Source organism: Xenorhabdus siamensis (genome assembly GCF_037996745.1).
In the GTDB taxonomy this organism is placed as follows: domain Bacteria; phylum Pseudomonadota; class Gammaproteobacteria; order Enterobacterales; family Enterobacteriaceae; genus Xenorhabdus; species Xenorhabdus indica.
In genome coordinates this window covers 1-230,686 of sequence record NZ_JBBMXE010000012.1, presented here as the reverse complement: position 1 = coordinate 230,686, position 230,686 = coordinate 1, and the positions used below count along the sequence as shown (strand labels likewise).

Sequence of the window (230,686 nt, the reverse complement as noted above, 5' to 3'; positions counted from 1 at the left end):
CTGATGCCCTGGAATTGATCCGTGGTAAATGTGGTCGGGTACAAGGTGCATTAACAAGTATGATGATGACGCTGAAAGGTCTTCCCCTTGCTTATAACAAAGACATGCAGGAAGACAAAGAGGGCCTGTTTGATGCATTAGATACATGGCGGGATTGCCTGCATATGGCAGTGTTAGTATTGGATGGTATCCAGATAAAGCGTGATCGCTGCAAGGAAGCTGCACAACAGGGCTATGCCAATGCTACTGAACTGGCAGATTATCTGGTGGCAAAAGGTGTTCCGTTTCGTGAAGCGCATCACATTGTTGGTGAGGCAGTGATTGTTGCGATAAAGAAAGGTAAGGCGTTAGAAGAACTGTCATTATCTGAACTGCAACAATTTAGTGAAACTATTTCGACAGATGTATATGACATTTTATCGTTACAGTCTTGTCTGGATAAACGTCTGGCAAAAGGTGGCGTAGCACAGAAACAGGTGAAATTGGCTATTGCTGAGGCGAAGCAGAGGTTACATATCAATTAATTTTCTCTGACTGAACAGCCTGTTTATTATGACAGGCTGGTTTGCCACTCTGTTGTAATAACTTTTGTTTTTTTAATTTTTCAATAAAAAACACCAGAGTTCACAAGCATTTGATAGTTCTATTACCTCGTGCATATAATGTCTTACTAAACAATTCTATCATTGATATAAGACAATGAGGTTGGGAATGAATATCCGCGATCTGGAATATCTTGTGGCTCTTGCTGAGTGTCGGCATTTCCGGCGAGCCGCTGATTCTTGCCATGTTAGTCAACCAACACTCAGTGGACAGATACGTAAACTGGAAGATGAATTGGGTGTGATGCTGCTGGAACGCACAAGCCGTAAGGTCCTGTTTACACAACAAGGAATGTTGCTGGTGGAGCAAGCCAAGACGGTATTACGGGAAGTAAAAGTCTTACAGGAAATGGCTGCCCTACAAGGTGAAAGCATGTCCGGGCCACTGCATATCGGTCTTATTCCTACAATCGGCCCTTATCTTCTGCCACTGATTATTCCTGAGTTGCATAAATTGTTTCCCAAACTGGAAATGTATCTGCATGAAGCTCAAACTCAGAATTTGTTGGCACAACTTGATAGTGGAAAACTTGACTGTGCTATTTTGGCTTCGTTGAGAGAAACAGAAGCATTCATCGAATTGCCCCTTTTTGAGGAATCAATGAAACTTGCAGTCTATGAAGAGCACAAATGGGCGAACCGGACTGAGATCAAAATGGGAGATCTTGCAGGGGAAAAATTATTGATGCTGGAAGATGGTCACTGCCTGCGTGACCAAGCAATGGGGTTTTGCTTTCAGGCTGGAGCTAAAGAAGATACTCATTTCAGGGCAACCAGTTTGGAAACCTTGCGTAATATGGTTGCGGCGGGGAGTGGCATCACTTTATTACCGGCTCTGTCTGTTCCTAAAGAGAGAAAACGGGATGGTATTTGTTATCTGGAATGCCATAAACCCGTGCCAGAGCGTTCTATCATTTTGGTTTATCGTCCCGGCTCACCTCTGCGTGGTCGCTATGAGCAATTGGCAGAGGCGATTCGTGTCAGAATGGGAAATTATTTTGGAGTCAACGGAACAGCATCAAAATAATCGATTTAGCCCGTTGAGAGCGGCAACACGGTATGCTTCAGCCATAGTGGGATAGTTGAAGGTAGTATTAACGAAATATTCGATATTATTGCCTTCACCTTTTTGTTCCATAATTGCTTGACCAATATGAATAATCTCTGCGGCCCTTTCGCCAAAACAGTGAATACCTAGTATCTGTTTTGTCTCGCGGTGGAATAGTATCTTGATACTCCCTACATTCATTCCTGCAATCTGCGCTCTGGCCAAGTGTTTGAATTGGGCTCGTCCGACTTCATATGGAATTTTCATCGCCGTCAATTGCTGCTCAGTTTTACCCACCGAACTAATTTCCGGTATGGTGTAGATGCCTGTTGGGATATCTTCCACCAGATGCATTTCAGCATCTCCGGTCATGATGGCTTTTGCTGCAATGCGTCCTTGATCGTAGGCAGCGGAAGCGAGACTTGGGTAACCAATCACGTCACCAACCGCATAAATATTTTCATTGCTGGTTTGGTAGACTCGGTTCACTTTCAATAAACCACGGTTATCTGTTTTCAGCCCGACATTTTCCAATCCGAGTTTGTCTGTATTACCTGTTCGGCCATTGGCGTACAGTAAACAGTCTGCTTTAACTTTTTTGCCTGATTTCAGATGGATAATCACGCCATCATCAAGGCCTTCGATTTTTTCATATTCTTCATTATGACGGATGACAATACCGCTATTCCAGAAATGGTAAGACAAAGCGTCAGACATCTCTTGATCGAGAAATGACAGCAGATAATCACGGGTGTTGATCAAATCTACCTTAACGCCTAATCCACGGAAGATAGAAGCATATTCACAGCCAATCACTCCTGCACCATAAATAATAACGTGGCGCGGTTCATGTTCCAGTTGCAGAATAGTATCGCTGTTATAAATACGAGAGTGAGTAAAATCGACATCGGGTGGGCAGTAAGGTCGGGAACCTGTGGCAATAATTATTTTGTCTGCGCTTAGTATGTCAACACTATCATCGGCATAACGTACACTGACATGGTGTTCATCAATGAAAGTTGCTTCACCAGCAAACATCCGGCACCGATTGCGTTCATAAAACCCTTGCCGCATTTTAGTCTGCTGATTAATGACAACTTCTGCATGACGTAAAATTTCTGAAAATGAGGAGCGGAGAATGCGGGAATTATCACTATAGAGGGGGTTTTGATTAAATTCGATAATACGACTGACAGCATGACGTAAGGCTTTTGATGGGATAGTGCCCCAATGGGTACAGCCACCGCCGATATTATTGTAACGTTCTATAACTGCAACGTTTTTTCTTTGTTTTGCCAACCCCATTGCTGCCCCTTCTCCACCGGGTCCGGAGCCAATTACAATGGCATCAAAATGAGTATATTGCATAGAGGAAAGACCTGTTTTTACACAAAATAACAACTCTATATTAACATTGCTTGGCATAATAACCTAATGAGCATATGGCTTTTGTTTTCTGAATAAGGAATAAGACAGGGAAATATGGGTTAATATCTTTAAGAGAACAATCACAGCAAATACAGCAGAATCTGATATATTTGCTCCATAATATAGTCGAGTGATATATCAGGATTGTTGTGAATAATGTAACTGGTGTCAGAGCGAAACAGAAAGAGAAAACCCGTCGTTCCCTGATTGAGGCTGCATTTAGCCAATTAAGTGCTGAGCGTAGTTTCACCAGTCTGAGTTTGCGGGAAGTGGCGCGAGGCAGGGATTGCACCGACTTCATTTTACCGTCATTTTCGTGATGTAGATGAGTTAGGGCTTACCATGGTGGATGAAAGCGGTTTAATGCTGCGCCAGCTAATGCGCCAGGCACGTCAGCGTATCGAAAAGGGGGGGAGTGTCATCCGTACCTCTGTTTCAACCTTTATGGAGTTCATTGGTAATAATCCTAACGCCTTCCGGTTATTACTGCGTGAACGCTCTGGAACATCAGCTGAGTTTCGTGCTGCTGTCGCACGGGAAATCCAACATTTTATTGCAGAGCTGGCAGACTATCTTGAACAGGCCAGTCATATGCCGCGTCATTTTACCGAAATACAAGCAGAAGCGATGGTAACAATTGTGTTCAGTGCTGGTGCAGAAGCGCTGGATATTGATGAAAAGAAAAGACGTCGTCTCGAAGAACGTTTGGTATTACAACTCCGTATGATTTCCAAAGGCGCTTTTTATTGGTATCGGCGAGAACAAGAAAAAACGGCTAATTCAAAAAACACTGCCCTAAAAGCCGCTGCTTCTAAAACAACTGTCTCTAAAGCAACTATCTCTAAAACAACAGCAGCCCCTAAAACCTCTTAAATAATCTGAAAGGAGAAGAATACGATGGAACAATACCGCCAAGATAAAAGCACAATGTTGCTGGCGCTTATCGTTGGACTGGCAACACACGGAACTTTCTCGGCATTTTTTAATTCACTGGTGCCTTTTTCAATCTTCCCGATTATCTCATTGGCCTTATCTCTGTATTGTCTCCATCAACGTTATTTGAACTACCCAATGGCAGAAGGATTACCAAAACTGGCTATTGGCTGTTTCTTCCTGGGGATTCTTGCTTATAACGCAATCATTCGGGTTAAGCACCCGGAAATTGGCTCTAATTTCTTATCTGTTGTGATTGGAACGGCATTGGTATTTTGGATTTACAGAAAGGTGAAGGGACGCAAACAGCAGGCTATGCTTTCAGAAAAGCAAAACTAATGACCTTTTGATAATGATTTTATGAAAACGCCATAAGGATTGATGATGGCGTTTTCTGCTTTCTGCTCTGGAAAGATTCAGTAACGTGAAAGGAGTGTTATAAGCGAACTGATTAATCGCATTTTTCTAGTAATACACCACATTCCATATGGTGGGTATATGGGAACTGATCAAAAAGCGCCAGCTTGCTGACTTTATGAGTTTGTGTCAACGTTTCTAAATTCTGGCAGAGCGTTTCTGGGTTACAGGAAATATACAGAATACGTGGATATCCCTGTACCATTTTGACAGTTTCTTTATCCAAGCCGCTGCGAGGCGGATCTACAAAAATAGTTTCACATTGGTAACTTTTCAGGTTAATTCCCTGAAGACGGTTGAACTCCCGTTCTCCATTCATTGCCTGAGTAAATTCTTCCGCTGACATACGGATAATCTGTACATTATCAATCTGATTCGCTTTGATATTAAATTGCGCAGCAGCAACAGACGGTTTGGCAATTTCTGTTGCCAGCACGCGCTCAAAATTTTGAGCTAAGGCCAGAGAAAAGTTGCCGTTACCACAATAGAGTTCAAGCAGATCGCCTTTGGCATCTTTGGTAATATTTATCGCCCATTCCAGCATATGAATATTGATACTGGAATTTGGCTGAGTGAAACTATTTTCAACCTGACGATAAATCATTGTTTTACCCGCAACGGGTAACTCTTCATCTATATAATCATGATCGAGTGTAATCTTGGTTTTTGATGCTCGACCAATAAGCTGAACATCAAAGCCTTTTGCCTTTAACTGATTGCGTAAAGAGATTGCATATTCGCGCCATTCATCCCCCAATTTTTTGTGGTAAAGCAGGGAAACAATGATTTTGTTGCTACGGGTAGAAAGATAGTCCACTTGAAACAATTTATGACGCAATACTGGGTTGTTTTTTACGCCAGCAATAATTGCCTGCATCATGCTATTAATTAGTTGGTTGGCAACTGGAAATTGATCAACACGGATACGTTGTTTCGTCTGTTGATCAAACATAATGTGATAGAGATCGTCTTCCTCATGCCAGATACGGAATTCTGCTCGCATCCTGTAGTGAGATGCGGGGGAACGGAAAACTTCAGGCTCAGGTGCACTAAAGGGGGCCATCATTCCTTTCAGGCGATGGGCTTTCTCCATCAATTGATTCTCATAATCTTCCGTTGGCAAGACATTCTGCATTATCTGGTTCTCGTATGATCACGTTAAGAAAAATTTCCGAGCGGCATTGTAGGGAAAGTACAAAGGATGTCCAGTTTTCTGGTTCATCAATTCTCTTTTTTGATGGAGAGGCATTCTGGACACACTATTACCTTCATCGTAGCATGACTCTTAATAGCTAGACTCACGACAAGATTCCATTCTCTCATGACAAATAAGAAACATATTTTTTTACCAACTGCTTCGGTAGTGATGCTTTCTTGTTGGAGTAATTTCTCCGTTGCTAATAATCAAGAACCGTTGGTGGTAACAGCAAACCGCTTTAAACAACCTATTTCTTCTGTTTTAGCTCCGATGACCGTAGTGACACGTGAAGAAATCGAACAATGGCAATCTAATAGCTTGGTTGATGTACTACGTCGTTTGCCGAGTATTGATATTGCACGAAATGGTGGGCTCGGACAGCATGCTTCTTTGTTTGTTCGTGGTACAGAATCTCGCCATACCTTAGTACTGGTAGATGGTATCCGATTAAATCAGGCAGGCATCACGGGCGCTGCGGATTTTAGTCAGATCCCAATTTCAATGGTGCAAAGAATCGAATATATCCGTGGTGCGCGTTCTGCGGTATATGGCTCTGATGCTATCGGTGGTGTTATCAATATTATCACCAGCCGGGAGCAGCAGGGGACGGCATTGAATGCTGGGATCGGTTCATATGGATACCAAAATTACAATGGTGCGACACAACAAAAACTTGGTAGAAATACTTTCCTAAATGCCGCGGCAGGATATACCTATACCAGAGGATTTGATGTTGTAGCAGGTACTGGAACTAATGAGCCGGATCGCGATGGGTTCATGAGCAAAATGTTATGGTTGGCACTTGATCATAAGTTTAATGACCAGTTCAACGGGTTCATACGTACCTACGGCTACAATAATAGAACAAATTATGATGGAGCCTTTACTGATACCCGAAAATTATTCAGCCGAAGTTATGAAGCCGGAGTTCAGTTCAATCAGGGAATTTACTCATCTCAATTCATAGCCAGTTATAGTCACGTTAAAGATTACAATTTTAAGCATAAGATTTATCAGGGAAACACTACGTTAAGTGATTCCGAACAATACAATGTCCAATGGGGAAATGTATGGCAGATTGGTCATGGCGCAATTAGTGGTGGTGTGGACTGGAAAAGAGAATCTGTCGCGGCAGGCTCTAACAATATCCCGGTACAAAAAGACGTTGATAATACCGGAGCATATTTAACTGCTCAGCAAAAAATTCATGACTTCATTTTAGAAGGCGCTGTACGCTCAGATCGCCATTCTGAATATGATTGGAACACAACTTGGCAAACCGGAGCAGGTTGGGAATTCATTGATGGTTATCGTTTTACCGCCTCCTATGGAACCGCGTTTAAGGCACCGACGCTTGGACAATTATATGGTTGGGGAGCAAACCCAAATTTGAATCCAGAGAAAAGTAAACAACGAGAAGTAGGTATTGAGGGAATAACAGGATCGCTTAATTGGCGTTTATCTATTTATAAGAATAACATTGAACAATTGATAGATTTCTCCAACAACCGTTACTTGAACATAGGACGGGCAAAAATCAAAGGTGTTGAGTGGACAGGAACTATGGATACCGACATTTTCCAGCACCAACTGACATTACAATATGTTAATCCACGTGATGGCAATAATCAGCAATTAACCCGCAGAGCTAAACAGCAAGTGAAATATCAATTAGATTGGGAAGTCTTCGATATCGATTGGGGAATAACTTATCAATATATTGGGTCGCGTTATGATCAAGACTTTAATATGTTTCCTCCGAAGAGATTGAAATTAGGCGGTGTTAGTTTATGGGACATCAACATGTCTTATCCAATCACTAACCGCCTAACAATACGTGCTAGAATAGCTAATCTGTTTGATAAAAATTATGAGACAGCTTATGGCTATCGCACTCCAGGACGAGAATACTCCCTCACCGGCAGCTACAACTTCTAATTTGCATACAACTGGCCGCCCAACCATTCTGATTTTTGATTCCGGTGTGGGTGGGTTATCTGTATATCAAGAGATTCGACAATTGCTGCCGGATCTCCACTATATATATGCTTTCGATAATGAAGCCTTTCCTTATGGAGAGAAAACTGCGGAAGTGATCATTGAGCGAGTTGTTAAAGTTGTCGATGAAATCCAGAAAAGGCATCTTTTAGCCGTTGTAGTGATCGCCTGTAATACAGCCAGTACGGTCAGTCTGCCGATACTGCGTGAACGTTTTTCCTTTCCCGTTGTAGGAGTTGTACCTGCGATCAAGCCTGCGGCGAAACTAACTTGTAACCACGTAGTGGGATTATTGGCAACTCGGGCTACTGTTAATCGTGGTTATACAAAAGAACTTATTGCACGATTTGCTACGGATTGTCAGGTTCATGCCATAGGCTCCGCTGAATTGGTGGAGTTGGCTGAAAGAAAGTTACATAATGAAACTATTTCGCTGGAAGAAGTGAAAAAAACATTAAAACCGTGGCTGAGAATGAAAGAACCACCAGATACCGTTATCTTGGGGTGTACTCATTTCCCCTTACTTGCAGAAGAGCTGTCACAAGTTCTACCCGAGGGAACAAGATTGATTGACTCAGGTGCGGCTATTGCACGTAGAACAGTGTGGTTGATTAAAAATCGAGAAAATTTATCTTCAACAATAGAAAATAACTTAGCTTACTGCACCAAAATAGATCCTAATAGCGAATCTTTGCGGCCGATTTTACATGGTTATGGCTTCATAACGCTGGAAAAACTACCAACCTAAGTTAAATTTGGTGTAATAACCAGCAGTCGATAAAATTTTTCAAAAAAACGCTTGTCAGCGCCGGAAAACCCCCTATAATGCGCCACCACTGACCGACGCAGAGCCGAAACAAGGCGCGGAGGACAGTGAGAGAAAAGCGAAAATAAACGCTTGACTCCGGAGGCGAAACGCGTAAGATACGCTGCTTCGCAACCCGAACGCAGGTTCGGTTGCCCATGCTCTTTAACAAATTAATCAGACAATCTGTGTGGGCACTCGCAAGACACCGTCGAAAGCCGAAAGGCAAAAAGATTAAGTCTTGAAGAGTGACTGAACAGTTAATTCATTACGAACTAACAGTTTAATTCTTTGAGCAGCAAACTTTGAATTGAAGAGTTTGATCATGGCTCAGATTGAACGCTGGCGGCAGGCCTAACACATGCAAGTCGGGCGGCAGCGGGGGAAAGCGTGCTTTCCTGCCGGCGAGCGGCGGACGGGTGAGTAATGTCTGGGGATCTGCCCGATGGAGGGGGATAACCACTGGAAACGGTGGCTAATACCGCATAACCTCTGGGGAGTAAAGTGGGGGACCTTCGGGCCTCACGCCATCGGATGAACCCAGATGGGATTAGCTAGTAGGTGAGGTAAGGGCTCACCTAGGCGACGATCCCTAGCTGGTCTGAGAGGATGACCAGCCACACTGGGACTGAGACACGGCCCAGACTCCTACGGGAGGCAGCAGTGGGGAATATTGCACAATGGGCGGCAGCCTGATGCAGCCATGCCGCGTGTATGAAGAAGGCCTTCGGGTTGTAAAGTACTTTCAGCGGGGAGGAAGGCGTAAAGTTGAATACACTTTGCGATTGACGTTACCCGCAGAAGAAGCACCGGCTAACTCCGTGCCAGCAGCCGCGGTAATACGGAGGGTGCAAGCGTTAATCGGAATTACTGGGCGTAAAGCGCACGCAGGCGGTCCATTAAGTTAGATGTGAAATCCCCGGGCTTAACCTGGGAACGGCATCTAAGACTGGTGGGCTAGAGTCTCGTAGAGGGGGGTAGAATTCCACGTGTAGCGGTGAAATGCGTAGAGATGTGGAGGAATACCGGTGGCGAAGGCGGCCCCCTGGACGAAGACTGACGCTCAGGTGCGAAAGCGTGGGGAGCAAACAGGATTAGATACCCTGGTAGTCCACGCCGTAAACGATGTCGATTTGGAGGCTGTGCCCCTGAGGTGTGGCTTCCGGAGCTAACGCGTTAAATCGACCGCCTGGGGAGTACGGTCGCAAGATTAAAACTCAAATGAATTGACGGGGGCCCGCACAAGCGGTGGAGCATGTGGTTTAATTCGATGCAACGCGAAGAACCTTACCTACTCTTGACATCCAGCGAAGCCTTTGGAGACAGAGGCGTGCCTTCGGGAGCGCTGAGACAGGTGCTGCATGGCTGTCGTCAGCTCGTGTTGTGAAATGTTGGGTTAAGTCCCGCAACGAGCGCAACCCTTATCCTTTGTTGCCAGCACGTTAGGGTGGGAACTCAAGGGAGACTGCCGGTGATAAACCGGAGGAAGGTGGGGATGACGTCAAGTCATCATGGCCCTGACGAGTAGGGCTACACACGTGCTACAATGGCGGATACAAAGAGAAGCGACCTCGCGAGAGCAAGCGGACCTCATAAAGTCTGTCGTAGTCCGGATTGGAGTCTGCAACTCGACTCCATGAAGTCGGAATCGCTAGTAATCGTAGATCAGCATGCTACGGTGAATACGTTCCCGGGCCTTGTACACACCGCCCGTCACACCATGGGAGTGGGTGGCAAAAGAAGTCGGTAGCTTAACCTGCGGGAGGGCGCTGACCACTTTGTGATTCATGACTGGGGTGAAGTCGTAACAAGGTAACCGTAGGGGAACCTGCGGTTGGATCACCTCCTTAACCTATGAGGGTGAACTGTGAGTGTTCACACAGATTGTCTGATGAATGTAAGACGAGCAGCGTCTGCGAAGCGACTTGAAGTCCCCTTCGTCTAGAGGCCTAGGACACCGCCCTTTCACGGCGGTAACAGGGGTTCGAATCCCCTAGGGGACGCCACTTTGCTCAGGCGCCGGGTGAAAAGCGGCGCCAGCAACGGTATTGTTAAGCGGGCTTGAAAGCCGGTTTAGCAATACCAGCTCTTTAACAATCTGGAACAAGCTGAAAATTTGAAACACTCAGTAGATGTCAAATGACAACTATTGAGGAGTCTCTCAAAACTCCAGTCCGAAGACTTCTTCGGGTTGTGAGGTTAAGCGACTAAGCGTACACGGTGGATGCCTAGGCAGTCAGAGGCGATGAAGGGCGTGCTAATCTGCGATAAGCGCCGGTAAGGTGATAGGAACCGCAATAACCGGCGATACCCGAATGGGGCAACCCAGTGCAATCCGTTGCACTATCCTGGCCTGAATTCATAGGGGCAGGAGGCGAACCGGGGGAACTGAAACATCTCAGTACCCCGAGGAAAAGAAATCAACCGAGATTCCCCCAGTAGCGGCGAGCGAACGGGGAGGAGCCCAGAACCTGCATCAGTCTGTGTGTCAGTGGAAGCGTCTGGAAAGGCGCACAGTAAAGGGTGACAGTCCCGTACACGAAGAGACACAGGCTGGGAGTTCGACGAGTAGGGCGGGACACGTGGTATCCTGTCTGAACAGGGGGGGACCATCCTCCAAGGCTAAATACTCCTGACTGACCGATAGTGAACCAGTACCGTGAGGGAAAGGCGAAAAGAACCCCGGCGAGGGGAGTGAAAGAGAACCTGAAACCGTGTACGTACAAGCAGTGGGAGCACCTTCGGGTGTGACTGCGTACCTTTTGTATAATGGGTCAGCGACTTATATTCTGTAGCAAGGTTAACCGTTTAGGGGAGCCGCAGGGAAACCGAGTCTTAACTGGGCGCGAAGTTGCAGGGTATAGACCCGAAACCCGGTGATCTAGCCATGGGCAGGTTGAAGGTTGGGTAACACTAACTGGAGGACCGAACCGACTAATGTTGAAAAATTAGCGGATGACTTGTGGCTGGGGGTGAAAGGCCAATCAAACCGGGAGATAGCTGGTTCTCCCCGAAAGCTATTTAGGTAGCGCCTCGTGAACTCATCTCCGGGGGTAGAGCACTGTTTCGGCTAGGGGGTCATCCCGACTTACCAACCCGATGCAAACTGCGAATACCGGAGAATGTTATCACGGGAGACACACGGCGGGTGCTAACGTCCGTCGTGAAGAGGGAAACAACCCAGACCGCCAGCTAAGGTCCCCAAGTCCTGGTTAAGTGGGAAACGAAGTGGGAAGGCTCAGACAGCCAGGATGTTGGCTTAGAAGCAGCCATCATTTAAAGAAAGCGTAATAGCTCACTGGTCGAGTCGGCCTGCGCGGAAGATGTAACGGGGCTAAACCAGGCACCGAAGCTGCGGCAGCGACATATTAATGTTGCTGGGTAGGGGAGCGTTCTGTAAGCCGCTGAAGGTGAACCGTGAGGTTTGCTGGAGGTATCAGAAGTGCGAATGCTGACATAAGTAACGATAAAGCGGGTGAAAAACCCGCTCGCCGGAAGACCAAGGGTTCCTGTCCAACGTTAATCGGGGCAGGGTGAGTCGACCCCTAAGGCGAGGCTGAACAGCGTAGTCGATGGGCAACAGGTTAATATTCCTGTACTCGGTGTTACTGCGAAGGGGGGACGGAGAAGGCTATGTCATCCGGGCGACGGTCGTCCCGGTTTAAGCGTGTAGGTGGGATAACCTGGCAAATCCGGTTATCTGTAACACTGAGGCGTGATGACGAGGCACTACGGTGCTGAAGTGACAGATGCCCGGCTTCCAGGAAAAGCCTCTAAGCATCAGGTAACAGTGAATCGTACCCCAAACCGACACAGGTGGTCAGGTAGAGAATACTCAGGCGCTTGAGAGAACTCGGGTGAAGGAACTAGGCAAAATGGTGCCGTAACTTCGGGAGAAGGCACGCTGGCATTAGGTGAAGGGACAGGCGCCCGGAGCCAAAGCCAGCCGCAGATACCAGCTGGCTGCAACTGTTTAATAAAAACACAGCACTGTGCAAACACGAAAGTGGACGTATACGGTGTGACGCCTGCCCGGTGCTGGAAGGTTAATTGATGGGGTTATCCGTAAGGAGACGCTCTTGATCGAAGCCCCAGTAAACGGCGGCCGTAACTATAACGGTCCTAAGGTAGCGAAATTCCTTGTCGGGTAAGTTCCGACCTGCACGAATGGCGTAATGATGGCCAGGCTGTCTCCACCCGAGACTCAGTGAAATTGAACTCGCTGTGAAGATGCAGTGTACCCGCGGCAAGACGGAAAGACCCCGTGAACCTTTACTATAGCTTGACACTGAACATGGAGCCTTGATGTGTAGGATAGGTGGGAGGCAGTGAAGTGTGGACGCCAGTCTGCACGGAGCCATCCTTGAAATACCACCCTTGAATGTTTGATGTTCTAACGCCGGCCCGTTATCCGGGTTGCGGACAGTGTCTGGTGGGTAGTTTGACTGGGGCGGTCTCCTCCCAAAGCGTAACGGAGGAGCACGAAGGTCAGCTAATCACGGTCGGACATCGTGAGGTTAGTGCAAAGGCATAAGCTGGCTTGACTGCGAGCGTGACGGCGCGAGCAGGTACGAAAGTAGGTCTTAGTGATCCGGTGGTTCTGTATGGAAGGGCCATCGCTCAACGGATAAAAGGTACTCCGGGGATAACAGGCTGATACCGCCCAAGAGTTCATATCGACGGCGGTGTTTGGCACCTCGATGTCGGCTCATCACATCCTGGGGCTGAAGTAGGTCCCAAGGGTATGGCTGTTCGCCATTTAAAGTGGTACGCGAGCTGGGTTTAGAACGTCGTGAGACAGTTCGGTCCCTATCTGCCGTGGGCGCTGGAAGATTGAAAGGGGCTGCTCCTAGTACGAGAGGACCGGAGTGGACGCACCACTGGTGTCCGGGTTGTCATGCCAATGGCACTGCCCGGTAGCTAAGTGCGGAAGAGATAACCGCTGAAAGCATCTAAGCGGGAAACTTGCCTTGAGATGAGTCTTCCCTTATCCCCTGAGGATACTGAAGGGCCGTCCGAGACCAGGACGTGGATAGGCTGGGTGTGTAAGCGTTGCGAGACGTTGAGCTAACCAGTACTAATGTACCGTGCGGCTTAACCTGACAACACCGAAGGGGTTTTGCGGGTTTTGAGAGAGAAGAAAGCGCAGGTTTCAGATAAAAGAGCGCCCTGAAACGGGGCGTCAGCTTGTTCGGGATTGAACACAGGATTTGTCTGGCGGCAATAGCGCGGTGGTCCCACCTGACCCCATGCCGAACTCAGCAGTGAAACGCCGTTGCGCCGATGGTAGTGTGGGGTCTCCCCATGCGAGAGTAGGGCACTGCCAGACATCAATTTAAAGATGTTGCCAAAATGGCAATACTTTCTATTTTAGCATATCGCTGATATGGCTCAGTTGGTAGAGCACACCCTTGGTAAGGGTGAGGTCCCCAGTTCGAATCTGGGTATCAGCACCATGAATAATGTGTTCGGCAAATAAAACAGAATTTGCTTGGCAGCAATAGCGCGGCGGTCCCACCTGACCCCATGCCGAACTCAGTAGTGAAACGCCGTAGCGCCGATGGTAGTGTGGGGTCTCCCCATGTGAGAGTAGGGAACTGCCAAGCTTTAATATTTAGTCAAAAGGCCACTCAATTTGAGTGGCCTTTTGCATTTCTGGTTATTTTCTCTTTTCTATATCTTATATAGTATAGTAGGTCAATCACTACTGGTTTATCTTTCAAAGATAGAGTCTGCTAGACTACAGGCAAATTATTTATCGAGTTCGAAATGAATGTCTGTCTGTCAACCAACTCAACTAAAAGTGTTTAATACGTTTGGCATTTCAGCCAAGGCTGAACGTATTTGTACGGCAACCTCAACTGAATCACTTTTATCTTTATGGCAAAAAGCTAAGAAGAGTGGTCATCCTATCCTTATACTGGGAGGAGGTAGCAATGTTCTATTTACTGAAAATTTTAAGGGAACAGTAATTTTAAATCGCATTCTTGGTATCGAGATACAAGGATCTGATATTGCATGGCATATTCATGTCGGTGCAGGTGAAAATTGGCATGAATTAATTAAATATTTACTAAATCGAAAAATTTTTGGTCTGGAGAATTTGGCATTGATTCCTGGGAATGTTGGCTCTGCCCCTATTCAAAATATTGGAGCCTATGGAATTGAATTTAAACAAGTTTGTGAATATGTTGACTTAGTTGAGCTGAAAACTGGTAAGCAAATTCGTTTGATGGAAAGCGAGTGTCAATTTGCTTATAGGGATAGTATCTTCAAACATCAATATAGAGAAGGGTATGCAATTATTTCGGTTGGTTTGAGGCTAAATAAAACGTGGCAGCCTATATTAACCTATAGTGGATTAACGCAGTTCTGGGTGGGGATGTTACACCAGAGCAAATATTCCATGTAGTCTGTAAAATGCGCCAGAGTAAGTTGCCAGATCCTGCTGTTATAGGAAATGCAGGGAGTTTCTTTAAGAACCCGGTTGTACCGATTGAATTGGCGCAAAAAATTAAATCGGAATACCCTGAATGTCCTCAATATCATCATAATTCGTATAGTGTAAAAATAGCTGCGGGCTGGTTGATAGATCAATGTCGTTTAAAAGGGTATCGTGTTGGTGATGCTGCTGTTCATATGAAACAAGCGTTGGTATTAATCAATCAAGGCAATGCCACAGGGCAGGATGTTATTGCCTTGGCTGCTTATGTACGTAAGCAAGTAGCTAAAAAATTTAATATTTCTTTAGAGCCTGAAGTCCGTTTCATTGGTAGTGAAGGTGAAATAGACGCAGTGGAATGTATTTCATGAAAGATATTAGTGTTCCATTAAAGTTAATTAACGTGCTATCAGATGGTGAAACTCATTCAGGGCAGCAGTTAGGTCAGGAATTAGGAATGAGCCGGGCAGGAGTAAATAAACATATCCAGACTGTTCGTGAGTGGGGAGTGGAGATTTTGACGATCCCCGGTAAAGGTTACCGCTTTCCTGCTCCCATGAATCTTCTTAGTGAAGAAATGATTGAAAGCTACTTGCCAAATAATGGCATTGAGGTTATTCCTGTTATTGATTCTACAAATCAGTATTTGTTAGATAAATTAGGGGAACTTGCTTCAGGGGATTCCTGCATCGCAGAATACCAATATGCAGGGAGAGGCCGTCGAGGAAGACAATGGGTGTCTGCTTTTGGCCGGAATTTATATTTATCTATGTTTTGGTGTTTAGAACAAGGGCCTGCTGCTGCAATTGGATTAAGCCTAGTAGTCGGCATTGTAATTGCGGAAGTTTTGAATCGCCAGGGAGCAGAAAGGGTAAAAGTAAAGTGGCCTAATGATTTGTATCTGAATGATAAGAAACTGGCCGGTATATTAGTTGAATTAATGGGAAAAACAGGAGATGCAGCTCAGATTGTCATCGGAATTGGTATGAATATTTCAATGAGCAGTGAGCAGCAAAAATTAATAAATCAGAGGTCGATTAATCTACAGCAGGCAGGAGTAACTATTGAACGGAATAAGTTAGTTGCTGAAATCGTTGTTGAACTAAAGAAAGCGTTGGTTCAGTTTGAAAACGAAGGATTATTACCTTTTATTTCCAGATGGTTTAAATTAGATAATTTTATGAATCGTCCGGTGAAGTTGATTATTGGTGATCAAGAAATTTATGGGATCTCCCGTGGAATTGACCAACAAGGTGCTCTATTGCTTGATATCGATGGAGTCATTATGCCGTATATTGGTGGTGAAATTTCTCTTAGAGGATGCTGAGTATAAAGCCGGAGATATCCGGCTCTTACATTATTTTCTTAATCTGACGTTTTCAATAGCGTGGTTAGCACCTTTAGTCATAATTAAGCTGGCGCGTTCTCTGGTGGGTAAGATGTTCTGTTGTAGATTTAATCCATTAATTTCTTGCCAAATACCTGATGCGACTTTTATTGCTTCTTCAGTCGTTAATTTAGAATAACCGTGGAAATAAGAGTCTGGGTCAGCAAAAGCACCTTGGCGGAATTTAAGAAAACGGCTGACATACCATTGTTCGAGTAATTGTTCTGATGCGTCAACATAAATAGAAAAATCAACAAAATCAGAAACAAAGACATGGTGTGGCTCGTGGGGATAATCCATGCCACTTTGCAGCACATTTAGACCTTCTAGTATCAGAATATCTGGTCGTTCTATGACAAGCTGTTCGTCAGGTACAATATCATAGCTAAGGTGAGAATATACTGGCGCTGTAACCTTTTCGACACCTGATTTTATATCAGAGACAAATTTGACTAAACTGCGCATATCATAGGATTCGGGAAATCCTTTTTTCTTCATTAAGCCACGCTCATTTAGCACATTATTAGAGTGTAAAAAACCGTCTGTTGTCACCAGTTTCACGCGCCGATGTTCAGGCCAGCGACTCAATAATGCTTGTAATAAACGTGCCGTTGTACTTTTCCCAACAGCAACACTACCTGCAATACCAATGATGTAAGGTATTTTTTGCCCACCAGTCCCTAAAAATTGTTCAAGAACAGCCTGACGCCGTATATTGGAACTAATATAAAAATTAAGTAGGCGTGATAATGGCAAATAGATCTCAACTACTTCATCTATTGAGATTTCTTCATTAATTCCTTTTAAAGCAGCAACCTCTTCTGCTGTTAATGTTAAAGGCACTGAGTCACGTAAAGTTGCCCAATGTTCACGATCAAATTGTAAATAAGGGGTCGTTAAAAAAGATTCTTTCTTATTCATAAGCCAACATCTGCCTGTCTATGCAGGTTGGACGGGTTGTTGTGCACACCCGTATCCGACAAAAAATAAATCTCATCATATCGGCTGAACTATCTTAGGCGTAGAAATTTTTATTATTTTAGTAATTTTTTTGATGGAAAATACAAAATTGCGAAAAAATGCGTAGTTTTTTGTTTATCTCTAATAAGTAATTTTTCAAAATAATCTATCAGTTTGTTTATTGAAGTTTTCATCTTGCGAATTTTTTGTTTGCCTTTTGTACTGTGTCTATTGAAAAAATCACCAAAACAACCTTGGTTGAACGTAATATGAGCGAAAAAACAAAAAAGATAATTTTTTTGTTGCATCACACGCGAATACTACCTAGAATGCGCAGCACTTGATGCCGGCATAGCTCAGATGGTAGAGCAACTGACTTGTAATCAGTAGGTCCCGAGTTCGATTCTTGGTGCCGGCACCATTAAAAATTTGGAAAGGTGGGGTTCCCGAGCGGCCAAAGGGAGCAGACTGTAAATCTGCCGTCACAGACTTCGAAGGTTCGAATCCTTCCCCCACCACCATGAACCAGTTTTCATCTTGAGTATTCTGAATCGAGTTTATTACTTCAGTGAGAATACTTGAGATATAATACAGTTGATTAAAGTCAGGTAGCCGAGTTCACGCGGGCATCGTATAATGGCTATTACCTCAGCCTTCCAAGCTGATGATGCGGGTTCGATTCCCGCTGCCCGCTCCAAGATGTGCTGATATAGCTCAGTTGGTAGAGCACACCCTTGGTAAGGGTGAGGTCGGCAGTTCGAATCTGCCTATCAGCACCACTTCCTTAGTTCTTGCCTCCTGGTTTTCTTCCTGCTGATATCTAAACAAGCTCAATTGCTTGGTTGATGTGGTGAAACCACCGATTCCGTGTCTTAGAGGGACAACCTAATGTCTAAAGAAAAGTTTGAACGTTCAAAACCGCACGTTAACGTTGGTACTATCGGCCACGTTGACCACGGTAAAACTACCCTGACTGCTGCAATCACTACTGTTTTGGCGAAAACTTACGGCGGTCACGCTCGTGCATTCGACCAGATCGATAACGCACCAGAAGAAAAAGCACGTGGTATCACCATCTCTACTTCTCACGTAGAATACGATACCCCATCTCGCCACTACGCACACGTTGACTGCCCAGGCCACGCCGACTACGTGAAAAACATGATCACCGGTGCTGCTCAGATGGACGGCGCGATCCTGGTTGTAGCTGCAACTGATGGCCCAATGCCACAGACTCGTGAGCACATCCTGCTGGGCCGTCAGGTAGGCGTACCATACATCATCGTGTTCCTGAACAAGTGTGACATGGTGGATGATGAAGAGCTGCTGGAACTGGTAGAAATGGAAGTCCGTGAGCTGCTGTCTCAGTACGATTTCCCAGGCGATGACACTCCAATCATCCGTGGTTCTGCTCTGAAAGCGCTGGAAGGCGACGCAGAGTGGGAAGCGAAAATTATCGAACTGGCTGAAGCACTGGATTCTTACATCCCAGAACCAGAGCGTGACATTGACAAGCCATTCCTGCTGCCAATCGAAGACGTGTTCTCCATCTCAGGCCGTGGTACCGTAGTTACTGGCCGTGTTGAGCGTGGTATCGTTAAAGTGGGTGACGAAGTTGAAATCGTGGGTATCAAAGAAACCACCAAAACAACTTGTACCGGTGTTGAAATGTTCCGCAAATTGCTGGACGAAGGCCGTGCGGGTGAGAACGTCGGTGTTCTGCTGCGTGGTACTAAGCGTGATGACGTTGAGCGTGGTCAGGTTCTGGCGAAGCCAGGTTCTATCCACCCACACACTCAGTTCGAATCTGAAGTGTACATCCTGAGCAAAGATGAAGGTGGCCGTCATACTCCATTCTTCAAAGGTTACCGTCCACAGTTCTACTTCCGTACCACTGACGTAACCGGTACTATCGAACTGCCAGAAGGCGTAGAGATGGTAATGCCAGGTGACAACATCAACATGAAAGTGACCCTGATTGCGCCAATCGCCATGGACGAAGGTCTGCGTTTCGCAATCCGTGAGGGTGGCCGTACTGTAGGTGCTGGTGTTGTTGCTAAAGTTATTGCTTAGTCTTTGATTAGCAAAATATTATGAAAAAAGAGGAGCCTCGCTTGGCTCCTTTTTTTGTGCCACCGAAAATGGTGGCTTTATTTTGCTTATAAACAAAACAGAAACAATAATTGAAATGAGAGTTATTTCTATTTACTATTCGTTAGTATCCTTTATTTTATAGCTATAACTGTTCTTTTAGCGATCTCAACATTGTGTATCTAATTTGGGTAATTAATAAGAATATAAGTAGTTATAACCATTATTAATAGTTAAAAGAGTGCTCCATGTATATTTGTCTCTGCAACGCGATAAATGATAAAACCATACGTAACGCTGTTCGACAGCAGCATGTTCGTTCTATCAGAGAGCTGAAAAGTGTTGTGCCTGTAGGGAGTGATTGTGGAAAATGCGTGCGCCAAGCCCGTGAGATAATTAACGAGGAGATTTCTTCACTACCCCCTATGATTAATGTTGCCTAAAATAAGCACAATTTTCTTGCAATTACTCTGCTTAATTAGTACTACAATGTAGGTACTGGAAGCGGAGGAATTAGTTATGAAAGGTGATAAAAAAATAATTGCCCATCTTAATAGACTTCTTGGTAATGAGCTTATTGCTATCAATCAGTATTTTTTACATGCCAGGATGTTTAAAAACTGGGGATTAATGCGTTTGAATGACGTTGAATATCGTGAATCTATTGAGGAAATGAAACACGCTGATAAATATATTGAGCGTATTCTATTTCTGGAAGGCATACCTAATTTGCAAGATCTAGGTAAACTTAATATCGGTGAGGATGTTGAAGAAATGTTGCAATCCGATTTGACACTAGAGTTACGTGGAGCGCAGGATATCAGGGAAGCAATAGCATATGCTGATTCAATTCATGACTATGTGAGCCGGGACCTAATGATTGAGGTTCTTGCAGATGAAGAAAATCACATAGACTGGCTGGAAACACAACTTGATCTAATCAAAAGAATGGGAATACAAAACTACATTCAGGCTCAGGTAGTAGAAGAGTAGAGCCATACTAACGCCCTGTAAATTTATTATGGGGCGTTTATTCTCTCTCGATCTCTTTGCCCACTTTTATTATTTCTCTGAATAAATTTCATCCTTATCTTGCATTGTCAATAGATTCACGTATAATGCGCGAGCTTACCTACTTAGTAGGCTGATTTTTATCAGTATGAGCAGTCAATTGCTGCCATATTAAAATACTCCCGATATGGGGGTTATACACAGAACGATTACACTCCCCCATCAATCGAAATGGGTGCGAGGAGTAGTTATTTACGTTTATAAAAATAGTTGGAGCTCTGGTCTCATGCAGAACCAAAGAATCCGTATCCGCCTGAAAGCATTTGATCATCGTTTGATCGATCAATCAACTTCGGAAATCGTAGAGACCGCTAAGCGCACTGGTGCGCAGGTTCGTGGTCCGATCCCGCTGCCGACTCGTAAAGAGCGTTTTACTGTTCTGATTTCTCCGCACGTTAACAAAGATGCGCGTGATCAGTACGAAATTCGCACTCACAAACGTCTGGTTGACATCGTTGAGCCAACCGAGAAAACCGTTGATGCACTGATGCGTCTGGATCTGGCTGCCGGTGTAGACGTGCAGATCAGCCTGGGTTAATCAGGTCATTGAACGATTGAGAGGTTGAAACAATGATTGGTTTAGTCGGTAAAAAAGTGGGCATGACTCGCATCTTCACTGAAGATGGCGTTTCAATCCCCGTAACTGTTATCGAAATCGAAGATAACCGTGTAACTCAAGTTAAAAACAACGAGACTGACGGTTATCGTGCAATTCAGGTAACGACTGGTAGCAAAAAAGCAAACCGCGTTAACAAGCCTGAAGCAGGTCATTTTGCTAAAGCCGGTGTTGAAGCTGGCCGCATCCTGCGTGAATTTCGTCTGTCTGAAGACGATGCAGAATACAGCGTAGGTCAAAGCATTAGCGTTGAAATTTTCGCTGACGTTAAAAAAGTCGACGTTACTGGTACATCTAAAGGTAAAGGTTTCGCGGGTACTGTTAAACGCTGGAACTTCCGTACTCAGGATGCTACCCATGGTAACTCCTTGTCTCACCGTGTTCCGGGTTCTATCGGTCAGAACCAGACTCCGGGCAAAGTGTTTAAAGGCAAGAAAATGGCAGGCCAACTGGGTAATGAGCGTGTAACCGTTCAGAGTCTGGATGTAGTACGCGTTGACGCTGAGCGCAACCTGCTGCTGGTCAAAGGTGCTGTTCCAGGTGCAACTAACAGCAACCTGATCGTAAAACCGGCTGTTAAGGCGTAACGTCGAGGAGATAGGAATGGAATTGGTAATGAAAGACGCGCAAAGCGCGCTGACTGTTTCCGAAACTACCTTCGGGCGTGATTTCAATGAAGCGCTTGTGCATCAAGTAGTTGTTGCATATGCAGCTGGTGCTCGTCAAGGTACTCGTGCTCAGAAAACTCGTGCTGAAGTTTCTGGTTCAGGTAAAAAACCGTGGCGTCAGAAAGGCACTGGCCGTGCACGTTCTGGTTCTATTAAGAGTCCAATTTGGCGCTCTGGTGGTGTAACTTTCGCAGCGAAACCACAGGACCACAGTCAAAAAGTTAATAAAAAGATGTACCGTGGTGCTCTGAAAAGCATCTTGTCTGAACTGGTACGTCAAGATCGTCTGATCGTTGTCGAGAAGTTCTCTGTTGAAGCACCTAAGACTAAGCTGCTGGTACAGAAACTGAAAGAAATGGCTCTGGAAGACGTGCTGATCGTCACTAGCGAAGTTGATGAGAACCTGTTCTTAGCAGCTCGTAACTTGTATAAAGTTGACGTTCGTGATGTTACAGGTATTGACCCAGTAAGCCTGATTGCTTTCGACAAAGTGGTTATGACTGCTGAAGCTGTGAAGCAAGTTGAGGAGATGCTGGCATGATCCGTGAAGAACGTCTGCTGAAAGTACTGCGTGCGCCGCATGTATCTGAAAAAGCTTCCACAGCGATGGAAAAAAGCAATACCATCGTTCTCAAAGTTGTGAAAGACGCGACTAAAGCAGAAATCAAAGCTGCTGTACAGAAACTGTTTGAAGTCGAAGTTGAGGGCGTAAATACTTTGCTGGTTAAAGGTAAAGTAAAACGTCACGGTCAGCGTATTGGTCGTCGTAGCGACTGGAAAAAAGCTTACGTCACCCTGAAAGAAGGCCAGAACTTGGACTTCGTTGGCGGCGCTGAGTAAGTCGGAGGAGTAAAAAACAATGGCAATTGTTAAATGTAAACCTACGTCTCCGGGCCGTCGCCACGTTGTTAAAGTGGTTAACCCTGAGCTGCATAAGGGTAAGCCTTATGCTCCGCTGTTAGAAAAAAACAGCAAAACTGGTGGTCGTAACAACAATGGTCGTATTACCACTCGTCATATTGGTGGTGGCCATAAACAGCATTATCGTCTGATTGACTTCAAACGTAACAAAGACGGTATTCCTGCTGTTGTTGAGCGTCTGGAATATGATCCAAACCGCTCAGCAAACATCGCGCTGGTTCTGTATAAAGACGGTGAGCGTCGTTATATCCTCGCGCCTAAGGGCTTGAAAGCTGGTGATCAAATTCAGTCTGGTGCTGATTCAGCAATCAAGACTGGTAACGCTATGCCAATGCGTAATATCCCAGTTGGTTCTACTGTGCACAACATAGAAATGAAACCAGGTAAAGGTGGCCAGCTGGCTCGTTCAGCAGGTGCTTATGCTCAGATTGTTGCACGTGACGGTTCTTATGTAACCTTGCGTCTGCGTTCTGGTGAAATGCGTAAAGTACTATCTGACTGCCGTGCTACTTTAGGTGAAGTTGGTAACGCAGAACACATGCTACGAGTTCTGGGTAAAGCTGGTGCAAGTCGCTGGCGTGGTATCCGTCCTACCGTTCGTGGTACGGCGATGAACCCAGTAGACCATCCACACGGTGGTGGTGAAGGTCGTAACTTTGGTAAACACCCTGTAACTCCATGGGGCATTCAGACCAAAGGTAAGAAGACCCGTAGTAACAAACGTACTGATCAATATATCGTACGTCGCCGTTCTAAAAAATAATTAGAGGATAAACCATGCCACGTTCTCTCAAGAAAGGTCCATTTATTGACCTGCACTTGCTGAAGAAGGTAGAGAAAGCGGTGGAAAGCGGAGACAAAAAGCCTATTAAGACTTGGTCCCGTCGTTCAACGATCTTTCCTAACATGATCGGTTTGACCATCGCTGTCCATAATGGTCGTCAGCATGTTCCAGTTTTTGTTTCCGACGAAATGGTTGGTCACAAGCTGGGTGAATTCGCGCCGACCCGTACTTATCGCGGCCATGCGGCCGATAAAAAGGCTAAAAAGCGCTAAGGTAGGAGGAAGAGATGGAAACTATCGCTAAACATCGCCACGCTCGTTCTTCTGCTCAGAAGGTTCGTCTTGTGGCTGACCTGATCCGCGGTAAGAAAGTGTCGCAAGCTCTGGAAATTCTGACCTTTACCAACAAAAAAGCTGCTGGTTTAGTGAAGAAAGTACTTGAGTCTGCTATTGCTAACGCAGAACACAACGATGGCGCTGACATCGATGATCTGAAAGTTGCGAAAATTTTCGTAGATGAAGGTCCAACCATGAAGCGTATTATGCCTCGTGCCAAAGGCCGTGCAGATCGTATCCTGAAGCGCACCAGCCACATTACTGTGGTTGTGTCCGATCGCTGAGACTCTGGAGACTAGCAATGGGTCAGAAAGTACATCCTAATGGTATTCGTCTGGGGATTGTCAAACCTTGGAACTCTACCTGGTATGCGAATACCAAAGAATTCGCTGACAACCTGGACAGCGACTTTAAAGTTCGCCAGTACTTGAATAAAGAACTGGCTAAAGCATCTATTTCACGTATCGTGATCGAACGTCCTGCGAAAAGCATTCGTGTGACTATCCACACTGCTCGTCCAGGCATCGTAATCGGTAAAAAAGGTGAAGACGTCGAAAAACTGCGCAAAGCTGTAGCGGACATCGCTGGTGTTCCTGCGCAGATTAATATCGCCGAAGTGCGTAAACCTGAACTGGACGCAAAACTGGTTGCTGACAGCATCAGCGCACAGCTGGAACGTCGTGTTATGTTCCGCCGTGCTATGAAACGTGCTGTACAGAACGCAATGCGTCTGGGCGCTAAAGGCATCAAAGTGGAAGTAAGCGGCCGCCTGGGTGGTGCTGAAATCGCACGTACTGAATGGTATCGTGAAGGTCGTGTACCTCTGCACACTCTGCGTGCAGACATCGACTATAACACTTCAGAAGCGCACACCACTTATGGTGTAATCGGCGTTAAGGTATGGATCTTCAAAGGTGAGATCCTGGGTGGTATGGCTGCAGTTGAACAGGCGGAAAAACCGGCTGCACAACCTAAAAAGCAGCAGCGTAAAGGCCGCAAGTAAGGAGAGTCGCTGATGTTACAACCAAAGCGTACGAAATTCCGTAAAGTGCACAAAGGCCGTAACCGCGGTCTGGCTGCAGGTGCGGATGTCAGCTTCGGCACTTTCGGTCTGAAAGCTGTGGGCCGTGGTCGTCTGACTGCTCGTCAGATCGAAGCGGCACGTCGTGCTATGACCCGTGCAATTAAGCGTCAAGGTAAAATCTGGATCCGTGTGTTCCCAGACAAACCAATCACCGAAAAGCCACTCGAAGTGCGTATGGGTAAAGGTAAAGGTAACGTAGAGTATTGGGTTGCCTTGATCCAGCCTGGTAAAGTCCTGTATGAAATGGACGGTGTGCCTGAAGAGCTGGCTCGTGAAGCATTCAAGCTGGCGGCAGCGAAACTGCCTATCAAAACCACCTTTGTAACTAAGACGGTGATGTAATGAAAGCACAAGAGCTGCGCGAAAAAAGCGTTGAAGAGCTGAACACTGAGCTGCTGAACCTGTTACGCGAACAATTTAATCTGCGTATGCAGGCGGCAAGTGGCCAGCTGCAACAGTCTCATCTGTTGAAACAAGTGCGTCGTAATATTGCACGCGTTAAGACTTTACTGACTGAGAAGGCGGGTGCGTAATGACCGATAAAATCCGTACTCTGCAAGGTCGTGTTGTTAGCGACAAAATGGAAAAATCTATTGTTGTTGCTATTGAGCGTAAGGTGAAACATCCTCTGTATGGTAAGTTCATCAAGCGCACGACTAAGTTGCACGTACATGACGAGAACAATGAATGTGGAATTGGTGATGTAGTGGAAATCCGCGAAACCCGTCCACTGTCTAAGACTAAATCTTGGACCTTAGTTCGCGTTGTAGAGAAAGCGGTTCTATAATAGGACGTTATCTCGTAAGAAATAAACGGCTCAAAAGATAACGGGGCCGTTTATTTTTCTGTCCATCGCGGAGATGTGGTGTTATAATGCCGCGCCCTCGTAGTATGGGATATTGAAACGGCCTCTTTAAAAATAAAGTGGCTCAGTAGTAGTTGACATTTAGCGGAGCACTAAAATGATCCAAGAACAGACTATGCTGAACGTGGCCGACAACTCCGGTGCACGTCGCGTAATGTGTATCAAGGTTCTAGGTGGCTCGCACCGTCGCTACGCAGACGTCGGTGATATCATCAAGATCACTATCAAGGAAGCAATTCCTCGCGGTAAAGTGAAAAAGGGTGATGTCCTGAAAGCGGTAGTGGTGCGCACCAAGAAGGGTGTTCGTCGCCCGGACGGTTCTGTCATTCGCTTCGATAGCAATGCTTGCGTATTGTTGAACAATAATAGTGAGCAAGTTATCGGTACGCGTATTTTTGGGCCGGTAACTCGTGAACTTCGTAATGAAAAGTTCATGAAAATTATCTCTCTGGCACCTGAAGTACTCTAAGGAGCAGGCAATGGCAGCGAAAATCCGTCGTGATGACGAAATTATTGTGCTGACTGGTAAAGACAAAGGTAAGCGCGGTAAAGTAAAACAGGTTCTTTCTTCTGGTAAAGTCATTGTTGAAGGTATCAATCTGGTTAAAAAACATCAGAAGCCAGTTCCGGCTCTGAACCAACCAGGTGGCATCGTTGAAAAAGAAGCAGCTATCAATGTTTCTAACGTTGCAATCTTTAATGCATCAACCGGCAAGGCTGACCGTGTAGGTTTTAGATTCGAAGACGGCAAAAAAGTACGTTTCTTCAAATCTAACAACGAAACTATCAAGTAATTTGGAGTATACGATGGCGAAACTGCATGATTACTACAAAGACGAGGTAGTCAAAAAACTGATGACTCAGTTTGGTTACTATTCTGTCATGCAAGTCCCTCGGGTCGAGAAGATCACCCTGAACATGGGTGTTGGTGAAGCGATCGCTGACAAAAAACTGCTGGATAATGCAGCAGCTGATCTGGCAGCTATCTCTGGTCAAAAACCACTGATCACCAAAGCACGCAAATCAGTTGCAGGCTTCAAAATCCGTCAGGGCTATCCAATCGGCTGTAAAGTGACCCTGCGTGGCGAACGCATGTGGGAGTTCTTTGAGCGCCTGATTTCTATTGCTGTACCACGTATCCGTGACTTCCGTGGCTTGTCTGCTAAATCATTCGATGGCCGTGGTAACTACAGCATGGGTGTTCGTGAGCAAATCATCTTCCCTGAAATCGATTACGATAAAGTGGATCGTGTACGTGGTTTGGATATTACCATCACCACTACTGCGAAATCTGATGATGAAGGTCGCGCACTATTGGCTGCGTTTAACTTCCCGTTCCGCAAGTAAGGCAGGGTATTGATGGCTAAGCAATCAATGAAAGCACGTGATGTAAAACGTGCGAAATTAGCTGAGAAATTCTTCGCAAAACGCGTTGAACTGAAAGCAATCATCTCTGATGTAAACGCATCTGATGAAGACCGTTGGAATGCTGTTCTCAAGCTGCAAACACTGCCACGTGATTCCAGCCCTTGCCGTCAGCGTAACCGCTGCCGTCAAACTGGGCGTCCGCATGCATTTTTGCGGAAGTTTGGGTTGAGCCGTATTAAAGTCCGTGAAGCCGCTATGCGCGGTGAAATCCCGGGCCTTAAAAAGGCTAGCTGGTAATTGTCACCAATTGAATCACGGGAGTAAAGACAGATGAGCATGCAAGATCCGATCGCGGATATGCTGACCCGTATCCGTAACGGTCAGGCCGCAAATAAAGTTGCGGTCACCATGCCTTCCTCCAAGCTGAAAGTGGCAATTGCCAAAGTGCTGAAGGAAGAAGGTTATATTGAAGATTTTAAAATCGAAGGCGACACCAAGCCAGAGTTGGAAGTTACTCTGAAATACTTCCAAGGTAAGGCTGTTGTAGAAAGCATCCAGCGTGTAAGCCGTCCAAGTCTGCGCATCTATAAGAAAAAAGATGAGCTGCCACAAGTTATGGCTGGCTTGGGCATCGCTGTTGTTTCTACCTCTAAAGGTGTAATGACTGATCGTGCAGCTCGCCAGGCTGGTCTGGGTGGCGAGATTCTCTGCTACGTAGCTTAATTCGGGAGGAAAGAATGTCTCGTGTTGCAAAAGCACCCGTCGTCATTCCTGCCGGCGTAGAGGTTAAACTCAACGGTCAGGTTATTTCGATTAAGGGTAAAAACGGCGAATTGAGTCGTGAAATCCACAGCGCAGTTGAAGTTACACATGCAGATAACCAATTGACTTTCGCTCCACGCGAAGGTTTTGCAGATGCTTGGGCACAGGCAGGTACAACTCGTTCTCTGCTAAATGCAATGGTTATTGGTGTTAACGAAGGCTTCACTAAGAAGCTTCAACTGGTGGGTGTTGGTTACCGTGCAGCAGTTAAAGGCGATACTGTTAGTTTGTCTTTAGGCTTCTCGCATCCGGTTGAGCATCAACTGCCAGCAGGCATTACTGCGGAATGCCCATCACAAACTGAAATCGTACTGAAAGGTGCTGATAAGCAGGTGATTGGTCAGGTTGCGGCAGATCTGCGTGCCTATCGTCGTCCTGAGCCATATAAAGGCAAGGGTGTTCGTTACGCCGATGAAGTCGTGCGTACCAAAGAGGCTAAGAAGAAGTAAGGTAACACTATGGATAAGAAAGCAGCTCGTATCCGTCGTGCGACCCGCGCACGCCGCAAGCTCCAGGAACTGGGTGCAACTCGCCTGGTGGTACACCGTACCCCTCGCCATATTTATGCGCAGGTTATCGCACCAAATGGTTCTGAAACTCTGGTGGCAGCTTCTACAACAGAAAAAGCTATCAGTGAACAATTAAAATTCACTGGAAACAAAGAAGCCGCAGCAGTTGTTGGTAAAATCATTGCTGAACGTGCTCTGGAAAAAGGTATCAAAAACGTATCTTTTGACCGTTCTGGTTTCCAATATCATGGTAGAGTCCAGGCACTGGCAGATGCTGCCCGTGAAGCTGGCCTTCAGTTCTAAGGTAGAGGTGTAAGATGGCTCACATCGAAAAACAAGCTGGCGAACTGCAGGAAAAGCTGATCGCGGTAAATCGCGTATCCAAAACCGTTAAAGGTGGCCGTATTTTCAGCTTTACAGCACTGACTGTAGTTGGTGATGGCAACGGTCGCGTTGGTTTTGGCTACGGCAAAGCACGCGAAGTTCCGGCAGCGATCCAGAAAGCGATGGAAAAAGCACGTCGCAATATGAAAACCGTCGCACTTAACAGCGGCACTCTGTATCACCCAGTGAAAGGCACACACACCGGTTCCCGCGTGTTCATGCAGCCTGCTCACGAAGGTACAGGTATCATCGCAGGTGGTGCGATGCGTGCTGTTCTGGAAGTTGCTGGGGTTCGTAACGTACTGGCTAAAACCTACGGTTCCACTAACCCAATTAACGTGGTTCGTGCAACTCTGGACGCTTTAGACAGCATGAAGTCTCCAGAAATGGTCGCAGCTAAGCGTGGCAAATCCGTCGAAGAAATTCTGGGGTAATGACCATGGCTAAGACTATTAAAATTACTCAGGTTCGCAGCTCAATTGGTCGTTTGCCTAAACACAAGGCAACTCTGACTGGTTTAGGTCTGCGTCGCATTGGTCATACTGTTGAGCGTGAAGATACACCAGCGGTTCGCGGTATGGTCAACTTGGTTTCCTATATGGTTAAAGTTGAGGAGTAACAGATGCGCTTAAATACTCTGTCTCCGGCTGAAGGTGCCAAGCACGCACCTAAACGTGTAGGTCGTGGTATCGGTTCTGGTCTGGGTAAAACTGGCGGCCGCGGTCACAAGGGCCAGAAGTCCCGTTCTGGCGGTGGCGTACGTCGTGGTTTCGAAGGCGGCCAGATGCCTTTGTATCGTCGTTTGCCAAAATTTGGTTTTACTTCACGTAAGGCAATGGTTACAGCGGAAATCCGTTTGTCTGACTTTGCTCGAGTAGAAGGCGATGTTATCGATCTGAATGCACTGAAAGCTGCTAACATTGTTGGCCCTCAAATTGAGTTCGCGAAAGTTATGCTTTCTGGCGAAGTCAATCGCGCAGTAACTGTGCGTGGCTTGCGTGTTACTAAAGGCGCCCGTGCTGCAATTGAAGCTGCTGGCGGTAAAATTGAGGAATAAGTAACAGATGGCTAAACAACCGGGATTAGATTTTCAAAGTGCTAAAGGCGGATTAGGTGAGTTAAAACGCAGACTTTTGTTTGTTATTGGAGCTCTGATTGTTTTCCGTATTGGCTCTTTTATTCCAATCCCTGGTATTGATGCCACTGTGCTTGCCAAATTGCTCGAACAGCAAAGAGGCACCATCATTGAAATGTTTAATATGTTCTCTGGTGGTGCTTTAAGCCGTGCTTCTATCTTTGCACTGGGTATAATGCCGTATATTTCTGCATCTATTATTATCCAGTTGCTGACAGTGGTTAACCCCCGTTTAGCAGAGATTAAGAAGGAAGGGGAAGCTGGTCGTCGTAAGATCAGTCAATACACCCGTTATGGCACATTAGTGCTGGCAATATTCCAGTCAATCGGTATTGCTACTGGGTTGCCGAATATGCCTGGAATGCAAGGATTAGTTATTAATCCAGGTTTTGCATTTTATTTCACGGCTGTTGTAAGTCTGGTCACGGGAACCATGTTCTTGATGTGGCTAGGTGAGCAGATTACTGAACGAGGTATTGGTAACGGTATTTCAATCATAATCTTTGCTGGTATCGTTGCGGGCCTTCCGCCTGCAATTGGTCACACCATCGAGCAAGCTCGGCAGGGCGATCTGCACTTCCTCCTGTTGTTGTTGGTTGCAGTCTTAGTGTTTGCGGTAACTTTCTTCGTTGTTTTCATGGAGCGTGGTCAACGTCGTATCGTTGTTAACTATGCCAAACGTCAACAAGGTCGTAGAGTTTATGCAGCGCAAAGTACACATTTACCGTTGAAAGTGAATATGGCTGGGGTTATCCCTGCAATTTTTGCTTCCAGTATTATTTTGTTCCCTGGTACTATAGCCTCTTGGTTTGGTAGTGGAGCAAACTGGAATTGGTTGACAACTATTTCTATGTATTTGCAGCCAGGTCAACCACTTTATGTGTTATTATACGCATCTGCAATCATCTTCTTCTGTTTCTTCTACACGGCGTTGGTATTCAATCCAAGAGAAACGGCAGATAACCTGAAGAAGTCCGGTGCATTTGTACCAGGAATTCGTCCGGGAGAGCAAACGGCTAAGTACATCGATAAAGTAATGACTCGTCTAACCTTAGTTGGTGCGTTATATATTACTTTTATCTGCTTAATCCCGGAGTTCATGCGTGATGCAATGAAAGTTCCATTCTATTTTGGTGGTACTTCCCTATTGATTGTAGTCGTCGTCATCATGGACTTTATGGCTCAAGTGCAAACTCTGATGATGTCGAGTCAATATGAGTCTGCATTGAAGAAGGCAAACCTGAAAGGATATAACCGCTAATTGGTTTGCTTGAGAAGTTACGGAGAGTAAAAATGAAAGTTCGTGCTTCCGTCAAGAAATTATGCCGCAACTGTAAGATTGTTAAACGTAACGGTATCGTTCGTGTAATTTGCAGTGCAGAGCCTAAGCATAAACAACGCCAAGGCTAATTAATCGCATATTTTTCTTGCAAAGTTGGGTTGAGCTGGCTAAATTAGCCAGCCAATCTTTTTATCTGACAGCAACACTATTTGAGTATCCTGAAAACGGGCTTTTCAGAATGATGTTGCGGTGAATAAATATTGTAGGAGTGCATAGTGGCCCGTATAGCAGGCATTAACATTCCTGATCAGAAACATACTGTGATCGCATTAACTTCGATCTACGGTATCGGTAAAACCCGCTCACAGGCTATCTGTGCAGCAGCGGGCATTGCTGAAAATGTTAAGATCAGTGAGCTGTCTGAAGAGCAAATTGACAAGCTGCGTGACGAAGTTGCTAAATACGTTGTAGAAGGTGATTTGCGTCGTGAAGTGACCCTGAGTATCAAACGTCTGATGGATCTTGGTTGCTATCGTGGTTTGCGTCATCGTCGTGGTCTGCCTGTTCGCGGTCAGCGTACTAAGACCAATGCACGTACCCGTAAGGGTCCGCGTAAGCCGATCAAGAAATAATCGGGGTATTGAATAATGGCAAAAGCACCTATTCGTGCACGTAAGCGTGTAAGAAAACAAGTCTCTGACGGTGTGGCTCATATCCATGCTTCTTTCAACAACACCATCGTTACTATTACTGATCGTCAGGGTAACGCTTTGGGTTGGGCAACTGCCGGTGGTTCCGGTTTCCGTGGTTCTCGTAAATCTACTCCGTTCGCAGCTCAGGTTGCAGCAGAACGCTGTGCTGAAGCCGTAAAAGAATACGGAATTAAGAACCTGGAAGTTATGGTTAAAGGACCTGGTCCTGGCCGTGAGTCAACTATTCGCGCCCTGAACGCGGCTGGTTTCCGCATCACTAACATTACTGATGTGACTCCGATCCCTCATAACGGTTGTCGTCCACCGAAGAAACGTCGCGTTTAATACGTTTCGTTTTTAGGATTGTTGGAGAAAGAAAATGGCAAGATATTTGGGTCCTAAGCTCAAGCTGAGCCGTCGCGAGGGTACAGACCTTTTCCTGAAGTCTGGTGTTCGCGCGATTGACACCAAGTGTAAATTAGAACAAGCACCAGGCCAGCACGGCGCTCGTAAACCGCGTCTGTCTGACTATGGTGTTCAGTTACGTGAAAAACAAAAAGTTCGCCGTATTTACGGTGTCTTGGAGCGTCAATTCCGTAACTACTACAAAGAAGCGACTCGTCTGAAAGGCAATACAGGTGAAAACCTGCTGACTTTGCTGGAAAGTCGCTTGGATAACGTCGTTTATCGTATGGGTTTTGGCGCGACTCGTGCTGAATCACGTCAGATGGTGAGCCATAAAGCTATCATGGTAAATGGTCGCGTTGTTAACATCGCTTCTTATCAGGTATCCCCGAATGACGTAGTCAGCGTTCGTGAAAAAGCGAAAAAGCAGGCTCGTATTAAGGCAGCTTTAGAGCTGGCTGAGCAGCGTGAGAAACCAACTTGGTTGGAAGTTGATGCTGCGAAGATGGAAGGTGTGTTCAAACGTATTCCTGAACGTACTGATCTATCCGCTGACATTAACGAACACCTGATCGTCGAGCTTTACTCTAAGTAAAGCTTAGCACCAAAGAGAGGACACAATGCAGGGTTCTGTGACAGAGTTTCTAAAACCGCGCCTGGTAGATATCGAGCAAGTCAGTTCGACGCACGCCAAGGTGACCCTTGAGCCATTAGAGCGTGGCTTTGGCCATACTCTTGGCAACGCACTGCGCCGTATTCTGCTTTCGTCTATGCCGGGTTGTGCGGTGACTGAGGTTGAGATTGATGGTGTACTGCATGAGTACAGCACCAAAGAAGGTGTACAGGAAGATATCCTGGAGATTCTCCTCAATCTGAAAGGGCTGGCGGTGAAAGTTCAGGGTAAAGATGAAGTCATCCTTACCTTGAATAAATCTGGCATTGGCCCTGTGACTGCAGCCGACATCATCCATGATGGTGATGTTGAAATCGTCAAGCCGCAGCACATAATCTGCCATCTGACTGACGAAAGCGCTTCCATTAGCATGCGTATTAAAGTTCAGCGTGGTCGTGGCTATGTGCCGGCTTCTGCCCGAATTCATTCGGAAGAAGATGAGCGCCCTATCGGTCGTTTGTTAGTAGATGCTTGCTATAGCCCAGTAGAGCGTATCGCCTACAATGTTGAAGCAGCACGTGTAGAACAGCGTACTGACTTGGATAAGCTGGTTATCGAGATGGAGACTAACGGTACAATCGACCCTGAAGAGGCGATTCGCCGTGCAGCTACTATTCTGGCTGAACAACTGGAAGCTTTCGTTGACTTGCGTGATGTACGTCAACCAGAAGTTAAAGAAGAGAAGCCTGAGTTTGATCCGATACTGCTGCGCCCTGTTGACGATCTGGAATTGACTGTCCGCTCTGCTAACTGCCTTAAGGCAGAAGCTATCCACTACATCGGTGATCTGGTACAGCGTACTGAGGTTGAGTTACTTAAGACACCTAATCTGGGTAAAAAATCTCTTACTGAGATTAAAGACGTACTGGCTTCACGTGGACTTTCTCTGGGCATGCGTCTGGAAAACTGGCCACCAGCAAGTATTGCTGATGAATAACTAGATCACAGGTTAAGGTTTTACTGAGAAGGATAAGGTCATGCGCCATCGTAAGAGTGGTCGTCAATTGAACCGCAACAGCAGCCATCGCCAAGCTATGTTCCGCAACATGGCAGGTTCTTTGGTTCGTCATGAAATCATCAAGACGACTCTGCCTAAAGCGAAAGAACTGCGTCGCGTCGTTGAGCCGCTGATTACTCTTGCCAAGACCGACAGCGTAGCTAATCGTCGTCTGGCATTCGCCCGTACTCGTGATAACGAGATCGTGGCAAAACTGTTTAATGAACTGGGTCCACGTTTTGCGAGCCGCGCAGGTGGTTACACTCGTATTCTGAAGTGTGGCTTCCGTGCTGGTGATAATGCACCAATGGCATACATTGAGCTTGTTGACCGTGCCGCTGAGTCTAAGACAGAAGCAGCATCTGCAGAATAATCTGTAGAAGCGTAAAAAACCGGGTATTATCCCGGTTTTTTATCTATCTTTACTTTTTCTATCCAATCTAATTTTTTTCCATTCTATTTCTTTTAGTTATCCTTTACCTAATAGTAAATACCATCTGGTATGGTGATTTGTTGATCTATTCTGATAGTATTGATTTTATTTCCTGTTTGATTAGAGGTTGCTATGTATCGTATTGGGCAATTGGCTAGATTAGCAAATGTTACACCTGATACTGTTCGTTTTTACGAGAAACAGGGATTGATGGAGCATGAAAAAAGAACAGAAGGAGGATATCGGCTTTATACAAAGCAAGACTTGCAGCGGTTACGATTTATTCGTTATGCAAAACAGTTAGGTTTTACATTAGAGGCAATTGTAGAATTACTATCTATTCGAGTTGATCCTGAACATCATACTTGTCAAGAATCTAAGCAAATTGTTGATTCCAGGTTACAAGAAATAGAAGAAAAAATACTGGAAATGCAGAGAATGCGCGATTCTTTAAAAATGTTGAGTGATGCTTGTTGTGGTAGCGCACACACCAGTACATATTGTTCTATATTGGAAATCTTAGAAGAGGGAGCAACAAATAGGTAATTTTTATTTATTATTCTGAGTAATTAGAGTAGAATTTTCGTTCTGAAATTTAATTGAACAACTACATCTTGAGGTCACTATGACGACATATCGCCATAAAAAAGGTGTTATCAAAGATAATGCTATAGAAGCTCTTCTCCATGATCCTCTGTTTAGACAACGGGTAGAAAAAAATAAAAAGGGTAAAGGAAGTTATCGTCGTAAAGAAAAACATGATAAAAATAGTGGTTGGGAGGCCAATGATAATAATTTTTTCAAATTGTTATCATTGGCCTTCTAACTTTTTGAGTAAAAATATTTTTTTGAGTCTGTAGAAATGAAAACTGTTTATAGGAAGAATGGGCTTGGCTGGAATAACTTTTCTACTTCGGGAACGAATTTCTTATCAGTAATAAACATGATCACATGGTCGTCTTGTTGAATAATACTATAATCATTGGCAATTATGACTTCTTCTCCACGGACAATCGCGCCAATTGTTGTTCCTGAAGGCAGTTTTATGTCTCCTATTTTACGCCCAACTACTTTGGAAGTATGTTCATCGCCATGAGCAATGGCTTCAATAGCTTCAGCAACACCTCTCCGTAATGAGAATACACTGACGATATCTGCTTTACGGACATGACCAAGCAGCGCAGATACAGTAGCTTGTTGTGGGGATATAGCAATATCAATGACTCCACCTTGTACCAAATCAACATATGCACTGCGTTGAATAAGTACCATGGCTTTTTTGGCTCCCATTCGTTTTGCGAGCATAGCTGACATGATATTGGCTTCATCATCATTAGTTAATGCAATGAAAACATCAACTTGTTCAATATGCTCTTCTGCCAGTAACTCTTGGTCTGAAGCATCACCATAGAACACGATAGTGTCGTGCAAGAGTTCTGCAAGCTCAGTAGCCCTTTCTTGATTATGTTCGATAAGTTTGACGCTATAATCTTTTTCAAGACGTAACGCTAAGCCTGCTCCAACGTTGCCGCCTCCGACAATCATGATTCGCTTATAGGGTTTTTCAAGGCGCTGTAATTCGCTCATTACAGCTCTGATATGCTGTGATGCGGCAACAAAAAATACTTCATCTCCAGCTTCTATAACTGTAGAACCTTGTGGCCTGATTGGGCGGTCTTGTCGAAATATCGCAGCAACTTTACTATCGATATGTGGCATATGTTCGCGGAGGGAAGATAAGGCGTTACCTACCAGTGAGCCACCATAATAAGCCTTTACTGCGACAATGCTGACACGTTCTTCTGAAAAATTAACAACTTGCAAGGCTCCAGGATATTGAATCAATTTATAGATATAATCAATGACTAACTGTTCTGGAGATATCAGATAATCGATAGGGATATCATCAGGTTGAAATAACTTTTCTGATTCACGGATATATTCAGATGAACGAATACGGGCGACTTTATTTGGCGTGTTAAATAGAGAATAGGCAATTTGGCAGGCAATCATGTTGGTTTCATCTGAGTTGGTGACAGCAACCAACATATCAGCATCTTCTGCTCCAGCTTCCCTCAGAACTCTAGGATGAGATCCGTGACCATTCACAACACGCAGATCGAATTTGTCCTGTAACTGGCGTAAACGATCTGTATCGGTATCAACGACAGTGATGTCATTGTTCTCATCAACTAAGTTTTCAGCTAATGTTCCACCAACTTGGCCAGCACCCAAGATAATTATTTTCATAGCCATTCTCTTTGTGTGTTAGAAGCCACATTTTATTTTTGTTATTTTAGCAAAGCCATCATATTTTCTCTCGTCCGATAGGAACGAGAGAAAATTATTATTGCTTAGTCAATCGGGCATAAAAGAAACCGTCACCACCAATTGTTTCTGGAGTAATTTGTATTCCTGGTGTTTCCAATGTGCCTGTTCCAGTGATTTCAGCATCTGCATGTCGTTCTAAGAATGCTTTGATTTGCTCACTATTTTCATTTGGTAAAATGGAACATGTTGCATAGACCAGCGTGCCATTCTTTTTTAAATATGGCCAAATAGCATCAAGAATTTCAGATTGTAGTGTGACTAATTGATCAATATCTTCATTTCTTCTTAGCCACTTTATATCAGGATGACGGCGGATCACACCTGTTGCCGAACATGGCGCATCAAGCAGAATACGATCGAATTGTTCTCCAGCAGCCCATTCATGTGGAAGACGTCCATCGCCCATTTTGACGACAGCATGTAAACTAAGACGTTGTAAATTTTCTTTTACGCGCTTTATTCTTTGCTCATCAATATCGATAGCAAGTACTTTGGAGTTTGGAGCTATCTCAAGTATATGGGTTGTTTTTCCGCCAGGAGCAGCGCAAAGATCGAGGATCTTTTCTTCATCACGTGGCATTAATAATTCAGCACACCTTTGAGCAGAACGATCTTGAATGGTGATCCAACCTTTATCAAATCCGGGTAGGATATTCACAGGGCAAGGGGTTAGCAGGCGAATTGCATTGGGATAATTTTCATCCAACTCTGCTGCTATATTGGCTTCTTGTAATAAGGCAAGGTATTGATTTGCAGAGTGATGGAGCTGATTAACACGTAGCCACATAGGTGGTTTTTGATTATTTGCATCTACAATATCTTTCCAATTTTGCGGATAAGCTTTTTGGATGCGGTCCAACAGCCATTTGGGATGTAAATGGTGGCTGAAGTTATTATTGGCTTGTTCGACTAATTCTTGTTGTTGGCGCTGAAATTGTCGGAGAACACCATTAATCAATCCTTTTAATTGTGGGCGTTTTAAGCTGATTACACCATTAACAGTTTCATCAAGTGCAGCATGTGCAGGTATGCGTGTATACGTAAGTTGGTACATTCCAATCATGATCAAGTAGTGAAAAATGCGTTGCTTACCTTTTAAGGGTTTTGCCATCAATTGGGCGATAAACCACTCTAGTTGAGGTAATACTCTCATTACGCCAAAACAGAGTTCTTGGAGAAGAGCTTTATCTTTGTCAGACACTTTTTGTTGAAGTTCAGGTATGACAGAGCTGAGAGACTGCCCTTGCTCCAGCACTTGGCTAATCGCTTTTGCGGCAATGCTTCGTAGGTTATATATATTTTCCATGATATGAGTATGGTCAAAAGTATGGTTAAGAAGCTGAATATCATCAGCATAATAGTAAAGAAGGAAGATACCTGTATGGTACCAGCATACAGGCAAATGAATATTAGTTGATTTTGTTACCCGGAGTGAACCATTCACTTTTAGAGTTTAATAAATCGGCGGCTGACATTGCTTTCTTACCAGAGGGTTGTAGTTGAGTAATATTCAATATCCCATCAGTAGTAGCAACTTGAATACCTTTCTTATTCGCTTGAACAATTGTTCCTGGAACTTGGTTAATTTGTTCTTCAATAACATTGGCTTGCCAAACTTTAATAGGTTGCTCATCAATGAAAAAGTAACTCACTGGCCAAGGATTGAATGCACGAATGCAGCGTTCAAGTTGGACTGCCGACAAATTCCAATCTATTTTGGCTTCATCTTTGCTGAGCTTTTCAGCATATGTTGCTAGAGTATTATCCTGAATCTCAGGTTGGCTCTTTCCTGATGTGATTAGACTTAATGTATTGAGTAATGCATCAGGGCCGATATTAGCCAGTTTGTCATACAGACTGGCGCTAGTATCTTCATTTGTAATTGGGCAGGTTGCTTTTAGCAGTATATCACCAGTATCAAGGCCTGCATCCATTTGCATGATCGTTACACCCGTTTCTTTATCACCAGCCCAAATGGCACGTTGGATAGGTGCCGCACCGCGCCAATGAGGTAACAAAGAGCCATGAACATTGAGACATCCCAGACGTGGTATATCTAATATTGCTTGAGGGAGGATCAAACCATATGCAACGACGATCATGATATCAGCCTGTTGATCTATGACCCACTGTTGACTTTCTTCTGTACGTAACGTTTTGGGTTGGAAAACTGGAATATCGTGTTTTTCTGCCAATACCTTTACAGGACTTGGTGTTAATTTTTTACCTCTTCCTGCCGGTTTATCAGGCTGAGTGAGTACTCCAACAACTTGGAGCTGCGATTTTAATAAAGCAGTCAAATGGCTAGCCGCGAAATCAGGTGTTCCGGCAAAAATAATACGTAAAGAATCAGACACTGTTATTTCCTGCAATGATTAAAGTTTACTTAGCCTTGGCTTTAAGTCGGTCAATTTTTTCGACTTTCTGACGAATACGTTGACGTTTCAGTGGTGACAGGTAATCGACAAATAGTTTACCGATCAAGTGATCCATTTCGTGTTGAATACAGATTGCCAATAGACCATCAGCTTCCAATTCAAATAGTTGACCATGATAATCTAGAGCTTTAATTTTGATCTGCTCGAAACGTGGTACAAACGCACGTTGTTCAGGAACAGATAAACAGCCTTCTTCAATTCCTGTTTCTCCAGATTCATTAATTAATTCCGGGTTGATAAGTACAAGTCTCTGGTCACGACTCTCTGAAACATCAATGACAACAATGCGTTGATGAATATTAACTTGGGTTGCTGCTAGGCCAATGCCTTCCTCTTCATACATAGTTTCAAACATATCATCAATGATACGTTGGATTTCTGCATCAACTTTTTCGACGGATTTTGCAACTGTGCGAAGCCGCTCATCTGGGTAATGTAATACTTGTAAAACTGACATATATGTTTAGAACTGCATCCAAAAAGTGAGTGATAATTGGAACCTATTCTAGACATTTCCTGATTAGATTGACAGTATTGTCTACAAATTAGTCATGTAAGTGTGACAGCTTATTGAGTCAGGATGACAATATGGAAGTGATGGAAATGTGGTTGCGAATGAGAATGGTTTCTCATCTGTCAGCAGTAAAAGCAGTGCCTATTATTGAACGACTTTTGCAAACAAGGCATGTTAATCATGCTGTAATGAAAGATTGTGGTTTATCACCTTCACAGTGTACACAGTTTCTAAAGGCTAGCCCTTCTGTGTTGGTTTCGAGCCTCAATTGGTTGGAACAACAAGGGAATTACTTATTGACTTTTTCTCATCCGGCGTATCCTGCCTTATTGAAACAGATTTATTCTCCTCCACTTGTGCTTTTTGTCTCGGGTGATTTGACCACTTTATCTGAAAAGCAAGTTGCGATGGTAGGCAGCAGGTCAGCAAGTTTTTATGGTGAAAAATGGGGAAAAACATTTGCGGGTGGATTGGCTGAAAATGGAATGGTGATAACTAGTGGATTGGCGATTGGGATTGATGGTTTCTGTCATCAGGCGGCTGTTGATGCAGGTGGAAAAACCGTTGCCGTATTGGGAAGTGGGCTTAAAAATATTTATCCCAGTCGCCATCAAAATTTAGCTCACCGTATTAAAGAAAATGGCGCTCTGATTTCTGAATTTTTCCCTGATACACCACCTAAGGCCAAAAATTTTCTAAGACGAAACCGGATTATTAGCGGATTGAGTTTAGCGCTTATTATTGTTGAAGCTCATCAGAATAGTGGCTCACTGATTACGGCACGCTGTGCACTTGAACAAGGAAGAGATATTTTTGCATTACCTGGTCCATTGGGAGTGAATTCAAATGAGGGTAATCACTGGCTGATCAAACAGGGAGCTTATTTAGCAACCAATGTGATGGATGTTATGGAACATATCCAGACTAACTTCCAATGGGTCAATCTGGAGAAAGAAGATAATAAACAATTTGAACAAACTGAGTTGCCATTTGCTGATGTGCTGGTTAACGTAAGCGATGAAATCACACCAGTTGATATAATTGCCCAACGTTCTTCTCTTCCTATTACAGAAGTTATGACCCAGCTATTGGAGCTTGAGCTGATGGGTAAAGTCGCTGTCGTTGCTGGTGGCTATGTTCGAGTGAATTGAGGGATTGAGTTTTCCCTTTTACTGAAGGTTACAATATTTGTATTTTTCTAATCAATATAGTTTTCCAGTTATGGTGGCTAATATTCGGCGAGTAGGATATGTCTAAAAAGATACCTTTTGCGATAAAAGAAACGGAATATTGCTCTGATTGTGGTGCTGAATTAGTGATCCGCAACGGAGTTCATGGTCCATTTTATGCCTGTTCTAATTATCCGTCATGCTGTTATGTTCGGTCGCTAAAAGCATCTTCAGATGGACATATTGTCAAAGAATTAGAAGGACAAACTTGTTCGAAATGTGGCTCTACCTTGGTCTTACGACAAGGGAGGTACGGCATGTTTATTGGCTGTAGCAATTATCCTGAATGTGATCATACGGAAGTCATCGATAAACCTGACGATACTTCAATTAATTGTCCCCAATGTAAGCAAGGCAAATTACTTCAACGTAAGTCACGATTTGGTAAAACATTTCATGCTTGTAATCGATATCCCGAATGTCAGTTTACGCTGAACAATAAACCAATATCCGGGAAGTGTGAGTTTTGTCATCATTCCTTGTTGATAGAGAAGAAAACAGTTCAAGGCATTAAATTGTTTTGTGCTAGTAAATTGTGTAGTAAGCAGCAATTCATTAGAACCGAGAAATAAAATGAGTAATAAAATCTCACCTAAATTTGATGTAATTATTACTGCCTTAAAAGAAGAAAAAGTGATTGCTTATCCGACAGAAGCTGTATTTGGGTTGGGTTGTGATCCTGACAGTGAAACAGCGGTTAACAAACTATTATTGCTGAAAAATAGGCCTTGGGAAAAAGGGCTGATCCTTATTTCTGATAGCTATGATCGACTATATTCCTATATTAATGATGAACAGTTAGATGATGAACAAAAAAAGATAATTTTTTCTTCTTGGCCGGGGCCGGTGACATGGGTTATTCCAGCCAAAGTGACAACACCAAAATGGTTGACAGGGAAATTTTCAACATTAGCCGTTCGAGTTACAGATCATCCTTTAGTTAGACAATTATGTTCCCTCTATGAGAAACCTCTTGTATCGACCAGTGCAAATTTAAGTGGATTGGAACCGTGCCGGAGTGCAGAAGAAGTTCGTCAACAATTTGGAAACGATTTTCCTGTCTTAGTAGGGGAAGTTGGCGGACGTAAAAATCCATCAGAAATCAGGGATGCTTTGACAGGTAAACTATATCGGCAAGGGTAGGGAATAATGGATAATTTTGCGGTTTTTGGTAATCCTATTGCTCACAGTAAATCCCCTTATATTCATCGATTATTTGCTGAGCAAACGGGTATTGAACATCAATATGGTCGGGTACTTGCGCCAATAGAGCATTTTGAACAATCGTTGGAGCAGTTTTTTGTGCGGGGCGGTTTAGGAGCAAACATTACCGTTCCTTTTAAAGAACGTGCTTATGAATATGCACATAAATTGACTAAACGCGCAAAACTCAGTGGTGCAGTTAATACCTTAAAGATAGTTGAAGATAACCAGATTCTTGGTGATAACACTGATGGTGTCGGATTATTGGCAGACTTGCAACGACTCAATTTTATTAGCCAAGGGCAGCATATATTGATTATAGGGGCTGGTGGTGCCGCAAAAGGGGTAATTTCTCCCTTATTAGAGTCAGGCTGTAAGATTACTATCACTAACCGTACGTTCGCACGTGCACAAGCAATAGCGGATAAATTTTCTGTATTGGGCCATATCCAGGCAGTTGATATAAAATCCTTCTTGTCTCCGGATTTTGATCTTGTCATCAATGCAACAGCTTCTGGTCTTAGTGGGAGTATTCCCAGAATATCACCATCGATTTTCTGTAATAATAGTGCCTGCTACGATATGCACTATCAACAGGGATTAACTCCTTTTCTTGATTTTGCTAAGAGCAATAATGTTTCACGTTGGGCTGACGGGTTAGGAATGCTGGTGGGACAGGCGGCACATGCTTTTGAGCTTTGGCATGGCATATTACCAAAAGTAGAACCCATTTTAACTACTTTAAGGAAAGAGTTACACACATGAATCAAGCAATTCAATTTCCTGATCGCGAAGAATGGAGTGAGCAGGAAAGCAAAGTTATCTTCCCTGCTATAGTTGGTGGTTTATTGGTACAGTGTATGATTAGTACTGATGAATTAATTCATCGGTATGGTAAAGAGTTTCATCCACTCGATTTATTTCGCCAATATCGTTGGGATTTGGAAGAAGAGTTTGAAGAAGTCATCCTGAGTGGAATAGATGATCAATTTGGATGTTACTCTTTACCCTCTGATATATCTGCTAAGTAATCATCTTTCCAACGGACATAGTTATTAGCAGAATAAATAAGCCCTTCTAGTTCTTCAGGTTTAAGTTTTCTTACTTGTTTGGCGGGGCTACCTATATACAGATATCCACTCTCTAATGTTTTTCCTGGTGGAACAAGGCTAGCCGCTCCAATAATGACATTGTCTTCAATGACAGCTCCATCCAATATAATTGCACCCATTCCAATTAACACTCGGTTTCCAATCGTACAACCGTGTAAGATTGCCTTATGACCGATAGTGACTTCTTCACCTATAATTAGAGGGAAGCCATTGGGATTATTAGGTGATTTATGTGTAACATGTAAAATAGAGCCATCTTGGATATTTGTACGTGTACCAATAGAAATGTAATTTACATCACCACGGATGACCACCAGTGGCCAGATGCTTACATCATCCGCTAATTTGACATCTCCAATCACGATAGATGTAGGATCTAACATGACTCTTTGACCAACTTGAGGCCGTAATTTTAGGTATTGACGTAAAACAGTAGACATAAAAAATCTCAATGGTAGTAAAAGAGGGTAACAATTATATGAGATGTTATTGAGGAAAAGATCACCATGCAATGGGAAATTAGCGTTAATTTTATACTCGTTGGACGGTTTTTATATTGCTTGGGTTAAAAACTGTGCACTTGAAAGTAAAATTGCAAAAAAACGCTTGTCAGTGCCGGAAAACCCCCTATAATGCGCCACCACTGACCGACGCAGAGCCGAAACAAGGCGCGGAGGACAGTGAGAGAAAAGCGAAAATAAACGCTTGACTCCGGAGGCGAAACGCGTAAGATACGCTGCCTCGCAACCCGAACGCAGGTTCGGTTGCCCATGCTCTTTAACAAATTAATCAGACAATCTGTGTGGGCACTCGCAAGACACCGTCGAAAGCCGAAAGGCAAAAAGATTAAGTCTTGAAGAGTGACTGAACAGTTAATTCATTACGAACTAACAGTTTAATTCTTTGAGCAGCAAACTTTGAATTGAAGAGTTTGATCATGGCTCAGATTGAACGCTGGCGGCAGGCCTAACACATGCAAGTCGGGCGGCAGCGGGGGAAAGCGTGCTTTCCTGCCGGCGAGCGGCGGACGGGTGAGTAATGTCTGGGGATCTGCCCGATGGAGGGGGATAACCACTGGAAACGGTGGCTAATACCGCATAACCTCTGGGGAGCAAAGTGGGGGACCTTCGGGCCTCACGCCATCGGATGAACCCAGATGGGATTAGCTAGTAGGTGAGGTAAGGGCTCACCTAGGCGACGATCCCTAGCTGGTCTGAGAGGATGACCAGCCACACTGGGACTGAGACACGGCCCAGACTCCTACGGGAGGCAGCAGTGGGGAATATTGCACAATGGGCGGCAGCCTGATGCAGCCATGCCGCGTGTATGAAGAAGGCCTTCGGGTTGTAAAGTACTTTCAGCGGGGAGGAAGGCGTAAAGTTGAATACACTTTGCGATTGACGTTACCCGCAGAAGAAGCACCGGCTAACTCCGTGCCAGCAGCCGCGGTAATACGGAGGGTGCAAGCGTTAATCGGAATTACTGGGCGTAAAGCGCACGCAGGCGGTCCATTAAGTTAGATGTGAAATCCCCGGGCTTAACCTGGGAACGGCATCTAAGACTGGTGGGCTAGAGTCTCGTAGAGGGGGGTAGAATTCCACGTGTAGCGGTGAAATGCGTAGAGATGTGGAGGAATACCGGTGGCGAAGGCGGCCCCCTGGACGAAGACTGACGCTCAGGTGCGAAAGCGTGGGGAGCAAACAGGATTAGATACCCTGGTAGTCCACGCCGTAAACGATGTCGATTTGGAGGCTGTGCCCCTGAGGTGTGGCTTCCGGAGCTAACGCGTTAAATCGACCGCCTGGGGAGTACGGTCGCAAGATTAAAACTCAAATGAATTGACGGGGGCCCGCACAAGCGGTGGAGCATGTGGTTTAATTCGATGCAACGCGAAGAACCTTACCTACTCTTGACATCCAGCGAAGCCTTTGGAGACAGAGGCGTGCCTTCGGGAGCGCTGAGACAGGTGCTGCATGGCTGTCGTCAGCTCGTGTTGTGAAATGTTGGGTTAAGTCCCGCAACGAGCGCAACCCTTATCCTTTGTTGCCAGCACGTTAGGGTGGGAACTCAAGGGAGACTGCCGGTGATAAACCGGAGGAAGGTGGGGATGACGTCAAGTCATCATGGCCCTGACGAGTAGGGCTACACACGTGCTACAATGGCGGATACAAAGAGAAGCGACCTCGCGAGAGCAAGCGGACCTCATAAAGTCTGTCGTAGTCCGGATTGGAGTCTGCAACTCGACTCCATGAAGTCGGAATCGCTAGTAATCGTAGATCAGCATGCTACGGTGAATACGTTCCCGGGCCTTGTACACACCGCCCGTCACACCATGGGAGTGGGTGGCAAAAGAAGTCGGTAGCTTAACCTGCGGGAGGGCGCTGACCACTTTGTGATTCATGACTGGGGTGAAGTCGTAACAAGGTAACCGTAGGGGAACCTGCGGTTGGATCACCTCCTTAACCTATGAGGGTGAACTGTGAGTGTTCACACAGATTGTCTGATGAATGTAAGACGAGCAGCGTCTGCGAAGCGACTTGAAGTCCCCTTCGTCTAGAGGCCTAGGACACCGCCCTTTCACGGCGGTAACAGGGGTTCGAATCCCCTAGGGGACGCCATAGCTTTGCTCAGGCGCCGGGTGAAAAGCGGCGCCAGCAACGGTATTGTTAAGCGGGCTTGAAAGCCGGTTTAGCAATACCAGCTCTTTAACAATCTGGAACAAGCTGAAAAATTGAAACACTCAGTAGATGTCAAATGACAACTATTGAGGAGTCTCTCAAAACTCCAGTCCGAAGACTTCTTCGGGTTGTGAGGTTAAGCGACTAAGCGTACACGGTGGATGCCTAGGCAGTCAGAGGCGATGAAGGGCGTGCTAATCTGCGATAAGCGCCGGTAAGGTGATAGGAACCGCAATAACCGGCGATACCCGAATGGGGCAACCCAGTGCAATCCGTTGCACTATCCTGGCCTGAATCCATAGGGGCAGGAGGCGAACCGGGGGAACTGAAACATCTCAGTACCCCGAGGAAAAGAAATCAACCGAGATTCCCCCAGTAGCGGCGAGCGAACGGGGAGGAGCCCAGAGCGATCAGCAGTGTCAGCGTCAGGAGAACGGTCTGGAAAGGCCGGCAGTAAAGGGTGACAGCCCCGTATCCGAAGACGCTGGCAGTGTGAGCTCGACGAGTAGGGCGGGACACGTGGTATCCTGTCTGAACAGGGGGGGACCATCCTCCAAGGCTAAATACTCCTGACTGACCGATAGTGAACCAGTACCGTGAGGGAAAGGCGAAAAGAACCCCGGCGAGGGGAGTGAAAGAGAACCTGAAACCGTGTACGTACAAGCAGTGGGAGCACCTTCGGGTGTGACTGCGTACCTTTTGTATAATGGGTCAGCGACTTATATTCTGTAGCAAGGTTAACCGCATAGGGGAGCCGCAGGGAAACCGAGTCTTAACGGGGCGCGAAGTTGCAGGGTATAGACCCGAAACCCGGTGATCTAGCCATGGGCAGGTTGAAGGTTGGGTAACACTAACTGGAGGACCGAACCGACTAATGTTGAAAAATTAGCGGATGACTTGTGGCTGGGGGTGAAAGGCCAATCAAACCGGGAGATAGCTGGTTCTCCCCGAAAGCTATTTAGGTAGCGCCTCGTGAACTCATCTCCGGGGGTAGAGCACTGTTTCGGCTAGGGGGTCATCCCGACTTACCAACCCGATGCAAACTGCGAATACCGGAGAATGTTATCACGGGAGACACACGGCGGGTGCTAACGTCCGTCGTGAAGAGGGAAACAACCCAGACCGCCAGCTAAGGTCCCCAAGTCCTGGTTAAGTGGGAAACGAAGTGGGAAGGCTCAGACAGCCAGGATGTTGGCTTAGAAGCAGCCATCATTTAAAGAAAGCGTAATAGCTCACTGGTCGAGTCGGCCTGCGCGGAAGATGTAACGGGGCTAAACCAGGCACCGAAGCTGCGGCAGCGACATATTAATGTTGCTGGGTAGGGGAGCGTTCTGTAAGCCGCTGAAGGTGAACCGTGAGGTTTGCTGGAGGTATCAGAAGTGCGAATGCTGACATAAGTAACGATAAAGCGGGTGAAAAACCCGCTCGCCGGAAGACCAAGGGTTCCTGTCCAACGTTAATCGGGGCAGGGTGAGTCGACCCCTAAGGCGAGGCTGAACAGCGTAGTCGATGGGCAACAGGTTAATATTCCTGTACTCGGTGTTACTGCGAAGGGGGGACGGAGAAGGCTATGTCATCCGGGCGACGGTCGTCCCGGTTTAAGCGTGTAGGTGGGATAACCTGGCAAATCCGGTTATCTGTAACACTGAGGCGTGATGACGAGGCACTACGGTGCTGAAGTGACAGATGCCCGGCTTCCAGGAAAAGCCTCTAAGCATCAGGTAACAGTGAATCGTACCCCAAACCGACACAGGTGGTCAGGTAGAGAATACTCAGGCGCTTGAGAGAACTCGGGTGAAGGAACTAGGCAAAATGGTGCCGTAACTTCGGGAGAAGGCACGCTGGCATTAGGTGAAGGGACAGGCGCCCGGAGCCAAAGCCAGCCGCAGATACCAGCTGGCTGCAACTGTTTAATAAAAACACAGCACTGTGCAAACACGAAAGTGGACGTATACGGTGTGACGCCTGCCCGGTGCTGGAAGGTTAATTGATGGGGTTATCCGTAAGGAGACGCTCTTGATCGAAGCCCCAGTAAACGGCGGCCGTAACTATAACGGTCCTAAGGTAGCGAAATTCCTTGTCGGGTAAGTTCCGACCTGCACGAATGGCGTAATGATGGCCAGGCTGTCTCCACCCGAGACTCAGTGAAATTGAACTCGCTGTGAAGATGCAGTGTACCCGCGGCAAGACGGAAAGACCCCGTGAACCTTTACTATAGCTTGACACTGAACATGGAGCCTTGATGTGTAGGATAGGTGGGAGGCAGTGAAGTGTGGACGCCAGTCTGCACGGAGCCATCCTTGAAATACCACCCTTGAATGTTTGATGTTCTAACGCCGGCCCGTTATCCGGGTTGCGGACAGTGTCTGGTGGGTAGTTTGACTGGGGCGGTCTCCTCCCAAAGCGTAACGGAGGAGCACGAAGGTCAGCTAATCACGGTCGGACATCGTGAGGTTAGTGCAAAGGCATAAGCTGGCTTGACTGCGAGCGTGACGGCGCGAGCAGGTACGAAAGTAGGTCTTAGTGATCCGGTGGTTCTGTATGGAAGGGCCATCGCTCAACGGATAAAAGGTACTCCGGGGATAACAGGCTGATACCGCCCAAGAGTTCATATCGACGGCGGTGTTTGGCACCTCGATGTCGGCTCATCACATCCTGGGGCTGAAGTAGGTCCCAAGGGTATGGCTGTTCGCCATTTAAAGTGGTACGCGAGCTGGGTTTAGAACGTCGTGAGACAGTTCGGTCCCTATCTGCCGTGGGCGCTGGAAGATTGAAAGGGGCTGCTCCTAGTACGAGAGGACCGGAGTGGACGCACCACTGGTGTCCGGGTTGTCATGCCAATGGCACTGCCCGGTAGCTAAGTGCGGAAGAGATAACCGCTGAAAGCATCTAAGCGGGAAACTTGCCTTGAGATGAGTCTTCCCTTATCCCCTGAGGATACTGAAGGGCCGTCCGAGACCAGGACGTGGATAGGCTGGGTGTGTAAGCGTTGCGAGACGTTGAGCTAACCAGTACTAATGTACCGTGCGGCTTAACCTGACAACACCGAAGGGGTTTTGCGGGTTTTGAGAGAGAAGAAAGCGCAGGTTTCAGATAAAAGAGCGCCCTGAAACGGGGCGTCAGCTTGTTCGGGATTGAACACAGGATTTGTCTGGCGGCAATAGCGCGGTGGTCCCACCTGACCCCATGCCGAACTCAGCAGTGAAACGCCGTTGCGCCGATGGTAGTGTGGGGTCTCCCCATGCGAGAGTAGGGCACTGCCAGACATCAATTTGACAGAGAAGCCATCCTTAACCGGATGGCTTTTTTTCGTTTGATTTTTTTATTGCTTTTTCTTATTTCATAGAATGAAATAATTTCAATTTGCGTACAAGAACTCGACATTATCCCCACCTTTAGGTTAGATTCAGCTATCTAGAAGGCTAAATATATGTGGAATAATTGAGGTTCATACAATGCCAATTCGTGTACCAGATGAACTGCCAGCAGTTAATTTTCTTCGCAATGAAAATATCTTTGTCATGACATCAACAAGGGCGAATGTCCAGGATATTCGCCCCTTAAAGGTATTGTTGCTAAATCTTATGCCAAAGAAGATAGAAACGGAGAATCAGTTTATCAGGCTATTGTCCAATTCACCGTTACAGATTGATATTCAGTTGCTGCGAATAAACAGTCACCGATGTAAGAATACTCCAGCAGAACATTTGGATAATTTTTATTGTGATTTTGAATCCATAAAAGAGCAAAATTTTGATGGTTTGATCGTAACAGGTGCTCCTTTGGGATTAGTAAAATTTGAAGATGTGACTTATTGGCAAGAGATTGAAAAAATTATCAATTGGGCTAAAAGCCATGTGACTTCAACACTTTTCGTGTGTTGGGCTGTTCAGGCCGCGTTAAATATTCTTTATAACCTCCCCAAATATACACGAACAACTAAACTATCAGGTGTTTATTCTCATACAATCTTGAATCCTTTTGCGCTATTGACCAGAGGGTTTGATGAATCATTTTGGGCTCCTCATTCACGTTTTGCTGATTTTCCAGAATCAGCTATTCGTGAGCATACAGATTTAGATATTTTGGCTAGCTCAGAGGAGGCTGGTGTTTATTTGTTTGCCAGTAAAGATAAAAGGTTAGTATTTGTAACAGGGCATCCAGAATATGATGTTGGGACATTAGCCGCAGAATATCAGCGTGATCAAATTGCTGGGTTAGCGCCTGCATTACCAGTAAATTATTTTCCGAATAATGATCCAGAAAATAAGCCTGTTGCAACGTGGCGTAGTCACGGTCATTTATTATTTTCAAATTGGCTTAATTACTGTGTATATCAGATCACGCCGTATGATCTGTCTTATATGAATCCTTCCTTAGATTGAATCAGTTGAAAACAGTGAAAAATGAGAGCTGACTGAAGCGAGTCATTTCTCATTTTTTTAATTTTCTGTTTTTCTGTCAGTAGATCTCCATTTTTTCCATTTCTTATATATAACAAAAGCTTAACAATATCATGTAAGTTATTTTGGAATTTAATTCCCTATTTTTCTTTGATTATATTTTATATAACTTAATGATTTTTATAAAATTTAATTATTTATATAAAATAATGGAAATGGTTTTTGATTTATTTTTTATATTGATTACTCTTATCGGGTGAGCATTTTAAAGTGAGGAATCGGGAATGGCACAGCAAGTGTTAGAAACTGAATTAACTTTTATAAAATCTTTCTCTGAAGCTGAAAAACAGGTATTAACAACTAAATCTGTTCAATTTTTGGAGAGTTTGGTTGTCAGATTTTCTGATAGACGTAGAAAATTATTAGAAGATCGAGTGAATTGGCAGAAGAGAATAGATGATGGTGCGCTTCCAGATTTTATTTCGGAAACTATTTCCATTAGAAATGGCGATTGGAAGATTCAGAGTATTCCTGACGATCTTAAAGATCGTCGAGTGGAGATCACAGGTCCTGTAGAACGAAAAATGGTCATCAATGCATTGAATGCCAATGTTAAGGTGTTTATGGCAGATTTTGAAGATTCTCTGGCACCAACATGGGATAAGATTATTGATGGGCAAATTAACTTGCGTGATGCGGTTAATAGGACAATTTCATATACCAATGAACAGGGTAAACGTTATGAATTGAAATCTGATCCCGCTGTATTAATTGCTCGTGTCCGGGGATTACATCTGTCAGAAAAACACGTCATTTATAAGAATGAGCCAATCTCTGGCGGATTATTTGATTTCGCACTTTATTTTTACTTGAATCATAAGCAGTTGCTGGCAAAAGGGAGCGGTCCTTATTTCTATTTGCCTAAAATTCAGAGCTACCATGAAGCGCAGTGGTGGAGTGATGTTTTCAGTTTTACGGAAGAGTATTTCAATCTGGCAAAAGGGACGATAAAAGCTACAGTCTTAATTGAGACACTGCCCGCCGTTTTCCAAATGGATGAAATTCTCTATCACTTACGTCACCACATCGTTGGCCTGAATTGTGGGCGTTGGGATTATATTTTCAGTTATATCAAAACATTAAAGAATCATCCTGATCGCGTTTTACCTGATCGCCAGTCTGTCACTATGACACAGCCTTTCCTGAATGCTTATTCCCGTTTATTAATTAAAACTTGTCATAAGCGCGGTGCATTCGCTATGGGAGGAATGTCGGCATTTATACCGAGTAAAGATCCTGAACAGAATCAGAAAGTATTAGACAAAGTCAGGGGTGATAAAGAACTGGAGGCTAATAACGGTCATGATGGCACATGGATCGCACACCCCGGCCTAGCTGATATTGCTATGGATGTATTCAATTCAAAGCTAGGTGATCGACCAAATCAACTGATGGTTTCCCGTGAAGAAGATGAAACGATCACTGCCGAACAACTGCTTGCACCGAGCTTGGGAGAGAGAACAGAAGAAGGGATGCGGGCGAATATTCGGGTTGCCGTCCAGTATATAGAGGCATGGGTTTCAGGTAATGGTTGTGTACCGATATACGGTTTGATGGAAGATGCAGCGACTGCGGAAATTTCTCGTACCTCTATTTGGCAATGGATACACCATGAAAAGTCACTTGCCAACGGTAAAAAGGTAACAAAAGAACTGTTCAGCCAGATGCTGAAAGAAGAATTGATAGTCATTAAACAAGAAGTGGGGGAGAAGCGTTTTAACCAAGGGAGATTTATGGAGGCTTCAGACCTGATGGAACGGATCACCACACAAGATGATTTAGTCGATTTTCTGACCCTGCCGGGCTATCAATTACTCGATTAATGTAAAAACAATATCCGATTAATAAATTAATATCTAATTAATTAAGAATAGGAAGTAAAACATCATGACCGTTTATCGAGCACAACAAATCACTCAATTAGAACAAGAATGGAAAAAACCACGCTGGAAAGGTATTAACCGTCCATATAAAGCTGAAGATGTCATTAAATTACGCGGCTCAGTTAACCTTGAACATACTTTAGCGCAAATGGGAGCGGACAAGTTATGGGAACTGCTGCATGGAAAATCAAAAAAAGGTTATGTAAACGCACTTGGAGCACTGACAGGTGGTCAGGCGCTTCAACAGGCTAAAGCTGGCATTGAAGCGGTTTATCTTTCTGGCTGGCAGGTTGCTGCTGATGCTAATACAGCCGCCAGTATGTATCCTGATCAATCACTCTATCCGGTTGATTCTGTACCGAATGTTATTAAGCGTATCAATAACAGCTTTCGTCGTGCCGATCAAATCCAATGGGCTAATGAAATTGGTCCTGAGAGCATGGAATACGTTGATTATTTTCTGCCGATTGTGGCGGATGCAGAAGCTGGATTTGGTGGTGTATTGAATGCATTTGAATTAATGAAATCAATGATTGAAGCTGGTGCTGCCGCTGTTCATTTCGAAGATCAGTTGGCTGCGGTGAAGAAATGCGGACATATGGGCGGCAAGGTATTGGTGCCGACTCAAGAAGCCATCCAGAAATTAGTAGCCGCGCGTTTAGCGGCAGATGTATTAGGCGTTCCAACTCTTCTTATTGCCCGTACTGATGCCGAAGCTGCTGATTTACTGACATCTGACTGTGATCCTTATGACAGCGAATTCATCACTGGCAAACGGACTTGCGAAGGCTTCTTCTGCACCCGTGCCGGTATTGATCAGGCTATCAGTCGTGGATTGGCCTATGCACCGTACGCAGATGTTGTTTGGTGTGAAACTTCTACCCCCGATATTGAGGCTGCCCGTCGTTTCGCAGAAGCGATTCATGCAGAATATCCAGAAAAATTACTGGCATATAATTGCTCTCCATCTTTTAACTGGAAAAAGAATCTGGACGATAAAACGATTGCCAGCTTCCAGGAACAACTTTCTGAGATGGGATATAAATTTCAATTTATCACTTTGGCTGGTATTCATAGCATGTGGTTCAACATGTTTGATTTGGCATATGACTATGCTCGCGGCGAAGGAATGAAACATTATGTTGAGAAAGTTCAAGAGCGGGAGTTTGCAGCACTTGATCGAGGTTATACTTTCTCTTCACACCAACAGGAAGTGGGTACAGGGTATTTTGATAAAGTAACTACGATTATTCAGGGAGGAGCATCTTCCGTTACTGCTCTGACTGGATCAACAGAAGAACAGCAATTCTAAGTTCATATATCTATTGATATCACTTTTGGGGGATTCCGTAAGGAATTCCCCTTTACGCGTCGGATTAAGGTGGTAAATATGGAAACAGATTTCGCACACTTAGTAGCACAAACTATTTTGCAGGGATTTGATGCGCAATATGGCCGATTTCTGGAAGTCACTTCTGGCGCACAACAGCGTTTTGAACAGGCAGATTGGCATGCAGTACAGCAGGCAATGAAGAAACGTATCAATTTGTATGACCATCATGTTGGTTTAGTGGTTGAACAATTGAAATGTATCAGTGGTTCATTGCAATTGCAGTATGACGAAGAGTACATTGCCAGGGTCAAAGCTGTTTATACCTGTTTACTGCCGGATTATCCTCGTTTTGAGATTGCAGAAAGTTTTTTTAACTCAGTTTATTGCCGCTTGTTTCAACACCGCAATTTGAAACAAGAAAATTTATTTATCTTCTCTTCTCAACCGCTGTGTCGCTTTCGTCATATTTCGCGGCCATTGTCGCGGGATTTTTTTCCTGATGGTAACTTAGAATCGATGTTGCAAGCGATCTTAAATGATTTACCGTTGCGCCTGAAATGGGAAAATTTAGAGCGGGATATTGGTTACATCACACAGTACTTACTGAATACATTTTCCCGCCCCGACTTATTGCAGGCAACATTTCAGATTGCTAACGAACTATTTTATCGTAATAAGGCTGCTTGGTTGGTAGGAAAAATCAAAATGGGTGCAATGGCTTATCCATTTTTATTGCCCATTCACCATGATGAATCAGGCAGAATTTTTATTGATACTTGTTTGACCCATCACGACGATGCCAGCATCGTTTTTGGTTTTGCCCGCTCTTACTTTATGGTTTATGCCCCTTTGCCGGCAGCAATGGTAGAGTGGTTGCGTGAAATCTTACCAACCAAATCAACGGCTGAACTCTATATGGCTATTGGTTGCCAAAAACATGGTAAAACAGAATATTACCGTGAATATCTGACGTTTATTAACTCATCTCAAGAGCAATTTACCATTGCGCCGGGGGTGAAAGGTATGGTTATGTTGGTCTTCACTTCTCCTTCCTTTGACCGTGTATTTAAGGTCATAAAGGACAAATTTGCGCCACAGAAAGAGGTATCCCAGGAGCGGGTTCAGGCGTGTTATCGGCTGGTAAAAGAGCATGATCGCGTCGGAAGAATGGCAGATACACAGGAGTTTGAGAATTTTGTCATTGATAAACGCCATGTCAGCCCGGAATTAATGGAGGAACTGCAAAAAGAGATCCCCACGAAACTCGAAGACCTGGGTGACAAGATCTTGATAAAACATCTTTATATGGAACGGAAAATGATCCCATTGAACATATACATGGAACAAGTGGATGAAACTCATATGAAAGATGTCGTAGAGGAATATGGGAATGCGATTAAGCAGTTGGCAGCAGCGAATATTTTTCCGGGTGATATGTTATTTAAGAACTTTGGTGTTACCCGTCATGGACGGGTAATTTTCTACGATTATGACGAAATCTGCTATATGACCGAAGTAAATTTTCGGGATATACCTCCGTCGCATTATCCAGAAGATGAACTTGCCAGCGAACCGTGGTATAGCGTTGCTCCCAACGATGTTTTTCCTGAGGAGTTCCGACACTTTCTATGTAGTGATAAGCGTATTCGCAAGTATTTTGAAGAAAGCCACAGTGACCTATTTAAAGCAGATTACTGGCGGGCATTGCAGGAACGTATTAAAAATGGATATATAGAAGATGTTTTTGCTTATCGCTGTAGACAGCGATTCAGTCAACGTACTGAAATAAACTAAATAAAAAAATATAATCAGTGGTATTACAATTTTCACAGATAAAGATAATGTATCGTTGTATGCTAAAAAATAGCATCTACATAATACATTTTTAAAATGACTAGCTATTTTTTTACCGATTTTAAATGGTATGATTCTATTTAAGAAGATTAAGTTTATTTCTATATATAATTTAATAATTATAATCTTTACCATTAATAGCATCATATCATTTATTTATAAAAATATTTAGGGAGGAAATAATGGCTCAGGTCATTTTATATGGTGATATTTTACATATTAAGAATAATTATGCTGATGGAAGTTATCTTGATGTTAATGGACAGTCGACTTCAGTGGGGGAAAAATATAATGTCGTCACTTCTGTTTCATCAAATCGTGATACTGGTTCCGGTTCATGGCAGATTTTATCAGCAGAAGGTAAAAGTTTAGGGACGGAGGTTTATAGTTGTGATACGGTATTTTTCTTGAATTTTTATAGAAATAATGTGGGATATCTGAGAGTTAGTGGGAATGCACCGTCACCAGAACTCTATAATGTTTATACTGCGGATAAACCTGTACATGCCCTTGATACTGCAACATGGCATATTTTTTCAGAAGCAACCGATAAACATGATGGTAAAGTTCGTGAAGGTAATATTATTCGTCTGCTGAATGATTTTAACCATACGCATGGCGGTTTTCTCGATGTCTGTTGGCGGGCAGATCAACCTGGTGCTGTATATAAAGTTTATACTTCTCTGTTATCAAATAGAGTTAATGGTACGGGGACATGGACATTATCTAAAGCTATTTGTTAAATTTAATCATTTTTATTAAATGAGTTGTGATCGTATTTTAAATCATCTGAGTTATCTTATAATAAAATTAATTAATTCAAGGAAATATTAGATAAACAATGATAAATTTTTCTCAATGCGGAAATTTTTTAATCTTAAATTTCCGCATTAAGTTTTAGATAAGAAAATTACCCTTTTGCTCCAGCAATAGCAGTACGTGCCAGTTCTGTAATCTGGGCATAATCCTCTTTTTCCAATACATCATTCGGAACCAACCACGAGCCACCAATGCATAGAACACTACTTAATGCCAGATAATCCCGATAATTTTCAGGGGAAATACCGCCAGTTGGACAAAAACGTACCTGTGGGAATGGGCCAGCAATAGCTTTCAGTGCTTTTACACCACCATTCGCTTCTGCCGGAAAGAATTTGAAGCAGTTTAAACCATAGCTCATACCTAGCATTAATTCAGAGACTGTAGAGATCCCCGGAATAAGAGGAATTGAACCAGTAGACGCTGCTTTTAGCAACTCATCAGTCAATCCCGGACTAATGGCAAACTGTGCACCAGCTTCAGTAACGGCTGCCAATTGTTTTGTATTAATGACTGTTCCAGCACCGATAATCGCTTCAGGAACTTCTCTGGCGATAAGGCGAATAGCTGCCAGTGCGCATTCAGTTCTCAGAGTGACTTCCAACACGCGTATTCCACCGGCAACCAGCGCTTTTGCTAATGGTACAGCATGTTCAATTTCATTGATTATAATGACAGGGACGACAGGGCCATCGGTCAGGATGCTTTCTGCAGATGTTTTCCAGTTATTCATTAGCAGTTTCTCTCGTCAAATCAGATATGAGGGATTTACGCCAATTCCTGACTCAGATATCCTTTGTCGCCGTAAAGAGAACCCGTGAGATCTTTTGATAATTCGCGTACAGGCTCCCTATCATCCACATTACCCGGGGTCACTTTAAGCGCTAAAATTTCGCCCAGATGGTTAATAATCAGGTGTAATTTGAACCCATAGAACCATCCCATTGAGGTTTTTCCGCGTTGCGCTATGCCCTGAAAGACCTTATGACGAGGAATACGGATGTTATGACAAACGCGCAAACTCGTGGAGTCGATAAAAGCAATGCCTGTCGGTTTTCCTTTTAATTGAGTCAGATAACTGGATAAGGGGACCAAAACGGACGGGGCAACGCTGATAAAACGGGTATAACTGAGCAAGGAGGGGAAGTCGCGGTGATGGTATTGCCAGATATGCTCCAAATAAAAGTTTTTAAAATCACGGTAATGCGACCGCTGAAAGAGGATTAAAATTGTCATGATTTCACTGGGATACATGCGGCCTTGTCTGCGGCGCAGGCGGTATCCGTTATCGAGACAAAACTGCGCCCACTGGGGGATGAAAAGACGACAAAAGTCGTCGACATCGCAGAAAATTTCAACTAACTTGTCCATGAATTCAGGTTAATTATAAAAGTGTTATTGAGCCATGGCTCTTGATGCTAGGCATCACGTAATGACATATCAGGATGGGCAGAAGAACCTGGTGAATACAACCCCATGATTTTAATGACCATCTCATCTGGTTGATATTAGCTGTGTCGTAAAAAAGTGAAATTAACCAAAATATTACTTAATTCCTCCATACTCCCGACTCACCTCTTTTGCCGCTCGCATAACAAGAGCACCAAGTTCAGTGACTCGATCATCAGAGATGCGCGATATTGGGCCGGAGATAGAAATAGCAGCAAAAGCCTCATGATGCTCATCATAAATGCAGGCAGCGATACAACGTAACCCAAGGGCATGTTCTTCATCATCAAATGAAAAACCCTGCTTACGGATTTGTTCAAGATTTTCTTTCAGCGCGGCTGCTGTGGTATGAGTATGTTGTGTATAGGCGTGTAATCCTTTTTTATGCAGTAATTGTAGGCACTTTTGTTCGGACAGTGTGGAAAGGAGCGCTTTACCTGCGCCGGAAGCGTGCATCGGCAACTGGCCGCCAATTGGGGCGGACATTCGCATCAGTGCATTACACTGCACTTGATCAACAATCACTGCTTCATACTCATCAATATTGAAAATAGCAAGATTGACGGTTTCGCCAGAATCTTCCATTAGTTGGCGTAGAATCGGGTGAACTAATACCATCAGATTGCGGCTTTGCAGAAAGCTGCTGCCGACAACAAAAGCATGTGATGCAATTACCCACAATCCCAGATCGCCAATCTGACGAACAAAACCATGTTGTTGTAATGTGGTCAAAAGGCGGTGGGTGGTGGAATTGGGAAGGCCAGCCTGAATAGCAAGGTCAGTTAATGCGACTCCACTTTGTGAATCAGAAATATATTCCAAAAGGGATAGACCTCGGCTTAAGGATTGAACCTGACCGCTTGCAGCGGCACTACCGGTTGTCATTTTAGTTTTTTTGGTACGTTTGCTGGCAATGGCGGAGCTCATAAGATTCCCTCTAAATTATCCTCTACTTACAGCATAACTGTGGTAGAAAAAATGGAATTTGTTTTCGTTTTCTTATTATGGATGATAAAGAGGCAAAAAACACATCCGATGAGTAGAGGTAAATATTACTTTTAGCGAGAGGAAGTATGAGCCTTTATGAGCTATTGAAGGTGTAATCTCATCCCATAATAGGATGAGATTATATTACATCATATAGTTAATATGTTGATCAGTCTTTGAATTTCAATCTTCAAACAGATTACGATGAAGTGTCTGAACTATCTGTTCTGCCTCTTTGCCGGGTACAAGCAGACAAACATTATGGCTACTTGCTCCATAGCTGATCATACGGATATTAAAGGATTCCAGGGGGCCAAAAATCTCTTTTCCTAATCCTTTGGCCTGTGAAAGTTTATTGCCGATAATTGCTACCAGTGCCAAATCTTCTTCAACTTCCACACGACATGATGTTGAAAGTTCAGTTAGCAGGGCATTGGTCAGCAAACTGCCATTCGTGCTGGTGGAACCTGTGGTATCCAGTGTCAAAGCAACACTTACTTCTGAAGTGGTAATCAAATCCACTGAAATATTATGACGTGAGAGCAGGGTAAAAATCTCTGCCAGAAAGCCTCTTGCATGTAACATTTTCAGGCTATGCAGGGTTAATAAAGTTTGTTTACGCCGCAATGCCAATGCCCGAAAGCGAGGTGGATTTTTCGTTCTGTCGCAAACCAGTGTACCGCCAGCCTGCGGCTTTTTACTCGAACCAACGAAAACAGGAATACCACTGCGGATGGCTGGCAGTAGAGTGGCTGGATGGAGAATTTTGGCACCAAATGTTGCCATCTCGGCCGCTTCATCAAAAGCAATCTTATCAATACGATTGGCGGTTGGGACAACTCTGGGATCGGTTGTGTAGATCCCCGGAACATCCGTCCAGATATCAACACGCTGCAAGCCCAGTGCTTCGCCAAGCAGGGCGGCGGTATAATCACTGCCGCCACGTCCTAACGTTGTTGTGCGGCCTTTTTCCTCTCTGCCGATAAAACCCTGTGTAATGACGATCGTGTTATTCAGACGAGGTTGAAGATGTTCTGCCGCGAATATATTGAGCTGGTTTGTGTCAGGCTCTGCTTGCCCAAATTGATCATTGGTACGCATTATCCGGCGGATATCAAACCATTCGACATCCGTGTTGCGCTGACGTAACAATTCAGCAAACAGCAGTGTAGACATGACTTCCCCATGACTGACTAACTCGTCAGTCAACGCCTTAGACGTTGCCAGTGAGGCAGTTTCTGACAACGTTGTGATATTATCCAATAAATGCTCAATCTCTTCTTTAAGCACAGCCGTTTCATTTAATCGCTTGATAATCGCATATTGAATATCACGGATCTGCTTCAGGCACTTCTCCCGTTTATCGTTATCGCAACCAGATGCTAATGTGACCAATAAATTAGTTACACCAGCGGAAGCTGATAAAACGACTACGCGAACATCTCTGTTTGCCAAAATAATATCAGCACAGTTATTCATGGCATCAAAATCTGCCACACTGGTACCACCGAATTTTGCAACAACATACTGCGAGTAGGGAGAAGATACTGCACTCATGGATAATAGCCTTCTGTTTTAGGAATAGAGAGTTAGTTTAGAAATAAAAGATTAGAAATATCGGGTTAGCTTTGTTGAGTCAATGCTTGAGAATTAAGCATCAATATCTTTCATGATCAGAATGAAATTATCGTTTTTGCCTATATATCCAGTGGATGTCGAATTTGAAGGGTATAAGCAATTAGAGCTGGAAATAATAACTTATTTTGACCAATATCAGTTAGTAAAAGGAAAAAGAGATCCATCACAGCATTAACTTGTTACAATTCTATGCATTCCTATTGTTTATCTACAGTTGATAGAGAGCATCATTCATGAAAAACATCAACCCTAGCCAGACCGAAGCCTGGAAAGTATTGCAACAGCATTTTGAACAGATGAAGAATATTCACTTACGAGATCTGTTTGAACAGGATAAGGCGCGTTTTGCGACATTCTCTGCAACGTTTGACGATCAGATTCTGGTGGATTACTCCAAAAACCGTATTACTACGGAAACATTGGAAAAATTACAGGCATTGGCGAAAGAAACGGATTTGTCCGCTGCTATCCATAGTATGTTTTCTGGTGAAAAGATTAACCGTACTGAAGATCGTGCTGTGCTGCACATTGCTTTGCGTAACCGCAGTAATTCTCCAATTCACGTAGATGGGGAAGATGTTATGCCGCAGGTGAATGCGGTGCTGGAAAAAATGAAATCGTTCAGTGATCGTATCATTGGTGGAGAGTGGAAAGGCTATACCGGTAAAGCTATTACTGATGTAGTAAACATTGGTATTGGCGGCTCTGACCTCGGCCCATATATGGTAACTGAGGCATTGAAAGCCTATAAAAACCACCTCAATATGCATTTTGTTTCTAATGTGGATGGAACCCATATTGCGGAGACATTGAAATCTCTGGATCCAGAAACCACACTATTCCTGATTGCGTCCAAGACCTTTACCACACAGGAAACAATGACTAATGCTCATTCTGCCCGTCATTGGTTCCTGCAAAGTGCAGATGATGAAGCATATGTGGCTAAACACTTTGCCGCGCTTTCAACGAATGAGAAGGAGGTCAGCAAATTCGGCATTGATCCTCAAAACATGTTTGAATTTTGGGATTGGGTTGGTGGCCGTTATTCCCTCTGGTCTGCGATAGGCTTATCTATAGCCCTTTCCATTGGTTATGATAACTTCGAGCAGTTGCTGAGTGGTGCTCATGCTATGGATAAACACTTTGAGCAGACCGCGCCTGAACAAAATATTCCTGTTCTGTTAGCGCTGATTGGCATCTGGTATAACAATTTTTTTGGTGCAGAAACTGAAGCGATTCTGCCTTATGATCAATATATGCACCGTTTCGCTGCATACTTCCAGCAGGGAAATATGGAATCAAACGGTAAATATATTGACCGCAATGGTAATCCGGTAAATTATCAGACCGGGCCGATTATCTGGGGAGAGCCGGGTACAAATGGTCAGCATGCCTTCTACCAGCTTATCCATCAGGGTACGAAACTTATTCCATGTGATTTTATAGCACCTGCAATTAGTCATAATCCGGTTGCTGATCATCACAGCAAACTACTATCTAACTTTTTCGCACAAACTGAAGCACTGGCTTTTGGTAAAACTCAGGCGCAGGTAGAAGCTGAATTTGCTGCCGTCGGGAAGAGTGCACAGGAGGTGGCAAATGTTGTACCGTTTAAAGTGTTTGAAGGTAACCGCCCAACCAACTCAATTTTATTGCGTGAAATGACACCATTCAGTCTGGGTGCATTAATTGCCATGTATGAACATAAGATCTTTGTTCAGGGGGCAATTCTGAATATATTCTCATTCGATCAATGGGGAGTGGAATTGGGCAAACAATTGGCAAACCGTATTCTGCCTGAATTGCAGGGGGCAGAAGTTGTGAATAGCCATGACAGTTCTACAAATGGTCTCATTAACCGCTTTAAAAAGTGGCGTTAATCTGATTTTCTATTTTATTTAATCTTATCCCCCCAATAACACCATATATCGGGGGGATATTTTTTAAATTTCCATAATTTGCTATCAACTTTTTATTTTATTGGCCGGCAACATGCTATCCTCACATTCCACTCGTTGTGCTGTCGGAGAAATTGATGTTCTCCGCGATTGGAAAATGACATGGCAGATGACACAATATTAACTTCTACACCTATTCACTGGTTTTCGGCTGGTGAAGTCAATACTCCGGAAAATATTTTAGACTGGCTGATGGAAGTCGGTTCAATGACACATCGTTTTGAACAACATTGCCATCATGTAACAGTTGCACCATTTCGGGAATGTTTCATTACAACAGCAGATATTGGTGATGAAAGTGAGCATTTACCTGTAAGCGAAAAGTATTGGTTACGTGAAATTGTCTTATACGGAGATAATATTCCGTGGTTATTGGGGCGTACAGTAATCCCAGAGGAAACATTAACAGGGCCAGACAAAAAGCTGGTGGATGTTGGAACCGTTCCACTTGGGCGCTATCTGTTTAGTGGCAATAATCTGACACGAGATTATATTCAAATAGGTCAACAAGGACAGCGTTGGGCACGGCGCTCTTTGTTGCGTTTATCAAAGAAGCCTCTACTACTTACAGAAGTTTTTTTGCCGGCATCACCTGTATATAAAATAAATAATATGAAAAGGGAGAAATAGATTGGAGGTTAGTATGACGCGAAATAAATGGCGCGCCTATTGCCGTTTAATGCGTATCGATAAACCCATTGGCGTATTATTGTTATTATGGCCAACCTATTGGGCATTATGGATAGCAGCAAAAGGTATGCCGAACTTACATATCTTGCTGATTTTCACTCTGGGTGTCTTTTTCATGCGGGCGGCAGGATGTTGTATTAATGATTTCGCTGATAGGAAATTTGACGGGCATGTTGAACGGACAAAATTTCGTCCGCTCCCCAGTGGTGATATCAGCGAAAAAGAATGCAAAATCTTATTTGCCACTTGTGTTGATCTCTTTTGTGCTTGTATTGACACTGAATAAAATGACGATTGCTTTATCCTTTGTCGCGCTGGGATTGGCATGGATTTATCCTTTCGTTAAACGGATCAGCAACTTGCCACAAGTTGTGTTGGGTGCAGCTTATGGTTGGTCAATTCCTATGGCTTTCGCAGCAGTAAGTGAGTCCTTACCATTACAGTGTTGGTTATTATTTCTGGCGAACATAATCTGGTCTGTAATCTATGATACTCAGTATGCCATGGTGGATCGTGATGATGACCTGAAAATTGGTGTGAAATCAACAGCAGTACTGTTTGGTCGTTTTGATAAATTAATCATTGGTACTTTGCAATTCGTTATGCTGGTAATTCTCGTATCGGTTGGTTGCATAGTGAATTTAGGGGGAATGTATTACTGGACAGTATTATTGGCAGGAGCGCTCTTTATCTATCAACAAAAATTGATTTCTGACCGTCAGCGGGAGTCGTGTTTTCAGGCATTCATGAACAATAATTACGTTGGTTTTATTTTGTTCCTCGGTATTCTTTTCAGTTATGTTTTTTAAGAGAACGGGCGTTAGCACCGCCCGTTAATCTTCTCTTTTTCAGAACGATCAGCTTAAGAATAATTCTATTCAGAATGTCAAAGCGTTATTCCTGATTTTCATTTGCTGGTTTGTGGTCATTGTACTCAGGAGGCATGCTGACACTCTCAATGGTCAAACGGATCTCTGGAGACATTAATTCACTCAATACCTGATAAAGAGCATGGGCACTTATGGTGACCATGTTACCGTTATCGTGGATATAACCTTCTTCACGCAGCGTATTCACTGAGCAAGCGAAAACCGCTTTATCAAAGAATTCCGGCGCATTGATTCCATGTAACACGGATAAACGTTGCGCCAGCATCCGGCTCTCTTTCTCCAATGTACCTCGGCTGATATCGGGAGTTGCATTCAATAGAGAAAGCGTGATGGCATAGCGTTGTAATGTTTCCCGGATACCTGCTGCCAACAATTGTAATGGACGGATACGCGCAGGATTGAGTACCAGTATCTCCTGCTCTTTATTACAAACCAGGCATTGACGCGCCAGTTCATCAATCAATGTATTAACCACATCAGGCAACTCTTTCTTGCTATAGCGCATGAAAAGTTCTTGCTTAAGCAGAGGATAAATCAGTTGTACCTGCCTAAGCAGTTCACTGCGGCTGATACGGCGGTGATGCATCACAATGCTGGAAATCAAAGATGGCAGGATCAACAGATGTTGGATGTTGTTGCGATAATAGGTCATCAATACCGCATTTTCGCGAGGCAGGATAATAATATCCCCAAGACTGTCTTTTTCGACCTCAAACTTATTCATCCGTAAAGCATGATCCAACAGTTCTTCCGCTGTTTTATTCGGTACTGTGACATCATTTGCGTAAGAAGCATTGCGCAACAATTGCATATAGCAGTCTAATTGCTCAATCAACTGTTCACGAGTAAGTGCTCGCTGACGTGATGACAATAAAGCCGTGCTACATAGATTAATTGCATTTGCGGCTGCGGAGTTATTGATATTAACCATAATATTGCCAGCCAGCTTACTAACAGTTGGTGTCAACCATGCCGGGCGCTGCGCTTCTATTGGATCGATAGAATCACGCCATTCCGGAACATGCTGATTCAGATATTGTACTAATGGGATTGGTTCGCCGAAGTTCACATACCCTTGCCCCAGATTACGTAGTTTACGTAACCCGCGAACCATCTGGAAAAATCCTTCTTTTTCTTTAGTTGCGCCCCGTAACTCTTTGGCATAAGTCGCAACCTCCATCACATGTTCATAACCGATATAGATTGGCACAACGGTGATAGGGCGTGATTCTCCGCGCAGCATTGCTTGTAATGTCATCGAAAGTGTGCCGGTTTTCGGATCAAGCAGGCGGCCTGTCCTGGAACGACCTCCTTCGACAAAATATTCAACAGAATAACCACGAGAAAACAGTTCTCCCAGATATTCGCGGAAAATTGTCGAATAGAGTTTGTTGCCTTTAAAAGTGCGGCGGATAAAGAACGCACCAAGGCGGCGGAATATTGGCCCTGCTGGCCAGAAATTCAGGTTAATACCGGCTGCAATATGTGGTGGAACCAGCCCCTGATGATAAAGCACGTAAGAAAGCAGCAGATAATCCATATGGCTGCGATGACATGGAACATAGACCAGCTCATGACCATCTTGAGCCAATTGGCGGGTCCGTTCGGCATTATGGACATTGATGCCCTGATAGAGGCGATTCCACGTCCAGCTCAAAACACGGTCTGTTATGCGTACAGTTTCATAGGAGAAATCCGCTGCAATCTCTTCCAGCATATTGATAGCATTCTGTTTTGCTTTCTCTGGCGAAATTTTCTTGCTACGGGCTTCATCGGCAATGGCTTTTTCAATGGCTTTGGATGCCAGTAACTTTCTGAACAGATCCTGTCGGGCAGGTAAACGTGGCCCGACTGCTGCCAGACGTTGACGGGAATAGTGGATCCGTGCAACACGGGCAAGTTTATTGGCAATAATCGTATCCGTACCATGATCATTAGCTATACTGCGCAATGAAACAGGCGTGGAGAAACGTACGAAACTATCCCGACCGAGCCACAGGATTGCAAAAAACTTCTGGATCCCATTGAGAAGTCGCAACTGTGGTGCTGTATTTGTTTCTTGCCCTTCACGTCCTGGGGAACGTCCAAACATCACGGAAACGGGCACCATCTGAATATCCAGATTAGGATTATTGCGATGTAAGTCCAGATAAGAATGAAAAATCTTTACAGACTCATGCTTAGGCGCATAACAGCGGAACACACGTGGGCCGTCATCAATAAAAACACAACTTGGGAGCTGTGCATCATCAATATCCAAAGGGGTTAAAGGATCTGGTAGATCTTGAGCCAGACATTGTTGACGCAAGGTCAATAAGTCGGCTTTTGAATGATACGGGAGCACATACAAAATAGGCCGGGTCGTATCAAGACTCAATTCTTGAATGGGAGCCGTTGGAATAAGCTTACTTTTTACTAAAAGTTTTATCGGAAAATTCAATAACTTGTAATATATTTTACGCCAAGCTGACATAACTGCTTTAAGCCTCTTATTAGCAATGCGTCGCAAGCATACCAGAAACAGATTTTGAGATCTGTGGAAATAAGATAATAATAAGAACTAAAAGTTATATTATCTTAAAACTATTATGATTATTGAAGAAAATTTTTATGGCGAATCAATCAACAGGCTTGAGCCGTATTATTAAAGCAGTGAGGTATTCAGCAAAAGGTATTAAAGCCGCGTGGCAGAATGAGGCTGCATTTCGACAAGAGGTAATTTTAGCTGTCTTAGCGATTATTGTGGTGTTTTCCTTTGATTTTGGCCTGCTTGAGAGACTTTTTCTCATTAGCTCTGTCATATTGGTGGTTATTGTTGAAGTGCTAAATAGTGCAATTGAGGCCGTGGTTGATCGAATCGGCAGTGAATATCACGAATTGTCAGGGCGGGCAAAAGATATGGGCTCTGCCGCAGTATTTTTAGCTGTTATTTTGGCACTATCCATTTGGATAACAATCATTGGGTCGCATTTTATACGCTAAGGTGATTTATTTTTCATCAAAATTCGTTATTTAGTCGCTTTTACATTCTGATAGGTTCCCAATTCAATTTTAGCTGTATATACTCACAGTCAGACTGTATAAACAAACAGGGGGCGAAATGAAAGCATTAACTGCCAGGCAGCAACAGGTTTATGACTTGGTGCGTGACCATATTTCTCAAACGGGTATGCCACCGACACGTGCTGAGATTGCAGCACGCCTTGGTTTTCGTTCACCTAACGCAGCAGAAGAGCATTTAAAGGCACTGGCGCGTAAAGGGGTGATAGAAATTGTCGCTGGTGCTTCCAGAGGTATCCGTTTGCTGCTTGAAGAGGAAGATGAAGGTACGGGATTACCACTAATCGGTCGTGTTGCTGCTGGTGAACCACTATTGGCTCAGGAACACATCGAAAGCCATTACAAAGTGGATCCGGAATTATTTAAACCAAATGCTGATTTTCTATTGCGTGTTCGTGGTATGTCAATGAAAGATATCGGTATTATGGATGGTGATTTGCTTGCTGTGCATAAAACGCAGGATGTTCATAACGGGCAAGTTATCGTGGCTCGGATTGAAGATGAAGTCACAGTAAAACGCTTTAAACAAACAGGAAACAGAATTGAACTGATTGCTGAGAATCCTGAATTTGAGCCTATCGTTGTGGATTTACGAGAACAGAATTTTACCATTGAAGGATTGGCAGTTGGCGTTATTCGTAACGGGGATTGGTTCTGATTGTAAAAGCGGATAATTACACTTTGCCATTTTGGGCGGTCATTTTTCATTATCCCAGCGAATAAAACGTTTATCTGGGAACTTGGAAATTAATAAACTTATCAGTGATGACCGCCTAATAAAACGGACTTTAAAACTTATTCCGTACAGGAATTCATTTCATGGCAGGAAGAGCACAAGCCGTGAACTTCTATTACACTATGCCGCAGATGAAATCCTGCATCTTGTGCTAAATTTTGTATAGCTGATTCAATATCTTTAGCATCTCGTTCGGTAACAGAACCACAGTTATCGCAAAGAAACATAGCTGATGTATGACAAGGTTGTTCAAAATGATGACAAATCACATAGCTATTCGTAGATTCTATTTTGTGGACAAAACCCTGTTCCAGTAAAAACTCCAACCCTCGATAGACCGTTGGCGGTTTTGCCTGTGGCTCAGCTTCACGGAGCAGATCCAGCAAATCATAGGCACTTATTGCACCTGGTTGTGCTGAAATTAAACGCAGAATTTCAAGGCGTTGAGGTGTCAAACGAACCCCTCGCGACAGGCAGATTGCCTCAGCCCGTGTCAGTAACTTTTTTTGGTTGATAGTTTTCATTACATCCTTCACACTCAGCATATGCCAATGGTTGTAATGTTATCATGTTTTTTCAATTCATAGCTGAAATCTACTTAATGGCCATGGCCCTATCATTCTTTTTGATTATCAATTAATAAATTAGTTTTCTTGGCTTTTGGGGTAGAGACTATGATTGTTAAATTGAGTTATTTACCAAATAGCTAAGCCAGCAATAACAACACCAATTTTCTATAGAGCTATTGAAATAGACCTTTAATTATGACTTTTTAAATATGATAAATAAAAATATTTCATTATCGTATTTTAATAAAAAATAAGTACTGTTTGTTATTGTTTTAATTAACCTCAGTGCTGCTTAAGCAGCGCTAAGGTTATTTATGCAATAGATCTCCAACCGTTAAATCTTCGGTATCATTCTGTGTGGGCCATCAGATTTGACACCAACGGTGCAGCGATAACGAATAGTACCATCTGCTTGAGGGCGTTTTTCTATGGTATAGTAGGCCATTATTTACCTCTCAGTCACCAGTACACCATTTGGTGTGGTGTACTGGATGGTGTACCAATAATCTCAAAATAGCCTAAAATGCACGAAAATATACAGACACAAAAATGTAGTGAATTCACTGAAATACAAAATGGAGGCGGGAAATTCAAACCTTCCCGCTTTTCCGTAGCACCGATGTTAGATTGGACTGACCGTCATTGCCGTTATTTCCATCGCCTGCTAAGTAAAGAAGCGCTGCTTTACACAGAAATGGTTACCACAGGCGCAATTATTCATGGCAAAGGGGACTATCTGGCTTATAACGAGCAAGAGCATCCATTGGCATTGCAATTGGGGGGCAGTGAACCGCAGGCATTGGCGCACAGTGCTAAGATCGCACAAGAGCGTGGTTACGATGAAATTAATTTGAATGTCGGTTGTCCGTCTGATCGTGTACAGAATGGTCGTTTTGGTGCCTGCCTGATGGGAGAAGCTACGCTGGTAGCCGATTGTGTCAAGGCGATGCAGGACGTGGTAGATATTCCTGTCACAGTTAAAACCCGTATCGGTATTGATGAGCAGGATAGCTACGAGTTTTTGTGTGATTTTATTGATACTGTCATGAAAAACAGTGAGTGTGATCATTTTGTGATCCATGCTCGCAAAGCGTGGTTGTCTGGTTTGAGTCCAAAAGAAAACCGCGAAATTCCGCCTTTGGATTATCCACGGGTCTATCAATTGAAAAAAGATTTTCCACAACTAACAATTTCCATTAATGGTGGAATTAAGTCATTGGAAGAAGCGAAGCAGCATTTACAGCATGTTGATGGTGTGATGATTGGACGGGAGGCTTACCAAAATCCATCTATTCTGGCGAAGGTCGACCGTGAATTATTTGACCAAACCGCTCCCGTGACAGATACCGTTGAGGTGGTGAAGGCACTTTATCCTTATATCGAACAAGAATTGTCAAAAGGCACTTATTTAGGGCACATTACCCGCCATATTTTGGGTATTTTTCAGGGAATTCCCGGTGCACGTCAATGGCGTCGTCATTTGAGTGAGAATGCACATAAACCTGGTGCTGACATTATGGTTGTTGAAAAAGCATTGGAAATGGTAACAGAGCGGATGTAATCCGCTCAGGCGCTTTGTTCAAAATGGGAATCACGGTATCAACAAACTGGAACCGTGGGTTGCTCGGCTTTCCAGTATCTGGTGTGCTCTTATCGCTTCGCTTAGTGGAAACTTCTGATTTTCTCGAACATCTACATTGATTTTACCGCTGGCAATAAAATCAAACAGGATTTTGCTGGCTTCAGTCAACTCCTTATGTGTAGTGATATAACCATTAAGGGAAGGTCGGGTAAGAAATAGTGAACCTTTCTGATTGAGAAGTCCGACATTCACTCCTGTTACTGGTCCTGAAGCGTTACCGAAACTGACCATCAATCCTCTGGGGGCTAAGGAATCAAGTGAATCCAGCCACGTAGCCTGACCAACAGAATCATAAACCACATCAACTTTTTTCCCGTCAGTAAGTTCCAAAACACGTTCCACAATATTTTCACGATTATAATTGATGGTCTGCCATGCACCCGCAGCTTTGGCAAGGTTGGTTTTTTCGTCTGAACCGACTGTTCCAATCAATTTCGCACCTAATGCTTTTGCCCATTGGCAGGCAATCAAACCGACACCACCGGCTGCGGCATGGAATAGGAAAGTGTCACCTGCTTGAACCTTGTGTGTCTTATAGAACAGATAATAAACTGTTAGTCCTTTTAAAAGAGAAGCAGCCGCCTGTTCAAATGAAATTGCATCCGGCAGGATAGCTAATTTGCTGGCGGGAACATTATGTACGTCACTGTATGCGCCCAAACCGGATTGAGCATATGCCACACGATCTCCAACTTTGATGTATGACACATTTGAGCCAACTTTTGTGACAACGCCAGCGGCTTCCGTCCCTAATCCACTGGGAAGACCTGCTGGTGGGTAGAGGCCACTACGTACATAGGTATCAATATAATTGATTCCAATAGCTTTATTCTCAATCTGTATTTCATCAGGTGCAGGATCAGTAGGCGTAAATTCACAATATCGGAGTACTTCTGGGCCGCCAGTGGCGGAAAATTCGATGTGTTTTGCCATGGTAACTCTCTCATTCTTTAAGAAATATTGGGAACAACCTCGCACGTTTGTAATGGAATCGCTGTAAACGGCGATAATATCCCCGAAATCATTGCAGACTATATTTACTTTTTGTTTTGAAGTTTGTCCATGATTATTATTTTTATATAAATATCAAATAATTAATAAATCATTCAACTGTATGTTGTTACAGTGTTTATTGACGTTTTTCTGCTTTTGCAGCACACTTCGTATAAATATTTGTATAAATATATTGGGTGATCATGGCTGCCGAACTAAACAAGCTCAGTGACAAAAAACTTAAAACCCTGCAAGGAAGAGAAAGAGACAATATTGAGTTTTTTGCCGATGGTGCTGGACTGAGTGCCAAAGCATCTAAAGTTGGTGGTATTAGTTGGGTTTTTACCTATCGGCTTGATGGCAAGAAGTTAAACCGCCTTACCATTGGGCGCTATCCTGATATGCCTCTCAAACAAGCCCGTGAAACGCGGGATAAATGTCGTAACTGGTTGGCATCCGGTAAAGATCCCAAGCTTCAATTTAACTTAGTGATGCAGAAATCATTAAAACCAGTCACTGTAAAAGACGCTATCGAATATTGGATAGAGCACTACGGCAGAGAAAATCGAGTCAATATTGATACCCTCATTCTTCAATTAGAAAAACATATTTATCCTTATATTGGTGAAATGGCATTACCTGACTGTGAAACAATATATTGGCTACAATGCTTTGATAGAATGAAAAAGAAAGCTCCGGTGGCTGCTGGTTCTGTATTTCAATTGTGCAAGCAAGCTTTAAAATTTTGCTGGGTAAGAAGGTATGCAGTTAGCCATGTATTGGATGATTTAACTATTCAGGATATTGGAAAAAAACAAAATAAAGGCCAGCGATATTTAGAAGATAATGAACTTGGTCAATTATGGGACTCCATAAATACAGGTATTTACCTACCTTATTATAATAATTTATTGAAAATTTTGGTTGTATTTGGTTGTCGGACACGGGAGATCAGGTTATCTAAATGTTCAGAATGGAATTTGAATTCTATGTTATGGACGGTCCCAAAAGAAAATAGCAAGACAGGTGAGAAAATCATTCGTCCAATACCAGAATACATGAAGCCATTTTTAATGAATATTATTCACCAAAACCATAAAAGTGGTTATCTCTTAGGGGAAATTAAAAAACTTGAAGCAGTCGCACAATATGGCAGAAAAATATGGAAAAAATTAGAGCATGGTGAGGAATGGTCTTTGCATGATTTAAGGCGAACGTTTGCAACTAAATTAAATGATATAGGCATCGCACCTCATGTAGTTGAGCAACTGTTAGGCCATGCATTGTCGGGCATTATGGCGATATACAACAAGAGTCAATACCTGCCAGAGAAGCTGGACGCCTTAAACAAATGGTGTGAGCGACTGGATGTATTAGCGGGCAATTATGAAAATGTGGTTATATTAAAAGCAGCTCAATAATAGGAATTAATGAGTTTGATGATGAGCATGATAATTGTGATATATACGTAACAAATGTGGATTTCTTTCGTAATAATTTCTGGTAAGTAAAATACCCTCACAAAAACAATTAAACAGTGAGGGTTGTTGTGCTTTAATAAATTCGGACATTTTGGTAAAGGAATAGAATGACTTTAATTAAGGTGTCTTTATGAAACGAAAATCGCCCCAAAAATTTACTGATAACTTTAAAAGAGAAGCTGTCAATCTGGTTGTTGAACAGGGTTATACCTGGCCATCGTGATGGATTTATACTCGCGGCGTATCGTGGGATGGCAGATGTCAACGGAGATAGATACGACCCTGATCAGCCAGGCCTTAACGAAAGCGTATCACTTACGCCAGCCGTCAAAAGGCTGTGTTTTTCACAGTGATAGAGGCAGCCAATAGACAAGCCAGCCATATCGGAATCTGCTCGACAGTTATGATATGAGAGCGAGTCAGGGGGATGTGGGGGCCTGTTGGGATAATGCAGTCGTTGAACGTTTCTTTGGCAGTTTAAAACCTGATTGGCTCTTCAAAATTCATCATGAAAATCAGGCGGAGATGAAAAAAGATGTGCTGGATTATCTGCATTATTACAATTTAACGCGATTACACACGGCTAATAATGATTTAACTCCTGTGGAATATGAAATGGCCTTCGTAAAAATGTCCGATTTTTCTTGAGCAGAACACACCAGCGTAGTTTGCTGGTTTTGGATACTCGCACCAATGATCCAGCTTCTTCCCTTTATCGAAAACTTGGCTTTGTTGAAGTCGGGGAAATTCCAAATTATGTTATTAATTCTACTGGTGAATTTTCAGCAACAACCTATTTCTATAAGTTGATTTGAATTCTTTGATAATCAAAGGGAAAAGCCCTGAGTTAAAAACTCAGGGCTTACAAATTCTGGCGGTGCGGACGGGACTCGAACCCGCGACCCCCGGCGTGACAGGCCGGTATTCTAACCAACTGAACTACCGCACCGCAGGGTGTTCTGGTTGAGAACGGGGTGGATAATACGAGCCTCCGCACAATCCGTCAATCGTTTTTTATAATAAAATAGTGCACTTGCACGGTTTTTCACCTTAATGGCAAATTAATCCCCACTTATCATACTCTCAGTCAATGTAATTGTTCAGGTTCTGTTCGCCACAGGCAACTTCCCCCTTTCTTTTGTACCAGATCCAAACGGGATTCATGCTGAATCAATTCCTCATCAGAAGCATAAATAACTCTCAACCCCGCCTGAGGGCGAGTGATTTTTTGAATTTCTGCAACCTGCGCATTGTTGGATACTTCCCCTTCCATCGAAAAAACCAGTGATGTCTGACCGCCAGTCATTGCCAGATAGACATCAGCCAGAATTTCGGCATCGAGTAATGCCCCATGAAGAGTACGCTTCGAATTATCAATATGGTAACGATCGCATAACGCATCAAGGTTATTACGTTTACCGGGGAAAAGCTGCCTTGCCAGCATCAAACTATCCGTAATCGTGCAAAATTCCGCGGTTGGCGGAATATCACGATTAAGTTTGCTGAACTCATAATCCATAAAGCCAATATCAAACGTCGCGTTGTGAATGATCAGCTCAGCACCACGGATAAATTCAATAAATTCATCAGCAATATCAGCAAATTTGGGTTTATCCAGCAAAAATTCATCACTGATACCATGAACCTCAAACGCTTCCGGATCAACCAAGCGTTCAGGTTTAATATAGATATGGAAATGACGCCCTGTAAGGCGGCGGTTGATCACTTCCACCGCTCCGATTTCAATGATGTTATGCCCCTCGTAGTGAATTCCCAGTTTATTCATACCGGTTGTTTCGGTATCGAGGACGATTTGACGGGTAATTGCAGTGCTCATAGTGTTTTTTTGTGTCAGACTTAGAGTTTTGATTGAAGATAATATAGGAAGAGTCTACCAAATATGAGCAAACAGGTAGAAATTTTCACCGATGGTTCTTGCCTCGGTAATCCCGGCCCTGGTGGATATGGTGTTTTACTTCGTTATAAACAAAAGGAAAAAAACCTAAGTAAAGGCTACTTCCGCACAACCAACAACCGAATGGAACTTATGGCCGCTATTATCGGGCTGGAAGCACTCAAAGAACCCTGTAAAGTCATTCTGACCACCGATAGCCAATATGTTCGCCAGGGTATTACTCAATGGATCCACAACTGGAAAAAACGTGGCTGGAAAAAAGCAGACAAATCTCCCGTGATCAATGTTGATCTGTGGCAACGACTGGATAAAGCCATTTCATCCCATGATATTGACTGGCGTTGGGTTAAAGGGCATACAGGCCATCGGGAAAATGAATTATGTGATGAATTGGCTCGCACAGCAGCGAACTCCCCGACTCAAAATGATGATGGCTATATCGAAAATGAAAACTGACCTATAAGAAATTAATAGCGTTGGTGAAAATTTTTCGCTGCCCCTAACGCATTACTGAATTTAGGTTTCAACAATCTGGCCCGCATGGGATTGATAGTTAAAGGTATTGTCCGCTTGCGGGCAATAATCACATTCAGACAACCAAACAGTGATGTCGTCTGCTCATAGAAACTATTTCCACTCTTCCACGGTAAGACATGGAAATTAGCATGGTAAAGCACTTCATAGTTAAGCAAGCGAAGCCAGTCCAATTGACGAAAACTGGAAAACATTTGGGCACGATGGGCACGATAAGTTTGCCTGCGACATACAGGTGAAATCACTTTTCTCAGCCCTAATAAACTTATTGGATTAAAACCAGAAATGATCAACCAGCCGTCATCAATCATAATCCGATCCACTTCCCGAAGCAGCCAATGAGGATCAACGCTATAAGTCAACATATGAGCCAATAAACAGGCATCAACGGATTTCGCTTCGAAAGGAAGATAATGAGGATCAGCAATCACATCCATACCTTCGCCTGCCAATCCTACATTGACCTGGTGGCTGATTAGGCAAGAGCGACTGTCAATTTCTGCACTTAAATTACCGACCTTAACGAAATGAAAGCCAAAAATTTTTGGCCACCACGGTTCCAATTGACGTTCCAAAGCGACACGGTAATATTCTCCCCAAGGTAACTCAGCCCAAGATTCAGGAGGAGTTATTTGTTTGATTACATGTACTGATTGCATGTCATCTTCCTTTCAACCTACAAAGCTATTGTTAAAATGAGGCATATAATGAAGCTTATCAGGCTCCCCGCCCTTTCAGATAACTATATTTGGTTACTTTGTGATGAAGACAAACGTTGTGTCGTTATCGATCCTGCTGAATCACACCCCGTCATGGAAATTTTAACAGCTAACCAACTTATCCCCGTTGCTATCTTGCTAACACACCATCACTACGACCATGTTGGTGGTGTCGCTGGCTTGTGTAAACAATATCCTGAATTACCTGTGTATGGTCCAGAAGAGACCCGAAGTAAAGGGGCAACCCATATTATCCATGAACATGATGTCATTGATATTGGTCATTTCTCTTTCCAGATTATAGCATTACCGGGTCATACACTTGGTCACATCGCTTTCTATCAGGCACCTTACCTGTTTTGTGGAGATACCCTGTTTTCAGGAGGTTGTGGCAGACTATTCGAAGGTACGGCTGAACAAATGTTTTCTTCTCTTGAAAAAATCGCATCGCTACCCGATGACACATTAATTTGTTGTGCTCATGAATATACCGCCACAAATTTGAAATTTGCGCGATCAGTATTACCTGAAAATCAAACAATTCACGATTATTATAAAAAAATTATTGAGTTACGCGAAAACAATCAAGCGACAGTGCCCACTACTTTACAGACAGAGAGGAAAATTAACGTTTTCCTAAATTGTCACGATCTTGATTTACAAAAAAATATCGGTATCAAACCTAATTCAATACCACTTTCTTCTGTTTTTCAGCAATTAAGGGCTTATAAAGATCGATTTTGATTTTGTTGGGTTGTCTTCTACGTAATAGGTCAGTATGATTGCTCACCTTTTAGGCATACATCAAAAGAAAATATGAAGACAAAAGCGATCTTGTTCGCGTCTGTCTTGCTTGCCGGGTGTCAATCGGGTTTCCAACCAAAGTCTCCCTCCCAGCAGCATGCACAGAAAATGTCTTCGACTAATCAAAAAATAGAAGGTATTGCAGAGCCAGACGAGACTGCAAACTGGAAGGTGAGTCCGACAGCCCAACAAGATTTGTGGGGACATATCCGTGATGAGTTGAAGATGGAAATTCCTGACAATAACAGGGTACGTGAACAACAAAATTATTATCTGAAACACAAGAGCTATCTCCAAAATGTGGCGTTACGAGCAGAGCCATATATATATTGGATCGTTGAACAGATTGATCAACGAAATATGCCCATGGAAGTGGTCTTACTTCCCATAGTGGAGAGTGCTTTTAATCCCCATGCTACATCTTACGCCAAAGCAGCGGGTTTGTGGCAAATCATTCCCAGTACAGGCCGCCATTATGGCTTGACACAGGATAAGTGGTACGATGCTCGTCGTGATGTCGCTGCATCCACAACCGCAGCTTTAGATATTCTTGAACGTTTGAACGTGCGCTTTAATGGGGATTGGTTATTAACTATCGCAGCTTATAACAGTGGCGAAGGCCGGATCATACGTGCAATCAAAGAAAATCAGTCGCGGGGGAAACCAACAGATTTTTGGTCATTAGCATTACCTCGTGAAACCATGCACTACGTTCCCAAGGTACTGGCGCTCAGTAATGTTATTCGTCACAACGAAAAATTTGACCTTAAATTGCCAAAACCCAACAATCAACAGGCTCTTGCCAAAGTTGAAGTAGGGCAACAAATCACATTATCACAAGCTGCTGAGTTATCCGGGTTATCACTGACTTCCATCAAAACCTATAACCCTGGCTATAAGCAAGGTATGACATCTCCCTATGGGCCACATTACATTATGTTGCCGAAAGAGAATGCCAGCCAGCTTAAACACTCACTGGCAGATGAAAATGTTTTAAAAAATATCCGTCTGGCCGTTGCCAGAAATATTCGTCAGCTACAACAACAGAATCATTACACTGTCCGTTCTGGTGATACGTTATCAGCAATTGCAAAACGTTTTAAGACATCTCACCATCAGCTACAAAGGTTAAATGGCTTGAAGACGGCTAATAGACTCAGGGTTGGACAAGTTTTGAAGGTTCATACTAGCGATTCTGTTACGTATCAGGTTCGCAAAGGTGATTCCTTTGCCAGCATCGCCAAGCGGCATGGTGTGAATCTTAATGATCTGATGAATTGGAATAAAAACATCAAGATCAAAGACATTAAACCCGGTATCGCTCTGACGCTTTATATTAACTGATTTATCTTATCCACCAGTGTATAGTTTCCTGCCTTTCAGGCAGGGAGTTTTTGCTATTTAAAGCAAATTAACACATACCGTTATTAAAATAGTTTGAATACCATAACAAAAGTTCAACCGTCTCTAAAATTGAGAAATTTTTTAACAAGAATACGCTGCTTTGTTGTGTTACACAGCAGAGCAGCATATTTGCCGATTTTTCTGTTCAGACGATCCCGCTTAAGTTCTCAACCCTCTGCCCGACTCGATCAAATACCAAGCTAATAAGTAAAAACCGAGAATAAATATACCTAACATACCTAATGTCATTACCAGAGACACATCCGCAATACCGAGGAAACCATAGCGAAATCCACTGACCATATAAACGATTGGATTTAGCTTCGATACCATCTGCCAAAATTCAGGCAGTAAAGTCAGGGAATAAAATACACCCCCCAAATAGGTTAATGGCGTCAGAACAAAAGTCGGAATGATACTGATATCATCGAAGGTTTTCGCAAAAATGGCATTTAACAAGCCAGCTAATGAAAATAAGATCGATGTTGCCAGTAGGGTTATTACGACCATTCCCCACGAATGAAGATGTAACGGCACAAAAAGCAAAGAAACCAGTGTAACTAAAATGCCCACACATACACCACGAGCCACTCCACCGCCGACAAACCCGGCTATAATGACATGTGTTGGCACAGGTGCAACCAGCACTTCTTCAATACTACGCTGGAACTTAGCACCAAAAAAGGAAGAAGAGACGTTTGAATATGAGTTGGTGATCACAGACATCATAATCAGACCGGGAACAATAAACTGCATATATGCTACGCCCCCCATTTCTCCAATACGGGAACCCACTAGATTGCCAAAAATGACAAAATAGAGAGACATAGTAATCACTGGTGGTAGCAAAGTTTGTACCCAAATACGACCAAAGCGAGTAACTTCTTTGATCCAGATAGTTTTCAATGCCACCCAGTATAGTTGGATCATTGACGAGCTCCTTGGCTATTATTTGTCAACCCAATAAACAGCTCTTCCAGACGATTCGCTTTATTACGCATGCTGTTAATTTGGATACCCTGCATACTCAATTGGGAAAAAATATCATTTAATCCCTGCCCACGTTTCACATCCACTTCTAATATGGAGGTATCCACCAAACGATAGCCATAACCCTGAAGGACTGGCATATTTCTTTTCGGTGCTAAATCGAATAAGAACGTTTCCAGTTCCAGTTGGCTGAGTAAATCCTTCATGCTGGTATTTTCCACCAACTCACCATTCTGAATAATGCCAATATTACGGCAGAGCATTTCAGCCTCTTCCAGATAGTGAGTTGTCAGGATGATAGTCGTTCCCTGTGCATTCAACGTTTTCAGAAATTCCCACATAGAACGACGTAGTTCAATATCCACGCCAGCAGTAGGTTCATCTAAAATTAATAAATTCGGCTCGTGTATCAAAGCACGGGCAATCATTAGACGGCGTTTCATACCTCCTGATAAACGGATTGCCCGTTCATTGCGTTTGCCCCATAGGTCCAGTTGTGACAGATAGTTTTCTGCTCTGCTTTGCGCCACATCGCGTGGTACACCGTAATATCCCGCCTGATTCAATACAATCTGAATCACTGTTTCAAATGGATTGAAATTAAATTCCTGCGGCACTAAACCCAACTGACGTTTGGCATTGACCAGATCCGTATCAATATCGTAACCAAATACGTTGACCTTACCGCTACTTTTATTAACCAAAGAACTGATGATGCCGATGGTAGTCGATTTTCCTGCACCATTTGGCCCCAAAAGCGCGTAGAAATCACCAGCTTCTACACGTAGATCAATCCCACGCAATGCTTTCACTCCACCTTTATAGGTCTTCGTGAGCTGAGTTAACTCTAATGCATAAGCCATAAGTCAAAAACACCTTTATTCTTTGCTATTTTTGAATGCAAGATAGAGATTATGCCATTATTTTCCCTATACTTCTTTTCAATGATAGGGATCAAAGCAAAAACATTACTCAATTAAATATTAAATTCTCAATTAATGTTGTATATGATTCTATCTCAAAAATGTTGCCAGGCTATTAGTCATGATGAGAAAAATTGAAGAGCTGTTTGCCAGGAACAAGCAGTGGTCTAAATCCGTAAATGAAGAAAACCCGCATTTCTTCAATGAATTATCAAAAGCACAAAAGCCCCACTTTCTATGGATAGGCTGTTCTGATAGCCGTGTACCCGCTGAAAAGCTTATCGATGCCGCACCGGGTGATCTTTTCGTTCACCGGAATGTGGCGAACCTTGTTATACACACCGATTTAAATTGTTTATCCGTTGTACAGTATGCTGTCGATGTTTTACAGGTTGAGCATATTATCATCTGTGGTCACTACGGATGCGGTGGTATTGAAGCGGCAGTAGACGGTACTGAATTAGGCTTAATCAACAACTGGCTGCTCCACGTTCGTGATTTGTGGTACAAACACAGTTCAATGCTTGGCGAGTTGCCGCCTAATGATCGACTGAATCGTTTATGCGAACTAAATGTTATTGAACAGGTTTATAACCTTGGTCATTCAACCATTATGCAGTCAGCGTGGAAACGGGGGCAAAAAGTGATGATCCACGGTTGGGTATACGGTTTGAAGGATGGTGAACTATATGATCTGGATATTACCGCAGACAGCCGGGAAAAATTGGAACTAAATTACCGCCAGGCAATCTCCAAGCTGGCTAATAAAAAGTAACAAATTTCTGTAAAAATGAATGGCAGCTAAAACTGCCATTTACTTACTGCACCAATGCTCTTGTGCATTAGCACAAGAATTTACTCTTCCAACAGAATAACATGGCCGATATAAGGCAGATGGCGATAGCGCTGAGCATAGTCAATGCCATAACCAACCACGAATTTATCTTCAATCGAGTAACCAATCCATTCAACTGGCACATCAACTTCACGACGGGATGGCTTGTTCAGTAACGTACAAATTGCCAACGAGTTTGGTTCACGCAGGGCTAGGATTTCACGTATTTTATTTAGTGTATTGCCTGAATCGATAATATCTTCAACGATCAACACATCTTTACCACGAATATCTTCATCCAGATCCTTTAGGATTTTCACATCGCGGGTAGAGCTCATTCCATTACCATAGCTGGACGCTGTCATAAAATCCACTTCGTGAGAAACCTGAATTTCACGGCATAAATCCGCCATGAAAATAAACGATCCTCTTAACAAGCCAACCAATACCAGTTCACGACCACTATTGCGATAATGCTCTGTAATCTGTTGCCCCAGTTCAGCAATGCGTCGTCTAACCTCCTGCTCGGAGATCATTACTTCTACAATATGTTTCAATTTTCACATACCCATTTGTTTTAAAACAATAAACTCATCTTTAATTATGTTGATAAATCACCAATATTGATACACCGAGTGATATACAGTTAGTCGCACAAAGACGGACACATAAACAAACATGAGAACAAAATATTTGCGGAGTATACCAGAAGGTATCGATTGCGGTAAAAGAGGAAGCTGGGTTTTCAAATGGAACTGATTATTTTTATGATTTATCCCGAACCTTGCGTTCAATCAATCGACCATACGAATCAAGATAGCGACTAGGCCAGATTTATGAGGGATGTATTTCGAGCAAGATGATCTTGCTACTCTGCGCTTAAGGCAAACACGATAAATCTTCCACATGTCAAAATATATAAAAATGCAAATAGTCCAAATAAAAACGGGTTAATTACATAAATTAACCCGCACATATTTATAATCTCATTAATTTAGTCTTTTACAGGTATCAAATCTGCATCCCAAGCCTCAAATTCATCCGTATTTGAGGTGTTGTTACATGAAGAACACAAAGGAAGTATATATTCTCTATTACCATCCCCGCTTCTGATTACATGCCCTCCAATATCAGCAGAACCGCTGCATCTACGAGATTCACATTCTTCAGCCTTCTTGCCTTTTTTATTCTCCCAGAAATCTAACCAGCTATTATAACCAGTAGGAGGATTTTTATTGTTTTTCACTTTAATATAACTCATTCTATTACCCTTTGATTTTTATGAAAATAATTAACTTCGCTGAGCAGCGATAGATTATTAAATTCTACCCAGTGATAATTAGATAATTAAACTTATGTTTTCTCAATGAAAAATAAGCGTTCTATATGATAACCATATAAAATAAAAAGTTAATACACATGCTTATATAAAAATAAACTTTATGACATTAGTCTCAATTCAAGGAGCTGGGAATTACCTAACCAAATAATTTATTTTTTGAATTTTTTACCCTATTGACATTTTCAGTGTTTTCTAAATTACAAATAAAATGAGTTATAAAAAATTAAATTTACTTCTTAAATAAAAACCATTGTGTAATAATAAAACTTCACTAATATTTTATATTATCCTTCTCAATTTGTGGTTGTCGTGGAAAAATAAAAGATTATCTATACTCCACTGAATAATGCTAATCGCTGCTTCTGCTCTTCACTCAAGATAAATGCAATCTCTTCATGTTTAATCTGCCATGTGCCAAATCTAATCGTATTTATTTTAACCTACTTTTAAGATACAAGGGCATCTCATGATAGATGAAATCGGCGTAGTAACGGGATTCACGTTGACACCTGCTAATGTCAGTGAGCGCAAAGCAAGCTGGGATGTGGTCGGCCCGATAAAAGGCTATTTGCTCGGTGACAAAGGGTATTTAGGCGTTGAGTTTAAACAGGAAATGAATAAATCGGGTATTGAAATAATTACGCCAGTGCGTGCCAATATGGATGATCCCGTCCCCAAAGAAACGAGAAAGTGTATTAATGCCAAACGCCGTCTAATTGAAACCGTGATTGGTCAACTTGCCGGACAATTTGCTATCGAGAAGTGCTGGGCGCGAGATCTATGGCACTTGAGTAATCGAATAGCCAGAAAACTGCTTTCTCATACATTGGGCATTTTTGCTCATTTTAAACAAGGTAAAAGACAACGCGACTGGCTTCAATAAGCTAACGTTATAAGGTGTTAAAGTCGAGCATCGCGTGAAGTTATCTACTTATGATAGGTAGTCACACAATAATATGGATATAAAAGGAAATTATATAATTTCTCAGATAATAGCTTTTATTTTCTACCAAAGTACTTTCTAAAAATCTTTTAAGATAGCCTGTCATATATCCTATATATAACTCTATTAACGCCTTGTTATTATTTGAATTTTAATCATTGATACGGTCTTTACTAACTGTATACTCTGTTATTCTTGCATTCACATAATAAGTGCAACACCGTTATAAACGAAGTAAATGAGTTGATATTCCTTTAAATAATTCATTCGGTGTTTTGTAATTCCTCGTTTTACGAGGACGATTATTTAATCGGTTTGCCACAAGATTCACCTCTCGCTCTGATACCTGATTAAAATCAGTTCCTTTTGGGAAGTAATCTCTGATTAATCCATTTATGTTCTCATTTATTCCTCTTTCCCAAGGGGAATACGGGTGAGCAAAATAAATTTTTGCCTCTAAATTTTTACTGATAAGGGCATGCTCAGCAAACTCCAATCCGTTATCAAAGGTCATTGTTTTAACTTTGTTTTTTATCCCAAATAAGTGTCTTGTTGCCGCTTTTGCAACGCCTTTTGCTGTTTTATCTTCCAGTTTAATGATGAAAGTAAATAGCGATTTTCGTTCAACTAAGGTCAATAATGCACTTTTATGATCTTTGCCAACTATTGTATCGCCTTCCCAATCACCAATACGTTGCTTTTTATCAACACATTTTGGGCGTTTTTCAATACTGACTCTGTTTTTAATTTTTCCTCGGTGTTCATGACTTCCATAACGTTTACGATACGGTTTTTTAGCTATTCTGAGATGCTGGTATAAGTCACCACCATTCAGTTTATCTTTATAAATCAACCTATAAACTGTTTCATGATGCAAAGAGATGATATTTTCTCTTTTGAGATAACCGACGGTTTGTTCAGGACTCAAATCTTGCCAAGTTAACTGTTTAATCAATTTGACGATCATAGGTGTCACTTTGACAGCTTTTATCGCGGTATGGCGGCGCTCTGAGGCTTTAAGTTGAGCCTGTTTAGGGCAGTATTTCTCGTCTTCCTGATTTCGTCTCAATTCCCGGCTAATTGTTGATGGAGCTCGATTAAGCGATGTTGCGATAAAGCGTTGTGTAAAACCGGCTTCTTTTAAAGTGAAAATCTGGTATCTTTCTATTTCGGTCAGTTGTGTATAGGCCATAGCGCATTTTCCTTTGGCGAGAAAGATGCCTACTATAGCAACTGACCGCCTTTCTTAGAAATTGCACTTATTAGGCGAATCCAAGATTCTTTTATTTAAATCAATATATAGATAATCATTAATTGCTTCCCTTGAGCGATAAATCGAGTAATATAGAAAAGTAAGTAATTTTAGGTGGATTATCTATCAGCAATTAAACCATATGGTTACAAAAATACGTTATATGGCTATTGGAGCGTTAAAAATGTTTGATAAAGACTCTTTAAACAAATATATAAAAAAAACTCAGTTAGACAAACAAAATGGCATTCAATTCAATGATATAAGTATGGATATGTCAAATTGTAAAATAATATTAAGTCATTTGAATTCAAAATACTCAGATATGAACTCTCATCCTGATATTATAAATGTAGATGATTTCATTAAAAAAATAAAAACCACTCCCCCAAATAATAATGAAACAAAGCTTTTTATTGTTAACGCTGGTAGAGATAGAACACATTTTGCCACCGCTAATGTTTTTAAAGATACGAATGATAAAATTTCCATCATTTTTGTTGATTCAAGTCGTGGAAGAAATCAGTTTATTCTTTTCACATTATATTCAGAATTTAAAAATACTTCTAACATAAAAACTCTTTATATTTATAACCAAATACAAAATAGTGATGGAGATTGTCTACTTTTCTCACTCCATTTTTTAAAAAAAATGCATAAACACCGTAATCACTTTATAAAACTTCATCAAGATATTTTTAATGATGAAATAAAATTCATTAGAGAAGAAAATACCATTTTCAATCCACAAAAAGAACTTAATGATGATTATTTAGAGAAAGCTCGTGCTGTATTTTTCGATCAAGCAATAAAATTATTACCTATTGATTTTTTTAAACATGCACAGTCAATGAAGCCAATTAATGCCTACTTAGCAAGCCATCCTGATGAAACCAGTAAAAAAGTGAACAAATGGCAAGGAGGGGAGACATTAATAAACAGATATAATCGCCATGAAGTGACACGTATGATTGACGAAAAACAACGAACCTATAGTAGCTCTATTGAAGAAAAAAGACTTAGCCTTGCACAGGCTGCACTACGTTGGCTTGGTGAATAATTAATAAACGACATCTGTAAGGTTATAATCTCTCATATTTTGAGTTACCTATTTGACAGGGAAATTTCGAGAGAGGAATCATTTTTGCTGTTACAACCCCATATTTCAAGCTAACTTCATATTCAATAAGGTTAGTTTCATCAAGGGGGTAAGAATAAATTTGACCTTGCTTCTTGCCTTTCAATAACAAGTAAATGATGTGTCATATCTTGTCTCCTATAATAGGTTTTCCAATAAATGCCCATGCTGCATGAGCCAAACAGGATACACTAGGATTATTTATCTGTTCCAGCATGAATGAAAATGCACCAATGAAATTATGATTAACTTCTATTCTTAAATAAAATCAGATAATTAACCCAGTAAAATTGCAGGTGATGCCACAAAAATTATACTAACGCTAACGCGCGCTAGACAGGTTGTTTCTGTTTTATTTACCTGCCAGAAGTGAGCTCCCCTAAAAATCTTTTTACTCCTTTCAACTGTACACCCTATCCACAAGTCAGGTAATAACTTGAAAATAATACACTGCTCGCGTTTTCCCTTGCCACTTTTAGGGAAATATCAGGATAACGTCCCAGAGTTAGACGCTCTAAGCGACTGACTCGCCCACTATGACGATATGCAAATATCCAACTTAGTTGTCCACCTTTAGGGGCCTTAACACTTAACCCTTCACCATCTGCAAACATAGCCAATGAAAGCACATGATAGCATCAAAACACGATGTCTTTTGCTTCTACAATATGTTTCATTATAAATATAACCAGTTGATTTTATTCTAAATAACCACAATAGCCATCAATAATGAGCGTGATTATTTACACACCGATCAACACCATAAGCTCATAAAATAACACTCTATGTCATCAGAACAAAACCCTATTCATTAACACACGGTTAATTTTTTCCTGGTAATTAAAAGGTCATTTTCCAAATTCAGGTAAATAAAGTTTGGCTAAAAAAGATATTAATATGTTAACTTAGGCAAAACAGCAAAAAATCAATATAATAGGAATTATGCAAAAACTTGCCTTATTGTCTTACATCCTGGTTCTATTTGGTTTCACACAACCTGCAAGGGCTTTGTCTGAAAATGAAGCTGAAGATCTTGCTGATCTCACCGCAGTTTACATCTACCTAAAATATGATTGTGGTTATAGTCAGATCCCGGAAAGGGAAATCAGACGTACAATCGTTTATTTTGCTCAACGTAATAAATGGGATCTCAGTAACTATGATGGTCAGTTAATGGAGAAACTAAATCAGTTAGGCTATAACGATCTGAAAGGAATTAACCTACCTCATGAGGTAAAATGTCGTTCTCTTGCCCGGCGCTCCCTTAGCCTACTTGCTTATGTCAAATAACTTTCTAATCACTCTCAGGTAAATATCACAGTGTCACTAACTTATTAGTTGGCTATTATGTGCACCTCATAACTATGAGTGCACAATGGAGGATACCATACATGTCACAAGAAAACGTTTGGTATGAAACATTACATGCCAATTTTGGCCAGTATTTCACGGTCGAAAACGTGCTCTATCACAATAAAGCCGAACATCAAGATCTTATTATCTTCGAAAATGCAGAAATGGGTCGCATTATGGCTCTTGATGGCGTAGTACAAACTACAGAGCGTGACGAATTTATTTATCATGAAATGATGGCGCATGTTCCATTGTTTGCCCATGGTCAGGCTAAAAACGTTTTGATTATTGGCGGAGGAGATGGCGGCATGTTGCGTGAAGTTTGCCGTCATAATTATCTCGACAATATTACTATGGTAGAAATTGATGCAGGAGTTGTTGAATTTTGCCGCCAATATTTACCAAACCATAATGCAGGAGCTTATGACGATCCCCGTTTCAAACTCGTTATTGACGATGGTGTCAACTTCGTTAATATAACTTCTGACAAATTTGATATCATTATCTCTGATTGTACTGATCCAAAAGGGCCTGGAGAAAGTTTATTCACATCTGAATTTTATGAAGGCTGTGCTCGCTGCCTGAATGATAGCGGCATTTTTGTAGCCCAAAATGGCGTTTGCTTCCTGCAACAGGGTGAAGCTATCACAAGCCATAAAAAATTAACTCATTGTTTTGCTGACAGCGGTTTTTATCAGGCTGCTATTCCCACTTACTACGGTGGGATCATGATATTTGCATGGGCCACCCAAAATCCTGATTTGCGTCAAGTACCTCTGGAAACTCTGCAACAACGTTTCGACAATGCGGCTATAACCTGCCGTTACTACACCCCGGCGATACATGCAGGTAGCTTTGCGTTGCCACAGTATTTGCTGGATTCTCTTGGAAACCAATAGTCACCCATACCGGGAGGTGAAATAAATTGCGTAAACTGAAATTGCACGGCTTTAACAATCTCACAAAAAGCTTGAGTTTTTGTATCTACGACATTTGTTATGCAAAGACAAAAGCCGATCGCGACAGTTATATCGCGTACATTGATGAACAGTATAATGCAAATCGCTTAACGGAAATTCTCAGTGAAACCTGTTCAATCATTGGTGCAAACATTCTTAACATTGCTCGCCAAGATTACGATCCTCAAGGGGCAAGTGTAACCATTCTAATGAGTGAAGAACCCATAGATCCCAGACTTGTGGATAATACGGAAAATCCAGGCCCTCTGCCTGACTCTATCGTCGCCCATTTGGATAAAAGCCATATTTGTGTACATACCTATCCAGAAAGTCACCCTGATGGGGGCATATGTACATTCAGAGCGGATATTGAAGTTTCCACTTGTGGCGTCATTTCACCACTTAAAGCGCTCAATTATCTGATCTATGAATTGGAATCTGACATTGTAACGATGGACTACCGTGTTCGTGGTTTTACCCGGGATATTAACGGGGTAAAATTGTATATCGACCACGAGATGAGTTCCATTCAAAATTATGTGACTGAAGAAATCCAATCTCAATACCATATGATGGATGTGAATATTTTTCAGGAAAATCTTTTCCATACCAAAATGATGCTAAAAAAATTTGATCTGAACGAATATTTATTCAATACCACAGCCGAAGAATTAAGCAAAAAAGAAAAAAACGAAATTATTTATTTGCTTAAAAAAGAGATTCAGGAAATTTATTACGGTCGCAATTTACCGAGTATCTAAAGATTATTCTTTCTTTTAAAAAAATCGGCTGACAGATATTATATCTGCCAGCCATGTTATAAAAAATAGCATAATCAATAAAACTGCAATATGAAAGGTAATTTCACTAAAATATTCATAGAGAATATACACCAAGTGCTGTACTTGTTGTAATTTCAGCCCCATAAATTGTTTTCAGATAATCGAGAGCCTCATCCTGATCTGCCCTCAGAAAAACACAAACAGCATCAGATAATATTTTGATATTATAGCCGCAAAAAAATGCACCATAAGCAGTATGCCGGATACAACAATCGGTATGCTGACCAGTCAATATCACTTCAGTCACCCCATATCGCTCGAAAACTGCCTCCAGATCTGTTCCATCAAAAGCACCGTAGAAACGTTTGGGAGAAATAATCTCTCGCGCTACTCCAATCGGAGCCAAGGCGTTAATCACTTTAGCTCCGAATGTCCCCGCCACAGCATGCCTTCCCCAAATTGACACTTCCCGATCATTTTCCTGATGGGAATCATTAGAATACACAACCAACCAATCAGGCTGACTCCTGGCATGATTAATCATTTTCTGGATCACAGGAACAATTAGCATTGCATTCGCTTCATTGGCGAGAGCACCAGTCACAAAATCATTTAACATATCAATTACAATGAGTGCTTTCATTTGAGTATCCTTATTTTCAAATAAAGAAATATCGATTAGAAATGAAACCACTGTTTATAATTCACCATATATCAGAAAATATCTACTCCAAGATCATATTATTTAAGCAATCTTATTATTTTACTTTTATTTCAATAGATAACATTATTACTTATCATCCAGGACGCTATTGAACATTAACTCATTCAGTTGTACTAAAGCTTTTTCATAAACTTTATGATATATAAAATACATTTATACTAAAAATCACCATAAAAAATGAAGATAAAAGTCGCACTTATTGATGATCATGTTGTTGTTAGATCTGGATTCGCCCAGCTACTCACACTTGAAGATGACATTACAATAGTAGGGCAATACAGCAATAGTAAAGAAGCATGGCCTGACCTACTAAAAAGCAATATTGATATAGTTATCATGGACATTTCTATGCCACATGAAAATGGCTTGCAACTCCTTGCACGACTGCGTCCTAATCACCCTAATTTTCGTACTATGATACTTAGCATTTATGATACGGCTGCTCTTGTGCAAACCGCTCTTGATTCAGGAGCTCGTGGCTATCTGACAAAATGCTGTGGAGCAGAAGAACTGGTACAAGCAGTACGAACCGTTCATAAAGGAGAGATTTATCTTTGTGCCGATGCCATGAAAGCTTTACACCAGAAACCGCAAGAGTTAAATGCCCTACAAATACTGACACCACGAGAACGAGAGATATTTAATCTTTTAATTAATGGAGTAAACGCCAGGAATATTGCAGAGCAACTAATGTTGAGTCCTAAAACTGTACATGTTCACCGAGCCAATATTCTAAATAAATTACAGTGTGACACCACAATTGATCTTGTCCATTATGCATTACAACATCAAATTATTACGAGCTAATAAATGAATTGGAAAGTACGCTTTAGTTTACAATCTCTGTTTTTATTGATTTTTTATTCTTTTACCTGGATTTCACTATGGATAATCAGTTTTTATTTGAGTAAAAATGGACAGCAGGCCGCTCTTTTTTTACCTCAGGGGTTGAGACTGATTCTTATGATTTTGCTCTGGAAGCGTTACCTGCCAATCCTGATTATCAGTGAGAGCAGCATCCTGTTATGTTTAAATAACGAACAACTTATTACAAACTTAGTTATTTTACTCTCCCCTATTATCAGCTTGATAACAGTCTTAAGCATTAAACAGATATGGAAATATTATTCTCTTTATTGGCAGCAACTCTCCATTCTGCTAGCTTCTGTTATCATTAACAGTTCATTACAAACCCTTTTCCTCAGTAGCCTATTATCCTGTAAATCCGGCCTCATTTTTCTCGTTCTCTAACTGGCGGAGTTCTGTTATCCCCATTTATTTATCTGATTTATATCTATATATATGAGCAAAATCTAAAATCTCAATACATTACTGACAACTCAACTTATCCACAATTACGCACATCATTACTAATGTGGTGCTTTTTATTCAGTTTATTGGGCATTAGCGGGCAATTCTTTCTATCTCCCAAAATTGAGGGACTTTTGTCAATTTTAGTCTTTATTCCCAATGTTTTTATAGCTTACCATTATGGTTGGCAAGGCGGTGTATTATCAGCACTATTAGGAAGCTTAATCGTAACTTTTGCACGTCAATTTAGTGGTTCATTCAGCGAATTACAAGAGCTAGAGATTTTTTTAACTACCCAAGCATTATTGGGGATCGGACTTGGTATAGCCATCAGCCGCCAGCAACAATTAGCTGGTAGCCTTATGCACCAGCAACGTTTAACAGAAAATCTTAACCGCTATCGTACTCAACTAGAAAAAGAACTGGCTGCACGTCGAATTCTGATGCAAAAAATTGTGCAGATTGAAGAAGATACCCGTAAAAATATTGCCAGAGAATTACATGATGAGATTGGGCAAAATATTACTGCTATTCAAATCCAATCCACATTAGTGAAACGTACAGCAAATTCGCCACTAACCATAAAAGCAGCCGATCAGATCAAATCTCTTGCTCAACAAATCCACCAATCTACTCGTCAACTTCTTCGCGAATTACGTCCCCCCATTCTGGATGAAATGTCATTTGAACAAGCAATTCGTCACCTTGTAAATGAGTTTGCTTTCGAGGAGCAGAATATTATTTGTCAGTTCAATTATCAATTACTACAAGAACCCCAAAATTGCACTATTACTTTGACTCTCTACAGAGTTATTCAGGAACTATTAAATAATATCATTAAACATGCCGACGCCAGTATAATAATTATTACATTAAAACAAAAAGGAAATTTCATTAAACTTCGCATTAGTGACAATGGAATCGGCATCAGAGAGAATAAAAAAAACAGCGGTCTTGGATTAAAAGGCATTGAAGAGAGGATTCGTATACTTGGTGGAAATTGGCTATTAAAAACACAAAGAGGAACACATGTTGTTGTTAATTTACCCATAAATTCAGATGAGTATATCGAGTAATCAAACAATAATCTTCATATATCAGGGAGTACCATCAATACTTAATAAATATCAAAAGGCTGAACAGCAACAATGGAACAACATTTTGGGAACATAGGTAGTGATGTAACCAGGATAAAAGGTGTAACTAACAAAACTGCAATTTGAAAGAATGAGATAAATATTCTATTTACACGGGCTTACTTTTATGGAGAAATATTATGCAAGCCAGTAGCAATGGACAGATTTCACAACAGTATCGCTATTGGCGAATTCACTTACTGATAACAATGTTGATCGGTTATGCTACATTTCAACTTACACGTAGAAGTTTGAATGTTGTTATGCCTGCAATGCAAGTGGAACTGGTATTAAATAAAAATGATATTGGCTGGATAGCTAGTCTATTTTATCTTGCTTATGGTGCCTCAAAATTTGTATCCGGCATTTTCCTCGACTATACAGGCTATCGCTGGTTTATGGGGGCTGGATTATTAATGACTGGAATACTTAATATAATTCTCACATCTTGTTCTTCATTGCCAGCTATATTAATTATCTGGACGCTGAATGGTTTTTTTCAAGGATGGGGTTGGCCTCCGTGTGCGAGATTACTGACTTACTGGTATTCCCGTAGTGAGCGAGGATTTTGGTGGGGATGTTGGAATATTTCAATTAATATCAGTGGGATACTCCTTACTCTATTATCTACACTATTGGCAACAATTTATAACTGGAAAGTAGCACTGTTATTTTCTGGAGTTATTAGTATCCTATTAGGAATTTGGTTATGTCAGCAATTACGAGGCATTCCACAAGAACATGGATTGCCCAGTATAGGTCATTGGCGGCAAGATGTGATGGAACTCAGACAAGAGCGCCCAATGCCAATGATAAAAATTTTAAAAGAAACCATCGTATTTAATCGCACTATTTGGCTACTTGGTTTTTCCTACATTTTGATCTATTTCATCAGAACAGCAATACATGATTGGGGAAGTCTTTGGCTATCAGAAAAACATGGCTCTAACTTACTCAATGCGAATACGATTCTTTCATTGTTTGAATTAGGTGGGTTACTGGGAGCACTCTGTTCAGGATGGGGCTCAGATTTACTCTTTCGTAGCCAACGAACTCCTATGATCTTACTGTTTTCTCTTGGATTATTTTTTTCGATTACAGCACTTTGGCTCGCTCCAAAGCAGAATGATGTTCTGCTGGCCATTTGTATTTTTAGTATCGGTTTTTTTGTTTTCGGCCCACAAATGCTAATTGGATTAGCAGCCACAGAATATTGCCATAAAAGAGCCGCTGGTACAGTTACAGGATACCTCGGTCTATATGCCTATCTGAGTGCAGCCATTGCGGGTTGGCCACTAAGTCAAGTTATTGAATATTATGACTGGTCTGGTATGTTTGTTCTGATTACTCTGGCAGCCGCGTTGATGGGATTATTATTAATGCCATTACTCATATCTGATGCTGATAAATACAATAAAATATCTTAAAAGCTCAACTATTCTTCATGATGTTATTTCCATAGCTACATCGTAATGCTATTGACATAACAGAGAAATGGAATAATCTTCCTAAAATTTGTTTCTGCATTAACCACTTCTTCATAAAGGTTAATGCAGAAACAAAAAGAAAACATATTGTCATAATAACACGTTAAGACATTATTATTTCAATATATTATTACTCTTACCTCTAATAATTTCCCCGTATAAAAATCAATAACATCAATTTCTTGAAAAAAAGAAAAACAAAAAAATAGAATAAAAAACTGCCTCATAATCCAGTTATTACCTCATTATTTACGATATGGTAAAAACTCAAAACATTATGTAACTTCCGTTGTTCTGTATCAGAAGGAGAAACTATGTTAATTAGAAAACAAAACGGAAGTCGCTTTCTGCGAACAATTGAATGGTTGGGAAATGCTTTACCCCATCCTGTTATTCTTTTTATGATCCTGATCGCTATTTTGTTGGTCTCTTCAGCAATCGGACAATATTTTGACATTACAGCTATTGACCCCCGCCCAGAAGGAGCAAAAGGCCGGGCTGAAGATGGAGTGATCTATATCGTCAGCCTGCTTGATGCAGATGGAATTCGTAAAATCCTCTCTAATTTAGTGACAAACTTTACCGGTTTTGCACCATTAGGAACAGTGCTGGTTGCTCTGCTTGGCGTCGGCATTGCAGAGCGCTCAGGGTTACTATCTGCGTTAATGCACCTGGTCGTAATGAAGGCTCCCAGAAAATTAACCACATTGGCAATTGTATTCGCCGGTATTATGTCAAATACTGCCGCAGAATTAGGCTATGTAGTACTTATTCCATTGGCTGCCATTATCTTCCATTCTCTCGGCCGTCATCCACTTGCAGGGCTGGCAGCAGCATTTGCCGGGGTATCTGGTGGTTATTCAGCTAATTTATTATTGGGGACTATCGACCCTCTGCTTTCCGGGATCACCCAACAAGCAGCACAAATCATTGACCCATCCTATATTGTTGGTGCTGAAGCTAACTGGTATTTCATGTTTGCCAGTACTTTCCTGATTTCTATTCTTGGCTACTATGTAACTGAAAAAATTGTTGAGCCACAATTAGGTCCATATACAAATAGTACTCTGGATGAAGATGAAAATACGTTAATAAACTCCGCAGCATTAACCGCTCTGGAAAAGAAAGCTCTTATAGCAGCCTCAATAACGTTTGCGGTACTCGGTGTGATTTTGGCACTAAGCGTTGTACCAGAAAACAGCATATTACGTAATCAGGAAACCGGATTAGTCAGCAATTCTCCATTCCTGAAATCTATCGTAGTTTTTATTTTCCTCTTTTTTTCTATACCGGGCATTGTCTATGGTTATGTCACCAAGTCAATGAAATCCAACAATGATGTGGTCGATGCTATGGCGCAGTCCATGAGCAACCTGGGCTTATATCTGGTTATTATTTTCTTTGCCTCTCAATTTGTCGCTTTCTTTGGCTGGACTAATATCGGTCAAATTATTGCCATAAAAGGGGCGAATTTCCTGAATGAAATTAATCTGCACGGCGGTCTGTTATTTATCGGGTTTATTCTGATTTGTGCTTTTATCAATTTGATGATTGGATCAGCGTCTGCACAATGGGCGGTTACTGCACCAATATTTGTCCCCATGCTGATGTTGGCAGGCTATGCCCCGGAGACTATTCAGGCAGCTTATCGTATCGGTGATTCTGTAACCAATATCATCACTCCGATGATGACCTACTTCGGGCTGATTATGGCGATAACGGTGAAATACAAAAAGGAGGCCGGTATCGGTACTATGATTTCTATGATGTTGCCTTACTCCCTGGTATTTATGGTAGGTTGGTCACTGTTCTTCTATGTTTGGGTCTTTATTTTTGGTCTACCTGTCGGCCCCGGCTCACCAATTTACTATAACCCTGTCGGTTAATGGTTTGTAAGTTAGGCTAAGTGCTTGCCCTATATATTATATTGACAGAGCAAGCATTTTCTTCTGTCCGTCATGTTAAAAACAAAAATATTACACCAACAATATTAATTAAAAATAATTTTTGTTTGTAATTTAGATGTGTTTTTCCACAAATTGACTAAAACCTTGTTGATATATTATGAATCGGAGTTAGATTAACTTTTGTCCCAATATAAAACCCATTCATAAACAGAGACTACTATGGATACTTCTTTTACCACCACCAGTTTTCCTGATGATTACCGCAAAAGAATTCGCCAGATGAAACAAATTCTGCGTAAGCAAATCGGTAACGTTGCAACTCTCTTCTCCCAAGTATGTGACAAAATAGGAAAAGAATTAACCGCAGCCAAAGAAGATGAAAAAAACATGGGTAGCGCCTGGCCTGAAATACATTGGCGTGATATGGCTGAAGGCAGAATAACAGAGGAAATCATACAAAAGATTAAGCGCCGTGGCTGTTTGGTCGTCAGGCAAAACTTCCCACAGGATCAGGCAATCGCATGGGATCAGTCCATGCTTGATTACCTCAATATCAATAAATTTGAACACTTCTATCAAGGACCAAAGGATAATTATTTTGGCAGTCTTAAAGCATCCCGGCCGGAAATTTATCCCATTTACTGGTCTCATGCACAGATGCAAGCCAGACAAAGTGAAGAAATTGCGCTGGTACAGTCTTTTCTGAATCACTTATGGAAATTTGAATCGGATGGAGTGAAATGGTTTGATCCTGACATCAGCATGATTTATCCCGATCGTATTCGCCGCAGACCACCAGGTACGACATCCAAAGGTCTGGGTGCTCACACAGATTCAGGGGCTTTGGAACGCTGGCTACAACCAGATTATCAAAACGTGTTCAGAAAAATCTTTACTAACCAGTTTACAGAATACGATCCTTGGGATGCTGCCTATCGTCCTGATGTACATGAATTCGATAGCACAACGAGATGTTCTGTTTTTAGAACATTTCAGGGCTGGACTGCGTTGTCTGATATGTTGATTGGTCAGGGACTTCTGCATGTTGTACCCGTTCCTGAAGCAATAGCCTATATTCTGTTACGCCCATTACTGAATGATGTGCCCGAAGATGAACTGTGTGGTGTTGTTCCCGGCAAAGCACTTCCTATATCAGAGCAATGGCATCCTCACCTTATTCGTGGATTATGCAGTATCCCGGCATTGCAGGCTGGCGATTCTGTCTGGTGGCACTGTGATCTTATCCACTCAGTTGCTCCTGTAGAAAATCAACAAGGCTGGGGAAATGTAATGTATATTCCCGCGGCGCCATTGTGTAACAAAAATCTGGCCTATGCCCGTCAAGTGACTGAAGCCCTTGAACATGGCACTTCACCACCAGACTTCGCTCCAGAACATTATGAAAAGAATTGGAAAAACCGTTTCACCATCGCTGAGTTAAATGCAATTGGCTTACGGGGACTTGGGTTAGGAAATCAGAATATTGAGACATAAATTTCAATTATCAATCATGGAATTATCAGGCATGGAACGCCTTTGCTTTTACCAGATTACGGTAGGCTATCGGAGTCAGCTCAAAATGTTGTTTAAACAACTTACTGAAATAGTGAGGATCCCTAAATCCTACTAGCTGTGCGACATGCAATAAATTCAGGTTATTATCTTTCAATAATTGCTTTGCTGTTAATAAACGGTAATTAAGCATATATTTATGGGGAGACACTCCGACTTGTGCTCTGATATTACGGGCTAGAGTACTTTCCGATACCCCAACATAACTGGCAATGTCTTTAATAGTGATATGCAATGTTATATTCTGCTTAATATAACTTTGGGCTATTGATACCATTTCATCAAATTGTGTGCAACCTCCCACTTGAAAAAATGGCTCTAATATTGTCATTATAGGTAATACTTGCCTTACGGTTTACATTCACGGTTGGAAACTGACGTTCAAATTTGTCATAAAAAGCCCAATGGGGTGTTACTGTATTTTTATCAAGTAAGCCCGCTTGAGCTAACCAGAATACTCCTGTTCCGGTCGCAACAATGACAGCATTGTTTTCTTTTTGCCTACGTAGCCATGAAAGGAGTTCTTTCTTGCCAACCATCGCAGGATATGGATTTCCCCACATCGGGGGCAAAAACACTAAATCAAAATCGACAAACTCTGAAAATGTATGGTAAGTATGCAGCCTAATTTGCGGTATTTGTTGGTAGTTTTTCTTCATATCTCCTACAACAGACATGACAAGCGGCTGTTCTCTCTGCTCTATGTGGCTTCTTAAACTACTGGCGCTGTTTAACATATCTGATGCTAACGTAATCCCACTTTGTAACGCTTTATCATATAAGACAAACGCTATATTCATACTCAGTCTCCAGACATCCTATACGCTTTGTGCCTATATTCTATGGAATTTCAGGATATCGCCAACAAAGCTGTAACCTGAAAAACAACGGGTATATAACATTTGATATTTCAGTTTCAATAAAAATAGATCAGATGACAATATTCTCTGTTTTAATGACTAATATATCAGAGTATTAATTTACACCAATTGCTAAACTTCAGAAAAAACCTTTTTGGAGTTCATAATGAGTAAATTACCCGTCATTGTTGGTTTAGGTGGTATCAATACGGCTGGAAGAAGTTCTGGATTCCACGGATATAAACGCATCGTATCAAATAGTCTTAATGACAAAATAATGAAAGATACATGGAGCGATTTATGTCATCGAATGGGGATTATTAATGGAATAGAATCTGTAACTAATACCCAAATTGAACAAGCAAAAAATGGCACACTGATTAGAAAAATAACGCTTTTCGATACACAGCAAGTGCCAGTTAATAAAATAATAACCGATTCTGACAAAGACACAGTTAAACTATTGCAATCGAGTTATATTCCACTTTCTATGTCCAGCGCAGGACAATTACCGGAAGGGTTTGAAATAGGAAATTTATATAACGCCCATCACCATCCTCGCGGTTTACGTCTCGCCGTATATGGTGCCTCAGATTTACTCAACTCAATCGGGATTTCATGGTCAAATATATCTGCATTAGTAGAGCCTGATCAAATTGCTGTTTACGCCAGCAGTGCATTAGGCCAGGTAGATCAGTTTTCACTATCAGGATTGATCGGTAATCCACTGAATGGCTTGCGCATTAGCTCTAAAATGTTGCCACTCTCCTTACCAGATATGCCAGCAGATTTTATTAATAGTTATATTATTAATAATATAGGAAGCACGTCTGCCAATATCGGTGCCTGTGCCAGCTTTCTGTACAATCTTAAACAAGGCGTTAATGACATCAAGCAAGGTAAGGCAAAAGTCTGTTTAGTAGGATGTGCCGAAGCACCTATTACTCCTGAAATCATCGAAGGATTCCGTGCTATGGGAGCTCTTGCAGAAGACCACCTATTATGTAAATTGGACGGAACCAACACTGTCGACCATCGACGTGCCTGCCGTCCGTTTTCAACTAATGTCGGACTCACACTTTCCGAATCATCACAGTTTGTGCTGCTTATGAGTGACGATCTCGCACTGCAATGTGGTGCTAATATTCTTGGAGCGGTGCCTGATGTTTTCGTGAATGCCGATGCGAACAAAAAATCCATCTCTTCCCCCGGAATCGGTAACTATATCACGATGATGAAAGCCGCTTCCCTTACAGACAACCTTCTGGATGGGAAATTACAGCATTCTTACGTTCAGGCACATGGTACAGGGACACCACAAAATAGGGTTACAGAAAGCCACATTATTAATGAAACCGCGAAAGTCTTTGGCCTCAGCCACTGGGATGTTACCGCCATTAAGGCATATGTCGGGCACTCTTTTTCTACCTCTGCTGGTGATCAATTGGCCAACACGCTAGGCGTTTGGCAATATGGATGGATACCCGGCATTAAGACAATTGATCACATTGCTGAAGATGTACATTCTTCCAATCTGAACATTTTAATGCAGGATAAGTTTACTGGTGAACAGGGTAAAGATATGCGTGCCACAATCATCAATTCAAAAGGATTTGGTGGCAATAATGCGAGCGCTGTTATTTTATCTCCACAGCAAACAATGCGAATGCTGACGAAAAAACATGGTAACACAGCCATTAACAACTATCACAAATGTAATCAGATAGTTAAAGAAAAAAGTGAAAAACAGGATCAAGCTATTTGCCGTGGCGAGGAATCTATTATTTATGATTTCGGAAGCTCTGTGATACAACCCTCAGATATCGAACTTTCACGTCAGGAAGTGAAATTAGCGGGATTCAAACATACTATAAAACTGCCGAATGCAGATGAATTCAGCGAATTTCTGTGAATTTCCAATATAATAACATCCCGATAATCCGAAAATTATTTGAAATAATCTGACCGTCATCAAAAAAACTAATGACGGTCAGATACAATTAACACGATTTACAGGTTACACACTAAAACTGTCTGCTTATCGTTTCAATCTCCTGTCGCCATTTCTCCTGCAAGGCGGGCTTTTGATGTTTTGGTTTTCTGCGTAAATCCTCCCGCAGTAGCTTCTCCAACTCTATCAGACGTTGCAATAAAACCTCTTCATCCCACACCATTGCCGATTCTTGTTTATTGTAATCAGTAGAATGTTGCCAATTTGGTTTCTCTAAATTATCACCCTGTTCGAGCAAAGAATAGATTTCTTCAACATTGTGATATTCAGTTAGCTTACCTTTGTTGATCAACCAAAAGCGGTTACAGCTTTGTTCAATAAGACTTCGATCATGGCTAACAATCAAGGCGCCACCTTTATATTCCTTCAAGGTATCAAAGAGCTCTTCTTTACCCTCCAAATCAAGGTGGTTAGTGGGTTCATCAAGAAACAGCAAATGGTAACGCGCTAATGTTAGCCCTATAAACAATAAACGCGCCCGTTCACCGCCACTCAATGACGCTACTTTCTGCTGGTGCCTTTGATACTCAAAACCTGCGCTGATAAGCGCCCGTTTACGCTGATCATCACTGGTTGGTGCAAAACGAATTAACGCATCACTCAGTGATTCGTCATCCTGAATTTGCTCCAGCGATTGATCGTAGTAACCGAGCTGACATTGAGGATGATAATCCACATTCTGCAATGTCTTTTCCTGATATTCTTTATACAACACTTTCAACAAAGTCGACTTACCGCAACCGTTGTTACCCAGAATAGCGACTCTATCGCCACTTTTGATCTGTTTCGACAGCACATTGAACAAAACCACATTACTACCCAAAGGCATAACAGCCATATGTTCAATGTCCAGCAATCGGTTAGCGGGTAATGCATCCCCCTGAAGAGTCAGCTTCCATGGAGCGCCTTGAGTGAGTTTAGTTTGCTGCTCAGCCAGGCGCTGTTTACGTGCCAGCATCGTCTTCGCTTTACGAGAAAGATCGGGATTGTCATAGACCTTACCCCATGTGGCTAACCGTTCGGCACTCTGCTCTAGCCTGTCTATCTCTTTTTGCTCACTGGCATGACGTTGCAGATCCGCCTGATCACGTTCGAGCAAAGCTTGCCTTGCCTGAGAACAAGCCATACTGAAGTGATATAAGGTCTTGTCCCGCATAATCCAGGTAGTATTAGTCACCCTATCCAGTAAAGTTTGATCATGCGACACCAACACAAACGATCCTTTCCACTGAGACAAAAAAGATTCCAGCCATAGCAGAGAAGTCAAATCCAGATGGTTACTCGGTTCATCCAATAACAGTAAATCAGGTTGCTGGATCACCGCACGACCAAGTAACAGGCGCATATGTTGCCCACCACTAAGATTTCCGATAGGCGTTTGCCAATCCTGTTCGGGAAATCCCAATTCAGACAACAGAAGCTCGGCTCGCCAAATTTCGTCAACTTTAACTTTCTCGCTAATAGCCTCTATTAATGTGGCATCATGCAGAGATAAAGGTAAATGCTGTTCGACATACGCCAGAACACATTGATTCGCAATTGTGATCTTACCGCTGTAATCTTCCAAATTACCGCTCAGTAATTTCATCAAGGTGCTTTTACCACAGCCGTTATGACCGATAAGCCCAATTTTGTCACCTTTGTTCAGAGTAAACGTTATATCCTCAAACAAAGGAGCCGAAGAGAAAGCAATAGAAAGTGATTGTGCAGATAAATAAGTGCTCATAGATAACTCAAGAATTTTGGGTGCAAAACACCGTTGTCAGATGCTGACAATAATTCTTCGAGCTTGAGTGAAGAGAACTCGGATTTGTTAAGTTACTACTTTATATTAGTAAATAAATATTATTAGTAACTAAATATTTTTTCGCTCAAGCTAAGATTATTGCAGCGTATGCCACAAACCCTTGAGCGAGCTTCTAATACCAAAGAAGCGAGCGTATAAACGCTGCATAGACATATAGGGCCTCCTTTTTTTATCTGGGAAAGTAACGATACTTTCTGGTTATTCGGTAGGCTAAGCATATAGAAAATCTGCCAGAAAAAGCAAATAAAACAGATAAATTATTTGAAAAATGCGTTCTGGTTCTCAACTATTTTTCGCCGGAAATTCATTCCGATTTATCAAAATCATTCGATATCAAAAGCACACGAATAAAAAATAACGTTATAGTTAGTAATGTCATTATTGTTACAACCCAAATCAACCCTTTCCAACCAAGTACCTCGTAAATTCCCCCAGATGCAAGTGCGAATATCGTTGACACAGTAGCCAGAAGAGTTTCACTCACACCCTGAACACGGACTTTACTGATACCATCAGACATACTGTTGATAATATGTGTTCCCCCTAAGAACATCAGATTCCATCCTAATCCGGCAAAAATCAATGGGACTCCGAGAATAACAATTTCTGTTTCATTAATAAGCCCTATCAAAAAACCGACAAGGTTAAAGAGAGCGCCCAACAGAATAATACGATTTGCTCCCATTCTTGATATCAGCATACCCGTGATAATACCGGGAGCGAACATAGCTACAAGATGAGCACCAATTAATATGCCCGTTTCTGAATCTCCCAAACCATAACCGACAGAAGCAATTGAGGCGGCCGACATAACTATCATCATAATTGCATGGCCTAACACCATTGATACAATTCCAAAAAACAAATAGTGGCTTGTGACAATAGATGAGAATCCAGTTACCTTACCAACATCAGCTTTTGCCCGGTTAATCGAATCTCCCATTTCATGATTCAGTGGGACAAAAGCAAGCACAGCGCATCCTCCAATAACGGACACTAACGTGTATACCCCGATAAATGGAAGATCGAATCCCAGGCTATCTCCTTTTCCGTACAGTTTGCTGCCAATAATGACCCCAATTATTCCAGAAGCCAGCAATAAAGAACTTGCTGTTGCTGCCCGGTGCTTTGGGACACTCTCAGCAGCAGCATATCGTAGAAAATTAATACCGATCATAGCGATACCAATTAAAAAATGCCCACCGAGTAAAAGTATGAAACTGGCTAAATAAATGGCTGCCGCTGAAACAAATCCGCCAAATATCATCGCCATACTGGCCAGAATAAACCCTGTTCTCCGGTCATAACGTGCCATTAAATTCGACAGTGGGATTGAACAAACACTTCCAGCAACCATTTGTATCGCTATTGGTAATGTTGCAAGCCAAGCCAATGGGGCAAGATACAGGCCAGCTAAACCTCCGACGGTAAAAAGTAACGGTACAGCACTTTCTAATGCGATATTCCCTAAAATAATTAAAATAAAGTTACGCATCTATTCCTCTCTGATAAGAGATATGTACAAATATTTATACTATTAGTTTATTAAATTTTAAACTACCGATAACTTTATTTTCCTGACCCTATTACTGATGAAAATTTTATTTCCACTAACGCTTTATTTAATATATCCAATAAGTTTCAAGTTGCGATAAATCTGCAACTTGATAAATAAAGGGTATAAATAAATGCTGAGATATTACTCAGCATTAACTAAAGCGCTTAAATATTGATTTATCAAGTTATAAGACTGCTAAAGTTCGATTTATTTAACAAATTCTCCATATATTCCAGAGTATTGGCATCTACATAAAAATCACTGACTCTCCGATTATTAATAATTCTTAAACGCTTACCATGCTGTTGAATTTCTTGCTCAATACTCATTTGCCAGACATTATTCCTGTGTTCAATAACAGCAATACCATGATAGGGAAGATGCGGTGAATAATTCTTGTAACCAGGATATATCCTGATACCAATTACTGGTATTGTCTTATGATGAATAGTCGCCCGGATTGCATTAGGAAACAGCCTCTTTTCCCATTGGATACTCGCCATTGCTTCTTTCATAGCTCTGTACTGAATAAAGGCGGTGTGAATTCTATTCATGATCTCATGCTTTATTGCCAGATCAGGGAAAATAGAGTCACAAAATATCGCTTTTTTTTGACTATATGTCAGAGAGAGATCTGAAATGTTAACTGTGCTCCCGACACTGGCATTGAAACGAATAGCTTCCTCATGACTAATACCGAAAGAGGGATCCAATGTGAAAGTTTTTAGATGCTTTGATAAAGCATGGTCATAATCATTTTGAAATAAAGAAACTATTTCAGATATGTCGAGAATATTCACTATTTCATTGATTTTTCTTACATGAGTAAATTCTTTCAGATCTTCTATATATTGTTTTGCCGCATCCATGGGATCACCAAAAATACCAGCATAAAATGTAGCGTCTGAAAGAATATTGAAACGGATTCTGACTCCTGTATTTTTTTCAAGATATATTGAAATATTCGCGAGATGCAACAAAGATACCTCTTCTGCCATCGTCACAGACGTAATATCATGTCTTTTCTGCCAATTGCTAATAACACAGAAAACAGGAAGTAAGATATCAATTTCCCCCTTTTCATTTATATTAGACTTGATTTTTTCTAACGTCTCTAAGCAGGATGAAAAAACACTTCTGGAATTAAACTGGATAGAGGGATGATTGAGATAATCTCTAACTAAAAGATGCAAAGGTGAGTTTTTTTTCCGTTTCTCTTTCCACCACTGTTCAGATGGCAATGTTTTAGAAACAGAACACTTCTCAAGTAATAATTCTCTTAAAGCTGATGAAATTAAATGACCATTGAATGTCATATCAGGTTCATATTCTGGCCATCCAAATTGACCAAATAAAATAGAATCTTCAATGATTGAACCGTTTGTGCTAACAGATATATGTTTCAATTTATCCTCCTAAATAGACATAGGCACATCCCGTAATTGAAATGTATGGATTTTTGAATAATTCTGTATTTAGCTTCTGGCTCTTTTTTTATCATCTGAAAAAGAGGTTTTACTCTCAATACGAATTGAGTCAGTTGCTGGCTACATATTCAGATATACCTATAAAATATTTTCTTTAGTTTTCTTCTTTTCTTAAAAGTATTGGCAATTCTGAAATCGTATACTGCTATAAAAGAGAATAGCTAATAATAATCAAAGGAAGCTATATCATTATCCGACAAGCAATGGTTATTATTTGTACAGATTTTTTATCTCTTATAACATTATAAAAATGCTTTCTTCTTGGATACGTACTTTCTTGTGATTTAAATTATTGCCAGCTTTCCCCTGATTGGTATAACAGTGGATTGACACCAAATGAATCAGAAAGACTATTTTGGAAGAACGCTAAAGTTGTGACCAATTTTTGTCAGCCATATCATCTGGTTTGGTGAAGATAAATCAATCGCAGAAAAAAAACGCATAACATAAAAAATGTGCAAGAACTTAAAGAGAATATTGAGGCCTCAGTGCCATTAGAGCTGAAAGGTTCAGTTGATATTTTTGTTCTTGATGTCTCAAAAAACTGAGCTAAAAAAATACAAAACCCCGCACGAACGGGGCCTTGATATTGTTTATTAAATATATTTCCGTTCAAAATCAGAACGGAATATCATCATCAAAATCCATTGGTGGCTCATTGTTCTGCTGAGCAGGAGATTGTGTCGGACGAGACGATGGCATACCGCCACCACTAAATTGTTGGGAAGCTTGTGGCTGTTGTGGTTGTCCCCAGCCACCTTGTGCTGGTGCATCCTGCGCTGCACCACGGCTGCCCAACATCTGCATTACTCCACCGATAGGATTGACTACTACTTCAGTGGTGTAACGGTCTTGCCCATTCTGATCTTGCCACTTACGGGTCTGCAAAGCGCCTTCGAGATAAACTTGAGAGCCTTTGCGCAAATATTCACCTGCGACTTCTGCCAATTTGCCGAAAATCACCACACGGTGCCACTCGGTTTTCTCTCTCATCTCACCGGTTTGCTTATCACGCCAGCTATCGGACGTTGCCAGAGTAATATTGGCAACTGCACCGCCATTCGGCATATAGCGAATTTCCGGATCCTGCCCCAAATTACCCACTAAAATAACTTTGTTTACGCCTCTGCTGGCCATTGGAATACTCCTGATGAAATGATTTTTGCTAAAAACGGACTTCTATAATTATAAGCAAAGTAGTTTACCATGCGAGGACTAAGTTTAAACTAAAAGCCGTCATATTATACTTTGCGAAGCGCATCGTACTTTATATCCCTTATCTTTCATGTTGTACTCTTTAGCTACCCCTTACTGGCTATACAACAACTGAAAACGCTTGATATACACAGTAATTATTACAGCATGAATCTCTGTTAATACTGTATATTCATTCAGCAAAATTTGTGCAATAATAATGCGTTTTTTAGTTGAACACGATAAATAATCTGGGTAATGGTAAATGGATAACATCGAAGTTCGGGGTGCCCGCACCCATAATCTCAAAAATATCAATCTGATAATTCCCCGTGACAAACTGATAGTCATTACGGGGTTGTCTGGCTCCGGTAAGTCTTCTCTGGCTTTCGATACACTGTATGCAGAAGGCCAGCGTCGCTATGTAGAATCACTCTCTGCATATGCCCGCCAGTTTTTATCACTGATGGAAAAACCGGATGTCGACCACATTGAAGGCCTGTCTCCCGCCATTTCCATTGAACAGAAATCAACTTCTCATAACCCGCGTTCAACCGTCGGAACAATCACAGAAATTCACGATTATCTCCGTCTGCTGTTTGCCCGTGTCGGCGAACCTCGCTGTCCCGAACACGATATTCCACTGGCTGCACAAACTATTAGTCAGATGGTAGATAACGTTCTTACATTACCGGAAGGGCAACGTCTGATGTTATTGGCCCCGGTAGTCAAAGAGCGTAAAGGAGAGCATTCCAAACTGTTGGAGAATCTGGCGACACAAGGTTATATCCGCGCCCGTATTGATGGTGAAGTGTGTGACCTCTCCGATCCACCTAAATTAGAGTTGCAGAAAAAACATACGATTGAAGTTGTCATCGACCGTTTCAAAGTACGCCCGGATCTGGCTCAGCGTCTGGCCGAATCTTTCGAAACCGCTTTAGAGCTTTCAGGTGGTACGGCTGTCGTTGCCAATATGGATGATGATCAGGCTGAAGAGTTGATCTTCTCGGCCAATTTTGCCTGCCCAATGTGTGGTTACAGCATGAGCGAGTTGGAACCACGCTTATTTTCCTTCAACAACCCGGCAGGTGCCTGTTCTACTTGTGATGGTTTGGGTGTCCAGCAGTTTTTCGATCCTGACCGGGTAGTGCAAAATAGCAATATTTCACTCGCAGGTGGTGCTATTCGTGGATGGGATCGCCGTAATTTCTATTACTTCCAGATGCTAAAATCTCTGGCAGTCCATTATAAATTCGATATAGAAACACCATTTGATGAATTAAGTCCTGCCATTAAAAAAGTAATTCTGTATGGCTCAGGTAAGGAATCTATCGAATTCAAATATACCAATGATCGTGGGGATGCAACTGTCCGTAATCACCCATTCGAAGGTGTTCTGCATAATATGGAACGCCGCTATAAAGAAACAGAATCTTCCGCTGTACGGGAAGAATTAGCCAAATATATTAGTAATCGTTCCTGTATTTCGTGTGAAGGAACCCGCCTGCGCAAAGAAGCGCGTTTTGTTTTTATCGAAAATACCACACTGCCACAGATTTCTGATTTCAGCATCGGTCATGCGATGGAGTTTTTCCAAAACATCAAATTGAGCGGACAACGAGCTAAAATTGCTGAAAAAGTTCTGAAAGAGATCCGTGATCGTCTAAAATTTCTGGTTAATGTTGGTTTAAATTACCTGACACTTTCCCGTTCAGCAGAAACCCTTTCCGGTGGTGAAGCCCAACGTATCCGGTTAGCAAGCCAAATTGGTGCAGGTTTGGTTGGCGTGATGTATGTTCTGGATGAGCCTTCCATTGGTCTCCATCAGCGTGATAATGAACGTTTGCTGGAAACCTTACTGCATCTGCGTAATTTAGGTAATACCGTTATTGTTGTTGAACATGATGAAGATGCTATTCGCGCCGCTGATCATATTATTGATATTGGACCCGGAGCGGGTGTTCATGGCGGTAAAGTTGTTGCCGAAGGAACTATTGATGACATCATGGCAAGCCAAACATCTCTCACAGGGAAGTTCCTAAGTGGTGAGCGTGAGATCGCTATCCCGGAACAACGAATCGCTGTTGATCCTAGCAAGATGTTGAAGTTAATTGGTGCGAAGGGCAATAACCTGAAAAAAGTGACATTAAAACTACCTGTCGGCTTGTTCACATGTATCACGGGAGTTTCAGGCTCCGGTAAATCGACATTAATCAACGATACGTTATTCCCAATCGCACAACGCCAGTTAAATGGCGCAACCAATATTAATCCTGCCTCTTATGTAGATATTCAAGGTCTGGAGCATTTTGATAAGGTCATTGATATTGACCAAAGCCCGATCGGCAGAACTCCTCGCTCGAATCCCGCCACTTATACCGGCGTCTTTACACCAGTGAGAGAACTGTTTGCTGGCGTCCCTGAATCCCGTACGCGTGGTTATACACCGGGTCGTTTTAGTTTCAATGTTAAGGGTGGACGCTGTGAAGCCTGTCAGGGGGACGGGGTAATTAAGGTGGAAATGCACTTCCTGCCTGATATTTATGTTCCCTGTGATCAGTGTAAAGGAAAGCGCTATAACCGCGAAACGTTGGAAATCAAATATAAAGGCAAGAATATCAATGAAGTGCTGAATATGAACATTGAAGAAGCCCGTAGCTTTTTTGATGCAGTACCTGCCCTTGCCCGTAAATTGCAAACGTTAATGGATGTTGGCCTTTCTTACATTCGTCTTGGACAGTCTGCCACTACACTCTCCGGTGGAGAAGCACAACGAGTCAAACTGGCACGCGAGTTATCGAAACGTGGTACAGGTCAAACACTTTATATTCTTGATGAACCAACCACTGGATTACATTTTGCTGATATCCAACAACTGTTGTCAGTTCTACATCAATTGCGGGATCAGGGAAATACCATTGTAGTGATTGAACACAATCTGGATGTTATCAAGACAGCGGACTGGATTGTTGATCTTGGCCCAGAAGGTGGTAGTGGTGGTGGAGAGATATTAGTGGCAGGAACGCCAGAAGATGTGGTGAAATGTGAAAAATCCCATACAGCACGTTTTCTTAAGCAGATACTCAATAAAAATTAATGCTATTTCATCAATCATAATCAGCAATAAGCCTTTCCGATTGGAGAGGCTTTTTTTTATTAAATTATTCTAATATTTTTTAATGCAACAAACACCTTTCCGACTGTAATAATCAACGAAATGATCCTATTTAGATCAGTCTGATATTGTTGTTCTAATATTATTGCTGAGCCTTTAAAGATGCTATGTTCATATTATAGGCAAGTTAATTTCATAATGATATTATATATTTTGTTAATTTATAATGGAGATCAAATATGTATATGTTTTTACCATTTTTAATTGCGTTAGTTATGGTTGCCACTGTTATTACTGGCAAGAAAAAACTGACCTATACTCTTTGGGTTGTCTTATTAATCATCACGGTATTTTGGTTTAAATATCATGCCACTGATGCACTGAATCTTTCTTTCTAACCGGAGGCCGTAATGAATAATACTATGTCAGCATCTCGCAACCTTAGTCCTGCCATTACATTGAATATACTCGGTTTATTCGGCATTTGTGTCATTCTAATCGTGGCATTTTATTATCAACTAGCACGTTTTGAACTTCCCTGCCCGCTATGTCTGTTGCAACGTGCAGGCATCATTATGATCGGCTTTGGTTTTCTGTTTAATATCTATTTTGGTGTTAAAAATGCTCACTACAGCTTTTCCTTACTGGGCTGTATCGTAACTGGCTTTATTGCTATGCGTCAGGTTTCTTTGCATATCCTGCCGGGAGATGCAGGGTATGGCTCCACTTTCTTTGGCTTGCACTTCTATACGTGGGCTGCAATCTTATCTATTCTTACCATTATTGCTATTGCTGCCATCATGCCCCTGAAAGCAGGTAATCATGATCCGGCAAAATATTCACCACACATACTCGGCAAACTTGTTATGGGATTGTTCGCGATCTTAATCACCGCTAATCTGGTCTCTACTGTGCTGGAATGTGGCAGTGGACAGTGTGACGATAACCCAACGTTTTATAAGCTATTACAATAATAACATTTAGTTATCTTGGTAGAAGAAAGAAGGCTGATACACTCTACAGCCTTCTCTTTCCCCTGCAAAACCATTCGGAAGGAAATTCAATGTTCATAATTCATTGAATCATTTATGAAATAATACACCTCATGTGCTTCTTCAAGCGTCGGAACTTCTAGCTTAGATAGCATCCGATCCATCACTTTATCCGGTACAACATATTCGCGATTATTGTTTTGTTGTTGCCATCGTTTATGGTCCTGTTCAATATAAACAATCTTAACTTTAGCGTTATAACTGACAAATAGCTTAATAAGTTGCTGGCGCATTTGAGCGGTAAGATTGGTAGCATTCCAGACAAAATCCTGCCGATTACGCAATTGCTCTCTGGCCTGCTGTTTTGCCCGTTGTACAACCCAGCCATTGGCATTTTTGTCTTCCGGGCTTATTTGGTAATGACGGCGAATTGCATCCAAGCTAATGACAAACCAATCTGGGTAATACTGCTGGATAAAATGATCTTTTCCCATGCCAGGTAATCCACATAATAAAATTACCTGACTATCATAATCATCATAAGGTTGATAATCCGGCTGTTTACTTTCCGTGGAAAAATAATAAAAACGAGCTTCTGGTGAAGAAAATTTTCGAGCATTGCGCCAACAGTTTTGTTCACGGCAATAAAGTTCGAACAATTCGATGCGTTCCAGTAATTCCTGTGCATCATGACATTTGCGCCCTAAGACATCGGCTCTCGCCAATAAAGCCAATAAATAGGTATCAACACGTAATGACGCCGCCAACAGGATTTTCTGTGGTTCAGATTTTTCCATCAGCCATAGTGGTAATCCGTGAAAACGCACCAGAGCAGCAATTTGTTCACGTATCGCAAATGGTGCAGGAATTTGCTGAAAAAAAATCTGTCTGACAGTCAGCTCACCTTTACGGGCATGACCGGGAGAAACGATTCGTTTATCTAAATCCATCCGCGTAGTACTTCGCTTTTCCACGTCATGTAATAAAGCAGACGTCCAGAGTATTTCCTGTTCTTCTTTCTCCAATGTTTGATACTCAGACAACTGTTCCAATGCTGCCAGTACCATTTGAGTATGAATGGCAACATCACCTTCAGCGTGGTGAATGGGATCTTGCTGAACTCCCTCCATATCAGCAATGAAAGAAAACGTTTTAGATAGATAATCCCATGACTTATTTTTACTGAATATCCAACTCATTTTCTCTCTCCAGCCGAATGGTATTCAAAGTAAAGAGGTGCTCGTTGCCAATGATGTTTCCAATGAATATCCGTTTTAACATGGTTTTTGCGCACAAACTTAAAAACATGATGTGGGAAATCAATAACTGAGTACTCACCTGCATCACGGCTGACAATGCCTTCCATTGAACAACGTTGTTTTGTTTGTGTATCCCATGAAGAAAAGCGACTTTCCTGCTTTGCGGTTTGAATAATATTTTTAATGAACGCTGATTCAGCTCGTGTTTCAGGAATGGCAATTTCTGGCGTAGTAGGAAAATCAAATAAGGTAGCATAAAATTTCACCTCTTCCCAACTGAGCCACATATCTTTAATACGCACAGCAAAGACAAAGAAATATTCTTCAAGATGACGATATTCGATGGAGTGAATGGCATACAGATTCTCACCAAAAATCTCGATATCACCCAAATCACCTTTAATTAATTGCCAACGTTGGCGGATCTGCTGCGTCCATGCTGATTGTGTCGGTGCAGCATGAGAACGGGCAAATACACCATATTGGTTCAGACAGTTATTTTCACCATCTAATTTTTCTGTGTGAATAAATTGATTAATGTTCTGTATATTCTGCCACCAATCATGATTAATACGATCATCACTGGTTGTTCCTGGTGAGAACGGATAATGAAAAGTTCTACCATACTTTCTTGATTGCATACCCATCATGCTTTAGCTCTTTTAAAATCATCCCAATAAAAGTGTGTTACACCTTTACAAATTAATATTTACCTCAATAATTGATGAAAGAGTTCAAGAAGTTGGTATTACATTTTCTTTATTCCTATTTAATTTATATTTTGAAATTAAAAAATTAGTTTAAGCATTTTTGCTATTTAATATAAAGGTGGGAGAAGCAAGATTTCACATATAATCACTTGATGTATCTGTGCTTACTATATAGAAAACGGTTGTAAATTAACATAGCGAGTAAATTACTATCATGAAATAACCGATAAAAATCTTTTATTTTTATCTTAAATAGAGATATCTGTAGAAGAAAAGAAACCCTTTGCCTAATACCAGAACAAAGGGCTGTAGTGATTATCTTCATCAATTCCCCAAATATTCAGGGAATAAAAATTACTGACTCACTGCCGCAAATGCTTCTGCAACACGCTGTACGTTATGATGGTTCACGCCGGCCATACAAACCCGGCCAGAACCAATCAAATAGACTCCAAATTCTCTACGCAGGTGATTAACCTGTTCAGGGCTAAAGCCAGTATAGCTAAACATACCGCGTTGTTTCAGCAAGTGATCAAAGTTTTTCTCTGGCAACACATTTTTCAATGCGCTAACCAATACCGTACGCATTTCCAGAATGCGTAATCGCATCTGCTCAACTTCTTTCAACCATTGCGCTTTTAGTAACGGCTCAACTAAGACTCTTGTTACAACCTGAGCACCAAAATTCGGTGGGCTGGAATAAATCCTACGTACACTGGCTTTCAATTGCCCCAAAACACATTCACTTGTTTTGGCATCATCGCAAATAACAGACAATCCACCAACACGCTCACCATACAGGGAGAAGATTTTTGAAAACGAATTACTAATCAAACAAGGTAATTCTGCATTTGCCATTGCCCGAATCGCGTAAGCATCCTCTTCCATTCCATCAGCAAGTCCCTGATAAGCGATATCAAGGAATGGGATCAATGCCTGCTCTTTGGCAATCTGAACTACCTGATCCCATTGTTCATTAGTAAGATCAGAGCCAGTTGGGTTATGACAACAAGGGTGCATCAGAATAATGCTTTTTGCTGGCAATTGCCGAAAAGTTGCCAGCATTTCATCAAATCTTACCCCTTTGGTTTTATCATCAAAGTAAGGGTAATAATTTACTTTGAGCCCTGCTCCAGAGAAAATTGAAGCATGGTTTTCCCATGTCGGATCACTACACCATACTTCAGAATCAGGGAAATAACGATGCAAAAAGTCAGCACCAACTTTTAGTGCACCTGAGCCTCCAACGGCTTGAATCGTTGCAATACGATTTTGCTGCAATAACGGATGATCTTTACCGAACAGTAATTCTTGAATTGCCAGTCGATAACCAAGCAAACCTTCCATGGGGAGATAAAGAGACGCAGACTGTGGTAAAGCTTTCATTTGTTCTTCTGCGGTTGCAACAGCCTGCAATTGAGGTGTGATACCCTGCTTGTCGTAATACAACCCAACGCTCAGATTAATTTTTTCTAAGCGGGTGTCTTTCTTAAACATTTCCAATAACGAAAGTATAGGATCACCTGCGTAAGCATCAACATTCTGGAACACGATGTTATACCCCCTGCTACTTAGTTAGCATAAAAACTGTTGTATAAAAACAATGATATAAAAACAGTGACATAAAAACGCAATAACAGACAATATAAATTAACCCGATTATTCGTCCAGATATTCCATCGCAACACGTGAGGTTAGTTTTGTGATCAGTTCATAAGCACTAATCCCTGTATATTCTGCAATTCTTTCAGCAGGTAGGACTGTACCCCAGAGGATAACTTCATCTCCCACTTTATCCTGACAATCAGGCCCCAAATCCACCGTAATCATATCCATGGAAACCCGGCCAACAAGAGGAACTTCACGTCCATTAACAAAGATGGGGGTGCCTGATGGGGCACTGCGGGGATAGCCATCACCATATCCGATTGCTACAACGCCTAAATATGTATCGCGTTCACTAACCCAAGTACCGCCGTAACCCACCGCTTCACCTGAATTGTGTTTGCGTACAGCAATTAAGCTAGATTTCAATGTCATCGCTGGCATTAAGTTGAAATCAGCCGCAGTCTTATCTGCCATCGGTGATACACCATACATCATGATACCAGGGCGAACCCAATCCAGATGTACCTGTGGCCACAACAAAATTCCTCCCGAAGCTGAAATCGATTTTTCACCAGCTTTGCCCGCAATAAATGACATAAAATGTTCAATTTGCAGGGGAGTTGTATCCACCAGTGGTTCATCAGCACGACTAAAGTGGGTGATCATATTAACGGGCTGTGCGACGTTATGACAGCGACTCAAGCGTTGATAAAAATATTCTGCTTCATCTAAACGAACGCCAAGACGATGCATCCCTGTATCCAACTTCATCCACACCTTAATTGGATGAGATAAATCAGCCTGTTCCAGAGCTTCAAGTTGTTCGATGTTGTGCACCACGGTTTCAATATGATTGACAACTAAAACAGGGAGGTCTGACGCCCCTAAAAAACCCTCCAGAAGCAGGATTGGTTTGATAATCCCGTTACTGCGCAGTGCTAATGCTTCCCCTATTCGTGCAACGCCAAAACAATCAGCATCTTCCATTGTATACGCAGTTTCCAATAAACCATGTCCATAGGCGTTTGCTTTCACAACTGCAATCAATTTACTGTTCGGGGCTTTCGCCCTGACCTGTTGCAGGTTATGTCGCAGAGCGCGGCGGTCGATAACAGCAGTTGCCGCTTTCATTTTATCCCCTTTTTATTCTCTTCCAGTCAGTAAGTTTTCAATAAGACGCTATTCATTACTACTTATTCATCGCTGTAGCTTGGCCCTGCATAATTATCAAACCGTGACCATTGACCATTAAACGTTAGCCTCACTGTACCAATAGGGCCATTACGCTGTTTACCAATGATAATTTCTGCTACACCTTTCAGTTCACTATTATCGTGATATACCTCATCACGATAAATGAACATGATTAAGTCAGCATCCTGTTCAATAGAGCCTGATTCACGCAGGTCTGAGTTAACGGGTTTTTTATCAGCTCGCTGCTCCAGACTACGGTTAAGCTGGGATAATGCAACAACGGGTACTTGGAGTTCTTTCGCCAATGCTTTGAGTGATCGAGATATTTCAGCAATTTCCAAGGTACGGTTGTCAGATAGGGAAGGCACCCGCATCAATTGCAGGTAGTCGATCATAATCAGGCTGAGTCCACCATTTTCGCGGAAAACTCTTCTTGCCCGGGAGCGCACTTCAGTAGGGGTCAAACCGGATGAATCATCAATATACATATTGCGTTTTTCCAGCAAAATCCCCATGGTGCTGGAAATACGCGCCCAGTCCTCATCATCAAGCTGACCAGTACGAATACGTGTTTGATCTACACGGGAAAGAGACGCCAACATACGCATCATGATCTGATTGCCGGGCATCTCCAGACTAAAAATCAAAACAGGTTTATCCTGCATCATCGCCGCATTTTCACACAAGTTCATCGCAAAAGTGGTTTTACCCATTGAAGGACGTGCGGCGACAATGATTAAGTCAGATTTTTGCAAGCCAGCAGTTTTCTTATCCAAATCTTGATAACCGGTAGAAACTCCTGTCACACCATCATGCGGACGTTGATACAATTGTTCAATTCGTTCAACCGTTTCTTCCAGGATCTGCTCAATTCCTTTCGGGCCTTCGTCTTTATTCGCTCTATTTTCTGCGATCTGGAAGACCTTTGATTCCGCCAGATCTAATAATTCTTCACTGGTACGCCCTTGTGGATCATATCCCGCATCTGCAATTTCATTAGCAACGGCGATCATATCACGAACAACTGCACGTTCACGGACAATATCCGCATAAGCGTTAATGTTCGCTGCACTTGGGGTATTTTTTGACAATTCTGCCAGATAAGCAAAACCACCGACATTATCCAGCTCCCCATTTTGCTCCAAGGATTCTGATAATGTAATCAAGTCGATAGGTTTGCCTGTTTCAAGCAAACGCTGCATTTCAGCAAAAATACGCCGGTGTGGGCGACTGAAAAAATCATTACTGGTGACACGTTCGGATACGTTATCCCAACGTTCATTATCCAGCATCAAACCGCCCAACACGGATTGTTCTGCTTCCAAAGAGTGTGGTGGAAGTTTCAGCCCTTCCACTTGGCGATCTTTTGGTTCAGCCATACTGTTGTTAGTTGGTTTTCTTCCAGCCATGTACCACATCAATCCACTAAACAAGAACGAAATAGCGCACCAGTATACGCCATGAAAACAACCTTGAGTAATTATATATAGTCTATACTCGAAATTTAAACACAACCGATTGATATTGAATAAATAATCCTCATTTTTTAACGAGTTTTCTCTTGTTTGTTTATATAATTGTTTATACATAGAACACTGAATAAACCTATAAACAAAGCATAAGATAAAAACAATGTGAAAGGAAAGAAAGAATGAAAGTGAATTTGTGATCAATAAAGCCAGGTCAGTAAACTAAGCGTTCTGACCTTGTGAAAGGTTGTGCTGCACTTCGTCGGGAACTATTAAGGTCACAGGATACAATGCCCTGTCAGTGAGAAGATACCCTGCTGTGGCTATCTTCCCGGGATTTTTAGGCAAAGGATTGGCTGTTTTTATGATTTATCCCGCACCTTGCGCTCAATCAATCGACCATACGAATCAAAATAGCGACTCGGCCAGATTTTAGAGGGATGTATTTCGAGATAGTTAGCAATTATCCATTCGCCTTTAGGCCACGGACGGCTGAGAGTATTTGCCAGTGTAGATGAACTGAGACCCGCTTCACGAGAAACAGCCGCTAAGGTTGTACCGCGTTTACGTAATGCAGCGATGATATCAGCTTGATGCCAGTCATTTCTAACGTTATTCATTCCTGCTACCCCTTTCCATTAATTAATAATTGATGGTGGCGATTCAGACAGGGTTATCACAACCGGGAACGATCGTCCGGCGAGGCGTAAGCCTCCCCTGCCTGAACCGCCATTGAAAGGGCGATAGCAGACACACTGGCAGAAACTTCCTACCAGTGGATCGTTCTTACAAGGGTGATAATCCTTGGCCTCTAGATTTTGCTAGTGGCGGAACTACTTTAACTGATTGGTTTATCTGGTTCAATAAGCGAATCAGTATGAACGCTTAACTTTTTGCGTTATATTCCATTAACTGTGTTACTGTTGATCTTCGTTTAACACCACAACTACAGATGAAGTAAGGACAGAGCGAATTATCCCTAATACCGATACAGAAGGCGGAAGAGTTATTTTGGGGGAGAAAATAACAGAAGGGGCATGAAAAATCGCCCCAATGAAATGCTTCAAAAAATTAGCTATCCAGCTCCAGCTAATGCAAAAGTTCTTTATTCTAATCTATACCACCCCATCAACATGATATAACCATTGGTGATATCTATTATTTCTCTGTTACCAGAACTTGATGTTGTTCCTGAAACAGTATGGTGATGGCTACCAATATTTACAGAATGAGTGTGTTTACCTTGATTATCTGTATATGCAACTTTTTCATTGTATTTGTAGGTAGCGCCACGAATTACCACTCCTTTTTGAATATATCCTCCCCATACAGGTTCTTGACTTTGATCATATGATAATGCCGTAGCATGCTTATGATCACCTGCGACACTGGTTGATTTTATCCCGTAATCAAATGAATCTGTTATAGCTGAAAATGAGTGATTATGAGGAGGGAGTTGTGAAGCTTTCAATGTGATAGTGTCATTTCCTCCTATTGATAAAATGTCGGAACCATCTAAAGCTCCTAGCCTAATAGTTTTATTTTCGCCAATATATTTCCAGACAGTGTCAGGGAATAGGATGTTTGGATCTCTACTTTGAGCAAAAAATGTAACCAGAAATGCAATTGCGGGATCTATCTTGTTGGCGGATTTCTTCTTATTCGGCTCGATATTAGCGTTCGCGTCTGTTTCCATCACCACGTTAGACATCGCCCACGCGAGTACCGGATCGCCGTTGTGACGAATGATTTTACGGTTAACGAACACCTCAGCAGATTTCGCCACGGGGCTAAAACGCATATAGGTTTGCGGGAACGGCTCAACATCCAGCCCTGCGCCCTGTAATTGGGTACGTAAGTGTGTGCGTTCCATGTATCGAAGCCCACCAGCTTGATATCAAAGCGCTGGCTGTCTTTGAGAATATCATCACGGATACGATCATAATCAATACAATCGCCTGTGGTGGTACGTATCCAGCCTGCCTGTACCCATTGGCGATAGATTGCCCGATTCTTGTTGGCCGGATTCTGTAGCTGGGCTTCCGGTAAGTAATGGCGGGTCAGCAATAATAACTCATTGTCCACGGGAAACGTGTAACAGAGGCTGGTGATATCCCCTGTTGAAGATAAATCCAGCCCGGCGTAACATTCCAAGCCTTTGAGGTCGTTTTCATCATAGTCTGTCTGGCAGGCTTTCCAAGCCCCGTCACCCATCCACGGTGTTTCTCCCTGACACCAGATATTAAAGCGTTTGGTTAACATTTCTGTCCATTGTGAGGGAATGCCCCGCGCTTTTTGGATAGTGTCATGCAGTGCGGCACTGTCTACGGAAACATCTAGATTAGGGTTAGCCTTTATCCAGAGTGCCTCATCATCAATCTCGTTCTCGTCGTCCAGTTCGTAGATCAGGGCAAACAGTGATTCATTTTGTTCTTCACCATCCAATATCTGACAGCAATAATCATAGTGCTGCTTACAGGCGGATATCACGTTACTGCCTGCTGTGGTAATGGCAAACAGGATACCTTCGGGACGGGCACCCATCCCCAGCTCAAGGGCAGAGTAAACCGCGTTATCGGGGTGCAAATGGTACTCATCGACGATAGCCAGAGAGGGATTAGTGCCCTCAATGGTGGCGGCTTTGGCGGCCAGCGGTTTTAACAGGCTATTAATAAAACCGATGGAAGCATCATTTTCGACGCAGTTATGCAGTAAGTTAATAAGTTCATCACGTTTGGCATTGATGGAATGCAATAGCATGATGTTTTGGACTGATATTGAACTTAGTGTAAGGTTGGATTTTGTCATTTATTATTAACTCTGGGATAAGTAATGATTAAATACTATACAAGTCAATTTATTCTGGATATAAGAAAATGATGGGAGGAGATGACAAAATGAACAGTAACAGAATCAATATAATTCAGGGTGATATCACCACAATTGCAGTTCAGGCGATTGTTAATGCCGCTAACAGTTCTTTGCTAGGTGGTGGCGGTGTTGATGGAGCCATTCACCGTGCTGGTGGAAAATCTATTCTGGAAGAGTGTATGCAGATCAGGGCAAGGCAAGGTGGTTGTGAAGTTGGTGATGCGGTGATCACCGGAGCCGGGAATTTACCTGCTAACTATGTGATCCACACTGTAGGCCCTCGCTGGAATGGAGGAATGCATGATGAGCCGGAACTACTGAGAAAGGCTTATTTGAGCTGTTTTGAGATTATTAAACAATACAATATTGCAACCATCTCTTTTCCCAATATCAGTACAGGCATTTACCGTTTCCCAAAGAAAATGGCGGCAAAAATCGCTTTGGAAACAATTCATTCAAATCTTTCTATCAATCAAAATATATTACAAGTGAATCTTGTTTGTTTTGATGATGAAAATTACGACATTTATCGTTCTTTAACTCAACCTCTTCTTTGAATCAAGTTGTTATCTAAATCAAGTTATTATCTAAATCAATAAACACATGCTTTCGGCCTTAATTAACCTATTGAGCATCGCATCTAAAACATTTTTTATTGCGCAAATCACGATATGAAACGTTCTCTTATTTGCGCAAACTCACCTCTGATTATGCAAATTCGCTTGAAAATACGTCAAAACAGCGGGGTAAATCAAAGAATGGATGTCGAGTGGAAATTAAGATAGTTTTCGTTTATTGGTATTAATGATTGCGGTTTGTATGCTGCGCTGCGAAAATTAGTTCTAGTTCACTAACGCTTTTATCCGACTTGGAGTAAAGAATGACCACTCGTAAAACCCTTGCTAATGCTATCCGCTTCTTGAGCATGGATGCTGTGCAGAAAGCAAAATCAGGGCATCCTGGTGCACCGATGGGAATGGCTGACATTGCTGAAGTGCTATGGCGCGACTATTTGAACCATAACCCTGCCAATCCTGACTGGGCTGATCGTGACCGCTTCGTATTATCCAATGGTCATGGTTCTATGCTGATTTACAGCTTGCTGCATCTGACTGGTTACGATGTTTCTATCGACGATCTGAAAAATTTCCGTCAACTGCATTCTAAAACCCCTGGTCATCCAGAATATGGTTATACTCCGGGCGTAGAAACGACAACTGGTCCACTGGGACAAGGTATTGCCAACGCAGTTGGTTTTGCGATTGCGGAACGCACATTGGCAGCGCAGTTTAACCGTCCGGGCCATGATATTGTCGATCACTACACTTATGTATTCATGGGTGATGGTTGTATGATGGAAGGGATCTCCCATGAAGTTTGTTCTCTGGCGGGTACATTGAAGCTAGGCAAATTGATCGCTTTCTATGATGACAACGGCATCTCCATTGATGGTGAAGTTGAAGGTTGGTTCACTGATGACACCGCTGCACGTTTTGAATCCTATGGCTGGCATGTTATTCGTGGCGTAGATGGTCATGATTCTGTTGTAATTCAGTCTGCTATCGAAGAAGCCCGTAAAGAAACTGGCAAACCATCTCTGTTAATGTGCAAAACTATTATCGGTTTTGGCTCACCAAACAAAGCAGGCAAAGAAGAGTGTCACGGTGCTCCACTGGGTGACGCTGAAATTGAAGCGACCCGTAAGGCTCTGGCTTGGGAGTATCCTGCTTTTGAAATTCCTCAGGATATTTATGCAGAATGGGATGCAAAAGAAGCCGGTGAAGCTAAAGAAAGCGATTGGGATGTAAAATTTGCCGCTTATGCTGAAGCCTACCCGGAACTAGCCACAGAATTCCGCCGTCGTACCCGTGGTGAATTGCCTGCAAATTGGGAAGCTGAATCCAAAGCATTTATTGAAAATCTGCAACAGAATCCAGCTTCTATTGCCAGCCGTAAAGCATCACAAAATGCTCTGGAAGCATTTGGTAAAGTTCTGCCTGAATTCATGGGCGGCTCTGCTGATCTGGCGCCAAGTAACTTGACTATGTGGTCTGGCTCCAAGCCTCTGAACGAAGTTCAGGATGGTAACTACATTCACTATGGTGTTCGTGAGTTTGGTATGTCTGCCATCATGAACGGTATTGCTCTGCATGGTGGTTTTGTGCCTTATGGTGCGACGTTCCTGATGTTTGTTGAATATGCCCGTAACGCAGTACGTATGGCTGCACTGATGAAGATCCGTAGCATCTTCGTTTATACCCACGATTCTATTGGCTTGGGTGAAGATGGCCCGACTCATCAGCCCGTTGAGCAAATTGCCAGCCTGCGTGTAACGCCAAATATGAGTACATGGCGTCCATGTGACCAGGTAGAATCTGCGGTAGCGTGGAAATATGCGATTGAACGTAAAAATGGCCCAACTTCTCTGATTTTCTCCCGTCAGAATCTGGCACAACAAGAACGTACTACTGAGCAACTGGCGGATATCGAAAAAGGTGCTTATATCCTGAAAGATTGCGCAGGTCAGCCTGAATTAATCCTGATTGCGACGGGTTCTGAAGTTGAGCTGGCAGTAAAAGCCGCTGAACAATTGAGTGCAGAAGGTCGTAAAGTTCGCGTAGTTTCTATGCCATCTACTGATGTATTTGACAAACAGGATGCGGCATATCGTGAAGCGGTGCTCCCTGCTGCGGTTTCTGCCCGTGTTGCGATTGAAGCGGGTATTTCTGATTACTGGTTTAAATACGTTGGTATTAATGGTGCTATCGTGGGAATGGATACCTTTGGTGAATCTGCTCCTGCTGATGCTCTGTTCAAAGAATTTGGTTTCACTGTTGAGAATGTCGTTGCCAAAGCAACCGCATTACTGAAATAACAAGCAAACCCTACCCTGGATAGGTTTTAGAAACTGGATAGGTTTTAACAGAATAGATTTTAGAAAGCGGCTAATAAAACCTGCTTGCTGAAAGATGAAAGGGGAAGAAGCGCATTAGCATCAAATCTTGAGCTAATGCGCTCTTTTTTCATCAAAATTTTTTCATTATGCTATTCATGACCCTTGCCATTATTCTCTATTTCTCGTAGTCTTCCCTTATAATTAGCTGAACCGTTTCAGTTATCGCAGGTAAAATGTCTTGTCTGTCACAATCTGATTAATTTTATGATGAATCATCCGTACAATTTGCAGTTGCTCAGTTATTCTAAGCCGTTGCGTGACCATAGAGAAATTCAGGGGGTAACATGACCATCAGGGTAGCGATTAACGGTTTTGGGAGAATAGGGCGCAGTGTTCTGCGTGCTCTCTACGAAACCGGGCGTCGGGCTGAAATTGCGGTTATCGCTATCAATGAGCTGGCTGATGCAAAAGGTATCGCCCACTTGTTAAAATACGATTCCAGTCATGGGCGTTTTGCATGGGATGTGCGCCTGAACAATGAAGTATTGTACGTAGGAGATGACAGTATACGGCTGTTTCATCAACCAGATATCTCGGATTTGCCGTGGAAAGAACTGGGTATTGATATTGTACTCGATTGTACGGGAAAGTATGGTGAACGAGTGGATGGAGAAGCTCATCTCACTAGTGGTGCCAAAAAAGTTCTGTTTTCCCATCCGGGAGGCAATGATCTGGATGCAACGGTGGTATATGGTGTAAATCATGATTCATTGGTTGCCGAAGATCGTATTGTTTCTAATGCATCTTGTACAACAAATTGTATTATCCCGATCATTAAGGTGCTGGATGATGCGTTTAACATTGAATCGGGCACGGTGACAACAATTCACGCATCCATGAATGATCAACCAGTCATTGATGCTTATCACTGTGATTTACGTCGAACCCGTGCGTCCAGCCAGTCGATTATTCCAGTCGATACAAAACTCGCTGCGGGGATCACACGTATCTTTCCCAAATTCAGTGATCGGTTTGAAGCTATTTCTGTACGAGTACCTACCATCAATGTAACAGCGATTGATTTAAGTGTGACAGTCAATGCTGCCGTTAATGTCAGTGAAGTAAACCAACTACTGCAAGAATCAGCGATGAGTTCGTTTCGTGGTATAGTGGATTTCACTGATTTACCGTTGGTCTCAACGGATTTTAACCACGATCCTCACAGTGCTATTGTGGATGGTACACAAACCAGAGTGAGTGGAAATCATCTGATCAAAACGCTTGTATGGTGTGATAATGAGTGGGGCTTTGCCAATCGTATGCTTGATACAACCCTGGTAATGGCCTCTAAAGGTTTCATGTAATCACAACAGAAGATTGAGTAATTTTATAGAGAATCAATGAGAGGATTCACCATGTCTGTAATTAAGATGACTGATTTAGATCTGACGGGTAAACGTGTTCTGATCCGTGCTGATCTGAATGTGCCTGTAAAAGATGGCAAAGTGACTTCTGATGCACGTATCCGTGCGTCTTTGCCGACGATTGAGGCTGCGTTGAATCAGGGAGCCAAAGTCATGGTTACTTCTCACCTGGGACGCCCGACTGAGGGAGAATACAACGAAGAGTTCTCACTGCAACCCGTCGTTGATTACCTGAAAGGTGCACTTTCTTCTCCTGTTCGTCTGGAAAAAGATTATCTGAATGGTGTTGAAGTGGCAGAAGGCGAATTGGTTGTTCTGGAAAACGTTCGCTTCAACAAAGGTGAGAAAAAAGACGACGAAACGTTATCGAAACAGTATGCAGCATTGTGTGATGTATATGTAATGGATGCCTTTGGTACAGCACATCGTGCTCAGGCGTCAACTCACGGTGTTGCTAAATTTGCACCGATTGCCTGTGCTGGCCCATTATTATCTGGCGAACTGGAAGCTTTGGGTAAAGCACTGCACAACCCGGCTCGTCCAATGGTGGCGATTGTCGGAGGTTCCAAAGTTTCAACTAAACTGACTGTTCTTGATTCACTGTCCAAAATTGCTGATCAGCTTATCGTCGGTGGCGGAATTGCCAATACCTTTGTTGCCGCAGAAGGCCACAATGTAGGTCGCTCCTTGTACGAAGATGACTTGATCCCTGAAGCGAAAAAACTGCTGGAAAGCTGTGATATTCCAGTACCTACTGATGTTCGTGTTGCGACAGAATTCTCTGAAACTGCCGAAGCTATATTGAAATCCACCAGTGAAATTAAAGACGACGAGCAAATCCTTGATTTGGGCGATGCATCTGCAGAACGTCTGGCTGAAATCCTGAAAAGCGCTAAAACTATTCTGTGGAATGGCCCGGTTGGTGTTTTTGAATTCCCTAATTTCCGTAAAGGAACCGAAATTGTTGCCCATGCGATTGCAAAGAGCGATGCTTTCTCGATTGCAGGTGGTGGCGATACTTTAGCAGCAATTGATCTGTTTGAAATTGCTGACAAAATATCTTACATCTCTACCGGTGGTGGTGCTTTCCTTGAGTTTGTTGAAGGCAAAAAACTACCAGCCGTTGTGATGCTGGAAGAACGTGCTAACAGTAAATAAGTTGTGATAACAGGCAGTGAATACTGCCTGTTCAATATCAATACAGGACCACGTAACATGTCTAAAATTTTTGATTTCGTAAAACCGGGTGTCATCACGGGTGATGATGTTCAAAAAGTCTTTGCTATCGCAAAAGAACATAACTTTGCTCTGCCGGCAGTGAACTGTGTCGGTACTGACTCTATCAACGCAGTGCTGGAAACAGCGGCAAAAGTACGTGCTCCGGTAATCATCCAGTTTTCCAACGGTGGTGCATCATTTTTAGCAGGTAAGGGTTTAAAACTTGAAGGGCAGCAAGCCGCAATTCTGGGGGCAATTTCTGGTGCTTACCATGTACATCAGATGGCAGAACATTATGGTGTGCCAGTGATCCTGCATACTGACCATTGTGCACGTAAATTACTGCCGTGGATTGATGGTCTGTTGGATGCTGGTGAAAAGCATTATGCTCAGACTGGTAAACCATTGTTCTCTTCCCACATGATTGATCTGTCAGAGGAATCTCTGGAAGAAAATATCGAAATTTGTAGCCAATATCTGGCACGTATGGCAAAAATCGACATGACGCTGGAAATTGAACTGGGTTGTACTGGTGGTGAAGAGGATGGTGTTGACAACAGCCATCTCGACAGCTCTTCCCTGTATACTCAACCGGAAGATGTGGCTTATGCTTATGAGAAACTGAGTGCTATCAGTCCACGTTTTACCATCGCGGCATCTTTTGGTAACGTCCACGGCGTATATAAACCAGGTAACGTTAAACTGACACCAAAAATCCTGCGCAATTCTCAAGACTACGTTTCTGAGAAATTCAACCTGCCACACAACAGTCTGGATTTTGTCTTCCACGGTGGTTCCGGCTCTACCGCAGAAGAGATTCAGGAAGCTGTCAGCTATGGCGTAGTGAAAATGAATATTGATACCGATACTCAATGGGCTACCTGGGAAGGTATTCTGAACTACTACAAGAAAAATGAAGGCTATCTGCAAGGCCAGCTAGGTAACCCGGAAGGTGCGGATAAACCGAATAAGAAATTCTATGATCCACGCGTCTGGTTGCGTGCTGGCCAGGTTTCTATGGCTGTTCGTCTGGAGCAGGCTTTCAAAGAATTGAACGCGGTTGATGTGCTGTAATTTCCATACTGATTGGCATGGATTCAAGTAGTTTTTTAGTTTCCGCTCGTTATTTAGATTATCAACGAGCGGGAATTTTGTTTAATTAACCCGGATCAGATTGATTGGTTATGCTTTCGCTCCATCCTTCATAATGCGGTTCAGCCACGGCACCATGAAAGCCATAATCACAGCAACAATAAGAGTGGCAATCCCTATTTTTCCAAATACGCTCATATAAAGTGGCAGGGTTTGCAGAGGATCGGTCACGCCTTTTGGTGCGGCGGTGAATGTGGCAACATAACTTCCTAATACTGATGCTGCTGCTTGAGATAAGAACCACATGCCCAGAATAAATCCTGTCAGGTAGCTAGGAACAAATGTTGCTACCATTGCCAGTCCCAGTGCACTGATCATCAATTCCCCGACACTTTGGAACAGATAAACCAATACAATAAACCATGGGGAAGTCATGCCTTGTTCATCGGCAAATAAACCCGAAGCGGCGGCTGTCATGAAACCGAGAGAGCACAGGAACATGCCGAAGGTAAACTTTGTTGGCATGGAAAAATCTTTTCCCTTTGCTCCCAAGCGGGTGTAAACCACCGCCAGGATAGGACTGACCACAATGATCCAGAATGGATTCAGTGCTTGGAAACTGATGGGATTAACATTAAAGCCGAAGATCTGGGTATGGACGTTGTTGATGGCGAAGAAATTGAGGGAAGTCGGCATTTGGTTATACAGGATGTAGAACACAATAGCTTGAAGCATCAAAATAAATGCCACAAACATCTTATTGCGGCCGATCCTGTCCTGTTTAAATGCCTGCCAGAAGAAAATGATTACAACAACGGCTGAAATCGCTATGAGGACAATATTGGCAATGTTGATATTGTGCAATAACCATGCACAAACACCAATCATAGCCACTGTACCAAGCAAAACTAAAAACAGGGTTACATAGTTCAGAGGGGCATGATCTGGTTCAGAGCCAATGTTATGTACCATACGGCGGCAAGCGATATAAACCAACAAGGCGATAATCAGGCCGATACCACAGATATTATAAGTGACGGCGTAGCCGTATTTATCAGCAATGACAGGGGCAAGAGAAAGAGAAACCAGAGAGCCAAGATTAATAGACATATAGAATAACGTAAATGCACCATCCAGGCGTGGATCTTGGGGCTGGTAACATTTTGCCAGTAGGCTGGCGGGGTTGGCTTTGAAAAGGCCATTACCGACAGCCACGGCTCCCAGTGCATAAAAAATCAGCTCAGGTTCCATGATGGAAAGACCAATCATGAAATAGCCTATCGTCAGTACAATGGCACCCAGAACGATAGTTCGCTTTGTTCCTAATAAGTGGTCGCCAACATAACCGCCGATGGAAATCAGGCCGTAAACCAGTGCAGTAAACGCACCGAAGGTGATAAATGATTGTGCTTCTGAAAAACCAAGTTGTTTAACGAAATAAACAGCAAGAATGCTTTGAACGCCGTAGTAGCCAAATCTTTCCCATAATTCCACAAAAAAGATCATGAAAAAGGGTTTCGGTTGATCCCATAAACCGATTGGAACGGTTTTATTCATAGTAACTGCCTCTGTTAGTTGTCATACCGGTGGACAATACATTCAGAGCTCATACTGTTGTTAATATATGGATAACATAATGTATTGTACGGGTTGTGATTTTGTTTATTTATTCAGAGTGATCGAAAGCGCGGGAGGTTAATATACTAGTACAATATCTTCTCAGTGTTTGATCACACTAATGTAAAAATTAATACCAGATTTGACGAAATATTCACTAAATTAATGGCGAAAATAATACATGAATGGTTTGAGTGTTCGCAAATGAATCAATTTGCTGTTTATTTGATCTTTGTTGTTGTTTTTTATCGAAAAATGACTACCTATTAATTAGTATTAAGAAGATGACATTACGAATATCAATATATTGATTTTTTATTATGTAATTAATAATTTTGTTTATTTGCGCAGGGATAAAATTTACATTGTTTTGAGAGGAAATGCTAAATTTCCCCAAAAATCGGAGTACGCATTAGGTAGAATTTTCTTGTCATTTTAATGTATCAAAGAAGATTCAATTCTTATGAAAAATTACACCTTTTTCTATAAATGACGTGCTAAATATGGCAGCATGGATGCTTCCCTTATGGCCCGGCTTAAGGAAATGGTGGCAAAAAAGTGGTGAAGCCCTTTCTGTATTGGAACTGCACAAGCTGATGAAAAAGACGGAGGAAATAGCTGAGCAAATTTTACGTTGGTCATACTGGTGAGGACGGTATCAATATTATGCGCAACAATGTCACTATCGTCGCCGGGAAAGAGTATCTGCTGATAGGTGTGGGCGTCGGTCCGCCAGTGATTGATAGTCCATATTTTTGCGACAATGTAATATATTGTTCTGTGTTGTCCAGGTCTTTGAATTGGTTTCAATTTACATCACAAAGGTATGCCCTTCGTCTTGTAAATTGCGTTTTAGAAGACGAAGGAGATATGTTCAGTAGAATAATATTTCAAACAGATATTTAAACCGCGGTAGCCAAAGTCTTGCTCATAACCTGGTGAAAACTACGCTTAAAATAAATTAACCCATGACCCTCTTCACGAACAATAATCTGTTTTATTTCCACCAGATAAACATTATGAGTACCAATTTCCTGTACTTGTTCAATACTTCCTTCCAGATTGGCCAGTGTTCCTTTCAACATGGGTTGCTCCAGTATCCCTGTTTGCCAGATATCCCAACTAAAGCGCTCTTCCATACCGGCTTCGGTCATGCCAGCGAAATGGCGGGCCATTAATTCTTGCTCATGATTCAGGATATTGACACACAGCCGACCGTTTCCCTGAAATACCGGATTCATGGCGCTGTTGCGATTAATGCACACCATCAGAGTTGGAGGCGTATCTGTCACAGAGCAGACTGCTGTTGCTGTCATACCGCAGCGCCCTGCCGGGCCATCCGTAGTAATGATATTCACCGCAGCGGAAAGGCTTGCCATCGCATCCCTGAAACGCAAGCGATGTTCATTTTTCAAAGACATAATAAGCCTCCTGTTACTGATTTATTTCAGCAGCTTATCTAATAGATTAATATCGTGGTTATTGTACAAATGGGGTTTTGTCCAGCCATTCACATCATAGTCAGAAAGACAGCGATCCACTAACTCCGTCATTTTCTTCATATTGCCGGAACCATACGCATGACGCAGACATTGCAGGCGAATTTCATCCTGACTGCCGGCATAATTAATTTCGTACAATTCATGACGTCCACCGAATTCACTACCGATGGCATCCCACATTAATTTCAAAATTTTAATTCGTTCCACATGATCAATACCATTGGAGCCACGTACATATTTTTCCAGGTATTTATTGATTTCAGGATTGTTCATATCCCGCACGCTGGATGGCAAATAAATTAATCCGCTAGTGACATTACTTTCAATGATGTTCTTAATTTTCGTATAAGCCATCGGTGCCATAACGCGGTAAGTTTGTATTGCCTGTGTATCCGGCAGGTAGGCATTACCTTCCCATGGCTTAGCTTCTGCCCACATTGCATCGGTCAGAGCCCAGAATAGATTGCGCCATGCCACGACTTCACCGAGATCTGCCTGAACACCGCGAAAATCCACCACTCCAGTACATTCGAGGCTCTTTTGCAGTAATCCGGTGATAAAGTCCAGTTTTACCGCCAGACGTACACAGGCTTGTACTGGAAACAGACGGGCAAATCCACTCTGGACAGCCCAATTACGAGCACGATCAAAATCGCGGTAGATTAACACATTTTCCCATGGGATTAACACCTTATCCATTATGAGAATGGCGTCATTTTCATCAAATCGGCTGGAAAGGGGGTAATCGAAAGGTGAACCTGTGGCTCCTGCCACTAGTTCATAGGAAGCACGGGAAATTAATTTAACACCTTCAGAATCCATCGGAGCAACAAACATCAGGGCAAAATCAGGGTTATCGCCGATGACTTGTGCTGAGCCAAAACCAATAAAATTAAAGTGAGTCAATGCCGAGTTAGTTGCGACTACTTTGGCACCACTGACAATAATGCCTGCATCTGTCTCTTTTTCTATTTGGATAAAAACATCTTTAACCTGATCAGCAGGTTTGTGACGATCAATCGGGGGATTAACTATCGCATGGTTGAAATAGAGCGCGTTTTCCTGAATACGCTTATACCATGTACGAGCGTTATCAGCGAACTGTCCGTAAAATTCAGGATAAGCACCTAACGCACAGCAAAATGCCGCTTTATAGTCAGGAGTACGGCCCATCCAGCCATAACTCTGGCGTGACCATTCAGCAATAGCATCACGTTGTTGGCGGATATCATCGGGGCTGGTTGCGAAACGGAAGAACTTATGGGTATAACCGCCACTGCCCGTATCCGTATCCCAACAGAGTACATCATGGGTTTCTGGGGCATGTAGGGCATCATACAGTTGACCGATAGAGGTTGCCGCATTGCGAAAAGCGGGATGTGTAGTGACATCCTTAACGCGTTCGCCATAGATATAAATTTCCCGTCCATCCTGAAGGGAATTCAAGTACTCTTTGCTGGTTAATGGGCGTTTATGATCGGCCCGCAAATCTTCTGGTCTCATGGCTACCTCATCATTCCAAAACCTCCTATTCTGATTTGTTATCCTAATGGGAGGTTAAGTGTTAAATTTATGTTTCTTTATAAGGTTGATTGAAGCGATTGAGAGAGAAGACTTGAAGAGACTTTCAGGAGATACGCTGGTACTTTTCGGTAAGATTGGGCTGTTTACTGCGTAAATGTGATCGAGCTTGTATTTTGGAAGTCATGAGTTTTTTGTTGTTATAATAAATTACAGAAGCGATATTGTGGAATATCGCGTCCATGACGATAACGTAAGATTAATTCACCGTCGAATGGGATATTTTGGTCGTAGCAATAGCTTGGATACGCACAATTACTCCATGGATCACAAATTACAGCTTCTCGGTTCCATGTATCAGGCTCTTTTGTGTTTCCCTGGAGCCTGCCAATCACAACAATTGTATGCCCGTCTTTTCCTAGATCATCAATATCGACATCGAACAGATCGAGAGGTTCTACTCCTTGCATTTTTAGATAAGAGAATGCGACGATGGCTTTTTCTCCACAATTGCCCAGTCGGTATTCTATGGCGGCAGCACTGGTGAGAAAAATGTGTTTTCTGTTATGGTCATAAGTTTGCCTGTTGTTAGAAACTTCATTGAGCCTTGCGTGGGTTGACATTCTTATAGAGTACAATTGCTTATTTAATTCATTGCTCAGTTTTTTCTGCTCAACTGTTTGAGTTGGTAGTTGATTTGGAGAAGTAATACCAATTTTAATATTCACATAATTGATAGCTTTTCTTGCTAAAAAAATATTTCTGGATAATGACATAGCAATATTTCTCCAGAATAAAAAATTGTAAAAGGTATAATTAACAATTTCTTATCAGTGATTGGGTTTCAGAGGGGGTTTTGTTTTTATCAATATTTTGATTATGCTGCATGAGATTTTCAGCCTACCATTTCAAAATTGGTAAGGCAATTAATTACTGAGTGGCAGTATATCCTTTTCCCGGTCATGAACCCAATAGTTAGATTGCTTGTGAAACATAGTAGTTACGCTCAATGAACGTTCCTATCACCTTATCGTGTATTGCTTCGGATTTAGAATAACCGATGGTTTTTCGATTCAGCCTCTTTATCCGGATACGGAGGGTGAGATGAGTTCTCTCAATACGTTGGGTAAATTTCTTTCCTGTGAGGTGTTTTTCCTCAGGCAGACAATCGTAAACGGCATAATCATCTGTACAGTAGGATCGGATACTGAAAGGGGGCAGGAGTGCCAGCAGTTTTTTCAACGTTTTCCTGCTGCGATCCCCAAACACATGTGCCCGGAGTTATTCATTGCCATATCAACAAACTGCTCTTTCATGCCGGGTTTGCAAGCTTGATAGGTATAGTTCAGTTGGAAGGTTTTACGGCAGGCATAGCAGTGATAGCGGGGGTGCCCAGTGTACCCTTTTCCCGCCAAACGCTCGGAGAACATCCCACCAACCGATTAAAAAATCGGGTAAAATAAGCGGGATCTTTAAAACCGAGTTGATATGCCACGTCAAATACAGGACTGTCACTGAACAACAATAACCGTTTCGCTTCCCGTAATAGCCGGTCAAAGATTAATCTTTTGGGTGGTCGGTTAGCAAACCGACGACACATATCTTTCAGACGTGACTCAGTGACGCCCAGTTTTTGGGCGTATTCCGGTACAGTAAGATGTTGACGGTAATGTTGATCAATCAATTGGTTAAAACGCTGGAATAATTTTAATTCTCCTCTGACTCCACCGGAATGGTGATCATCAAGGGGGATGCTGCGTAATAGGAAGGTAAACAGTGATTGCGCTAAAAAGGCCAATGATTGCTCGCGGCCAGCAAACTGGTTGGCAGATTCACGCCCGATCAGTGCCCAATAGTGGTTGAATGTCTCCAATTCATCAGGTTTATCCACGATGGAAAGGCAAATAGCAGGAATATCGATAAACTCCCGATGGAGAGGGTAGAGAGAATTAAGCAATGGTGTAATCAACTCCTGGCGTACTGTCAGGACATAACCGTCGGTATCTTCTTGCGTAAAGAATGCGTGAGGAACGGAAGGAGGAGTCAGGATAAACAGCGGAGCCTGTACGGAGTAGCGAAGATCATCTAATTGTAATTCTATCCGGCCTGTTACCAGATAATGAAGTTGAAAAAAACCATCATGGCGATGCGCCTGCATATCACGACCAAAAAAAGCGGCCATGCGCCCAAAAGTCTGATAGTGCACGTCATCTGATCCCTGTGTTTCATCATAATCCTTGCTGATATCAATATTAGCAATGGTGGTATTAGCAATAGCGGCTTTGCTCATATGAGTGTCTGACATGAATTTCTTCCCTTATTGAGATTGTCATCAGGAACGTGGTTGATAGGGCGATGATATTGCCTGTGGTTTCGACTTTTTCATTGGGATCAACAAGATCATTAGAGCTCCGATAATGAGTAACACAGCAACAAAATAGAGTCCAGAACCAAAACTGCCGGTCTGATCTTTCAGCCATCCGATCAACAATGGACTAACAGCAGAACCCACATTTCCGGTGGCATTGATCACGGCGATCCCGATAGCACGCGCACGCAGGCTGATGGATTGATCGGGGGTTGTCCAAAATACCGCTATGGCAGTAAAAGAGCCGGTTGATGCCATGATGATACCCAAAAGCTGCACCAGGCTGTTGTTTGTCAGTGAAGCCAGGATCCAACCTAAGGCGGCAAACAGATAGGGAAGTACCGTGTGCATTTTACGTTCTTGCAGGCGATCGGAACGGCGACTCCAATAAATCATACCCAAAATGGTACAGAATTGCGGAATAGCCGTTAGCAGGCCAATAACTATATGACTGCTTTCCTGATTGAAACTCTGCATAATTTGTGGCGTCCAGATATTAATGGCGCTCAGGGTATTGGTCAGACAAAAATAAGCGAAGGTGTACATCAGGACAATCGGGGTAAAAACTTCACGCCACAGGCTGGTTTTTGTTTGTGAATTCTCAACCTGGGCCAAAGAAATTCCATCGTTCTCTATCATTTCCTGAAGGCATTTTTTATCCTCGTTTGTCAGCCAGTTGGCTTTTTCCGGTGAATCATCCAGATAAAACCAGACAACAATGCCGAGTAAAACAGAGGGAAATCCTTCCAGAAAAAATAGCCACTGCCAGCCACGCAGATCCCAAATTCCATCCATTCCCAGAATATAACCGGATGCCAGTGAACCAAATGCCATCGTAACGGGCATTGCGATCATAAACAGGGCATTAGCGCGGGCGCGATAATAGGCGGGGAACCAATAGGTCAGATAGACCAGAATACCCGGCAGAAAGCCAGCTTCCGCAATACCTACCAGCATACGCAGGATATACAAACTGGTAGGGCCGGTGGCAAACATTGTGGCAGTAGAGGCAATACCCCACAGAACCATAATTGTGGCAATCCAGCGCCTGGCACCTACGATGCTCAGCATGATATTGCTAGGAATTCCAAAGGCCACGTAAGTAACGTAAAACAGTGTAGCAGCCAGCCCGAACATGGTAGATGTAAGGCCAAGATCTTTTCCCATCGTTAAACCGGCAAAGCCAATATTAATACGATCCAGAAAAGAAAATATAAACAGGATAAATAAAAACAAGATCAGACGGCGAAATAATTTATTGATAACGTTTTGTTGTTGGGCGGTAAGTTGTTTATGTGGGTAAGCCGGATTATCGGATTTTGCTATGGCTTCAGGTGAACTGCTCATGGTTGTTACCTTTTTTATAATTAGTTATTTTTATAGATATAGAAGGAACGATAACCGTGATGGCAGATGCTGCGATTAGCATCTGCCGGGTATACCCTGCATGTTGAATTTATTGAATATAGAAAACACAATTCTGGCTTGGCAGAAAGACCCAGAATTTAATAAATACTGTTTGCAGGTGATGTGAAATTTTGCTGTTCCTTGCCAAAGTGGGCCGCTAATGAGCTGACTGCTCCTGTCAGCAGTGTGATATCAACACCGACAGCAATAAACTGCACCCCAAGCTTCAGATAATGTTCCGCAGTTTCAATATTGGTCATCAGAATCCCCGCTGCTTTGCCTGCGGCGGTGATTTGGGTAATAGTTTGTTCAATCGCTGCCTTAACGTCAGGATGTTGGAGATTGCCAGGATATCCCATATCTGCACTGAGATCGGCCGGGCCGATAAATACGCCATCGACACCATCGACTGCCAGGATCTCAGCTAAATTATTCAAAGCCTCACGCGTTTCCACCTGAACCAAGACACACATTTCTTCATTGGCGCGAGCCAAATAATTGGAAATGAGGTTCCAGCGTGAAGCTCTTGCCAGCGCACTGCCTACACCACGAATGCCTTCAGGAGGATAGCGGGTTGCCCGTACTGCTTCGCGTGCTTGTTCAGCATTCTGAACCATTGGCACCAGCAATGTTTGAGTACCGATATCCAGTAGCTGTTTAATAATGACGGGATCGTTCCACGGTGGACGGACAATAGGCTGGCTTGGATAAGGAGCTATTGCTTGTAGCTGACTCAGAATTGAAGGAATATCATTAGGGGCGTGTTCTCCATCAATCAATAACCAATCAAAACCTGCACTTGCCAGAATTTCGGCGCTGTATGAACTGCAAAGCCCAAGCCATAAACCAATTTGTGGCTGCCCTGATTTCAGGGCTTGCTTAAATCTATTTGTTAGCTGATCCATATGTGCACCTTAAATTCTTAAACAAAGTGGCAACTGACAGAACCTAGTACGCCATAATCCACATGAAATGTATCACCCTTACGAGCAGGGACGGGACGGGTGAAAGAGCCACTAAGAATGATTTGACCAGCTTCAAGTTGAGCACCATGCGAAGCCAGTTTATTAGCCAGCCATGCGACTCCATTGGCAGGATGATCAAGAACCGCCGCAGCAACACCGGATTCCTCAACGATACCATTGCGATAGAGTAGGGCGCTGACCCATCGCAAATCCAGTTCATCGGGTTTGATAGGACGCCCACCCATAATGACGCCACCATTGGCTGCATTATCAGAAATCGTATCCAGCACTTTGCGCGGACGCTGGGTTTCGGGATCAATGTTGTGACAGCGGGCATCGATCAATTCTAACGTCGGAATAACGTAATCTGTCGCATTGTAAACATCAAACAACGTACAGTTTGGGCCGAGCAGTGGTTTTGCCAGCACAAATGCCAGCTCGACCTCAATACGCGGCACAATAAAACGGTCGCAGGGAATATCACTGCCTACCTGAAAAAACATATCATCCAGCAGTGCGCCATAATCCGGTTCATCAATTTGCGAACTGGCCTGCATGGCTTTGGAAGTCAGACCGATTTTATGCCCCTTCAACACCCGGCCTTCCGCAATTTTCATACCGACCCATTCACGTTGAATGGCATACGCATCCTCAATGGTTATTTCTGGATAATCCAATGAAATTTGTCGGATCTGCTTACGGTCTTTTTCTGCCTGGTATAAACGGCGCGCAACCTGTGATACGACTTCTTGTTGTAGCATAGTATGTTAAACTCCTTGGGTTTATAACCCTCCGAAACAGAGGTATTTCACTTCCAGATAGTCTTCTATACCGTAACGTGAACCTTCACGTCCCAAACCAGACTGTTTTATGCCTCCGAATGGCACCACTTCGTTAGAAATCAAACCTTCATTAATACCCACCATACCGCTCTCCAGAGCTTCAGCCACTCGGTAGATCCTGCCAAGATCGCGGGAGTAAAAGTAAGCGGCCAGGCCAAATTCCGTATTGTTGGCAAGGCGGATTGCTTCTTCTTCATTACGGAATTTGAATAGGGCAGCCAAAGGGCCGAATGTTTCTTCATGGGTGATTAGCATTGTTTCGTCAACATCAGCCAGCACAGTTGGCTCGAAGAACAGTCCACCCAGTTTGTGTGATTGACCACCAGTAAGGAGTCGTGCACCACGGGAAACAGCATCATTAACATGAGCTTGTACTTTATCGACCGCTGCCTGATTAATCAGAGGCCCTTGTTGTGATGTGCTGTCATTAGCCGGCCCGACCCGTAGTTGTTTAACTGCCTGAGTCAGACGTTCAGCAAATGCCTCATAAATACTTTCCTGCACTAAAATCCGGTTGGCACAGATACAGGTCTGCCCGCTATTACGGAATTTTGTAATCATGGCACCTTCTACTGCAGCATCCAAATCGGCATCATCAAAGACAATGAAAGGTGCATTACCACCTAATTCAAGAGAGAGTTTTTTCACCGTATCGGCACTTTGTGCCATCAGTAATTTACCTACACGAGTGGAACCCGTGAAAGAGAGTTTGCGCACGATAGGACTCGACGTCAGAACTTCGCCAATGGCTTTGGCATCCATCCCCGTGACAATGTTAAAAACACCAGCCGGAACACCCGCTTCCTCTGCCAGTGCAGCCAGTGCCAGTGCAGAAAGTGGAGTTTCTGCGGCAGGTTTCAATACAATAGTACAACCTGCTGCCAGTGCCGGACCGGCTTTACGGGTGATCATAGCATTGGGGAAATTCCACGGTGTAATAGCCGCGACGACTCCGATAGGTTGCTTGATGGTAGAAAGACGACGTCCTGGCATCGGGGAGGGGATAGTCTCCCCATAAATCCGCTTACCTTCTTCTGCAAACCATTCGATAAAACTGGCACCATAAGCTATTTCTCCCATCGCTTCAGCATGAGTTTTTCCTTGCTCCATACTCAACAACTCGGCCAGAGTCTTCTGGTTATCCATAATCAGATTGAACCACTGCTTGAGTATTTGACTACGCTGTTTAGCTGTTAAAGCCCGCCATGCAGGAAGTGCGTTTTGAGCTGCTTCAATAGCGCGATGAGTCTCTGCTACTCCCATATCACTAACATTGGCGATGATGTCACCATTAGCAGGGTTGGTAACCGCAAAGGTTGTTTGATTATCCGCATCAACCCACTGCCCATTAATATAAGCTTGTTGACGCAATAATAAGGTATTAGATATTAAAGTATCGAAATAGTTTGGCATGGTTTTCTCTCCTTTCTCTCTATTTAACAAACTATTTAACAAAAAGATGAACTGGATTTTCTGAATGAATTAATCTTAAGTCATGCTGTTCATAATGTCTGATCGTTTGCCTTAAACAGCTTATGAACGTTATTGGATTTATAATTCAGTATCGGATCAAGTTCTTCTATCGTGAAAGAGAGACCAAGATAACGCTGTGCCATTAAATCAGCAAAATGGGTTTTGATGAGCGAAAAAAGCCTCTCCCCGACTTTCTGGCGATCTTCAAGGCTGCGTCCTGCACCAATTTTTAGTGTCATGTGAACAAAGGCATAATCCTGTTTGCCATCCGCCATTTGCCATGTATCCAACCAAATTGCCCGGCTGCGGATACCCCCCAGAGGGAAAATGCCCGAATCTGCAAGCGACTGATTTACTTTGGCAAACAGTTCCGGTAAGTTGGCTTCTTTGCGAATATTCTCGGTACATTCAGCGTAAAAATGTGGCATAGTTAACTCCTGTCAGACGATAGTTGTCCGATGAACAAAATCGGGTAACGGGAAAACGGCATTCACCTGTCCTGTCCCTGAGCTGGCAAATAATTCAGTAAGAAACTCGACCTTACCATCGTATTTATCCCAGCCAAGCAACCCAAGTAACATGACGGTATCGTGCATATTGCCTTCACCACGGCAATAGTGGGCATATTCAGGCAGCATTTTGCAGAATTCCTTGAACTTGCCTTCCTTCCAGAGTTCCACAACCCGGCGATCCATTTGCTCATCAAACTCACGGGTATAACTGTTCATTCCTTCTTCAGCACGTTGATCGTCAATGAAGCTGTGAGACAACGAGCCACTTGCCAGAACTGCGACTGTACCATCATATTTTTCAATCGCTCGTAAAATAGCCACACCTAATTTACGGCTGTCTTCAAAAGCATGAACGGTACAAAAAGCAGAAATCGAAATCACTTTGAAATGGCGGTCACTGTTCATATAGCGCATTGGAACCAATGTGCCATATTCCAGTTTCAAACTTGGGATTTCATGTGATTGCGCGCGAACGCCCATTCTACGGGCTTCTTCTGCGATAATTCGACCCAGTTCGGGGTTACCGTCATACTCGTAACTCATATCACGAATAAAGTGCGGCAATTCGTTACTGGTATAGATACCGGAGAAATGCTCTGCGCAGTTAATATGATAGGCACTGTTTACCAACCAATGGGTATCGAACACAATGATGGTATCAACACCCAACTCTCGGCAACGTCGGCTGATTTCTTTATGCCCGTCAATTGCACTCTGTCTGCAACCGTGATGTTTGCCCGGCAATTCGGACAAGTACATAGAAGGTACATGTGTAATTTTTGCTGCTAACGCTAACTTGCCCATAAATCCTCACTTAATATCAGGATGGTGAAACGCGGTTAACGCTGGAATTGATGACACTTTTCCCGTGTCAAAAACCTCAGTCCGGGTTAAAGCTTCCAATTCTGAATCAAAGCCCCCAGCGAGGAATCGAATGATTTCCCATTGAAATACAAACATTTTTCACTTCAGCAAAAACTTCAAAACTGTATTCGCCACCTTCACGTCCTACACCTGAGGCTTTCACGCCACCAAATGGCTGGCGCAGATCGCGTACATTCTGAGAATTGACGAATACCATGCCAGCTTCAATCCCATGGGCCAATCGCAGGACTTTGCTCACATCCTGTGTCCAGATATAAGATGCCAAACCGTATTCCACGTCATTGGCCATGCGCAGCCCATCTTCTTCACTCTTGAATGGCAACAGACAAGCAACAGGGCCGAAGATCTCTTCTTGCGCTACACGCATCCGGTTATCTACGTCTGCTAATACGGTCGGACGCAGGAAATGACCGTCTTTCAGGTGCTCAGGCAGATCGGTGGGTTTATCCGGGCCTCCTGCCAGCAAGGTTGCCCCTTCTTCAATGCCAAGGCGGATATAACCGGAAACCTTTTCCCAATGTTGTTGACTAATCAGGCTGCCGACTTGTGTATTTAGATCCTGCGGATCACCGATACGCAGCCGATTGGCACGTTCAGCAAAGCGTTTAACAAATTCAGGATAGATACTTTCTTGAATAAAAATACGGGAACCTGCTGTGCAACGTTCACCATTAAGCGAAAAAATAGTGAATAGAGCAGCATCTAATGCACGTTCAATATCGGCATCTTCAAAGATCAGCACTGGAGATTTTCCGCCCAGCTCCATCGAATATTTTTTCAGCCCTGCATTCTGCATAATCAGGCGACCAGTTACTGTTCCACCAGTAAAAGAAACAGCACGAACGCCCTGATGTTTTACCAGAGCATCCCCTGCCGTATTGCCGTAGCCCTGCACCACATTCAGCACCCCTGCTGGAATACCCGCTTCCAGCGCCAGTTCACCTAATCGGTCGGCGGTGAGTGGCGAAAGTTCGGACATTTTCAAAACTGCGGTGTTTCCCAGCGCCAGACAAGGAGCGACTTTCCATGTAGCGGTCATAAAAGGCACATTCCACGGGGAAATCAGTGCACAAACGCCCACAGGTTGGAGCAATGTATAATTGAGCATCTTGTCATCAACGGGATAAGTTCGCCCGTTCATCTGCTGACAGATTTCAGCAAAGAAATCGAAATTGTGGGAAGCGCGTGGAATAAGTACATTTTGTGTCTGGTGGATTGGCAGACCGGTATCCTTGGTTTCCATTGCGGCAATATCAGGAACATTCTGGTCAATTAACTCCCCTAAACGGCGCATCAGGCGTGCACGTTCTTTCATTGGAGTATTAGCCCATTTAGGAAAAGCTTCTTTGGCGGTGGCAACTGCCTGATCAATCTCTTCTTTACCTCCTGAAGCAACTTCTGCCAATACCTCTCCGGTTGCAGGATTTGTCGTTTCAAAATAACTTTTACTGCTAACGTTCTTACCGTTAATCCAGTGGTTAATGATGGTCATGACAAACTTTCCTCATATTCTTGCTGGCTGACAATCTGATTTACCAAACGTCCAATGCCTTCGATTTCCACAATGACTTCATCACCGGGAACGACATCGGATAGCCCTTTAGGGGTGCCTGTCGCAATCATGTCCCCCGGCTGCAATGTCATAAAATCACTTAAGTAGGCGATCAGGAAGGGAATATCGAAGATCAAATCTGCGGTTGTACCACGCTGGCGTAGCTCACTATTGACCCAAGTACTCAAGGTGAGGTTATGAGGATCGGCGATCTCATTTTTATCAACAATCCACGGGCCGATTGGAGTTAATGTATCGCGGCTTTTTACGCGCAGATTAGGGCGATAATAATTTTCCAGATAATCCCGGATAGCGTAATCGTTACAGAGGGTATAGCCTGCAACGTAGTTCATCGCCTCTGCTCTGGAAACCTTGTGAGCAGGTTTACCAATCACGACAACTAACTCTGCCTCATAATGCATATATTCCACATTGTCAGGGCGGACAGAAACTTGACGATGGCCTGTGAAACTATTGGCTGCCTTGATAAATACCAGAGGCTCTTCTGGTGGTTTAAATTCCAGTTCGGTTGCATGATCGGCGTAATTAAGACCCAATGCGAATAGTGTTCCATTGGCAGGGGGAAGCCACAAGACATCAAATTCGTTGACTTTGCTACCATCAGGGAGCAACACATTTTCCTGTTCATCAACAGTGACATGAAGAACCTGGCCTTGATAATGAACTCTGGCGTGTCTCATGCTTGACCTCCAGCCAATACAACGGTGTTTTGTAAAGTTGGGAAGCCATCAGCGTTGATAGTGACGGTATCATTGGGATGGAGAGTAACACGCTGATGTGGGGTTCCCAGCAGAATGACATCACCTTCTTCCAAGGTGGCAAAATCACTTAATGCGGACAAAAGTTCTGACGACGAACGTACCAGATCTTTTGTTGACCAACGGTCAACTTCCTGACCATTGATTTCGGTTGTGATCTCAAGTGAATCCACGTTTCTTGTACTGATCATCAGGCCGATTGGGCAAAAGCCATCCCGGCATTTTGCTTTTATAGCAGGGCGATAAAATGATGTTTCTGGCAAGCTGACTTCATTTGCCAATGCATAACCGGCAATGTATTGCTCTGCGTCTTTAACGGAAACTTTGCGGGCGGGTTTGCCAGCCTTGTCTGTACCGATAAATAGCGCCAGCGTTGCGCCACTTTGTACAGTTTCTCCAATAGGATGAGGAATAATATCACCGGAAGCGATAATCGTGTTGTGAGGTTTGATAAACCAGATTGGAGTTTGAGGTGGTGTGTTATAAGGGGCTTTGTGAAATGCCTTGCGCCAAAAATCAAGCTGACTATTGTGGTTGAGAGCGACGGCAAAAACGGTGCCTTTCATTAACAACTCCTTGAAAGCTGTGCGACGTAGATACGTATCGCAAGAACAATTATTAATATATTAATAAACCAAGTTCTGATAACGTTCAATATGTTAAGTTAATTGTTAATTTTAATTGTGATCTGTGTAACAACATTCTGTCGGTGATTATTTTTAACACATAAAGATCAAGCCGTTATATTATCTATCAAGGTCATTTGGTATTTCATTTAACTTTTTGTTAACTTTCTATGGCAAAATAATTTTATTTATTTGTTAATATTGAATTCTTTTCCCTTTGTAGATAGTTATGAGCATGTTAGTCTTTTTGCCGTTAATGTTGTCTATAATCGGTAGCGTGCGCGTTCAACTTATAGAGAATTACCCGTGGTTAACTTTAAGAGTCACCTTTAATTATGCATGAATCCTTGACAATAGCATTGCTTCAAGCTCGGGAAACCGCGATGAGTTTTTTCCGTCCGATATTGAAGAGTTATAATTTAACTGAGCAGCAATGGCGCATTATTCGCGTACTGGCGAGTAGTCGTTCGATTGATTTTCATGATTTGGCCAATCTTACCTGTATCTTACGTCCTAGCTTGACGGGTATTCTGACTCGCATGGAGCGTGATGGTCTGATCTTTCGTTTAAAGCCTATGAATGATCAACGAAAATTATATGTTTCTTTGACTCCGGCGGGTCAAGAATTGTATGAAGAAGCAAAAGGAAAAGTTGATGAAGGTTATGAGGCAATTGAAGCTGCCTTCTCTCCAGAAAAATTAGCTCAACTTTTAGGGTTATTGGATGAGCTTATTTCTATCGGAAATCGTTCTCAGGACGATATCGATGAAAATGAAGAACAGTAAAGATAGAAGGGTATTAATATATTAATTAATTGATACTTTAATGATAAGAGAAAGAGCACCGGAATAAACTGGTCGTGATTTTCTGAGCAGTTTATTGCGGTGGTTTCTCTGTTTTTTGGGAAATTGAACCAATTGTCATAACCTATATATTTTATTTATGGTTCATAAAATATATTTATACAAAAGCTTTTCTATACTATTATGGAATAACTCATATTCAATATTGGAGTTAACTATGCCGGAGCAAAAATAATACACGAGTGATATTCCAAATTTTTTATTTATGATATTTATTTTAGTTTAAACATTTTTTATCACATATAGTGAAACTATTTTCTTAATATCCTTGTAGACGTTTCTTGTGGGCGAGGAAACCTGAAATGACAGCCAGTAATAATCCCATAGAAGCCAGTAAACCCCCAGCCAGATTGAGAGTAGAATAACTATAATTAGCTGCGATAATGACCCCGCCTAACCATGCTCCTACGGCATTACCCAAATTGAAAAATCCAATATTGACAGAAGAAACGAGATTAGGGGCACCGGCTTCCTGGGCTTTATCCATCACCAGACGCTGAATGGGTGATACTGTGGCAAAACCAAGTGCAGCCATAAGGAAGACACTCAAACAGGCAATAAATGGATTGTCACCGGAGAGCCAGAACATAAACAAAACTAAAGCGTGTAACCCTAGAGTCCAATATAGCAATGGCATCATGGCCTTATCTGCCAGTTTTCCACCAACAATATTGCCAAAAAAGAATCCCAGTCCTAATACGACAAGGATCCATGTGATTGCACTTTCAGGTAATCCTGCAACATTGGTCATTAATGGTGCAATATAAGTAATAGAAGTAAAAAAAGCAGCAGGCCCCAAAACAGTAATCCCCATAGCCAGCAGGACGTGAATATTGGTAAAAACTAACAACTCCTTTTTGATACTGGCGGGAGCTTGTTGATTGAATTTAGGCAATAATTTTAAGATACCAAGTAATGCGATAATGCCGATCATGGTAATGATGGCAAACGTGACCCGCCAGGAGATGGCTTTTCCTATCCATGTACCAAGAGGTATACCAACCAAATTCGCGAGCGTCATGCCACTGAACATAAATGCGATAGCGATTGTCTTTTTATCTTTTGGCGCCAGTTCTGCCGCAATAATCGCACCTATTCCCATAAAAGCACCGTGAGTCAGTGAAGCAACGATACGACCAATAATAGCCAGATAAAATGTTGGGGATAAAGTCGTCAGTGTGTTTCCTATAATGAATAATACCATTAACATAACGAGCATCTTTTTTCTCTCTATGCGCCCACCCAGAATAATTAAAACAGGCGCCCCAATGAATACACCGAGTGCATAACTGGTGACCATATATCCTGCTGTGGGGATTGATACACTAAAGTCAATGGCAATTTCTGGAAGCAAACCAGCGATAATAAATTCAGTTGTGGCGATCCCAAATGTTGCTAAAGCTAGAACCCAAATAGCTGCCGGCATGGAGTGCTCCTGATCAGAGAATGAATAATAGGGTTATTATTAAAATCATTTATTATTATCACAGCGTGTATTTATTTCTGAATGCGAAGAATACTAACCTATATCAATATATTCATATAGCATTCAATTTGGAAGTAGCTGAAAACTCATTAAATGAATCCAAAATAATAATAATAGTAGTCCCCTATATCCTATATCCTTCATCTTTTAAGTTGCCACCAATAAAGCGGCAACTTAAAAGAAATCACTTATCCTGCATTTTCTTTCCTGTAAGCTAAAGCAACAGCTAATGATTGCATCAGACATAGCGTGGCTGATTGAGAACGGAACGCATCGACTTTTGCCTCCTTCACCACAAAGCAGATGTCACTGAAACTCGCCAGTGGGCTGATCTGGCTGTCAGTAATCACAATCTGCTTTGCTCCAGCCTGTGCAGCTCTTTCACTGACCATTACCGTTTCTTCGGCATACGGTGTAAAACTGATGGATACCACAACATCATCAGCGCCAATCATATTCATCTGTTCACGAAACATTCCACCCAAACCATCCACCAGCAAGGGACGGCACTCCAAATGGCTCAGAGCATAAGTAAAATATGACGCGACGCTGAAAGATCGGCGTAGCCCGATAATGTAAATATTGTGAGCATTCGCCAATAAATCTACTGCCTTATTTAAATCCTCTACAGGAGTGCGGGCAGCAAGTTGCTGAATGGCTTGTGCATTAGAGTGGGCAAATTCCTGTAAAATATGTTGTGGATCTTCCGGTTTCTGCTTATTGCCATCCAACTCTTTAAATAGGCGGGCCCTATCTGTATAACTGGCGGTTTCTTCTACCAGATTCATACGAAATAATTGTTTCATTTCATTGAACCCACTGAAATCAAAAGCATTAGCAAAACGAATAAGCGTAGAAGGTGGAACATTGGCCTCTTTTGCGATAACCGCAACAGTATCAAAAGCCACGCTATTGGTATTATCTAAAATATACCTTGCAACTTGCTGTAACCGTTTACTTAACTCATCATAACGCGAGCGAACTTGTTCTTGCAGTTCATGCAAATTAGACGCAGCAGACATAATGCCTCCCTAATAAAGTGTAATGAAATGGATAATTCATTCATCGTCAGGCAAGCCTGTTAAATGCAGGCGAAGATGTTCGCAAGTTGCCACTGTCTAATGAATGTAATTGCACAGAAATAGCGTGTTGATCACATTAATAAAATGGTATTCTAATTCCGATTGAAAATGAAATATATATTTCATATATCTGTAGCATCGTGATTCAATTCATAATGATTCAACTCATCTTAAATAGTTAACCTTATAATTGTATTGAGAGAGGCTCAGAATGGAACAGATTAAAAATTTTATTGGCGGGCAACTCATTGGTAGTCAAAGTGATCGCATTTCATTTGTGTCTAACCCGGCGACAGGACAGGCAATTCGTCAAGTTGCCATGAGCACAGCCCAAGAGACTCAATCAGCTATTGGATCTGCTCACCAGGCCTTTAAGGAATGGTCTAAAACTCCTCCATTGAAAAGAGCCAGGATCATGTTCAAATTTAAGTCATTACTTGAAGAAAATCAGGATCGGCTGGCTTGTCTGATTTCCGAAGAACATGGAAAAATCTATTCTGATGCTGTGGGGGAATTGGCTCGTGGCCTTGAGGTTGTCGAATTTGCCTGTGGTATTCCCCATTTACAGAAAGGAGAACATTCTGCCAATGTGGGCACAGGAGTTGATAGCCATTCCCTGATGCAGCCATTGGGCGTTTGTGCAGGAATTACTCCATTTAATTTTCCGGCAATGGTTTCGATGTGGATGTTTCCGATTGCATTAGCGACGGGAAATACTTTTGTCCTGAAACCTTCTGAAAAAGATCCTTCTCTCTCAATCGAACTGGCTAAATTATTGCAGCAGGCTGGCTTGCCAGATGGGGTATTTAATGTTGTACAAGGAGATAAAGAAGCCGTTGATGTATTGCTGACTGATCCTCATGTTGAGGCGGTAAGTTTTGTTGGTTCGACACCGATTGCAGAATATGTTTATACCACGGCATCCGCACATGGCAAGCGTTGTCAGGCATTGGGGGGCGCGAAAAATCATAGCATTCTTATGCCGGATGCCGATATGGATATGGCTGCGAACGCCATAATCGGGGCAGCCTTTGGCGCAGCAGGAGAGCGCTGTATGGCATTGTCTGTTGTTCTGGCGATTGGGGATGAAATTGCAGATGAGCTGGTAGCAAGACTTCAGAATCAAATTGACAAAATGGCTATTGGTGCAGGGGTCACCAAAGGCAGAGAAAATGACATGGGGCCAGTCATCTCTGAGCAACATAAGGCTAAAATTTGTAGTTACATTGACAGTGGCGTAGCTCAGGGAGCGAAATTGCTGGTGGACGGGCGTGAATATCGGGTTCCTGATTATGAAAACGGCTATTTCGTTGGACCTACCCTATTTGATTATGTCACGCCAGATATGAAAATCTATCAGGAAGAGATATTCGGGCCAGTATTGTCCATTGTTCGCGTACAGGATTATGCAACAGCCCTGAGATTGATTAATCAGCATGAATACGGTAATGGTGCTGCTATCTTTACCCGTGATGGAGAAACTGCCCGTCAGTTCAGTGAAGATGTACAGGCTGGCATGGTTGGCGTCAATATACCTATTCCTGTGCCGATGGCATTTCATAGTTTCGGAGGCTGGAAGCGCTCCATTTTCGGCCCACTGAATATGCATGGAAATGATGGTGTGCGTTTCTATACCCGGATGAAAACAGTAACCAGTCGCTGGCCGGCCAGTGTGCGTCTGGAGCACCATGACAGCAGCTTTATCATGCCAACGATGGAGTAATATCATGAATACATCAATAACGCATGCACAGGCAACGAATACACAAAAGATGACAATGGCTCAGGCTCTGGTCAAATTTCTTAATCAGCAATATATCAATGTTGACGGGGAAGAATTTCCCTTTATTTGTGGCGTCTTCACCATATTTGGTCATGGTAATGTTGTGGGATTAGGGCAGGCGTTAGAGCAAGAACCGGGGCATCTCAGAATTTATCAGGGGTGTAATGAACAGGGTATGGCGCATATTGCCACCGGTTTTGCCAAGCAGAAAAAACGCCGACAGGTTTTTGCTGTAACTTCTTCTGTCGGGCCGGGAGCGGCCAATATGGTTACAGCCGCCGCTACAGCAACAGCGAACCGTATCCCATTACTATTATTACCGGGAGATACTTTTGCATGTCGTCAGCCTGACCCGGTTTTACAGCAAGTTGAACAGTATGGTGACGGCACTATCAGCACTAATGATTGTTTTCGCCCTGTTTCGCGCTATTGGGATCGCATTTCCAGACCTGAACAATTGATGAGTGCCATGATCCAGGCTACGCGAGTATTAACTGATCCGGCAGATACAGGTGCAGTGACCATCTGCTTACCACAGGATGTGCAGGGAGAAGTATGGAATTACCCTGATTACTTCTTCCAGAAACGAGTACATCGTCTTGAACGCCGACCTGCGACTTTGCCCCGTATTCAGGATGCCGTAGAACTCATCCAGTGTAAGAAAAGACCGTTGCTGGTTTGCGGGGGCGGAGTCCGTTATTCCGATGCTCATGTGGCTTTCCGTCAGTTTGTTGAAACTTTTAATATTCCATTTGCTGAAACACAGGCAGGTAAAAGTGCTATTGTCGCAGCACATCCCTTGAATTGTGGCGGGATCGGTACAACGGGTTGTCTGGCGGCAAATTTGCTCGCTAAAGAAGCTGATCTAATCATAGGTGTTGGTACACGTTTTACTGACTTTACTACTGCATCAAAGTCTTTGTTCCAAAATCCGCAAGTTGAATTTCTTACGATTAATGTAGCAGAATTTGATGCCAGCAAGCTGGATGCGGTTGCAGTTATTGCTGATGCCAGGGAAGGGCTGAATGCGATTACTCAGGCATTGGTAAAAACGGCATGGCGTTCTGACTGGCAACAGGAAATTATGCAGGCAAAAGCAACCTGGCAACAAGAACGGTCACGATTGTTTTCCATACAGTATCAGGTCGGGGACAAACCGGAAATTGCGGGTCATCTGGATGATAAATTAAATGAATACAGTGAAACATTGCAGACTAACCTAACTCAAACACGGGTACTAGGCCTGATGGATCATCATCTGGAACCTAATGCCATTATTGTTGGAGCAGCAGGTTCCTTGCCGGGAGATCTACAGCGATTGTGGCAGTCTAAAGAGCCTGATACTTATCACCTTGAATACGGTTATTCCTGCATGGGGTATGAAATAGCAGCAGCACTAGGGGCAAAACTTGCCTGTCCGAACCAACCTGTTTATGCAATGGTTGGAGATGGATCTTATATGATGTTACACAGTGAATTACAAACAGCGATTCAGGAAAACATCAAGATTACCGTGTTGTTGTTCGATAATGCCGGTTTTGGTTGTATTAATAACTTGCAGATGAGTCAGGGGATGGGGAGTTTTGCGACAGAAAACCGCTATCGTAATCAACAAAGTGGTCAGTTAGATGGCGTACTTGTACAGGTAGATTTTGCTAAGAACGCAGAAAGTTATGGCTGCAAAAGTTACCGGGTACATAACGAACAGCAACTGATTGCTGCTTTGCAGGATGCCAAAACACAGCCCCGCACAACCCTAATCGATATTAAAGTGCTGCCAAAAACCATGACCCATGATTATGAAGCATGGTGGAGAACAGGAACAGCACAGGTTGCAGACCGCCTTGCCGTTACAACGGCGGCTGAAAACATCAGGCAGTATGTGGAGAAATACACTCGTCAATATTAATCTTCTTGCGATGTAGTCCCTGCAATATGGTTTGATACTTCCTGTCTGGTGGTAAAACGAACCATTCTATGTTGGATATGGAAATTTTATTTCATATCCAACCACGTCATTGTCATAGTTTGTTGATCACGGTTTATTGAACACATTGTATTCTTTTAACCATGCCTTAGTGGAATGATGTTTTTATATTATTCTATGATTTTAAAGTAAATTTACATTGTTCATCCAATGAAATAACACTTTTTTCGTGACAGGTATAACACTAATTGCAGCTTTTTCATCACAAATTGCTAACCACTTCTAAAAAACAAAATTTTCAAATAAATGCAAATTGAAATAAATATTTTAATTGATATATTTTTATACACCCAAAAAGCAGATACAGAGGTATCAAGGAGCATTTATGTTCAATATTGCATTATTTGGCGCAGGTAGGATTGGGCAGGTTCACGCGGCTAATATTGCCAATCATAGAGAAACTTGCCTTTATTCCGTGATTGACCCTTATCAGACAAATGCTGAAACACTGGCACAGAAATATCAGGCTAAAATACAAACGACAGAAGAAGCGATGGCTGATCCCAATGTGCATGGTGTTCTTATTGCATCAGCAACAGATACACATGCTGATTTGATCGAACTGGCGGCTCGGTACAATAAAATGATTTTCTGCGAAAAACCGGTTCACCTTGATCTCGAACGAGTTAGACAGTGCCTTGTTATAGTCAAGCAGTTTCAGGTTCCTCTGTTTGTTGGTTTCAACCGTCGATATGATCCTCAGTTTCGTCGGATGAAAAATTTATTCCATTCCGGCAAAATTGGTAAAGCAGAATCTTTACTTATCACATCCCGTGATCCTTCTCCTCCGCCTGCTGAATATCTCCGGGTTTCTGGTGGTATGTTCAGGGACATGACCATTCATGATTTTGACATGGCACGTTTTATTATCGGTGAAGAACCCTGTGCTATTTATGCACAAGGCAGTAATTTGGTCGATCCGGCCATTGGCCTGGCTGGTGATATTGATACTGCGTTTATTGTTATGAAGTTTCCTTCAGGAGCTATGGCAACCATCTCCAACAGCCGTCGCTCAGGGTATGGTTATGACCAACGCCTTGAATTACATGGTGAAAAAGGCTTGCTGACAGCGGGTAACATTAAGGAAAACAGCGTGGAATTTTGGGGAGAAAATGGCTGCCTTTCTGCCAAACCTGAACATTTTTTCCTGCAACGTTACTATGAGGCGTATATCGCGGAATGGAGCCATTTTGTTGATGTTATGGCAGGCAGGGTCACTCCCGAAACTACGGGTTTTGATGGTGCACAAGCGTTGTACCTTGCTGATAAAGCACTTGAATCCTTACTGACTGGTAAGGAAATTAAATTATAAGCAACAGAATCTTATAAAAATAAGAAAGATTATTTTTTCAGGAAAACCGTTTTCTTGTCGGCCTATTGTTGCCTTTTGGCAGCAAATCAGGGGGAGGAATATATGTCAGCTTTTCTTTCTTTTGTTGGTTTTACCCTGCTAGTTGCTGGGATTGCTTATTATAAAACAAGGAACAAACATTTAATTGATTCCACTGAAGGGTATTTTCTAGGTGGACGCTCTCTGACCGGAGTTTATATCGGCAGTTCCATGTTATTAATGAATCTATCCACAGAACATCTGATTGGTTTGAATGGATTGGCTTTCAGAACAGGGTTTATTGTTATGGCATGGGAAGTTATAGCTGCGTTAACTATTGTGCTGTTTGCCATTTATTTTTTGCCAAAATATTTAAAATTGGGTATCTCAACAATTCCTGAATATCTGGAGCGGCGATTTGATAAAAACACATTGCTGATTACCTCAATTTTATTTCTGGCAATGTACGTTATTTCGTTACTGCCTATTGTCTTATATACCGGTGCTATTGCACTGGAAAGTTTATTTCAGGTTTCTCAGATATTTCAGGTCGATAAAACTACTGCATTATGGATTATGGTCTGGGGTGTTGGCGGGCTTGGCGCTATTTACGCTATTTTTGGCGGAATTAAAGCAATTGCAGTTGCCGATACCCTTAATGGTATCGGATTAATTGTCGGTGGCGGGATTGTTACTATTTTCGCTTTATTGTACGTAGGCGATGGCAGTGCATGGAAAGGCTTGACCGACGTTTATCAGGCACATCCTGATAAATTTAATTCCATTGGCAGCGAAGATTCACTTGTTCCATTCTCAACCTTGTTCACAGGATTGATCATTTCTAACATGTTTTTCTGGTGTACCAACCAATCTATCGTACAAAAATCACTGGGTGCAAAGAATCTGGCAGAAGGGCAAAAAGGGGTGATGTTATGTGCCGTGTTGAAGCTTATTATCCCGTCTATCATTATTTTACCTGGCGTTATCGCATTTCATATCTTCAATGGGCAAATAGATAACCCGGATAATGCCTATCCTGCATTAGTGCAATTAGTTTTGCCTAAAATACTGGTTGGCTTTTTTGCCGCGGTTGTTGTCGGGGCTGTATTCTCAACATTCAGTGGTGGGCTGAACTCTTCCGTTACTCTGTTTACTGTCAATATTTACAAACAACGAATTAATCCTAATGCCAGCGAAGCACAGACGGTCGCAGTGGGAAAATATCTGGGTATTGGGCTGGCATTGCTAACCATGATTATTGCGCCACTTGTTGCTAATGCACCGGATGGTTTGTTTTACCTGATCCAGCAATTACAGGGGATTTTCAACGCTCCGATTCTCAGTGTTGTGCTTGTCGGGTTAATGACAAAACGAGTTCCTCCAATTGCTGCAAAACTGGGTCTGTTGTTTGGCATGTCGGCTTATATCGTCTGTAACTTTATCCTGCACATCAACATCCACTTCTTCCATTTGGTCGGTATCCTGTTTGTACTGAATGTTATTTTCATGCTGACAATTGGTTATTTCTTCCCTGCTGAAACTTATCAGGAAGTATATACAAAACAAGTGGATATTACGCCGTGGTCAATGGTGAAACCAATGGGATGGTTGATTACTCTGGCGGCAATATCAATGTATGTTTTCCTTGCACAGAACGTGCCGCTATATGTGCTGACACTCTACTATGTGTTTGCTGCCGGGATCTTGGGTTACGTCTTTTATCAAATCAGTAAGGCATTATTTAAACGCCCTATTCACAGGAAAAGTGCATAGAAAAAACCAGGCTCAGATAAAAAAGACATGAAAAAAACCTGAATGATGGAACCGGAGAATAAATAACATGAAAGAGATTCGGATTGGGTTAATTGGTGCAGGTTATATTGGACGTTCTCATGCTATCGCTTATGCACAAGCTCCTACGGTATTTCCACTAAAAGGGAAACTGATACGTGAAATGATTGCAGGAATAACCCCTGAACTTGCTCAGACTCACGCAAAAGAGCTTGGTTTTCTGCGTTCAACCGGAGATTGGCGGGAATTGGTTGCTGATCCAAACATTGATTTGGTTGATATATGTACGCCTAATTTCTTGCATAAAGAAATGGTATTAGAAGCCATTAAACATGGCAAACATATCTATTGTGAAAAACCGCTGGCTTTGAACTCCCTGGATGCCAAAGAAATGATGGCAGCAGCGACAGATGCGGGAGTGAAGACATTGGTAGGTTTTAACTATATGAAAAACCCTACAGCACAGTTAGCAAAAGAAATTATCTCGAAGGGGGAAATCGGTGAGATCGTGCACTTTTACGGCACACATAATGAAGATTATATGGCAGATCCTCTGAATCCGATTCATTGGCACTGCTTTAAAGATAAAGCAGGCTTGGGAGCACTTGGTGATCTTGCCGCTCATATTATCAATATGGCGCAGTATCTGGTGGGAGACATAATGACTGTTTGTGGTGATCTGGAAACAGTAGTGAAAGCACGTCCTGAAAAATCCGGTTCCCCAGTGTTAGTTCCCGTTGAAAACGAAGATCAGGCACATGCGATGGTACGTTTCGATACAGGAGCAATGGGCGTGATTGAAACTTCCCGTATTGCCTGTGGCCGCAAAATGGGGCTGAGTTATATCGTGACAGGTACTAAAGGTACTCTGAGCTTTACTCAGGAACGAATGGCTGAATTGAAACTATATCGACATGATGAACCGGCAAATCGTCAGGGGTTCAAAACTATTCTGATTGGGCCAGAACATCCGGATTACGCTCCTTTCTGTAATGGTGCCGGGCATGGCATTGGTTTCAATGACCAGAAGACGGTGGAAGTCAGGGATTTGATTGATGGCATCATTCAGGATCAGGCTATTTGGCCTGATTTTACTGAAGGCTGGAAAGTCTCCCGTATTTTAGATGCGATTGTACGCTCTCATGATCAAAAACGCTGGGTTAACGTTTCTGAAATTAATTGAATCTCGCGGTTAGCAAAATTGGTTTTCAAAACGCGTACTTGTTAAGAGGCAGAGTGATGGAGCAACATAAAAAGTTTGATGTTATCTGCATGGGGCGTATTGCCGTTGATTTATATGGCCAGCAAATAGGCGCCCGTCTGGAAGACATGAGCAGTTTCTCTAAATACCTTGGTGGTTCTTCCGGGAATGTAGCCTACGGCACTGCGCTTCAGGGATTGAAATCATCCATGTTGGCCAGAGTTGGTGATGAACATATGGGGCGTTTCTTACGTGAAGAATTGGAGAGAGTGGGATGTGATACTAGCCATTTGGTCACAGATAAAGAGAGGCTCACGGCTTTAGTGTTACTCGGTATTAAAGATAATGAAACTTTCCCGCTGATTTTCTATCGTGATAACTGTGCTGATGTGGCTATCACCCGCGATGATTTCAGCGAAGACTATATTGCATCCGCCCGTTGTCTGGCAATTACGGGAACACATCTTTCCCATCCGCAAACCCAAGATGCGGTGTTGACAGCATTACAATATGCCCGTCGCAATGGGGTAAAAACGGTACTTGATATCGATTATCGCCCCATATTGTGGGGACTGACGTCACTTGGTGACGGAGAAACCCGTTATATCGCTTCAGAGCAGGTCACAATACAATTACAGAAAGTGCTTTCTCAATTTGATCTGATTGTAGGAACTGAAGAGGAATTTCATATTGCAGGCGGCTCTAAAAATACCATTGACGCTTTGCGTTGTGTAAGGGAGCTAAGTAAAGCAACACTAGTATGCAAACGTGGGTCATTAGGCTGTTCCGTGTTTACCGAAAATATTCCTGATACCCTTGATGAAGGTATCACAGTACAGGGAATTAAAGTAGACATACTGAACGTCTTGGGGGCTGGTGATGCCTTTATGTCTGGCTTACTACGGGGATACCTTAATAATGAAAGTTGGGAGCAGATCTGTACGTATGCAAATACCTGTGGTGCATTAGTGGTTTCCCGTCATGGTTGCGCGCCAGCGATGCCAGATAAAACCGAGTTAGATAATTACCTTGTACGATCTGCGGAAGTTCATCGTCCTGATTTAGACATTCATTTAAACCATCTCCATCGTATTAGTGGCCGTCATAAACTTAGTGGTCGTCATAAACAGTGGCAAGAGTTGTGTGTCATGGCGTTTGATCACCGTATCCAGTTTGTTGAAATGGCACGTAAGGTTAATGCCAATCTTGATCGCATTCCTCAACTAAAAAAATTGTTATTCCGCGCCAGTCAGGAAGTGAGTGCAGAAGTCAGTCTGGAAGGTCATGCCGGAATATTGTGTGACAGTACTTTCGGGCAGGATGTTCTTAATGCAGCGACTGGAAAAGGATTATGGATTGGGCGTCCGATTGAATTGCCGGGTTCTCGTCCACTGCGCTTAGAGCATGGTGATATTGGTTCCCAGCTTATCCGTTGGCCAAGGGAACATATCGTGAAATGCCTGGTATTTTTCCATCCTGAAGATGCTCATTCTTTACGTTTGCAGCAGGAAAGAACAGTTCAGGAAATTTATGCAGCCTGTTGCCAGTCTGGTCATGAATTATTATTGGAAGTGATTTTACCATCGGGTATGACGCATTCTGATGAGCTTTACTTGCGCACACTCCAACGTTTTTACAATCTCGGCATTAAACCGGATTGGTGGAAATTACCCCCTATGCAGCCCACGACCTGGGATCAAATTGAAGAATTAATTACTCAGCGAGATCCTTATTGTCATGGAGTTGTGCTCCTTGGTCTGGATGTTTCCGAAGAGATATTAAAGGCAGGTTTTAACGCTGCAGCGGGTAAATCCATTGTCAAAGGTTTTGCGGTTGGGCGCACGCTGTTTGCTAAACCATCCCTGAAATGGCTGGCTGGTGAAGTTGATGATCAAACACTCATCCTGCAAGTAAGAACGAATTACAACAATCTGATTAGTTACTGGCGTCAACGTGGTAGTGAAGAAAAAAGCTAGAGCATAACTTACTCTCACTAATTTACTCTCACTAATTTACTCTCACCTTACAGGAGAACCATCATGGCTGTTCAACTTGGCATTAATCCTCTGACATGGACCAATGATGATCTGCCTTCTCTGGGCGCAGAAACCCCGTTGGAAACTTGTTTGGCAGAAGGGCGTCAGGCAGGATTTGCAGGTTTTGAACTTGGTAATAAATTTCCCCGCCATTCACATATATTAGGGCCAATTCTGGCTTTCCATGATTTGCAATTGGTGTCTGGTTGGTATTCAGGGAATTTATTGACGCGCAGTGTTGCAGAAGAAATTTTGACCGTTCAGCCACATTTAACCTTGTTACGTGAACTGGGTGCAAAGGTGATGGTCTTTGCAGAAGTGACCCATTGCATACATGATAAACAGGATAAACCGATGCATTTAAGGCCGCTTTTCCCGGCAGAACGCTGGCAAGAGTATGGAGAAAAGTTGACAGAATTTGCCCATTATACTCAATCCCAAGGTGTTCAGATTGCCTATCACCATCATATGGGCACAGTGATTGAAAGTGCAGAGGACATTGATAATTTGATGAAAAATACGGGTGAAGCAGTGGGACTATTACTGGATACCGGGCATTTAACCTTTGCCGGAGATGATCCACTAACCGTAGCAAAACGTTGGAGTAAACGAATCAATCACGTACATTGCAAAGACATACGTCTGGATGTGCTAAAAGATGTCAAAAATCGCAAAATGAGTTTCCTGGATGCAGTATTAAGTGGCGTTTTTACTGTACCTGGTGATGGTTGTGTGAATTACCCGGACATTTTTAATGTATTAAAAGCCCATGACTATCATGGTTGGCTGGTTGTTGAAGCCGAACAGGATCCTGCTATTGCTCATCCACTGACTTACGCCACACTGGGGTATAACAATTTGTCACGCTTCGCCAGAGAAGCTGGGTTGATTTAAGACGCCGACATTAAAAATGACCTTGAGGTAAGCACATGTCTAATTTGCTATCAAAGTATCATAAGCCTGATCAGCACCAGCGAACGCAACATATCACACCAGAAATAGCGAACTGGGGATATGTTCATTTTGATGTTTATGAACTGAATGCGGGAGAGTCAATAACATTAGCGGCTTCGGAAAATGAAACTTGTTTAGTATTAGTTGCAGGAAAAGCGACGGTGGTTACTGCCCAACAAAGATTCGAGCAGATTGGTGATCGTATGAGTCCATTTGAGCGTAAAAAACCTTATGCTGTTTATGTTGCGCCGCATGAAACAATGGAAATTGTCGCTCAAACTCATCTTGAACTGGCCGTTTGTCAGGCAAAAAGTAAAGGGAATTATTCCACCCGATTGATTACCCCACACGATATCGGTGCTGAACAACGTGGTAACGGTAACAACCGTCGTTATGTCCATAACATCCTGCCGGATAATCAGCCTGCTGATAGTTTATTGGTGGTTGAGGTTTATACTGATGAAGGCTGTACCAGCTCTTACCCTAGCCATAAACATGATACCGATAATGAACCACAGGAAACCTATTTAGAAGAAACTTATTATCATCGATTAAATCCACCACAAGGTTTTTGTTTACAGCGTGTTTATACTGATGATCGCTCACTGGATGAAACGATGGCGGTATATAACAAAGATGTTGTTATGGTGCCGGAAGGGTATCACCCGGTAGCGACTATTGCTGGGTATGACAGCTACTACCTGAATGTGATGGCAGGGCCAACTCGTAAGTGGTTATTTACTTGGGAAACAGACCATCAATGGGTTAATGGTGAAGCTTATGCTGAAAAACATTCTTGCCGTTAAGGGCTGGGATTCGATTATTGCTCCCCAAACAGGGAGCAATACATCAAGAATTATCATTATGGGAGGCGTTTAAAGGTACATTTGGTTCACCAATAAACTATACTTGCCATCAATAATGAATTAATTGTTGGTACTCCCCATTCAATAGTTAATCCAATAACACTACCGACAATACTGGCGAATATTGCTGCCCAGCCGATAGTCGGGGTTTTGTCTGGAAGATTACCTTTCTGCTTACTTTCATCTAATACTTTGCGATAAGAGCGCAAAATATAATAATCAACTAACATTACTCCTAATATCGGTGGGAGAATAACACCAAGTACAGTAAGAAAATCTACAAATCGGTCTAAAATGCCGAGAATGGAAGACAAAGTTCCCAATATTCCAATTATGATTGTTGTTGGAGGATAGCGTAATTTTTTACCGATGATACCTTCGACAGCATTAATAATTCCCAATGATGAAGAGTATAAGTTCAGTTCATTAACTCTTAATGTTGAGCATACGACAACAAATAAACCTGCACCACCTGCGGCTTGTGACATAATGGTAACGACATCAGCAGTATTTAATGCTTTCGCGGTTAAAATTGCCAGACCATTAATGATAAATTCACCAGCAATAATTGTCAGCAAAGTGATCCCAAAAACATGTTTTCCTGATTTAGTATAGCGTGTCAGATCCGGAGTCATCAGACTGGCAACAATCGCACCCCCAACAACTATCGTAATATCTGCACTGATAGACAGAGTTTCATCAGAATGAGGCAGCTTTAAAATCTCATACCAACGTTGGCCTGAATCGCCTGATAATACGTTGGTGGAGATATAAGCAACCAGAAGAATAAACATAGGTACAGCAATTCTGGCAGTAAACCGTAATGCCCTAAAACCAAAAGCGACTACTGTCGTTAATAACGTGCCGGATATTGCCGCGGATAAACCAAATCCGAGTTTATTCCCGGAAGAAAAGTTAAGAGATTTAGCAAAAATAGCATTTTGGATACCAAACCAGCCTAATAGACTAACAGCAATAACAAGGCCAATTAATACCGAACCTATTCGACCAAAACCACACCACCGTGCCAGTAAACTGCCGGATAGCCCCTCTCGCATACCTGCAAAGCCAAGCCCAAAAGTAACAATACCAAATAGTAGGCTGCCGATAAAAATAACAATAAATGCATCTGTCAATGCCATGGAGTTGCCGAGGACAGCATCAAGCATAAAACTGATCTAATGCTGTTAACGCCCATATGGACGATAGCCACGCTCAGCAGAGATAGACGCTGTTGTTGTGGCATTCGACTTAATGGACAGTGTTCAATTTTGAGCACTATCTCGTTCCTTGATTTTTTAGAGAAAGAGAACACCTTTTTCAATTAGACGTTCGGGGATATAGCTGTCTAATTGCAAATCCCTGCAAAATTCTTCAAATTGCTGGAGTGAGTGGACATTAGCTTTCTGATAAATGTTGTATATCCGATTTTCTACTGTTTTAGGACTGACACCGTAAATTTGAGCTATCTCCTTATTTGAACGTCTTTGTAGTATCAAAAAGATAATATCCAGTTCTCCCTTAGTAAAAAGATCGGTTTCAGCCTCTGTTGTTAAGACACTGGGTTTTTGCCGATTAATATACTTGAGAGGGGAGAGGCTATTTAGCGGCTTGGCATTCCAAACAATCCCGATACACTCTTTTTCATCGTTATACACAGGAAACTTTTCGCTGATAAAAGGAGCAAGATTATTCTTTCCATACCAATAGTGTGTTTCGATAATGGAAACTCTGTCTTTTGACTCTTCAGTCCTCCGGTCATGTTCTTTTAGATCTTGGGAGAATTGATCTTCAGACCAATGAGCAGGAAATTCACAATCGAGCTTACCCTCTACGTCGAAATTTTTAGGTGTATTGGTGTATAGATAAGCTGCTTTGTTCATATAAATATGTCGGGACTCCAAATCCTTAATGCCCCAAGGATCGCTCAGATGTTCCATCATGGCGATCAATCCCTTTAGATAGGGTTCATTATTTTTATAGGTTGAGTTCATTTCTATCTCATATAGCTTACAAATGGTAAATATAGTTAAGTAAATAGTAACCAATGTATCTATATGTTATTCCTCATTAACCTTTAAGTATGAATAATAATTTTGGATAAAACTCAGGTGATTTAAGTCAAAAAATATCAACATAAGTCATATTTCCTCTATTTGATATTATTTCATGTTTTTATTGATTATTTATTAATGATGTAAATCAAAATATAACCTATCGAATTAATATTTTCTATAAAAAACAATTTGGTTGTATGATTAAATAATTAGGTGGAAAAATGAATTGCTACCATTTTTTTTGTTTTATGGCAAGGGTGTTTTTCACTCTTTCTAAGTTTGGTAAAACATGTTTATTCTAAAAGTTCATATAAATTAGATGGTTACATATTTTTCTAGGCATTGCTATGTATAAAAAACAAAAAATGGAATACCTGAGAAAAAATCTACAATATTTACTTGATTCTAGGGGGGAAAGCAGAGTATCACTTTGTGATCGGACCGGGCTTAATCGTACAACTATCTACAATATCTTAGATGGCCGAGTACAAAGTGTTCACTCTTCAACTATCCAGAAAGTATCCAACTTTTTTGGTGTTTCGTATAGTGAAATAGAGACAATTGATCTCGCAGAAAAAGAACGTATTGATGCGATTGTTTCTTATGAAGGTAATATGAACCCCAGCGCCGTGCCATTGTTTAGGCAATCTGAATGTGTTACTGCTGAATTCTTTGAAAGTAAAATTGGCTCCCTGATTGTTGGAAGAGAGCTAACTTATTATTTTGGTTTTGGCCCTAATATCGTCGCCATTTTACTTGAGAATGATTTTTCAGGTAAATATAATGCTGGTGATTTATTAATAGTTAGAAGAGGTAATTATCAGAGCGATAACCCTAAGTTATGTTTCGATCAAAAACGGAAAAAGTTTCATATCAACGAGTTTTATATTGAAAATTCAGAAGATTCGGTAGTGATTGGGGATATAATGGAAGAACGGTTTGGGTATGGGAAAAAAATATAAATTACTGGGATTTAACAGTCAGGATAATACAGCAAATGTATTGATTTCATCAACAGGAAAAGTTGTAAAGATTAATGTAAAGGAGCTAGAAAAGAGTGAAATAGCGGATGATTTTGATAGTCACGAAACAAAATCACTCTACAGGAAGATATATTCCAGCTTTCCAGATTCTCCCTCAATCTATGAAATTGAAGAACGAAATGAAAAGTCTTGGGTTGTTTATTCATTTCTCGCCTTATTACTGACAATTTTTTATACTTTCAGTAATATAGCAGCATCTAAGCCTGTTTATATCGAATATTTTAATATCATTGTTACTCCGGGTACTTTCATTTACCCTTTCTCTTTTTTAGTTATTGACTTACTCAGTGAATTTTATGGGTTTAGATTAGCAAGAAAAGCAATATACATGTCGCTGGCTTCTAACCTGATCATAGTCTCATTATTGAGTATATCGGCGAGTTTACCAGCTATTCCAAATTGGGGCTTGAATGATCAGTACAATGCTCTGATGAATCATATCTTATCAGCGATTTTTGCTTCCTCATTGTCATTCTTGGTATCTGAACTGGTCAACTCATATGTCTTGTGTAAGTTAAAAGATATGACAAATTCCCGGTTCTTAGCACTGAGGGTATTTTTCAGTACTTTTATCGCATCAATTCTTGATAGTTTTGTTTTCTGTTTTGTTGCGTTCTACGGAAAACTTCCAGTAAATCAAATTATTGGAATGATGATTATTCAGATATTGATTAAAATTTTCTTTGCATTATTTAATGTTTTCCCCGCTTACGGTTCACGTTACTTATTCAATCATTGGGTTGTTAAAGCCGCACATTAATGAGCAGCATGGAGAGTTTTTCTCCATGCTATTTCCCCAATTAAATCCGATCTTATGTTGTATAACATCTTGTGATGTGAATGAAGATAGTTTCTGAATGGTACATATTTGATACCAGATCGTGACTAGAAGGCTGCTACAATTTCTGTACAGTTATACAATAGCTCTTTTCATATTCATATCATCTATGTAAGAAATTTTATCAGATGCATTTGTTTTTTTATATTTACTGGTCAATATAATAGATTTTTATTTTACTTATTAAAATCAATTGAATATGAGATTTTGTGCTATGTTTTATTTTTTATGTCTCAAATAATGACGTCGAAATCGAGTAGAAAAATCAACATTTGAGCTTTTATTTGTTGATTTTACTGTTCGTCTGGTGTATTAATTTGTCTGTAAAAATATAAGTTATAATTAAGATTTTGTCTGAGTATCGGGTAGTGCATCATCACTGCCTTTTATGTAGACAAATATTTTCATTATTTTGAATAGTTAGTTTTGACTCGCCCAACACCAGGGTAATCTTAGAACATTTTTTGTTCTGATATGGTAATCAGTCTCTTAGTCAGCTATGTTGGTTAAGAGACTGAATAACCTCAATTTTAGGCACAAGTTTCACATTTTAAATCAAGCGGTAAGCCATTGTGCGATAGCACTCTTCATGACCTGCAACCTCACCGAATTCAGCTCTAACTATCATTCCCTCAATAAATGTTATTAACGCTTCTGCTTTGGATTCCGTATCTTTCGAGACTGTTAAGAAAACTGATAATAGCAGTGACTTTAACCATGTTTTGTGCTGTTGTGCTTGTTTAACGATAGCTTCATCGTGGCCTTTGAATTCAGCTAAAGCATGCATAAACAGGCACCCTTGAAAATTTTTTGTAGCAAACCATGAAAAATGCCAATTCAGGATGGCATTGAGCTTGTTTTCAGTTCCTTCAGTTGAAGATACAACAATATTGAGTTCTTTCTCAAACCTCTGATGGCGTCTGAGTAGTACGCCTTCGATCAGCTTATTTTTGGAACCAAAGTAACGATACATAGAGGTTTTTGATACATTCGCCTGATCTCTTATCAAATCAACACCAACAGCGTTGTAACCAAATTTATTAAATAGTGACTCGGCAATATCTAGGATATGTTCTTTTTTACTCATAATATTTTCTTATTAGTTATTCAATATAGTTCCATAAAAGACAGTTTTTAGGATAAATCTAAGGTTGTTTTTGTGTGTACAGATCTGTACATTTATTGAGGTGTACAAGATTGTACACATGATATCATACCTATTGAGCTTTATTGCAGGTTGTCAATCTGAAAGTGGAATAATCCATTGACTGCGTATGACGTAAAAGAGAGTGATAAAGTTATCAATTGCTTTCCATAACATGTTAAATATTTTGGAGAAAATATGCCTGAAACCTGTGAAAAAAGAATCCCCATCCCGCCATTTACTTATGAAACTGCAATGCAGAAAGTCCGTATTGCTGAAGATAGTTGGAATACACGTGATGCAGCCAAAGTTGTTCTGGCATATGGCAAAGACACTAAATGGCGAAATAGAACAGAGTTCGTAAATGGCCGGAATGAAGCAGAAGAATTACTCGTCCAAAAATGGAGAAAAGAGCAGGATTATCGTTTGATTAAAGAGTTATGGGCAGTGGAGGGAAACAGAATTGCTGTAAGATATGCCTATGAATGGCATGATGATTCTGGAAATTGGTTTCGTTCATATGGTAACGAGAATTGGGAATTTGATGAAAACGGTATGATGATTAACCGTTTTGCAAGCATTAATGATACTCCTATTAATGAGGATGAACGTAAGTTCCATTGGCCTTTGGGACGCCGACCAGATAACCATCCTGGACTCAGTGAGTTAGGGCTATAAAAATAGGTGAAAAGATGGATGAAAAACAGTAAATGAAGTTCATGCCATTCTTTTATTGACATTGTTAAGCACGAAAATACTCATATGCTGCCAACGGATTGACAGCATAGTCATGCCTTGATTGAAAAGGAAAGGAGGCAGCTCGAATTTGAGCTAATACAGCTCAAGAAAAACAAATTTTCGCCCAACGTGATAAACCCGTTGTGACAGAACCGAAGTAGTTACCACTAACTAATGGAACGTCTGGTAACACTTGTGCAACCGCTTGTTGCAGAATAGGAGAGCTTGCTGAACCTCCAGTCATAAAAATAACGTCCGGTTTAACACCTCCCTGAACTACAGCCTCACTAACCAGTTTGGTCATTTTCGCTTTGGTCGATTCGATAGCTGCAATCATCTGCTCACGTTGAATCTCAACTTCAATTATCTCTGATAATAAATTTAATTTAACCTGATATTCACTGTCTTTTGATAGCGCGATTTTAGCCTCTTCGGCGCTGCGTACCAGACTGTACCCTAATGTTTCATGATAAACTTTCAATAATCGTGCTAATTTTTCCGGCTCTTGTGCATCTTTATGCAAAGATTTTAACGTGGTTAAGTTCCGCTGAGAGTAGAATTCTTTTTGTGCCTGTACGTCATTGATAGCAATTGGATTCCAAAACTGGATGAGTGGCATTTCAATACCCGATGCAAACTTGCTACCTAACCCAAAAGGGTGCATCAATTGCTTAAACGTCAAGTTAATATCCAGATCGTTGCCGCCAACACGTTGACCAGTATGTGCCAGTAGGCTGTCGTTGCGTTCGGATTTTCCACTCCAGTCTGGCCCCATTTGAATAAGGGAACAGTCTGTTGTTCCTCCACCAATATCAACAACCAGAACAATTTTATTCTCTGTCAGTGTGGCTTCATATTCCAATCCTGCTGCCACAGGCTCAAATTGGAATTCTATGTTACGGAACCCCGACCGTTTTGCTGCTTGCAGTAGAATTAATTCAGCCTGTTGATTCGACTTTTCACCACCACGCCCGTGGAAATTGATTGGTCGTCCAATGACGACTTCTTCAACACATTGTTGTATCTTGGTTTCTACCTGTTGCTTAATATTTGCCATCATGGCACAAACCAGATCTTCAAAAAAGCTGATTTGCGCCTCTCTCAGTCCCATAGCACCAAGGAAAGATTTCGGTGATTTCACATAGTAAGTATCTTGAGGATCTTCCAAATATCGTGTTAATGCCGCTTGCCCGAATACAATGTCTTCAGGTAGAAGCTCTATACCTTCCTCACGATTTGTAGTAATTGAGCTACGGAGCAACTGTTCTCCGGCTGGAGAGCTTGGGCTGATCTTTCTGTGACGAAATAGGTGCTCAGAAACTGATTCTCGGGTTGGTGCGGCCAGAGTAGAAGGCATATAAAAGTTGTCATTTTCGATAGCAATCAATTGTGGCGTATTTCCGATCATTTTTGCTACTGCGCAATTCGATGTGCCATAGTCAAAACCGATGAACATATGTTGCCTCTTCTCCAATCGTGGAAATATCGTAAAAAGGGCGCAGATGCTATCGCAAATTAGATTCAAACGCGAGTAACTTCAATAAAATAATTCGGGACGTTTCTTATATAATGGGTTTCCAGTTCATTGAACAATAAATGAAAAGTAAAGTTCTGGAAACCAACCCATAATTAATAAAAAAAGTCATTGTGACATAGGATATTATTTTAAAAATTACTGCTTTTTAGCATATTCTTGCATTGCTTTTGTATGATAAGCGATATGTTCACCAATAAAACTAGCAATAAAATAGTAGCTATGATCATAATTAGGACGAAAATTTATTGTCACAGGGTAATTTGTTTCATCACAAATATTCTGTAATAAATGGGTACATAATTGGTTATCCAGAAACTCATCATCAGTTCCTTGATCAATCAAAATTGAAAGTTGTTCTGTTGCTTTTGCATTTTTGATCAATTCTACCGTGTCATACTGTTTCCAGAGCGACCTGTCTTCTCCAAGATAGTTGGAAAAGGCCTTTTTCCCCCAAGGAACCTGACTTGGTGCCACAATAGGAGAAAACGCCGATACACTGCAATAACGTTGCGGATTTCTCAGCGCAATGACCATCGCACCATGTCCACCCATAGAGTGCCCACTGATTGCCCGCACACCAGTGACAGCAAAGTACGTTTCAACCAATTCAGGCAACTCTGAAACCACATAATCGTACATACGATAATGTGGTTCCCAGGGGGGTTGTAATGCATTGAGATAAAACCCTGCCCCTTTTCCGAGATCATAAGAAGGGGCATCAGCGATATCATTCCCCCGAGGGCTGGTATCCGGAGCGACAATAACAACACCATGTTCAGTTGCGTAGCGTTGGGCTCCGGCTTTTGTAATGAAATTCTGCTCAGTACAGGTTAAGCCAGAGAGCCAGTACAATACAGGTAATTTCTTTTCTTTAATCTGAGGTGGCAGAAAAATTGAAAATTTCATCTGACAATTCAGTGAATTAGATTCATGTTGATAGACCTCCTGCCATCCGCCAAAACAGGCACGATGTTCAATTCTTTCCATGGCTTTTCTCTCTAAAATTGTAGGTTCAGGTTCTTCAACTATATGGTTTATTATCTTATGGGGTTTATATCTGGCTGTTCCTGTAATAATCGTTCAATTAATAATGAATCACTGTCCGAATAGATTTGCCTTCGTGCATCAGATCAAAGGCCTCATTAATGTTTTCTAATGGCATTTTATGGGTTACGAAAGGTTCAAGTTCAATTTTCCCTTTTATCGCATCTTCCACCATTCCCGGTAACTGACTACGCCCTTTAACCCCGCCGAAAGCCGTTCCTTTCCATGTTCGCCCGGTAACAAGCTGGAATGGACGAGTAGAAATTTCCTGTCCGGCACCCGCAACACCGATAATAACTGATTGCCCCCAACCACGATGTGCACTTTCGAGAGCTGCACGCATCACATTGACGTTACCAATACATTCGAAAGAGTGATCAACTCCCCATTTTGTCATATCCAGAATAACCTGTTGAATCGGTTTGTCGTGATCATTGGGATTAATGCAGTCAGTGGCACCGAATTGTTTGGCTAGCTCAAACTTATCTGAATTGGTATCAATAGCAATAATACGTCCGGCCTTAGCCTGACGGGCTCCCTGGATCACAGCAAGCCCAATTCCACCCAGACCGAAAACTGCAACAGAGTCTCCCGGTTGAACTTTGGCAGTATTATGCACAGCTCCGATACCAGTCGTGACGCCACAGCCTAACAGGCAAACATGTTCATGATTGGCTTCCGAATTGATTTTTGCCAGTGAGACTTCAGCAACTACCGTGTATTCACTGAATGTAGAACACCCCATGTAGTGATAAACAGGTTGTCCATTGTAAGAAAAACGAGTTGTACCATCGGGCATCAAACCTTTTCCCTGTGTGTCGCGAACGGCAATACACAGGTTCGTTTTACCGGATTGACAAAACTCACATTTGCCACATTCAGCCGTATATAACGGTATGACATGATCACCGGGTTTTACGCTGGTTACACCTTCACCGACCTCAATCACTACACCAGCTCCTTCATGTCCGAGAACAACAGGAAATTTCCCTTCAGGGTCATCACCTGAAAGAGTGAAAGCATCAGTATGGCAAACACCTGTGTGGCTGATTTTTATCATTACTTCACCCGCTTTCGGTGGTGCTACGTCAATTTCAACAAGTTCGAGAGGTCTGTTTGGGCCAAAAGCAACGGCAGCACGCGATTTCATAGAATTCCTCTTTTTTGACATAAAAAGTGAATGTGAATTGTCCGGCATATGGCGAACATGGAAAGAACACGTATTCACGCATTATAGTTGTATCGTAGATTTGATCATCAATTGATTGTAATTAAGGTAACGGTAATCGGTATCACTTAGTCCAGAAAATAACAGGTGAAGATACAAGCTATAATCAGAGGCAGTGATTATATTGTCACGAATATCCAGATAATAAATGAGGCAGATAATATGTAAAAAAATAATGGCAGAATAATAAATTATGATTGTTTTTAAATGAATCGTGACTGAAATGAATGCGTGATAAGTAAAATTGTGTACTATCAAAAATAATAAATTATATTTTTTTTTGTTACCTTCGATTTTAACTTGAGAATATTTTATTAAAGGAGAAATTTACTGTTTGTAAAGAGAAGTTTTGCATAAATAACATATTTAATAACTATCTAATTAAATTAAATAAAAAGTTATTATCTCTATGGTGATAAATTTATTTAAGTACTCAAGAAAAATTAATTACAAATTGTTCGCCATAACCGTCCAATAGCGTATTTAGCTCATACCCCATTGTGTCCTGAGTCCAGGTGATAAAACGTCGTCAGTGATATTTGGCTTGTATTGAATTGGGTGGAAACATTACCAGTGTTCATATGAACGGAAAAGCACCTTTCATCAATTGGGGAGGGTATATTGGTGGGGAATGCGAAATCGAAGGAAACATTAGGCTGTGTCCCTTAATATAAATTGGTAGTATTATCATCCAGTTGATTTCAATACTGGGACAAAATAATGGCACGCTACGACATTCCTGATGATGCTTGGATAGTGATAGAACCTTGTTTACCTCCTGTTCGTTCAAAACGGGCAGGACGTCCACATGTTGAACATCGTCGGGTGATAAATGGCATGTTCTGGGTGCTATGTTCAGGCGCGCCCTGGCGCGATTTGCCTGACCGCTATGGTTCTTGGAAAACGGTTTATAACCGATTTAACCGTGGGTCAAAATCCGGCATTATCAATAAGATCTTTAATCGATTACTGTCCATTCTGGATGAAAAAGGTTTAATAGGCTGGGCTGAAATTTGTCTGGATGGCAGCAATGTGCGTGCCAGTAAAGATCCGCCGGGGCGAAAAAAAAACCTCCCGATATCGCTGCTGATTATGCGTTGGGTCGCTCACGCGGTGGTTATGGCGCCAAAATCCACTTGGCGACTGACGGAAAAGGAGCCCCACTGAATCTGATATTGACAGCGGGCCAAGCCCATGAGAGCCAAACTGCAATCCCCTTGCTCGACAGTATTGGCGTACAACGCAAGAATGGCTTCATGAAACGGCGTGGTAAGGCCGTGCTGGCAGATAAAGGTTATTCGGGGGAAAACTCCGAGGTTACCTGCGAAAATTGAGGATAAAGAGAATTATTCCTTATAAAATCAATGAAAAAGGAAATAGTGATGGTCCTGTTCAATTTGATATGCAGGCTTATTGTCACCGTAATGTTGTCGAACGCTGTTTTGGTTTTCTCAAAGGCAACCGGCGTATCGCAACACGTTATGAAAAGACAGCGCGGAACTCCCTGTCCGTGGTGAAATTAGGTTGTATTCGACTCTTTTTCCGGAGATTATAGAATTAAGGGACACGACCTAGTTCAACCATTTCTGATTTTTGGAAAAATCGTCCGGTCGATATCAATAAAATACGTTCACCCGAATTTAAAAATTTCATGAATAAAACCCATAATTGCATCATTTTTCATTGTCTTTAATAATGCGTCTTATGTTGCAAGCTATTTTAATAATAAAGATAACAAAACAGATCTGACAAAAATTCCCGATTATGATTGGTGTCAATTGGCGAGAGGATTAGGGTTAGACTGTTTGTGTGTAAATTCGCCTGATCAATTACAGGAATATATTGCCGAAATTATGCAACAGAACAGCCCATTCTTGATCGAAATTAAATGTGATAGCCAGCACACAACACCAAATAAAGAATATAACAAACGCATAAAAGCGTTCCCACTCGTATGAAAGGTGAAAAGGCATGAAGTCAAAACTCATTATCATTAATTCGTGCGTTATATTGGTATTGGGATTATTTTCTATAGACCTTTACAATCCGGCACTACCTATAATAAAAACTGCTCTCGCAATTACTGACAATCAGGCACAAAGTCTTGTTGTTTATTATCTCGTTGGTTTCGCTGTATCCCAACTCTTTTATGGGCCTCTCTCCGATAAACACGGACGCATTCCTGTCATTGTCTTTTCCTTATTATTTTCCGCTATCGGTAATTATCTGACTTCTACGGCTGAATCATTTCACACACTGTCTCTATTCCGGCTGCTGACTGGTATTGGTGCAGGTGGGTGTCCGGTCATTAGCAGAGCTATACTCAGTGATACTTTCCGGGATAAGACGGAATTATCTAAATCTCTGGCTATTTTTTCGATGGCATCACAAGTTTCTCCTGCTTTTGCACCTGTCATTGGCGGGTATATTACCGAATATCTGCCGTGGAAGTTTAATTTTATCGCTCTTACCATAATGATGCTGATAGGTGCAATTTTTGTAAAAACGACGTTACCGGAAACATCACCGATGAAATCAACAGACAATGGCCGAATAACAGGTTTTCGAATTCTGTTATCTGACATTAATTTTGTTGTATACAGTATTGTTTCTGCTGTTTTGTTTGCTATTACCATTGGTTATTTTACTGCCAGCCCTTTCGTATTCCAGACACAATTTGAATTATCTTCATCACAGAATGGATATCTGTTTATGGTTTATTCTGCTGGGATCGTAATAGGTTCATTGCTGACAAAAAAATGGTTGTCACATTCCACACCTGAAAGAATTCTGAAAGTTTCACTGCCGTTATTAGTGTTGTTCACAGCGATGGCGCTCATTTTTATTTATTTTACTCAGATATTGTCGATTGAATTTATCATTATTTATAGTTTTGCGGTAGGGCTGGGATGTGGACTGTCTTCTCCATTATTACTTGGGATAAGTTTGCATGGACATCCCGAATTGTCAGGAACAGGCAGTGCTTTACAAGGCACATTAAAAATGGCCGGAGCAGCCATTGTATTATGGTTTTTCTCTAGTGGGCATACAACAACAGCAGCGGGTTTAATGTGGGGACTTTTCATTCTTGCCTTGATTTGTTTTGTTTTCATTACCTTTACTCTGTATAGGGTATCCGAAACAAAAAACCGGCGCTTATAGAGCAACCAACATTGATAATGTTATCTTCACTGTCACACTAACGGAGAGAATATGGATCTTGGCATAGCGGGTCGCTGGGCTGTCATATATGCAGCCAGCGACGGTTTAGGATTTGCTTGCGCTGGAGTACTAGGATTAGGACTATGTAGCAAAAGCGTAATCTATGGGCACCTACTGTACAAACAGAAAATTAGGTGGTGCAATTTTCCACAATCTGGGTTGAAATCGTCTTCAATCTCAGCTGATTTGAGTTCCAAGCCAATATTGATTGCAGGTAAAACGGTTTTTGTTTGCAAGCCATCTACACTTACCCGCCCTGAAAAGCGGGTAAGGAAATAACCAGAAGAAAAGAAATATTATTGCAGAGAAAGCAGTTCTTCACGGCTCAGGCCGGTAATTTCCATGACCAATTCAATGCTGTCACCACGTTTTAAGAGAGTACGGGCAATATTTATTGATGCCTGTTTTTCACCTTGCTGAATACCTTCTTCCCTGCCTTTTTGTATACCCTGCAACATCCCTTGCTGAATACCTTCTTCCCGACCTTTTTCCTGCAATCGTTGTGCAATACTCATGATTACCTCCTGATGACTATCTGCCTGTTCTATTAATTGCTGGATTACCTGTTCAAAATGTGGCGAATCCATCGTAACAAACAGGTAGTTCAGAATAGTCACAACATCTTTGTCACTATTATAGTTATGTTTGAGGGCATGAGCTAACAGTGTAGTCACCGTTTTAAAACCCTCACGCAAATTCTTGTGCTTCATCGCCAACTCCATCACGGCGATTTTGCGATGGTTGACCAGTTCATCATCATCAATGGCGGTCACATCAACCAACGGAAACGGCTTGAAGTACATTTCCTCCGCCAGTTTAGGCAATGAAAAGCATTGCGTCCAGACCTGTTGGAACGGATATGGGCGGGTATCTCCATGATAAAACAAAACAGGCACAACCAGCGGCAATTCCTTATTTCCCTGCTGCAAATGCTGATTCATCGCCATAAAAGCATAATGCATCATTCGCCATGCCATCATTTTATCCGGCGTGGACTGGTGTTCAACCAGCACATAAATATAACCGTCACCCTGTTGGGTTTTCACCGAATAAAGTACATCGGATATCCTTGAACGTAACTGACTGTCAATGAATGAAGAATTTGTCAGTCTTAATGTATTAAAATCACACAGCTTCTTGATTTTTTCCGGCAGATGAATGTCAAAAAAATCGCGGGCATTCTCGATCCGAGCCATAAATCCTTTAAACGCGGCATCATGAGGTGTGGGGATTGCTTTTTTATTCTTCATTTTTTCTTATCAGGATTGTTCTGGCCTTGGTTACATGACTTAACACTGTACACTTTCAGTAAATAGCCGCTTATCGATTTTTAGGGAAAATCTTTATTGTGTGAAACAATATCAAATCCCAAGCGGGATCAATACAGATGCACCGACTTATACAAAAGCCCTGACGTTATTGAAACGAGTCATCAACCCAATGTTAGGTTTCAAATCATTAAAAACAGTTTATGCAACACTCAAAGGCATTGAAGTAATGCGAGCGTTTTACTATGGTCATGCCTTGGGGGAAATGCATTTAGTGAATAGAGTCTTTGGTCTGTAACCATTTAAAATCAGGGAACATTCAAACTTGCGATCTTATTTGCAACAGTGCCGTTAGCCTAATCCAATGCAGGAGAGGCAGTTAGCCCCTCCTGTTATTTCTCTTTCTTACTTCTCTTTCTTACCCTATGACAGAGTTGGAATTAGGCAACAAAAGCGGTTGTTCGCCCTTAGCCAGTTGTATATTTTGCTGTAGGTGCTCGTAGGCACCGCCGATATCAGGGAATGAAGCCATCGCCTCGCTCAACTTCACCAGACTCGGGCTTTTCGCCTCTAAAACAGTCGTGTGGGTATGAGCGGCAATATTGGGTTGCTTAATAACCTCGGAATTAATAACCCCGGATAAGTTCATCAACCCATTATTAATGTCTTCTTTTTTACTCATCTTATTGGCTAACTTTTCCACGTCAATCTTCTGTGAAGCTCCCTCCAACTCGATAGACAAGTGCTGATGAGCTTTGGCCTGATTACCAAATACCCGACGCACCGTCAATTCTGTTCCTTTCTTGGGGTCCATTAACATCAAGTCATCATCGCGTCGGCTCACGAGAAGACTTTCCGGACTGTCTATCGGTAAGATCAAATGATCTAAAGACGGTTGCGAATCGTCAGGATCGTCAGGATCGTCATTATCGATGATCACCGTACGGTAGTGGGCCCACATCTCTTTACTGAATTGATAGGTATCTTCATTAGCCCCACCATACAGCACCAGACTATCGACACCATCAATGATCGGGGGCATTAACATATCTTTGTTTGTGCCTCCCTGAAGTAATAGGGTCGAATCGAAACGCTCCATTCCATTGTATTTATTGGTTTTTTTCACCCCATGACCATTACTCTGGTACAACACCTGATCTGTCTGGTCATACACATATGCTGCCTGATTTTTGGCATTGATCCCCAGGAAACGCAGATTATCTGAGACGGGAATTCCGTTGCCTGAAAATATCTGACCGCTGTCAACATCGAACCAGTCTTGCATATTATGATTCTGTAAGGTCAGTACCCCTTTGGCATGCCATTGATTGGCAAGTTCAGTCAGTGACTGTGACAAATGAGCCGAATTATTCTGGTGCCAATTTTTGTCAACGCCGACTAACCGCAATTCACCTTGATGAGTTCGCACCAGGATCTCGCCCTTGGCTGTGATCAGACGCATGCCATCATTTACCTGTTGTGCCGCCTTAAGAGACAACTCAGGTGTCAACTCTTTGGCAACCGGAAGTGGTGCCGAAGCATTAAGTACAAGGCCGGAACCAAAGGCAGTAGCCAGTTCATTCGTAGTCATCATTTTTTGGAGATATAACTTACCACTTTTAGGTTCAAAAAGCCGCGCAGCGGTGCCATCAGCCTCGAATCCCAGGAACTGTAGCGATTTACCCTGTAGTGTTGCAGAAGCCACTACCACTTGCCCATTGTGATACCATGCGGGCAATAAGCTTTTGCCATCAGTACCTTTGACTCCAAGTAACGCCAAAGTCGTCCCGCCATTTGTGACACTAGCCAGATCCTGCCACCAGTGGGTATGCTCCTTGAGCCAGTGCTCGTTAACGGCTTCGTAGTTAAACTGCCCCGACGCATCAAGTTGCGCTACGCGCCCATCCTCAGTGATGGCAAGCAGATTACCATTCATATTGACTACATTAGCTAACGGTGGTGTGTTGATGCGCAAAGCAGTGGGGTGATTAGCGTCAAAAACCGCCTGACCTGGGCCTTCCTGACGGAACAAAGCATTCTTCGTCTTACTGTAGAAGAAGAACACTTCCATACCAGCGGGACGAGAAATACTACCCGCTAACACAAGGTCATCCGGGATTTGCCAGGCACCGCGGGGGGCATTCTCTTTAGAGTTCAAAGTTTGCTCTTTCAGTGGTTCCAGATTCGGTTTAATCAGTGTTCCATCGCTGGTACGTATCCAGTAGCGATGTGCTATACCCGCCGCATCCGTACCGGATATGGCGACCAACTCGGCACTGGTCGGTTGGATCAGCCGACCGCCCAATGTATACACCGGCTTTTCACGTTGAGCGCTCTTGCTCTGGTAATCCCGAAGGATAGCCTTAAGCTCGTCACTATGCCGATCGGTTCTTGCCAAACGCTGGAATAACTCATTATCCCCCATCGAACTGACTAACTCCATTCGATCACCGACGATCCGGTAGCTCAACTCCGTTTTCCCCTCCTTCGACTGATAACGGTACGCCAGGTAAACCGCCTCTCCTTCTTCCCATAACCGACTGATCTTACCTGGATTCTGGTTGAACAATGGTTCAAACTGCGCGTTGACTTTTCCAGTGGCAATGTCTACCCGCCATGCTACCGCGTTATCGGCGTCGTAGAAATAAGCATGGTCACCCATCACCGCACCCAGTTGGGCATGTTTAGCTTGTTCGTGGGTAGTATCGGTGAACAGTGTCCGATCCCTGGCGACGTCATAGAAAGCCCGGCCAACATCATGCCCGCCGTGCTTGTAGTTCTCCACTACCACATACTGTCCGTGCAACTTATGCGCCTTGGCCAGATCCTTTAAGTGTTGCCCAATTTGCTGACCGGGCACTTGCCACTTGCTCGCATCTTCGCTTATCACCTGAGTTTTCTGGTTGGAAAAATCGACTTTACTAACTTCATTCTTGCCGTTGACTATCAATACCTGACCATTCTGAGAGGGATCGAGTTCGACCACTACACCACCGATTTTCAGTTGGTTCTTCGAGACGCTGATAGTATCACTGGCAAGTTGGCTGCTATCGATGATCCAGCGCGACGGTACATTGCTACTGCCATCTGCGTTGGAGACGTCACTGATGAGCTTCACGCTGGTGCCTTCATTTAACCCGATCAGGTACTCACCACCTGCCCCCTTAATCTCGTAACGCAGATAGCCGTGCAGCTCTTTAGGGAGCTTAGGCACTATCAGTTTCCTGTCGTGTTGATCGAGCACCACTTCGATCGGTGTGGCTACATACTCCTGATGAATCCTGCGGATCGTCTGTTCACCCGGGAAGATGTAGAAATCGTAATCGAAGCGTTTATCCTTTTCGAGTCTGCGAATAACATCAAAACCCGTATCGTGACGCGTAGTTGCACCGGGAAGTATCATATATTCGTACTTAATGAAGGATTTAGGTGTCCCCGGCAGGATGATTACGTCACTGTCACTGTGATCGAGTTTATGAGAGGCCTCCTTGTAACCGATTCCGCTACGTACCTCGATGGCCTGGCTGCGGTCATGATCCATCACTGGAAAATCGCCGATCCAGAAGAAATAATTGATTTCCCCTGAACCAGTAGAACCTGAACGGGTGCGATAAATGTACTGACTGTCAAAACCAATCTGATTCTTGCGCAGATCCAGAGTCTTAATCACAGCTCCGTCTAATGGTATCAGTACCTTCTTCTCGCTGTCATACCGGTAGCCATTGCCCTTGTAGGCCTTGTCGAGCATATCGAAGTAACGGCCCACCGCCTGAGCATCCTCAGCAACTGCACCAAAAGCTTGCGCCAGAGCGGTAAAGCCTACAGCAAGTCCGCCAAGGATCACGCCTGCGCCACCCAGTACAGCAGCAGCTGTCGAGGCACCAACCAGTCCGGCACCAATCCCGGCACTACTTGTCACGAAGCTGGCCGAATCGAAGGCTAGCTGGGTTCCGAACACGGCCTTCTGTGTATCTGTTTCAGCATGGGCGAGCTCATAGGCATCCAACACAACCGAGGCTCCTCCAAGAAGCACACCTATGCCTTCATTGGCGGTATGCGCCAGAGTTGAAGAAAACTGCTTGAGTGAGGTTCCAGCGACCATCACTTCACCGCGCAATGCCGTGCGAACCAAATTGATAGCGTTGGCTGCATCGTTCACACCTGCGTGAGTTATCTGGGCGTAGTTAAGATAACTATGGATCTTGAGTGCAGTAGCCAGATCAGACGAAGCTTTCCCATCTGCCGCATCATTGCGCTCCTTGTCGGCAAACCAGTGGATTAGTGTCAGCATCGCAAATCCAGCATTCAGCCCATCGACCGGAGCTGCCTCACCGCTTACTCCTTTGAACTGTAACTGGCCGTGTTCAAGGTTAAAATGCTTGCTCAGAGTGGGTGTGAGTTTATCAACTAAGCGGCGGAATTTGAAAACAGTGCTATCGTTGCTCTTTACCAAACGCGTTTCATCCAGATGATCACGATTGATGAACTGGACACTGTAACTACCTTTACCCTGTTCCTCAATACTGCCAATGACGGGTATCCAACGCTGGTCAAGATTATTTTGCTGGGCAAGATTTGTAATGGCCTTGTAGGATTTTTTCGCCTCATTCTCAATATCAAGGGCAGCCAATGTGGTGCGTAACTGGGCATCCTTGTCAGTGTTCACTGGGGCATTGCCCGCTGGCTTGTCCCTATGTTGTTGTCCTATATTAGTGGCAAGTGCGGCAAGTTCATTGGGACGGGTCAAGTCGGCAACAAGTAAGCCCTTCTTTAAGTTCTCCAGGTTCAAGGGTACTTTTGCCATTTTGTCGGGATCGATCTCCACCAGATTGAAGGTAGGGTCAGACTCTTTACCAAACGCTTTATAGTAAGAGGCCAATTTGTGATTCACCAAGTGTTTTTTCATAGCACTTAAGAAATCGGCTGATTTATCGAATGCAAAAATCCCTACATTTGGATCATAGAAATAGTAACGACGCCCTTTAGCTTCGACAGTAATCCCCGCCATCATGGCATGGGTTGAGGTATTGAGAGAAAACGTCGAAGTTCCAGTCGCTTTCTCCAGCCTGTTAGCAACTTCAGACAAGGTAAACTGCCCTTCCAGATTTTTTGATGCTTGAGTGGACGCCTCCACATTATTGTGCAATTTTGCCAGGCCGTATTTTAGCAGCATGGAACTCTCAGCCTTAGGGTCGGCTGCGGCATAGTAGAGTTTATCCACCAGATTGTTGATACTCACTTCGCCACCGCTGGCTAATGCTACCGCCATAGCTCTGACCAGGGCATTACAGCGACCGCTATTGTCTCCAACTAACTGCAGATAAAAATCTTGTGGAATCAATCTAATGAAGCTGCTACCGCCACTCTGAAAATCGTTTTTAAACACATTGGTTCGATTCAATGTTCCTTTAATAGATTCAGCCTGGACAGCTTCATTGATACGACCGCGCAAGGCTCCCTTCTGTTCAAGAGTAAGCTTGTCGCTAAGAAACAGTTCTTTCATCTCCAGGCTTGACATTCCATTTTTAAAACCTGGAATGGTGATATCCTGATATTTCTGTAATCCCTCGGTAAACTTAGCTTTCTTCTTTTCATCTGTCAGGCTATTTATGCTTTTTATGGTACTATCATACTTATCATTCACACTAGAATCGATCTTGCTGTTATTGGGCATGACAATTTTCCTCATAAAAAATTCTACTAAACAACTCAGGGTCGATAGCAAACTGCTTAATATCAGCGCTGCCTTGGCGGGATTCAGTTTTACCACTCAGAGACGCCAGCCCACTTTTGGGATCGCTATCTCTTACCGCCTGAGCGGACACAAGCAGCGGTGGGTTTCTGTTATTGGGATGACAATTCTCCTTACAAAAAATCCTACTGATTATCTTTACGGGGTTATTTTTCCTTTCATCTGCAAGGTCCACAGCCGGGCATAGAGTCCGCCTAAGGCGAGCAATTGCTCGTGGTTACCCTGCTCAACGACTTGCCCCTGATCGAGTACCAAAATCCGATCAGCATGGCGCAAGGTATTGAGGCGATGAGCAACACTGATCACAGTGCGACCTTGAGCAATATGCTGCAAGTTAGCTATCACCGCCGCTTCCGATTCATAATCCAGGGCACTTGTGGCCTCATCCAGCAGCAGAATGCCGGGATTAGTTAGCAAGGCCCTGGCCAAAGCAATGCGCTGACGCTGTCCACCAGACAGGAGCACGCCCTTCTCGCCAACCTGGGTGTTGTATCCTTGTGGCAATCTGCAAATAAACTCGTCTGCCCCAGCTAAAGTTGCTACCTGAATCACTTCATCATCACTGGCCTGTGGCCGACATTGGCGGATGTTTTCTGCAACCGAGCCTGAAAACAGTAAACTCTCTTGTGGTACGACATTCATGTTGCGACGCAGCTCCACCGGATCTGCAATCGCCAGGTCGATCCCATCCACTAATACTTGCCCGTGTTGGGGAATATAAAGGCGCTGTAACAACCGCGTCAGGGTGGATTTGCCCGAACCGGATGGTCCTGTAATACCAACAAATTCACCAGGGCTAATTTCGATATTGAGGTTACGTAATACTTCCTGACCTTCCTCGCTATAGCGAAAACGCACACCTCTGAAGCTCACCCCACCTTGTAATCTGGGGATTGAAGCCAGACCTCCGCTACCGCTTTCTCCCTCTTCATCGAGGATGTCACCGAGCCGGTTCAATGAGATTAAAGTGTGTTGAAAGTCCTGCCAGACCTGAGCTAAGCGCAAGATCGGTTGGGTAACGTGCTCCGACAGCATATTAAAAGCCACCAGCTCCCCCAGGCTGAGTTTTCCCTCCATCACCATAATGGCCCCCCACCACAGTAGCAGGGCGGAGGTCAGCTTCTGGATCAGCCCTATCCCCTGACTGGCGAGGAGTCCTGTCACTTTGGCTCGAAACGAGGAACGAACAAACGCAGACAACTGGTGCTCCCAACGGCGCGCAAAACCCGCCTCTGTCGCGCTGGTTTTAATTGTTTCAATGCCGGTCACTGATTCGATCAGAAAAGCGGTGTTGTCAGCCCTTAACTCATATTTCCGCAACACACGGGCACGCAGCACAGGTCCAACTACCATCCAGAACAGGAAATAGAGCACCAGAGAGCCAAGCACCAGCCAGGTTAGTTCAGGGGCATAGAAGAACATCACCGCCACAAACAAGCCGACAAAAGCCAAATCCAGTACCATCGTCAGTGCCGAACCGGTAAGGAACTGTTGTATGTGGCTCATTTCGCGTACTCTGGCGATGATTTCTCCCGTCTGACGCTGCCGGAAATAGACCATTGGCAGGGCGATTAAGTGCTGATAGAGACGACTGGAAAGCTCAGCATTGACTTTACTGGCAAGGTTAGCGAACAGCCAGGAGCGGAGAAAACTGTAAACGGGTTCGCACACGGCCAGGATAAGCATGGCAAATCCTAGCACCTGTAAACTTGACAGACTGCGACTGACCAGAACCCTGTCGATCACATTCTCGAACAACATGGGAGTGACTAAGGCAATCAACTGTAGCATCAAAGACACGAGGAGCACGTTTCTGAACTGAGCGGCATGTTTACGAATGGAAGGCATAAACCAGCCAAAGCCGAATTTCTGTCGTTTCGGTTGCTCGGCCCTCTCCGCCAGTAACATCACCCTGCCTTGCCAATGGTCGGCGAGAATAGCCCGGGGAGAGTGCTTCTCTTCACCCAGGTTGGGCTGATACAAGACAACACATTCGCCTTCAACCCTTTCCAATACTAACCAGCCCTGTTCTGTATCCAATAAGACAGGCAGGGGAAGATGTTCGAGACGGCTCATATCGGTGGTGATATAGCGCGCCCTTAAACCGATCCACTGGGCACAACGGCAAAGGTCTTGGTAGTCAGTGCTCCCTTGGGTACGTCCGAGACGATGGCTCAATAACTTCGGTTCCACCGCCACATTGAAATGGCGGGCGGCGTAGGCCAGAGCCAAAAGACCACTATCTACTACTGTGGACTCGTCTCCGCCAGATGGCTCTAATAGGGTAGATTCGATAGTTGGCATTATCGTTCCTTCAATGCTTCGGACTGGTACTGTTGCAGCGGACTGATCAGGTAGTCGATCACCCGTCTGTCCCCTGTACGGATTTCGGCGGTAACACTCATCCCCGCTTGTAATGGGACTTCACGTTCATCCACGGCAATAGAAGTTCGTTCCATTCGAATCCGTGCCGGAAATACCAGCCCGAGTTGTTCATCCTTAACTGCATCCTTAGAGACATGAGCCACTTTGCCCCGTATGGTGCCATAACGGGTATAAGGGAAAGCGTCGACCTTAATTTCTACTGACTGACCTGCGTGCACAAATCCCACATCCTTGTTCAAGACCATCACTTCGGCTTCAAACAGAGTATCATCAGGTACGATCACCATCAGTTGTTGGGCCGATTGCACTACGCCTCCCAGCGTGTGGATCGCCAATTGCTGCACCACCCCATCAACGGGTGCCCGCAGGGTATACAATCGCAACCGCTCACGGGTTTTAATTAACTGCTGTGCCATAACAGCAATTGCAGCCTGCGCTTCATTCAACTGGTCATAATATTCACGGTTGATCTTGGCCAGGTAGTGCTCCCGGCTTTCCTGTAATCCCTGATATTGCTCTTCAAGAACAGCCAATTCGGCATGTTGTTGGGAAAGGGAACGTTCTACCTCCAGCCTTTCTCTCTCTTGCCCCAGTAGTTCAACTTTTGATAGCAGCTTTTTAGTGGACAGAATCCGGTGTGCTTCAAGGCGTACCTTGATATTGGTTGCAAGATTCTCCAACGCGGAGATATCGGCACGACGAGCATACTGGTTTGCCTGGTTAACCTTCATTTCTCCATCCAAACTTTTTAGATTGGCAACCACTTCTTTCCAGGTACTGACCAGATGCTCTCTCGCTTGCATAACCTGTGCTGGCGGCATACTTTGCGGAACCAAAAAATTCTCGATAGGGGCATCGGTTAGCAGGGCCTGTAACCTCGCCTGCTCCAACTGTTTGAAATTAAATTGCTCCTGCAACTCCTTCAATTCAGCTTCAACGCCTATGGAGTTGAGTTTGATAAGTACATCGCCAGTTTTCACTCTCTGACCGTCGCGGACCAATATCCCTGCAATTTCACCGGCCTCAAGGGGCTGAATCACCTTCGAATTGCTGGACACAAGTAATTTTCCCACAGCATTAGCATGGATATCTAGGCGGCCAACAATTGACCAAATCAAGGCGATTAGAAGTAACAGAGACAGGGCTGCCGCAGTGAGCCTTGCCCAAGGTACTGGAGGGCGTTCGACAATCTCCAAGTAGCCGGGTTGAAACTCGTATTCGTCACGGGTACGCTTTGGTGCCTTGGGCGCACAACGTTCTTTACGCCAGGCCAAAAGTGCGGTTTTCAGGTGCTTGAATGACATCACACCACCTCTTTCCGTAATTCCTGTTGCAACTGCCACAGTCTGGCGTAACAACCTCCTTTAGCCAGCAACTGATGATGGCTGCCCGATTCAGTGAGCTGGCCCTGTTCTAAGGTGATTATGCGGTCACAATCATGTACCGTAGATAGGCGGTGAGCAATGGTGATGACGGTGCGTCCCCGGGAAATCTCAGCCATGTTGGCCTGGATTAAGGCTTGAGACTCATCATCGAGCGCGCTTGTTGCCTCGTCGAAAATCAGGATCTTGGGGTTATCCATCAACGCCCGGGCGATAGCAATGCGTTGGCGCTGCCCCCCGGACAGAGAGCTACCGGCTTCAGCCAGCACAGTGTCATAACCCAGAGGCAACTGGAGGACAAAATCATGAGCACCCGCTAATTTGGCCGCAGCCACCACTTCTTCCAACGAAGCCGTGGGGTTCTTAAGCGCTATGTTGTGACGTACACTGCGGTTGAACAGGTAATTTTCCTGCAACACAACCCCGATCTGGCTACGTAGGTAGGCGGGATTTAGTTGATACAGAGGAATGCCATCGATCAAGATCTCTCCGCCATCTGGCGCATAAAGTCTCTGTAGCAGACGGGTCAGGGTACTTTTTCCTGAGCCGGAAGGACCGACTATTCCTAAAGACTCACCAGCCCTGATATGCAGAGTTATCCCTTTCAGTACAGGCTCTTGATCGGGTTGATAACGGAACACCAAATTACGCATCTGTAAATCACCACTGAGTGGCTTCTGGGGGTGAATATCCCCCTGTGCCTGCTCAACAGGCAGATCGAGCATGTCACCCAGTTTGTCAATAGCGACTTTGGTCAGAACAAACTGTTGCCACAGATCAATCAGCTTAGCGATAGGTTGGCTGATGTGTGACACCATCATATTGAACGCGATTAACTGACCAATCGTGAGCTCCAGAGCAATAACCATGTTTGCCCCTAACCAGATAATCCCGACACTGGTTACCTTCTGTAGCAACATCACCCCGTGGCTGACGAAGCTATTAAGAACCTGAGTATGAAAACTGGCTTCAACCATATTTTTGGTCTGAGACTCCCAGCGCCTCTGCATAGTTGGCTCCACTGCCAGGCTCTTGATGGTTTCGACACCGCTAACAGATTCGTTCAACAAGGAAGTATTGCGGGCCGCAGTCTGGAACTGCTGTTCAATTCGCTGTTGCAACGGTTTTGAACTCAGCCAGGCTAACAAAAAATAGAGAGGTAATAACGCCAGCACTACGCAAGTTAGCGGCAATGACAGCCAGGCCATTACCCCAAAGAAGACAAAGGTGAATGTGACATCTACGCATAAGGTCAGCATAGAACCAGTCAAAAAGTCACGAATACTGTCAAGCTCTTGCACCCGAGTGATAATAGAGCCTACTTGACGGTGCTTAAAGTAGCGCAGAGGCAAACCCAGCAAATGCCGGAATAGTTTAACGCCCAAGGCAATATCGATACGGTTAGCGGTATGAGCAAACAGGTATTCACGTAACCCTCGAAGTATCACCTCGAACAACCCGACCACTATCAGAACTACCACCAGCACATCCAGGGTAGACAATGCCCTGTGTACCAGCACCTTGTCCATCACTACCTGGAAAAGCAAAGGAGCCATAAGAGCGAGGAGTTGCAGCATCAGGGAGAAAATCAGCACTTCACTAAGGAGACGACGGTGATGAATAAAGGCAGGAATAAACCAGGAAACATCGAACTTGTGGCAAACCTCCCGTAACTGGATCACTTCGTAACCCCATCTGGCTTCAAGCTCATCAATAGGAAGTACTTCAGGCGAAGCGGAATAAGGAGACTGGATCAAAGCTTGATTAGGAGAGAGGCGTACTAATACAACAAATCCTCCCTGTTTATCTCGAAAGGCCAAAGGTAGCTGTTTTGGCGTTAACTTATGGAATTTTAAACAGCATAATGTCATATCAACATGACATGCTTTACCGTATTCCTTTACTGCAAATTTCAGTTTGCTGTCAGAGGACAAAGAAGGAACTTCTTGAGCTTCACCTTTAACCAACTGCAACAATAATCGACAGCAGTCAAGGGCAGAAGACAACGTATCGGCAGATATATTGCCTTTATCAATCGTAGCACCCATCATATGATTCTATTCTCATGTCATTGGAAGAAAACATATTAGTAAGATGGTTAATCCACATTAACTCACTACACAGTTGTGGAAAATTTTTCATAGCCAAGATAATTCAATATATGATCACTAAAAGTGATTATTAGCAATGATATAATAATTTTTGATTTCTATCTATAAAAATAATTTGATTTTAAATCAATTGGTTAATTAAAAATGGTGATCTTTGTTATTGAATTGTTTTTTATTTTCGCCTGTTTTGTATCTAAATATGGTGTAATAAATAAATCACGAAGAGAGGCTATATTGGCAGGGAAATTCATAAAAGATGGACAAGCGGGGCATTTGACCCGTTTATAGTAGTTACGCTCAATGAACGTTCCTATACCTTATCGTGTATTGCTTCAGATTTAGAATAACCGATCGTTTTTCGATTCAGCCTCTTTATCCAGATACGGAGGGTGAGATGAGTTCTCTCAATACGTTGGGTAAATTTCTTTCCTGCTGCGATCCCCAACCCCAAACACATGCGCCACTATCCGCTTCCTATTCGGCTCTCAGGCATACCAGAGCCAGCACTGATTTTTCTTATTACCGATAAATGACCAGTGTTCGTCTATTTCACAGACAATCTGAATATCACTGCCTGCAAGCGGCAGTGTAATTCTCAGGGTGTGAATGTATATACCTCGCTCAAAACTGCCTGAGATTCTTTGAGCGGGCAGCACTGCACAGTGCACTGACCGTTCGCCACGCGAATACCTGCTGCGCCAGACCAGTAATGGGTTAAGTAATCAAAGGTGCATGTAAATATAGTGAAAAACCCAGACCTTATTTAGCATTTTGTGTAGTTGCCAGTTCCCTTTAATCTGAGCACTTTTTTAGGCTGATGCGCCAGTTATCACCAGACTGCACTTGGTGTCTGGCAGCGAAGTTATCCATATTGAGTGCTACCGATACCTGTAGCAGGCTGTTGAGATACACCAAAGGTTGACCTTCAGGAACTTCACCAAAACTGCTGACATATGGGGCTTTGCCTTCATACCGAATCTTATCCCCTTCACTTATTTTAATGCAGACCTTATCCCCTTTGTGGATACCTACCTTATCGATCTGGCTGTCATTGATATTACTCCAGACGTTACCAAACCGTACATCTAGAACTGGAATAGTACCTTTAAGAGTTCCATCCCTTTCAGCTACACCAGCCTGATAAGGGATCTTTACTACTTTATTTGGTAACAGCGGCCCCACTTGTTCATAGCTAATAATACCTGAGGCAAGTCGTGCCCCAGTATATGCGTATACATCACGTCCATGAAAAGTATATGATTTTTCAGAGCCAGGTACACGGTTGAACTTCTCGTCAATCTGACGTACAGATTCAATACCAAAGTGTTCAGCTACCAAGGTCAATGTTCCGTTATCCGGTGAGACTATGTAATGACCACTCTGTGTCTTGAGAACCACTGAGTGCCTGTCAGTGCCCACTCCCGGATCCACCACGCTTACAAAGACAGTCCCTTTGGGCCAGTATGGTAGAGTTTGGTAAAGGCGATATGAAGCTTCCCAAATATTATAAGGTGGAATTTCATGTGTTAGATCATAAATAGGCTGGCTAGGATTCACCTTGAAAGATATCCCTTTCATAGCCGATACTGCCCCATCTTTTAGACCAAAATCTGTCTGAAACACCAGAGCTTCATTGGCAACAGTAACCGTACTTACAAGAGCGAGAGAAAGACTCGCAGCCCGGAGAGTAGTTTGAATATCCATAACTGAATCCTTTTCATTTAATAGCGGGAGACGAAATATACAGTTCATAGGGATTTCGGGAGCAATGGAACAGTAAGCACCTTTAAGCGTTCAATTTAAATGGTCATGCTCCCAATAGTTAGATCACCCCAGTAAGATAGTATTCACGTTCAATAAACGTCCCTATCACTTTATCGTGCATCTCTTCGGATTTGAATAGCCTATTGTTTTCCGATTGAGCCTCTTGAGGCGGATACGTAGAGTCAGATTGGTTCTCTCGATACGCTGGGTAAATTTCTTCCCTCTGAGGTGCCTCCCCTCAGGAAGACAGTCATAGACGGCATAATCATCGGTACAGTAATATTGGATTTCAAAAGGTGCCAGTAGCGCTAACAGATTTTCCAGCGTTTCCCTGCTGCGATCACCAAATACATGCGCAACTACCGTTTTTCGGTTTGGTTCCCAGGCATACCAGAGCCAACGCTGATTTTTCTTATTACCAACAAACGACCATTGTTCATCGATTTCCCAGATAATTTCGATGTGGTTTCCCATCAATGGGAGTGTGGTTACCTGTCTGGGTTCGAGTTTTTTAATGTGCGGAGCACCGTGTTGATACCGACCTTTAGAGTCCGAGCGGTGTCTCTGATACCGCTGTTATTTACCGTCATATCAACGATCTGCGCTTTTACTCCGGGTTTGCAAGCCTGATAGGTGTAATTTAATTGAAAGGTTTTACGGCAGGCATAACAGTGATAACGCTGATGCCCACGACTACCTTTTCCATGTCCTTTCACATCTTCTGTTTTGTGACAATAACGACAAATCACATCAACTTTAGTCATATCTTACCCACCATAAAAAATGGGGATCTTACCACAACATCTAATTATTGGGAGCATGACCGACAGAACACGAAATCCCTGAATATCTGGTGCGTTTGCTGATGAAATTACATGCCCATTATCTTTACCTTGTTGCGCAAATATCAGAGCTGGAATCTGAATTAGAGCAGGCAATCAAAGTAGACGCTACAGCTCAACGTCTTATGACAATACCCGGTGTTGGGCCGATTACCGCCAGCTTACTCTCATCCCAGCTCGGTGACGGTAATCAATTTTCATGCAGCAGGGATTTTGCAGCCTCAACAGGACTTGTCCCCCGACAATACAGCACAGGGGGCAAATCAACCCTGCTGGGTATCAGTAAGCGAGGTGATAAAAACCTGCGCAGGTTGCTGGTTCAGTGCGCCCGCGCGTTCATGATGCGGCTTGAGCATCAGCAGGGCAGGCTTGCTGAGTGGGTTAGGGAACAACTTAGTAAGAAGCATTCGAATGTGGTTGCCTGTGCTTTGGCAAACAAGCTGGCACGAATAGCATGGGCAATCACCACTCAGCAAAATGAGTATCAGGCATGATATATAGCGGTCTAATTCAGCAGGCTATTTATTAAGCAGTTAAATACAAGTTACCCATCTGGTTTTGCGAAGACTGATTATTGATGACATGAACGGCCAGTCGGCCTGATGAATAGCCTGACAAAAAGAATGGCTCATTGAAGCCGAAGGGCTTTTTAGGTTCATCAGGCGCGGAACTCATCGTGGCGCGGGCATCCTTGCCCATTGAGACGCCGGATAGATTTAAGCAAGCCCATCATAGGTCAAAAATCAGTGTTGCAAAAATGGGGGTGACCATAGATTCTTTATAAAATTAATATATTGCGAATTTGTTGGTATTGCATGAAAAATTAGAGTGGAATGAATATTGTTATTTAAAAAAACATCCTGACTCTTTCTCATAAACATTAGTGAATTATTAATAACACCTCATTAAGGATGATGTAGTTAAATATTCAATAAGTTTAATTCACTGTTTATAATAAATAAAAAACTTGGATTCGCCTAATAAGTGCAATTTCTAAGAAAGGCGGTCAGTTGCTATAGTAGGCATCTTTCTCGCCAAAGGAAAATGCGCTATGACCTATACACAACTGACCGAAATAGAAAGATACCAGATTTTCACTTTAAAAGAAGCCGGTTTTACACAACGCTTTATCGCAACATCGCTTAATCGAGCTCCATCAACAATTAGCCGGGAATTGAGACGAAATCAGGAAGACGAGAAACACTGCCCTAAACAGGCTCAACTTAAAGCCTCAGAGCGCCGCCATACCGCGATAAAAGCTGTCAAAGTGACACCTATGATCGTCAAATTGATTAAACAGTTAACTTGGCAAGATTTGAGTCCTGAACAAACCGTCGGTTATCTCAAAAGAGAAAATATCATCTCTTTGCATCATGAAACAGTTTATAGGTTGATTTATAAAGATAAACTGAATGGTGGTGACTTATACCAGCATCTCAGAATAGCTAAAAAACCGTATCGTAAACGTTATGGAAGTCATGAACACCGAGGAAAAATTAAAAACAGAGTCAGTATTGAAAAACGCCCAAAATGTGTTGATAAAAAGCAACGTATTGGTGATTAGGAAGGCGATACAATAGTTGGCAAAGATCATAAAAGTGCATTATTGACCTTAGTTGAACGAAAATCGCTATTTACTTTCATCATTAAACTGGAAGATAAAACAGCAAAAGGCGTTGCAAAAGCGGCAACAAGACACTTATTTGGGATAAAAAATAAAGTTAAAACAATGACCTTTGATAACGGATTGGAGTTTGCTGAGCATGCCCTTATCAGTAAAAATTTAGAGGCAAAAATTTATTTTGCTCACCCGTATTCCCCTTGGGAAAGAGGAATAAATGAGAACATAAATGGATTAATCAGAGATTACTTCCCAAAGGGAACTGATTTTAATCAGGTATCAGAGCGAGAGGTGAATCTTGTGGCAAACCGATTAAATAATCGTCCTCGTAAAACGAGGAATTACAAAACACCGAATGAATTATTTAAAGGAATATCAACTCATTTACTTCGTTTATAACGGTGTTGCACTTATTATGTGAATGCAAGAAATGCCACATGATATTGTTGTTTTTTTAATGAGTATTTTGTAACTTTTCGTGCAAATTAACACTTAAAAATATAACAATTATTATCTCAATAACATTAATTATTATCAGTGGCGAGACGATTGTTATTAATTCACCCTCTATCATTTTATACCATGGTGAAAAAGAATTGAAGCTGGGATGATCTTATCATCATATTATCCTGACAAAAATATATTTTAATACAGTTAATTCAGTATTGATGAACCCATTTTATTGATGTTCACAGGCGGAGAAATATTCAACCGCCTTCATATAATTTAGTAATTTATATTGTTGATTAAATGAGGGAATAATTGTGCAAGATAAAAAGCCTGACGATAGCAGCCTTGTGACCGTTACAACACCGGAATATGTCCAGAATTCAATCAAAGAAGCGATAGAAAAACACGCCCTAAGTCGCAACCATCCAGATGCAACGCTACAAGATAAAGGATTTGTTATCCTGAGTAATGATGTCGGTAGTAATAACGAGACTCATGCAGCAACACCAAGGGCGGTGAAAGCAGCATATGATTTAGCTAATACAGCCAGCCAAAGCGCCAACAATGCGAATAGCAATGCTGATACCCGATTAGCGAAAGACCAGAACGGAGCTGATATTCCTGATAAAGATACTTTTGTCAACAATCTCGGATTGCGAGATACAGTTAATCAAGCGGAAAATGCCTTGCAAAAATCAGCCGCTGAATTATTGGCAGTTCCCATCGGCGGTATTTTAATGTGGTGCAGTGATCTACCACACCCTAATAATTTCCTGCCGATGGAGGGCGGACAAATTGACCCTAATCAATATCCTGAATTACTCAAACACTACCCTTCGGGAAATCTGCCAGACTGGCGGGGTTATGTGCCGCGTGGATGGGATAAAACCGGAGGGGTTGATCCGGAGGTTGGGAGAACACTGGGATCCTTTCAGACTGATGCTATCAGAGATATCAAGGGAGTAATCAGGACAGGTAGTCGTAAAACAGATGAGATTGACGATAATACAACGGGGGCATTCTCCACCATCGACCAAGGCAGAGGAAGTCATGTTTACACTGATGCATTTGGGGACGATGGCTACGTTTATGAGGATCGAGAATTTCGTGCATCTTACGTTGTCCCGACATCGGTTGAAAATAGGATGAAAAATGTTGCGGTGCTATTTTTAGTAAGGGGAAGGTAATGGTTCAGCCAACAGAATCTTCGGTACAATCTGATGAAAATGGATTTGCTTTATCCTATGGCTGGATACAGGTTTATTGCGTAAATACGATAAGCAGGGAATATATCGGGAAAAAACTGGAACGTACCTTTATTGGCGTGACTCTGTTTGCGGGATCGTAACTGGATGAACCCAAATTACCCAAAATGTTTATTGTTATTCAATGAGGGGATTATGCAAGATAAAAAGACTGACGATAGCAGCCTTGTGACCGTTACAACACCGGAATATGTCCAGGATTCAATTAAAGAAGCGATAGAAAAACACACCCTAAGTCGCAATCATCCAGATGCAACGCTACAAGATAAAGGATTTGTGATCCTGAGCAATGATGTCGGTAGTAATAACCAGACTCATGCAGCAACACCAAAGGCGGTGAAAACAGCATATGATTTAGCTAATACAGCCAGCCAAAACGCCAACAATGCGAATAGCAATGCTGATACCCGCTTAGCGAGAAACCAGAACGGAGCTGATATTCCTGATAAAGACGCTTTTGTCAACAATCTCGGATTGCGAGATACAGTCAATCAGGCGGAAAATGCCTTGCAAAAATCAGCTGTGGTTCAACAAACTGGGGTATCTAATGATCTTGTGATAAGCCAAAATGTGACAACCATGCTGATTAGTGAGTGCATCAAAAAAGAAGACGCGGAGCTATTGGCAGTTCCCATCGGCGGTATTTTGATGTGGTGCAGTGATCTACCGCACCCTAATAACTTCCTGCCGATGGAAGGCGGACAAATTGACCCTAATCAATATCCTGAATTACTCAAACATTACCCTTCGGGAAATCTGCCGGACTGGCGGGGTTATGTGCCGCGTGGATGGGATAAAACCGGAGGAGTTGATCCCGAGGTTGGGAGAACACTGGGATCCTTTCAGGCTGATGCTATCAGAGATATCACGGGAGTAATCAGGACAGGTGGTCGTAAAACAGATGAGATTGACGATAATACAATGGGGGCATTCACCACCATCGACCAAGGCAGAGGAAGTCACGTTTACAGCGACGCATTTGGGGACAATGGCTACGTTTATGAGGATCGAGAATTTCGTGCATCTTACGTTGTCCCGACATCAGCTGAAAATAGGATGAAAAACGTTTCGGTGCTATTTTTAGTAAGGGGAAGGTAATGGTTCAGCCAACAGAATCTCCGGTACAATTTGATGAAAATGGATTTGCTTTATCCTATGGCTGGGTACAGGTTTATTGCGTAAATACGATAAGCAGGGAATATATCGGGACAAAACAGGAACGTACTTTTATTGGTGTTACTTTGTCTGCGGGATCATATCTGGATCCCCCTAAACTGCCCAAAACTCCGAATAAGATGATTTGCCGGGCAGTTGACGGCAAATCATGGGAATACATATCGGATTACCGGGGTAAAACGGCATACCATATTCAGACTCGTCAGCACATTGAGATAACAGAAATGGGGGATATTCCCACTGAACTAACGCTACTGAAACCGAAAACCCCATTTGATGAATGGAATGGTACACACTGGGTGACAGATATTGAGGCTCATAGTCAGTATGAAGTGCAGCAGGCAGAATCTCAGAAGCAACAATTTCTGATTGATCTTTTTCACCGGATTGCTCCACTACAGGACGCCGTTGATCTAGATATTGCTACAGATGAAGAGAAAACTGCATTGGTCGAATGGCGCAAATACCGGGTACTGCTTAATCGGGTAGATTGTTCTACAGCTCCGGATATTGTTTGGCCTGAACAGCCAAAGTAACGATAGGATGTATAACCTATATTGATCTGACATCAATACAGACAAGGACGTCTAACAGACCCCTCCATGAATATATATCTTACTTTGCCTATAGAACATACATCATAACAGGGGGCATTCCATTGATTGATAGTCATCGGGAAAATGTTGAACATCTGTGATGAGCAACATCTACAATCCATTCTTGGTGGAGGATCACTTGTCGAATCGCTTTCCGCTGAAATTCGGTGGAGTATTAGGGCCTTGTTTTTCCAGTTTTATGGTATCCCCACATTGATATTAATCAGCATAGCAGGTCTGTGGGGATCCAGGATTATTACCCCATTACATTAGCATTGTGGTCAGCTTATTTAGCCACTGACTGAAATGCGGACATTGGGAACGAATGGTATCTAAGCCAATATCACCAACGATCAGTGGGCCATGTAATGTTTTATGATAATTGGGAATGATGGCCAAAATGCGTTTAGATGGCGCAGTTTGTGGGCTGTTATTGATATCTTCAGGCGTATCAAATGTATCTTTGATCGCTTGTAGTGCGGCAATCGGGGCATTGTCATCAAGCCAGTCTGCAAATTTTTCGGGTTGGCAGAATAGTAAGGCTTCAAATTCATGCAATAACAGATTGGGAATAAAATTAGCCTGTCCGATATCATTTGCAAAAGCCTGCTCCAGTTGCACGACCCGTTCGTTAGCAGTACTATCTCGTTGTGCATTATAGTCAGGGAAATCGGTAGGCAAGCCGTAGTAGTCGATAAGTGTGGTGACGAATGCGCCGGGATCTTGTCGGCATAAGCGGGTAATTTGGTGTTTTACTTTGCCATAACTCGTGACCCACCTTTCTGGCTGGAACTTGTCTGAGCTAATATGGGGGTCAGGTAGATCTGTTGTGCAAAAAAATAAGGCGCCAGCACATCCCGCACGAAAGTTTCTTCCGTCTGTCCTTCTACAAAAACATTGATACGGATCATCGCTGTGGTCTCCCGCCGAGTAAATTTTTCTTCCATAATTCACCCAGGCTATAGTCTTCAAGCCATTCGGACAGCGTTTCATTATCCAGTCGCTTAAAAGTGGAAGTGCCTTGTTGTTTGTCGACCACAATCAGGTCATCAGCATCAAACTGGTTGACCAGCTCAACGGACTGAGTAGAAATAATTAGTTGGTGTTGATTACTGGCATTTTTAATCAGCCCGGCCAGTACGTTGATCGCATAAGGATGGAGTCCCAGCTCGGGTTCATCAATAATAATCGAGTCGGGCATGTAATCTTCGGGCTGTAGCAGCACTGTTGTTAATAAAATAAAACGCAACGTGCCGTCAGATAATTCACTGGCTTTAAAAGGAATGTCCTGCTCTTTTTCTGTCCATTCAAGCTGAATGTAGTCGGCATTATCCGGTGTAGGCCGCAAGTAAAAATCACCAAAAAAAGGTGCAACCATCTGAATAGTTTTGATAATGCGGGTGTAATGTTGCCGGTGATGTTTTTGCAGGCGATACAGAAACGCCGCTAAATTAGCCCCATCTTCCCGCAGATAATCATTATCATTAATACGGTGAGTTTGTTTAACTTTGGCACTGTCGCTCGTGTCATGAAAATGATATACCCGCCAACGAAGTGTGGTTGGTAAGGTGTCATTTTCAAGGCTTGTATGATATTGATTAATCTGAAATTCAAAATGTCCTGCACCAATATCATATTCTTTCTTACTGTCGCAAAAGAGTGATTCATGACGAAACATCATGCGGTTATCATTAGTCGGTTCCAGTTCAAATTGATAACCATTATGACCAAAAGAAAGTTCGGCACGCATAAACTCGGTTTTTTTACGACCAAAATGCAATAGGGTGTCAGGGCCACCCATTCTGCCAACAAGAGATTGTAGGCGCTGCTCGAGTAGTACGGAGGCTAAACGAAAGAAACTAATGAAATTGGATTTTCCGGCACCATTGGCCCCAATAAGGACATTCAGGCTTCCTATTTGTAAATCACATTTTGCGATAGATTTGTAGCCTGTTATCTTAATTCTGCTTAAGTGGTCATTATTCGTTATTGGTTTCATAATCTTGCCTTTTCAGCATCATGTGACTCAATTGTGCCTTATTATACACTTTTTCTGACGGCGGCCTGATGGATATAACCTTGGTCAAGTACACCTGCTAGACTGAGTCGCTTATTTTTAGAGAATGCGCAAATAGGCAGGTTTTTTGGTCATGCTCCCAATGGTTAGATATTGTGATAAACTCCTTACTTTTTATTCTGGGTGAGATATGGCTAAAGTTGATGTGGTTTGTCGTTACTGTCATAAAACAGACGAGGTTAAAGGGCATGGAAAAGGGCGTACTGGGCACCCCCGCTATCACTGTTATGCTTGCCGTAAAACCTTCCAACTGAACTATACCTACCAAGCCTGCCACCCCGGCATGAAAGAACGAATTATTGATATGTCCATGAATAACGCTGGTGTCAGGGACACGGCTCGGGTTCTGAAAGTCGGTATTAACACGGTCATTCGCACATTAAAAAACTCACGCCAAGACAAGTAACTACGCTGCCGCTTTCGGGCAGTGAAATTCATATTGTCTGTGAAATAGACGAGCAGTGGTCATTTGTCGGTAATAAAAGAAATCAGCGCTGGCTCTGGTATGCGTGGGAGCCGAATAGGAAACGGGTAGTGGCACATGTGTTTGGGGATCGCAGCAGGAAGACGTTGAAAAAGCTGCTGGCACTCCTATCTCCTTTTACTATCCGGTTTTACTGTACAGATGATTATGCCGTTTACGATTACCTGCCTAAGAAAAAACACCTCACGGGAAAGAAATTTACCCAACGTATCGAGAGAACGAATCTTACGCTTCGTATCCGGATAAAGAGGTTGAATAGAAAGACAATAGGTTATTCCAAATCCGAAGAAATGCACGACAAAGTGATAGGTACGTTCATTGAGCGTGAATACTACATCTCATCACCGATCTAACCATTGGGAACATGACCCCCGTATAGGGCAACCCCATGTTTATCAGACACTGAAAGGCACACGTACTGATGGCTACTGGCCACCTGAATCGGTCATCGAAAATACTGGCATCAAAAATCACCAATGGCAGCGGTTATCACCGACATTAAGTCAATCCTGCGCCGTATTTCCGGACGGGGAACACACGGCGGCAAGTAATGGCAATCAGGCGTTGCCCTGTGGCAGCTTTACAGTTGCTGTCAGCGGCGTGGGCAGCGTTTTCTCAGCAGTACGGATATCTGAAAAAGGGATAAATCATGGCGAAAATAAATACGTTATGGCTGATAGTCGGTGGACTGGTCATCGCTTCTTCGCAGGCTAACGCTACGGGGTTGTCTCTGACATTACCGCAGGTGAACCGCAGTGCACTGGGCTATGGGGCAGAGGCCAGCGGTGCGGTGTCCGATACGCTGTTCTATACCCTGGGGGGCGGTTCGGTGATATCTGAACCCGCCCGTCGCAGTGGCTCTGCCACACTTGGCGGGTTGGAGCTGGGCTGGCGTTCAGATTTAATGTGCGGCAATTTTGACCTGAAAACCACCGTCAGCAATCAGTTGAACGGGATCACGGCCGGGTTCAAGAACCTGATAGGGGATGTGATTCAGGGGGCCACCGGTGCCGTGGCCAGTCTGCCGACGATGATTATCCAGCGGGCTAATCCGGGGCTGTATGACATGTTGACTAATGGCGTGTTGCAGGCCAATGTGGCGTTCGACAAAGCCCAGTTCAATTGCCGGGCAATGGCCAATAAAATGATGGATTTTGCGCAGAATACCAAATGGACGCAGTCGGCTACTTTGCAGGAATACAAAACGCTGGTTAACAGTGGCGATGGTGATGCGGTGCGTGTGAATAACGCCGGCAGCAAAGCGACGGGGGCCAGCGGACATGCATGGATTGGCGGGCAACGACAGGGCGGTAAGGGCCCGCATGCCATTCGTCCGACCTGGGATTTAGCCAGTGCCGGCTTTAATATGATGAATCAGCTGCCGGTACTGAGCCAGTCGTCGGTCAGTGGCCTGAAGTGTGAGAGCAGTGCCTGCCGTAAATTCAGCAATGCGCAAGAAGCGGCTGAGGCGGTGGTCAGCGTGCTGGGCGACCGGGCCATCCGGACCTGTACCCAGGCGGCAGACTGCACCAGCGGCGGAGAGAAACACCAGCCGGGCACCACCGTCGCGGGCACGGGTTTTGCCCCGATGCTGGAAGCACACACGAAAACCAATACGGAACAGCTGGTGAAGCTGGTCAGCGGCACGGAAAAACCGACGATGGTCAATCTGACGAAACTGAAAACCGGCAGTCTGACGGTAACTAAAGACTTTACCATACTGGAACAGGTGTGATTCAGGCGTTGCAGCGCGACCCGGACAAAGCTGCCCTGACGGGGCGTTTAGCGGGGGAGCTGGCGATGGCGGAAACTGTGGAAACGGCGTTACTGATGCGGCGGATGCTTATTATCGGGATGTCCGAACCCAATGCGGCGGCACAGTCAGAAGCGCTGGCCGAAGGGGAACGCCGGATTGCCGCGCTGGACCGGGAAATCAATGCCCTGAAGAATGAAATGCAGCTGAAACAGGCCCTGTCCCGTAATGCCATCCTGACCATTTTGAGCGGGATACCCAGCGCATCAACATGCATCCGCAAAAACAGGTGCCGGACAGTACCGATGCGCGGTTTTATCAGCTGGAAATGCCCAGTCGTGCGCGCAGGTAAGGCGGATGATGACAAAGAAACATGCAGTATTCCGAAAAGGTGTTGTGCTATCACTGCTCATCGTGTTGGTGATGGGCATCACTTTGGCGACAAGCTGGGTCGGGCTGCATCAGGCAGAAAAACTTGACCGTATTCACCACTGGGTGACCGAAACCGGGGGAGTCTGGTTCGTCTGGCGGTTGGGCCTGTATGTGTTACTGGGTTGGGGCGGTCAGAAAATCTGGCAAAGAACAAAGCACCAGCCGGAATACCGCGCAACGCTGATACGGATGATGGCCGTCAGTCTGCTGTTTATTCTGTTGGGTGAATATGCCCCGTCAGGCCATATTGAGGGAATACGATGACAACTAGATAGTGTCGTCATGAGATACTTAACCAAAGAGCAAGGCAACGGATTTGGACCGCGGCAAGAAACGATGCACTATTTTTGGCATAGCGGGTTGCTATGCCACGCCAGCGTTTAAGATGAAGAAACGCATTTTCAACTAAATGCCTGAGTCGATAGAGGTCTCGATCATATTCTCGTTTCACTTTGCGATTTTTTCGGCCGGGAATTTGCGCTGCCATGCCTTGTTTTTTTGCTTGTTCAACAACGGTATTACTGTCATAGCCCCGATCCGCTAATAAATGTTCTGCCTCTATTCCGTCAATCAAGGCCTCAGCTTGTGAGCAATCCGCTGTGGGACCGCTTGTAATAAGCGCTCTGATCGGCATACCATGCGCATCCACGGCCAGATGTATCTTTGTATTGAGCCCCCTTTTGTGCGCCCCATATCCTGATTGCCTCCTGCCGCTCCTGCGGCATGGGGATGAACCTTAATATGACTGGCGTCAATCATCAGCCATTCGAAATCGGGTTCAAAGATGAGTTCTTCAAGCAGTCCTTCCCATACGCCTTTGTCCCGCCACCGACAAAAACGGCGATGCGTATTTTTCCAGTCGCCATAATCGGGCGGTAAATCTCGCCAGGGTGCGCCTGTCCGTAAAATCCAGAACACGGCATTAATAAATAATCGATTATCATAAGCAACACGCCCCCAGGCCCCCTTACGCCCCGGTAGGTGAGGTTCAAGCAAACTCCAAATATGATCGGAAATATCGTGACGGCGGTGTGCGGGTGTGCTCATGGTTAAGTCATCCATTCATGTAATATAGGGTGATTATTACATGAATTTATTTATGACGACACTATCTAGCTCATTCACTAACATTCTACAATCAAACCCGTGTGACGATAGCTCTTTGGGATATTTAAAAAATAGAGGGCATCCATAGTAACTTGATGATAATATGGGTGATTTTCTGCCTCCAGATTTGGTTTCAAATAGCGTTATAGTTGCATAAGCTTTTCTCATATTATTTCCTTGGCAATGGTGAATAATTTAATATAGTAGGTTTTAAATTCACCAAAAGATCATTTGGAAGAACATAGGCAGGGATACCTCCATCCACCTCAGCATAGAATTTAGGGTCACTGAGGAGTATATTTTTAGGAATTTCTGTTTTTACAATTGTGTACGGCTCATCATGAAAAGCTAAAACTGCTTTTTTCCCATATTCAGAGGCTTTCTCGCCCGAAGTGGTAAAATATTTCGTTTCAATCCCTGGCGGACTATTAAAGGCATTTGTCTGTTTTATATTGTTTAACTCACTGGGGCTTACCGCTCTATATAGCGGAACTATTTCGGGTTCTGGCGCTTTAGGTAAATCTGGTGGACACTTTTCTAACCCGTATGGATCAACAAAACCGGTGGGATTATGGACGTATCCATAGGGATTCAGCCCGCCCATCAGCCCGATGGGGTCTTAGGGCAGGTTCCGGTGCGGTTATACTTTTTTAAGCGATTTTTCCTTATCTATCAGGTTGTTAAAGAACCCCTTTTACCTGTTTCGCCCATTCCTGCGAACCTAAAATGCCGAAGTGCGTTTTTGGCCTGTTTTTACGCTTGCGCCGATGTGCAGTATAGCGCCTCTGTTTCTTATTGATGGAGTAAACAACCTGATTTTGTGCGGTTTTTCACTTTCGGCAACGGGCGAACGCTGCCCGGCTTGCCGGGCGGCGGGCGCGCGTTCTGCGGGTGCGGGTGGCAGAGAACCCGCAAGCGGCGCTCTGCGACGCTCTGATGCACGACAGCTTAAGAAGAGGCACGGCTTTGAATGACCGCTTGATGCAAGGGAAGCCCCCTCTGGGGGCTGCACGGGGCGGCGATGGCGAGCACGGTAACGAGCAAGGAGCGCAGCGACTGCGAGCCGGGCGCAGCCAGGGCAGCAGGGTTGGGGCGGGGGAGGTAAACCCGCGGAGGCCGCAGGCCGACCTGCCTACAGGGATGTTTGCCAGAGGATAGCAAGGCTGCTAAAGAAGGCGCGTGTTTGGCTGGACGTTAGCACGGTGTTCCGGTTCGGCGCGGTGTTTGCCGAGGACTGGCTCAGAAGGTCAGAGCAGAAGGCGAAGCCTTGTGCGGTGGCACCCCGCGGGGCTGAACAGCGGGGGCGCCAGACATAATGTGGATTATACGCTGCGAACCGCTCACCGATGCCGTTGACTGGCTGCGAGGCCGCCCGGTGAGTGGCGTATAATTCCCCCACATTATGTTGCGTGGGCTTTGGGCGGCCTGCACTGACTCAACGGGGACACGGTTGTTCAGGCCGACCATTGCCCACGTACCCCCGCAGACACCGAGGCCGACGGGCAGTCCGGCCACGGTCTGCCCCTGCACTGAACCCAGCAGACTCAACGGGGTAGATCGGGCTGTCCGGTACGCTGGGGTTTCGGTTCGGCATTAGACTCGCCGCTGGCATGGCCTGAGCCGCTCTCCCGTGCGGCTGTGCTGACCTCTGTTGCTGGCTTCGCCTGCGTGTCACGCTCTGCCGGGTGTGTCTGCTGATGTACCTGCTTTAACTGCTTGATAGCCACCCGTGTGTAGACCTGGGTCGTGTTGAGCTTCTCATGCCCCAGCATCGCCTGGATATGGCGGATATCCGCGCCGTTATCCAGCATCTGCGTCGCCATTGAGTGCCGGAACAGATGGCAGGCTCCCGGTTTGTCTAACTGCGCCTGCTGCCGGATGGCCTTGCCTGCGATTTGCGTCAGGTGTCCCAGACTCAGCGGCCTGCCCTTTTGTGAGATAAACAAGTAGCCGCTGTCGTGCTGTGCAGCCAACTGAGGCCGGACGTGTTCCAGATAGCGTTTCAGCCAGCCCAGCGCCCGCTCACCGACAGGCACAACCCGGTCTTTATTCCCTTTGCCCTGATTCACGACGACCGCACCGCGTTCGAAGTCGATGTCCCCCCGTTGGAGCTGGCGTAACTCCATGCGCCGGATGCCGCTGCTCCAGAGGATTTCCAGCATCACCCGGTTGCGAAGTCCCAACACACTCTGATCATCAAGGCTATCCAACACCTGCGTGGTTTCCCGTTCACTCAGGATCTGCACCGGCAGCCGCTTTTCTTCTTTCGGCAACACCATCTGCTCGGCCGGGTTATAGAGGATGTGATGGCGTTGCAGCAAGTAGCGGAACCACAGCCGCAGGGCGATCAGCCGTTCCCGCTGACCGTTATTGCCGTAAGGCTGGCCATCGGCTTTACGGTAAGCCCGCAGATACCGCTGCCAGCTTTCCAGTAACACCAGTGTAACCTGTGCGGGGTAACGCACCGTGCGCTGTTCGCACCAGTCGATAAAGGGTAGCAGGTAGCTACGGTATGTTTCCCGCGTGCGGTCAGCCCGGCCTTGTGCCAGCAGCGTGTCGAACCACGCTTCGAGCTGTTGGCGCAGTGTGATCAGGGTGTTGTCGTGTGAAGTTATCATGCGGATTGTCCTTTTTGTGATGGAAGCTATCCGGCAGTACGGTATGACGGGAAGTTTTTATTGTGTTGCCGGAACAGTGTTTTTTGATATTGTCCAACTTGCGCGCCGTCAGCCCTGTATGGCTGTGGCCTGATAGCCATTTTGCCTGCCCCAACTTGAGACCAACTTGACCCCAACTTAGGGGCAACTTGCGCTGTTTTCAGTCCAACTTGCGGTAATCATACTGGCACGATCAGGCCGCTTAAGTGGGCGCTGTCGCCGTCACCGTCCCACAGCAGTTCGTATTGCAGCAGATGCCCGCGACTGCCGCCGTGGATCAGCAGGTATTCCATCTCAGCCAACCGCTGGCAATGCACTTTGAGTTGATTATCACTCCATTGGGTAAAGTCGCGGATATCCCGCCGGGTAAAGCGCACTTCCCGTAACGTCTGCTGCCCGGCCGCGGCCATCTCGTTCGCCATCTGTTGGATCAGTAATAACAGCTTGCGCGTCTGCGGCGGCATTTCGTCCAGCGTCCGGCCTAAGATCTCGTGCGCCAACTGATTGGCCAGCCGGATATCGTCTTTGCTGACTTCGATATATTCAAGCCGCTTGCCGCGATGCTCAGTGCTCTTGATCTCCCGTTGATACTGGTGCAACAGCGCAATACTCTGAATGAGCGTCAGGTATTTCATATGGTCACGGCGGGTGCGGGTTTTGTCTGACAGGAACGTCAACTGGCTGGCATACGGATTGACCACATTCAGCGGTTTCAGCAACCGCTGGGCGTTCTGGTGCAACGTGGTGAGATAGTCCCGCTCATTTTCAGCCAGCAAGCCTTCGAGCGTCTGCTTTTGCCGTTGCAACGCATGGATCGCTTCGGTCTGTTCGCGGGATTCATTGACCGTCAGCACCAGACAGCGGTTCAGCAGCTCTTCATCCACATCGATGGCGGTCGTCGTTAACATCAGCATCACCGGGCCTTTGACGGTGTAGCTTTTGGTGACGAGATTCCCGGTCGCTTCGTCCTTGCCCGTACTCGCCATCGTTAACTCGCCGTCTGACTGCAACAGCTTGAGCGCATACGCCGCCTGCCGCACGCCTTCTTCTTCGGCGATAGCTAAAATCTTGTGCTGGAGATTGGTTTCACCGAGATAGAACAGGCTCTGGCCGGTCATGGCGCTGTACTGGATGCGCTCTTCTGCCGGGATCAGGTTCAGCACCGCCTCCATCAGGCTGCTCTTGCCGGCGGCACTGCTGCTTTGGATCAGGACGGCTAAGGGTTTGGGCAGTTTACGGCTCACGGCCGCCAAAAAGCCTGCCAGTAAGTTAGTGGATTCGCCAACCACACCACAGGCCGCTAAGTCAGCCGTAATCCGGGCGGTCAGGTAGGGATCTTGCAGCAAGGCCAATGCGGCTGCCTGTTCGGTGTCGCTCATTTCGGGGACTTTGGCGACGGATGCCGCACCGCCCTGCTGCTGCCACTGCTCGACCGCCAGTAACACCTGACTCAGTGCCCGCCGGAGGTCGCCTTCGGTCAAGCCCAGCTCAGCGGCGGCCATGCGGGCGTAACTGTTGCGTGAGCGCCCGCTTATCAGATCAACCCCGTCGGCGAACAGCACGCCGCTTTGCGTGTCCAGCACCTGCGCATTGAGTTTCATCGCGACAGCACCGGCTTTCACCGCACCCAGACCGCGCAGACACCATTGCAGTGTGCCGACCGAGATCAGCAGCTCGCCATGATCACCGGACTCACAGACCACATTCGGCGTCACGTTGGGTACAGGTTCAGCCGCTAAAGGGGAAGCGGATTCTGACACCGTGTCCGGCTCCGGCGTCTGGCGCACAAGGGCTACCATATCCGCTACCTCCTGCATCGGTATGGCACTCTCAAGCAGCAGGGCAAAGGCGGTTTCCGGCTCGGCCACCTGACAGAGGTATTCGTTGGCATCCCTGCCCGGTGGGAACACCACGCGCAAGGGCGTAATCCCTTTGGCAACCAGTGCGGCCGCCAGTTTCACCGCCGCCTCATTGCCTGCGGTATCATTATCAAAGGCGATCAGCACCTGCTTAATGCCGTGCTGTTCAAAGGCTTGCCAGTGGTCATCCGTCACACCATGCACCCCATACGCCGCCGTGACATGGCGTTGCCCCGTCACCCAGAACGACATCGCATCAATCAGCGATTCACACAGGATAAGCGTTTTGGACGCACCCAGAGCCGCTGCATTCCAGACGCCGTGATGTGCCCCCGGCAGGTACAGATGGCGGATAACTGACGCCCGCAGATCATCACTGATCATGCGCCCGTACAGTTCGTGGACTTGCCCCTGTGCGTCCATCACCGGCACAACCAGCGAACCACGCAGGTGCTCCCGCCCGTTCTCCCGCAGCACCCCGACCGCTTGCAGACGACGGCGGATTTCCGCCCCGGCCTTGTACTTACTGGCAGGCAGGCGGTAAGCGAGCGTTCGGTTGGCAAAGCCGAGTTTAAAATGGCTGACCAGCTCAGGATGGTTGAGCCGCCGTTTGGACAGATAGGCCTGGGCTTCCGGTGCATTGAGCAAGGTATGGTGATAAAACTCAACCACCCGTGACAGCAGCACCTGTTGCCCGATGGCATCACTGGCCAGCTCTTCCGGTTGCACCAGTGGCTCCACCGCCGGATTGTGCCCCAGCACCGCTTTTAAGCGTTCGGCGGCATGGCGCAGGCTTAACCCTTCGGTTTTCATCACCCAGTCCAGCACCGAGCCGCCGGCATCACAGCCAAAGCAGTGATAGAGGTTTTTTGACGGTGTGATCACCATCGAGGGCGTTTTCTCCTCATGGAACGGGCACAGCACGGTCATATCTTTGCCGCGCTTAAACAACTGCCGCCCTTGCTGCTCAATGATAGCAACTAAAGAGACCGCGGTTTTCAGGTGCTGTAATTCTGCGTCGGGTATCCGTGCCATGCTGTTAACTCCTAAATCCTGTCAAGATTTAAATTGACTCTTAATTGGATTTATTTATAATCCTTTTAGGAGCTACTTGCAACCCCTAATTCAGACAAGCCATTACACTAACGGAGTCACTATGCAAACAGAGTTTTTGATTATGCAAAATGCTGAACTCCGCAAAGAGTTTGGGGTACGTCTCAAGGCACTACGTAAGCAGAAGGGATGGCCTCAAAAAGAACTGGCAGGAAAAGTTGAGATTCGTTTTCAGCAACTGAACAAGTACGAAAGCGGACTTAATATTCCCCCTGCTGAGATGATGGTTAAGCTGGCTGATGTGTTAGGGGTCACGGTGGATTATCTGCTGACAGGTAATCCTGTTGAAGATTCACCGTTGGCTAACTCTCGGTTATTTCGACGCTTTCAGGTTCTGGAACGACTGGCACAGGAAGATCAGGAAACGGTTATCAAGATCATTGATGCCATGATCGCCAAGCAGCGTATGGAGTCTGCATTACTGCCCGTTGATGAACCGGAGGGATAAAAATAGCGCGGCGCTGATGTGTTGAGACCACACCAACGCCGCTCACCACAACCAACTATCTAGGAGTTGAATGATGGCTAAGGCGCATTCTAGGCAAAACCGTGCCGTAAATAAAGCGGCAAAAACAGAACGTTATTACACCGTGGGATACGTGCCGCAAAATGGCAGGCCGAACCCCCGACCCGCGATAAATTTAACGGGAAGGTGGCTTAAGGCGGCGGGGTTTGAGATTGGCGGCACACTGACCGTTAAGATTATGGACGGTTGTTTAGTGCTTATTCCTGACAGCAACGAGACTCACAGCCTCAAACAGCAATACCAGCGCCAGCGAGAGCAAATCAGTGAGATTAAGCTGCGGATGCGGGAACTGATTGGCGATTACAACAGCAACTAAGGGCAGGGAATGAGCGGCTCTTAAAAAAATAAAGCCGGAAGATCACAGGGATCTGTCCGGCTTATCCAACTCAGAAAAGATTATCTTGGATAAAAGAAATAACCTCCTCTTTACTTAATTCAAACTCAGGACCGGCATCCATTCCTTTCAAATAATCCACGACATATCTCAGTTTTTCATCGTCTATATCGTAATCAAGGTAAAATTCATATGCATATCTGGCAATATTGGAAGGTGTATAATTCTCTTGCAATGTTCTATTTAGACCATTTATGAATATATGGATTAATTCCTCCATCAGATACCCCCCTGTTTACAGTTAATAGCTTTTCCTGTATTAGTTGCCAAACCTGCATCTATATCTGCTTTGGTTGGCGGATAATGAGGTAAATTAAGGACTTGACCATTCTGCATCTTAGGATGCACACGATTAACTTTACCCTCATGGTTATAAGTTTCTTCCCATGATCTCACACGACCTGTGGCTGGATTCCACTCTGTAACATGAGAACGTCCACGTGTTGGCCCTGGATTTCTAGCTAATGCTTCTTTGTCGTAATAACGTATTCGACCATCAGGTAAGTGACGAACATTTACAGCAGTTCCTTGAGCTTTTTCCAGTGCTCTAATCTTTCGTTGTAATAATTTGGCATTATGTGCACTCGTTAACCCAAAAGGGTCAACCCAAGACAGCGGATTATGCACATACCCATACGGATTCAGCCCGCCCATCAGCCCGATGGGGTCCGGCGAGATATATTGCCCAGCCACCGGCGAAAAATACCTGTACCGATTGTAAACCAGCCCGCTCTCTTCATCCAGCCACTGGCCGGCGAAGGGGCATCATCTCGGAGGCAGTCATACCCGCACGACCTCGCCAGCCCGCACAGGACAAGGCTTCCGAAGTGGCAGATTGAGCCGATTTTGCCCCGAGCATTTTTTGACCCCGACGCCCCTTTTGGGATTATTTGCCACACTACCGCCGCAAGCTGTGGTGCAGTATAGCTGACTGGTTTCCTTTTGATGCGCTGAACAACCTGATTCTGTGAGGTTTTTCACGGCAACGGGCGAACGGTGGCCGGCTTGCCGGACGCCGGGCGGCCGTTCTGCGGGTGCGGGCGGCACAGAGCCTGCAAGCGGCGCACTGCGACGCTCTGGATCACTGACGCTTCAGACCGGGCGCAGCCAGTACCGCAGGGTTGGGGCGGGGGAGGTAAATTAACGGAGGCCGCAGGCCGACCTGCCTTCAGGGGGGGTTGCCCAGGTAACGCAAGGCAGCTAAAGAGGAAGAGAAGGGGTTTTAGCTGAACGTGGGCACGGTGTTTCGGTCTGGCGCGGGTTTTTGGCAGGCATCGGCTCAGAAGTTTAGAGCAGAAGGCGCCAGCCTTGTGCGACGGCACCCCGCGAGGCCGGACAGCGGGGGCGCCAGACATAATGCAAATTGTGCGTTGCGAGCCGCTCCCCGGGGGGCGGCGGGACTGCATGACTGCCCGGCGAGTTTCGCACAATTTCCCGGCATTATGTTAAATGGGCTTTGGGCGGCCAGCACAGACTGATTGGGGACGCCGTGGCCGCCGCCGCCCATTGCCCATTTACCCCCGCCGGCACCGAGGCTTCCGGGCAGTCCGGCCACGGTCTGCCCTCGCACCGATCCCAGCCAACTCAACGGGGACGGCCGGATTGTCCGGTGTTCTGTGGCGTCGGTTTGACGTCCGGCTCACTGCTGGCACGGGCTGAGCGGCTCTCTGGCGTCCGCTCTGCTGGGTGGGTCTGCTTATGCACTTCTTTTAAGTGTCCGACGGCAACATGGGTATAAATTTGCGTCGATTCCAGACTGGCATGACCCAGTATCGCCTGAATGTGCCGTGTATCCGCGCCATTTTCCAGCATCTGGGTCGCCATGCCATGCCGGAACAGGTGACAGGCGCCCGGTTTATCGATCCCGGCACGATGCAGCGCATTGCGCACTATCTGGGTCAGGGTGCCATCGGCCAGCGCATTCCCCTGTTGTGACACAAACAGATACCCCGGATCTTTTTCCCAGACCAGACGCGGGCGCACCTCATTCAGGTAACGTTGCAGCCAGTGGCGCGCCGACTCGCCGAAGGGAACAACCCGGTCTTTGTGTCCCTTGCCCTGCCGGACAAACAGCGCCCCGGCGGCAAAGTCGATATCACTGACCTGTAACCGCTGGACTTCTGAACGCCGGAGGCCTGTACTCCATAACGTTTCCATCATGGCGCGATCCCGTACCCTCAGCGGGTGATTGTCCTCGGTCAGGGCTAAAACCTGCCGGGTTTCCTGCTCATTCAGCATGCCCCACGGCAGACGCCGCTCCTGCCGGGGCAACTCCAGCCCCTGCGCCGGGTTGTACAGCAGGTGCTGCCGCTTCGCCAGCCAGCTGAACAGATTACGCAGGTGGGTCAGCTTTTTCGCGATGGTGCTGCCCGTGAGTGGCTGACCCCGCCAGTTCTTCCGGGCTGACAGTCCCCGCTGCCAGCTTTCCAGCTGGGGAAAGCTCACCTGTTGTGCCCGGGTTATCCCCCGTTCGTCACACCAGCGCGCGAACTGCATCAGGTCGCTTCTACAGTGCTGCCGGGTTTGCCGTGTGTAGCGCAGGGCGTCGAGGTGTTCAAGGTAGTCCTCGATATGTTGTCTGAGTGTTGTCGATGCCATGAGAAGCTCCTTTCTGTCTGTGCAAGAAGACGGTTACGATGGGTTAAATGAATGTGCCGGGAACCGTGTTTTTTACGCTAACCCGACCGCTTTGCTTTGACGTCTTGCGGTGTCTGTCTTTGCGAGGATGTTGCCATTCCGACCGCCTGCCGACTGAACCCCGACCCGCGGGCGACTGCTTATCCATTTACCCCGACCGGAGTAAGTCATACCTGTCCTGTCACGGTACGATAAGGCCGCACAGGTGCGCGGTGTTGCTGTCGTCACCGTCAAACAGCAGTTCATAGGCGAACGTCAGCCCGCGCTTGTGCAGCAGCAGGTATTCCATTTCGACCAGCCGCGAGAGATGGAGCTTGAGCTGGGTATCGCCCCACTGCACCGCATCACGCAACTGTTTGCGGGTAAAAATCCTCTCATGGCGAGCCTGACCGCTGTCCCGTATCCAGTCCTGTATCAGCAGCAACAGCTTGCGCGTCTGTGGCGGCATTTCGTCCAGCGTCCGGCCTAAGATTTCATGCGCCAACTGATTGGCCAGCCGGATATCGGCTTTCGTCACTTCGATATAGTCCAACGTTTTCCCGCGATGTTCTGCTGTCTTGATGTCCCGCTGGTGCTGGTGCAGCAGAGCGATGCTCTGAATGAGCGTCAGGTATTTCATATGGTCACGGCGGGTGCGGGTTTTGTCTGACAGGAACGTCAACTGGCTGGCATAGGGGTTGACCACATTCAAGGGCTTAAGCAACCGCTGGGCGTTCTGGTGCAACGTGGTGAGATAGTCCCGCTCATTTTCAGCCAGCAGGCCTTCAAGGGTTTGCTTCTGGCGCTGCAACGCATGGATGGCTTCGGTCTGTTCGCGGGATTCGTTCACCGTCAGCACCAGACAGCGGTTGAGCAGTTCTTCATCTACATCAATGGCGGTCGTGGTTAACATCAGCATCACCGGACCTTTCACGGTGTAGCTTTTGGTGACCAGGTTGCCGGTCGCTTCGTCCTTGCCCGTGCTCGCCATCGTTAACTCGCCGTCCGATTGCAACAGCTTGAGCGCATAAGCCGCCTGCCGCACGCCTTCTTCTTCCGCTATCGCTAAAATCTTGTGCTGGAGATTGGTTTCCCCCAGATAGAACAGGCTTTGCCCGGTCATGGCGCTGTACTGGATGCGTTCTTCTGGCGGGATCAGGTTGAGCACCGCCTCCATTAAGCTGCTCTTGCCTGCGGCACTGCTGCTCTGGATCAGGACGGCTAACGGTTTGGACAACTTTCGGCTCACGGCCGCCAGATAAGCCGCGAGCAGATTCGTTGATTCCCCGACAACCCCGCAGGCGGCTAAATCAGTAGTAATACGGCTGACCAACGCCGGATCTTGCAACAACCTCAAAGCAGACTGCTGCTCATCGGCGCTCAACGCGTTGGCGGCCTGCACTGTCTCAGCGGCCATCCCCGAACGTTGCTCCAGCACCAGTAACACCCGCCCCAGCTCCCGCTTGATCAGCGTGTCCGGCAGTGCCAGCTCCTGCGAAGCCTGACGCACGAAGCCCGAACGCGCCCGGGCGCTCAGGATATCGAGGCTGTCCACGAACAGGGCGCCGCTGTTTTTGTCCCGTAACTGCACATTGATCTTCATGACCGCACTGATCTTCTGCGGCACACCGCGCAACCGCCATTCCTGTGCATCCTGCTGGATCACGATATCGCCGTTAGCTTCCAATGTGGTGATAACCCCCGGTTCAGGCACGGATGCAGGCGCGGGCGCAGTCACCCGCGGAGGGGGAGCGGCCAGGGGCGTTTTTGTGGGCTCACCGAACCATTGTGCTGACGCCAGTAACTGCCCGAACGCGGTTTCCGGGTTCGCCACCTCGCAGCTAACGCGATTGGCATCGCGGCCTTCGGGGAACACGACCCGCCAGACATCCAGACCCGTCAGTTGCAGCGCTGATGCCAGCTGGATGGCGGCATCATTGCCTGCCGGGTCATTGTCATAGGCAATGTACACCTGTTGAACCCCATGTTGCCGGAACGCCGCCCGGTGGGCATCGGTAAAACCGTGAACGCCATAGGAACAGGTGACGTTGCGAAAGCCCGCACACCAGAATGACAGCGCATCAATCAGCGATTCACACAGGATAACCGACGCCGAACCGATCAGCCCCGCCTCATTCCAGACGCCGCCATGCTCACCCGGTAAATACAGATGCAGCGGGGTGCCTGCCCGCAGCCTGTTATTGATTTTGCGGCCGTACATTTCCTGTATTTGCCCGTCCAGCCCAATCACCGGCACAACCAGCGAGCCGCTGAAGTGCTCATGCCCGCTGTCACGCATCAGCCCGATGGCCTGCAACTGCGCGCGGATCTCCGCCCCGGCTTTCAGTGGCTTGGCAGGCAGGCGATACCCCAGGGTGCGGTTGGCAAAGCCCAGCTTAAAATGGCTGACCAACTCAGGGTGATCGAGGCGGCGTTTTTTCAGGTAGGCCAGTGCTTCCGGGGCATTCAGCAGGGTCTGGTGATAAAAGGCGATCACCCGCTGCAACAACGCCTGCCGCCCGATCCCCTCCTCCACTGACGACACCGCCGCCAGCGGCTCCACCGCGGGATTGTGCCCCAGCACCGCCTTTAAGCGTTCGGCGGCATGGCGCAGGCTTAGCCCTTCGGTTTTCATCACCCAGTCCAGCACCGAGCCGCCGGCATCGCAGCCAAAGCAGTGATAGAGATTTTTCGACGGCGTGATGACCATCGAGGGCGTTTTCTCTTCATGGAACGGGCACAGCACAACCATGTCTTTGCCACGCTTAAAGAGCTGCCGTCCCTGCTGCTCAATGATGGCGACTAAAGAGACGGCGGCTTTCAGGTGCTGTAATTCTGCTTCCGGGATGCGAGCCATAAAAATGTTCCTTTTAAAACCTTGTCAATGCTCTCTATAGATATTATTATATGCTCTATAAAGATTGTTTAGTCAAGTCTATTTAGAACAGGGGGCGATAATGGAACTCATCAATATTGACAAAGGAACAGACTGGATGAGTTTTTCTACCCGCTTTCTGCAACTGCGCAAGCAGCACAGCCTGACCCAGCCCCAGATGGCTGAGCGTGTAGGCATACACCTGACCCAAGTTCGCCGCTACGAGTCTGGTGAAGCACAGCCCTCTTTGGACATTCTCAAGCGGATTGCTGTCACTTTTAATGTGTCGGCGGACTGGCTGATATTTGAGGAAGAACGTGAGCCGCAGGACGAACTGAAGCTGAAGTTTGAGGCGGTTAAACAGATGGATGAGGAAGAACAACGTTCGGTGATTTCAGTGCTGGATGCCCTGATTCTCAAGCATCAGGCTAGGCTATTGATTGGATAATCTGACTTAACGCGGCGCTGATGTGGTTGCAACACACCAACGCCGCTAACCACAACCAACTAACAAGGAGTTGAATGATGGCTAAGGCGCATTCTAGGCAAAACCGTGCCGTAAATAAAGCGGCAAAAACAGAACGTTATTACACCGTGGGATACGTCCCGCAAAATGGCAGGCCAACCCCCCGACCCGCGATAAATTTAACGGGAAGGTGGCTTAAAGCAGCGGGGTTTGAGATTGGCGGCACACTGACCGTCAAGATTATGGACGGTTGTTTAGTGCTCATTCCTGACAGCGACGACACCCGCCGTATCAAGCAACAGTACCAGCGCCAGCAAGACCAGTTCAGTGAGATTAAGCTGAGAATGCGGGAACTGCTTGGCGACTACAACAGCAACTAAGGGCAGGGAATGAGCGGCTCTTAAAAAGAACAAAGCCGGAAGATCTCGGATCTTTCCGGCTTATTACTTATTGATTTTCTATTTCAATTATCCAGCTTTTTAGATCTTCATTTGTATATAAATATTCTCTATCTGTTGAGGGTAAATCAACCGCACCTAGTAGTTGAATATAATTTACAACCACAAGATCCCTTATTCTTAATGAATCATCATCAAATATGCTTACAGCCCACTCTGCCACATCGGTTCTTCGTTCTTTACCAGATAGAATATTTAAGATTCTTTTAATTAAATCGTTTCGATTAGGTTCGATTATCATGGAGCTATCTTCTACCTTTATAATTACCATCGACGTCAAAGATGTGATGATTTTTTGTGTGAGTAACAGGTTTTGGCGCTACACTCCTAATGTTTCCTGAGTGATCTAATGTTTCATACCAAGTTCGTTTATTGCCAGTAGCAGGATCCCACTCTCTAACTAATCTGGCTCCCTGCATTTCTCCAGGAGTTCTAGACGGTTTTACCTCGCCATAAAAACGATAACGCCCATTTTGTAACTCCTTAACTCCAGCAGGGCCATACTTTTCAGACTGAGTATAATAGTCTTTGAGATTTTGGTAGTTAGCCGCGTTATGAGCGCTATTATCTTTAAGTGAAGGACACGGTGTTAACCCTAATGGGTCAACAAAATTCGACGGATTATGCACATACCCGTACGGATTCACCCCGCCCAGCAGCCCAATGGGGTCTTAGGGCAGGTTCCGGTGCGGTTATACTTTTTTAAGCGATTTTTCCTTATCTATCAGGTTGTTAAAGAACCCCTTTTACCTGTTTCGCCCATTCCTGCGAACCTAAAATGCCGAAGTGCGTTTTTGGCCTGTTTTTACGCTTGCGCCGATGTGCAGTATAGCGCCTCTGTTTCTTATTGATGGAGTAAACAACCTGATTTTGTGCGGTTTTTCACTTTCGGCAACGGGCGAACGCTGCCCGGCTTGCCGGGCGGCGGGCGCGCGTTCTGCGGGTGCGGGTGGCAGAGAACCCGCAAGCGGCGCTCTGCGACGCTCTGATGCACGACAGCTTAAGAAGAGGCACGGCTTTGAATGACCGCTTGATGCAAGGGAAGCCCCCTCTGGGGGCTGCACGGGGCGGCGATGGCGAGCACGGTAACGAGCAAGGAGCGCAGCGACTGCGAGCCGGGCGCAGCCAGGGCAGCAGGGTTGGGGCGGGGGAGGTAAACCCGCGGAGGCCGCAGGCCGACCTGCCTACAGGGATGTTTGCCAGAGGATAGCAAGGCTGCTAAAGAAGGCGCGTGTTTGGCTGGACGTTAGCACGGTGTTCCGGTTCGGCGCGGTGTTTGCCGAGGACTGGCTCAGAAGGTCAGAGCAGAAGGCGAAGCCTTGTGCGGTGGCACCCCGCGGGGCTGAACAGCGGGGGCGCCAGACATAATGTGGATTATACGCTGCGAACCGCTCACCGATGCCGTTGACTGGCTGCGAGGCCGCCCGGTGAGTGGCGTATAATTCCCCGACATTATGTTGAGTGGGCTTTGGGCGGCCTGTACTGACTCAACGGGGACACGGTAGCTCAGGCCGACCATTGCCCACGTACCCCCGCAGACACTAACGCTGACGGGCAGTCCGGCCACGGTCTGCCCCCGCGCCGATCCCCGCGAACTCAACGGGGAAGATCGGGCTGGCCGGTGCGCTGAGGTGCCGGTTCAGCATCTGGCTCTCGGCTGGCACAACCTGCACTGCTTTTCTGTGGTGTCGGTGTGTTACGCTCTGCCGGATGGGTTTGTTTATGCACTTTTTTTAGGTGTCCGATAGCGACCCGCGTATACACTTGGGTGGTATTGAGCTTCTCATGTCCCAGCATCGCCTGGATATGGCGGATATCGGCCCCGTTATCCAGCATCTGCGTCGCCATTGAATGCCGGAACAGGTGACAGGCACCCGGTTTATCGAGCTGTGCCTGATGGCGGATGGCCTTGCCTGCGATTTGGGTCAGGTGTCCCAGACTCAGCGGCCGGCCCTTTTGCGAGATAAACAGATAACCGCTGTCATGGTGCGCTGCCAGTTGTGGCCGGACGTTGACCAGATAGCGTTTCAGCCAGTCCAGCGCCCGTTCACCGACAGGCACAACCCGGTCTTTATTCCCTTTGCCCTGATTCACGACGACCGCACCGCGTTCGAAGTCGATGTCCCCCTGTTGGAGCTGGCGCAGCTCCATGCGCCGGATGCCGCTGCTCCAGAGGATTTCCAGCATCACCCGGTTGCGAAGTCCCAACACACTCTGATCATCAAGGCTATCCAGCACCTGCGTGGTTTCCCGTTCACTCAGGATCTGCACCGGCAGCCGCTTTTCTTCTTTCGGCAACACCATCTGCTCGGCCGGGTTATAGAGGATGTGATGGCGTTGCAGCAAGTAGCGGAACCACAGCCGCAGGGCGATCAGCCGTTCCCGCTGACCGTTATTGCCGTAAGGCTGGCCATCGGCTTTACGGTAAGCCCGCAGATACCGCTGCCAGCTTTCCAGTAACACCAGTGTAACCTGTGCGGGGTAACGCACCGTGCGCTGTTCGCACCAGTCGATAAACGGTAGCAGGTTCCTACGGTATGTTTCCAGTGTGCGCGGGCCTTTGCCAGCAGCGTGTCGAACCACGCTTCGAGCTGTTGGCGCAGTGTGATCAGGGTGTTGTCGTGTGAAGTTATCATGCGGATTGTCCTTGTTGTGATGGAAGCTATCCGGCAGTACGGTATGACGGGAAGTTTTTATTGTGTTGCCGGAACAGTGTTTTTTGATATTGTCCAACTTGCGCGCCGTCAGCCCTGTATGGCTGTGGCCTGATAGCCGTTTTGCCTGCCCCAACTTGAGACCAACTTGACCCCAACTTAGGGGCAACTTGCGCTGTTTTCAGTCCAACTTGCGGTAATCATACTGGCACGATCAGGCCGCTTAAGTGCGCGCTGTCGCCGTCACCGTCCCACAGCAGTTCGTATTGCAGCAGATGCCCGCGACTGCCGCCGTGGATCAGCAGGTATTCCATCTCAGCCAACCGCTGGCAATGCACTTTGAGTTGATTATCACTCCATTGGGTAAAGTCGCGGATATCCCGCCGGGTAAAGCGCACTTCCCGTAACGTCTGCTGCCCGGCCGCGGCCATCTCGTTCGCCATCTGTTGGATCAGTAATAACAGCTTGCGCGTCTGCGGCGGCATTTCGTCCAGCGTCCGGCCTAAGATCTCGTGCGCCAACTGATTGGCCAGCCGGATATCGTCTTTGCTGACTTCGATATATTCAAGCCGCTTGCCGCGATGCTCAGTGCTCTTGATCTCCCGTTGATACTGGTGCAACAGCGCAATACTCTGAATGAGCGTCAGGTATTTCATATGGTCACGGCGGGTGCGGGTTTTGTCTGACAGGAACGTCAACTGGCTGGCATACGGATTGACCACATTCAGCGGTTTCAGCAACCGCTGGGCGTTCTGGTGCAACGTGGTGAGATAGTCCCGCTCATTTTCAGCCAGCAAGCCTTCGAGCGTTTGCTTTTGCCGTTGCAACGCATGGATCGCTTCGGTCTGTTCGCGGGATTCATTGACCGTCAGCACCAGACAGCGGTTCAGCAGCTCTTCATCCACATCAATGGCGGTCGTGGTTAACATCAGCATCACCGGGCCTTTCACGGTGTAGCTTTTGGTCACCAGATTGCCTGTCGCTTCGTCCTTGCCCGTGCTCGCCATCGTTAACTCGCCGTCCGACTGCAACAGCTTGAGCGCATACGCCGCCTGCCGCACGCCTTCTTCTTCGGCGATAGCTAAAATCTTGTGCTGGAGATTGGTTTCACCGAGATAGAACAGGCTCTGGCCGGTCATGGCGCTGTACTGGATGCGCTCTTCTGCCGGGATCAGGTTCAGCACCGCCTCCATCAGGCTTTGCCGGCGGCACTGCTGCTTTGGATCAGGACGGCTAAGGGTTTGGGCAGTTTACGGCTCACGGCCGCCAAAAAGCCTGCCAGTAAGTTAGTGGATTCGCCAACCACACCACAGGCCGCTAAGTCAGCCGTAATCCGCGCCGTCAGGTACGGATCTTGCAGCAAGGCCAGTGCCGCTGCCCGTTCGGCGTCGCTCATCTCCGGGACTTTGGCGACGGATGTCCGCGGGCCCTGTTGCTGCCACTGTTCGACCGCCAGTAACACCTGACTCAGTGCCCGCCGGAGATCACCTTCGGTTAAGCCCAGCTCAGCAGCGGCCATGCGGGCGTAACTGTTGCGAGAGCGTCCGCTCATTAGATCAACCCCGTCAGCGAATAGCACACTGCTTTGCGTATCCAGTACCTGTGCATTGATCTTCATGGCAACCGATCCTACTTTGACCGCGCCCAGCCCACGCAGACACCATTGCAGTGTGCCGACAGAGATAAGCAGCTCGCCATGTCGCCGGATTCACAGACCACATTCGGCGTCACGCTAGCCACAGGTTCAGCCACTAATGAAGAAGCGGGTGCTGGCTCCGGTGTCTGGCGCTCAAGGGCTACCATGCCTGCCACGTCCTGCATCGGCACGGCACTCTCAATCAGCAGGGCAAAGGCGGTTTCGGGTTCTGCCCTCTGGCACAGATACCCGTTGGCATCCTGATCTGGCGGGAACACCACCCGCAGCGGCGTGATGCCTTTGGCAACCAGTTCTGCCGCCAGTCTGACCGCCGCTTCATTGCCTGCACTGTCATTGTCGAACGCGATCAGCACCTGCTTAATGCCGTAGTGTTCGAACGCCTGCCAGTGATCTGCTGTGACGCCGTTCACGCCATAGGCGGCCGTGACATTGCGGTGTCCCGTGACCCAGAACGACATCGCATCAATCAGCGATTCGCACAGGATCAGCGACTTGGACGCTCCCAGCCCAGCAACGTTCCAGACGCCTTGATGGGCGCCCGGCAGGTACAAATGGCGGATAACGGACTGACGTTGGTCGTCGCCGATTTTGCGCCCGTACAGTTCATGGATTTGCCCCCCAACACCGATAACAGGGACAACCAGCGATCCGCGCAGATGCTCGCGCCCGTTCTCCCGCAATACGCCAGCCGACTGCAAGCGGGCACGGATCTCTGCCCCGGCTTTCACCTTCTTCGGTGGCAGCCGGTAGCCCAGCGTGCGGTTGGCAAAGCCCAGTTTGAACTGCGAGACTAATTCAGGATGATTGAGCCGCCGTTTGGACAGATACGCCTGTGCTTCTGGGGCATTCAGTAACGTATGATGGTAAAACTCAACCACCCGCGACAGCAACACCTGTTGCCCGAGGGCCTCATTGGCCAGCTCCGCCGGCTGCACTAACGGTTCAATCGCCGGATTGTGCCCCAGCAACGCCCGCAGGCGTTCCACGGCATGGCGCAGGCTTAACCCTTCGGTTTTCATCACCCAGTCGAGCACTGACCCGCCCGCATTACAGCCAAAGCAGTGATAGAGATTTTTCGATGGTGTGATCACCATCGAGGGCGTTTTCTCCTGATGGAACGGGCACAGCACCGTCATATCTTTACCACGCTTAAACAACTGCCGCCCCTGCTGCTCGATAATGGCAACTAAAGGAACCGCGGATTTCAGGTGCTGTAATTCTGCGTCGGGAATGCGAGCCATAAAGTGACCTTCCTAAAATTGCGTCAAGATTCCATTGCTCTTTTATTTAGTATCCGATAAGATACCAATATAAAGCAAGCATTTTTTGGGGGATAGAATGAAGGCAAATTTCTCTGACTGGTTTAATTCAATGAGTATTGCTAACAGACTCATCACCCTGCGCAAGCAAAAAGGCTTATCACAACAGGCATTAGCCGATGCTGTCGGCATTCATGTCACACAGATAAAACGCTATGAAGGCGGGGTTTCGTTACCGTCTCTGGAAGCGATTAAGAAGATTGCACAGACACTGAGAATCACGACAGATTCACTGATATTTGAAGATAATGAGCTACAACCTGATAGCGATTTAGCGCTACAGTTTCAGGCGATCAGCAATATGCAGCCGGAACAGCGGCAGGTGATAAAAGAAGTACTGGAAGGAATGATCATTAAGTATGAAGCTGAACGCTGGTCTTCCAAGATGAAGTAAAAATGATTAACGCAACGTATTCGGGCGGGCACCCGAACACGCTGCTCACCACAACCAACTGAACAGGAGTTGAATGATGGCTAAGGCGCATTCTAAGCAAAACCGTGCAGTAAATAAAGCGACGAAAACAGAACGTTATTACACTGTGGGATACGTGCCGCAAAATGACAAGGCCAATGCCCCGCCTGCAATCCACCTTAAAGGGCAGTGGCTTAAGGCTGCGGGGTTTGATAAGGGCTGTACACTGACCGTTAAAATCATGGACGGTTGTCTGGTGCTTATTCCTGACAGTGACGACACCCGCACCATGAAGCAACAGTACCAGCGCCAGCAAGACCAGCTCAGTGAGATTAAGCTGCGCATGCGGGAACTGATTGGCGACTACAATAGCAACTAAGGGCAGATAATGAGCCGCTCTTAAAAGAACAAAGCCGGAAGATAACGAGGATCATTCCGGCTTAATAACGTGAATTATATTTCAGTTATTTTTAATTTAAAAGCTACCATATGGAAATAGTTTAGATAAATTCCTCTTATAATATTCTATTTCATCTTGGTTTTTAAGTTTATAAGTTGATTTATAAAAATAAAGACTTAGCCAATAAACACGGACGTAAGAGAAATATTCATGCCTGTTTTTTTCTGAAAAATCAATAATTGAGTCTAAGGTGTTTTTTATACCTTTATTATCTTGTTCTTTATTCAAAGCCTCTCATCAATTAAATCAGGCTTGCAATCTCTCATATATTTAATTAAATCAACCAGTTCCTTGCTCTGAGTTGATTCTATCAAAGAAATAATCACTGGTTCATGACACAAGATTTCAAGATATTTTTCTTCAATAGAACTATAGATATCTATAAGAAAATCATTATCAATTAATTCAATAATTGACCAAAAAAAGCCCTCATGAAAATTAAACCACATATTAAAAGAGAGTATTTCATCACACTTTCTTTTAATTTCACGAATGTTATGTTCTATATTCATATAATCCATCATGCATTAAGGTTGAATTGAATTATCTGGGAAAATGTTCCTTTGCGTTTTGCTTTAGATGCATGGTTAGGTATATTTCCTACCCGTACCCCATTAGGATAAGTATGCTCTATATTGTAAGGGATACCTCTAGCTTCTAACTCCCGAATAGCTGATTGTCCGTGTCCCCCACCACTTAACCTTCCGTTTGGAAATGTTTTTCTATCCCTCGGTGGCATAGAACTAGCTTCCTTCCAGTCTCCTTTACTAGAATGATTAACAACATCATCATTTATGAATGAAGATGGACAATTTGTTAATCCAAATGGATCAATGAAGTTAACTGGATTATGTACGTAAGCATAAGGATTAAACCCGCCCAGCAGCCCGATGGGGTCCGGCGATATATACTGCCCGGTTTCCGGCGAGTAATACCTAAACCGATTGTAATATAATCCGCTTTCTTCATCCTCGTACTGCCCCATAAAACGCAGGTTGCAGTTAACATGATAATCCACATCATTGGAGGCGATGACCTGCGAGCGTTCTGCTTTGCCCCAGGTGGTGAGCCGCTGCGCCCAGACCAGCCCGCCTTCCTCATTGAGCATCTCGCGCGGCGTACCCTGATGGTCACAGACGATATAGTGCAGTTTGCCCCGCTCAGCGCGTGCCGAAGGTGTCAGTGCGCCCGGCTCGTATAACCAGCGGATGCGCTGATTTTCCACCGGTGTACCATCGGCATAAAGCGGGGTTTCCTCAATGAGCTGGTCGCCGCTCCACAAATAATCATAGCCCAAAATGGCATCGGGTTTCACTGTTAAATCCGGTTTACCGTCTAGCCAGCGCTGTAAATTGGCGGTGGCCAGTTTACCATCATATAATTTCAGCTTGCGGATACGCCTCCCAAACGCATCGTATTGATAGTGCCAGCGTGAGCCGTCCGGGGTTTCACATTGCGTCAGTTGATTCAGCACATCCCAGCGATAGCGCCAGATTTGTGGGCGGAAACCGTTACGCTGCTCGGTTTTTTCAATAAGTCGCCCGCTGGTGTCGTAACGATAACGGATATTGCCGTACTGCACCACCCGCCCCGCTTTCTGGCGTTGCGTGATTTGTGTGATTGCACCGTGCGCATCTGTCGGAATATGCTGGTTTAAGTTGCCATTGGCATCATAACTGAACTGCTCTTCATACGGGCGTGCCCCCTGATACAGGGTCTGTGTTATCTGACCGTTAGTATTGTAACGGTAACGCGTCTGTCCCCAGCGGCCATCATCAATCACCCGGATGTTATACGCCCGGTCATATTGCCAACTACGGTTGACTGCCGTGGCTTGTGGGGGGAAGTGAGGATCGTTTTGTTGCAGGGTTTCCCGGAACAGGGGAGTTGACTGGCCTGCTGACTGATGAGACAGCAAACCCGTTGCGGTATAGCGGCTGGCCAGGATAAAGCCGTGGGCGCTTTCCCGCACCGTTTCTTGTCCCAGTGGGTCATACTGTAAAGACAGCGGGCTGTGTTGGTTAAACTGGAAACGGTCTAACCAGCCCATCCGGTTATAACCCAAATGCAGTGTATCTTTGCCCACTGTTTCTGCGACAGGCAGGTCGTTGAGGTCATCCCATTCATGCGAGATTTCACGCCCGTTCAGACGCTCACTTATCAGATGCCCGGCCTCATCATAATCAAATTCCACCACTGCATCCGCGGAGACGGCCCGGATCATCCTGCCTTTGGGGTCGTAGGTATAGGCAGTCTCGGCCTGCAAGGTATATTCCAGTTTTCCGGCCTGCCAGTATTCCTGCCGCAAAATCTGGTCGTTAGCATTATAACAAACCCGGATCAACTGGCCGTTGGGATACCGTGTCAGGATTCGGCGCCCTGCCCGATCATAGGTATAGTCGATCGTACGTCCTGTAAAATCGGTTTCACGGATAATTTGCCCGGCTAAATCCCGCTCATAGCGATACGTTTCACCGGTGGCCATCGTCACGCAGTTCAGGCGAATTAAGCGATCATAACCAAAATGCAGAACCGTCCCATCCGGGCGGGTGAGCTGAGTCAGCAGGTCAAAGGCGCCATAGCTATAACGGGTGCTATTACCCTCGCCATCGGTAACCGCCGTGACCCGGCGTTCATTGTCATAGCTGATGTGCTGTTTTACCCCATCCGGCAATTCAATTTCCGTGACGCTGCTTTCCGGGCTGGCATGGAATGCACAGTGCTGATAACGGGTTTGCTGACCCAGCGCATCGGTTATACCACGCAATCGCCCCAGTCCATCCTGTTCATAGCGGGTGGTATAACCATTGGGCGCCAGAACACCATGAAGCCGGTGTTGTTCATATTCATAACGCCATTGGGTGCCATCCGGCAGTACCCGTCTGAGGATTTCGCCATGCTGGTTGTAACGGTACTCTTCCAATCGACCTTGCGGGTCGGTCACCGCATCCAGTGCGCCCTGGTCGCTGTAGTGAAAAAGCCACGTTTTGCCATCCGGCAGTTTGGCCTGCAACAGTTGACCGTATTCATCATAATCGTAGACAAATACCTCACCGGAAGGCCGTGTCAGTTGGGTCAGTTCACCGTAGGGCGTATATTCAAACTGCGTTTTTCTGCCCAGAGGATCGGTTTCAGAGAGTAGATGGCTCAGATCCCATTCCAGTAGAGTTTCCCGCCCCAGAGGATCAACTTTGCGGGTGATCTGGCCGTCCTCATTGTACCAATAGCGGGTACAGCCGCCTTCTGCATCCAGATAGGTCGTGACCTGGTTGACATCATCATATAAAAAACGATCCTGCCAGTAGCCTTGTGGCGTGCTGACCGAGACTACCCGCCCCCGGTTATCATACTCCATCGACACATCTGTTGAATCCGTGTCATGCCAGCGGGTCATATAGCCACGGGGATCGTATTCGTGCCAGAGGTGACTGAACTGAAACGAATGGCATTCTGACAGATAATCTTGTGCGTTGTACTGACAGGTGACCAGCGTCTGGCGCAGTTCTTCAGTCAGGTACGCGATAGAAGCCAAGCGGTTTTGGTCGTAGTCCAGTAATAAGCGATAACCATCGGAATGGATAACCTGTGACAGCCGGTATTGTTGCTCTCCAAAGGGATCATCATAATGGAAAGTGATTTGGTTATTGTGACGGTCACGGATCGCAGACAATAAACGTTTATCGCCTGCCGACTGTTCAAAACTCAGCGTTAATTGCGTCTGACGATCAAACAGGTGCAACCCACCTGTTAACGTGCCAAACAAAAGATAATGCCCGGCATGCAGGTTAACCGAAAACACGTTTTCATCCGGCGTATGGAAGGTGTAGACAACACCATCTGCATCGGTAAAATGCGTCACTTCCCCCGCTCGCCTCAACTGCTGCGACCAGTCATCAGACCACTTAGGACCGAACAGGCCGGCAAAATTTTCGGTTGAACGGTAAGTACGGGTCAGTGACAGCGGCAAGGTGCCCGGCAGGGAGAGCATCGGCCACTGTTGCAGAAAATCCCCGGTTGCCATGTCGACCGGATCACTACAACAATCATCTTTTTTGGGGTTTTTACTTTGTTTTTGCGCCGATTCTCTCGGTTTCTTAGAATTCGCTCCGCTTTTTTTATTGTGCGGCAACGGCAGCAATCCGGCAATCACCACCAACCACTGCAACCACTTGTTGTCCTCCTGCAAAATAGGAAGAGCCTCTCCTGTTTCCTGAGTGATAGCAATCGATCCCGCCGCACTGTTGATATTGGCGTCACAGGTCGTGCGGTGCCCCAGCCGGGCAATCGGCTTACCATTGGCAAACACGGTTTTCGCGCCCTCGGCAACCACCCCCGGCGGATGATCACTGCACGCCACGGGATCGCCTTTCCGTGCGACCGGTTTACCCTCAAAGAATACATCGGGCGATCCCTCGATAATTGTCCCGGTATTGCTGCCGTAGTTCCCGAGTGCGGCACCGATACTGGAACAGACGCCTCCGACAAATCCCCCCGCCAGTCCCCCGGCAGCGGCCCCCACGACAATCGCCAGAGCGGCCCCGCCCGTGCCGATCACCAGAGCGCCAACCACAACCGCTGCCACTGCCCCGATTAAAATCCCTCCTAACGCCCCCCACAGGCTCGCATTTTTGTTCTGATGAGCAATCGCATCTCCCACCCGCGCTGGATTCTCACCTTCAGTGGATACTTTCTGCTGCCCAAAGATACCGGCAAGCACCGGTGCTACCGTGGGGGCGATCGCATCCCCCACCCATGTGCCGATTTTCGCCCCGAGTTTTGCCGAAGCCACGCCCGCCACAAACGCCGCACCGCCGACCGGTCCCTTGGTAGCAAAAGCATAAGTCCCTGCGGCAGTTAGACTCATATTTTCGAACGTTTCACTTTGTAAAAAAGTCAGAGCCTTATCCGAAAAGGAGGGTTCAGTTTGTGGTGGTACAGGAAGGGGCGGCCCCTCCCGTGCTGATGACGGCACGTAGACCTGCGGCGGAATATACGGCCGCCCTGCCGCTGCTGCGCCAAACATGATATTTTGTGTGACACTCATAGCTGCCTCCCTGTCAAGATCTTGGTGTTGACGTTTGCATGTCACGCAGTTTGAATGTCATCATCATCGCCTGCATTTGCGCTCGCTGTACGTCAGTCATTTCCCCCTGACAGGTACCGGTGAATATTAACACCTGAGTGGGAGCATTGAGCATCATCATCAGCTGATGCACCACACCGTTCGGCGAACGCCAGCGAAACTCAAAGGTCTCGGTCTCAAACCCGTTCAGCTCACCGGATTCATGCGTTACTGCTTCATAATCTTTCAGTTGCTTGCCAATCGCCGTCATTTCACGCTCAGCGTACTGACTGAATGCCAGTCCCCAAGGTAAGTTGTCGCGGGAGATGGTGAAACTGGTGCCATTTTTTTCATCTGGGCTGTTCAACACCAGAATACTGGCATCCTGCCAGCTGGCGGGTAGCATAATAGTGCCTTGATTGAAGTGGAAAGGCGCGAGATCAGGTTGATTGTTCATGGAAGTTCCTTCTGGCTTGCCGCAATTTAAAAATAACTATGCGTTATTTGTTGATGTTAACCTGGCCACCTAATACGGTAACCCCGCTGGCATTGAGTTCAATACTGGCGCCCCCGAACGAAATTTTAATGTTGGCTTTCGTCATTTGGATGGTGCCGCTGCCGACTTTCAGCGTGATATCATCCTGGGCTTCATACAATTGAGTTCCCGCCCCGGCTTTACCGGCGTTTGCTTTCACCTGTACCACATTGGCTTGTGTACTGCGTTTCTGGCAGATGTTCTCGGTCAGGTTGCCTTGCTGCACGGTTTTATATTCATCTCCCGTCTGAATGAGCAGGCTTCGGTTACCGGCTTCCACAACTAAACTCTGGTCATGTTTTACCGTCGTCTGCATATCCTTCTGTGCATGCAGAGCCAGCCGCTCACTGCCTTTCGCATCCTCAAACAACAGCTCGTTGTAACCTTCACCTTTGTGGGTTTTGGAGCGGAGGGCCATCTGGGTTTTGCTGCCCGGCAGTCCGCCCGGCGGGATATTGCTGGCGTGATAGGTGCGCCCAGTGACGATCGGTTGATCCGGGTCACCATGCAGAAAATCCACGACCACTTCCTGCCCGATACGCGGAATAGCCAGCATCCCCCAGCCCTGACCGGCCCACGGCTGGGTAACCCGTATCCAGCAGGAACTCTGGTCATCGCTCTTGCCGTAGCGATCCCACGGGAACTGGAGGCGGATACGTCCATACTGGTCACAGAAGATTTCTTCCCCGGCCGGGCCGACGACTTTGGCGATTTGTGGGCCGTCAATCACCGGTTTCGGCAGCGGTGATGGGCGCCAGTGCTGGTTATGGCGGATAAAGTGAAAGTGGCTGTGTAACGTGGTACCTGTGCCACTGTTAGCCGTTTCTAGCGCTTGCGGCTGGCTGCCGGAATGACTGGTGGCTACCACCTGCCACGGCTGATTCAGATCTTCACGTGGATGGTTGCTCAGGGTGAATAATTTCCCCGGCTGAATAGCAATGGCATTGCCGCGTCCCTGTCCCATGACGGCATTATTACGCAGCGCTTCCAGCCGGTAACGGGCGAAATCTTTCCCGTGGGCTTCATCCTTAAAACGCCCCGGATAATCATAATGTTCGTAGTACAGTTGCTGAAGAGTATCTTCTTTCATCTGCTGGCTGAATTCAGCCGGCCACGCTGGGTTTTTGAACGTATAATCTTTAAGCTGCACGTTTGCCGGACGAACCTGCGCCCGATGAGTCAGACTGCTGACAGACGGCTCACCTATCGTGCTGGTCTCCCCCGGTTGATAAGGAAAAACCTTGCCCAGTGGTACCGAGCCACAGTCATCGGCAAACACCAGCGTATTGCGTCCGTTACCGCATTCAAAGAAATAGAAAATACCTTCTTCCGCCGTCAGACGTTGCAGGAAAGCGAAATCTGTTTCCTGATATTGCACGCAAAACTCCCGTTCAGGGTGGGCATGGCGCAGACTGAAGACCACATCACGGATACCGTGCTCTTTCAGTATCGTGGTGATAATGGCGGCAATATTCAGTTGCTGGAAGATACGCGAATTCTGGCGCAGCGTTGTGCGCCACAAATCCGGACGGATACTCATCTGGTAGGTGGTCTGGTGTAACCCGGTATTGCCCTGCTCAAAGCCGGCTACAATTCCGGTGATACTGCGTTGTTCGACGCCATCCTGCGTGATAGTCAGCGTAGCCGTGCGATCGAGTACCGCTGGAAAATCAATCGCCGGATCAGCACTCCCCAGCCCGACTTCCAGCTGAAACGGCTGGGAAAAATGTTCACTCAGGGTGAAATCGGTCACCACAAAGGTTTCCGGGGGTAAACCGCCTGCCGTCAGCGTAAATTGCAGACCACTGGGGGAACTTCCTGCACCCCCACTGCCGCCCGGTAACTGACTGGCTTTTTGCAGGGCTTTGCTGGCTGCACTGTGTCCGGAAGCCGCTTTTTGGGCCAGCCCGCCCGCAAAGCCACCACCGGGGATAGCGTTTCTGATACCCCCCGGCAAACTGCTGGCATGGCCTGTCCGGACAAACAGTACGGCACACAATTTAAACTTCACTCACGTTGTCGCTGACAAAGGTATTAATCCAGGACGCAATTTATTGTCCAATAAATCGGTTAATTCGGTTCAGTAAAATAGTGGGAATAATAAATAACGCGCGGATAAAAACCAAATAAGACTCAGTGAAATAGAAAATCTTCCCCGGCAATAACAGCGTAAAAAATTAAAATACTTGCCGTTCTGGTATAATATGCTGATTTTTTATCTATGGAAGTGCGGTTATTTTATCCATTTCTGTCAAGAAATAGCGCAAAAATGACATAAAAACTTGAATATTAAATATAAAGAAAATTTAAAAGTCATGATCATTCTCGTTTTATGATTAATATCACAGAAATCATTTTTGAATAAATAAGCGCATTTATTAACGCCATTATTAAATAAGTCGTCATAATAATAATTGTTATTTGAGTTAAATTTAAAATAGGGATACATCATCTGTTGCCATATAGCGTTAATATCACTTTGTGATAATTTTTATATAGGAAATATAAAAATGGTTTTTATCTTTTTTAGCGAAACAGAGAATTAATTGAATTAAACATATCCGGGATAAAATAAAGCACTGCGTCAAACAAAAGGTTGACCGGAGCGAATGCAGTCATTAACCTCTGTCACTGTTATCTCAGTGATCTCATCGCCTGCAAGGATCACCCATGAGGTGGCGAAATTAAAACTCCCGTAGCCTGAAAGGGAGTGCAAACATTGCGGTAAATCTGCGCACTTTTGGAAGCAGATATCTTCGGACACCTAACCCTCCGTCTGATGATGAAAGTCTCCCGGTGTGTTCACCACCGGCTATCACACTGGCAGGGCAGAATAGGCTCTGTCTTACGTTCACCTTAAGACCGTTTTCATCGGTACAAAATTTAACTGCGTTTTGAATTTATCACGATAAACGTCCCGCATATTGCGCGGCGTCACTTGTGTTGAAGCGCAGCGATTACCAAGTGACGCCGCAAAGCGGCAAACGTCCAGAGCCCATCCGGTCTGGCTTTACGACCGATTTGAATCCCGCATTACTCAGTGAAACCACGTAAAACAGACTATTAACCACCCTGTTGTCTGATTAATAAACGATTGTCCTATCGGATTTTCAACCCACTGCCTGATTGCAGGCTGATGCAGTAAAAATTAAGGAGAAATGAATCACGTCAAGATAATGAGGCGTTCATCCTGAACTGATCAGGCCCTGAACGGGGAGCATGTCATCGCTGTGCTGAGCACGTCGCGAGCTCCTGCAATAACTCAACACAATCCCGCCCTGCTACACATTGTCTGACGCACCACGGAACGGTGAACCTGAACCGACACGCAGGGAATTGTTTTAAAAACGACTAAAAATGAAAAAGTAGCAAGAGAGGCGGGAATGGCGCAGAAATCGGCACGTTCAAAAATTGAGTTGTTCAGGAAAGCATTTATTACCCATGCCCGACAAGCGGGTGGGAGCTTTGCCACGGTTGCCGATCGTGAACGGATTGCCCGGCAGTTTCTTAACTTTTTCAAGGATAAAGGCATTAAGCTCCGGCAGATGGACAGCCTTAAAGTCAAATATATTGAACACTATATTGCAGAGAGAAAGGCCAATCATATTAGCCACCGAACCCTGCAAAATGAAATGTCCGTGCTGAGAAGCGTTTTAGCGCAGGCCGGAAAGCATAAGCTGGCTGATCCCGATAATGTCCGTTTGAGCAACCGGGCACTCGGTATTGTTGCAGTAAACCGAAAAGGAACTAAAACGGCGTTGGCACCGGCTGCGTTCCGTGAAATATTTCAGCAGGTCGAGCAAAAAGACCGGCGCGTGGCGGCGGTGATGCAGCTGGCGTATGTGCTGGGGTTGCGTACCAAAGAAGCGGTGGAAGCCTATAAATCGTTAGCCACCTGGAAAAAAGCACTGGAAAATGGGCAGACCTCTGTGCGGGTGATATTTGGCACCAAAGGCGGACGGCCGAGGCAGACGACCATATTGGATCGGGCAGCGCTGCAACATGCCATTGCTTATGCCGAGCGAGAGCAGGCAGAGCGGGGTGGAAAACTGATTGATAAACCGACGATCACGCAGGCCATAAACCGCTACCGATATATTGTCAGAAGCTCTGGACTGGCGGGTAAGAATGCCCCGCACAGTATGCGCTACCATTTTGCTCAGCAATCCGGGGAACATTATATAGCGCAAGGATTCAGCGAGCAGGAAGCGCTGGCACTGGTGTCGATGGATTTAGGTCATGGCGACGGGCGCGGACGTTATATTAAGCAGGTGTATTACCAGAATATTGAGGGCGAATAAGTTGTATTGGAGCACACACGGTCTGCTGCTCTGGTCATTGGAATATAAGCAAAGCAATCTTGAATCTTAGGCGATTATTCCTTGTTACGCTAACTCACTTTTGGACAGAAATGAGTTAGTGGCTTTGCTTAGTTAGCATTTCATAAATTAGTTTTAGTATGGCTAAGTTGTCTGTGGTTGTGGCTCTCAATTACATAACTTTATGACCAATTTTAGTTTGCTATTACAATCTCTAGGGTAAAGGTTGCTGTACTGGACGAACAAGATATTCAAAACAATCGTATGATCACTTCTAAATCCACATAATGCAAGACCATCAAACTGGCTGGATTACATACTCCTGAACACCAGCAGTAGCTAGCAATGTGTAAAATTCTGAGACCTTAGTTCTTTGCCCTCTTTGTTGGCAATAAGCAAATATTGCCCTTTGTTTAGCGCGAGACAATGCAACAAAAAACGTTGATAACCCTTCGGAATCACCAGGTTGATAGGACCACCAAGCATTGTCATCGATCCCCATGAAAATAGTTGTATCGAATTCCAGCCCCTTACTTTTGTGTATGGTCATAAGCGGAATATGATTTATACCTTCAAACTCATCCAAAAAATCCCCCCAAGAGCTTTGTCTATCAACACAGTTTCTAAAAAATTCATCAAGGGCCGCAAGGTTTATTTCAAGTAGATCTCCTGTTGCGTAACGAGAATATGTTTTTCGAAGATCGTCCAAATCGATAAAAGCTATGACTCGTTCAAAGATGAGGTGAGAGTTATTTGAAGTGAATTGCTTCTTCATCAATCTCCGCAGTTCGGAAATAAAATCTGATAGTTGATGTTCAACAATCCTCAGGGCTTTTTCATCTTCTTGGCTCATGTTACGAATTATCTGTATCTTTGCTGACAATTGGCTCCAAACTTGAGCATTTCGCTGTCCTAGTCCCAACCTTAGCAGGCTTGAGAATAAAATAGTAAGCTCTTCAGAAAGTAAATCCTGAAGAGTAGTTTTGCCTATTTTCATACTTTCATTGCGTAAGCTAAGTCCGTGCTGAATTAAACAATAGGATAGTTGTTGTTCATAATCCTCAGGTTTCTGACGCACAAGAACACAATAGTCTCTTGGTTTCAGCGACCGGCTTCTTATATCATCTGCAATCCACTGCGCAAAGTAACTGGCCTCATATTCTATGTTACTACTAACACAAATCCACGCTGCATCACCGGATATTTTATTATGATTAGTTGTTTGAACTTCTCTCACCTGATGGTCAATTGATTGTGCTATAACATGTTGTATTTTAACTAATTCAGATGAGGAGCGGTGATTGAATAGTAGTGAGTATCGTTGTGCCGAAAAATCGGCCTCAAACTGATGAAATGCATCACCTCGGGCTCCCGCCCAACCCATAATTCTTTGCTTATAATCTCCAACAACCGTTACAGCTGCCTCACTTGAGCCAAAAGCTGACAAGAGAAAGTCATACTGGGCATAAGTTGTATCCTGAAATTCATCTATAAAGACAAATGGATACGTCCCCTTAATAGCTCTACGTACATGATCATTAGTGCGAATAATATATTCAGCGAGCCTATTCAAGGTAGTAAAGGAGAGGCTTGATTTGCCATTACTAGAAGCTCTAATTTGCTCAAGTAACCAGCTAACAATGATGTAATCTCTAGCTGATTGAGCGGCTTGAAGACCGTGTGCCGGAATCCTCCAAGAACCAACTACACTGCTTTCAAATGTGCTATCCGTCAATTGTCTTACTGCACTCACGATTGAAGGCTGATAATTAGCCAGAACTCTGCTGTGAAGACTCTGCCAAAAATCACTTACATTCTTTTTGGTTGGATAGATTATTTCGTACTGCTTTGATGGCTTCCAGTCATCATGAATTGCAGAATAAAATCGGTCAACTATGTTCTTAGTAAAAGCGTCAAACGTCATCGAAATAAATCGACTACCTAGTTCTTCCGGGCAACGTTCTTTCACTCTATCTGCAAGGTTCTTTGCAGCATCAGTCTTGAATGATATAGCTAGGATTTTCTTGTTTGCTGGGCATAATCCTGTCTCAAGCAGATATGCTGCTTTTTGTGCTAAAAATTCTGTTTTCCCTGCTCCTGGGCCTGCGATGACACTTGTAGACTCTAGTCGCTTCAATGCAAGCCAAGCATTGTGTTCAAGCTCGTAGATTCCTTGGGGATTCCATTGCTCAGGTTGAATAAACTTCACTTTTCCTCTTAGCCTTGAAGGGCTTTGTGAATAGATTGAACTAAAGCTCGTAATTCTTCAGGTGCATTCTGGGCCAACTGTTCTGGAGAGATAGTTCCTAGTACTCGGATGTGCGTACTTGGCTTACCTCGCCCTAAGAATAAGTATCTGTACCAGCGTAGATTCAGAAGATCATCAACATAGAATTCAGGATTTCCCTCATCACCCATAACGGCATCACCAGATGCACCACGGCTAGAGGGTCCGGAAGAATTCTCATCTGGAGCAACCTTGTATTGCTGAGGAAAAGCTTTCAGCATCGAGTAATCGATGTCTAATGGACTGGAAAAATACACATTGAAGTTTCTCAGCCAGTTAGTCCAGGCGATGATATTAGGTAAATTATCACTTTGTTCGGAATCAAATGCCGCAAGGTTATACTTGTACCCTTGGGGGTTAAGGTATTTCCCAAATATCTTGTTTGGCGCTATCCCAAACACTATTAGCTTGGAGATTACGTTTTTGATCCTTCCCCAACCACCACCAAAGCGTCCCCAGTCTAGATCAAGCAATGTAACAAACGGTATTTTTAATTCTGTCAGCAAACGCCACATGTGATTCACATGGCGGCCCCCTAGCGGAACCATGGCGACAAAAGACTTATCGATTGGTATACCCATCGCTTCTGAGATAGCTGGTATAATTACCTCTTCCGAAGCTCCTTCTCCGAGCACCACCACTTTAGCAAAGTACAATTCGGGATAAGTTCTAACCGCTTGTTGGATATACTTTGCAGCTTCATTCCCATCATCGGGCAAAGTCAGTTGGCGAACGACTGTTGTATTTGATTCTATTGCTAGTCTGAAGTGCCTTACTTGTGTCGGTTGAATTCTTGCAAGAATGCTAGGCGAATGGCTAGATATCACGGCTTGTGCTCTTGTACCATGCGCTAGGCTACTGATCTGACTTATGATTCTAGATAGATAGTATGGAGCAAGATTATTCTCTGGTTCCTCAAGAGCTAAAATAGTCAACGAAGGTAAAGGCAAGTCTGCACCTAAAAAATCTTCACTCTCTGGTTGAGCTAAGATCTCGGTTTCAACGTCGAGAGTTGCTGAAGTCATGGCGATGTGAAACAAAGAACTTTGACCATCGCTTAACTCCTCGATGCTTCGATCTCTGCCACTTTCATCGGGGTGCAACAATACTTCTACCTTACGAACAAATTCTTCAAAACGTAGATCAACTGGACGAAATCTCGGTGTACTATCAGTTCCTGCTGAGTACAGCTCTTGCCATCGCTCAGTAAGCTTTCTGGTCACGGTACTAATCGCATTTTCCCCCTCAAAGGCCTCATTTAGCTCTGTAGCCTTCTCAGTAAAAGAGGTGCGAACCTGCTCTGACCAGTTAATAGCCTTCCAAAGCCGTCCCTTCAAAAATGCTGATACTTGGGAGGCTGCACATCTTGTGGCTGGCACGTAAATCAATTGGATTCGAGAGCGATCCGCGGGACGTACATTGTGAAAATCATCCTTGTCTGGCTCTCCCCATGTTGTAACTGCACAAAATTGACTCGTAATGTAGCCATCTATTGAACCGTCATCTTCCCATTCCGCGTCCAAGCGAAAACGGCACTTTAGTTTACCGTTCTCATCTTCCATGCTCATATGGTGAAAGAAGTCTGGTATCACGGAGTGATCACCGTCTTCATTATCCAATTCGGGGAAAGCGACAATGGCTTCAAGCGTCAGAGTACGCCTACTGGGAGCTTCCTCTTCCGAGGACGGGATATGAAAATCTTGACGACGGAGCACTCGTTGTTCATTAGATATTCCAAACATTCTTTGTAAGGCTTGCATAAGCGCTGTTTTACCAGCACCATTCGCTCCAACCAAGGTTGTAAGATCAGGATCGATAGATATGCACTCACCTTCAGGTCCAAAACTTCTAAAATTCATCAGGTTTATTGCCTCAAGATGCATGGCCGTTTCCCTTCTTATGAGTACCAGCAAATAATGTGGTAGCCTTTAAAGTAAAATTTCAATTAACAGCATTAATATATTTATTCATCATCTCATGCAAGGGGTTGGTATTAAATGGCGAGATATAATATTTGTGAATATAATCATTCTCAGTAGTGATGCTCCATCACTTTTCTAGACACATTGCATTTATTAGGGAAAGTTAATTAAACGAAAAATTGATGATGTAGGATAAGAGCGCACTAACACGTTTGGGGGCATAAACGTGTTAGACCAAACGGCCAGAACGGGTCACCGCGTATTGACAGCCTGTCCCCGGCACCCCCCAAAAGCCCATCGTGTTCCTGACATTATTTTTTGTCCCGGGAAATGAATTACCCATTGACCTGAGGATTTCGTTTATTAGCGTAGTCAGACTTATCCATGATCCGGTCGCTTGTGAGGATCACCTTCGGGCAGCGACACCCACACTCCCGTAGCCTGCAAGGGAGTACACCACGGTGTGGTACATCTGCGCACCTTTGGAAGCAGATATCGTCAGTCTGATGACGATGAAGGTTTCTTAATCTCATTCATCATGGCCAACAGGCCAGTCACCCAACGGGGAACACGTTTCCCATTGGGTCAGGTGTTCTCCGTTGTTTTTATCAGGAGAATACCATGCAACAAAATACTACCCCGGCCACAGTGCACACTGTGTCCCCGGCTGAACGCTCCCCTTTTGCTGAAATTTTTCCGCACACCGGTTCACTGGAACTGATGTTGCTGGAGCACACGTTCATTAAAGCTGCTGCCGTGCTGTGTGACGATGACCGGTGTGACCGATGGCAGTACCGGAAGGTGTCAGACCGCATCGCCTATATCGTGCCGGCACGGTCGGATTCCGCTGTGGTCAACGTGGGTACGACTGACTTTAACGGTGAAGTCTCCGCCGATGCCTTTGGGCTGATGGTAACCCTGAGCGTGTTGGGTTATCTGACGGCGCTGATGAAGCTGGACGGATACGCTGAGCGGTTTTGCGCCCTGCGTGAATATGCGCTGCAACATCCTCAGGCGCAATATATCCGGGCAGCGTTGGGCTTAAAGGGAGAACGTGATGCCAAAGAATGAACTGATTATGCTGGACAGTCTTGCACTGTCAGGCGTGTTCCCCGACAAAACCCCGCTGGAACGGTTATTTCTGGGGTGCCTGCTGGCGAATACCGTATCAACGTTATGCGGCGGTGACCAGCCTGAACAATGGACAAGCCGGCAGGTGTCTGAATCGCTGACTTATCTGGTGCCGACACGGG

General features: G+C 44.2%; 187 protein-coding genes, 8 tRNA genes, 7 rRNA genes and 25 pseudogenes (1 of these 227 cut by a window edge). 137 read left to right on the top strand and 90 right to left on the bottom strand.

Annotation, left to right across the window (positions count from 1 at the left end):
• Together argH and oxyR are read left to right on the top strand one after the other, a co-directional pair.
• On the top strand, nt 1-524 hold the 3' portion of the coding sequence (gene argH / locus AAC852_RS13320; RefSeq protein ID WP_340621425.1) for an argininosuccinate lyase. The gene continues 856 nt to the left of window position 1, outside the view; the window shows 524 of its 1,380 coding nt (coding positions 857-1,380); the start codon falls outside the window, past its left edge; its stop codon occupies nt 522-524.
• A gap of 187 nt (nt 525-711) precedes the next feature.
• Nucleotides 712-1,629, top strand: coding sequence for a DNA-binding transcriptional regulator OxyR (gene oxyR / locus AAC852_RS13315; protein WP_340621424.1), 918 nt, complete (start codon nt 712-714; stop codon nt 1,627-1,629).
• Here oxyR and sthA read toward each other — a convergent pair.
• Entirely contained in the window at nt 1,621-3,018 is a 1,398-nt protein-coding gene (gene sthA / locus AAC852_RS13310; RefSeq protein ID WP_340621423.1) for a Si-specific NAD(P)(+) transhydrogenase, read from the bottom strand. The genes oxyR and sthA overlap by 9 nt on opposite strands.
• Before the next feature lie 209 nt (nt 3,019-3,227).
• Here sthA and fabR point away from each other — a divergent pair.
• A pseudogene (gene fabR / locus AAC852_RS13305) lies at nt 3,228-3,951 on the top strand (HTH-type transcriptional repressor FabR).
• 24 nt (nt 3,952-3,975) lie between these two features.
• Nucleotides 3,976-4,350, top strand: coding sequence for a YijD family membrane protein (locus tag AAC852_RS13300; RefSeq protein ID WP_340621422.1), 375 nt, complete (start codon nt 3,976-3,978; stop codon nt 4,348-4,350).
• A gap of 112 nt (nt 4,351-4,462) precedes the next feature.
• On the opposite strand, the gene trmA is transcribed toward AAC852_RS13300, so the two are convergent.
• Nucleotides 4,463-5,563 (bottom strand): tRNA (uridine(54)-C5)-methyltransferase TrmA, encoded by a 1,101-nt coding sequence (gene trmA, locus AAC852_RS13295; protein WP_340621421.1) that lies wholly within the window; start codon nt 5,561-5,563, stop codon nt 4,463-4,465.
• A 186-nt stretch (nt 5,564-5,749) separates the two neighbouring features.
• Between trmA and btuB the strand changes: the two genes are divergently transcribed.
• The 10 genes and pseudogenes from btuB to birA all read left to right on the top strand — a co-directional run bounded on the left by btuB (nt 5,750) and on the right by birA (nt 16,198).
• The gene (btuB, locus tag AAC852_RS13290) at nt 5,750-7,564 is read left to right on the top strand and encodes a TonB-dependent vitamin B12 receptor BtuB (protein ID WP_340621420.1); all 1,815 of its coding nucleotides are present in this window, start codon (nt 5,750-5,752) and stop codon (nt 7,562-7,564) included.
• Nucleotides 7,509-8,372, top strand: a complete 864-nt coding sequence (gene murI / locus AAC852_RS13285; protein WP_340621419.1) for a glutamate racemase — start codon at nt 7,509-7,511, stop codon at nt 8,370-8,372. The genes btuB and murI overlap by 56 nt, the downstream gene beginning before the upstream one ends.
• A gap of 364 nt (nt 8,373-8,736) precedes the next feature.
• Nucleotides 8,737-10,279: ribosomal RNA gene (locus AAC852_RS13280) — 16S ribosomal RNA — on the top strand.
• A gap of 80 nt (nt 10,280-10,359) precedes the next feature.
• Nucleotides 10,360-10,435, top strand: a tRNA-Glu gene (locus AAC852_RS13275).
• A gap of 191 nt (nt 10,436-10,626) precedes the next feature.
• Nucleotides 10,627-13,531: ribosomal RNA gene (locus tag AAC852_RS13270) — 23S ribosomal RNA — on the top strand.
• Between the two features lie 111 nt (nt 13,532-13,642).
• Nucleotides 13,643-13,758 (top strand): 5S ribosomal RNA (gene rrf / locus AAC852_RS13265).
• A 51-nt stretch (nt 13,759-13,809) separates the two neighbouring features.
• Nucleotides 13,810-13,885 (top strand) — tRNA-Thr (locus tag AAC852_RS13260).
• Between the two features lie 34 nt (nt 13,886-13,919).
• Nucleotides 13,920-14,035 (top strand): 5S ribosomal RNA (gene rrf / locus AAC852_RS13255).
• Together the 16S, 23S and 5S rRNA genes with 2 tRNA genes alongside form the textbook arrangement of a ribosomal RNA operon.
• 167 nt (nt 14,036-14,202) lie before the next feature.
• A pseudogene (murB, locus tag AAC852_RS13250) lies at nt 14,203-15,242 on the top strand (UDP-N-acetylmuramate dehydrogenase).
• Nucleotides 15,239-16,198: a bifunctional biotin--[acetyl-CoA-carboxylase] ligase/biotin operon repressor BirA gene (gene birA / locus AAC852_RS13245; RefSeq protein ID WP_340621418.1), complete on the top strand. Its 960-nt coding sequence runs from the start codon at nt 15,239-15,241 to the stop codon at nt 16,196-16,198. Before murB ends, birA begins: the two are co-directional and overlap by 4 nt.
• A 30-nt stretch (nt 16,199-16,228) precedes the next feature.
• Here birA and coaA read toward each other — a convergent pair whose 3' ends face one another.
• Nucleotides 16,229-17,179 (bottom strand): type I pantothenate kinase, encoded by a 951-nt coding sequence (coaA, locus tag AAC852_RS13240; protein WP_340621417.1) that lies wholly within the window; start codon nt 17,177-17,179, stop codon nt 16,229-16,231.
• Nucleotides 17,180-17,563: 384 nt separating this feature from the next.
• On the opposite strand from coaA, the gene AAC852_RS13235 reads away from it, so the two are divergent.
• The 37 genes from AAC852_RS13235 to AAC852_RS13055 all read left to right on the top strand — a co-directional run bounded on the left by AAC852_RS13235 (nt 17,564) and on the right by AAC852_RS13055 (nt 35,179).
• Nucleotides 17,564-17,639 (top strand) — tRNA-Thr (locus AAC852_RS13235).
• A 15-nt stretch (nt 17,640-17,654) separates the two neighbouring features.
• Nucleotides 17,655-17,739 (top strand) — tRNA-Tyr (locus tag AAC852_RS13230).
• A gap of 101 nt (nt 17,740-17,840) precedes the next feature.
• Nucleotides 17,841-17,915 (top strand) — tRNA-Gly (locus AAC852_RS13225).
• A 6-nt stretch (nt 17,916-17,921) separates the two neighbouring features.
• Nucleotides 17,922-17,997: transfer RNA gene (locus AAC852_RS13220), tRNA-Thr, on the top strand.
• A gap of 109 nt (nt 17,998-18,106) precedes the next feature.
• The gene (gene tuf, locus AAC852_RS13215) at nt 18,107-19,291 is read left to right on the top strand and encodes an elongation factor Tu (protein WP_340620200.1); all 1,185 of its coding nucleotides are present in this window, start codon (nt 18,107-18,109) and stop codon (nt 19,289-19,291) included.
• Nucleotides 19,292-19,557: 266 nt separating this feature from the next.
• Nucleotides 19,558-19,752 (top strand): bacterioferritin-associated ferredoxin, encoded by a 195-nt coding sequence (bfd, locus tag AAC852_RS13210; RefSeq protein WP_072032527.1) that lies wholly within the window; start codon nt 19,558-19,560, stop codon nt 19,750-19,752.
• Nucleotides 19,753-19,828: 76 nt separating this feature from the next.
• On the top strand, nt 19,829-20,302 hold the full coding sequence (gene bfr / locus AAC852_RS13205; RefSeq protein ID WP_340621416.1) for a bacterioferritin: 474 nt from the start codon (nt 19,829-19,831) through the stop codon (nt 20,300-20,302).
• Between the two features lie 304 nt (nt 20,303-20,606).
• Nucleotides 20,607-20,918 carry a 30S ribosomal protein S10 gene (gene rpsJ, locus AAC852_RS13200; RefSeq protein ID WP_340621415.1) on the top strand — a complete coding sequence of 104 codons (312 nt, stop codon included), beginning with the start codon at nt 20,607-20,609 and terminating at the stop codon, nt 20,916-20,918.
• 32 nt (nt 20,919-20,950) lie between these two features.
• Nucleotides 20,951-21,583, top strand: coding sequence for a 50S ribosomal protein L3 (gene rplC / locus AAC852_RS13195; protein ID WP_340621414.1), 633 nt, complete (start codon nt 20,951-20,953; stop codon nt 21,581-21,583).
• A gap of 16 nt (nt 21,584-21,599) precedes the next feature.
• Nucleotides 21,600-22,205, top strand: coding sequence for a 50S ribosomal protein L4 (rplD, locus tag AAC852_RS13190; protein WP_340621413.1), 606 nt, complete (start codon nt 21,600-21,602; stop codon nt 22,203-22,205).
• Entirely contained in the window at nt 22,202-22,504 is a 303-nt protein-coding gene (gene rplW, locus AAC852_RS13185; RefSeq protein WP_047682905.1) for a 50S ribosomal protein L23, read from the top strand. The genes rplD and rplW overlap by 4 nt, the downstream gene beginning before the upstream one ends.
• A 19-nt stretch (nt 22,505-22,523) precedes the next feature.
• A complete protein-coding gene (gene rplB, locus AAC852_RS13180; RefSeq protein ID WP_340621412.1) occupies nt 22,524-23,348 on the top strand; it encodes a 50S ribosomal protein L2 in 825 nt (274 codons plus the stop codon).
• Nucleotides 23,349-23,362: 14 nt separating this feature from the next.
• On the top strand, nt 23,363-23,641 hold the full coding sequence (gene rpsS, locus AAC852_RS13175; protein ID WP_011148791.1) for a 30S ribosomal protein S19: 279 nt from the start codon (nt 23,363-23,365) through the stop codon (nt 23,639-23,641).
• 14 nt (nt 23,642-23,655) lie between these two features.
• The gene (gene rplV / locus AAC852_RS13170) at nt 23,656-23,988 is read left to right on the top strand and encodes a 50S ribosomal protein L22 (protein WP_038269610.1); all 333 of its coding nucleotides are present in this window, start codon (nt 23,656-23,658) and stop codon (nt 23,986-23,988) included.
• A gap of 17 nt (nt 23,989-24,005) precedes the next feature.
• On the top strand, nt 24,006-24,707 hold the full coding sequence (gene rpsC, locus AAC852_RS13165) for a 30S ribosomal protein S3 (RefSeq protein ID WP_038269612.1): 702 nt from the start codon (nt 24,006-24,008) through the stop codon (nt 24,705-24,707).
• A gap of 12 nt (nt 24,708-24,719) precedes the next feature.
• On the top strand, nt 24,720-25,130 hold the full coding sequence (rplP, locus tag AAC852_RS13160) for a 50S ribosomal protein L16 (RefSeq protein ID WP_012990491.1): 411 nt from the start codon (nt 24,720-24,722) through the stop codon (nt 25,128-25,130).
• Nucleotides 25,130-25,321, top strand: coding sequence for a 50S ribosomal protein L29 (gene rpmC / locus AAC852_RS13155; RefSeq protein WP_010847484.1), 192 nt, complete (start codon nt 25,130-25,132; stop codon nt 25,319-25,321). Before rplP ends, rpmC begins: the two co-directional genes overlap by 1 nt.
• Nucleotides 25,321-25,575, top strand: coding sequence for a 30S ribosomal protein S17 (gene rpsQ / locus AAC852_RS13150; protein WP_010847485.1), 255 nt, complete (start codon nt 25,321-25,323; stop codon nt 25,573-25,575). The genes rpmC and rpsQ overlap by 1 nt, the downstream gene beginning before the upstream one ends.
• A gap of 175 nt (nt 25,576-25,750) precedes the next feature.
• On the top strand, nt 25,751-26,122 hold the full coding sequence (rplN, locus tag AAC852_RS13145; protein WP_004246955.1) for a 50S ribosomal protein L14: 372 nt from the start codon (nt 25,751-25,753) through the stop codon (nt 26,120-26,122).
• Nucleotides 26,123-26,132: 10 nt separating this feature from the next.
• Nucleotides 26,133-26,447 (top strand): 50S ribosomal protein L24, encoded by a 315-nt coding sequence (rplX, locus tag AAC852_RS13140; protein ID WP_340621411.1) that lies wholly within the window; start codon nt 26,133-26,135, stop codon nt 26,445-26,447.
• Between the two features lie 13 nt (nt 26,448-26,460).
• A complete protein-coding gene (gene rplE, locus AAC852_RS13135) occupies nt 26,461-27,000 on the top strand; it encodes a 50S ribosomal protein L5 (protein ID WP_340621410.1) in 540 nt (179 codons plus the stop codon).
• Between the two features lie 12 nt (nt 27,001-27,012).
• Complete coding sequence (rpsN, locus tag AAC852_RS13130) at nt 27,013-27,318, top strand: 30S ribosomal protein S14 (RefSeq protein ID WP_010847489.1); 306 nt, start codon at nt 27,013-27,015, stop codon at nt 27,316-27,318.
• A gap of 33 nt (nt 27,319-27,351) precedes the next feature.
• The gene (rpsH, locus tag AAC852_RS13125; protein ID WP_038269618.1) at nt 27,352-27,744 is read left to right on the top strand and encodes a 30S ribosomal protein S8; all 393 of its coding nucleotides are present in this window, start codon (nt 27,352-27,354) and stop codon (nt 27,742-27,744) included.
• Between the two features lie 14 nt (nt 27,745-27,758).
• Nucleotides 27,759-28,292 carry a 50S ribosomal protein L6 gene (gene rplF / locus AAC852_RS13120; RefSeq protein WP_340621409.1) on the top strand — a complete coding sequence of 178 codons (534 nt, stop codon included), beginning with the start codon at nt 27,759-27,761 and terminating at the stop codon, nt 28,290-28,292.
• A 9-nt stretch (nt 28,293-28,301) separates the two neighbouring features.
• Nucleotides 28,302-28,655 (top strand): 50S ribosomal protein L18, encoded by a 354-nt coding sequence (gene rplR / locus AAC852_RS13115; protein ID WP_038269622.1) that lies wholly within the window; start codon nt 28,302-28,304, stop codon nt 28,653-28,655.
• A gap of 14 nt (nt 28,656-28,669) precedes the next feature.
• Nucleotides 28,670-29,170, top strand: coding sequence for a 30S ribosomal protein S5 (gene rpsE, locus AAC852_RS13110; RefSeq protein WP_038269624.1), 501 nt, complete (start codon nt 28,670-28,672; stop codon nt 29,168-29,170).
• A gap of 5 nt (nt 29,171-29,175) precedes the next feature.
• Nucleotides 29,176-29,355 (top strand): 50S ribosomal protein L30, encoded by a 180-nt coding sequence (gene rpmD / locus AAC852_RS13105; protein ID WP_008913894.1) that lies wholly within the window; start codon nt 29,176-29,178, stop codon nt 29,353-29,355.
• A 3-nt stretch (nt 29,356-29,358) separates the two neighbouring features.
• A complete protein-coding gene (gene rplO / locus AAC852_RS13100; RefSeq protein ID WP_038269625.1) occupies nt 29,359-29,793 on the top strand; it encodes a 50S ribosomal protein L15 in 435 nt (144 codons plus the stop codon).
• 7 nt (nt 29,794-29,800) lie between these two features.
• Nucleotides 29,801-31,132 (top strand): preprotein translocase subunit SecY, encoded by a 1,332-nt coding sequence (gene secY / locus AAC852_RS13095; RefSeq protein ID WP_047682890.1) that lies wholly within the window; start codon nt 29,801-29,803, stop codon nt 31,130-31,132.
• Between the two features lie 32 nt (nt 31,133-31,164).
• Nucleotides 31,165-31,281, top strand: coding sequence for a 50S ribosomal protein L36 (gene rpmJ, locus AAC852_RS13090; protein WP_012768118.1), 117 nt, complete (start codon nt 31,165-31,167; stop codon nt 31,279-31,281).
• Nucleotides 31,282-31,428: 147 nt separating this feature from the next.
• A complete protein-coding gene (gene rpsM / locus AAC852_RS13085) occupies nt 31,429-31,785 on the top strand; it encodes a 30S ribosomal protein S13 (RefSeq protein ID WP_038240472.1) in 357 nt (118 codons plus the stop codon).
• A 15-nt stretch (nt 31,786-31,800) separates the two neighbouring features.
• Nucleotides 31,801-32,190 (top strand): 30S ribosomal protein S11, encoded by a 390-nt coding sequence (gene rpsK / locus AAC852_RS13080; RefSeq protein ID WP_002919257.1) that lies wholly within the window; start codon nt 31,801-31,803, stop codon nt 32,188-32,190.
• A 34-nt stretch (nt 32,191-32,224) separates the two neighbouring features.
• On the top strand, nt 32,225-32,845 hold the full coding sequence (rpsD, locus tag AAC852_RS13075; protein WP_038269632.1) for a 30S ribosomal protein S4: 621 nt from the start codon (nt 32,225-32,227) through the stop codon (nt 32,843-32,845).
• Between the two features lie 25 nt (nt 32,846-32,870).
• A complete protein-coding gene (locus AAC852_RS13070; RefSeq protein ID WP_340621408.1) occupies nt 32,871-33,860 on the top strand; it encodes a DNA-directed RNA polymerase subunit alpha in 990 nt (329 codons plus the stop codon).
• A gap of 40 nt (nt 33,861-33,900) precedes the next feature.
• Nucleotides 33,901-34,293, top strand: coding sequence for a 50S ribosomal protein L17 (rplQ, locus tag AAC852_RS13065; RefSeq protein ID WP_038269636.1), 393 nt, complete (start codon nt 33,901-33,903; stop codon nt 34,291-34,293).
• A gap of 192 nt (nt 34,294-34,485) precedes the next feature.
• Nucleotides 34,486-34,899: a Zn(2+)-responsive transcriptional regulator gene (gene zntR, locus AAC852_RS13060; RefSeq protein ID WP_340621407.1), complete on the top strand. Its 414-nt coding sequence runs from the start codon at nt 34,486-34,488 to the stop codon at nt 34,897-34,899.
• Between the two features lie 79 nt (nt 34,900-34,978).
• The gene (locus AAC852_RS13055; protein WP_323865635.1) at nt 34,979-35,179 is read left to right on the top strand and encodes an alternative ribosome-rescue factor A; all 201 of its coding nucleotides are present in this window, start codon (nt 34,979-34,981) and stop codon (nt 35,177-35,179) included.
• Between the two features lie 47 nt (nt 35,180-35,226).
• Here AAC852_RS13055 and trkA read toward each other — a convergent pair whose 3' ends face one another.
• From trkA to def, 4 genes are all read right to left on the bottom strand, one after another.
• Complete coding sequence (gene trkA, locus AAC852_RS13050) at nt 35,227-36,603, bottom strand: Trk system potassium transporter TrkA (RefSeq protein WP_340621406.1); 1,377 nt, start codon at nt 36,601-36,603, stop codon at nt 35,227-35,229.
• A 97-nt stretch (nt 36,604-36,700) separates the two neighbouring features.
• A complete protein-coding gene (gene rsmB / locus AAC852_RS13045) occupies nt 36,701-37,990 on the bottom strand; it encodes a 16S rRNA (cytosine(967)-C(5))-methyltransferase RsmB (RefSeq protein ID WP_340621478.1) in 1,290 nt (429 codons plus the stop codon).
• A 103-nt stretch (nt 37,991-38,093) separates the two neighbouring features.
• A complete protein-coding gene (gene fmt / locus AAC852_RS13040; protein ID WP_340621405.1) occupies nt 38,094-39,041 on the bottom strand; it encodes a methionyl-tRNA formyltransferase in 948 nt (315 codons plus the stop codon).
• Between the two features lie 25 nt (nt 39,042-39,066).
• On the bottom strand, nt 39,067-39,579 hold the full coding sequence (gene def, locus AAC852_RS13035) for a peptide deformylase (protein ID WP_340621404.1): 513 nt from the start codon (nt 39,577-39,579) through the stop codon (nt 39,067-39,069).
• 131 nt (nt 39,580-39,710) lie between these two features.
• On the opposite strand from def, the gene dprA reads away from it, so the two are divergent.
• The 5 genes from dprA (at nt 39,711) to AAC852_RS13010 (ending at nt 43,099) form a co-directional block, all read left to right on the top strand.
• Nucleotides 39,711-40,787 carry a DNA-protecting protein DprA gene (gene dprA, locus AAC852_RS13030; protein ID WP_340621403.1) on the top strand — a complete coding sequence of 359 codons (1,077 nt, stop codon included), beginning with the start codon at nt 39,711-39,713 and terminating at the stop codon, nt 40,785-40,787.
• Nucleotides 40,788-40,885: 98 nt separating this feature from the next.
• Entirely contained in the window at nt 40,886-41,437 is a 552-nt protein-coding gene (locus AAC852_RS13025; RefSeq protein WP_340621402.1) for a DNA topoisomerase family protein, read from the top strand.
• A gap of 1 nt (nt 41,438) precedes the next feature.
• Entirely contained in the window at nt 41,439-42,008 is a 570-nt protein-coding gene (gene tsaC, locus AAC852_RS13020; RefSeq protein WP_340621401.1) for an L-threonylcarbamoyladenylate synthase type 1 TsaC, read from the top strand.
• Between the two features lie 6 nt (nt 42,009-42,014).
• Nucleotides 42,015-42,833 carry a shikimate dehydrogenase gene (gene aroE / locus AAC852_RS13015; RefSeq protein ID WP_340621400.1) on the top strand — a complete coding sequence of 273 codons (819 nt, stop codon included), beginning with the start codon at nt 42,015-42,017 and terminating at the stop codon, nt 42,831-42,833.
• The gene (locus tag AAC852_RS13010) at nt 42,830-43,099 is read left to right on the top strand and encodes a DUF1488 family protein (RefSeq protein ID WP_340621399.1); all 270 of its coding nucleotides are present in this window, start codon (nt 42,830-42,832) and stop codon (nt 43,097-43,099) included. Before aroE ends, AAC852_RS13010 begins: the two co-directional genes overlap by 4 nt.
• On the opposite strand, the gene AAC852_RS13005 is transcribed toward AAC852_RS13010, so the two are convergent.
• Complete coding sequence (locus AAC852_RS13005; protein ID WP_340621398.1) at nt 43,066-43,620, bottom strand: gamma carbonic anhydrase family protein; 555 nt, start codon at nt 43,618-43,620, stop codon at nt 43,066-43,068. The genes AAC852_RS13010 and AAC852_RS13005 overlap by 34 nt on opposite strands.
• A gap of 479 nt (nt 43,621-44,099) precedes the next feature.
• Here AAC852_RS13005 and AAC852_RS13000 point away from each other — a divergent pair.
• From AAC852_RS13000 to AAC852_RS12960, 9 genes are all read left to right on the top strand, one after another.
• Nucleotides 44,100-45,642 (top strand): 16S ribosomal RNA (locus tag AAC852_RS13000).
• 80 nt (nt 45,643-45,722) lie between these two features.
• A tRNA-Glu gene (locus AAC852_RS12995) sits at nt 45,723-45,798 on the top strand.
• Nucleotides 45,799-45,992: 194 nt separating this feature from the next.
• Nucleotides 45,993-48,897, top strand: a 23S ribosomal RNA gene (locus tag AAC852_RS12990).
• A 111-nt stretch (nt 48,898-49,008) separates the two neighbouring features.
• A 5S ribosomal RNA gene (rrf, locus tag AAC852_RS12985) occupies nt 49,009-49,124 on the top strand.
• A gap of 189 nt (nt 49,125-49,313) precedes the next feature.
• A complete protein-coding gene (gene metA, locus AAC852_RS12980) occupies nt 49,314-50,243 on the top strand; it encodes a homoserine O-acetyltransferase MetA (RefSeq protein WP_340621397.1) in 930 nt (309 codons plus the stop codon).
• Nucleotides 50,244-50,545: 302 nt separating this feature from the next.
• A complete protein-coding gene (aceB, locus tag AAC852_RS12975; RefSeq protein ID WP_340621396.1) occupies nt 50,546-52,144 on the top strand; it encodes a malate synthase A in 1,599 nt (532 codons plus the stop codon).
• A gap of 64 nt (nt 52,145-52,208) precedes the next feature.
• Nucleotides 52,209-53,516: an isocitrate lyase gene (aceA, locus tag AAC852_RS12970; protein WP_340621395.1), complete on the top strand. Its 1,308-nt coding sequence runs from the start codon at nt 52,209-52,211 to the stop codon at nt 53,514-53,516.
• Between the two features lie 78 nt (nt 53,517-53,594).
• Nucleotides 53,595-55,331 (top strand): bifunctional isocitrate dehydrogenase kinase/phosphatase, encoded by a 1,737-nt coding sequence (gene aceK / locus AAC852_RS12965; protein WP_340621394.1) that lies wholly within the window; start codon nt 53,595-53,597, stop codon nt 55,329-55,331.
• Between the two features lie 242 nt (nt 55,332-55,573).
• Complete coding sequence (locus AAC852_RS12960; RefSeq protein ID WP_340621393.1) at nt 55,574-56,134, top strand: hypothetical protein; 561 nt, start codon at nt 55,574-55,576, stop codon at nt 56,132-56,134.
• Between the two features lie 167 nt (nt 56,135-56,301).
• Here the strand turns inward: AAC852_RS12960 and AAC852_RS12955 are convergent, their stop codons facing one another.
• The 4 genes and pseudogenes from AAC852_RS12955 to lysC all read right to left on the bottom strand — a co-directional run bounded on the left by AAC852_RS12955 (nt 56,302) and on the right by lysC (nt 60,203).
• The gene (locus AAC852_RS12955; RefSeq protein ID WP_340621392.1) at nt 56,302-56,943 is read right to left on the bottom strand and encodes a bifunctional 4-hydroxy-2-oxoglutarate aldolase/2-dehydro-3-deoxy-phosphogluconate aldolase; all 642 of its coding nucleotides are present in this window, start codon (nt 56,941-56,943) and stop codon (nt 56,302-56,304) included.
• Between the two features lie 38 nt (nt 56,944-56,981).
• Nucleotides 56,982-57,581 (bottom strand): annotated as a pseudogene (locus AAC852_RS12950) (IS982 family transposase); the annotation flags it as partial.
• Between the two features lie 174 nt (nt 57,582-57,755).
• Nucleotides 57,756-58,586, bottom strand: coding sequence for a glyoxylate bypass operon transcriptional repressor IclR (gene iclR, locus AAC852_RS12945; RefSeq protein ID WP_340621391.1), 831 nt, complete (start codon nt 58,584-58,586; stop codon nt 57,756-57,758).
• 243 nt (nt 58,587-58,829) lie between these two features.
• Complete coding sequence (lysC, locus tag AAC852_RS12940; RefSeq protein WP_340621390.1) at nt 58,830-60,203, bottom strand: lysine-sensitive aspartokinase 3; 1,374 nt, start codon at nt 60,201-60,203, stop codon at nt 58,830-58,832.
• A 314-nt stretch (nt 60,204-60,517) separates the two neighbouring features.
• Here lysC and pgi point away from each other — a divergent pair, with 314 nt between their 5' ends.
• The 3 genes and pseudogenes from pgi (at nt 60,518) to ubiA (ending at nt 63,741) form a co-directional block, all read left to right on the top strand.
• The gene (gene pgi / locus AAC852_RS12935) at nt 60,518-62,164 is read left to right on the top strand and encodes a glucose-6-phosphate isomerase (RefSeq protein ID WP_340621389.1); all 1,647 of its coding nucleotides are present in this window, start codon (nt 60,518-60,520) and stop codon (nt 62,162-62,164) included.
• A gap of 180 nt (nt 62,165-62,344) precedes the next feature.
• Nucleotides 62,345-62,872 carry a chorismate lyase gene (gene ubiC / locus AAC852_RS12930; protein WP_340621388.1) on the top strand — a complete coding sequence of 176 codons (528 nt, stop codon included), beginning with the start codon at nt 62,345-62,347 and terminating at the stop codon, nt 62,870-62,872.
• Nucleotides 62,873-62,885: 13 nt separating this feature from the next.
• Nucleotides 62,886-63,741 (top strand): annotated as a pseudogene (gene ubiA, locus AAC852_RS12925) (4-hydroxybenzoate octaprenyltransferase).
• A gap of 85 nt (nt 63,742-63,826) precedes the next feature.
• Here ubiA and plsB read toward each other — a convergent pair.
• Nucleotides 63,827-66,295 carry a glycerol-3-phosphate 1-O-acyltransferase PlsB gene (gene plsB, locus AAC852_RS12920; RefSeq protein WP_340621387.1) on the bottom strand — a complete coding sequence of 823 codons (2,469 nt, stop codon included), beginning with the start codon at nt 66,293-66,295 and terminating at the stop codon, nt 63,827-63,829.
• A gap of 137 nt (nt 66,296-66,432) precedes the next feature.
• On the opposite strand from plsB, the gene AAC852_RS12915 reads away from it, so the two are divergent.
• Both AAC852_RS12915 and lexA read left to right on the top strand, forming a co-directional pair.
• Nucleotides 66,433-66,804: a diacylglycerol kinase gene (locus tag AAC852_RS12915; RefSeq protein ID WP_340621386.1), complete on the top strand. Its 372-nt coding sequence runs from the start codon at nt 66,433-66,435 to the stop codon at nt 66,802-66,804.
• Between the two features lie 118 nt (nt 66,805-66,922).
• Complete coding sequence (gene lexA / locus AAC852_RS12910) at nt 66,923-67,540, top strand: transcriptional repressor LexA (RefSeq protein ID WP_047683915.1); 618 nt, start codon at nt 66,923-66,925, stop codon at nt 67,538-67,540.
• A 137-nt stretch (nt 67,541-67,677) separates the two neighbouring features.
• On the opposite strand, the gene zur is transcribed toward lexA, so the two are convergent.
• Nucleotides 67,678-68,142, bottom strand: coding sequence for a zinc uptake transcriptional repressor Zur (gene zur, locus AAC852_RS12905; RefSeq protein WP_340621385.1), 465 nt, complete (start codon nt 68,140-68,142; stop codon nt 67,678-67,680).
• Between the two features lie 568 nt (nt 68,143-68,710).
• Here zur and dusA point away from each other — a divergent pair.
• Nucleotides 68,711-69,748, top strand: coding sequence for a tRNA dihydrouridine(20/20a) synthase DusA (dusA, locus tag AAC852_RS12900; protein WP_340621384.1), 1,038 nt, complete (start codon nt 68,711-68,713; stop codon nt 69,746-69,748).
• Nucleotides 69,749-69,778: 30 nt separating this feature from the next.
• Here the strand turns inward: dusA and AAC852_RS12895 are convergent, their stop codons facing one another.
• Nucleotides 69,779-70,762, bottom strand: a complete 984-nt coding sequence (locus AAC852_RS12895) for a quinone oxidoreductase (protein ID WP_340621383.1) — start codon at nt 70,760-70,762, stop codon at nt 69,779-69,781.
• Nucleotides 70,763-71,025: 263 nt separating this feature from the next.
• On the opposite strand from AAC852_RS12895, the gene AAC852_RS12890 reads away from it, so the two are divergent.
• The 3 genes and pseudogenes from AAC852_RS12890 (at nt 71,026) to AAC852_RS12880 (ending at nt 73,118) form a co-directional block, all read left to right on the top strand.
• Complete coding sequence (locus tag AAC852_RS12890; RefSeq protein WP_340621382.1) at nt 71,026-72,243, top strand: tyrosine-type recombinase/integrase; 1,218 nt, start codon at nt 71,026-71,028, stop codon at nt 72,241-72,243.
• A gap of 264 nt (nt 72,244-72,507) precedes the next feature.
• Nucleotides 72,508-72,951 (top strand): annotated as a pseudogene (locus AAC852_RS12885) (DDE-type integrase/transposase/recombinase); the annotation flags it as partial.
• Nucleotides 72,948-73,118 carry a GNAT family N-acetyltransferase gene (locus AAC852_RS12880; RefSeq protein WP_340621381.1) on the top strand — a complete coding sequence of 57 codons (171 nt, stop codon included), beginning with the start codon at nt 72,948-72,950 and terminating at the stop codon, nt 73,116-73,118. The pseudogene AAC852_RS12885 and the gene AAC852_RS12880, both read left to right, overlap by 4 nt.
• Before the next feature lie 57 nt (nt 73,119-73,175).
• Here the strand turns inward: AAC852_RS12880 and AAC852_RS12875 are convergent.
• Both AAC852_RS12875 and dnaQ read right to left on the bottom strand, forming a co-directional pair.
• A tRNA-Asp gene (locus AAC852_RS12875) sits at nt 73,176-73,252 on the bottom strand.
• 138 nt (nt 73,253-73,390) lie between these two features.
• Complete coding sequence (gene dnaQ, locus AAC852_RS12870; protein ID WP_340621380.1) at nt 73,391-74,140, bottom strand: DNA polymerase III subunit epsilon; 750 nt, start codon at nt 74,138-74,140, stop codon at nt 73,391-73,393.
• Between the two features lie 63 nt (nt 74,141-74,203).
• Between dnaQ and rnhA the strand changes: the two genes are divergently transcribed.
• Entirely contained in the window at nt 74,204-74,674 is a 471-nt protein-coding gene (gene rnhA, locus AAC852_RS12865) for a ribonuclease HI (protein ID WP_340621379.1), read from the top strand.
• A gap of 11 nt (nt 74,675-74,685) precedes the next feature.
• Here rnhA and AAC852_RS12860 read toward each other — a convergent pair whose 3' ends face one another.
• The gene (locus AAC852_RS12860) at nt 74,686-75,411 is read right to left on the bottom strand and encodes a methyltransferase domain-containing protein (RefSeq protein ID WP_340621378.1); all 726 of its coding nucleotides are present in this window, start codon (nt 75,409-75,411) and stop codon (nt 74,686-74,688) included.
• Between the two features lie 48 nt (nt 75,412-75,459).
• Between AAC852_RS12860 and gloB the strand changes: the two genes are divergently transcribed.
• Together gloB and mltD are read left to right on the top strand one after the other, a co-directional pair.
• Nucleotides 75,460-76,215, top strand: a complete 756-nt coding sequence (gloB, locus tag AAC852_RS12855) for a hydroxyacylglutathione hydrolase (protein ID WP_340621377.1) — start codon at nt 75,460-75,462, stop codon at nt 76,213-76,215.
• A gap of 72 nt (nt 76,216-76,287) precedes the next feature.
• Complete coding sequence (mltD, locus tag AAC852_RS12850) at nt 76,288-77,619, top strand: murein transglycosylase D (RefSeq protein WP_340621376.1); 1,332 nt, start codon at nt 76,288-76,290, stop codon at nt 77,617-77,619.
• A 219-nt stretch (nt 77,620-77,838) separates the two neighbouring features.
• On the opposite strand, the gene AAC852_RS12845 is transcribed toward mltD, so the two are convergent.
• Both AAC852_RS12845 and AAC852_RS12840 read right to left on the bottom strand, forming a co-directional pair.
• The gene (locus AAC852_RS12845) at nt 77,839-78,609 is read right to left on the bottom strand and encodes an ABC transporter permease (RefSeq protein WP_340621375.1); all 771 of its coding nucleotides are present in this window, start codon (nt 78,607-78,609) and stop codon (nt 77,839-77,841) included.
• Nucleotides 78,606-79,532 carry an ABC transporter ATP-binding protein gene (locus AAC852_RS12840; RefSeq protein ID WP_340621374.1) on the bottom strand — a complete coding sequence of 309 codons (927 nt, stop codon included), beginning with the start codon at nt 79,530-79,532 and terminating at the stop codon, nt 78,606-78,608. Before AAC852_RS12840 ends, AAC852_RS12845 begins: the two co-directional genes overlap by 4 nt.
• Nucleotides 79,533-79,713: 181 nt before the next feature.
• Between AAC852_RS12840 and can the strand changes: the two genes are divergently transcribed.
• Nucleotides 79,714-80,367 (top strand): carbonate dehydratase, encoded by a 654-nt coding sequence (gene can, locus AAC852_RS12835; RefSeq protein WP_340621373.1) that lies wholly within the window; start codon nt 79,714-79,716, stop codon nt 80,365-80,367.
• An 80-nt stretch (nt 80,368-80,447) separates the two neighbouring features.
• Here can and hpt read toward each other — a convergent pair whose 3' ends face one another.
• Nucleotides 80,448-80,984: a hypoxanthine phosphoribosyltransferase gene (gene hpt / locus AAC852_RS12830; protein WP_340621372.1), complete on the bottom strand. Its 537-nt coding sequence runs from the start codon at nt 80,982-80,984 to the stop codon at nt 80,448-80,450.
• A gap of 437 nt (nt 80,985-81,421) precedes the next feature.
• On the bottom strand, nt 81,422-81,688 hold the full coding sequence (locus tag AAC852_RS12825) for a hypothetical protein (protein WP_340621371.1): 267 nt from the start codon (nt 81,686-81,688) through the stop codon (nt 81,422-81,424).
• A gap of 526 nt (nt 81,689-82,214) precedes the next feature.
• Here AAC852_RS12825 and AAC852_RS12820 point away from each other — a divergent pair.
• Nucleotides 82,215-82,652: pseudogene (locus AAC852_RS12820) on the top strand (transposase); the annotation flags it as partial.
• Between the two features lie 283 nt (nt 82,653-82,935).
• On the opposite strand, the gene AAC852_RS12815 reads toward AAC852_RS12820, so the two are convergent.
• Nucleotides 82,936-83,904 carry an IS30 family transposase gene (locus AAC852_RS12815; protein WP_340621369.1) on the bottom strand — a complete coding sequence of 323 codons (969 nt, stop codon included), beginning with the start codon at nt 83,902-83,904 and terminating at the stop codon, nt 82,936-82,938.
• Nucleotides 83,905-84,148: 244 nt separating this feature from the next.
• Here AAC852_RS12815 and AAC852_RS12810 point away from each other — a divergent pair, with 244 nt between their 5' ends.
• Nucleotides 84,149-85,024, top strand: coding sequence for a YopJ family acetyltransferase (locus tag AAC852_RS12810; RefSeq protein ID WP_340621368.1), 876 nt, complete (start codon nt 84,149-84,151; stop codon nt 85,022-85,024).
• Between the two features lie 491 nt (nt 85,025-85,515).
• Here the strand turns inward: AAC852_RS12810 and AAC852_RS12805 are convergent, their stop codons facing one another.
• Nucleotides 85,516-85,716, bottom strand: a complete 201-nt coding sequence (locus AAC852_RS12805) for an Arm DNA-binding domain-containing protein (protein ID WP_340621477.1) — start codon at nt 85,714-85,716, stop codon at nt 85,516-85,518.
• 328 nt (nt 85,717-86,044) lie between these two features.
• Between AAC852_RS12805 and AAC852_RS12800 the strand changes: the two genes are divergently transcribed.
• The 3 genes from AAC852_RS12800 (at nt 86,045) to speD (ending at nt 88,175) form a co-directional block, all read left to right on the top strand.
• Complete coding sequence (locus AAC852_RS12800) at nt 86,045-86,392, top strand: YacC family pilotin-like protein (protein ID WP_340621367.1); 348 nt, start codon at nt 86,045-86,047, stop codon at nt 86,390-86,392.
• A gap of 101 nt (nt 86,393-86,493) precedes the next feature.
• Nucleotides 86,494-87,354 (top strand): polyamine aminopropyltransferase, encoded by an 861-nt coding sequence (gene speE / locus AAC852_RS12795; RefSeq protein ID WP_340621366.1) that lies wholly within the window; start codon nt 86,494-86,496, stop codon nt 87,352-87,354.
• A gap of 26 nt (nt 87,355-87,380) precedes the next feature.
• The gene (gene speD, locus AAC852_RS12790; protein WP_340621365.1) at nt 87,381-88,175 is read left to right on the top strand and encodes an adenosylmethionine decarboxylase; all 795 of its coding nucleotides are present in this window, start codon (nt 87,381-87,383) and stop codon (nt 88,173-88,175) included.
• A 115-nt stretch (nt 88,176-88,290) separates the two neighbouring features.
• Here speD and AAC852_RS12785 read toward each other — a convergent pair whose 3' ends face one another.
• Nucleotides 88,291-88,839: a cysteine hydrolase family protein gene (locus AAC852_RS12785; protein ID WP_340621364.1), complete on the bottom strand. Its 549-nt coding sequence runs from the start codon at nt 88,837-88,839 to the stop codon at nt 88,291-88,293.
• Between the two features lie 258 nt (nt 88,840-89,097).
• On the opposite strand from AAC852_RS12785, the gene AAC852_RS12780 reads away from it, so the two are divergent.
• From AAC852_RS12780 to AAC852_RS12760, 5 genes and pseudogenes are all read left to right on the top strand, one after another.
• Nucleotides 89,098-89,727, top strand: coding sequence for a response regulator (locus tag AAC852_RS12780; protein WP_340621363.1), 630 nt, complete (start codon nt 89,098-89,100; stop codon nt 89,725-89,727).
• A gap of 3 nt (nt 89,728-89,730) precedes the next feature.
• Nucleotides 89,731-91,307 (top strand): annotated as a pseudogene (locus tag AAC852_RS12775) (MASE1 domain-containing sensor histidine kinase).
• A 200-nt stretch (nt 91,308-91,507) separates the two neighbouring features.
• Nucleotides 91,508-92,794 carry an MFS transporter gene (locus AAC852_RS12770; protein ID WP_340621362.1) on the top strand — a complete coding sequence of 429 codons (1,287 nt, stop codon included), beginning with the start codon at nt 91,508-91,510 and terminating at the stop codon, nt 92,792-92,794.
• 374 nt (nt 92,795-93,168) lie between these two features.
• Nucleotides 93,169-94,740, top strand: a complete 1,572-nt coding sequence (locus tag AAC852_RS12765; RefSeq protein WP_340621361.1) for an AbgT family transporter — start codon at nt 93,169-93,171, stop codon at nt 94,738-94,740.
• A 240-nt stretch (nt 94,741-94,980) separates the two neighbouring features.
• Complete coding sequence (locus AAC852_RS12760) at nt 94,981-96,255, top strand: DUF1479 domain-containing protein (protein ID WP_340621360.1); 1,275 nt, start codon at nt 94,981-94,983, stop codon at nt 96,253-96,255.
• Nucleotides 96,256-96,280: 25 nt separating this feature from the next.
• On the opposite strand, the gene AAC852_RS12755 is transcribed toward AAC852_RS12760, so the two are convergent.
• Nucleotides 96,281-96,568 (bottom strand): helix-turn-helix transcriptional regulator, encoded by a 288-nt coding sequence (locus AAC852_RS12755; protein ID WP_340621359.1) that lies wholly within the window; start codon nt 96,566-96,568, stop codon nt 96,281-96,283.
• Nucleotides 96,569-96,614: 46 nt separating this feature from the next.
• On the bottom strand, nt 96,615-97,133 hold the full coding sequence (locus AAC852_RS12750; RefSeq protein ID WP_340621358.1) for a DJ-1/PfpI family protein: 519 nt from the start codon (nt 97,131-97,133) through the stop codon (nt 96,615-96,617).
• A 226-nt stretch (nt 97,134-97,359) separates the two neighbouring features.
• On the opposite strand from AAC852_RS12750, the gene AAC852_RS12745 reads away from it, so the two are divergent.
• On the top strand, nt 97,360-99,105 hold the full coding sequence (locus AAC852_RS12745) for a beta-ketoacyl synthase (RefSeq protein ID WP_340621357.1): 1,746 nt from the start codon (nt 97,360-97,362) through the stop codon (nt 99,103-99,105).
• Nucleotides 99,106-99,217: 112 nt separating this feature from the next.
• Here the strand turns inward: AAC852_RS12745 and AAC852_RS12740 are convergent, their stop codons facing one another.
• The 4 genes from AAC852_RS12740 to AAC852_RS12725 form a co-directional block, all read right to left on the bottom strand.
• Nucleotides 99,218-100,930, bottom strand: coding sequence for an ABC-F family ATP-binding cassette domain-containing protein (locus AAC852_RS12740; protein ID WP_340621356.1), 1,713 nt, complete (start codon nt 100,928-100,930; stop codon nt 99,218-99,220).
• Between the two features lie 385 nt (nt 100,931-101,315).
• On the bottom strand, nt 101,316-102,506 hold the full coding sequence (locus AAC852_RS12735; RefSeq protein WP_340621355.1) for an MFS transporter: 1,191 nt from the start codon (nt 102,504-102,506) through the stop codon (nt 101,316-101,318).
• A gap of 242 nt (nt 102,507-102,748) precedes the next feature.
• Complete coding sequence (locus AAC852_RS12730) at nt 102,749-103,975, bottom strand: L-tyrosine/L-tryptophan isonitrile synthase family protein (RefSeq protein WP_340621354.1); 1,227 nt, start codon at nt 103,973-103,975, stop codon at nt 102,749-102,751.
• A 699-nt stretch (nt 103,976-104,674) separates the two neighbouring features.
• Nucleotides 104,675-105,193 (bottom strand): single-stranded DNA-binding protein, encoded by a 519-nt coding sequence (locus AAC852_RS12725; protein WP_340621353.1) that lies wholly within the window; start codon nt 105,191-105,193, stop codon nt 104,675-104,677.
• Between the two features lie 322 nt (nt 105,194-105,515).
• On the opposite strand from AAC852_RS12725, the gene uvrA reads away from it, so the two are divergent.
• The 3 genes from uvrA (at nt 105,516) to AAC852_RS12710 (ending at nt 109,339) form a co-directional block, all read left to right on the top strand.
• The gene (uvrA, locus tag AAC852_RS12720) at nt 105,516-108,347 is read left to right on the top strand and encodes an excinuclease ABC subunit UvrA (protein WP_340621352.1); all 2,832 of its coding nucleotides are present in this window, start codon (nt 105,516-105,518) and stop codon (nt 108,345-108,347) included.
• Nucleotides 108,348-108,604: 257 nt separating this feature from the next.
• Nucleotides 108,605-108,763, top strand: coding sequence for a DUF5993 family protein (locus AAC852_RS12715; protein ID WP_340621351.1), 159 nt, complete (start codon nt 108,605-108,607; stop codon nt 108,761-108,763).
• A gap of 12 nt (nt 108,764-108,775) precedes the next feature.
• A complete protein-coding gene (locus AAC852_RS12710; RefSeq protein ID WP_340621350.1) occupies nt 108,776-109,339 on the top strand; it encodes a disulfide bond formation protein B in 564 nt (187 codons plus the stop codon).
• Nucleotides 109,340-109,425: 86 nt separating this feature from the next.
• On the opposite strand, the gene AAC852_RS12705 is transcribed toward AAC852_RS12710, so the two are convergent.
• The 7 genes and pseudogenes from AAC852_RS12705 to AAC852_RS12675 form a co-directional block, all read right to left on the bottom strand.
• Nucleotides 109,426-110,556, bottom strand: a complete 1,131-nt coding sequence (locus tag AAC852_RS12705; protein ID WP_340621349.1) for an AAA family ATPase — start codon at nt 110,554-110,556, stop codon at nt 109,426-109,428.
• Nucleotides 110,553-111,263 (bottom strand): RNA ligase family protein, encoded by a 711-nt coding sequence (locus AAC852_RS12700; RefSeq protein WP_340621476.1) that lies wholly within the window; start codon nt 111,261-111,263, stop codon nt 110,553-110,555. Before AAC852_RS12700 ends, AAC852_RS12705 begins: the two co-directional genes overlap by 4 nt.
• 417 nt (nt 111,264-111,680) lie before the next feature.
• Nucleotides 111,681-112,877 carry an amino acid aminotransferase gene (locus AAC852_RS12695; RefSeq protein ID WP_340621348.1) on the bottom strand — a complete coding sequence of 399 codons (1,197 nt, stop codon included), beginning with the start codon at nt 112,875-112,877 and terminating at the stop codon, nt 111,681-111,683.
• Between the two features lie 108 nt (nt 112,878-112,985).
• On the bottom strand, nt 112,986-114,065 hold the full coding sequence (gene alr / locus AAC852_RS12690) for an alanine racemase (RefSeq protein ID WP_340621347.1): 1,080 nt from the start codon (nt 114,063-114,065) through the stop codon (nt 112,986-112,988).
• A gap of 62 nt (nt 114,066-114,127) precedes the next feature.
• Nucleotides 114,128-115,537, bottom strand: coding sequence for a replicative DNA helicase (gene dnaB / locus AAC852_RS12685; RefSeq protein ID WP_340621346.1), 1,410 nt, complete (start codon nt 115,535-115,537; stop codon nt 114,128-114,130).
• A gap of 422 nt (nt 115,538-115,959) precedes the next feature.
• Nucleotides 115,960-116,217: a helix-turn-helix domain-containing protein gene (locus AAC852_RS12680; RefSeq protein ID WP_340621345.1), complete on the bottom strand. Its 258-nt coding sequence runs from the start codon at nt 116,215-116,217 to the stop codon at nt 115,960-115,962.
• 986 nt (nt 116,218-117,203) lie between these two features.
• Nucleotides 117,204-118,267 (bottom strand): annotated as a pseudogene (locus AAC852_RS12675) (terminase large subunit); the annotation flags it as partial.
• A 227-nt stretch (nt 118,268-118,494) separates the two neighbouring features.
• Here AAC852_RS12675 and AAC852_RS12670 point away from each other — a divergent pair.
• From AAC852_RS12670 to fbaA, 5 genes are all read left to right on the top strand, one after another.
• Nucleotides 118,495-119,025 (top strand): O-acetyl-ADP-ribose deacetylase, encoded by a 531-nt coding sequence (locus AAC852_RS12670; protein ID WP_340621344.1) that lies wholly within the window; start codon nt 118,495-118,497, stop codon nt 119,023-119,025.
• Between the two features lie 323 nt (nt 119,026-119,348).
• The gene (tkt, locus tag AAC852_RS12665; RefSeq protein WP_340621343.1) at nt 119,349-121,343 is read left to right on the top strand and encodes a transketolase; all 1,995 of its coding nucleotides are present in this window, start codon (nt 119,349-119,351) and stop codon (nt 121,341-121,343) included.
• Nucleotides 121,344-121,708: 365 nt separating this feature from the next.
• The gene (epd, locus tag AAC852_RS12660) at nt 121,709-122,728 is read left to right on the top strand and encodes an erythrose-4-phosphate dehydrogenase (protein WP_340621342.1); all 1,020 of its coding nucleotides are present in this window, start codon (nt 121,709-121,711) and stop codon (nt 122,726-122,728) included.
• Nucleotides 122,729-122,779: 51 nt separating this feature from the next.
• Complete coding sequence (pgk, locus tag AAC852_RS12655; protein ID WP_340621341.1) at nt 122,780-123,946, top strand: phosphoglycerate kinase; 1,167 nt, start codon at nt 122,780-122,782, stop codon at nt 123,944-123,946.
• Nucleotides 123,947-124,003: 57 nt separating this feature from the next.
• The gene (gene fbaA / locus AAC852_RS12650) at nt 124,004-125,080 is read left to right on the top strand and encodes a class II fructose-bisphosphate aldolase (RefSeq protein ID WP_340621340.1); all 1,077 of its coding nucleotides are present in this window, start codon (nt 124,004-124,006) and stop codon (nt 125,078-125,080) included.
• A gap of 108 nt (nt 125,081-125,188) precedes the next feature.
• On the opposite strand, the gene dtpB is transcribed toward fbaA, so the two are convergent.
• Complete coding sequence (dtpB, locus tag AAC852_RS12645) at nt 125,189-126,655, bottom strand: dipeptide/tripeptide permease DtpB (RefSeq protein ID WP_340621339.1); 1,467 nt, start codon at nt 126,653-126,655, stop codon at nt 125,189-125,191.
• Between the two features lie 563 nt (nt 126,656-127,218).
• Here dtpB and AAC852_RS12640 point away from each other — a divergent pair.
• On the top strand, nt 127,219-127,365 hold the full coding sequence (locus AAC852_RS12640; RefSeq protein ID WP_340621486.1) for a hypothetical protein: 147 nt from the start codon (nt 127,219-127,221) through the stop codon (nt 127,363-127,365).
• A 252-nt stretch (nt 127,366-127,617) separates the two neighbouring features.
• Here the strand turns inward: AAC852_RS12640 and hpaC are convergent, their stop codons facing one another.
• The 14 genes and pseudogenes from hpaC to AAC852_RS12570 form a co-directional block, all read right to left on the bottom strand.
• Nucleotides 127,618-128,136 (bottom strand): 4-hydroxyphenylacetate 3-monooxygenase, reductase component, encoded by a 519-nt coding sequence (gene hpaC, locus AAC852_RS12635; protein WP_340621338.1) that lies wholly within the window; start codon nt 128,134-128,136, stop codon nt 127,618-127,620.
• A 21-nt stretch (nt 128,137-128,157) separates the two neighbouring features.
• Nucleotides 128,158-129,720 carry a 4-hydroxyphenylacetate 3-monooxygenase, oxygenase component gene (gene hpaB / locus AAC852_RS12630; RefSeq protein WP_340621337.1) on the bottom strand — a complete coding sequence of 521 codons (1,563 nt, stop codon included), beginning with the start codon at nt 129,718-129,720 and terminating at the stop codon, nt 128,158-128,160.
• Nucleotides 129,721-129,938: 218 nt separating this feature from the next.
• Entirely contained in the window at nt 129,939-130,514 is a 576-nt protein-coding gene (locus AAC852_RS12625; protein ID WP_340621336.1) for a hypothetical protein, read from the bottom strand.
• Nucleotides 130,515-130,713: 199 nt separating this feature from the next.
• A pseudogene (locus AAC852_RS12620) lies at nt 130,714-131,168 on the bottom strand (IS1 family transposase).
• Nucleotides 131,084-132,043 carry a 4-hydroxyphenylacetate catabolism regulatory protein HpaA gene (gene hpaA, locus AAC852_RS12615; RefSeq protein WP_422824297.1) on the bottom strand — a complete coding sequence of 320 codons (960 nt, stop codon included), beginning with the start codon at nt 132,041-132,043 and terminating at the stop codon, nt 131,084-131,086. The pseudogene AAC852_RS12620 and the gene hpaA overlap by 85 nt, the downstream one beginning before the upstream one ends.
• A gap of 27 nt (nt 132,044-132,070) precedes the next feature.
• Nucleotides 132,071-133,453, bottom strand: coding sequence for a 4-hydroxyphenylacetate permease (gene hpaX / locus AAC852_RS12610; RefSeq protein WP_340621335.1), 1,383 nt, complete (start codon nt 133,451-133,453; stop codon nt 132,071-132,073).
• A gap of 158 nt (nt 133,454-133,611) precedes the next feature.
• A complete protein-coding gene (hpaI, locus tag AAC852_RS12605; RefSeq protein WP_340621334.1) occupies nt 133,612-134,418 on the bottom strand; it encodes a 4-hydroxy-2-oxoheptanedioate aldolase in 807 nt (268 codons plus the stop codon).
• 17 nt (nt 134,419-134,435) lie between these two features.
• A complete protein-coding gene (hpaH, locus tag AAC852_RS12600) occupies nt 134,436-135,239 on the bottom strand; it encodes a 2-oxo-hept-4-ene-1,7-dioate hydratase (RefSeq protein ID WP_340621333.1) in 804 nt (267 codons plus the stop codon).
• A gap of 21 nt (nt 135,240-135,260) precedes the next feature.
• Nucleotides 135,261-136,733, bottom strand: a complete 1,473-nt coding sequence (locus AAC852_RS12595; protein WP_340621332.1) for an NAD-dependent succinate-semialdehyde dehydrogenase — start codon at nt 136,731-136,733, stop codon at nt 135,261-135,263.
• Nucleotides 136,734-136,822: 89 nt separating this feature from the next.
• Entirely contained in the window at nt 136,823-137,221 is a 399-nt protein-coding gene (locus AAC852_RS12590) for a 5-carboxymethyl-2-hydroxymuconate Delta-isomerase (protein WP_340621331.1), read from the bottom strand.
• A 12-nt stretch (nt 137,222-137,233) separates the two neighbouring features.
• Nucleotides 137,234-138,109 carry a 3,4-dihydroxyphenylacetate 2,3-dioxygenase gene (hpaD, locus tag AAC852_RS12585; protein WP_340621330.1) on the bottom strand — a complete coding sequence of 292 codons (876 nt, stop codon included), beginning with the start codon at nt 138,107-138,109 and terminating at the stop codon, nt 137,234-137,236.
• A gap of 106 nt (nt 138,110-138,215) precedes the next feature.
• A complete protein-coding gene (gene hpaE, locus AAC852_RS12580) occupies nt 138,216-139,682 on the bottom strand; it encodes a 5-carboxymethyl-2-hydroxymuconate semialdehyde dehydrogenase (protein ID WP_340621329.1) in 1,467 nt (488 codons plus the stop codon).
• Nucleotides 139,679-140,443, bottom strand: coding sequence for a fumarylacetoacetate hydrolase family protein (locus tag AAC852_RS12575; protein ID WP_340621328.1), 765 nt, complete (start codon nt 140,441-140,443; stop codon nt 139,679-139,681). The genes hpaE and AAC852_RS12575 overlap by 4 nt, the downstream gene beginning before the upstream one ends.
• Nucleotides 140,440-141,087: a fumarylacetoacetate hydrolase family protein gene (locus AAC852_RS12570; protein WP_340621327.1), complete on the bottom strand. Its 648-nt coding sequence runs from the start codon at nt 141,085-141,087 to the stop codon at nt 140,440-140,442. The genes AAC852_RS12575 and AAC852_RS12570 overlap by 4 nt, the downstream gene beginning before the upstream one ends.
• Before the next feature lie 395 nt (nt 141,088-141,482).
• Here AAC852_RS12570 and hpaR point away from each other — a divergent pair, with 395 nt between their 5' ends.
• A complete protein-coding gene (gene hpaR, locus AAC852_RS12565; protein ID WP_047679839.1) occupies nt 141,483-141,932 on the top strand; it encodes a homoprotocatechuate degradation operon regulator HpaR in 450 nt (149 codons plus the stop codon).
• A 337-nt stretch (nt 141,933-142,269) separates the two neighbouring features.
• Here hpaR and AAC852_RS12560 read toward each other — a convergent pair whose 3' ends face one another.
• Nucleotides 142,270-143,436: an MFS transporter gene (locus AAC852_RS12560; RefSeq protein WP_340621326.1), complete on the bottom strand. Its 1,167-nt coding sequence runs from the start codon at nt 143,434-143,436 to the stop codon at nt 142,270-142,272.
• 248 nt (nt 143,437-143,684) lie between these two features.
• The gene (locus AAC852_RS12555) at nt 143,685-144,518 is read right to left on the bottom strand and encodes a MurR/RpiR family transcriptional regulator (RefSeq protein WP_340621325.1); all 834 of its coding nucleotides are present in this window, start codon (nt 144,516-144,518) and stop codon (nt 143,685-143,687) included.
• 271 nt (nt 144,519-144,789) lie between these two features.
• On the opposite strand from AAC852_RS12555, the gene AAC852_RS12550 reads away from it, so the two are divergent.
• The 8 genes from AAC852_RS12550 (at nt 144,790) to iolB (ending at nt 156,466) form a co-directional block, all read left to right on the top strand.
• Complete coding sequence (locus AAC852_RS12550) at nt 144,790-146,301, top strand: CoA-acylating methylmalonate-semialdehyde dehydrogenase (RefSeq protein ID WP_340621324.1); 1,512 nt, start codon at nt 144,790-144,792, stop codon at nt 146,299-146,301.
• 4 nt (nt 146,302-146,305) lie between these two features.
• Nucleotides 146,306-148,270, top strand: coding sequence for a 3D-(3,5/4)-trihydroxycyclohexane-1,2-dione acylhydrolase (decyclizing) (gene iolD, locus AAC852_RS12545; protein ID WP_340621323.1), 1,965 nt, complete (start codon nt 146,306-146,308; stop codon nt 148,268-148,270).
• A 403-nt stretch (nt 148,271-148,673) separates the two neighbouring features.
• On the top strand, nt 148,674-149,660 hold the full coding sequence (iolG, locus tag AAC852_RS12540) for an inositol 2-dehydrogenase (protein WP_340621322.1): 987 nt from the start codon (nt 148,674-148,676) through the stop codon (nt 149,658-149,660).
• A 102-nt stretch (nt 149,661-149,762) separates the two neighbouring features.
• Complete coding sequence (locus AAC852_RS12535) at nt 149,763-151,451, top strand: solute:sodium symporter family transporter (RefSeq protein ID WP_340621321.1); 1,689 nt, start codon at nt 149,763-149,765, stop codon at nt 151,449-151,451.
• A 67-nt stretch (nt 151,452-151,518) separates the two neighbouring features.
• Nucleotides 151,519-152,652, top strand: coding sequence for a Gfo/Idh/MocA family protein (locus tag AAC852_RS12530; RefSeq protein ID WP_340621320.1), 1,134 nt, complete (start codon nt 151,519-151,521; stop codon nt 152,650-152,652).
• A 56-nt stretch (nt 152,653-152,708) separates the two neighbouring features.
• A complete protein-coding gene (locus AAC852_RS12525) occupies nt 152,709-154,646 on the top strand; it encodes a bifunctional 5-dehydro-2-deoxygluconokinase/5-dehydro-2-deoxyphosphogluconate aldolase (RefSeq protein WP_340621319.1) in 1,938 nt (645 codons plus the stop codon).
• Between the two features lie 63 nt (nt 154,647-154,709).
• Complete coding sequence (gene iolE, locus AAC852_RS12520) at nt 154,710-155,600, top strand: myo-inosose-2 dehydratase (protein ID WP_340621318.1); 891 nt, start codon at nt 154,710-154,712, stop codon at nt 155,598-155,600.
• A 35-nt stretch (nt 155,601-155,635) separates the two neighbouring features.
• Nucleotides 155,636-156,466 (top strand): 5-deoxy-glucuronate isomerase, encoded by an 831-nt coding sequence (gene iolB / locus AAC852_RS12515; RefSeq protein WP_340621317.1) that lies wholly within the window; start codon nt 155,636-155,638, stop codon nt 156,464-156,466.
• Between the two features lie 86 nt (nt 156,467-156,552).
• On the opposite strand, the pseudogene AAC852_RS12510 reads toward iolB, so the two are convergent.
• Nucleotides 156,553-157,805 (bottom strand): annotated as a pseudogene (locus AAC852_RS12510) (cytosine permease).
• Nucleotides 157,806-157,824: 19 nt separating this feature from the next.
• Nucleotides 157,825-158,520, bottom strand: a complete 696-nt coding sequence (locus tag AAC852_RS12505; RefSeq protein ID WP_340621316.1) for a helix-turn-helix transcriptional regulator — start codon at nt 158,518-158,520, stop codon at nt 157,825-157,827.
• 410 nt (nt 158,521-158,930) lie between these two features.
• On the opposite strand from AAC852_RS12505, the gene AAC852_RS12500 reads away from it, so the two are divergent.
• On the top strand, nt 158,931-159,545 hold the full coding sequence (locus AAC852_RS12500; RefSeq protein WP_340621315.1) for a helix-turn-helix domain-containing protein: 615 nt from the start codon (nt 158,931-158,933) through the stop codon (nt 159,543-159,545).
• A complete protein-coding gene (locus AAC852_RS12495) occupies nt 159,529-160,386 on the top strand; it encodes a queuosine precursor transporter (protein WP_340621474.1) in 858 nt (285 codons plus the stop codon). The genes AAC852_RS12500 and AAC852_RS12495 overlap by 17 nt, the downstream gene beginning before the upstream one ends.
• Before the next feature lie 628 nt (nt 160,387-161,014).
• On the opposite strand, the gene AAC852_RS12490 is transcribed toward AAC852_RS12495, so the two are convergent.
• Nucleotides 161,015-161,551, bottom strand: coding sequence for a TetR/AcrR family transcriptional regulator (locus tag AAC852_RS12490; RefSeq protein ID WP_340621314.1), 537 nt, complete (start codon nt 161,549-161,551; stop codon nt 161,015-161,017).
• Nucleotides 161,552-161,806: 255 nt separating this feature from the next.
• Here AAC852_RS12490 and AAC852_RS12485 point away from each other — a divergent pair, with 255 nt between their 5' ends.
• Nucleotides 161,807-162,286, top strand: a complete 480-nt coding sequence (locus AAC852_RS12485; protein ID WP_340621313.1) for a nuclear transport factor 2 family protein — start codon at nt 161,807-161,809, stop codon at nt 162,284-162,286.
• 163 nt (nt 162,287-162,449) lie between these two features.
• Here AAC852_RS12485 and yegD read toward each other — a convergent pair whose 3' ends face one another.
• The 3 genes from yegD to AAC852_RS12470 all read right to left on the bottom strand — a co-directional run bounded on the left by yegD (nt 162,450) and on the right by AAC852_RS12470 (nt 166,077).
• Nucleotides 162,450-163,802 carry a molecular chaperone gene (yegD, locus tag AAC852_RS12480; protein WP_340621312.1) on the bottom strand — a complete coding sequence of 451 codons (1,353 nt, stop codon included), beginning with the start codon at nt 163,800-163,802 and terminating at the stop codon, nt 162,450-162,452.
• Nucleotides 163,803-164,018: 216 nt separating this feature from the next.
• A complete protein-coding gene (gene fghA, locus AAC852_RS12475) occupies nt 164,019-164,870 on the bottom strand; it encodes an S-formylglutathione hydrolase (protein WP_340621311.1) in 852 nt (283 codons plus the stop codon).
• Nucleotides 164,871-164,967: 97 nt separating this feature from the next.
• Nucleotides 164,968-166,077: an S-(hydroxymethyl)glutathione dehydrogenase/class III alcohol dehydrogenase gene (locus AAC852_RS12470; protein WP_340621310.1), complete on the bottom strand. Its 1,110-nt coding sequence runs from the start codon at nt 166,075-166,077 to the stop codon at nt 164,968-164,970.
• A gap of 798 nt (nt 166,078-166,875) precedes the next feature.
• Here AAC852_RS12470 and AAC852_RS12465 point away from each other — a divergent pair.
• The 3 genes and pseudogenes from AAC852_RS12465 (at nt 166,876) to AAC852_RS12455 (ending at nt 169,317) form a co-directional block, all read left to right on the top strand.
• Nucleotides 166,876-167,710: pseudogene (locus tag AAC852_RS12465) on the top strand (IS5 family transposase).
• A 100-nt stretch (nt 167,711-167,810) separates the two neighbouring features.
• Nucleotides 167,811-168,113, top strand: coding sequence for a thiamine pyrophosphate-dependent enzyme (locus tag AAC852_RS12460; protein WP_340621473.1), 303 nt, complete (start codon nt 167,811-167,813; stop codon nt 168,111-168,113).
• Nucleotides 168,114-168,126: 13 nt separating this feature from the next.
• Entirely contained in the window at nt 168,127-169,317 is a 1,191-nt protein-coding gene (locus AAC852_RS12455; protein ID WP_340621309.1) for a multidrug effflux MFS transporter, read from the top strand.
• A gap of 356 nt (nt 169,318-169,673) precedes the next feature.
• Here the strand turns inward: AAC852_RS12455 and AAC852_RS12450 are convergent, their stop codons facing one another.
• The gene (locus AAC852_RS12450) at nt 169,674-170,627 is read right to left on the bottom strand and encodes an Rpn family recombination-promoting nuclease/putative transposase (protein WP_340621308.1); all 954 of its coding nucleotides are present in this window, start codon (nt 170,625-170,627) and stop codon (nt 169,674-169,676) included.
• A gap of 65 nt (nt 170,628-170,692) precedes the next feature.
• On the opposite strand from AAC852_RS12450, the pseudogene AAC852_RS20020 reads away from it, so the two are divergent.
• Nucleotides 170,693-170,943: pseudogene (locus tag AAC852_RS20020) on the top strand (IS6 family transposase); the annotation flags it as partial.
• Between the two features lie 120 nt (nt 170,944-171,063).
• On the opposite strand, the gene AAC852_RS12440 reads toward AAC852_RS20020, so the two are convergent.
• From AAC852_RS12440 to AAC852_RS12410, 7 genes and pseudogenes are all read right to left on the bottom strand, one after another.
• Nucleotides 171,064-176,319, bottom strand: a complete 5,256-nt coding sequence (locus AAC852_RS12440; protein WP_340621307.1) for a TcdA/TcdB pore-forming domain-containing protein — start codon at nt 176,317-176,319, stop codon at nt 171,064-171,066.
• A gap of 216 nt (nt 176,320-176,535) precedes the next feature.
• Nucleotides 176,536-178,701, bottom strand: a complete 2,166-nt coding sequence (locus tag AAC852_RS12435; protein WP_340621306.1) for a type I secretion system permease/ATPase — start codon at nt 178,699-178,701, stop codon at nt 176,536-176,538.
• Nucleotides 178,701-180,086, bottom strand: a complete 1,386-nt coding sequence (locus AAC852_RS12430; protein ID WP_340621305.1) for an HlyD family type I secretion periplasmic adaptor subunit — start codon at nt 180,084-180,086, stop codon at nt 178,701-178,703. The genes AAC852_RS12435 and AAC852_RS12430 overlap by 1 nt, the downstream gene beginning before the upstream one ends.
• Entirely contained in the window at nt 180,086-182,215 is a 2,130-nt protein-coding gene (locus tag AAC852_RS12425) for a type I secretion system permease/ATPase (RefSeq protein WP_340621304.1), read from the bottom strand. Before AAC852_RS12425 ends, AAC852_RS12430 begins: the two co-directional genes overlap by 1 nt.
• Nucleotides 182,216-182,409: 194 nt before the next feature.
• Nucleotides 182,410-182,829 (bottom strand): annotated as a pseudogene (locus tag AAC852_RS20015) (IS1 family transposase); the annotation flags it as partial.
• A 238-nt stretch (nt 182,830-183,067) separates the two neighbouring features.
• Entirely contained in the window at nt 183,068-183,973 is a 906-nt protein-coding gene (locus AAC852_RS12415; RefSeq protein ID WP_422824298.1) for an SAM hydrolase/SAM-dependent halogenase family protein, read from the bottom strand.
• 124 nt (nt 183,974-184,097) lie between these two features.
• Nucleotides 184,098-184,803 (bottom strand): annotated as a pseudogene (locus AAC852_RS12410) (IS1 family transposase).
• A 65-nt stretch (nt 184,804-184,868) separates the two neighbouring features.
• On the opposite strand from AAC852_RS12410, the pseudogene AAC852_RS12405 reads away from it, so the two are divergent.
• Nucleotides 184,869-185,375: pseudogene (locus tag AAC852_RS12405) on the top strand (IS110 family RNA-guided transposase); the annotation flags it as partial.
• 31 nt (nt 185,376-185,406) lie between these two features.
• Here the strand turns inward: AAC852_RS12405 and AAC852_RS12400 are convergent.
• On the bottom strand, nt 185,407-185,580 hold the full coding sequence (locus AAC852_RS12400) for a hypothetical protein (RefSeq protein WP_340621302.1): 174 nt from the start codon (nt 185,578-185,580) through the stop codon (nt 185,407-185,409).
• A gap of 352 nt (nt 185,581-185,932) precedes the next feature.
• On the opposite strand from AAC852_RS12400, the pseudogene AAC852_RS12395 reads away from it, so the two are divergent.
• From AAC852_RS12395 to AAC852_RS12375, 5 genes and pseudogenes are all read left to right on the top strand, one after another.
• Nucleotides 185,933-186,901 (top strand): annotated as a pseudogene (locus AAC852_RS12395) (IS30 family transposase).
• A gap of 365 nt (nt 186,902-187,266) precedes the next feature.
• Nucleotides 187,267-188,139 (top strand): tail fiber protein, encoded by an 873-nt coding sequence (locus AAC852_RS12390; RefSeq protein ID WP_262947512.1) that lies wholly within the window; start codon nt 187,267-187,269, stop codon nt 188,137-188,139.
• Nucleotides 188,139-188,300: a hypothetical protein gene (locus tag AAC852_RS12385; protein ID WP_156115447.1), complete on the top strand. Its 162-nt coding sequence runs from the start codon at nt 188,139-188,141 to the stop codon at nt 188,298-188,300. The genes AAC852_RS12390 and AAC852_RS12385 overlap by 1 nt, the downstream gene beginning before the upstream one ends.
• Nucleotides 188,301-188,352: 52 nt before the next feature.
• The gene (locus tag AAC852_RS12380; RefSeq protein ID WP_340621301.1) at nt 188,353-189,315 is read left to right on the top strand and encodes a tail fiber protein; all 963 of its coding nucleotides are present in this window, start codon (nt 188,353-188,355) and stop codon (nt 189,313-189,315) included.
• A complete protein-coding gene (locus tag AAC852_RS12375) occupies nt 189,315-189,929 on the top strand; it encodes a tail fiber assembly protein (RefSeq protein WP_047685635.1) in 615 nt (204 codons plus the stop codon). The genes AAC852_RS12380 and AAC852_RS12375 overlap by 1 nt, the downstream gene beginning before the upstream one ends.
• Nucleotides 189,930-190,253: 324 nt before the next feature.
• On the opposite strand, the pseudogene AAC852_RS12370 reads toward AAC852_RS12375, so the two are convergent.
• Nucleotides 190,254-190,900 (bottom strand): annotated as a pseudogene (locus AAC852_RS12370) (DUF4276 family protein).
• Nucleotides 190,897-191,988, bottom strand: coding sequence for an AAA family ATPase (locus tag AAC852_RS12365; protein ID WP_340621300.1), 1,092 nt, complete (start codon nt 191,986-191,988; stop codon nt 190,897-190,899). Before AAC852_RS12365 ends, AAC852_RS12370 begins: the two are co-directional and overlap by 4 nt.
• A 208-nt stretch (nt 191,989-192,196) precedes the next feature.
• Here AAC852_RS12365 and AAC852_RS12360 point away from each other — a divergent pair.
• The 4 genes and pseudogenes from AAC852_RS12360 (at nt 192,197) to AAC852_RS12345 (ending at nt 194,999) form a co-directional block, all read left to right on the top strand.
• Nucleotides 192,197-192,903 (top strand): IS1 family transposase gene (locus AAC852_RS12360; RefSeq protein ID WP_340620646.1). Its coding sequence is split into 2 segments (ribosomal slippage): nt 192,197-192,446 and nt 192,446-192,903, totalling 708 coding nucleotides; the frame shifts between segments, so codons are not numbered across the junction.
• A 19-nt stretch (nt 192,904-192,922) separates the two neighbouring features.
• A pseudogene (locus tag AAC852_RS12355) lies at nt 192,923-193,185 on the top strand (TraU family protein); the annotation flags it as partial.
• A gap of 14 nt (nt 193,186-193,199) precedes the next feature.
• Nucleotides 193,200-194,655 (top strand): annotated as a pseudogene (locus AAC852_RS12350) (integrating conjugative element protein).
• A gap of 8 nt (nt 194,656-194,663) precedes the next feature.
• Nucleotides 194,664-194,999: a hypothetical protein gene (locus tag AAC852_RS12345; RefSeq protein ID WP_047686278.1), complete on the top strand. Its 336-nt coding sequence runs from the start codon at nt 194,664-194,666 to the stop codon at nt 194,997-194,999.
• A gap of 16 nt (nt 195,000-195,015) precedes the next feature.
• Here AAC852_RS12345 and AAC852_RS12340 read toward each other — a convergent pair.
• Both AAC852_RS12340 and AAC852_RS20185 read right to left on the bottom strand, forming a co-directional pair.
• Nucleotides 195,016-195,782, bottom strand: a pseudogene (locus AAC852_RS12340) (IS5 family transposase).
• Nucleotides 195,783-196,011: 229 nt separating this feature from the next.
• Nucleotides 196,012-196,446, bottom strand: coding sequence for a hypothetical protein (locus AAC852_RS20185; RefSeq protein WP_340621299.1), 435 nt, complete (start codon nt 196,444-196,446; stop codon nt 196,012-196,014).
• Nucleotides 196,447-196,609: 163 nt separating this feature from the next.
• On the opposite strand from AAC852_RS20185, the gene AAC852_RS12330 reads away from it, so the two are divergent.
• Nucleotides 196,610-196,816, top strand: a complete 207-nt coding sequence (locus AAC852_RS12330) for a hypothetical protein (protein ID WP_340621288.1) — start codon at nt 196,610-196,612, stop codon at nt 196,814-196,816.
• A 570-nt stretch (nt 196,817-197,386) separates the two neighbouring features.
• Here AAC852_RS12330 and xerC (AAC852_RS12325) read toward each other — a convergent pair.
• Nucleotides 197,387-198,460: a site-specific tyrosine recombinase XerC gene (gene xerC / locus AAC852_RS12325; RefSeq protein ID WP_340621298.1), complete on the bottom strand. Its 1,074-nt coding sequence runs from the start codon at nt 198,458-198,460 to the stop codon at nt 197,387-197,389.
• On the opposite strand from xerC (AAC852_RS12325), the gene AAC852_RS12320 reads away from it, so the two are divergent.
• Nucleotides 198,459-198,593, top strand: coding sequence for a hypothetical protein (locus AAC852_RS12320; protein ID WP_340621297.1), 135 nt, complete (start codon nt 198,459-198,461; stop codon nt 198,591-198,593). The two genes, xerC (AAC852_RS12325) and AAC852_RS12320, sit on opposite strands and share 2 nt — an antisense overlap.
• A gap of 85 nt (nt 198,594-198,678) precedes the next feature.
• Here the strand turns inward: AAC852_RS12320 and AAC852_RS12315 are convergent, their stop codons facing one another.
• A complete protein-coding gene (locus AAC852_RS12315) occupies nt 198,679-201,393 on the bottom strand; it encodes a CHC2 zinc finger domain-containing protein (RefSeq protein ID WP_340621296.1) in 2,715 nt (904 codons plus the stop codon).
• Nucleotides 201,394-201,514: 121 nt separating this feature from the next.
• Between AAC852_RS12315 and AAC852_RS12310 the strand changes: the two genes are divergently transcribed.
• Complete coding sequence (locus AAC852_RS12310; RefSeq protein WP_340621295.1) at nt 201,515-201,919, top strand: helix-turn-helix domain-containing protein; 405 nt, start codon at nt 201,515-201,517, stop codon at nt 201,917-201,919.
• A 73-nt stretch (nt 201,920-201,992) separates the two neighbouring features.
• The gene (locus AAC852_RS12305; protein ID WP_340621294.1) at nt 201,993-202,313 is read left to right on the top strand and encodes a SymE family type I addiction module toxin; all 321 of its coding nucleotides are present in this window, start codon (nt 201,993-201,995) and stop codon (nt 202,311-202,313) included.
• Between the two features lie 70 nt (nt 202,314-202,383).
• Here AAC852_RS12305 and AAC852_RS12300 read toward each other — a convergent pair whose 3' ends face one another.
• From AAC852_RS12300 to AAC852_RS12280, 5 genes and pseudogenes are all read right to left on the bottom strand, one after another.
• The gene (locus tag AAC852_RS12300) at nt 202,384-202,611 is read right to left on the bottom strand and encodes a hypothetical protein (protein ID WP_340621293.1); all 228 of its coding nucleotides are present in this window, start codon (nt 202,609-202,611) and stop codon (nt 202,384-202,386) included.
• Nucleotides 202,612-202,978: 367 nt separating this feature from the next.
• A pseudogene (locus AAC852_RS12295) lies at nt 202,979-203,150 on the bottom strand (RHS repeat-associated core domain-containing protein); the annotation flags it as partial.
• A complete protein-coding gene (locus tag AAC852_RS12290) occupies nt 203,128-203,250 on the bottom strand; it encodes a hypothetical protein (protein ID WP_340621292.1) in 123 nt (40 codons plus the stop codon). The pseudogene AAC852_RS12295 and the gene AAC852_RS12290, both read right to left, overlap by 23 nt.
• Before the next feature lie 725 nt (nt 203,251-203,975).
• The gene (gene xerC, locus AAC852_RS12285; RefSeq protein WP_340621291.1) at nt 203,976-204,989 is read right to left on the bottom strand and encodes a site-specific tyrosine recombinase XerC; all 1,014 of its coding nucleotides are present in this window, start codon (nt 204,987-204,989) and stop codon (nt 203,976-203,978) included.
• Nucleotides 204,990-205,212: 223 nt separating this feature from the next.
• A pseudogene (locus AAC852_RS12280) lies at nt 205,213-207,864 on the bottom strand (CHC2 zinc finger domain-containing protein); the annotation flags it as partial.
• A gap of 136 nt (nt 207,865-208,000) precedes the next feature.
• Here AAC852_RS12280 and AAC852_RS12275 point away from each other — a divergent pair.
• Nucleotides 208,001-208,330 (top strand): helix-turn-helix domain-containing protein, encoded by a 330-nt coding sequence (locus tag AAC852_RS12275; protein WP_340621472.1) that lies wholly within the window; start codon nt 208,001-208,003, stop codon nt 208,328-208,330.
• Nucleotides 208,331-208,407: 77 nt separating this feature from the next.
• Nucleotides 208,408-208,728: a SymE family type I addiction module toxin gene (locus AAC852_RS12270; protein WP_340621290.1), complete on the top strand. Its 321-nt coding sequence runs from the start codon at nt 208,408-208,410 to the stop codon at nt 208,726-208,728.
• 67 nt (nt 208,729-208,795) lie between these two features.
• Here AAC852_RS12270 and AAC852_RS12265 read toward each other — a convergent pair whose 3' ends face one another.
• Nucleotides 208,796-209,047, bottom strand: coding sequence for a hypothetical protein (locus tag AAC852_RS12265; protein WP_340621289.1), 252 nt, complete (start codon nt 209,045-209,047; stop codon nt 208,796-208,798).
• Nucleotides 209,048-209,625: 578 nt separating this feature from the next.
• Here AAC852_RS12265 and AAC852_RS12255 point away from each other — a divergent pair.
• Nucleotides 209,626-209,832: a hypothetical protein gene (locus AAC852_RS12255; RefSeq protein WP_340621288.1), complete on the top strand. Its 207-nt coding sequence runs from the start codon at nt 209,626-209,628 to the stop codon at nt 209,830-209,832.
• 570 nt (nt 209,833-210,402) lie between these two features.
• Here AAC852_RS12255 and xerC (AAC852_RS12250) read toward each other — a convergent pair.
• A pseudogene (xerC, locus tag AAC852_RS12250) lies at nt 210,403-211,442 on the bottom strand (site-specific tyrosine recombinase XerC).
• Between xerC (AAC852_RS12250) and AAC852_RS12245 the strand changes: the two are divergent.
• On the top strand, nt 211,441-211,575 hold the full coding sequence (locus AAC852_RS12245; protein ID WP_340621485.1) for a hypothetical protein: 135 nt from the start codon (nt 211,441-211,443) through the stop codon (nt 211,573-211,575). The pseudogene xerC (AAC852_RS12250) and the gene AAC852_RS12245 sit on opposite strands and share 2 nt — an antisense overlap.
• Nucleotides 211,576-211,660: 85 nt before the next feature.
• Here the strand turns inward: AAC852_RS12245 and AAC852_RS12240 are convergent.
• A pseudogene (locus tag AAC852_RS12240) lies at nt 211,661-214,358 on the bottom strand (CHC2 zinc finger domain-containing protein).
• Nucleotides 214,359-214,488: 130 nt separating this feature from the next.
• Between AAC852_RS12240 and AAC852_RS12235 the strand changes: the two are divergent.
• Complete coding sequence (locus tag AAC852_RS12235; RefSeq protein WP_340621470.1) at nt 214,489-214,830, top strand: helix-turn-helix domain-containing protein; 342 nt, start codon at nt 214,489-214,491, stop codon at nt 214,828-214,830.
• A gap of 76 nt (nt 214,831-214,906) precedes the next feature.
• Entirely contained in the window at nt 214,907-215,227 is a 321-nt protein-coding gene (locus AAC852_RS12230; RefSeq protein WP_340621287.1) for a SymE family type I addiction module toxin, read from the top strand.
• A 305-nt stretch (nt 215,228-215,532) separates the two neighbouring features.
• On the opposite strand, the gene AAC852_RS12225 is transcribed toward AAC852_RS12230, so the two are convergent.
• The 4 genes from AAC852_RS12225 to AAC852_RS12210 form a co-directional block, all read right to left on the bottom strand.
• Complete coding sequence (locus AAC852_RS12225) at nt 215,533-215,820, bottom strand: hypothetical protein (protein ID WP_340621286.1); 288 nt, start codon at nt 215,818-215,820, stop codon at nt 215,533-215,535.
• A gap of 8 nt (nt 215,821-215,828) precedes the next feature.
• Nucleotides 215,829-220,352, bottom strand: a complete 4,524-nt coding sequence (locus AAC852_RS12220; RefSeq protein ID WP_340621285.1) for an RHS repeat-associated core domain-containing protein — start codon at nt 220,350-220,352, stop codon at nt 215,829-215,831.
• A 13-nt stretch (nt 220,353-220,365) separates the two neighbouring features.
• Nucleotides 220,366-220,776: a DcrB-related protein gene (locus tag AAC852_RS12215; RefSeq protein ID WP_340621284.1), complete on the bottom strand. Its 411-nt coding sequence runs from the start codon at nt 220,774-220,776 to the stop codon at nt 220,366-220,368.
• A gap of 94 nt (nt 220,777-220,870) precedes the next feature.
• A complete protein-coding gene (locus AAC852_RS12210) occupies nt 220,871-222,916 on the bottom strand; it encodes a type VI secretion system Vgr family protein (RefSeq protein WP_422824296.1) in 2,046 nt (681 codons plus the stop codon).
• 1,372 nt (nt 222,917-224,288) lie between these two features.
• Between AAC852_RS12210 and AAC852_RS12205 the strand changes: the two genes are divergently transcribed.
• Nucleotides 224,289-225,206 (top strand): integrase domain-containing protein, encoded by a 918-nt coding sequence (locus AAC852_RS12205; RefSeq protein WP_340621283.1) that lies wholly within the window; start codon nt 224,289-224,291, stop codon nt 225,204-225,206.
• Nucleotides 225,207-225,522: 316 nt separating this feature from the next.
• Here the strand turns inward: AAC852_RS12205 and AAC852_RS12200 are convergent, their stop codons facing one another.
• Together AAC852_RS12200 and AAC852_RS12195 are read right to left on the bottom strand one after the other, a co-directional pair.
• Nucleotides 225,523-227,433 (bottom strand): UvrD-helicase domain-containing protein, encoded by a 1,911-nt coding sequence (locus AAC852_RS12200; RefSeq protein WP_340621282.1) that lies wholly within the window; start codon nt 227,431-227,433, stop codon nt 225,523-225,525.
• Nucleotides 227,434-227,441: 8 nt separating this feature from the next.
• The gene (locus AAC852_RS12195; RefSeq protein WP_340621281.1) at nt 227,442-229,394 is read right to left on the bottom strand and encodes an ATP-dependent nuclease; all 1,953 of its coding nucleotides are present in this window, start codon (nt 229,392-229,394) and stop codon (nt 227,442-227,444) included.
• 660 nt (nt 229,395-230,054) lie between these two features.
• Here AAC852_RS12195 and AAC852_RS12190 point away from each other — a divergent pair.
• Nucleotides 230,055-230,504, top strand: coding sequence for an antirestriction protein (locus AAC852_RS12190; RefSeq protein ID WP_340621280.1), 450 nt, complete (start codon nt 230,055-230,057; stop codon nt 230,502-230,504).
• A pseudogene (locus tag AAC852_RS12185) lies at nt 230,491-230,686 on the top strand (antirestriction protein); the annotation flags it as partial. The gene AAC852_RS12190 and the pseudogene AAC852_RS12185, both read left to right, overlap by 14 nt.

What these genes read in the sequence shown, in the direction of transcription:
- AAC852_RS12315 (WP_340621296.1), bottom strand. Translation starts at nt 201,393, where the DNA reads ATGGCACGGATACCCGACGCAGAATTACAGCACCTGAAAACCGCGGTC.
- AAC852_RS12550 (WP_340621324.1), top strand. Translation starts at nt 144,790, where the DNA reads ATGGAACAGATTAAAAATTTTATTGGCGGGCAACTCATTGGTAGTCAA.
- rpmD (WP_008913894.1), top strand. Translation starts at nt 29,176, where the DNA reads ATGGCTAAGACTATTAAAATTACTCAGGTTCGCAGCTCAATTGGTCGT.
- rpsK (WP_002919257.1), top strand. Translation starts at nt 31,801, where the DNA reads ATGGCAAAAGCACCTATTCGTGCACGTAAGCGTGTAAGAAAACAAGTC.
- rplE (WP_340621410.1), top strand. Translation starts at nt 26,461, where the DNA reads ATGGCGAAACTGCATGATTACTACAAAGACGAGGTAGTCAAAAAACTG.
- lysC (WP_340621390.1), bottom strand. Translation starts at nt 60,203, where the DNA reads ATGAGTGCAGTATCTTCTCCCTACTCGCAGTATGTTGTTGCAAAATTC.
- xerC (WP_340621298.1), bottom strand. Translation starts at nt 198,460, where the DNA reads ATGATAACTTCACACGACAACACCCTGATCACACTGCGCCAACAGCTC.
- zntR (WP_340621407.1), top strand. Translation starts at nt 34,486, where the DNA reads ATGTATCGTATTGGGCAATTGGCTAGATTAGCAAATGTTACACCTGAT.
- AAC852_RS12710 (WP_340621350.1), top strand. Translation starts at nt 108,776, where the DNA reads ATGAATAATACTATGTCAGCATCTCGCAACCTTAGTCCTGCCATTACA.
- lexA (WP_047683915.1), top strand. Translation starts at nt 66,923, where the DNA reads ATGAAAGCATTAACTGCCAGGCAGCAACAGGTTTATGACTTGGTGCGT.
- trmA (WP_340621421.1), bottom strand. Translation starts at nt 5,563, where the DNA reads ATGCAGAATGTCTTGCCAACGGAAGATTATGAGAATCAATTGATGGAG.
- tkt (WP_340621343.1), top strand. Translation starts at nt 119,349, where the DNA reads ATGACCACTCGTAAAACCCTTGCTAATGCTATCCGCTTCTTGAGCATG.
- AAC852_RS12800 (WP_340621367.1), top strand. Translation starts at nt 86,045, where the DNA reads ATGCAAAAACTTGCCTTATTGTCTTACATCCTGGTTCTATTTGGTTTC.
- rplB (WP_340621412.1), top strand. Translation starts at nt 22,524, where the DNA reads ATGGCAATTGTTAAATGTAAACCTACGTCTCCGGGCCGTCGCCACGTT.
- oxyR (WP_340621424.1), top strand. Translation starts at nt 712, where the DNA reads ATGAATATCCGCGATCTGGAATATCTTGTGGCTCTTGCTGAGTGTCGG.
- AAC852_RS12380 (WP_340621301.1), top strand. Translation starts at nt 188,353, where the DNA reads ATGCAAGATAAAAAGACTGACGATAGCAGCCTTGTGACCGTTACAACA.
- tsaC (WP_340621401.1), top strand. Translation starts at nt 41,439, where the DNA reads ATGAGTAATAAAATCTCACCTAAATTTGATGTAATTATTACTGCCTTA.
- gloB (WP_340621377.1), top strand. Translation starts at nt 75,460, where the DNA reads ATGAAGCTTATCAGGCTCCCCGCCCTTTCAGATAACTATATTTGGTTA.
- AAC852_RS12955 (WP_340621392.1), bottom strand. Translation starts at nt 56,943, where the DNA reads ATGAATAACTGGAAAACATCTGCAGAAAGCATCCTGACCGATGGCCCT.
- rpsJ (WP_340621415.1), top strand. Translation starts at nt 20,607, where the DNA reads ATGCAGAACCAAAGAATCCGTATCCGCCTGAAAGCATTTGATCATCGT.
- uvrA (WP_340621352.1), top strand. Translation starts at nt 105,516, where the DNA reads ATGGATAACATCGAAGTTCGGGGTGCCCGCACCCATAATCTCAAAAAT.
- AAC852_RS12430 (WP_340621305.1), bottom strand. Translation starts at nt 180,086, where the DNA reads ATGTCATTCAAGCACCTGAAAACCGCACTTTTGGCCTGGCGTAAAGAA.
- aceK (WP_340621394.1), top strand. Translation starts at nt 53,595, where the DNA reads ATGGAAACAGATTTCGCACACTTAGTAGCACAAACTATTTTGCAGGGA.
- fghA (WP_340621311.1), bottom strand. Translation starts at nt 164,870, where the DNA reads ATGGAAAGAATTGAACATCGTGCCTGTTTTGGCGGATGGCAGGAGGTC.
- AAC852_RS13010 (WP_340621399.1), top strand. Translation starts at nt 42,830, where the DNA reads ATGAATCAAGCAATTCAATTTCCTGATCGCGAAGAATGGAGTGAGCAG.
- AAC852_RS13025 (WP_340621402.1), top strand. Translation starts at nt 40,886, where the DNA reads ATGTCTAAAAAGATACCTTTTGCGATAAAAGAAACGGAATATTGCTCT.
- pgk (WP_340621341.1), top strand. Translation starts at nt 122,780, where the DNA reads ATGTCTGTAATTAAGATGACTGATTTAGATCTGACGGGTAAACGTGTT.
- zur (WP_340621385.1), bottom strand. Translation starts at nt 68,142, where the DNA reads ATGAAAACTATCAACCAAAAAAAGTTACTGACACGGGCTGAGGCAATC.
- AAC852_RS12890 (WP_340621382.1), top strand. Translation starts at nt 71,026, where the DNA reads ATGGCTGCCGAACTAAACAAGCTCAGTGACAAAAAACTTAAAACCCTG.
- AAC852_RS12300 (WP_340621293.1), bottom strand. Translation starts at nt 202,611, where the DNA reads ATGGAGGAATTAATCCATATATTCATAAATGGTCTAAATAGAACATTG.
- AAC852_RS12215 (WP_340621284.1), bottom strand. Translation starts at nt 220,776, where the DNA reads ATGCTACCCGCCAGCTGGCAGGATGCCAGTATTCTGGTGTTGAACAGC.
- tuf (WP_340620200.1), top strand. Translation starts at nt 18,107, where the DNA reads ATGTCTAAAGAAAAGTTTGAACGTTCAAAACCGCACGTTAACGTTGGT.
- rpsS (WP_011148791.1), top strand. Translation starts at nt 23,363, where the DNA reads ATGCCACGTTCTCTCAAGAAAGGTCCATTTATTGACCTGCACTTGCTG.
- AAC852_RS12815 (WP_340621369.1), bottom strand. Translation starts at nt 83,904, where the DNA reads ATGGCCTATACACAACTGACCGAAATAGAAAGATACCAGATTTTCACT.
- AAC852_RS12190 (WP_340621280.1), top strand. Translation starts at nt 230,055, where the DNA reads ATGCAACAAAATACTACCCCGGCCACAGTGCACACTGTGTCCCCGGCT.
- rplX (WP_340621411.1), top strand. Translation starts at nt 26,133, where the DNA reads ATGGCAGCGAAAATCCGTCGTGATGACGAAATTATTGTGCTGACTGGT.
- AAC852_RS12805 (WP_340621477.1), bottom strand. Translation starts at nt 85,716, where the DNA reads ATGTTTGCAGATGGTGAAGGGTTAAGTGTTAAGGCCCCTAAAGGTGGA.
- iclR (WP_340621391.1), bottom strand. Translation starts at nt 58,586, where the DNA reads ATGAGCTCCGCCATTGCCAGCAAACGTACCAAAAAAACTAAAATGACA.
- AAC852_RS12505 (WP_340621316.1), bottom strand. Translation starts at nt 158,520, where the DNA reads ATGAACTCAACCTATAAAAATAATGAACCCTATCTAAAGGGATTGATC.
- rplD (WP_340621413.1), top strand. Translation starts at nt 21,600, where the DNA reads ATGGAATTGGTAATGAAAGACGCGCAAAGCGCGCTGACTGTTTCCGAA.
- AAC852_RS12785 (WP_340621364.1), bottom strand. Translation starts at nt 88,839, where the DNA reads ATGAAAGCACTCATTGTAATTGATATGTTAAATGATTTTGTGACTGGT.
- dnaQ (WP_340621380.1), bottom strand. Translation starts at nt 74,140, where the DNA reads ATGAGCACTGCAATTACCCGTCAAATCGTCCTCGATACCGAAACAACC.
- AAC852_RS12385 (WP_156115447.1), top strand. Translation starts at nt 188,139, where the DNA reads ATGGTTCAGCCAACAGAATCTTCGGTACAATCTGATGAAAATGGATTT.
- AAC852_RS20185 (WP_340621299.1), bottom strand. Translation starts at nt 196,446, where the DNA reads ATGGGCGGGCTGAATCCCTATGGATACGTCCATAATCCCACCGGTTTT.
- AAC852_RS12400 (WP_340621302.1), bottom strand. Translation starts at nt 185,580, where the DNA reads ATGGGCAAGGATGCCCGCGCCACGATGAGTTCCGCGCCTGATGAACCT.
- rplW (WP_047682905.1), top strand. Translation starts at nt 22,202, where the DNA reads ATGATCCGTGAAGAACGTCTGCTGAAAGTACTGCGTGCGCCGCATGTA.
- AAC852_RS12915 (WP_340621386.1), top strand. Translation starts at nt 66,433, where the DNA reads ATGGCGAATCAATCAACAGGCTTGAGCCGTATTATTAAAGCAGTGAGG.
- AAC852_RS12760 (WP_340621360.1), top strand. Translation starts at nt 94,981, where the DNA reads ATGGATACTTCTTTTACCACCACCAGTTTTCCTGATGATTACCGCAAA.
- AAC852_RS12740 (WP_340621356.1), bottom strand. Translation starts at nt 100,930, where the DNA reads ATGAGCACTTATTTATCTGCACAATCACTTTCTATTGCTTTCTCTTCG.
- AAC852_RS12960 (WP_340621393.1), top strand. Translation starts at nt 55,574, where the DNA reads ATGGCTCAGGTCATTTTATATGGTGATATTTTACATATTAAGAATAAT.
- AAC852_RS12195 (WP_340621281.1), bottom strand. Translation starts at nt 229,394, where the DNA reads ATGCATCTTGAGGCAATAAACCTGATGAATTTTAGAAGTTTTGGACCT.
- rpsH (WP_038269618.1), top strand. Translation starts at nt 27,352, where the DNA reads ATGAGCATGCAAGATCCGATCGCGGATATGCTGACCCGTATCCGTAAC.
- AAC852_RS12450 (WP_340621308.1), bottom strand. Translation starts at nt 170,627, where the DNA reads ATGAAGAATAAAAAAGCAATCCCCACACCTCATGATGCCGCGTTTAAA.
- AAC852_RS12425 (WP_340621304.1), bottom strand. Translation starts at nt 182,215, where the DNA reads ATGATGGGTGCTACGATTGATAAAGGCAATATATCTGCCGATACGTTG.
- AAC852_RS13070 (WP_340621408.1), top strand. Translation starts at nt 32,871, where the DNA reads ATGCAGGGTTCTGTGACAGAGTTTCTAAAACCGCGCCTGGTAGATATC.
- AAC852_RS12860 (WP_340621378.1), bottom strand. Translation starts at nt 75,411, where the DNA reads ATGCAATCAGTACATGTAATCAAACAAATAACTCCTCCTGAATCTTGG.
- bfd (WP_072032527.1), top strand. Translation starts at nt 19,558, where the DNA reads ATGTATATTTGTCTCTGCAACGCGATAAATGATAAAACCATACGTAAC.
- rplF (WP_340621409.1), top strand. Translation starts at nt 27,759, where the DNA reads ATGTCTCGTGTTGCAAAAGCACCCGTCGTCATTCCTGCCGGCGTAGAG.
- AAC852_RS12305 (WP_340621294.1), top strand. Translation starts at nt 201,993, where the DNA reads ATGGCTAAGGCGCATTCTAGGCAAAACCGTGCCGTAAATAAAGCGGCA.
- iolD (WP_340621323.1), top strand. Translation starts at nt 146,306, where the DNA reads ATGAATACATCAATAACGCATGCACAGGCAACGAATACACAAAAGATG.
- hpaA (WP_422824297.1), bottom strand. Translation starts at nt 132,043, where the DNA reads ATGTCAGACACTCATATGAGCAAAGCCGCTATTGCTAATACCACCATT.
- rsmB (WP_340621478.1), bottom strand. Translation starts at nt 37,990, where the DNA reads ATGGAAAATATATATAACCTACGAAGCATTGCCGCAAAAGCGATTAGC.
- AAC852_RS12845 (WP_340621375.1), bottom strand. Translation starts at nt 78,609, where the DNA reads ATGATCCAACTATACTGGGTGGCATTGAAAACTATCTGGATCAAAGAA.
- hpaX (WP_340621335.1), bottom strand. Translation starts at nt 133,453, where the DNA reads ATGAGCAGTTCACCTGAAGCCATAGCAAAATCCGATAATCCGGCTTAC.
- AAC852_RS12345 (WP_047686278.1), top strand. Translation starts at nt 194,664, where the DNA reads ATGACAAAGAAACATGCAGTATTCCGAAAAGGTGTTGTGCTATCACTG.
- AAC852_RS12745 (WP_340621357.1), top strand. Translation starts at nt 97,360, where the DNA reads ATGAGTAAATTACCCGTCATTGTTGGTTTAGGTGGTATCAATACGGCT.
- iolB (WP_340621317.1), top strand. Translation starts at nt 155,636, where the DNA reads ATGTCTAATTTGCTATCAAAGTATCATAAGCCTGATCAGCACCAGCGA.
- rplR (WP_038269622.1), top strand. Translation starts at nt 28,302, where the DNA reads ATGGATAAGAAAGCAGCTCGTATCCGTCGTGCGACCCGCGCACGCCGC.
- AAC852_RS12725 (WP_340621353.1), bottom strand. Translation starts at nt 105,193, where the DNA reads ATGGCCAGCAGAGGCGTAAACAAAGTTATTTTAGTGGGTAATTTGGGG.
- rpsD (WP_038269632.1), top strand. Translation starts at nt 32,225, where the DNA reads ATGGCAAGATATTTGGGTCCTAAGCTCAAGCTGAGCCGTCGCGAGGGT.
- AAC852_RS12490 (WP_340621314.1), bottom strand. Translation starts at nt 161,551, where the DNA reads ATGAGTAAAAAAGAACATATCCTAGATATTGCCGAGTCACTATTTAAT.
- AAC852_RS12680 (WP_340621345.1), bottom strand. Translation starts at nt 116,217, where the DNA reads ATGAATAACGTTAGAAATGACTGGCATCAAGCTGATATCATCGCTGCA.
- AAC852_RS12765 (WP_340621361.1), top strand. Translation starts at nt 93,169, where the DNA reads ATGTTAATTAGAAAACAAAACGGAAGTCGCTTTCTGCGAACAATTGAA.
- rplO (WP_038269625.1), top strand. Translation starts at nt 29,359, where the DNA reads ATGCGCTTAAATACTCTGTCTCCGGCTGAAGGTGCCAAGCACGCACCT.
- AAC852_RS12435 (WP_340621306.1), bottom strand. Translation starts at nt 178,701, where the DNA reads ATGCCAACTATCGAATCTACCCTATTAGAGCCATCTGGCGGAGACGAG.
- rplQ (WP_038269636.1), top strand. Translation starts at nt 33,901, where the DNA reads ATGCGCCATCGTAAGAGTGGTCGTCAATTGAACCGCAACAGCAGCCAT.
- AAC852_RS12320 (WP_340621297.1), top strand. Translation starts at nt 198,459, where the DNA reads ATGCGGATTGTCCTTTTTGTGATGGAAGCTATCCGGCAGTACGGTATG.
- trkA (WP_340621406.1), bottom strand. Translation starts at nt 36,603, where the DNA reads ATGAAAATAATTATCTTGGGTGCTGGCCAAGTTGGTGGAACATTAGCT.
- sthA (WP_340621423.1), bottom strand. Translation starts at nt 3,018, where the DNA reads ATGCAATATACTCATTTTGATGCCATTGTAATTGGCTCCGGACCCGGT.
- AAC852_RS12825 (WP_340621371.1), bottom strand. Translation starts at nt 81,688, where the DNA reads ATGAGTTATATTAAAGTGAAAAACAATAAAAATCCTCCTACTGGTTAT.
- hpaE (WP_340621329.1), bottom strand. Translation starts at nt 139,682, where the DNA reads ATGACCATCATTAACCACTGGATTAACGGTAAGAACGTTAGCAGTAAA.
- iolE (WP_340621318.1), top strand. Translation starts at nt 154,710, where the DNA reads ATGGCTGTTCAACTTGGCATTAATCCTCTGACATGGACCAATGATGAT.
- AAC852_RS12270 (WP_340621290.1), top strand. Translation starts at nt 208,408, where the DNA reads ATGGCTAAGGCGCATTCTAGGCAAAACCGTGCCGTAAATAAAGCGGCA.
- AAC852_RS13300 (WP_340621422.1), top strand. Translation starts at nt 3,976, where the DNA reads ATGGAACAATACCGCCAAGATAAAAGCACAATGTTGCTGGCGCTTATC.
- AAC852_RS12595 (WP_340621332.1), bottom strand. Translation starts at nt 136,733, where the DNA reads ATGCCAAACTATTTCGATACTTTAATATCTAATACCTTATTATTGCGT.
- AAC852_RS12525 (WP_340621319.1), top strand. Translation starts at nt 152,709, where the DNA reads ATGGAGCAACATAAAAAGTTTGATGTTATCTGCATGGGGCGTATTGCC.
- AAC852_RS12575 (WP_340621328.1), bottom strand. Translation starts at nt 140,443, where the DNA reads ATGAGACACGCCAGAGTTCATTATCAAGGCCAGGTTCTTCATGTCACT.
- birA (WP_340621418.1), top strand. Translation starts at nt 15,239, where the DNA reads ATGAAAGATATTAGTGTTCCATTAAAGTTAATTAACGTGCTATCAGAT.
- AAC852_RS12770 (WP_340621362.1), top strand. Translation starts at nt 91,508, where the DNA reads ATGCAAGCCAGTAGCAATGGACAGATTTCACAACAGTATCGCTATTGG.
- AAC852_RS12365 (WP_340621300.1), bottom strand. Translation starts at nt 191,988, where the DNA reads ATGAAACCAATAACGAATAATGACCACTTAAGCAGAATTAAGATAACA.
- rpsQ (WP_010847485.1), top strand. Translation starts at nt 25,321, where the DNA reads ATGACCGATAAAATCCGTACTCTGCAAGGTCGTGTTGTTAGCGACAAA.
- alr (WP_340621347.1), bottom strand. Translation starts at nt 114,065, where the DNA reads ATGAAAGCGGCAACTGCTGTTATCGACCGCCGCGCTCTGCGACATAAC.
- AAC852_RS12265 (WP_340621289.1), bottom strand. Translation starts at nt 209,047, where the DNA reads ATGATAATCGAACCTAATCGAAACGATTTAATTAAAAGAATCTTAAAT.
- rnhA (WP_340621379.1), top strand. Translation starts at nt 74,204, where the DNA reads ATGAGCAAACAGGTAGAAATTTTCACCGATGGTTCTTGCCTCGGTAAT.
- AAC852_RS12705 (WP_340621349.1), bottom strand. Translation starts at nt 110,556, where the DNA reads ATGAGTTGGATATTCAGTAAAAATAAGTCATGGGATTATCTATCTAAA.
- rplV (WP_038269610.1), top strand. Translation starts at nt 23,656, where the DNA reads ATGGAAACTATCGCTAAACATCGCCACGCTCGTTCTTCTGCTCAGAAG.
- aceB (WP_340621396.1), top strand. Translation starts at nt 50,546, where the DNA reads ATGGCACAGCAAGTGTTAGAAACTGAATTAACTTTTATAAAATCTTTC.
- rpsN (WP_010847489.1), top strand. Translation starts at nt 27,013, where the DNA reads ATGGCTAAGCAATCAATGAAAGCACGTGATGTAAAACGTGCGAAATTA.
- def (WP_340621404.1), bottom strand. Translation starts at nt 39,579, where the DNA reads ATGTCAGTTTTACAAGTATTACATTACCCAGATGAGCGGCTTCGCACA.
- rpmJ (WP_012768118.1), top strand. Translation starts at nt 31,165, where the DNA reads ATGAAAGTTCGTGCTTCCGTCAAGAAATTATGCCGCAACTGTAAGATT.
- AAC852_RS12780 (WP_340621363.1), top strand. Translation starts at nt 89,098, where the DNA reads ATGAAGATAAAAGTCGCACTTATTGATGATCATGTTGTTGTTAGATCT.
- dusA (WP_340621384.1), top strand. Translation starts at nt 68,711, where the DNA reads ATGCACGAAAATATACAGACACAAAAATGTAGTGAATTCACTGAAATA.
- rplP (WP_012990491.1), top strand. Translation starts at nt 24,720, where the DNA reads ATGTTACAACCAAAGCGTACGAAATTCCGTAAAGTGCACAAAGGCCGT.
- AAC852_RS12470 (WP_340621310.1), bottom strand. Translation starts at nt 166,077, where the DNA reads ATGAAATCGCGTGCTGCCGTTGCTTTTGGCCCAAACAGACCTCTCGAA.
- hpaB (WP_340621337.1), bottom strand. Translation starts at nt 129,720, where the DNA reads ATGAGACCAGAAGATTTGCGGGCCGATCATAAACGCCCATTAACCAGC.
- plsB (WP_340621387.1), bottom strand. Translation starts at nt 66,295, where the DNA reads ATGTCAGCTTGGCGTAAAATATATTACAAGTTATTGAATTTTCCGATA.
- rpsC (WP_038269612.1), top strand. Translation starts at nt 24,006, where the DNA reads ATGGGTCAGAAAGTACATCCTAATGGTATTCGTCTGGGGATTGTCAAA.
- AAC852_RS12555 (WP_340621325.1), bottom strand. Translation starts at nt 144,518, where the DNA reads ATGTCTGCTGCGTCTAATTTGCATGAACTGCAAGAACAAGTTCGCTCG.
- AAC852_RS12895 (WP_340621383.1), bottom strand. Translation starts at nt 70,762, where the DNA reads ATGGCAAAACACATCGAATTTTCCGCCACTGGCGGCCCAGAAGTACTC.
- rpmC (WP_010847484.1), top strand. Translation starts at nt 25,130, where the DNA reads ATGAAAGCACAAGAGCTGCGCGAAAAAAGCGTTGAAGAGCTGAACACT.
- AAC852_RS12290 (WP_340621292.1), bottom strand. Translation starts at nt 203,250, where the DNA reads ATGCTCGGGGCAAAATCGGCTCAATCTGCCACTTCGGAAGCCTTGTCC.
- hpaD (WP_340621330.1), bottom strand. Translation starts at nt 138,109, where the DNA reads ATGGGCAAGTTAGCGTTAGCAGCAAAAATTACACATGTACCTTCTATG.
- AAC852_RS12375 (WP_047685635.1), top strand. Translation starts at nt 189,315, where the DNA reads ATGGTTCAGCCAACAGAATCTCCGGTACAATTTGATGAAAATGGATTT.
- rplC (WP_340621414.1), top strand. Translation starts at nt 20,951, where the DNA reads ATGATTGGTTTAGTCGGTAAAAAAGTGGGCATGACTCGCATCTTCACT.
- AAC852_RS12670 (WP_340621344.1), top strand. Translation starts at nt 118,495, where the DNA reads ATGAACAGTAACAGAATCAATATAATTCAGGGTGATATCACCACAATT.
- AAC852_RS12205 (WP_340621283.1), top strand. Translation starts at nt 224,289, where the DNA reads ATGGCGCAGAAATCGGCACGTTCAAAAATTGAGTTGTTCAGGAAAGCA.
- AAC852_RS12455 (WP_340621309.1), top strand. Translation starts at nt 168,127, where the DNA reads ATGAAGTCAAAACTCATTATCATTAATTCGTGCGTTATATTGGTATTG.
- AAC852_RS12700 (WP_340621476.1), bottom strand. Translation starts at nt 111,263, where the DNA reads ATGGGTATGCAATCAAGAAAGTATGGTAGAACTTTTCATTATCCGTTC.
- AAC852_RS12590 (WP_340621331.1), bottom strand. Translation starts at nt 137,221, where the DNA reads ATGCCACATTTTTACGCTGAATGTACCGAGAATATTCGCAAAGAAGCC.
- hpaR (WP_047679839.1), top strand. Translation starts at nt 141,483, where the DNA reads ATGCATGAATCCTTGACAATAGCATTGCTTCAAGCTCGGGAAACCGCG.
- coaA (WP_340621417.1), bottom strand. Translation starts at nt 17,179, where the DNA reads ATGAATAAGAAAGAATCTTTTTTAACGACCCCTTATTTACAATTTGAT.
- btuB (WP_340621420.1), top strand. Translation starts at nt 5,750, where the DNA reads ATGACAAATAAGAAACATATTTTTTTACCAACTGCTTCGGTAGTGATG.
- AAC852_RS12810 (WP_340621368.1), top strand. Translation starts at nt 84,149, where the DNA reads ATGTTTGATAAAGACTCTTTAAACAAATATATAAAAAAAACTCAGTTA.
- epd (WP_340621342.1), top strand. Translation starts at nt 121,709, where the DNA reads ATGACCATCAGGGTAGCGATTAACGGTTTTGGGAGAATAGGGCGCAGT.
- pgi (WP_340621389.1), top strand. Translation starts at nt 60,518, where the DNA reads ATGAAAAACATCAACCCTAGCCAGACCGAAGCCTGGAAAGTATTGCAA.
- AAC852_RS12840 (WP_340621374.1), bottom strand. Translation starts at nt 79,532, where the DNA reads ATGGCTTATGCATTAGAGTTAACTCAGCTCACGAAGACCTATAAAGGT.
- secY (WP_047682890.1), top strand. Translation starts at nt 29,801, where the DNA reads ATGGCTAAACAACCGGGATTAGATTTTCAAAGTGCTAAAGGCGGATTA.
- speE (WP_340621366.1), top strand. Translation starts at nt 86,494, where the DNA reads ATGTCACAAGAAAACGTTTGGTATGAAACATTACATGCCAATTTTGGC.
- dprA (WP_340621403.1), top strand. Translation starts at nt 39,711, where the DNA reads ATGGAAGTGATGGAAATGTGGTTGCGAATGAGAATGGTTTCTCATCTG.
- AAC852_RS12230 (WP_340621287.1), top strand. Translation starts at nt 214,907, where the DNA reads ATGGCTAAGGCGCATTCTAAGCAAAACCGTGCAGTAAATAAAGCGACG.
- dnaB (WP_340621346.1), bottom strand. Translation starts at nt 115,537, where the DNA reads ATGGCTGGAAGAAAACCAACTAACAACAGTATGGCTGAACCAAAAGAT.
- AAC852_RS13005 (WP_340621398.1), bottom strand. Translation starts at nt 43,620, where the DNA reads ATGTCTACTGTTTTACGTCAATACCTAAAATTACGGCCTCAAGTTGGT.
- aceA (WP_340621395.1), top strand. Translation starts at nt 52,209, where the DNA reads ATGACCGTTTATCGAGCACAACAAATCACTCAATTAGAACAAGAATGG.
- AAC852_RS13055 (WP_323865635.1), top strand. Translation starts at nt 34,979, where the DNA reads ATGACGACATATCGCCATAAAAAAGGTGTTATCAAAGATAATGCTATA.
- rpsE (WP_038269624.1), top strand. Translation starts at nt 28,670, where the DNA reads ATGGCTCACATCGAAAAACAAGCTGGCGAACTGCAGGAAAAGCTGATC.
- hpaI (WP_340621334.1), bottom strand. Translation starts at nt 134,418, where the DNA reads ATGGATCAGCTAACAAATAGATTTAAGCAAGCCCTGAAATCAGGGCAG.
- AAC852_RS12640 (WP_340621486.1), top strand. Translation starts at nt 127,219, where the DNA reads ATGGCAGCATGGATGCTTCCCTTATGGCCCGGCTTAAGGAAATGGTGG.
- AAC852_RS12500 (WP_340621315.1), top strand. Translation starts at nt 158,931, where the DNA reads ATGTATAAAAAACAAAAAATGGAATACCTGAGAAAAAATCTACAATAT.
- yegD (WP_340621312.1), bottom strand. Translation starts at nt 163,802, where the DNA reads ATGTTCATCGGTTTTGACTATGGCACATCGAATTGCGCAGTAGCAAAA.
- hpaH (WP_340621333.1), bottom strand. Translation starts at nt 135,239, where the DNA reads ATGCTACAACAAGAAGTCGTATCACAGGTTGCGCGCCGTTTATACCAG.
- AAC852_RS12735 (WP_340621355.1), bottom strand. Translation starts at nt 102,506, where the DNA reads ATGCGTAACTTTATTTTAATTATTTTAGGGAATATCGCATTAGAAAGT.
- rplN (WP_004246955.1), top strand. Translation starts at nt 25,751, where the DNA reads ATGATCCAAGAACAGACTATGCTGAACGTGGCCGACAACTCCGGTGCA.
- AAC852_RS12495 (WP_340621474.1), top strand. Translation starts at nt 159,529, where the DNA reads ATGGGAAAAAAATATAAATTACTGGGATTTAACAGTCAGGATAATACA.
- AAC852_RS12560 (WP_340621326.1), bottom strand. Translation starts at nt 143,436, where the DNA reads ATGCCGGCAGCTATTTGGGTTCTAGCTTTAGCAACATTTGGGATCGCC.
- AAC852_RS12570 (WP_340621327.1), bottom strand. Translation starts at nt 141,087, where the DNA reads ATGAAAGGCACCGTTTTTGCCGTCGCTCTCAACCACAATAGTCAGCTT.
- AAC852_RS12310 (WP_340621295.1), top strand. Translation starts at nt 201,515, where the DNA reads ATGCAAACAGAGTTTTTGATTATGCAAAATGCTGAACTCCGCAAAGAG.
- xerC (WP_340621291.1), bottom strand. Translation starts at nt 204,989, where the DNA reads ATGGCATCGACAACACTCAGACAACATATCGAGGACTACCTTGAACAC.
- AAC852_RS12330 (WP_340621288.1), top strand. Translation starts at nt 196,610, where the DNA reads ATGTGCAGTATAGCGCCTCTGTTTCTTATTGATGGAGTAAACAACCTG.
- bfr (WP_340621416.1), top strand. Translation starts at nt 19,829, where the DNA reads ATGAAAGGTGATAAAAAAATAATTGCCCATCTTAATAGACTTCTTGGT.
- fbaA (WP_340621340.1), top strand. Translation starts at nt 124,004, where the DNA reads ATGTCTAAAATTTTTGATTTCGTAAAACCGGGTGTCATCACGGGTGAT.
- AAC852_RS12225 (WP_340621286.1), bottom strand. Translation starts at nt 215,820, where the DNA reads ATGAATATAGAACATAACATTCGTGAAATTAAAAGAAAGTGTGATGAA.
- ubiC (WP_340621388.1), top strand. Translation starts at nt 62,345, where the DNA reads ATGGCAGATGACACAATATTAACTTCTACACCTATTCACTGGTTTTCG.
- aroE (WP_340621400.1), top strand. Translation starts at nt 42,015, where the DNA reads ATGGATAATTTTGCGGTTTTTGGTAATCCTATTGCTCACAGTAAATCC.
- hpaC (WP_340621338.1), bottom strand. Translation starts at nt 128,136, where the DNA reads ATGTCTTTGAAAAATGAACATCGCTTGCGTTTCAGGGATGCGATGGCA.
- AAC852_RS12535 (WP_340621321.1), top strand. Translation starts at nt 149,763, where the DNA reads ATGTCAGCTTTTCTTTCTTTTGTTGGTTTTACCCTGCTAGTTGCTGGG.
- dtpB (WP_340621339.1), bottom strand. Translation starts at nt 126,655, where the DNA reads ATGAATAAAACCGTTCCAATCGGTTTATGGGATCAACCGAAACCCTTT.
- AAC852_RS12275 (WP_340621472.1), top strand. Translation starts at nt 208,001, where the DNA reads ATGAGTTTTTCTACCCGCTTTCTGCAACTGCGCAAGCAGCACAGCCTG.
- murI (WP_340621419.1), top strand. Translation starts at nt 7,509, where the DNA reads ATGGCTATCGCACTCCAGGACGAGAATACTCCCTCACCGGCAGCTACA.
- AAC852_RS12750 (WP_340621358.1), bottom strand. Translation starts at nt 97,133, where the DNA reads ATGAATATAGCGTTTGTCTTATATGATAAAGCGTTACAAAGTGGGATT.
- AAC852_RS12235 (WP_340621470.1), top strand. Translation starts at nt 214,489, where the DNA reads ATGAGTATTGCTAACAGACTCATCACCCTGCGCAAGCAAAAAGGCTTA.
- AAC852_RS12715 (WP_340621351.1), top strand. Translation starts at nt 108,605, where the DNA reads ATGTATATGTTTTTACCATTTTTAATTGCGTTAGTTATGGTTGCCACT.
- iolG (WP_340621322.1), top strand. Translation starts at nt 148,674, where the DNA reads ATGTTCAATATTGCATTATTTGGCGCAGGTAGGATTGGGCAGGTTCAC.
- AAC852_RS12440 (WP_340621307.1), bottom strand. Translation starts at nt 176,319, where the DNA reads ATGCCCAATAACAGCAAGATCGATTCTAGTGTGAATGATAAGTATGAT.
- AAC852_RS12530 (WP_340621320.1), top strand. Translation starts at nt 151,519, where the DNA reads ATGAAAGAGATTCGGATTGGGTTAATTGGTGCAGGTTATATTGGACGT.
- can (WP_340621373.1), top strand. Translation starts at nt 79,714, where the DNA reads ATGATGAGAAAAATTGAAGAGCTGTTTGCCAGGAACAAGCAGTGGTCT.
- mltD (WP_340621376.1), top strand. Translation starts at nt 76,288, where the DNA reads ATGAAGACAAAAGCGATCTTGTTCGCGTCTGTCTTGCTTGCCGGGTGT.
- AAC852_RS12255 (WP_340621288.1), top strand. Translation starts at nt 209,626, where the DNA reads ATGTGCAGTATAGCGCCTCTGTTTCTTATTGATGGAGTAAACAACCTG.
- AAC852_RS12625 (WP_340621336.1), bottom strand. Translation starts at nt 130,514, where the DNA reads ATGTCATTATCCAGAAATATTTTTTTAGCAAGAAAAGCTATCAATTAT.
- AAC852_RS12485 (WP_340621313.1), top strand. Translation starts at nt 161,807, where the DNA reads ATGCCTGAAACCTGTGAAAAAAGAATCCCCATCCCGCCATTTACTTAT.
- AAC852_RS12220 (WP_340621285.1), bottom strand. Translation starts at nt 220,352, where the DNA reads ATGAGTGTCACACAAAATATCATGTTTGGCGCAGCAGCGGCAGGGCGG.
- metA (WP_340621397.1), top strand. Translation starts at nt 49,314, where the DNA reads ATGCCAATTCGTGTACCAGATGAACTGCCAGCAGTTAATTTTCTTCGC.
- AAC852_RS12245 (WP_340621485.1), top strand. Translation starts at nt 211,441, where the DNA reads ATGCGGATTGTCCTTGTTGTGATGGAAGCTATCCGGCAGTACGGTATG.